The 230,686-nt window shown below is 43.3% G+C and carries 207 protein-coding genes, 2 pseudogenes, 3 riboswitches and 1 other annotated feature (2 of these 213 running past the window's edge); of the genes and pseudogenes, 66 read left to right on the forward strand and 143 right to left on the reverse strand.

Going from position 1 to position 230,686, the window contains the following annotated elements; genetic code table 11:
- The 4 genes from NST74_RS24045 to NST74_RS24060 form a co-directional block, all read right to left on the reverse strand.
- A protein-coding gene (locus NST74_RS24045) for a hypothetical protein (protein WP_341114798.1) crosses the window boundary here: on the reverse strand, positions 1–761 show its 5' portion. The gene continues 448 nt to the left of window position 1, outside the view; only the first 761 of its 1,209 coding nucleotides appear in the window; its start codon is at positions 759–761; its stop codon lies beyond the left edge, outside the window.
- Between the two features lie 34 nt (positions 762–795).
- Positions 796–2,202, reverse strand: coding sequence for a hypothetical protein (locus tag NST74_RS24050; protein ID WP_341114800.1), 1,407 nt, complete (start codon positions 2,200–2,202; stop codon positions 796–798).
- Between the two features lie 233 nt (positions 2,203–2,435).
- Positions 2,436–3,830, reverse strand: a complete 1,395-nt coding sequence (locus tag NST74_RS24055; RefSeq protein WP_341114802.1) for an SMI1/KNR4 family protein — start codon at positions 3,828–3,830, stop codon at positions 2,436–2,438.
- Between the two features lie 104 nt (positions 3,831–3,934).
- The gene (locus tag NST74_RS24060) at positions 3,935–4,678 is read right to left on the reverse strand and encodes a glycoside hydrolase family 16 protein (protein ID WP_341114804.1); all 744 of its coding nucleotides are present in this window, start codon (positions 4,676–4,678) and stop codon (positions 3,935–3,937) included.
- A 148-nt stretch (positions 4,679–4,826) separates the two neighbouring features.
- On the opposite strand from NST74_RS24060, the gene NST74_RS24065 reads away from it, so the two are divergent.
- From NST74_RS24065 to NST74_RS24090, 6 genes are all read left to right on the forward strand, one after another.
- Positions 4,827–5,747 (forward strand): ABC transporter permease, encoded by a 921-nt coding sequence (locus tag NST74_RS24065; RefSeq protein WP_042130771.1) that lies wholly within the window; start codon positions 4,827–4,829, stop codon positions 5,745–5,747.
- Between the two features lie 18 nt (positions 5,748–5,765).
- Positions 5,766–6,650 (forward strand): carbohydrate ABC transporter permease, encoded by an 885-nt coding sequence (locus NST74_RS24070; RefSeq protein WP_042130773.1) that lies wholly within the window; start codon positions 5,766–5,768, stop codon positions 6,648–6,650.
- Positions 6,651–8,375, forward strand: a complete 1,725-nt coding sequence (locus tag NST74_RS24075; protein WP_341114806.1) for an extracellular solute-binding protein — start codon at positions 6,651–6,653, stop codon at positions 8,373–8,375.
- A 148-nt stretch (positions 8,376–8,523) separates the two neighbouring features.
- Positions 8,524–10,368 (forward strand): sensor histidine kinase, encoded by a 1,845-nt coding sequence (locus NST74_RS24080; protein ID WP_341114809.1) that lies wholly within the window; start codon positions 8,524–8,526, stop codon positions 10,366–10,368.
- A 3-nt stretch (positions 10,369–10,371) separates the two neighbouring features.
- Positions 10,372–11,943 carry a response regulator transcription factor gene (locus tag NST74_RS24085; protein WP_339287923.1) on the forward strand — a complete coding sequence of 524 codons (1,572 nt, stop codon included), beginning with the start codon at positions 10,372–10,374 and terminating at the stop codon, positions 11,941–11,943.
- 135 nt (positions 11,944–12,078) lie between these two features.
- Complete coding sequence (locus tag NST74_RS24090) at positions 12,079–14,703, forward strand: family 16 glycosylhydrolase (RefSeq protein WP_341114811.1); 2,625 nt, start codon at positions 12,079–12,081, stop codon at positions 14,701–14,703.
- Between the two features lie 213 nt (positions 14,704–14,916).
- Here NST74_RS24090 and NST74_RS24095 read toward each other — a convergent pair whose 3' ends face one another.
- Positions 14,917–15,297: a hypothetical protein gene (locus tag NST74_RS24095; RefSeq protein WP_341114814.1), complete on the reverse strand. Its 381-nt coding sequence runs from the start codon at positions 15,295–15,297 to the stop codon at positions 14,917–14,919.
- A gap of 192 nt (positions 15,298–15,489) precedes the next feature.
- Entirely contained in the window at positions 15,490–15,684 is a 195-nt protein-coding gene (locus NST74_RS24100) for a hypothetical protein (RefSeq protein WP_341114816.1), read from the reverse strand.
- A 245-nt stretch (positions 15,685–15,929) separates the two neighbouring features.
- On the opposite strand from NST74_RS24100, the gene NST74_RS24105 reads away from it, so the two are divergent.
- Complete coding sequence (locus NST74_RS24105) at positions 15,930–16,622, forward strand: DUF421 domain-containing protein (RefSeq protein WP_341114817.1); 693 nt, start codon at positions 15,930–15,932, stop codon at positions 16,620–16,622.
- Between the two features lie 182 nt (positions 16,623–16,804).
- Here NST74_RS24105 and NST74_RS24110 read toward each other — a convergent pair whose 3' ends face one another.
- The 8 genes from NST74_RS24110 to NST74_RS24145 form a co-directional block, all read right to left on the reverse strand.
- A complete protein-coding gene (locus NST74_RS24110) occupies positions 16,805–17,197 on the reverse strand; it encodes a collagen-like protein (RefSeq protein WP_341114819.1) in 393 nt (130 codons plus the stop codon).
- 178 nt (positions 17,198–17,375) lie between these two features.
- Positions 17,376–18,278: an AraC family transcriptional regulator gene (locus NST74_RS24115; RefSeq protein ID WP_341114820.1), complete on the reverse strand. Its 903-nt coding sequence runs from the start codon at positions 18,276–18,278 to the stop codon at positions 17,376–17,378.
- Between the two features lie 151 nt (positions 18,279–18,429).
- The gene (locus NST74_RS24120) at positions 18,430–19,380 is read right to left on the reverse strand and encodes a hypothetical protein (RefSeq protein WP_341114821.1); all 951 of its coding nucleotides are present in this window, start codon (positions 19,378–19,380) and stop codon (positions 18,430–18,432) included.
- Entirely contained in the window at positions 19,377–19,934 is a 558-nt protein-coding gene (locus NST74_RS24125; RefSeq protein WP_341114822.1) for an RNA polymerase sigma factor, read from the reverse strand. The genes NST74_RS24120 and NST74_RS24125 overlap by 4 nt, the downstream gene beginning before the upstream one ends.
- 231 nt (positions 19,935–20,165) lie before the next feature.
- The gene (locus NST74_RS24130; protein ID WP_341114824.1) at positions 20,166–21,014 is read right to left on the reverse strand and encodes an AraC family transcriptional regulator; all 849 of its coding nucleotides are present in this window, start codon (positions 21,012–21,014) and stop codon (positions 20,166–20,168) included.
- 102 nt (positions 21,015–21,116) lie between these two features.
- A complete protein-coding gene (locus NST74_RS24135) occupies positions 21,117–21,761 on the reverse strand; it encodes a hypothetical protein (protein WP_341114825.1) in 645 nt (214 codons plus the stop codon).
- Between the two features lie 156 nt (positions 21,762–21,917).
- Positions 21,918–22,916 (reverse strand): NADP-dependent oxidoreductase, encoded by a 999-nt coding sequence (locus NST74_RS24140; protein ID WP_341114827.1) that lies wholly within the window; start codon positions 22,914–22,916, stop codon positions 21,918–21,920.
- Positions 22,917–22,982: 66 nt separating this feature from the next.
- On the reverse strand, positions 22,983–23,336 hold the full coding sequence (locus tag NST74_RS24145) for an ArsR/SmtB family transcription factor (protein WP_042130800.1): 354 nt from the start codon (positions 23,334–23,336) through the stop codon (positions 22,983–22,985).
- 659 nt (positions 23,337–23,995) lie between these two features.
- Here NST74_RS24145 and NST74_RS24150 point away from each other — a divergent pair.
- Positions 23,996–24,529, forward strand: coding sequence for an RNA polymerase sigma factor (locus NST74_RS24150; protein ID WP_076119439.1), 534 nt, complete (start codon positions 23,996–23,998; stop codon positions 24,527–24,529).
- On the forward strand, positions 24,516–25,685 hold the full coding sequence (locus NST74_RS24155; RefSeq protein ID WP_341114828.1) for a DUF4179 domain-containing protein: 1,170 nt from the start codon (positions 24,516–24,518) through the stop codon (positions 25,683–25,685). The genes NST74_RS24150 and NST74_RS24155 overlap by 14 nt, the downstream gene beginning before the upstream one ends.
- A 235-nt stretch (positions 25,686–25,920) precedes the next feature.
- Here NST74_RS24155 and NST74_RS24160 read toward each other — a convergent pair.
- The 15 genes and pseudogenes from NST74_RS24160 to NST74_RS24230 all read right to left on the reverse strand — a co-directional run bounded on the left by NST74_RS24160 (position 25,921) and on the right by NST74_RS24230 (position 45,190).
- Positions 25,921–27,378 (reverse strand): annotated as a pseudogene (locus NST74_RS24160) (ABC transporter ATP-binding protein).
- 729 nt (positions 27,379–28,107) lie between these two features.
- A complete protein-coding gene (locus tag NST74_RS24165; RefSeq protein ID WP_341114829.1) occupies positions 28,108–29,007 on the reverse strand; it encodes a sensor domain-containing diguanylate cyclase in 900 nt (299 codons plus the stop codon).
- Entirely contained in the window at positions 28,995–30,662 is a 1,668-nt protein-coding gene (locus tag NST74_RS24170; protein WP_341114830.1) for a sensor domain-containing protein, read from the reverse strand. The genes NST74_RS24165 and NST74_RS24170 overlap by 13 nt, the downstream gene beginning before the upstream one ends.
- Positions 30,659–32,638, reverse strand: a complete 1,980-nt coding sequence (locus NST74_RS24175) for a chemotaxis protein CheA (RefSeq protein ID WP_341114831.1) — start codon at positions 32,636–32,638, stop codon at positions 30,659–30,661. Before NST74_RS24175 ends, NST74_RS24170 begins: the two co-directional genes overlap by 4 nt.
- On the reverse strand, positions 32,625–33,071 hold the full coding sequence (locus NST74_RS24180; protein WP_076119447.1) for a chemotaxis protein CheW: 447 nt from the start codon (positions 33,069–33,071) through the stop codon (positions 32,625–32,627). Before NST74_RS24180 ends, NST74_RS24175 begins: the two co-directional genes overlap by 14 nt.
- Positions 33,072–33,099: 28 nt before the next feature.
- Positions 33,100–34,992, reverse strand: a complete 1,893-nt coding sequence (locus NST74_RS24185) for a methyl-accepting chemotaxis protein (protein WP_341114832.1) — start codon at positions 34,990–34,992, stop codon at positions 33,100–33,102.
- 249 nt (positions 34,993–35,241) lie between these two features.
- A complete protein-coding gene (locus NST74_RS24190) occupies positions 35,242–36,816 on the reverse strand; it encodes a cache domain-containing protein (RefSeq protein ID WP_341115966.1) in 1,575 nt (524 codons plus the stop codon).
- Positions 36,806–37,486 (reverse strand): response regulator transcription factor, encoded by a 681-nt coding sequence (locus tag NST74_RS24195; protein ID WP_341114833.1) that lies wholly within the window; start codon positions 37,484–37,486, stop codon positions 36,806–36,808. Before NST74_RS24195 ends, NST74_RS24190 begins: the two co-directional genes overlap by 11 nt.
- 427 nt (positions 37,487–37,913) lie before the next feature.
- Positions 37,914–38,024 (reverse strand): LuxR C-terminal-related transcriptional regulator, encoded by a 111-nt coding sequence (locus NST74_RS24200; protein WP_445668210.1) that lies wholly within the window; start codon positions 38,022–38,024, stop codon positions 37,914–37,916.
- Positions 38,025–38,120: 96 nt separating this feature from the next.
- Positions 38,121–39,770: a recombinase family protein gene (locus NST74_RS24205; RefSeq protein ID WP_341114834.1), complete on the reverse strand. Its 1,650-nt coding sequence runs from the start codon at positions 39,768–39,770 to the stop codon at positions 38,121–38,123.
- 417 nt (positions 39,771–40,187) lie between these two features.
- Complete coding sequence (locus NST74_RS24210; protein WP_341114836.1) at positions 40,188–40,970, reverse strand: DNA-methyltransferase; 783 nt, start codon at positions 40,968–40,970, stop codon at positions 40,188–40,190.
- A gap of 214 nt (positions 40,971–41,184) precedes the next feature.
- Positions 41,185–41,874 (reverse strand): hypothetical protein, encoded by a 690-nt coding sequence (locus NST74_RS24215; protein WP_341114837.1) that lies wholly within the window; start codon positions 41,872–41,874, stop codon positions 41,185–41,187.
- A gap of 105 nt (positions 41,875–41,979) precedes the next feature.
- Positions 41,980–42,477 carry a hypothetical protein gene (locus NST74_RS24220; protein WP_341114838.1) on the reverse strand — a complete coding sequence of 166 codons (498 nt, stop codon included), beginning with the start codon at positions 42,475–42,477 and terminating at the stop codon, positions 41,980–41,982.
- Between the two features lie 663 nt (positions 42,478–43,140).
- A complete protein-coding gene (locus NST74_RS24225) occupies positions 43,141–44,352 on the reverse strand; it encodes a hypothetical protein (protein WP_341114839.1) in 1,212 nt (403 codons plus the stop codon).
- Positions 44,353–44,650: 298 nt separating this feature from the next.
- A complete protein-coding gene (locus tag NST74_RS24230) occupies positions 44,651–45,190 on the reverse strand; it encodes a crossover junction endodeoxyribonuclease RuvC (protein WP_341114841.1) in 540 nt (179 codons plus the stop codon).
- Positions 45,191–45,337: 147 nt separating this feature from the next.
- Between NST74_RS24230 and NST74_RS24235 the strand changes: the two genes are divergently transcribed.
- The 3 genes from NST74_RS24235 to NST74_RS24245 all read left to right on the forward strand — a co-directional run bounded on the left by NST74_RS24235 (position 45,338) and on the right by NST74_RS24245 (position 47,988).
- Positions 45,338–45,589: a hypothetical protein gene (locus NST74_RS24235; protein WP_341114842.1), complete on the forward strand. Its 252-nt coding sequence runs from the start codon at positions 45,338–45,340 to the stop codon at positions 45,587–45,589.
- Positions 45,590–45,885: 296 nt separating this feature from the next.
- Positions 45,886–46,194, forward strand: coding sequence for a hypothetical protein (locus tag NST74_RS24240; protein WP_341114843.1), 309 nt, complete (start codon positions 45,886–45,888; stop codon positions 46,192–46,194).
- Positions 46,195–46,449: 255 nt separating this feature from the next.
- Positions 46,450–47,988 carry an alpha/beta fold hydrolase gene (locus tag NST74_RS24245; RefSeq protein WP_341114844.1) on the forward strand — a complete coding sequence of 513 codons (1,539 nt, stop codon included), beginning with the start codon at positions 46,450–46,452 and terminating at the stop codon, positions 47,986–47,988.
- A 16-nt stretch (positions 47,989–48,004) separates the two neighbouring features.
- Here NST74_RS24245 and NST74_RS24250 read toward each other — a convergent pair whose 3' ends face one another.
- A complete protein-coding gene (locus tag NST74_RS24250; RefSeq protein WP_341114845.1) occupies positions 48,005–48,613 on the reverse strand; it encodes a hypothetical protein in 609 nt (202 codons plus the stop codon).
- A 460-nt stretch (positions 48,614–49,073) separates the two neighbouring features.
- Here NST74_RS24250 and NST74_RS24255 point away from each other — a divergent pair, with 460 nt between their 5' ends.
- Positions 49,074–49,958, forward strand: a complete 885-nt coding sequence (locus tag NST74_RS24255) for a tyrosine-type recombinase/integrase (protein WP_341114847.1) — start codon at positions 49,074–49,076, stop codon at positions 49,956–49,958.
- 26 nt (positions 49,959–49,984) lie between these two features.
- Entirely contained in the window at positions 49,985–50,401 is a 417-nt protein-coding gene (locus tag NST74_RS24260) for a type II toxin-antitoxin system PemK/MazF family toxin (protein ID WP_341114848.1), read from the forward strand.
- 108 nt (positions 50,402–50,509) lie between these two features.
- Here NST74_RS24260 and NST74_RS24265 read toward each other — a convergent pair whose 3' ends face one another.
- The 7 genes from NST74_RS24265 to NST74_RS24295 form a co-directional block, all read right to left on the reverse strand.
- On the reverse strand, positions 50,510–51,277 hold the full coding sequence (locus NST74_RS24265) for a hypothetical protein (RefSeq protein WP_341114849.1): 768 nt from the start codon (positions 51,275–51,277) through the stop codon (positions 50,510–50,512).
- A gap of 34 nt (positions 51,278–51,311) precedes the next feature.
- Positions 51,312–52,190 (reverse strand): copper amine oxidase N-terminal domain-containing protein, encoded by an 879-nt coding sequence (locus tag NST74_RS24270; protein ID WP_341114850.1) that lies wholly within the window; start codon positions 52,188–52,190, stop codon positions 51,312–51,314.
- A gap of 36 nt (positions 52,191–52,226) precedes the next feature.
- Positions 52,227–52,874, reverse strand: coding sequence for a hypothetical protein (locus NST74_RS24275; protein ID WP_341114851.1), 648 nt, complete (start codon positions 52,872–52,874; stop codon positions 52,227–52,229).
- 48 nt (positions 52,875–52,922) lie between these two features.
- The gene (locus NST74_RS24280; protein ID WP_341114852.1) at positions 52,923–54,137 is read right to left on the reverse strand and encodes a copper amine oxidase N-terminal domain-containing protein; all 1,215 of its coding nucleotides are present in this window, start codon (positions 54,135–54,137) and stop codon (positions 52,923–52,925) included.
- A 36-nt stretch (positions 54,138–54,173) separates the two neighbouring features.
- A complete protein-coding gene (locus NST74_RS24285; protein ID WP_341114853.1) occupies positions 54,174–54,824 on the reverse strand; it encodes a hypothetical protein in 651 nt (216 codons plus the stop codon).
- A 14-nt stretch (positions 54,825–54,838) separates the two neighbouring features.
- Positions 54,839–55,747: a hypothetical protein gene (locus tag NST74_RS24290; RefSeq protein ID WP_341114854.1), complete on the reverse strand. Its 909-nt coding sequence runs from the start codon at positions 55,745–55,747 to the stop codon at positions 54,839–54,841.
- Between the two features lie 67 nt (positions 55,748–55,814).
- Positions 55,815–56,225 (reverse strand): hypothetical protein, encoded by a 411-nt coding sequence (locus NST74_RS24295; protein WP_341114855.1) that lies wholly within the window; start codon positions 56,223–56,225, stop codon positions 55,815–55,817.
- A 218-nt stretch (positions 56,226–56,443) separates the two neighbouring features.
- Here NST74_RS24295 and NST74_RS24300 point away from each other — a divergent pair, with 218 nt between their 5' ends.
- The gene (locus NST74_RS24300; protein ID WP_341114857.1) at positions 56,444–56,689 is read left to right on the forward strand and encodes a helix-turn-helix domain-containing protein; all 246 of its coding nucleotides are present in this window, start codon (positions 56,444–56,446) and stop codon (positions 56,687–56,689) included.
- Positions 56,690–57,264: 575 nt separating this feature from the next.
- Here the strand turns inward: NST74_RS24300 and NST74_RS24305 are convergent.
- From NST74_RS24305 to NST74_RS24330, 6 genes are read right to left on the reverse strand one after another with little or no spacing between them, the layout of a single operon-like run.
- Positions 57,265–58,059, reverse strand: coding sequence for an endonuclease NucS domain-containing protein (locus tag NST74_RS24305; RefSeq protein ID WP_341114858.1), 795 nt, complete (start codon positions 58,057–58,059; stop codon positions 57,265–57,267).
- A gap of 16 nt (positions 58,060–58,075) precedes the next feature.
- The gene (locus tag NST74_RS24310) at positions 58,076–59,563 is read right to left on the reverse strand and encodes an LlaJI family restriction endonuclease (protein WP_341114859.1); all 1,488 of its coding nucleotides are present in this window, start codon (positions 59,561–59,563) and stop codon (positions 58,076–58,078) included.
- A gap of 3 nt (positions 59,564–59,566) precedes the next feature.
- Positions 59,567–61,423 (reverse strand): AAA family ATPase, encoded by a 1,857-nt coding sequence (locus NST74_RS24315; RefSeq protein WP_341114860.1) that lies wholly within the window; start codon positions 61,421–61,423, stop codon positions 59,567–59,569.
- A complete protein-coding gene (locus NST74_RS24320) occupies positions 61,392–62,498 on the reverse strand; it encodes a DNA cytosine methyltransferase (RefSeq protein ID WP_341114861.1) in 1,107 nt (368 codons plus the stop codon). The genes NST74_RS24315 and NST74_RS24320 overlap by 32 nt, the downstream gene beginning before the upstream one ends.
- Complete coding sequence (locus NST74_RS24325; RefSeq protein WP_341114863.1) at positions 62,488–63,246, reverse strand: DNA-methyltransferase; 759 nt, start codon at positions 63,244–63,246, stop codon at positions 62,488–62,490. The genes NST74_RS24320 and NST74_RS24325 overlap by 11 nt, the downstream gene beginning before the upstream one ends.
- A 44-nt stretch (positions 63,247–63,290) precedes the next feature.
- Complete coding sequence (locus NST74_RS24330; RefSeq protein ID WP_341114865.1) at positions 63,291–63,479, reverse strand: helix-turn-helix domain-containing protein; 189 nt, start codon at positions 63,477–63,479, stop codon at positions 63,291–63,293.
- 251 nt (positions 63,480–63,730) lie between these two features.
- Here NST74_RS24330 and NST74_RS24335 point away from each other — a divergent pair, with 251 nt between their 5' ends.
- Positions 63,731–64,474 carry a hypothetical protein gene (locus tag NST74_RS24335; protein ID WP_341114867.1) on the forward strand — a complete coding sequence of 248 codons (744 nt, stop codon included), beginning with the start codon at positions 63,731–63,733 and terminating at the stop codon, positions 64,472–64,474.
- A 201-nt stretch (positions 64,475–64,675) separates the two neighbouring features.
- On the opposite strand, the gene NST74_RS24340 is transcribed toward NST74_RS24335, so the two are convergent.
- The 5 genes from NST74_RS24340 to NST74_RS24360 form a co-directional block, all read right to left on the reverse strand.
- A complete protein-coding gene (locus tag NST74_RS24340; protein ID WP_341114868.1) occupies positions 64,676–65,434 on the reverse strand; it encodes a hypothetical protein in 759 nt (252 codons plus the stop codon).
- Between the two features lie 90 nt (positions 65,435–65,524).
- Positions 65,525–66,094 (reverse strand): pPIWI-associating nuclease domain-containing protein, encoded by a 570-nt coding sequence (locus NST74_RS24345; RefSeq protein WP_341114869.1) that lies wholly within the window; start codon positions 66,092–66,094, stop codon positions 65,525–65,527.
- A 26-nt stretch (positions 66,095–66,120) separates the two neighbouring features.
- Positions 66,121–66,567: a RusA family crossover junction endodeoxyribonuclease gene (locus NST74_RS24350; RefSeq protein WP_341114871.1), complete on the reverse strand. Its 447-nt coding sequence runs from the start codon at positions 66,565–66,567 to the stop codon at positions 66,121–66,123.
- A 314-nt stretch (positions 66,568–66,881) separates the two neighbouring features.
- Positions 66,882–67,610 carry a restriction endonuclease gene (locus NST74_RS24355; RefSeq protein WP_341114873.1) on the reverse strand — a complete coding sequence of 243 codons (729 nt, stop codon included), beginning with the start codon at positions 67,608–67,610 and terminating at the stop codon, positions 66,882–66,884.
- A gap of 68 nt (positions 67,611–67,678) precedes the next feature.
- Positions 67,679–69,166, reverse strand: coding sequence for a hypothetical protein (locus NST74_RS24360; RefSeq protein ID WP_341114874.1), 1,488 nt, complete (start codon positions 69,164–69,166; stop codon positions 67,679–67,681).
- Between the two features lie 134 nt (positions 69,167–69,300).
- On the opposite strand from NST74_RS24360, the gene NST74_RS24365 reads away from it, so the two are divergent.
- Positions 69,301–70,047: a helix-turn-helix domain-containing protein gene (locus NST74_RS24365; RefSeq protein ID WP_341114875.1), complete on the forward strand. Its 747-nt coding sequence runs from the start codon at positions 69,301–69,303 to the stop codon at positions 70,045–70,047.
- Positions 70,048–70,208: 161 nt separating this feature from the next.
- Here NST74_RS24365 and NST74_RS24370 read toward each other — a convergent pair whose 3' ends face one another.
- The 3 genes from NST74_RS24370 to NST74_RS24380 form a co-directional block, all read right to left on the reverse strand.
- Positions 70,209–70,358, reverse strand: coding sequence for a hypothetical protein (locus NST74_RS24370; protein ID WP_341114876.1), 150 nt, complete (start codon positions 70,356–70,358; stop codon positions 70,209–70,211).
- A gap of 153 nt (positions 70,359–70,511) precedes the next feature.
- On the reverse strand, positions 70,512–72,542 hold the full coding sequence (locus NST74_RS24375; protein WP_341114877.1) for a hypothetical protein: 2,031 nt from the start codon (positions 72,540–72,542) through the stop codon (positions 70,512–70,514).
- Between the two features lie 527 nt (positions 72,543–73,069).
- Positions 73,070–73,264, reverse strand: a complete 195-nt coding sequence (locus NST74_RS24380; protein WP_341114879.1) for a helix-turn-helix transcriptional regulator — start codon at positions 73,262–73,264, stop codon at positions 73,070–73,072.
- A 247-nt stretch (positions 73,265–73,511) separates the two neighbouring features.
- On the opposite strand from NST74_RS24380, the gene NST74_RS24385 reads away from it, so the two are divergent.
- From NST74_RS24385 to nagA, 8 genes are all read left to right on the forward strand, one after another.
- Complete coding sequence (locus NST74_RS24385; protein WP_167348515.1) at positions 73,512–73,679, forward strand: hypothetical protein; 168 nt, start codon at positions 73,512–73,514, stop codon at positions 73,677–73,679.
- 624 nt (positions 73,680–74,303) lie between these two features.
- On the forward strand, positions 74,304–75,203 hold the full coding sequence (gene efeO / locus NST74_RS24390; protein WP_341114882.1) for an iron uptake system protein EfeO: 900 nt from the start codon (positions 74,304–74,306) through the stop codon (positions 75,201–75,203).
- 5 nt (positions 75,204–75,208) lie between these two features.
- Positions 75,209–76,540, forward strand: a complete 1,332-nt coding sequence (gene efeB, locus NST74_RS24395) for an iron uptake transporter deferrochelatase/peroxidase subunit (RefSeq protein ID WP_341114884.1) — start codon at positions 75,209–75,211, stop codon at positions 76,538–76,540.
- 420 nt (positions 76,541–76,960) lie between these two features.
- Positions 76,961–78,403: an FTR1 family iron permease gene (locus NST74_RS24400; RefSeq protein ID WP_341114885.1), complete on the forward strand. Its 1,443-nt coding sequence runs from the start codon at positions 76,961–76,963 to the stop codon at positions 78,401–78,403.
- Positions 78,404–78,697: 294 nt separating this feature from the next.
- On the forward strand, positions 78,698–79,675 hold the full coding sequence (locus tag NST74_RS24405) for a LacI family DNA-binding transcriptional regulator (RefSeq protein ID WP_341114886.1): 978 nt from the start codon (positions 78,698–78,700) through the stop codon (positions 79,673–79,675).
- A gap of 233 nt (positions 79,676–79,908) precedes the next feature.
- On the forward strand, positions 79,909–80,787 hold the full coding sequence (locus tag NST74_RS24410; protein WP_042130832.1) for a MurR/RpiR family transcriptional regulator: 879 nt from the start codon (positions 79,909–79,911) through the stop codon (positions 80,785–80,787).
- The gene (nagB, locus tag NST74_RS24415) at positions 80,787–81,515 is read left to right on the forward strand and encodes a glucosamine-6-phosphate deaminase (protein ID WP_042130833.1); all 729 of its coding nucleotides are present in this window, start codon (positions 80,787–80,789) and stop codon (positions 81,513–81,515) included. Before NST74_RS24410 ends, nagB begins: the two co-directional genes overlap by 1 nt.
- On the forward strand, positions 81,503–82,693 hold the full coding sequence (nagA, locus tag NST74_RS24420) for an N-acetylglucosamine-6-phosphate deacetylase (RefSeq protein ID WP_339287959.1): 1,191 nt from the start codon (positions 81,503–81,505) through the stop codon (positions 82,691–82,693). Before nagB ends, nagA begins: the two co-directional genes overlap by 13 nt.
- Before the next feature lie 82 nt (positions 82,694–82,775).
- On the opposite strand, the gene NST74_RS24425 is transcribed toward nagA, so the two are convergent.
- Positions 82,776–83,873, reverse strand: coding sequence for a YhcN/YlaJ family sporulation lipoprotein (locus tag NST74_RS24425; protein WP_341114887.1), 1,098 nt, complete (start codon positions 83,871–83,873; stop codon positions 82,776–82,778).
- Positions 83,874–84,075: 202 nt separating this feature from the next.
- Between NST74_RS24425 and NST74_RS24430 the strand changes: the two genes are divergently transcribed.
- On the forward strand, positions 84,076–85,146 hold the full coding sequence (locus tag NST74_RS24430; protein ID WP_341114889.1) for a glycosyltransferase family 4 protein: 1,071 nt from the start codon (positions 84,076–84,078) through the stop codon (positions 85,144–85,146).
- Positions 85,147–85,226: 80 nt separating this feature from the next.
- On the opposite strand, the gene NST74_RS24435 is transcribed toward NST74_RS24430, so the two are convergent.
- The 11 genes from NST74_RS24435 to NST74_RS24485 all read right to left on the reverse strand — a co-directional run bounded on the left by NST74_RS24435 (position 85,227) and on the right by NST74_RS24485 (position 96,655).
- Positions 85,227–86,267, reverse strand: coding sequence for a glycosyltransferase family 4 protein (locus NST74_RS24435; protein WP_341114891.1), 1,041 nt, complete (start codon positions 86,265–86,267; stop codon positions 85,227–85,229).
- Positions 86,264–86,986: a glycosyltransferase gene (locus NST74_RS24440; protein WP_341114892.1), complete on the reverse strand. Its 723-nt coding sequence runs from the start codon at positions 86,984–86,986 to the stop codon at positions 86,264–86,266. Before NST74_RS24440 ends, NST74_RS24435 begins: the two co-directional genes overlap by 4 nt.
- A gap of 31 nt (positions 86,987–87,017) precedes the next feature.
- Positions 87,018–87,593, reverse strand: coding sequence for a class I SAM-dependent methyltransferase (locus NST74_RS24445; protein WP_341114895.1), 576 nt, complete (start codon positions 87,591–87,593; stop codon positions 87,018–87,020).
- Positions 87,594–87,600: 7 nt separating this feature from the next.
- Positions 87,601–88,317, reverse strand: coding sequence for a glycosyltransferase (locus NST74_RS24450; RefSeq protein ID WP_341114896.1), 717 nt, complete (start codon positions 88,315–88,317; stop codon positions 87,601–87,603).
- Complete coding sequence (locus NST74_RS24455; RefSeq protein ID WP_341114898.1) at positions 88,314–89,297, reverse strand: NAD-dependent epimerase/dehydratase family protein; 984 nt, start codon at positions 89,295–89,297, stop codon at positions 88,314–88,316. Before NST74_RS24455 ends, NST74_RS24450 begins: the two co-directional genes overlap by 4 nt.
- Positions 89,294–90,133 (reverse strand): dTDP-4-dehydrorhamnose reductase family protein, encoded by an 840-nt coding sequence (locus NST74_RS24460; protein ID WP_042130841.1) that lies wholly within the window; start codon positions 90,131–90,133, stop codon positions 89,294–89,296. Before NST74_RS24460 ends, NST74_RS24455 begins: the two co-directional genes overlap by 4 nt.
- Positions 90,130–91,116 carry a polysaccharide biosynthesis protein gene (locus NST74_RS24465; protein WP_341114899.1) on the reverse strand — a complete coding sequence of 329 codons (987 nt, stop codon included), beginning with the start codon at positions 91,114–91,116 and terminating at the stop codon, positions 90,130–90,132. The genes NST74_RS24460 and NST74_RS24465 overlap by 4 nt, the downstream gene beginning before the upstream one ends.
- The gene (gene wecB / locus NST74_RS24470; protein WP_341114901.1) at positions 91,106–92,200 is read right to left on the reverse strand and encodes a non-hydrolyzing UDP-N-acetylglucosamine 2-epimerase; all 1,095 of its coding nucleotides are present in this window, start codon (positions 92,198–92,200) and stop codon (positions 91,106–91,108) included. Before wecB ends, NST74_RS24465 begins: the two co-directional genes overlap by 11 nt.
- Before the next feature lie 452 nt (positions 92,201–92,652).
- On the reverse strand, positions 92,653–94,119 hold the full coding sequence (locus NST74_RS24475; protein ID WP_341114903.1) for a glycosyltransferase family 4 protein: 1,467 nt from the start codon (positions 94,117–94,119) through the stop codon (positions 92,653–92,655).
- A gap of 352 nt (positions 94,120–94,471) precedes the next feature.
- Complete coding sequence (locus tag NST74_RS24480) at positions 94,472–95,587, reverse strand: CgeB family protein (protein WP_042132451.1); 1,116 nt, start codon at positions 95,585–95,587, stop codon at positions 94,472–94,474.
- Positions 95,588–95,638: 51 nt separating this feature from the next.
- Positions 95,639–96,655, reverse strand: coding sequence for a CgeB family protein (locus NST74_RS24485; protein ID WP_375105297.1), 1,017 nt, complete (start codon positions 96,653–96,655; stop codon positions 95,639–95,641).
- Positions 96,656–97,170: 515 nt separating this feature from the next.
- Between NST74_RS24485 and NST74_RS24490 the strand changes: the two genes are divergently transcribed.
- Positions 97,171–97,926 (forward strand): AAA family ATPase, encoded by a 756-nt coding sequence (locus NST74_RS24490; protein WP_042130846.1) that lies wholly within the window; start codon positions 97,171–97,173, stop codon positions 97,924–97,926.
- A gap of 67 nt (positions 97,927–97,993) precedes the next feature.
- On the opposite strand, the gene wsfD is transcribed toward NST74_RS24490, so the two are convergent.
- The 3 genes from wsfD to NST74_RS24505 form a co-directional block, all read right to left on the reverse strand.
- Positions 97,994–99,409 (reverse strand): glycan biosynthesis hexose transferase WsfD, encoded by a 1,416-nt coding sequence (wsfD, locus tag NST74_RS24495; protein WP_341114906.1) that lies wholly within the window; start codon positions 99,407–99,409, stop codon positions 97,994–97,996.
- Between the two features lie 8 nt (positions 99,410–99,417).
- Positions 99,418–101,310: an LTA synthase family protein gene (locus tag NST74_RS24500; RefSeq protein WP_341114908.1), complete on the reverse strand. Its 1,893-nt coding sequence runs from the start codon at positions 101,308–101,310 to the stop codon at positions 99,418–99,420.
- Between the two features lie 198 nt (positions 101,311–101,508).
- Positions 101,509–102,846, reverse strand: coding sequence for a 5'-deoxyadenosine deaminase (locus NST74_RS24505; protein WP_341114909.1), 1,338 nt, complete (start codon positions 102,844–102,846; stop codon positions 101,509–101,511).
- A 67-nt stretch (positions 102,847–102,913) separates the two neighbouring features.
- Positions 102,914–103,012, reverse strand: a riboswitch (purine riboswitch).
- A 257-nt stretch (positions 103,013–103,269) separates the two neighbouring features.
- On the opposite strand from NST74_RS24505, the gene NST74_RS24510 reads away from it, so the two are divergent.
- Positions 103,270–103,749 (forward strand): DL-endopeptidase inhibitor IseA family protein, encoded by a 480-nt coding sequence (locus NST74_RS24510; RefSeq protein ID WP_341114910.1) that lies wholly within the window; start codon positions 103,270–103,272, stop codon positions 103,747–103,749.
- Positions 103,750–103,901: 152 nt separating this feature from the next.
- Here NST74_RS24510 and NST74_RS24515 read toward each other — a convergent pair whose 3' ends face one another.
- From NST74_RS24515 to NST74_RS24535, 5 genes are all read right to left on the reverse strand, one after another.
- The gene (locus NST74_RS24515) at positions 103,902–104,444 is read right to left on the reverse strand and encodes a GNAT family N-acetyltransferase (protein ID WP_076119483.1); all 543 of its coding nucleotides are present in this window, start codon (positions 104,442–104,444) and stop codon (positions 103,902–103,904) included.
- A gap of 204 nt (positions 104,445–104,648) precedes the next feature.
- Entirely contained in the window at positions 104,649–105,065 is a 417-nt protein-coding gene (locus NST74_RS24520; RefSeq protein WP_076119484.1) for a hypothetical protein, read from the reverse strand.
- A gap of 4 nt (positions 105,066–105,069) precedes the next feature.
- A complete protein-coding gene (locus tag NST74_RS24525; protein WP_042130853.1) occupies positions 105,070–105,372 on the reverse strand; it encodes a hypothetical protein in 303 nt (100 codons plus the stop codon).
- Positions 105,369–105,716: a restriction endonuclease subunit S gene (locus NST74_RS24530; protein WP_313641147.1), complete on the reverse strand. Its 348-nt coding sequence runs from the start codon at positions 105,714–105,716 to the stop codon at positions 105,369–105,371. The genes NST74_RS24525 and NST74_RS24530 overlap by 4 nt, the downstream gene beginning before the upstream one ends.
- A gap of 21 nt (positions 105,717–105,737) precedes the next feature.
- Positions 105,738–106,031, reverse strand: coding sequence for a nucleoside-diphosphate sugar epimerase (locus NST74_RS24535; protein WP_081389864.1), 294 nt, complete (start codon positions 106,029–106,031; stop codon positions 105,738–105,740).
- Between the two features lie 230 nt (positions 106,032–106,261).
- Between NST74_RS24535 and NST74_RS24540 the strand changes: the two genes are divergently transcribed.
- Positions 106,262–106,774 carry a GNAT family N-acetyltransferase gene (locus tag NST74_RS24540; protein WP_341114915.1) on the forward strand — a complete coding sequence of 171 codons (513 nt, stop codon included), beginning with the start codon at positions 106,262–106,264 and terminating at the stop codon, positions 106,772–106,774.
- A gap of 50 nt (positions 106,775–106,824) precedes the next feature.
- Here the strand turns inward: NST74_RS24540 and NST74_RS24545 are convergent, their stop codons facing one another.
- The 5 genes from NST74_RS24545 to NST74_RS24565 all read right to left on the reverse strand — a co-directional run bounded on the left by NST74_RS24545 (position 106,825) and on the right by NST74_RS24565 (position 115,804).
- Entirely contained in the window at positions 106,825–107,556 is a 732-nt protein-coding gene (locus NST74_RS24545) for a sugar phosphate nucleotidyltransferase (RefSeq protein ID WP_341114916.1), read from the reverse strand.
- Positions 107,557–107,603: 47 nt separating this feature from the next.
- Positions 107,604–108,341 (reverse strand): glycosyltransferase family 2 protein, encoded by a 738-nt coding sequence (locus tag NST74_RS24550; protein WP_341114918.1) that lies wholly within the window; start codon positions 108,339–108,341, stop codon positions 107,604–107,606.
- Positions 108,338–109,321: a glycosyltransferase family 2 protein gene (locus NST74_RS24555; RefSeq protein WP_341114920.1), complete on the reverse strand. Its 984-nt coding sequence runs from the start codon at positions 109,319–109,321 to the stop codon at positions 108,338–108,340. The genes NST74_RS24550 and NST74_RS24555 overlap by 4 nt, the downstream gene beginning before the upstream one ends.
- Positions 109,318–110,160, reverse strand: coding sequence for a glycosyltransferase family 2 protein (locus NST74_RS24560; protein ID WP_341114922.1), 843 nt, complete (start codon positions 110,158–110,160; stop codon positions 109,318–109,320). The genes NST74_RS24555 and NST74_RS24560 overlap by 4 nt, the downstream gene beginning before the upstream one ends.
- Before the next feature lie 418 nt (positions 110,161–110,578).
- Positions 110,579–115,804 carry a WIAG-tail domain gene (locus tag NST74_RS24565; RefSeq protein ID WP_341114924.1) on the reverse strand — a complete coding sequence of 1,742 codons (5,226 nt, stop codon included), beginning with the start codon at positions 115,802–115,804 and terminating at the stop codon, positions 110,579–110,581.
- Positions 115,805–116,018: 214 nt separating this feature from the next.
- Between NST74_RS24565 and NST74_RS24570 the strand changes: the two genes are divergently transcribed.
- Together NST74_RS24570 and asd are read left to right on the forward strand one after the other, a co-directional pair.
- The gene (locus tag NST74_RS24570) at positions 116,019–117,140 is read left to right on the forward strand and encodes a YheC/YheD family endospore coat-associated protein (RefSeq protein WP_341114926.1); all 1,122 of its coding nucleotides are present in this window, start codon (positions 116,019–116,021) and stop codon (positions 117,138–117,140) included.
- A gap of 85 nt (positions 117,141–117,225) precedes the next feature.
- Positions 117,226–118,014, forward strand: coding sequence for an archaetidylserine decarboxylase (asd, locus tag NST74_RS24575; RefSeq protein ID WP_341114927.1), 789 nt, complete (start codon positions 117,226–117,228; stop codon positions 118,012–118,014).
- Positions 118,015–118,086: 72 nt separating this feature from the next.
- Here asd and NST74_RS24580 read toward each other — a convergent pair whose 3' ends face one another.
- From NST74_RS24580 to pdxR, 4 genes are all read right to left on the reverse strand, one after another.
- On the reverse strand, positions 118,087–124,956 hold the full coding sequence (locus tag NST74_RS24580; protein ID WP_341114929.1) for a glycoside hydrolase family 3 C-terminal domain-containing protein: 6,870 nt from the start codon (positions 124,954–124,956) through the stop codon (positions 118,087–118,089).
- A 561-nt stretch (positions 124,957–125,517) separates the two neighbouring features.
- Positions 125,518–126,261, reverse strand: coding sequence for a 2,3-diphosphoglycerate-dependent phosphoglycerate mutase (gene gpmA, locus NST74_RS24585; RefSeq protein WP_042130863.1), 744 nt, complete (start codon positions 126,259–126,261; stop codon positions 125,518–125,520).
- Positions 126,262–126,936: 675 nt separating this feature from the next.
- Positions 126,937–127,722: a helix-turn-helix domain-containing protein gene (locus NST74_RS24590; RefSeq protein ID WP_042130864.1), complete on the reverse strand. Its 786-nt coding sequence runs from the start codon at positions 127,720–127,722 to the stop codon at positions 126,937–126,939.
- Positions 127,723–128,019: 297 nt separating this feature from the next.
- On the reverse strand, positions 128,020–129,516 hold the full coding sequence (pdxR, locus tag NST74_RS24595) for a MocR-like pyridoxine biosynthesis transcription factor PdxR (RefSeq protein WP_341114930.1): 1,497 nt from the start codon (positions 129,514–129,516) through the stop codon (positions 128,020–128,022).
- A 141-nt stretch (positions 129,517–129,657) separates the two neighbouring features.
- On the opposite strand from pdxR, the gene NST74_RS24600 reads away from it, so the two are divergent.
- From NST74_RS24600 to NST74_RS24610, 3 genes are all read left to right on the forward strand, one after another.
- Complete coding sequence (locus NST74_RS24600) at positions 129,658–130,275, forward strand: pyridoxamine 5'-phosphate oxidase family protein (protein ID WP_341114931.1); 618 nt, start codon at positions 129,658–129,660, stop codon at positions 130,273–130,275.
- A gap of 179 nt (positions 130,276–130,454) precedes the next feature.
- Positions 130,455–131,756, forward strand: coding sequence for an aminotransferase class I/II-fold pyridoxal phosphate-dependent enzyme (locus tag NST74_RS24605; RefSeq protein WP_076119492.1), 1,302 nt, complete (start codon positions 130,455–130,457; stop codon positions 131,754–131,756).
- Positions 131,757–131,904: 148 nt separating this feature from the next.
- Positions 131,905–132,018, forward strand: a complete 114-nt coding sequence (locus NST74_RS24610; protein WP_234541014.1) for a YjcZ family sporulation protein — start codon at positions 131,905–131,907, stop codon at positions 132,016–132,018.
- A gap of 143 nt (positions 132,019–132,161) precedes the next feature.
- Here the strand turns inward: NST74_RS24610 and NST74_RS24615 are convergent, their stop codons facing one another.
- The 5 genes from NST74_RS24615 to NST74_RS24635 all read right to left on the reverse strand — a co-directional run bounded on the left by NST74_RS24615 (position 132,162) and on the right by NST74_RS24635 (position 136,987).
- On the reverse strand, positions 132,162–133,382 hold the full coding sequence (locus NST74_RS24615) for an ABC transporter permease (protein WP_341114934.1): 1,221 nt from the start codon (positions 133,380–133,382) through the stop codon (positions 132,162–132,164).
- A 1-nt stretch (position 133,383) separates the two neighbouring features.
- Positions 133,384–134,130 (reverse strand): ABC transporter ATP-binding protein, encoded by a 747-nt coding sequence (locus tag NST74_RS24620; RefSeq protein ID WP_042130869.1) that lies wholly within the window; start codon positions 134,128–134,130, stop codon positions 133,384–133,386.
- A complete protein-coding gene (locus NST74_RS24625; protein WP_341114935.1) occupies positions 134,127–135,629 on the reverse strand; it encodes a DEAD/DEAH box helicase in 1,503 nt (500 codons plus the stop codon). The genes NST74_RS24620 and NST74_RS24625 overlap by 4 nt, the downstream gene beginning before the upstream one ends.
- 97 nt (positions 135,630–135,726) lie before the next feature.
- Positions 135,727–136,503 (reverse strand): SDR family NAD(P)-dependent oxidoreductase, encoded by a 777-nt coding sequence (locus NST74_RS24630; protein ID WP_341114937.1) that lies wholly within the window; start codon positions 136,501–136,503, stop codon positions 135,727–135,729.
- Between the two features lie 28 nt (positions 136,504–136,531).
- On the reverse strand, positions 136,532–136,987 hold the full coding sequence (locus NST74_RS24635; protein ID WP_042130872.1) for a chemotaxis protein CheX: 456 nt from the start codon (positions 136,985–136,987) through the stop codon (positions 136,532–136,534).
- 253 nt (positions 136,988–137,240) lie between these two features.
- Here NST74_RS24635 and NST74_RS24640 point away from each other — a divergent pair, with 253 nt between their 5' ends.
- Both NST74_RS24640 and NST74_RS24645 read left to right on the forward strand, forming a co-directional pair.
- A complete protein-coding gene (locus NST74_RS24640; protein WP_042130873.1) occupies positions 137,241–138,143 on the forward strand; it encodes a LysR family transcriptional regulator in 903 nt (300 codons plus the stop codon).
- 70 nt (positions 138,144–138,213) lie between these two features.
- Positions 138,214–139,023: a histidinol-phosphatase gene (locus tag NST74_RS24645; RefSeq protein WP_339287994.1), complete on the forward strand. Its 810-nt coding sequence runs from the start codon at positions 138,214–138,216 to the stop codon at positions 139,021–139,023.
- A 98-nt stretch (positions 139,024–139,121) separates the two neighbouring features.
- Here the strand turns inward: NST74_RS24645 and NST74_RS24650 are convergent, their stop codons facing one another.
- From NST74_RS24650 to NST74_RS24680, 7 genes are all read right to left on the reverse strand, one after another.
- Positions 139,122–139,862 carry an NADPH-dependent oxidoreductase gene (locus NST74_RS24650; protein WP_341114940.1) on the reverse strand — a complete coding sequence of 247 codons (741 nt, stop codon included), beginning with the start codon at positions 139,860–139,862 and terminating at the stop codon, positions 139,122–139,124.
- 175 nt (positions 139,863–140,037) lie between these two features.
- Positions 140,038–140,580: a GNAT family N-acetyltransferase gene (locus NST74_RS24655; protein ID WP_341114942.1), complete on the reverse strand. Its 543-nt coding sequence runs from the start codon at positions 140,578–140,580 to the stop codon at positions 140,038–140,040.
- Between the two features lie 34 nt (positions 140,581–140,614).
- Positions 140,615–141,559 carry a metallophosphoesterase gene (locus NST74_RS24660; RefSeq protein WP_341114945.1) on the reverse strand — a complete coding sequence of 315 codons (945 nt, stop codon included), beginning with the start codon at positions 141,557–141,559 and terminating at the stop codon, positions 140,615–140,617.
- A 19-nt stretch (positions 141,560–141,578) separates the two neighbouring features.
- Positions 141,579–142,370: a DUF3891 family protein gene (locus NST74_RS24665; RefSeq protein WP_341114947.1), complete on the reverse strand. Its 792-nt coding sequence runs from the start codon at positions 142,368–142,370 to the stop codon at positions 141,579–141,581.
- Between the two features lie 187 nt (positions 142,371–142,557).
- Positions 142,558–143,322 carry a succinate dehydrogenase iron-sulfur subunit gene (sdhB, locus tag NST74_RS24670; protein ID WP_341114948.1) on the reverse strand — a complete coding sequence of 255 codons (765 nt, stop codon included), beginning with the start codon at positions 143,320–143,322 and terminating at the stop codon, positions 142,558–142,560.
- 75 nt (positions 143,323–143,397) lie between these two features.
- Entirely contained in the window at positions 143,398–145,140 is a 1,743-nt protein-coding gene (sdhA, locus tag NST74_RS24675) for a succinate dehydrogenase flavoprotein subunit (protein WP_341114950.1), read from the reverse strand.
- Positions 145,141–145,207: 67 nt separating this feature from the next.
- Entirely contained in the window at positions 145,208–145,873 is a 666-nt protein-coding gene (locus NST74_RS24680; RefSeq protein ID WP_341114952.1) for a succinate dehydrogenase cytochrome b558 subunit, read from the reverse strand.
- 402 nt (positions 145,874–146,275) lie between these two features.
- On the opposite strand from NST74_RS24680, the gene NST74_RS24685 reads away from it, so the two are divergent.
- Positions 146,276–147,178 carry a LysR family transcriptional regulator gene (locus NST74_RS24685; protein WP_042130880.1) on the forward strand — a complete coding sequence of 301 codons (903 nt, stop codon included), beginning with the start codon at positions 146,276–146,278 and terminating at the stop codon, positions 147,176–147,178.
- Positions 147,179–147,249: 71 nt separating this feature from the next.
- Here NST74_RS24685 and NST74_RS24690 read toward each other — a convergent pair whose 3' ends face one another.
- Positions 147,250–147,918: a potassium channel family protein gene (locus NST74_RS24690; protein WP_341114954.1), complete on the reverse strand. Its 669-nt coding sequence runs from the start codon at positions 147,916–147,918 to the stop codon at positions 147,250–147,252.
- Between the two features lie 13 nt (positions 147,919–147,931).
- A complete protein-coding gene (locus NST74_RS24695; protein ID WP_341115967.1) occupies positions 147,932–149,227 on the reverse strand; it encodes a TrkH family potassium uptake protein in 1,296 nt (431 codons plus the stop codon).
- Positions 149,228–149,361: 134 nt separating this feature from the next.
- Positions 149,362–149,543: riboswitch (cyclic di-AMP (ydaO/yuaA leader) on the reverse strand.
- A 314-nt stretch (positions 149,544–149,857) separates the two neighbouring features.
- On the opposite strand from NST74_RS24695, the gene NST74_RS24700 reads away from it, so the two are divergent.
- Complete coding sequence (locus tag NST74_RS24700; protein ID WP_341114955.1) at positions 149,858–151,543, forward strand: CPBP family intramembrane glutamic endopeptidase; 1,686 nt, start codon at positions 149,858–149,860, stop codon at positions 151,541–151,543.
- Positions 151,544–151,633: 90 nt separating this feature from the next.
- Here the strand turns inward: NST74_RS24700 and uvrC are convergent, their stop codons facing one another.
- Together uvrC and trxA are read right to left on the reverse strand one after the other, a co-directional pair.
- Positions 151,634–153,592, reverse strand: coding sequence for an excinuclease ABC subunit UvrC (gene uvrC / locus NST74_RS24705; RefSeq protein WP_375105298.1), 1,959 nt, complete (start codon positions 153,590–153,592; stop codon positions 151,634–151,636).
- A 115-nt stretch (positions 153,593–153,707) separates the two neighbouring features.
- Positions 153,708–154,025: a thioredoxin gene (gene trxA / locus NST74_RS24710; RefSeq protein ID WP_042130884.1), complete on the reverse strand. Its 318-nt coding sequence runs from the start codon at positions 154,023–154,025 to the stop codon at positions 153,708–153,710.
- Positions 154,026–154,383: 358 nt separating this feature from the next.
- Between trxA and NST74_RS24715 the strand changes: the two genes are divergently transcribed.
- Positions 154,384–154,539, forward strand: coding sequence for a YqzM family protein (locus NST74_RS24715; RefSeq protein WP_094871648.1), 156 nt, complete (start codon positions 154,384–154,386; stop codon positions 154,537–154,539).
- 170 nt (positions 154,540–154,709) lie between these two features.
- On the opposite strand, the gene dnaI is transcribed toward NST74_RS24715, so the two are convergent.
- The 3 genes from dnaI to NST74_RS24730 all read right to left on the reverse strand — a co-directional run bounded on the left by dnaI (position 154,710) and on the right by NST74_RS24730 (position 157,813).
- A complete protein-coding gene (dnaI, locus tag NST74_RS24720; RefSeq protein ID WP_042130885.1) occupies positions 154,710–155,666 on the reverse strand; it encodes a primosomal protein DnaI in 957 nt (318 codons plus the stop codon).
- An 18-nt stretch (positions 155,667–155,684) separates the two neighbouring features.
- Entirely contained in the window at positions 155,685–157,223 is a 1,539-nt protein-coding gene (locus NST74_RS24725; RefSeq protein WP_341114958.1) for a DnaD domain protein, read from the reverse strand.
- A gap of 293 nt (positions 157,224–157,516) precedes the next feature.
- The gene (locus NST74_RS24730) at positions 157,517–157,813 is read right to left on the reverse strand and encodes a YuiB family protein (protein ID WP_042130887.1); all 297 of its coding nucleotides are present in this window, start codon (positions 157,811–157,813) and stop codon (positions 157,517–157,519) included.
- 410 nt (positions 157,814–158,223) lie between these two features.
- Here NST74_RS24730 and hemQ point away from each other — a divergent pair, with 410 nt between their 5' ends.
- Positions 158,224–158,976 (forward strand): hydrogen peroxide-dependent heme synthase, encoded by a 753-nt coding sequence (gene hemQ, locus NST74_RS24735; protein WP_339288012.1) that lies wholly within the window; start codon positions 158,224–158,226, stop codon positions 158,974–158,976.
- Positions 158,977–159,124: 148 nt separating this feature from the next.
- Here hemQ and NST74_RS24740 read toward each other — a convergent pair whose 3' ends face one another.
- Together NST74_RS24740 and NST74_RS24745 are read right to left on the reverse strand one after the other, a co-directional pair.
- Positions 159,125–159,403 (reverse strand): hypothetical protein, encoded by a 279-nt coding sequence (locus tag NST74_RS24740; RefSeq protein ID WP_341114963.1) that lies wholly within the window; start codon positions 159,401–159,403, stop codon positions 159,125–159,127.
- Position 159,404: 1 nt separating this feature from the next.
- The gene (locus NST74_RS24745; RefSeq protein WP_042130890.1) at positions 159,405–160,598 is read right to left on the reverse strand and encodes an NAD(P)/FAD-dependent oxidoreductase; all 1,194 of its coding nucleotides are present in this window, start codon (positions 160,596–160,598) and stop codon (positions 159,405–159,407) included.
- Between the two features lie 331 nt (positions 160,599–160,929).
- Between NST74_RS24745 and NST74_RS24750 the strand changes: the two genes are divergently transcribed.
- A complete protein-coding gene (locus NST74_RS24750; protein ID WP_445668211.1) occupies positions 160,930–161,904 on the forward strand; it encodes an NAD(P)/FAD-dependent oxidoreductase in 975 nt (324 codons plus the stop codon).
- A 131-nt stretch (positions 161,905–162,035) separates the two neighbouring features.
- Here NST74_RS24750 and NST74_RS24755 read toward each other — a convergent pair whose 3' ends face one another.
- Together NST74_RS24755 and NST74_RS24760 are read right to left on the reverse strand one after the other, a co-directional pair.
- A complete protein-coding gene (locus tag NST74_RS24755; RefSeq protein ID WP_036685584.1) occupies positions 162,036–162,179 on the reverse strand; it encodes a sporulation histidine kinase inhibitor Sda in 144 nt (47 codons plus the stop codon).
- A gap of 314 nt (positions 162,180–162,493) precedes the next feature.
- Positions 162,494–163,156 carry a YheC/YheD family protein gene (locus tag NST74_RS24760; RefSeq protein WP_076119499.1) on the reverse strand — a complete coding sequence of 221 codons (663 nt, stop codon included), beginning with the start codon at positions 163,154–163,156 and terminating at the stop codon, positions 162,494–162,496.
- A 332-nt stretch (positions 163,157–163,488) separates the two neighbouring features.
- On the opposite strand from NST74_RS24760, the gene NST74_RS24765 reads away from it, so the two are divergent.
- Positions 163,489–163,698: a hypothetical protein gene (locus tag NST74_RS24765; RefSeq protein WP_042130893.1), complete on the forward strand. Its 210-nt coding sequence runs from the start codon at positions 163,489–163,491 to the stop codon at positions 163,696–163,698.
- A 67-nt stretch (positions 163,699–163,765) separates the two neighbouring features.
- On the opposite strand, the gene NST74_RS24770 is transcribed toward NST74_RS24765, so the two are convergent.
- Together NST74_RS24770 and NST74_RS24775 are read right to left on the reverse strand one after the other, a co-directional pair.
- Positions 163,766–164,218: a GNAT family N-acetyltransferase gene (locus tag NST74_RS24770; protein WP_341114968.1), complete on the reverse strand. Its 453-nt coding sequence runs from the start codon at positions 164,216–164,218 to the stop codon at positions 163,766–163,768.
- Positions 164,219–164,321: 103 nt separating this feature from the next.
- Positions 164,322–164,681, reverse strand: a complete 360-nt coding sequence (locus NST74_RS24775; RefSeq protein ID WP_042191575.1) for a HesB/IscA family protein — start codon at positions 164,679–164,681, stop codon at positions 164,322–164,324.
- Positions 164,682–165,053: 372 nt separating this feature from the next.
- On the opposite strand from NST74_RS24775, the gene mqnE reads away from it, so the two are divergent.
- Together mqnE and NST74_RS24785 are read left to right on the forward strand one after the other, a co-directional pair.
- Entirely contained in the window at positions 165,054–166,160 is a 1,107-nt protein-coding gene (mqnE, locus tag NST74_RS24780; protein WP_341114970.1) for an aminofutalosine synthase MqnE, read from the forward strand.
- Between the two features lie 49 nt (positions 166,161–166,209).
- Positions 166,210–167,271 carry an NAD(P)/FAD-dependent oxidoreductase gene (locus tag NST74_RS24785; protein ID WP_341114973.1) on the forward strand — a complete coding sequence of 354 codons (1,062 nt, stop codon included), beginning with the start codon at positions 166,210–166,212 and terminating at the stop codon, positions 167,269–167,271.
- A gap of 86 nt (positions 167,272–167,357) precedes the next feature.
- On the opposite strand, the gene NST74_RS24790 is transcribed toward NST74_RS24785, so the two are convergent.
- Positions 167,358–167,612, reverse strand: a complete 255-nt coding sequence (locus tag NST74_RS24790; RefSeq protein WP_042130898.1) for a YuzB family protein — start codon at positions 167,610–167,612, stop codon at positions 167,358–167,360.
- An 81-nt stretch (positions 167,613–167,693) separates the two neighbouring features.
- Between NST74_RS24790 and NST74_RS24795 the strand changes: the two genes are divergently transcribed.
- A complete protein-coding gene (locus tag NST74_RS24795) occupies positions 167,694–167,942 on the forward strand; it encodes a NifU family protein (RefSeq protein WP_042130899.1) in 249 nt (82 codons plus the stop codon).
- A gap of 156 nt (positions 167,943–168,098) precedes the next feature.
- Here the strand turns inward: NST74_RS24795 and NST74_RS24800 are convergent, their stop codons facing one another.
- The 13 genes from NST74_RS24800 to NST74_RS24860 all read right to left on the reverse strand — a co-directional run bounded on the left by NST74_RS24800 (position 168,099) and on the right by NST74_RS24860 (position 182,646).
- Positions 168,099–168,956 carry a MetQ/NlpA family ABC transporter substrate-binding protein gene (locus NST74_RS24800; protein ID WP_339288018.1) on the reverse strand — a complete coding sequence of 286 codons (858 nt, stop codon included), beginning with the start codon at positions 168,954–168,956 and terminating at the stop codon, positions 168,099–168,101.
- Positions 168,957–169,014: 58 nt separating this feature from the next.
- Positions 169,015–169,674, reverse strand: a complete 660-nt coding sequence (locus tag NST74_RS24805) for a methionine ABC transporter permease (RefSeq protein ID WP_341114975.1) — start codon at positions 169,672–169,674, stop codon at positions 169,015–169,017.
- On the reverse strand, positions 169,674–170,690 hold the full coding sequence (locus tag NST74_RS24810) for a methionine ABC transporter ATP-binding protein (protein ID WP_341114976.1): 1,017 nt from the start codon (positions 170,688–170,690) through the stop codon (positions 169,674–169,676). The genes NST74_RS24805 and NST74_RS24810 overlap by 1 nt, the downstream gene beginning before the upstream one ends.
- Positions 170,691–170,791: 101 nt before the next feature.
- Positions 170,792–170,931: riboswitch (SAM riboswitch) on the reverse strand.
- Between the two features lie 99 nt (positions 170,932–171,030).
- Entirely contained in the window at positions 171,031–171,765 is a 735-nt protein-coding gene (locus tag NST74_RS24815; RefSeq protein WP_042130903.1) for a Cthe_2314 family HEPN domain-containing protein, read from the reverse strand.
- Positions 171,766–171,872: 107 nt separating this feature from the next.
- A complete protein-coding gene (locus tag NST74_RS24820) occupies positions 171,873–172,856 on the reverse strand; it encodes a COX15/CtaA family protein (protein WP_341114980.1) in 984 nt (327 codons plus the stop codon).
- 91 nt (positions 172,857–172,947) lie between these two features.
- A complete protein-coding gene (locus NST74_RS24825; RefSeq protein WP_042130904.1) occupies positions 172,948–173,292 on the reverse strand; it encodes a thioredoxin family protein in 345 nt (114 codons plus the stop codon).
- A 78-nt stretch (positions 173,293–173,370) separates the two neighbouring features.
- Entirely contained in the window at positions 173,371–174,999 is a 1,629-nt protein-coding gene (locus NST74_RS24830; protein WP_341114982.1) for a putative polysaccharide biosynthesis protein, read from the reverse strand.
- A gap of 27 nt (positions 175,000–175,026) precedes the next feature.
- On the reverse strand, positions 175,027–175,512 hold the full coding sequence (locus NST74_RS24835; RefSeq protein WP_042130906.1) for a DUF456 domain-containing protein: 486 nt from the start codon (positions 175,510–175,512) through the stop codon (positions 175,027–175,029).
- Between the two features lie 61 nt (positions 175,513–175,573).
- Positions 175,574–176,341 (reverse strand): Cof-type HAD-IIB family hydrolase, encoded by a 768-nt coding sequence (locus tag NST74_RS24840; RefSeq protein ID WP_341114984.1) that lies wholly within the window; start codon positions 176,339–176,341, stop codon positions 175,574–175,576.
- Positions 176,342–176,418: 77 nt separating this feature from the next.
- Positions 176,419–178,524: a peptidoglycan D,D-transpeptidase FtsI family protein gene (locus tag NST74_RS24845; protein ID WP_341114985.1), complete on the reverse strand. Its 2,106-nt coding sequence runs from the start codon at positions 178,522–178,524 to the stop codon at positions 176,419–176,421.
- 134 nt (positions 178,525–178,658) lie between these two features.
- Complete coding sequence (locus NST74_RS24850) at positions 178,659–180,734, reverse strand: peptidoglycan D,D-transpeptidase FtsI family protein (protein WP_341114987.1); 2,076 nt, start codon at positions 180,732–180,734, stop codon at positions 178,659–178,661.
- Positions 180,735–181,000: 266 nt separating this feature from the next.
- Positions 181,001–182,146: a transglutaminase domain-containing protein gene (locus NST74_RS24855; RefSeq protein ID WP_341114989.1), complete on the reverse strand. Its 1,146-nt coding sequence runs from the start codon at positions 182,144–182,146 to the stop codon at positions 181,001–181,003.
- A 62-nt stretch (positions 182,147–182,208) separates the two neighbouring features.
- Positions 182,209–182,646, reverse strand: coding sequence for a hypothetical protein (locus NST74_RS24860; protein WP_341115968.1), 438 nt, complete (start codon positions 182,644–182,646; stop codon positions 182,209–182,211).
- 270 nt (positions 182,647–182,916) lie between these two features.
- Here NST74_RS24860 and NST74_RS24865 point away from each other — a divergent pair, with 270 nt between their 5' ends.
- Together NST74_RS24865 and NST74_RS24870 are read left to right on the forward strand one after the other, a co-directional pair.
- Positions 182,917–184,101 carry an MFS transporter gene (locus NST74_RS24865; protein ID WP_341114991.1) on the forward strand — a complete coding sequence of 395 codons (1,185 nt, stop codon included), beginning with the start codon at positions 182,917–182,919 and terminating at the stop codon, positions 184,099–184,101.
- Positions 184,102–184,233: 132 nt separating this feature from the next.
- On the forward strand, positions 184,234–184,581 hold the full coding sequence (locus tag NST74_RS24870) for a DNA primase (protein WP_339291464.1): 348 nt from the start codon (positions 184,234–184,236) through the stop codon (positions 184,579–184,581).
- 179 nt (positions 184,582–184,760) lie between these two features.
- Here NST74_RS24870 and NST74_RS24875 read toward each other — a convergent pair whose 3' ends face one another.
- Together NST74_RS24875 and cyoE are read right to left on the reverse strand one after the other, a co-directional pair.
- A complete protein-coding gene (locus tag NST74_RS24875; protein ID WP_341114993.1) occupies positions 184,761–185,384 on the reverse strand; it encodes an SCO family protein in 624 nt (207 codons plus the stop codon).
- Between the two features lie 17 nt (positions 185,385–185,401).
- Positions 185,402–186,334, reverse strand: a complete 933-nt coding sequence (gene cyoE, locus NST74_RS24880) for a heme o synthase (protein ID WP_341114994.1) — start codon at positions 186,332–186,334, stop codon at positions 185,402–185,404.
- Positions 186,335–186,575: 241 nt separating this feature from the next.
- Here cyoE and NST74_RS24885 point away from each other — a divergent pair, with 241 nt between their 5' ends.
- Together NST74_RS24885 and NST74_RS24890 are read left to right on the forward strand one after the other, a co-directional pair.
- The gene (locus NST74_RS24885; protein ID WP_042130913.1) at positions 186,576–187,577 is read left to right on the forward strand and encodes a metal-dependent hydrolase; all 1,002 of its coding nucleotides are present in this window, start codon (positions 186,576–186,578) and stop codon (positions 187,575–187,577) included.
- Between the two features lie 108 nt (positions 187,578–187,685).
- Positions 187,686–187,880, forward strand: a complete 195-nt coding sequence (locus NST74_RS24890; protein WP_341114995.1) for a hypothetical protein — start codon at positions 187,686–187,688, stop codon at positions 187,878–187,880.
- Between the two features lie 92 nt (positions 187,881–187,972).
- Here NST74_RS24890 and trpS read toward each other — a convergent pair whose 3' ends face one another.
- A complete protein-coding gene (gene trpS, locus NST74_RS24895; protein WP_042130915.1) occupies positions 187,973–188,959 on the reverse strand; it encodes a tryptophan--tRNA ligase in 987 nt (328 codons plus the stop codon).
- A gap of 61 nt (positions 188,960–189,020) precedes the next feature.
- Positions 189,021–189,260: a binding site (T-box leader), on the reverse strand.
- A gap of 134 nt (positions 189,261–189,394) precedes the next feature.
- Here trpS and NST74_RS24900 point away from each other — a divergent pair.
- Positions 189,395–190,369 (forward strand): aldose 1-epimerase, encoded by a 975-nt coding sequence (locus NST74_RS24900; RefSeq protein WP_076119513.1) that lies wholly within the window; start codon positions 189,395–189,397, stop codon positions 190,367–190,369.
- A gap of 208 nt (positions 190,370–190,577) precedes the next feature.
- Positions 190,578–190,808, forward strand: coding sequence for an alpha/beta-type small acid-soluble spore protein (locus NST74_RS24905; RefSeq protein ID WP_042130917.1), 231 nt, complete (start codon positions 190,578–190,580; stop codon positions 190,806–190,808).
- Positions 190,809–191,054: 246 nt separating this feature from the next.
- Here the strand turns inward: NST74_RS24905 and NST74_RS24910 are convergent, their stop codons facing one another.
- Entirely contained in the window at positions 191,055–191,465 is a 411-nt protein-coding gene (locus NST74_RS24910) for an O-methyltransferase (RefSeq protein ID WP_341114997.1), read from the reverse strand.
- Between the two features lie 364 nt (positions 191,466–191,829).
- Positions 191,830–193,629, reverse strand: a complete 1,800-nt coding sequence (locus NST74_RS24915; protein WP_341114999.1) for a M3 family oligoendopeptidase — start codon at positions 193,627–193,629, stop codon at positions 191,830–191,832.
- 118 nt (positions 193,630–193,747) lie between these two features.
- Between NST74_RS24915 and NST74_RS24920 the strand changes: the two genes are divergently transcribed.
- Together NST74_RS24920 and NST74_RS24925 are read left to right on the forward strand one after the other, a co-directional pair.
- Positions 193,748–193,939, forward strand: a complete 192-nt coding sequence (locus NST74_RS24920; protein ID WP_042130920.1) for a YycC family protein — start codon at positions 193,748–193,750, stop codon at positions 193,937–193,939.
- Positions 193,936–194,166, forward strand: a complete 231-nt coding sequence (locus NST74_RS24925; RefSeq protein ID WP_042130921.1) for a hypothetical protein — start codon at positions 193,936–193,938, stop codon at positions 194,164–194,166. The genes NST74_RS24920 and NST74_RS24925 overlap by 4 nt, the downstream gene beginning before the upstream one ends.
- 91 nt (positions 194,167–194,257) lie before the next feature.
- Here the strand turns inward: NST74_RS24925 and NST74_RS24930 are convergent, their stop codons facing one another.
- Together NST74_RS24930 and NST74_RS24935 are read right to left on the reverse strand one after the other, a co-directional pair.
- Positions 194,258–194,968, reverse strand: coding sequence for a DUF2225 domain-containing protein (locus NST74_RS24930; protein ID WP_341115002.1), 711 nt, complete (start codon positions 194,966–194,968; stop codon positions 194,258–194,260).
- Positions 194,969–195,004: 36 nt separating this feature from the next.
- On the reverse strand, positions 195,005–195,388 hold the full coding sequence (locus tag NST74_RS24935; protein ID WP_042130923.1) for a globin domain-containing protein: 384 nt from the start codon (positions 195,386–195,388) through the stop codon (positions 195,005–195,007).
- 412 nt (positions 195,389–195,800) lie between these two features.
- On the opposite strand from NST74_RS24935, the gene ylbJ reads away from it, so the two are divergent.
- From ylbJ to NST74_RS24955, 4 genes are all read left to right on the forward strand, one after another.
- Positions 195,801–197,063, forward strand: coding sequence for a sporulation integral membrane protein YlbJ (gene ylbJ / locus NST74_RS24940; RefSeq protein ID WP_341115005.1), 1,263 nt, complete (start codon positions 195,801–195,803; stop codon positions 197,061–197,063).
- A gap of 76 nt (positions 197,064–197,139) precedes the next feature.
- A complete protein-coding gene (locus tag NST74_RS24945) occupies positions 197,140–197,943 on the forward strand; it encodes an NAD kinase (RefSeq protein WP_042130925.1) in 804 nt (267 codons plus the stop codon).
- Positions 197,944–198,090: 147 nt separating this feature from the next.
- On the forward strand, positions 198,091–199,275 hold the full coding sequence (locus NST74_RS24950) for a copper amine oxidase N-terminal domain-containing protein (protein ID WP_341115011.1): 1,185 nt from the start codon (positions 198,091–198,093) through the stop codon (positions 199,273–199,275).
- Between the two features lie 20 nt (positions 199,276–199,295).
- Complete coding sequence (locus NST74_RS24955; RefSeq protein ID WP_341115013.1) at positions 199,296–200,735, forward strand: S41 family peptidase; 1,440 nt, start codon at positions 199,296–199,298, stop codon at positions 200,733–200,735.
- A gap of 233 nt (positions 200,736–200,968) precedes the next feature.
- Here the strand turns inward: NST74_RS24955 and NST74_RS24960 are convergent, their stop codons facing one another.
- Both NST74_RS24960 and lipA read right to left on the reverse strand, forming a co-directional pair.
- The gene (locus NST74_RS24960; protein ID WP_341115014.1) at positions 200,969–201,619 is read right to left on the reverse strand and encodes a YutD family protein; all 651 of its coding nucleotides are present in this window, start codon (positions 201,617–201,619) and stop codon (positions 200,969–200,971) included.
- 300 nt (positions 201,620–201,919) lie between these two features.
- The gene (gene lipA / locus NST74_RS24965) at positions 201,920–202,825 is read right to left on the reverse strand and encodes a lipoyl synthase (protein ID WP_076121202.1); all 906 of its coding nucleotides are present in this window, start codon (positions 202,823–202,825) and stop codon (positions 201,920–201,922) included.
- Positions 202,826–202,891: 66 nt separating this feature from the next.
- Here lipA and NST74_RS24970 point away from each other — a divergent pair, with 66 nt between their 5' ends.
- Positions 202,892–204,184, forward strand: a complete 1,293-nt coding sequence (locus NST74_RS24970; RefSeq protein ID WP_341115017.1) for a M23 family metallopeptidase — start codon at positions 202,892–202,894, stop codon at positions 204,182–204,184.
- A gap of 180 nt (positions 204,185–204,364) precedes the next feature.
- Here the strand turns inward: NST74_RS24970 and NST74_RS24975 are convergent, their stop codons facing one another.
- Positions 204,365–206,065 (reverse strand): alpha-glycosidase, encoded by a 1,701-nt coding sequence (locus NST74_RS24975; RefSeq protein ID WP_341115019.1) that lies wholly within the window; start codon positions 206,063–206,065, stop codon positions 204,365–204,367.
- Between the two features lie 121 nt (positions 206,066–206,186).
- On the opposite strand from NST74_RS24975, the gene NST74_RS24980 reads away from it, so the two are divergent.
- Positions 206,187–207,218: a LacI family DNA-binding transcriptional regulator gene (locus NST74_RS24980; RefSeq protein ID WP_341115021.1), complete on the forward strand. Its 1,032-nt coding sequence runs from the start codon at positions 206,187–206,189 to the stop codon at positions 207,216–207,218.
- Between the two features lie 380 nt (positions 207,219–207,598).
- Here NST74_RS24980 and NST74_RS30040 read toward each other — a convergent pair whose 3' ends face one another.
- The 5 genes and pseudogenes from NST74_RS30040 to NST74_RS25000 all read right to left on the reverse strand — a co-directional run bounded on the left by NST74_RS30040 (position 207,599) and on the right by NST74_RS25000 (position 212,820).
- A complete protein-coding gene (locus tag NST74_RS30040; protein WP_445668212.1) occupies positions 207,599–208,252 on the reverse strand; it encodes a carbohydrate binding domain-containing protein in 654 nt (217 codons plus the stop codon).
- 159 nt (positions 208,253–208,411) lie between these two features.
- Positions 208,412–210,613, reverse strand: a pseudogene (locus tag NST74_RS24985) (alpha-amylase family glycosyl hydrolase); the annotation flags it as partial.
- 254 nt (positions 210,614–210,867) lie between these two features.
- Positions 210,868–211,533: an alpha/beta hydrolase gene (locus NST74_RS24990; protein WP_341115024.1), complete on the reverse strand. Its 666-nt coding sequence runs from the start codon at positions 211,531–211,533 to the stop codon at positions 210,868–210,870.
- A 150-nt stretch (positions 211,534–211,683) separates the two neighbouring features.
- A complete protein-coding gene (locus NST74_RS24995; protein WP_341115025.1) occupies positions 211,684–212,265 on the reverse strand; it encodes a hypothetical protein in 582 nt (193 codons plus the stop codon).
- An 18-nt stretch (positions 212,266–212,283) separates the two neighbouring features.
- Positions 212,284–212,820 (reverse strand): hypothetical protein, encoded by a 537-nt coding sequence (locus tag NST74_RS25000; RefSeq protein ID WP_042130933.1) that lies wholly within the window; start codon positions 212,818–212,820, stop codon positions 212,284–212,286.
- Between the two features lie 289 nt (positions 212,821–213,109).
- Between NST74_RS25000 and NST74_RS25005 the strand changes: the two genes are divergently transcribed.
- The 6 genes from NST74_RS25005 to NST74_RS25030 all read left to right on the forward strand — a co-directional run bounded on the left by NST74_RS25005 (position 213,110) and on the right by NST74_RS25030 (position 220,557).
- A complete protein-coding gene (locus NST74_RS25005; protein ID WP_341115026.1) occupies positions 213,110–213,301 on the forward strand; it encodes a DUF6385 domain-containing protein in 192 nt (63 codons plus the stop codon).
- 118 nt (positions 213,302–213,419) lie between these two features.
- Positions 213,420–213,791 carry a hypothetical protein gene (locus tag NST74_RS25010; protein ID WP_341115028.1) on the forward strand — a complete coding sequence of 124 codons (372 nt, stop codon included), beginning with the start codon at positions 213,420–213,422 and terminating at the stop codon, positions 213,789–213,791.
- 16 nt (positions 213,792–213,807) lie between these two features.
- A complete protein-coding gene (locus NST74_RS25015; protein WP_341115030.1) occupies positions 213,808–214,983 on the forward strand; it encodes a DUF6385 domain-containing protein in 1,176 nt (391 codons plus the stop codon).
- Positions 214,984–215,132: 149 nt separating this feature from the next.
- Positions 215,133–217,175, forward strand: a complete 2,043-nt coding sequence (locus tag NST74_RS25020) for a glycosyltransferase family 2 protein (RefSeq protein ID WP_341115032.1) — start codon at positions 215,133–215,135, stop codon at positions 217,173–217,175.
- A complete protein-coding gene (locus NST74_RS25025) occupies positions 217,172–218,593 on the forward strand; it encodes a tetratricopeptide repeat-containing glycosyltransferase family 2 protein (RefSeq protein ID WP_341115033.1) in 1,422 nt (473 codons plus the stop codon). The genes NST74_RS25020 and NST74_RS25025 overlap by 4 nt, the downstream gene beginning before the upstream one ends.
- 14 nt (positions 218,594–218,607) lie before the next feature.
- On the forward strand, positions 218,608–220,557 hold the full coding sequence (locus tag NST74_RS25030; protein ID WP_341115034.1) for a glycosyltransferase: 1,950 nt from the start codon (positions 218,608–218,610) through the stop codon (positions 220,555–220,557).
- 20 nt (positions 220,558–220,577) lie between these two features.
- Here the strand turns inward: NST74_RS25030 and NST74_RS25035 are convergent, their stop codons facing one another.
- From NST74_RS25035 to NST74_RS25070, 8 genes are all read right to left on the reverse strand, one after another.
- Positions 220,578–221,312 (reverse strand): glycosyltransferase, encoded by a 735-nt coding sequence (locus NST74_RS25035; protein WP_341115035.1) that lies wholly within the window; start codon positions 221,310–221,312, stop codon positions 220,578–220,580.
- Complete coding sequence (locus NST74_RS25040; RefSeq protein WP_341115036.1) at positions 221,309–222,511, reverse strand: hypothetical protein; 1,203 nt, start codon at positions 222,509–222,511, stop codon at positions 221,309–221,311. The genes NST74_RS25035 and NST74_RS25040 overlap by 4 nt, the downstream gene beginning before the upstream one ends.
- Positions 222,508–223,965: a hypothetical protein gene (locus NST74_RS25045; RefSeq protein ID WP_341115037.1), complete on the reverse strand. Its 1,458-nt coding sequence runs from the start codon at positions 223,963–223,965 to the stop codon at positions 222,508–222,510. Before NST74_RS25045 ends, NST74_RS25040 begins: the two co-directional genes overlap by 4 nt.
- A 66-nt stretch (positions 223,966–224,031) precedes the next feature.
- Positions 224,032–225,114, reverse strand: coding sequence for a sporulation protein YunB (gene yunB / locus NST74_RS25050; protein WP_445668155.1), 1,083 nt, complete (start codon positions 225,112–225,114; stop codon positions 224,032–224,034).
- Positions 225,115–225,267: 153 nt separating this feature from the next.
- A complete protein-coding gene (locus NST74_RS25055; protein ID WP_076121214.1) occupies positions 225,268–225,879 on the reverse strand; it encodes a TVP38/TMEM64 family protein in 612 nt (203 codons plus the stop codon).
- Between the two features lie 255 nt (positions 225,880–226,134).
- Complete coding sequence (locus NST74_RS25060) at positions 226,135–227,004, reverse strand: glycine betaine ABC transporter substrate-binding protein (RefSeq protein WP_341115038.1); 870 nt, start codon at positions 227,002–227,004, stop codon at positions 226,135–226,137.
- A 15-nt stretch (positions 227,005–227,019) separates the two neighbouring features.
- Positions 227,020–227,853: an ABC transporter permease gene (locus NST74_RS25065; protein ID WP_042130943.1), complete on the reverse strand. Its 834-nt coding sequence runs from the start codon at positions 227,851–227,853 to the stop codon at positions 227,020–227,022.
- Positions 227,853–229,049, reverse strand: coding sequence for a quaternary amine ABC transporter ATP-binding protein (locus NST74_RS25070; protein WP_042130944.1), 1,197 nt, complete (start codon positions 229,047–229,049; stop codon positions 227,853–227,855). The genes NST74_RS25065 and NST74_RS25070 overlap by 1 nt, the downstream gene beginning before the upstream one ends.
- A gap of 259 nt (positions 229,050–229,308) precedes the next feature.
- On the opposite strand from NST74_RS25070, the gene NST74_RS25075 reads away from it, so the two are divergent.
- A complete protein-coding gene (locus NST74_RS25075) occupies positions 229,309–229,869 on the forward strand; it encodes a GbsR/MarR family transcriptional regulator (protein WP_042130945.1) in 561 nt (186 codons plus the stop codon).
- 60 nt (positions 229,870–229,929) lie between these two features.
- Here NST74_RS25075 and NST74_RS25080 read toward each other — a convergent pair whose 3' ends face one another.
- Positions 229,930–230,686, reverse strand: the 3' end of a protein-coding gene (locus NST74_RS25080) for a carbohydrate binding domain-containing protein (RefSeq protein WP_341115040.1). 4,133 nt of this gene lie beyond the right edge of the window; the window shows 757 of its 4,890 coding nt (coding positions 4,134–4,890); its start codon lies off the right edge, out of view — the gene reads right to left on this strand; it ends in the stop codon at positions 229,930–229,932.

Below are 230,686 nucleotides of genomic sequence, written 5' to 3' on the forward strand. Positions count from 1 at the left end.
TTCGGCAAGCCACCCAGATCAGGCATGAAGCGCAGCTCCAAATTCGTTAACTGGGTATGATAAGCCATTAAGTCCAGGTCGCAAAAGTTTCCCCACAAACTCAGTGAGGTTAGGTTTGGGAACCGGTTTAGACACTCCAGCGAAATCGGCTGACCTAACGGCGTATTCTGTAGCGTCAGGCTCGTTACCTTGTGCAGCTCACCCATGTCAGGCAGCAAGAAAGGAGTATCATACTTGCGTCGGCCGGTGCGCGGCGCTAGTGTCAGAGAAGATGGCATATCTCCTGTGGCCGAGAAGCGTGATAGGTCGCCGGATACACTCAGGCGGAAATGCCGCTTCGGAAGTCTCAAGCTCAGAGAGCTCCCGGACTGATCCAACTCGATATGTAAGCCATACAAATTGGACTGAGTGGCATCCGCCACCGTGTCTGCAGAGAGGATCGGAGTCCACGTCATCTCTTCAATGGGACGTTTCTGTGCCCAGTCAAAGAAGCCTTGGTCACTGCCTGTATAATGCAGAAATCGCGGCCAAGGAGAGCCCGCCGGGGTGGCAAAGACATCAAATACGGTCCAATCAATATGCGTATCAGGTGAGACATGAAGGTCTGCCTTCTTCCCCAATTGCGATGGTCCAATGGATAGACTGCCCACACCGGGCTTAATGACAAGAGTGTGACTAAGTGGACCTGTCAGGTCGATAGGATAACCACCAACTTCTCTAACTGAACCAGCTGAAGGACTAGCTTGGCTATCATTTGGCATTTCTATCATCCTTTCTTCAGAAGCATATCCAGACCTAACTATTCACGCCTGACTCTATCTTCTGAGCAATAAATTGTTTGAATCTTGTAAAATACCGCTCTGATGCTTCCCAGCGCCTAAGATCCAAATAGGGCATGTCCTGCTTGCCATATTGATCGGGCGGCTGATAATACCGGGAAACATAAGTTCCATTATCCAGTGTATAAAAATAATATGCTCCATCCGGTGTCTTGATTTCAATCCGACCATGCAGGAGGTCTCCGTCCTCGTCCGTATGCGCTTGACGGAAGCTGTAGCATTTGGAGCCGTCCCAGAACCCGTCATCCACCTCTTCTTCCTCTTCCGAATATAATTCCTGAATTACGGGGTGTTGCAAAATATCTTCCACATACTGTACCTCAATGTTTCGTAAATAAAGCTCAGCCATATTCGCGCAGGTCAGCAACATCGTCCAGCAATCGCTAATCTCTGCTAGTTGTTCCTGAGACTCTTCTGAAATGTCCTCCCACTCAGATCCTTCATCTATGGTTCTCCTCAACAAACCGACAGAATGATCTTGCTCCAGCCAAATATAATAGTGATGCCGGTTATCATTCATATACACGCTAAGATCCCGCTCTTCTCCGTCAGCATCTATATGCTCCAGTTGAACTTTGAAAAAAACGTCTTGCTCCCAAAATCTAAAAGACGGCTTGTCACTCGGCATTAAAATACACTGCGTCAACTTCAATATATTTTCCTCATTGATCGTGTTGTGGGTGAAATATAAATGAACAGCTTTCTTGTTAGTCGGGGATTCATTTATTTTTTTCAGTACGGAACGCCCTTCTTTGATTATGTTCACTAGTGTGCCAAAGGAAAAGTCGGCTTCCTCTTCCTCCTCTTCCACATCCAGAAAAACTTCATCGATTAACACCTCATGAATATCCACCGGAAGCTCCTGAAATACGCCGTCCCCTTCCCACACATTTACTAAGCAGGGAATCGATTTCTGTCCGTCAACTTTGATGCTGTACTCATCATCCTGAACTAAAACCGCAGCGCTGAGATCACCTTTCACAATCGTTTCCCCATGATTGTAGGAGCCGCACAATATTTCCTCAATCATCAGATTGCCCGATACATAAATTTCCTGACCGCCTACAGCTATATTTTTCGCACTCATATTACCGGTCACCATAAGTCCTATAGCACCGTCTGTTTCTTTGTTATAGAGATCGTTTACAGTAAAATTCCCATCTATAAAAATGATAATTACCTCTTTTTGTTGTGGGAAAGCCTGCTCCCAATCCAGATTAAGAGAAGGCAGTGTTAAATCCCCTTCAAAATAAGCTGCAAGCTGCTCGTCACTGAAATCCTGGTAAAACTTCGCCCACCAAGATCCTTCCGGAAATTTATCTGCTAGTTGACTAATAGGAATGAATCGGAAAAGATTGCTCATAACATTATTTTCCCTTCATTTTTAAAATTTCCATTATTTTCTCATATGTAAAAATTAGGGTCAATCTTAACTTTAGGCTTGATTCATCAAATAATCTACGGAGCGAAATCAAAGGCACTACCAAATACATCAAAAAGAGCAACCCTTACATGAAGTATGGGTTGCTCTTACTTTTATGAAAAGAGATATCTTACCAGTATGTGCTACGGTCCAGCTTATGATTATTTTTGTGATCAATCAAGCTCCGCGTCTGCGCATTCCGCCTCGAGCCTTGCAATGACCTCGAAGTGGGCTTGATCCGTGAAGCGAAGCACCTCATTTTCCTGTACGATTATCCCTTCCCGAATCCGCCCATCCAGCCAGTCGCTGATCCATCCGGGAGCATACCCGCCTTGACCGAACTCGCCGCCAAAAGCGATTATTGTCTCATATACATCCAGATATTGTTGACGGCTCGTATTCGGATAAGCCCTTGTGTACAGCCAGAACTGCACATCGTACATCAGAATAGAAAGCTCATCCGCATGAAAGGAAAAGTGTCCTTTCTCTTCAACGATTCGGGTACAGACTTTACGGATCTTCTGCTCAAGCTGGTCCACCTCAGGCATACGACTACACAGCTCCGCGAGCAAAGGTGAGAACTTGCCTACGGCTACTTTTCGCAGATCCTCTTCTTTATCTTCTTGAGAGGTATCATATTCCTCCTCACTCACCAGACCGCGGATAAATGTCTCGAAGTCTTGCGCCAGGAACGTAATCTCATAATCGTCTTCCTGATCCACATGAATCACCTCGGGTTCACCGTCCCTCCCGCAGTTCCGGTAATCCAGCATCACAACATCATGGCCTGCTGAAGGGCAGTCACAAATCACCACCCCGATGTCAGGATACCCCCACTCCTCAATCATGAACGGGCTTCCGAGATCGCCGCAGATTGAATAGCTTTTCTCGCGCCCAATGCCCATAATGCCTGTAATCGCAATATGATCCTCAGCCCATGAGGTCGCGTCCTCCGTCGGGTAACAAGTATTGTAAGGAACTCCCCCATTGTGCTGCTTCATCAGACGGATATAGGAGGCAGGAAGCTTGTAACCAAGCTCTTCTTCTACGGAAGCAATCAGTTCATCCGTAGGCGGATCAGAGACATATTCTCTTATTGCATAATCGCTATCGTCCCAAAACTCGGAGAAATCCATCCCTTCAAAAGGAGTTGCAGCCGTCCTCGAATCATTATGCGTATCTTTAATCACCCGTCTGGCTGCGGCGTGTTGTTCTTTGCGTAGCTTGCGCTGGCTAAAGTTCAGTAACATGGCCGTATTCTCGTTGTCAGGATCGAGGTCATTGGCGATACCCAGCACTCTAACTGCTTCCTCATATCGGTTCAGATAATAGTAGGAATACCCTACACGAAAATGCCACAACGGGTCATCCTGCCCCTGTTCTGCAATCATCGCAAACTGTTCAAGCGCTTCTTCATAATGACCCAGATTGTTATACGCTCTTGCCAGACTGCTAATCTCCTCGTAATCTCTGTCCTCTGGTGAAATCTCCATCAGGGTATCAACTATCTTCTGATGTTCATCATCTTCATGCCACTGTGCCAGCTGTGCAATTTGCTCTTTGTCCATGTCTACCTCCCCAAGCATATAATCAAGTTGCTAGAATATAGAAATATAGTTTTCCCTATTCTACCAGATGGGAAGTAGGTTTTGAAAATTGAAATAAGGCCTAATTATTGGTACAGCCGTATCCCTGAGACCGTCATGACCGCTGGCAGTGCAGACTCGTCCACCGCCACATTGTCGTACCAGCCACCCACCGCAAGGTTAAGCACTAGATAAAAGGGTTCATCAAAGGGCATCACGCCCGGCTCCTGGCGACGCTCAGCAAAGCAATGGCCATCTACCAGCCATCGAATTGAACTTGCATCCCATTCCAGTGCATAATCACGGAATTCATTAATCGTCCCTTTTTCAAACTGGTACGAAAACTCCTCGACGATTTGATGTTCCCAATCCTTTCCGTAGTGCAGCGTTCCGGATATTTGCTGGGGCAAGCGGCCTTTGGCTTCCATGATATCAATCTCGCCGGAAGCTGGCCAATGCCCGTAAACTTGCTCCTGCGGAAGCAGCCAAATGGCAGGCCATATCCCTTGCCCTAACGGCAGCCTTGCACGCACGACTAACTTGCCATAGCAAAAGGAAAAACGGTCCTTTGTATCCAAACGGGCCGAGGTATACCCAAAATGCCGTCCATCCTTTTCAATGGATTCGCTGCGCGCACACAAGTTTAAGCCAAATTCATCGATATATAGGTTGCTGGAATGATCCGTGTAATACTGCTGCTCACCGTTGCCCCAACCTGGGTCTATTGGATTACCATTGTTATCTAGCAAGTCGTTGCCATGGCGAATATTCCATAACTTCAGATCAGTATTACTAGCTAAGAAATTTTGTTCCCATACAAGCTTGTTCATCTTTTGCACACTCCCCTCATTTAATCACAGCATACTTAAATTTTGCGGCTGGTCAAACAAATCTAAAAAATTGGGATAGGGTCAATAATCCTGGGCTTTTTTTCCTATACGCTTTTTCATACGATGAAATAGAAAGGGGGCACGGAACATGTTCCAATACAGAACGGAACAAATGAAAGCGCTTGTTAAACAGTGGCAATTGCAAAGCATGGTTATCCCGGGAATCCTCTGGATGTTTATCTTTTGTTATATCCCCATGTTTTGGCTCATTATTGCATTTATGGACTACAGCATCGCCAAACCTTTACTAGAATCACCGTTTATAGGGCTGAAGCATTTTCACGATTTTATGACAGATGAGCGTTTTTGGCGTTCGATCCGCAATACCCTGGGGATGAGCAGCATTAAGCTGATCTTGGGTTTCCCCATTCCTATCTTGTTTGCCTTAATGCTTAATGAAATACGGAGTCTTCGATTTAAGCGTACGGTACAAACCATTTCGTACCTGCCGCACTTTATTGCCTGGACGATTTTTGGTGGCATTGCACTCAATTGGCTCGGTGAAGGCGGTGTGATCAATCAGCTGATGATGGCAATCGGGTTTCAGGAACGTGAAATCCTGTTTAACAGCGACCCTAAGTACTTTTGGTGGATTACCTATTTCACCGATATTTTGAAGGAAACGGGTTGGAGCGCCATTATCTACATAGCTGCAATATCCGGTATTGATCCGGGACTGTACGAAGCAGCCGAGCTGGATGGCGCAAATCGGCGGCAGCGAATGTGGCATATCACCATTCAGAGCATACGCCCCACCATCGCTATTTTGTTCATCCTCGCTGTCAGCGGGATACTCGGCAGTAACTTTGAGCAGATCTTTATGTTGAAGAACAACATGAACATGAAGATGGCAGAAAGCCTGGACTTGTATATCTATAATATGGGGTTGGTCTCCGGGCGCCATTCTTTCTCAACAGCCGTCCTGTTTGCCCGCTCTATTGTGGCGCTAGGTTTGTTGTTTTTGGCCAATCACACATCCAAAAAACTAACCGGTGACAGCATTTTTTAAAAGGGAGAGGACAGAGGTATGGAAAGACGCAAGAGGTTTCGGCAAATCGGAGTATTTGAGGTCTGCAATACCCTGCTGATGCTGGCGGTTTGTTTTTTAACACTGTACCCGATGTGGTTTGTATTTATTAACTCACTTAATGCGCCGCAGCAAGCATCACTGGGCACCGTCAACTGGTTTCCCAAAGAATTATCGTTGGCCAGCTATAGTGTTGTGTTCAATGATAAGACGATGATGAACGGTTTTTACATCACCACCCTGCGCACGGTACTTGGGACAGCGATCCATGTATTCTTTACCGCCGTTATAGCTTATGGAATGAGCAAGTCTAATCTAATCGGCCGCAAAGTGTATCTCAAAATCGCATTGATTACAATGCTGTTCTCAGGCGGTCTAATCCCTACGTTTATTCTGATGACAAAGCTGGGCTTATATGATAATTTTTGGGTATTTATTATTCCTTCCATGTACACTTTTTTTAATATGGTCATTTTTATGAGCTTCTTCCGCACCATTCCTGACAGCCTGGAGGAATCTGCGAAGGTTGACGGCGCTTCAGACTATGGCGTCTTGTTCAGAATTGTATTGCCCAACAGTATGGCTGTCATTGCAACCATATCGCTTTTTTCAGCCGTTTATCATTGGAATGATTATTACCAGGGCGTTATCTACATCCGCTCGCAGGAATTACTGCCACTGCAGACCATGTTGTACAAAATTATTGCAGAGAACTCCATGTCTTTCATGCAGCAGCAAGCTATGGCACAATTCGGCGCTAGGTTGCCTGGCAACTCTATCAAATTTGCATCCATGATGGTAGCCACACTACCTATTCTAGTAGTCTACCCCTTTATCCAGCGCTATCTGGTCAAAGGTGTGATGATTGGCGCCATTAAGGGATAAGTGTATGCGTATAGAAACGGGTATCCAAAAATTCAGAAGCAGCAGAGAAAGGATGATTATGTCATGAAACGCAATCTCATTAAGCCAGGTTTGACCCTCGTTCTGGCTATAATTCTGACGCTAGGCATGGCCGCATGTAGCAACAATTCAGCCAATAACAAACCAACACCACAACCAACGGACAGTACATCACCGCCGCCGAATGAAGCAACACTCAATCCCGATGAACCGGCATGGAAACTCGACACCAGCCCTGTGGATCTGACCTGGTTCGTTGGTGCTAACTGGTATGCCCACACCTGGGGAGAAAGCTTGACCTCCAAGTATGTAACGGAAAAAACAGGTGTTAACATCAAGCTAGAAGTACCCTCCGGCGAAGCGAACGAGCATATTACTTTGATGATGACCTCCGGCAAGCTGCCCGACTTGATCTCGATGGGTTCGTGGGAAACGGCTGTTAAAAAGCTATGGGAAGGCGATCATGTCTATGCCTTGAATGAATTGGCAGATAAGTATGATCCCTACTTCTTCAAGGTGGCTGGAGACGGCACACTGAAATGGTATCGCCAAGAAAATGGTAATACCTATGGTGTTCCGAATGATTCATATAGCCCCAACCTGATGCATGAAACCGGCATGACGGCCGCCAACCAGACTTTTCTGGTTCGGAAGGATCTGTATGAAGAAATGGGCAGTCCGGACCTGAGCACACCAGAGGGCTTTCTGAATGCATTGCAATTGTTGAAGGATAAATATTCGCAGTATAAAGGTCAGCCGATCAGCCCCTTCTTTGCACAAGGGAATGTTCCTTACGGGATGACTGAATATTTGCAGAACCTGCTGGCCGTTCCGCATGAGAAAGACGGTAAAGTATACGACCGCATTACCGATCCCGATTATATCGCCTGGCTAAAAACCTTCCGTACGGCTTACGAGCGCGGGCTGATTAATGTAGATTTCCTGGTGGATTCCGATACTCAGGTAGAGGAAAAAACGAACAACGCACGTTATTTCATGATGGTCCGGGAGTGGACTGGTATGTCGGCTGTCAATCCTATGCTGGCTGCAAGTGGAAACCCCGATTCTTATTACATTGCAGTCGATGGGCCAAAGAACAGCAAGGGCGACAGTCCTAAGCTATTCCCCGGCAACATGGACGGCTGGATGGTGACGATGATTAGCAAATCTACCGAAAATCCTGAACGAGCTATCCGCTTTTTGAGCTATCTGGCCAGCGAAGAAGGCCAACGCGATATATTCCTTGGCAAAGAAGGCGAAACATGGGAAATGGTAGACGGCAAGCCGCAGCTGAAGCCTGAAATGGTAAATTTGCTCGAAACTGATATTGAGAAAATGGAGAAAGAATATGGCATCATGGATACCTATTGGATGATGCGAAACCCTGTAATCATCAACCAGTGGAGACCAGAGAAAGCTCCTGTCATTAAGCAAATGGAAGACTTCGCTAATAAACGGGCTGATATTGATAGCGGTATCTACAAGGGCTTAGATCCACAGGGTGATTCTGATGTATCGGTAGCCTGGTCGCGTATTTCTCAAAATTGGGAGGAAGTTCTCCCTGAGCTGATTACGGCCAAGAATGAGGCTGACTTTGATAAAATCTTTGAAAACTTCCTTGACCGCCGCGAGAATTACAGCTTCGGCAAGGTGATGGAATACCGCCAGGCTGAACTGGATGTGCGAAAATCCAAAATGGCAGAGTAATAATCCCCGTATAAAGATTGCTGCCGGTCACCGAAATGGTGGCCGGTATTCCCTTTTTCACTAGTTATAACCATTTGGAAAAACAGCCTAGTTACCTACCAGGCGGTTTGTAATATATGGTATATTACAAGGGTAGGAGGCTGCTTAAATGAAGTATCTGCTGACTAAAATGAAGAGGCTTTACCGAAATTCACGCATTTCGAAAAAATTGTTTCTGGCCTTTAGCATGATGATTGCCGTTCCTGCGATTGTAGTATCTTTTTTATTTATTCGCATGCAGGAAAGCCAGCTATACAAGGACGCTATGGCCACCGGCAGCAGCCATGTCTCACGGCTTAACGAACAGCTGCGCAGCAGAATGGGCGTTATTGAGAACGCTTCCTCTACTGCGCTGAATCAAAAGGCATTTGTAGATTTTATTCACTCCAATATGCGCGGGGATGGCCTGCGTCTCGTAAAATTTAGACAAAATCAATTTGAGCAAATGCATAATATCATTCAGAGCCACGAGATGATCAGTGAGCTCAGTTTCTATGTCGATAATCCAAATCTATTTGAGATTTGGCCTGAAATCTACCATTATGACAAGTTTTGGCCGCAGGACTACTGGGTGACCCTTCGGGAGGAAGGTGGTGCGGCATTCCGCCTATTTGCTTTTAAGGATGGCGAGCATACGCTATCTTATTACCGACTGGTACGCCTACAAGGGCAGCAGCAAAAACTCCCTACCATTATGGAAATTCGCGCCCAGCATAGCGTCTTTTTCAATGACCTGCTTGAGGATAGCGGGGGAGATTTCTTTTCTGTAGTGATGGACGGAAGCAACCCTTCCCGCTCTGTTTACAATCCTGATCATCTCTTTTCTCAAAATGCCGGGGAGGATTTGGATAAAATTCTGGGCAGCATTCATCAACAGCTGGATGTGCTTCAGCAAAGTAGCCCCAGCCCCATTAAGGTTGAGGTCGGCAACCATACTTACTACGCATTGTATCGGTACATCGCCCCCTTGAACGCCTATGTCGTAGATATTGCCTCTCATCAGGCACTGATGAAGGGGCCGCGGAGCTGGTATCTACTCGTTGTAGCGATCACACTATGTGTTCTGCTCCTGATGCTGCTGCTTGTTTCACATACTACCCGGCGTATATTCAGGCGGCTGGACAGGGTTCTGGCTTCTATGCGTAAGGTGCGGCAAGGACAACTGGATGCAAAAATCGAAACCGGTCTCGGTGCGAACGAAACCGGTGATGAAATTGATGAAGTGGCCGTCAGCTACAATAACATGTTAGACGAGATCAAGCATCTGATGACTCAGGTGGTAGATAAGCAACTGGTTGCCAAAAATGCTCAACTGCATTCGCTGCATTCGCAGATCAATTCGCATTTTTTATATAACGCACTGGAATCTATTCGTATGCTCGCGGAGGTTCAGCGACAGCCTGCGATCGCCGACGCGTTGGTGTCTCTAGGTTCCCAACTGCGTTACAGCATGCAGTGGCGCAGCGATACGGTTGCCCTTAGCGAAGAACTTGCCAACATACACAGCTATATCCGCTTCATAAATTTTATGGAAGGCGGCAACATTGTATTGATGGCTGATCTCCCTCAGGAGGTGCTGCGTTATACAATTCCTAAAATGTGCATGCAGCCCATCGTCGAAAATGCCGTTCATCACGCGGCGCCTTCAGGCGGCAGTGTAAATATCCAAATTACCGTATCTGTAGAGAATGAAAGCCTTCTGCTAATAAAAATACGAGATGATGGTGCAGGTGTTAACCCAGAGATGCTGTACAATTTACAAGCTGTGCTACTAGGCGATATGGATTCGCCGATTGTCACCAGCAAGAACGGACTGGGCCTAGAGAACGTGCATAAACGCATACAACTTCATTATGGCAAGGGCTGCGGTCTTTGGATTGACAGTGTGCAGGGTGCCTATACCTGTGTGACCATACGCTTGCCTTGGGAAAATGTGAATCTTGGAGGATGGTAGAGTATGATCAATATTCTGATTGTCGATGATCAAAAGCATATTCGCGATGGACTTCAGGCCATGCTGCCCCAATTTCCCCTGCAGCTGGACAACATTTACTGTGCCGTAAACGGCATCGAGGCCTTGGGAATATTACGTCAGCACAACATTCAACTGGTAATTACCGATATCCGAATGCCTGATATGGATGGGCTAACACTGATGGCCCGGAGCAAAGCGGAACGCATCGAGGTGGAATACCTGATTATTAGCGGCTTCAGTGATTTTGCTTATGCTCAAAAAGCCATCGAACTCGGGGCAAAGGGCTACCTGCTTAAGCCTGTGAAACGTGAAGATTTACAAACCGCGGTAGAACATGTAGCGCATGAAATAAAAACCCGGCAGGCGCTCTCGCGCAATATGGAGCATATCTCCCGTCGTGCTCAAGAGACCGACCGCAAAGAACTGAGTATGTATATGCAGGGCGCGGTGAGCGATGAGTCGTGGGTCCTCCAGACCCAGCAGCAGAATCTAAAGTTATGGAGTAATTACCGCCTATGCCTGCTGCGGGAGGAACTATGGATTAACCAACCGGGGGCTAATAGTAGCCACAGCATGGAATCTATTGCCTATCGTGTATATGGCAGACAAGGTTGCATATGCCTGCAGCACCGCCCGTATCTGATCCTCGCGGTGGATGCGTCCGTAGATACGGGCGCCTTTCCGTCCGCTCTTAAGACAGGACAGATCGATGCCATCACTGCCATGACCAGCCCGCAGCAAGGATTGAAGGCACTGCCCCTCAGCTATACACAAGCGCTTGAGCTCTACCGCCACAGTTACCTTTTTCCTGAAAAGAGCTGCATTCTACCTACGCATATTGTAAGGCTGGAACAGCAGTGGGAGCTTCCCTATGAGGAGCTGTATGCCCTGTTCCAATTAGTCGGTAGCAAGAATAGCGGTGCAATTACCCAAGGTATTTCTATGATATTTCACAAAGATACGCTGCAACGCTATCACATCCAATACACCCAGCAGCTATGCCGTGCCATCGTGCAAATGCTGGAGGAATACGTACGTGTCATCCGCCCATACATGGGAGAAGAAGCGCTGGACATCGAATGTTTGCGTAATCTATTCGACTATCCGGGTATTCGCGATTATATTCAGGCGTTGCAACAACAGCTGCTTCGGCTGAACCAATTCTATTACGAATATAAGTGCAGCTACCGAAACTCGCAGGATTTGAATGAAGCCATTCGTTTTATACACGAAAGTTATCATAAACCACTGGACCTCGCGATGGTATCCAACCACGTGTCGCTTAATTATGCCTATTTTTCTAATCTGTTCAAGAAGAATATCGGCAAAGGCTTTGCAGAATACCTGCGCGACGTGCGCCTGGATAAAGCTCGGCGGCTGCTGGCTGAGACCGATCATAAAATCGTAGAGGTAGCCACCATGGTAGGGTATGAAAGCTATAAAAGCTTTACACGTGCCTTCCGGGATGTCATGGACATGCAACCCACAGAGTACCGCCAAATGATTCGCCGGAAGCATGACAGAGAAGACAATTACCAGGACACAGCGCTATAAATAGTCAAAAGCCAAAAAATTGGGTTATAACAAAAATAATTGTACCTTTTAGCTGATTATTATATTCGATAGAATAGAGTTGTTCCTAAATGAAAGCGGTTTCGTTTTCTATTATTTTATTAAAGGAGGGCAAGTATGAAGCGAATTCACAATACGGAGAGTGGTTTTAAGCAGAAGGTATTCAGTTTGTTCTTAGCGGTAGTGCTGTTGGCTGGTGTTGGTCTATTGCCGACTTCGAAGGTGCAAGCAGCAGTAACCACAGTTACCTCTATGTCTTACTTTTCAGCGGCAGACGGACCTGTCATCTCAAAATCAGGGGTTGGACACGCTAGCTATGGATTCGTCATGCCTACATTCAATGGAGGCTCTGCTACCTGGAATGATGTTTCCGATGATGTCGGTGTAAAAGTGAAAGTTGCTGGCAGTTGGGTTGATATAGACAGTGCCGGCGGCTATACCTACAACCAAAACTGGGGACACTGGAGTGACGGCGGCTTGAATGGCTATTGGTTCACGCTCTCCGCAACCACTGAAATTCAGCTGTACTCCAAAGCTAACGGGGTAACACTGGATTACACCCTAGTATTTCAGAACATAAACAAGACAACTATCACCGCTATGGCGCCTACACAAGGGCCGCAGATTACGGCAGGTTTCACCGGTAGTGCCGGCTTTACTTATCCTACCTTCAACAACGATTCGGCGGTAACGTATGAAGCAGTGGCTGACGATTTGAAGGTATATGTAAAACCTGTAAACAGCAGTACCTGGATTGATATTGACAATAACGCAGCCAGCGGCTGGATCTACGATAACAACTTCGGACAATTCACTGAAGGGGGCGGCGGCTACTGGTTTACCGTAACGGAGTCTATCCATGTAAAATTAGAATCGAAGACCTCTTCAGCTAACGTTATTTACACTCTCACCTTTAATAAACCTGTAAGAAATTCATACGTCCTCACTCCCTATGAGGGAACGACCTTTACCGCAGATGCGAAAGGCGTCATAGGTGTACCGCTGCCCAAGATTGATGGGGGAGCACCTATTGGCACCGAGCTCGGAAATTACGTTTACCAGATTAACATCAACGGACAATGGGTGGCTATGAGTGATTCCAGTCAGAGCGGATTTGTATACGCCGGTAACGGCTATAACAACATGTCCGATGCCAACCAATGGGGATATTGGGCTGACTATATCTATGGGCTTTGGTTCCAGCCCGTACAAGAGGATGTGCAGATTCGTATCGGCTATCCATTGAATGGACAGACGGGCGGAAATGTGGGCAACAATTACGTCAACTACACCTTTATTGGCAATCCCGATGCCCCGCGTCCGGATGTATCCGATCATGATGACATTGCTATCGGAACACCAAACGACCCAGCCATTGAAGGCATGAATCTCATCTGGCAGGATGAATTTAACGGAACCACGCTCGATACGAATAAATGGAGCTATGAGCAGGGTTATTATATCACTGACGATCCCAATAGTTGGGGTTGGGGCAACGCGGAACTTCAGCACTATACAGACAGTGCACAAAATATATTTGTACAGGACGGAAAGCTAAACATCCGAGCATTGCACGATTCCAAATCCTTTCCGCAGGACCCAAACCGGTATGCACAATATTCCTCCGGTAAAATTAACACCAAAGATCAGTTGTCCTTCCAGTACGGAAGAGTAGACATTCGTGCCAAGCTGCCTACAGGTAATGGCGTCTGGCCAGCACTCTGGATGCTTCCGAAAGATTCCGCCTATGGTGCATGGGCCGCATCCGGCGAAATTGATATTATGGAAGCCAAAGGACGCTTGCCTGGCACGACCAGCGGCGCCATACACTTTGGTGGTCAATGGCCGGTGAACAGATATATTGCGGGTGAGTATCACTTCTCTGAAGGCCAGACCTTCGCCAATGATTATCATGTGTACTCCATGGTCTGGGAAGAAGATAATATGAAATGGTATGTAGATGGAAAGTTCTTCTTTAAAGTGAGCAGAGATCAATGGTATTCCGTAGCTGCACCGAACAATCCGAATGCCCCATTCGATCAGCCCTTCTACATCATTATGAATTTGGCGATCGGCGGATATTTTGACAACGGTCATACCCCGGACCCATCCGATATCCCTGCAACAATGCAGGTCGATTATGTACGTGTCTATAAAGAGGACAACAGCCAGAATCCGGGTAGCGACGTACCGGTTACCGGTGTAACCCTGAATCAGACCACTGCACAGGTGGAAGTCGGACAGACTGTACAGTTGAACGCCAATGTAGCCCCGTCTAATGCAACGAATAAGCAGGTCACTTGGGCCGTGTCGAACGCCAGCGTCGCTTCCGTGAATCCGAACGGTCTCGTGACGGGAATCGTTCCGGGCACGACAACCGTAACGGCTACAACAGCCAACGGCAATAAAACAGCCACTTCCACCATCACTGTTGTACCGGCATCATCATCCGGTGTTATCATTGTTGGCGATGAGGTGCGTGGCTTGAAGAAAATAGGCGACGACCTGCTGTTCTATGTGAACGGCGCAACCTTTGCCGACTTACACTATAAGCTAAATAACGGTGGGCAGCTGAACGTAGCCATGACCCCGGCAGGGAACGGTAACTATACCTACCCTGTAAATAACCTGCAACAAGGGGATACCATCGAGTACTCCTTCACCTATAATCCGGGGCAAGGGGCCGTCGATTCTCCGACACTCACCTATATCCATGGGGTAACCCAAGGAACACCGGAGTAATCTAGATGAACCCTAGGCAAAATGCATAAACACGAATAGGCGAAGAGGAAGTGTTGGAACTTCCCTCTCGCCTATTTTGTTGTTTCTGTCATGCTGTTCTCCTCGGTGGAAGATCGGCTAGCTAGCCTCATGATTATGAGCCGCCTATTCAAAAAAGAAAGTGCGAAAAAGCCGGTTCATCACCGGAAGCTTTTCTCACCTTCGCTCTCTTGTCTAAATTAACGCGTCGAAATGTCCCTCCGAGTTCACCGTCGCCGTCCGGGGATCGGTCAAACCGATGCCCTTGAGGCCTCCCTTCCACTCATTCCGCCAGAGGGAGGGGTGATCTTGTAGCGGAGAAGCCGGTACAAAATTTACGGGGCTGCTACTCCCGCTTTTCTGTACGAGTTGGGACTCCAGCAGCCGGATTTGCCGCTGCAGTTGCTCCCGGCGATAAGGAGTCTGCATCTCGCTTCCTTGTGCTGCATTCACTTTATCCAGTTCCATCATCAGCCGGTTCCGCTGTTTTTCCAGGGAACTGACATCACTCTGTGTACCGCCGTAGGCCGCAATGGCCTGTAACGGACGGATGCCTGCTACTGTCAGTGCTGCCATGATCCTTCACTCCGTTTCCTTGGCTTCCACTCCAAATTCAACCAAATTTGAAAGTTCTAATCATCTTTATTACCCGCCAATCCTCTTCATGACAACATCACAGCCTCAATTGGAAAATAATCGTCGTATAGTCACATTTGGCCGCTTGTTTCGACCATACCAAAGACCCACCGAAGGCTGGCTAAAGTCCCTCTATTGCTCCCTTACTCGTCCTTCAACCGCCATTGATACAAAATGACAGACACTACTGTTAGGACAAACGTCCATGCCAAGATAATGAGGCCCAGCTCGAAAAATATAATAATGGGAATGGTCCACTAATTGACTCATTAATAGCTGTTTCCGCTTCAAGTCCGTTATAATGGCAATCGATTGGTTCAACGTCATATTTAATTCAATCTTCGGTAGAAATAATTCCCCCTCATAATACAATGATTAAAAATTGCATTCCGTCCTCCCGGTCAGTACCTCTTTAGGATATAAAACAATAATAAATTTTAGATACTTTCTTGTTAGTTTCTATTGATGTAATATAACGTGCTCATGATCAGTAGATTCCTTTCAATTAACAAGTATAAGAGATGGAAATAAGGGCTAATTTAAGACCATCTGTTATGCAAGGGGCTCAGCATATGACATATGGAGAAATTCTATTTCGTACGGCAACGTCTTTCGTTGCTCTACTCTTATTGACACGTCTGCTCGGTAAAAAACAAGTCGGGCATCTAACGTTCTTCAATTATGTAACAGGAATTACCTTCGGCTCCACCACTGCGGAGATTATCGTCAACAGACAAATCACGCTGCTGCAAGGAATATCTAGCTTGATCTTATGGTCGCTCTTGGCGTTCATCGTTGCTTGGATCGGATTGCGCTCCGTCAGAGCACGTGAGATTCTCGATGGCCAACCTACGATTCTCGTCAAACAAGGCAAAATTCTGGAAAAGGCATTGGCTAAGCAGCACCTCAACATCGACGATTTAAGCATGCTGCTTCGGAACAAGGATATCTTCTCCCCCACAGATGTCGAAGTTGCCATTTTGGAACCTGACGGTCAACTCAGCGTGTTGAAAAAAGAAGAAATGCTGCCTGCAACAAAAAAGGATGTAAAGGCAACCGTTATGCCTATTCACAATATCCCGACTGAGCTTATCGTTGATGGTAAAATCGTAGAAAAAAACCTTACTAAAATAGATGTCTCCACAGTCTGGCTCAACCAGCAACTAAAGAAAGCCAACATTCATTCTTTTGATCAAGTATTTTACGCAGAGCTCCAATTGGACGGATCGTTATATATCGACAAATACCAGGATTCGATTCCATAAAAAGACCCGATAGCGACAACTTGAGTTCGTCCGACCTTCAACAACTTTAGAAATGCCCCTCTACAACCAAAAAAAAGAAGGGCTTTTACTTCTGCAAGTAAAAGTTCCTTCTTTAGGTACCCTATCATGCCTCGCCGCAAAACGTCCCCTTATTTAGGGTCCCCTTCTCGATGCTGTCTGCCTTAGAAGCAGGTGAACGAGCGAATCCGATTCAAATCTATACCAAAGTATCCCCAGAAGAAACCGAACCATCTGAACCCTGCAATAGAATTACGCCCGACGAATACCGGGAAGAACCAGAATTGCTCGCCGTTGTTCAGCCAAACGTATGTGTTACGGAACAGACAGCGTCTGATCGCACCGGGGTCAATGGCAAATGTGGTAGCCGACATTTGCGGTACGAATTGCGGTGGTGGTGCCGACGGCGCTTGAACGCCTCCCGGTGCACCTCCCGAAGGTCCCGGAGTCCCAGGAAATCCACCTGGAAAACCCGGTCCCCCAGGTCCGCCTGGTCCTCCTGGTCCACCCGGGAACCCTGGGAATTGGCCGGTTCCCGGCGTTGGAAAAAATCCCATATGTGATCGCTCCTTTCAATGAGTAGGCATAATCATCATATGCATTCGCGGAAAGTGTGCGTGGGCGAAAGCCAATAAATAATCCCGGACCAGCCGAAGCTAAACGGTATAATATTCTTCATAAATGCACTTGTTTAGGCCCCTCGTCTGGGTTTGTCTGTGCAAACAGATATATCAGCTATATCTTTTTTACTGGTCGCAGCACTGCATAACCATAACCCTCTGGGAAATGCCGTTGATAGTCCTGTTTGGTTCCTTCATCCCATTCGTATCCCATACCTTGGGGGTCAAAGCTCCATGCCACCTCTTCAACTGTACGCATAACAGCGCTATTATCCTTCAGATAGTCGAAAGTCGGGTGGAAAAAAACCAAATACTCCGATGCTGGAACCTCCCTACATTCCATTCCTTCCGGAAACGGTCCGTTATACTCCATTGAGACTGGGATTCCATACAAGTACCCCTTTTGACCATTTTGGTAAAACCATCCCGCCGTCTGACCGAGTTGTCCCGGAAGGGTATGGTTGGACATACTCTCCAACGTACCGCTGATCTCATCACAAGAGTGTCCGTTTCCCCAGAAGTCCCCATAGTTTGTTATGGAAATGTCCCATATCCCAATAAATTTGTGCGCCGGAATGAACTCTACTTTGATCTCTGCCGGTTGCAAATGGACCTTACTCATCTTATCCCGCTCCTTGATCAAATAATGATAAGGCGAGAATACCTCCTGACGAATAGCCAACGAAATAGGCCGGGGAGCTTTTTGATAAGCTGCGGGGGTGAGCTGAAAAGCCTTGTTGAAGGCTCGTGTAAACGCTTCTTGTGATGAGAATCCATACTTTACTGCAACATCTAGAACCCGCTGATCCGTATCGCGGAGCTCCAGGGCGGCACGGCTGATCCTTCGAGTCCAGATGTAATCCCTCAAGGTTATCCCGGTTAATTGATTGAACTGCCTAGAACAATAGTAGGGTGAATAGCCTAGCTGTTCTGACATCTGAAGTAGGGATGTGTTCTCCGAAATATTGTTTTCCACCCAGTCTACCATTAGCTGGACCATTTCATTCCATTCGTACATGGAAGTCCTCCCTCCTTTCCTTTTGATCATATCACCGGAAATTTTTGCATACTTGATTCGAGTTGTACAATAAACTCTTGCTGTTATTTGTGGTACGTTCTCCGTATCAAAAGTAAGCGAAAACTATAACAGGAGCCGCCGAAACATACTCTCATCTAGAATTAAGCTCTTTTACTTCTATGATCTTTTTACTAAACTGATACTTTACAGTAACATTCTCAATAATCTCAGTATTCTGGTAGGCAAGAGACCCCTCAAATGCTAAAGTATCATTGTCTTTCCACACTATCTTAACTGCATAGCTATAATTTTCATGATCTGTGCGAATCCATGTATCTAATTTTTTTTGCACACCATATTTAACTCTTGCAGATTCTATTAATTCTGGACTTACCCTTCCCTCTTCAATATCATTAATTTGGACGAAATTACTTTTATTAGAGCATGTTAGTATTGCAACTAACTTATGATTTGGTGAAGGAATAATTTTTTTAACATACATTGATGGTGTTGAAAAACTTAGATACTCTTCAAGCACATTGTCTTTTATTCTCCAAATGACATTTTGACTTCCATAATCCGAATAATTATTAAACAACGTAAATATCATACTTCCGTCTGCTAATTTAACAATATAAGGGCTCTTATAACTTTTTGACAAAATATCGACGGCAAAAGCAGCCGCATCGGCGATTTTTTGATTCTCATTTTTTATAAATGGTTGAAGTTCTTTTAAAGCTTTTACTCTCAACTTTTGATCATTAAAGCTTTCTACCAGCCTATTAATAGCAATATATACATATTCATTATTATCACTTTTCAAAGCATGTAGAAATTTTTCTGCATCGTATTTAGTAGCAGGCTCTAACTCCATATCTTCAGCTTTTAGGTAACGTATGTAAGGCTCAGAATTTTGATTTTTATAATATTCTGTTGCTAATAAAGCTGAAGCAGTTGAACTATACAGGATAAGACAGGCGACCAAAACAACCCACTTTTTAGAGATACCTTTTCTTCTTTTCTCTATTCCATTGTGCTTAGCCGCTTCAATTAAGTTCTCATCAATGAATCCGATCTCCTTAAATAAATCTTCTTTTTTCATAGGTTAACCCCCTCTTGATTTAGATGAATTCTAAGTTTTTTTCTTGTCCTAAATAATATAGATTTCACTTTGCTACTACTCATATTAAATCTCATGGAAAGCTCCTCTATCGAATACGAATACCAGTACCTTCCAATAAATATGTTTCTGGCTTGCTCATCTATGCTATATAAAAATTCATTTATTAAGCTCGCTATCTCACCTTCTTCATACTCTGTTTCTACCGTATCAGGGGAAGCTAAACATTCTTCTAGTTCAGTTAGAATGACTTCAAACTCACGATTACGCTTTTGCGCTGTATTATAACCATATTTATCAAGCGCAATATTACGGGTGATCCTCCCCAGAAATACCGGAAAATTTCTAGGCAGATTAGGCGGTATTGCATTCCATGCTGCTAAATATGTATCGTTCTCACACTCTTCAACATCAGACAAATTTGAAATAATGTTTCTTGCAATCACTCTGCAGTAAGCCCCATATTTTTTCTTAGTCTCTAAAATAGCTTGCTGTGAACGCTGTAGATATAAGTGAACTATTCCTTGGTCTTCCATCCGCTGTTCTCCTTTTCCCTTTTCAACACTCTTATCTATATAGTAGAAAGTTCGTAGAAATGGTTGCACTTATACTAAATTTTTTTCCAGCTCATAAACTGCAGGTAGTTTTATCATACAAAATATATAAGACAAAACCACTCCCGACAAAGGAGTGGTTTCTTTAAATAGATTTACTTTGTTCAGCTATCATCTTCGCTTACGCATCCCTGCATTTCACTTGAGTAAATGTTATTTTTTCTTTACGGGTATCCATATTTCCCCTGTAACATTCACTGCCATACCATAATACATTTCGAAACTAGGACCATCAACCTGTTCGTATTCAGAGGTCGAAAACCATTCGGAGTATATTCGTTCCCACAGTTTTTGCAAATCACATTGCGGCTCCGGGAAAATAGCCCATGTTAAAGCCTGGACAGAGAGCTTTGTAAATCTTTCTGGAATTTCAAGCCCCTTTGGTAAATTGTAACAAATCATATACTTGAAAGATTCTCCCGTGTGATCATATAAGGCAGCGTGCAATACGGTATCACCAAAACGTCCTAGTAATTCATTCATAAGATCAACACTACCATCATCATCACATTTTCCACGGAATTGAGGAACTTCAGAGAACGCTGTTTTCATGTCCAAATTTATTAGACCATATACTCCGAACATCTCAAAAGGCCCTCTTTGTTCAATTCGATAATTCATCTCGACATCTCCTTTTATAGAAATATGAAAGGACATCCGAGGATAGGCTTTTAGAGAAACGCCTTTATCGCGTGCAGATATCGGTATTATCCCATGAAGATTCTTAAACGCTCGCGCAAACGCTTCCGGCGAATCATACCCATATTTCATAGCTATATCAATAACCTTTGCATTTGTTGTCTGCAGCTCAAAAGCCGCCAATGTCAATCGTCGACGTCGAATGTACTCAGATAACGTTATTCCAGTAATAAACGGAAACATTCGTTGAAAATGATAAGTAGAACAACAGGCGATCTGTGCTATGTCATCATATGAGATTTTATCCGTTAGATTTGTTTCTATATATTCCATCGCGCTGTTCATCCTCTGCAACCAATCCATCGTATTCCCTCCCTTCGAGATAAATTTTAGTGTAGTTATCAAATGAAAGCCGTGCATTTACTGCACAAAAAAGTCAGTACAAAACTTACCTTTAGGTCATCTCTACAATCCAAAATGTTCTTTAACTAACTTAAATTGTTCCTCCACGCTCATACTTGGTATTCTTTCAACGGTTTTGATCCCTATTGCAGTACAGGCGTGCTTAATCTCATTAGAGAACTTAACCATAGATTTGTTTCCGTGCTTAATCGTTTCCTCTGGGTTTATCGTATAGGCGTTGATGCAATCCAAAATCATCTTATGATCTTCTCTAAAGTAATATAATCGCTCTATCTCTTCGTCAGACGTGTACAAACAAATCATTCTCTCTTCTGGTATAAAAGGTAATATACGTTCAGGCATTATGCCTAAATCAATAATTATTGGTTTGTCATTAGGCATTGTTAACAAGTCAATGATAAAGAAGTCCATCATCTCTTCGACGATTTGAAATAGCCACTCGCAGTGCTCATCTACGGGTTTATTGAACCACTTATTCCAATCCAAATCAGGATTAGGAAATTGAAGAGCAGGGTAATCAACAGGACTAGTGAATGGTCTATATTTTAAGACATCATCACCTAATGTTTGAAAGCCTAGTTCCTCTACGAATTTTTTGGTCATAGTAGTCTTTCCGGCACAAGGTCCACCATTAAGCCAATAAACATGTTTTAATTGTTCCTTCAAATAATTATCATTTATCTTCATCCGATACACCCCATATGATTTGTGTAGTATCTTACTTTAACACGTCGGTTTCGGAGAGGTGGCGGATTCTTATCTTCCTATAACAGTGAAAACACATAGAAATTCTCCTTTCTTGGCACAAGTAGTTATATTCTATGAGTTGGGTTAAATTCCCTATCACTTTATCTTTAATATGATTTTTCCTTTTGCCCTTCCCGATTCGGAATACTCCATTGCCTTTTGAGCTTCTTCAAAAGAAAATATTTGATCAATTACAGGCTTTATTTTCCCTGCCTCTATAAACTCTGAAATGATCTCTAATTGTCTCCCGCTTGGTTTCATGAACAGGAAGTTGTATCTAACATGGTATTGCTTCTCTAATTTTGTGAGCTTACGGGTAACCAATCGAAAAAGACTCGTTTTTATAAAGCCAGACCCATATTCTTCTCCGAAGCGCGCATTGGGCAGCCCAGAAACCGATACAATTTGTCCACCTGGTTTGACTATTTTAAAAGCCTTTTCTAATGTTTCTCCGCCAATCGTATCGAATACTCCATCATAATTTTGTAAAACCTCATCAAATTGTTCTGTTTTATAATTAATTATTTGATCGGCTCCAAGAGATTTGACCAGATTAGCTCCGGCATCACTAGTAGTTGTAGCGACATAAAGCCCCATTGCTTTGGCAAGCTGGATAGCAAAGGTTCCAACGCCGCCCGAGCCAGCTTGAATCAATACTTTTTGCCCTGCCGACAGCTGTAATATATCATGTAATGTTTGATAGGATGTAAGCCCGACTAGTGGGATTGACGCCGCTTCCTCAAAGGAAAGGTTGTGAGGCTTTAAGGCTATATCGTCCTCATGTACGGATATATATTCAGCGAAGGTTCCAATTCTATTCTTTCTTGGCCGTCCGTATATTGCATCACCTATTTTGAATTTTGTTACTTTGTTTCCTACTTTGGTGACTATACCTGAAAAATCATTTCCTAAAACAAGCGGCATATCGTATTTCAACAGCATACGAGTTTTGCCATCCCGCACCTTGAAATCGATAGGATTAATACTCGCCGCATGGATTTCCGCCAATACATCATAATCACCCACTGAAGGCGTTAGAATGTCTGCCAATAGAAGAGGACTTTTTCCGTATTTTTCAATGATCATTGCTTTCACAAGAATCCTCCTTTTCATTATCGAGATGCGAAGCATGTAATTGTTAGTCTACTTCGTCTGTATTTTCTAGTAATATTGTTCCATGAATTCATCTAGATGGTTTATAAGATTTTTTAACACTCCTAATTTTGTTCTAACATCCATAAAATAATAATTTTTAGCACCTTCTTCCCGCACCATAATGATTCCAGCTTCTCTTAAGATCCTCAGATGATGTGAAACAGCAGGTCGTGAGAGATGAGTTTGTTCAGTAATCTCACCTAGGCGTAGTCCGTTCGTACAAGTAGTCTCCATAAGTACAGTAATAATAGATTGCCGTGTCTCATTACCAATGGCCAAAAAGACCTTCTGGCATAATTTGAAATCTTCTTTGATGACTTCAACTTGTTGCTGTTTATTTATGATTCTCACCGCTTTCATCTCGTTCAATCGTTTAACTTAGCGAACCATTTGCTGACGAGTATGTCATAACAAGATATCCTCTGCAACCTTGGGAAAGAAAATCGAGATTACAAGGGAATTTTTTACATAATTCTCATCTTCCAATGGGTTTAGACTACTTGGAGGTTGTCCAAATGGGAAAACACGACAGTAAAAGCAATCATAATGTTTTGCGGGATGCGGAGAATGGAATCATTTTTGATTGAAACTTTTCAAATCACCATAAACTCATTGAGTAGTATAAGAATTTCGTACCGAATCACTAGAAAAGGACTGGAAAGTCACAGAGGGTAAGACCGTTGATTTTTATAAGAGAGAAATAGAAAATTTAAAGATAATGTTGAATAAATAAACCTAACATTATTAAAATACCAAATAGCAAGTTCGACTGGCCCTTTCCGCCAAAACGGCGGAAGGGCTTTTGCTTTCAGTAAACAAAACTGCCCCACCAGATACTACATTATTTTGTGAACAAGAATGCTTACAGAAACCCGTGTGTGCTGATTTTACCCAAGCGGTGCAGTCTCCGGATATCTTAGGTTTACTTTCGTTGTAACCTTCTAGCTACCTACCCGATCTAATATTTAAGTAACGTTACGAACATCCTAAGACTTTTAGTCAAGAAAGCAGGTAAATCTTTGCATATTAATCCTATTGTCGTCAAAGCCAAAGCTGGGGACTCTGAAGCATTCGTGCAGTTGATGCAAGAGATAGAGTTACCTCTGTATAGAACTGCAAGGTCCATCGTCAACAAAGAAGAAGATTGTGCAGATGCCCTGCAAGAGACGATGCTTAAAGCCTTTAGGTCCATCCATACACTCAGAGAGCCCGCTTTTTTCAAAACGTGGATCTTCCGGATTCTGATTAATGAATGCAACAAAATGATCAAAAACAACTCAAGAGCCCTCCCTTATGGAGAGCTTCCCGAAGTCCCTTCCATTTCCAAGGATTATGAGAAAATCGAAATATGGGATGCCGTTCAACATCTTGAGGAGAATCTACGGATTGTCATTCACCTTCATTACCTACAGGACATGCCGATCAGTCAAATTTCCGACATTCTCGAAATTTCTACGGTAGCCGTGAAGACCCGGCTGCATCGCGCCCGCAAAAAGCTAAAGCATTTATCTCAATTCAATCAAGAAATGGAGTTGCGACATGGTAAACACTAAGTTAGAAGAACAATTAAAAAACTGCCAAAGCCTACTTCCCGATCAGTTATCGGATATTGCCCGCTCCAAACTGAATGAGACTTACCAAATCATCAGGGAAACCGATAATTCCATTTCCCCCGTTCAGAAAAAGAAAAATGTATCAAAAACTTTTAATAAATGGTGGATTTCCACTGCAGCCGCTGCAATTCTTGGAGTTACAGTCCTTGCTTCCGGCTTTGTATCGCCCGTAATGGCTGATGCACTCAAGCAAATTCCGGTTCTGGGAGAAATCTATTCATTATGGGGCGAAAACAATGGAGATCCCGGTGTTCAACAAGCCGAGGATTTCATCACAAACGTAAACCAAAGCGTGACCCATGGCGATGTGACCATGAATATCCCAACGTTGTTATTTGACGGAACCCGAATTCTTATGAACATAACCACTCCTGGAAACAGTCTGGCTTCGGAGCCCAATTCACCGCCTTCAGATGCCAATAAAGGAGCGGTGGATAAGTTTGAGGTTCTCTATAAAGGCCAACCTCTGAACGCAGGTTACGAATTCATGGACGGTGAGACTGCTTCCAGTATAATGGTTCAGGTTTTGAACACTTATTATGAGCCGAGTACAACAACACAGACTGTCCAGTTCCCTGATCAGTTTGACTTGACTGTAAATGTAACGTTAAAGGGTTACGATGTCCCGTTCGAATTCGTTCTGCCTGTTACAAAATCAACGCCCGTTACCGCACTAACTTCAGAGGAGACCAAGCATCACGATAACATTAACTTGCAGATCAGTAAGGTAGAAATCACCCCAATTACAACACAGATATCCGTTGAGTACAAAACTAAACCAGGCCAGAGCATAGAAGAAATGCTCGCTTCTATCCCTTCGAAATACAAGGGTGCTAACGGAGGCATCATCGCTCTTCAGTTTGACATTGTGGATGAACATGGCGTTCAACTGAAGCCCATCGGTGCTCACCCCTTAAGCGAATCTTATAATGTTCGTTTTGAACCCTTCAAGACTATACCGAGTACCGTAACCATCAAACCGTACTTAGTCGTTTCCGAAGGTCAAGCCCCAGCTGGGACTAAAGGACAGTGGGAAGACAATAATATGGTCAAGGAATATATTCCTGAGCTGGAGACTGTAATTTCGGTGCAATAGTTCATTTGTAAAAAGGACATTATTCTCTAGGATGAAAAGGGTATGCAAACCTACAAAAGACGAAGCCAAATCTGGCTTCGTCTTTTGTAGGTTATTTAGCTGAAGCCAGCTTCGATATTTTCTCCGCACAGCTCATTTCCTTATCACTCTCAGACTTAGGCTTATAATCGGCCAGTTAGATTCATCCTTTGTGATAGTCATACGTTTGCCCACCTAAAAATGTGAATGACGTTCCCTATGATGTGATACGGAATCCGACGGATTGCTGCTGCAGCTTCCATAGACGGCCGTACAATCCGCCTCGTAGTAGTAAAGCTTCATGCCGTCCCTCCACCAGTCGGCCATCTTCCAGCACACAATAATGTTGTCTGCACCTCGTATGGTTTTCAGCCGATGCGCGATAACAATAACGGTTCTGCCCGTAATCAGCGCATCAACTCCCTTCTGAATTTCGGCTTCTTTCTGCGGGTCAAGCGATGCAGTTGCCTCACAGACCCTAGCAAATGTTCTGGATCAATCTCTTTAATATTGCGTCCGCCTAGCAGAACACTTCCTTCGTCAGGATCATAGAAACGTGAGATCAAACGCAGCACTGTACTCTTTCCGCTGCCGGAGGGACCCACGATTGCAGTTAATGAGCCTTGCGGCATTTCTATGCTTAATTGTTTGAGAACTGGGTCACCTCCATAACTGAAGGTAACATTGTCAAAGCGGATGGAACTGCTCTTCGGAAGTGGAGCTGTAGTCCCCGTCATTACCGGCTGGCGAAGCAGGTCTACGATGCGTTCACCCGCTTGTTCGTTGTAACGAAATTCGGCATAGTTGGCGAGCGCCGTCGTCAGTGGATCATAGATGCGTGTGCCGACAATAAGGAATACCGCCAGCTGCAGAATACCGAGCTCCCCGCCTAATAATAGATGAACACCAACGTATACCATTAAGGTCAGACCCGCACGAAGAAGAGCCATAGCCGTTAGAATGACCGGTCCGAATATCCCTTCAAGCTTCACACTTTTCTTCATCAAAGTTCGAAAAGAGCTATCCAAACGGACAAATCGTTCTCCCGTCAGGTTGTAGGCTTTCATCACCCGAATACCATTCAAATACTCCTGTAGCCGATTCGCGGCGTTCAATTTCGCTTTCATATGATTCGTCCCTAATCTGTGCCGCAGTCTGCCTGACAGGTACATAATTAGGAGGGCAACCGGCAGCGCCACGAACATGGAAAGCGCCATCCGCAAGTCGAGGAATAGTAAACCCGCAAGTGCGAATATCGCAGTACAAAAGCCCCTGCAAGCTGTGGCAGCAGATGTGAAACTCCTGTCTCAACCAGCGTGAAATCGCCCATCATCATATTGGCCAGATCACCGGGATCCCGGCGAGTCAGGTAGCCTAGCGGAAGCTTACGCAGATGTTCTGCTAATTCCGCCCGTCCCTGTGCCGCAACATTGTAAGCCCCACGGTATGCAGTGCGGTAAGCGGGGATCTCGCTCAGGAACATCAGTACCATAACAGCGGCTAATCCCGCGCAAATCCACCAAATACGTTCTATCTGAAGCTCTGCACCCACCATAATATAAGGAGCAAAAATCAACCGCACCGCCTCAATTACAAGCGCAAACGGAAGCACACTAACTATGTTAGCCAGTAAGGAAAAAAGTACAGGCTTCAGCAGCTGCTGTGCCCTTTGCATCCGTTGTTCAATCACATAGGCATGGACAGTATAACCGAACATTTCCTTAAAGCCCTTCTTCAATTTGAACTCATTGAGGCAAATAATGCGAGAGAGTCCTGCTAGCATCGGTGGATGTAAATAATCACGTTGCAGAATTTCCTTGGCTAGCCGCAGGCTCTCCATATCATCTCTAGATAGCTTGACTGTGTGGGAAATCCGATCAGCTTCAAATAAAGATTCATTGAGATAGACAGCCATAAGCTCCAGCATTTTCCCCTCCAGATAGAGTTCCCGCATACCCTGACTATAGGAACAATCCGCAATTTGAGACAGAATGAGCCGGATAGATGGTGGGATAGCGTTTTTGCCAAAAAACAACCCAGCTCCTCCCTCCGGCTTGGAGCCGTGTATCCTCGGTCAGTCCGCTGGTCATCCGCTCAAATTGTGCCGGACTCATATCTATGCTGAGGAATCTGTAGCCCGCTCCGCTAAGGTATATACAATATTCACTTCTTATTCCGCCGTGGCGTCTTATGGGCATCAATCGTTTCCACTTCATTCAGACCATCGCTACGCTTCATGCTCATCCCTACTTCCCCTTAATTTGGATTCATTATATATGTATTGAGAATGATTATCAATTGAATGTTCTTTTAGCAAATATGCATAAACAACAAAAAACCTTCCCCCTAAAGGTGAAGAAGGCTTAAACGCGTCACTTTCGAAAGATACATCTAGTACACGGATTTATATGTTTTCTTTCCCTTTTCTTTTCATATCGTACAGTGCGAGATCCGCGAATTTCATTAGTTCTGAAACTGAGCGCCCATTTTCAGGAAAGATTGCACTCCCAATACTGACTGAAATATTATATTGACTATTATTTAGTACACAGGGCTCCTCTAGAGATGCTGTAATGCGGTCTCTCCATTCCCTAATTTCTGATTCACCGAGAATATCAAATATTAGAATAGCGAATTCATCACCGCTTAATCTGCCGATAAGATCCTTGTCTCTTTTACAGGCCAATAATCGCTTAGAAAACTCCTGAAGAAGCTTGTCCCCTGCGTCGTGGCCTAAATGATCATTCATCCTTTTAAAATGATCTAGATCCATAGTTAAAACTCCGAGCTTTAGATATCGTTCCTCTGCATTAATAAGCAAATTCTCAAAAATCTGAATGAACTTTCTCCGGTTGTACAGTCCTGTAAGGAAATCATGGTAGGCCATATACTCCAAGTTCTTCTCATATTCTTTTCTATCACCGATATCCCGGGTAACTACTATAACACTTTGAACTTCTCCGTCTGCATTTACTACCGGTGAGCAAGAAGCCTCCAACCAGATGTAATGACCTTCTTTATGAAATTTCCTCATTTCCGAAATTACGGATTCATTTTTATTTACTACAGCCTCAAAAGCACTTCTAAAGCCAGATAAATCATCAGGATGCACGGATTCAAAAACACTTTTACCGATATATTCAATTGCATCACACCCATAAACATACTGATGAGATCGAGAGGCGTAAATAATCCTACCACATATATCAACTATTTTTATCGTGTCCTTCGAATTCTCAACGATTTGCTTGAATTGTTCATAGTTTCCTCCAAGCAAATCCGTGCTGTAGATCAGAGAATCCATTTACGTTCCTCCATAAATTCAATACACTGTTCAGGCGGCATAGGTTTGCCAATATAGAATCCTTGTGCTTGCTCGCATCCGTGTTCACCGAGATATTCTAGCTGCTCTGACTGTTCCACACCTTCTGCAACAACGGTTAAACCAAGTCCGTGCGCAAGCTGTATAATCATTTTTGTTATAATATCGTCGGGCAAGTCCTGTATAAAGGATTTGTCTATTTTCAGTGTGTTCACTTTAAATTTCTTCAGATAATTTAGTGATGAATATCCGGTACCAAAATCATCTATCGATACTTGTACTCCAAGATCTTGTATTTTGCTTAAAACTTCAATGTTCCTTTCTAAGGAATGCATCAAGACGCTCTCCGTGATTTCAATTTCAAGCCATTGCGGATCGAGCTTATGTTTAATCAGATTTTTGTTAATTTGCTGAAAGAAATCATCTTGCACGAACTGATGTGCCGACACGTTCACCGCTACCCGAATTGGAATAAGACCTTGTTCCCTCCATACGGCACATTGACGGCACGCTTCATTTAGTACCCATTCACCCAATGCCAAAATAAATCCTGTTTCTTCTGCCAACGGGATAAATTCGTTCGGATAAATGATTCCCCTCTTCGGATGATTCCAACGGATTAATGCCTCGAAGCAATCAATAGTATTTGTTAGAATATTTAGCCGGGGCTGATAATGAAGAATAAATTCATTCATCATTAGTGCCCGATGGAACTCACTAGCTAATACGAATCTGCTGTAGGTATCTTTATCCATCCAAGGCTCATACAGTTGAACCCGGTTTTTCCCCATCTTTTTAGCGGAATGCAGCGCAATATTTGTATTTTTCATCAGCGAAATTTTATCCTCACCACAGGAGGGAAACATGCCCGCTCCGATGCTGATCGTCACATTAATTTCAAATCCGTTAACCATGACAGGATTTCTAAAAGCTTGCATCAACTGCTTGGCAATCGATAAAACTTCATCTTCATCACTGACCCGGGGGACAAGCACAGTGAATTCATCCCCGCTAAATCGTGCGAGAAATCCATTGCTGCCAAGACATTCAGACATCCGCTTCCCAACCATTCTCAGAAAAATATCACCAATAGTATGCCCCAACGTTTCATTAATCGACTGAAAACGATCAATATCAATGAAAAGAATGCCGAACCTCTCATCTCTTTCTGCTGCCTTTTCGATCACATTTTTAACCTGAGCTTGAAAGCTATCACGGTTGGGAAGTCCAGTAAGCGTATCTTCGCACTCTATTTTTCTCATAGATGCAACATCCTTTACAATCCCTTGGAAGCCAATCATTTCATTGTTTATATACAGAGGAGATACAGTAAAATCAACCTCATGATTGCTGATGGTTTTTCCCCTGCAAATCATTAATTTGCATGAGATGCGTTCTCCCCTTATCAGCTTGTCCAGAATATTCTGCTCTTGACCTAAACCCTGCGGTAATATGAACTTACTAAGCGTTAGCTGCTTCAACTCCTCCACGGAATAACCTGTTAATCTCGACATAGCCGGATTGGCATCGGTAAACTGACCTTCGCAATCCATTAGAATTACGGCATCGTGATTGTGCAGAAATAACGAGCCGTAAAGTTGTGACCTGAGTTTCTCGTTAAATATATCCATTTTCATTCTGCCCTTGCAGGCTTGCTCCCGCTGAGCATCTGCACATTACGAATGAAGCTTGAAATATCCAGAATTAATGCCACCTTGCCATCTCCCAGAATTGTAGCTCCAGCGACATTGTTTATGGTTCCAACATAAGCCCCGAGTGATTTGATAACAACCTCCTGAATCCCGATTAATTCATCAACAACCAGTGCCAATCGTCTCTCTGCCGACCCCACGATCACTATAGAAATCGGACTCCCGTCCCATTCAAATCTTGAGATATTAATATGGTCGTGAATCCATTCAAGCGGAATTACCTGATGACGTAAGAAAACCACTAATTGCCCTCGTACTGTATGAATATCTTTCCGTGTAATTTTTACAATCTCAGAAATATTGCTCATGGGAATGATATAGGTTTGATTATGTAGCTTCACCAGTAGCCCGGAAATTATAGCCAACGTCAGCGGCAGCTTAATGATGAAACGAGTACCTTCTCCCAATTTCGTTTCTATGTCAATTAATCCATTCAGCTTCTCAATGTGACTCTTAACGATATCCATGCCTACACCACGGCCAGATACTTCGCTTACTGCCCTCGCCGTGGAAAAACCAGCGTTAAAAATTAGATAGATCGTTTCCTGGTCCGTTAGCCTAACTGATTCTTCAAGTGTAATAATTCCTTTATGTATAGCCGTCTGTCTGATTTTATTGATATCAATGCCCGCTCCATCATCTTCAACTTTGATGATCACTTGATTATCCTCATGTGCCGCCGTGATCCGAAGATGGCCCTTAGAGCTTTTCCCGTTACGCACCCTTAACGAGGGCTCTTCGATCCCATGATCCATAGCATTCCTTATTAAATGAATTAGCGGATCTCCGATCTCTTCAATTAATGAACGGTCCATCTCCGTTTCAGTTCCGGACAATTCAAGCTCCACCTCTTTATGGAGACTTTGGCCCAAGTCACGAACTAACCGCGGAAACCGATTAAACAAATGCTCAATCGCGATCATTCTAACTTTCATAATATTGTTACGAAGGTCGGATACGACTTTATTAACATGATCAGAAACGGATTCTAACTCCTCAATATCTTTGTCTGACTGATACTTTCTCAGTAATTCGCTCTTCACATTATTAATCCTAGTCTGATCAATAACCAGTTCACCAACTAGATTCATTAACTGCTCCAAATGCTCAATATTGACCCTGATCGTTGATTGTGTGTTCCTTTTTTTCTGAAGAGTTGGAGATTCATTCGCCTTAGTTCCCACTCGTGAATCAGCTATTTCATAAACCTCAACCTTCTCAACATCCATGTAAGAAAGCACATGGTCTTTTATTTCAGATTCACTCCAATTCGTGACACACACGATCTTAATATTTTCAAATAGAGAATCATCCTGCTGTTCTTCTAGTGGAGGCTGGCATTGAATTACTTCTGCACATTCTTGAAGTTGATTGAGGATGACCATACACCGGACCAACTTCATTTCACAGGCTGGGGAAATGAAGATGTTTAGTTCAAGACGTTTCTCTACTTGCTGCCTTTCTGTAAGAACTATAGGGGCAGCGCTAAATACCTTATTCTCCACTGCTGCTGAATGGTTCAACATTTCATGAAATTGATTCATAATCACATCAATATTTACTGAGATTTCTTTATCATGAATCAGGTCAGCTTTCATCATTTGCAAATGATCCAGCCCGTTAAATAACAAACCGATCATTTCTGAGGTTATATTCAAATGCCTGCTTCGAACCTTTTCAAGAATATTCTCCATTTCATGTGTTAAATTCATGATTCCATGGAATCCCATAACGGATGAAGAACCCTTAAGGGTATGTGCAGCTCGAAAAAGACTTTGTATCCCTCTTTCGGACTCTCCCTCTTTCTCCAAACGTAACAACTCGCCTTCTATCAGCTGAAGCTGCTCTTCCATCTCCTCAAAAAACAATCCCTTATATTGGCTTACTTCAGAGCTGTCCAATGTTCTCGTCCTCCTTGACAAGAACCTGATCTAGCTTCAATATGCCCACCATTGCATCATCGATTATTCCAATCGCTGAAAATCCGGTACTATTTACTTCTCCTAGCCGATCCGGGGAGAGCTGAATATCAGAAAATGTTGTCACCTTATCTACACGGTCTACGACTACTCCTACCGTTTCCTCAATATAATTGACCACAACGATTCTAGTATGTTTCGAGTACTGTTCTTCTTTCAAGCCAAATAATCTTCTGAGACAGATGACAGGAATAATTCTCCCCCTTAAATTAATCACACCTTTAACATAGGGCATCACATTAGGGAGTTCACTGATCTCCTGCATTTTAATAATTTCCTGGATCTCTGAAATATGAATTGCATATTTCTCTTGCAGCAATTCAAACTGAATATATTGCTCCCGCCCCGACTTCATTTCATCACCTTCCTTAAGCAATTCCAAATTACTCGACCGACTTATTCAGTTTAAAAATAGAAATGGCCTCATTAAGGTCCTCAGCTAATCTGGCCAGCGATTGTGTGGTTGCTGCTGTTTCTTGCGAAGCAGCAGCAGCCTCTTCACTAGCCGCGGAGATTGTCACGATACTATTTAGTACCTCTTTGGATTGTGCTGCTTGCTCTTCACTTGCGGCGGCGATTTCATGCACCTTTTCTGTTGAATGATTGACCATTCTGACAATGCTGTCGAAGGCTTCACTGATTTTAGCAGTTTTCTTTACAGCCTGAGAAACTGATTTCACACTGAGCCCAGTATTATTTTGCATCCCTTTTATGATCTCCGTAATTTGCTTAGTCGCGTCCCCACTGCGTTCAGCCAGCTTTCTGACCTCATCAGCTACAACGGCGAAACCACGTCCCTGATCCCCCGCTCTAGCTGCTTCAATAGCCGCGTTTAATGCCAATAGGTTCGTTTGCTCGGCAATATCGTCAATCACCTCGATAATGTCACCTATTTTGTTTGAATCTAATTCCAATCGTGACATTTGTTCATTCACGCTGGTCATACCTTCAATAGATTCTGTTACCACTTTCCCACCCTCTTGAGCAATTCGTTCCGTTTGATTGCTCAGTTCTGAAGCTTCTTCCGCACTTTCCGCGACAGATTCTATAGCATTTGTCAGTTCCTTAACCAGTTGACTCATTATTTGTGCTGAATTGGCCTGATTCATACTACCGCCGGAAATTTCCTCAGTGGTGGCTGATATTTGCTGAGATGCCGCTGCCACTTGTTCCGAAACGGATGCCACATTCGACATCAAGGATCTTAAATTGGTAATCATATCTTGAAGATTTAACCAAAGCTCACCAACCTCGTCCTTGTTCTTAATTTTTTTATTAGCATCTGATAGATCCCCCTGCGCAACCCGCTTCAGTTGTTCAGATACAATCCGAATGGGTTTAGCTATCGAACCACTAATGAATATTGACAGGAATACTATTAAAATCGCTGTGATCACCATAACTATAATCATGCTATTTTGCACAGATTTGGCACCTGCCAAAACCGAGCTCATAGGAATACTAAAATATAGGCCATATCCCGTTTCATTTATTGGCGAATAGGCGAGTAAGTACTCTTCACCGTTCTGTGTATATATGTTTGTAGTAGAATCCTTACTTTTCAAATTTAAAAGAGTTGTTAGGCTTTCATCAACTCCAGCCTGCTCAACCTTTGTGCCAATTAGTTTATCATCGCGTGCAACCTGGAAACGGCTCTGCTCATCGACAAGCATAACTTCCATATTCGTCACTTGGTCTTGTTCCGCAGTCTGACTAAGTGAAAAATTGTTAATTAGAGATTCAAAATTTACGGTTGCATACATCAGGCCAATTACAATCCCTCTAGCATCTTTTACAGGAGAGGCCACAACAATAATTCGATTCCCGGTCGTTTTAGAGGTCAGAATTTCAGAATACGAAGATTTTCCCAGCATTCCAGACTGAAAGTACGATCGGTCAGTAATGTTTAATCCAATGGTATCCTTCGCAGAAGAGGCAGTAACGGTGCCCCCCTTCTGTGCAAATCCGACACCCTCATAAACACTTGTCTGCTCTTCGATCTGTTTCAAATACGGATTTATTCTTTTAGGTTCTGCCGATTGTAAAATTTCTGTTTTAGCTGCGAGCTCAATTTGTGCCTTCCGACGATCAAGCCATTCATCCATCCCTTGTGCTTTACTATCCACAAGACTCTGCATAGATTCTTTTTCTTTTTCATTTAACCTTTCTGCAGTCTGGTTGTAAGTAAACACCGATGAAAAAATTAATGGAATGAGAGAAACAACAACAAACCAAATTGTGATTTTTGTTTGTATGCTTTTGAACAATTTACCCATTGACTGTATACCTCCAGATAATCTTTTTTTCCACAAAATCACATTCTCATTGTCAGACGTAATCATATTTGGTTAATTATCTCGTTCCAGCTATTGATTATCAATCGGGGAATTCACCTAAGAAACGAGCCCAGACCAGACCAAAAAGTCATGAAAACCCGGTGTCATTAGCATCAAAAAAACACTCCCTAGAGTTTCATCGGTACACCTGACGGCTGATCCCGAATTATTCCAAGGAGTGTATTAATATCATTCTGCTGGAAGAGGAATTGAAATGGATACCTGTGTTCCCATTCCAAGGTCCGATTCGATGTCAAAGGATCCTTCTAGCAGAAGGATCCTTTCTTTCATCCCATTTAAACCAAATCCATCTTTTCCTGGGCGTTTATCCGAAACCTTAAAACCAACTCCGAAGTCTTGGATAACTAAATCCAGTTGATCATTATTGTCAAATATATCGATTGTTATCTTGTCACTTTTAGAGTATTTCCTTGCATTTAACAGCGCCTCTTGAAACACCCGATACACGGCTAGTTCAATTTCTTGCGGATACCGCCGGTTCGTTGTATGATTTCGGAAATCAACCTGTATTCCCCACTTCAATTCATATGTCTTTATATAAGCAGTCATGGCTGGAGTCAGCCCTGACTTTTCTATTGACGCAGGCCTAAGCCCATTAATAATCGATTTTAATTCGGACATCGCCCGTGATATTTCTGCTTCCACATCGTCAAGATATCTCTGGGTCGATTCATTCAAATGCTTCTCCCGATTTAGCAAATTCATTGCTACTACAACACTGTATAGGGATTGTCCGATCCTATCATGTAATTCCCTAGCTAGACGTTTTCTCTCTTCTTCCTGCGCTCTAATCATATTTAGATTCATCATGTTGCGCAAACGGGATTCACTCTCTGACAACATACGAAGATATTGTTCAGATTCATCGTTAATCGAACACACAGCTACTTTCTTCCCCAAAAATTTCTGCAGATTTTTTGACATATTATTAAAGTTATCTGCCAACACACCAAATTCATCATTTACTTTAAAGTGTATGTTTTGCTTTATATTTCCTCTTCCCACTTCATTTAAGGCATTACTGATTTTATTTACCTTAAAGATTACTCTTCGAGTAAATAAGAAGATGAGAATATAAGCAACACAAAAAATTAATGCCGTTACTTTCAAAAAAGTATATTTCATGGTTTCCAATCTTCTGGTGTAAATCATTTCTTCTCTTCCGCCAGCCCCTACAACCCAATCCCATGGGGCGTAATATTCCTGATAGGAGATAAAAGTGTACACAGGTTCACCAGGATTCTGCCATACCTCGCGAAAGATTCTTCCTGTTTTTTTCAAATTAGTCCATGATTCTCTTATCGTATATTTACCATCCACCTTCAAATCCCACATATTCCGGCCCTCGAAGTTGAAAGGATGCATGGCCATAGTTCCATTAGGCTGAATAGCCCAAATATACATATAATCATTGGTCGACATTTTTGATTTTGATATATCACGCAGGCCATTATGATCTTTAGGTCCCAGTAAATAAGTTCTGACAATGTCTTGGGCATCTTCAAGCTTCATATCTCCGTCTTCAACCCTTTGATTCATTGCATCCATAAAACCAACGGCATCCTTCAGAGTATTAGTAAACATCTCACCACCTACATCCAATACTTGACGTTTTGCAACTTCATAGGAGACAAAGAAAGTGATGATCATTGTAGAGGATATAATTATTAGTGTAATAGTAAAAAACTGTACCGTGATATTTAAAGGTCTCCTCTTCTTTAATGGCATCAGCTTAATCACCATCACTTTTTCTGTTCAATAACCCATTCGATTCCGCATAGCTCACAAGCTCATGTCTTGTGAACAACTGTAATTTAGCCATTATTTTACTTTTATGTGACTCTACAGTCTTCACTGAAATGAAAAGCTTATCTGCAATTTCTTTGTTATAAAAGCCTTTAGAAAGCAGAACTAAAACCTCTTGTTCTCTTGCTGATAAATTTGATTGATTAAGACTAACTTTCTTCTTTGAAGTTTTAGTGGATTTGGAGACTTCCGGTTGATTAATCATTAAGTGCTTCATTGCATGAGGATAAAGATAAGGTAGGTGTGAGTATACAGAATGGATCGCGGAAAAGAATTCGGTTTCTCCATATGTTTTTAATAAATATCCTGAAGCACCAGATTCAAGAATTTCTTCTAGATGATCTGATTCATCCAACATAGTGAGTATCAGTACCTCAACCTCTGGCATAAGCTTCCTGATCTTCCTTGTAGCCGTAAGACCATCCATAACTGGCATGCAGATATCCATTAGAACAATATCAGGTCTAAGCTTAAGCGTTTTTTCTATGGCTTCCTCACCGTTATCTGCCGTACCAACAACTTCCAAATCCTGTTGGCCATCGATCAGCAACATAAGACCTCTCAGAAGTATTTCATGATCATCTACAATTAATAAACGAATCGTCATTTGTTTTTGTCATCCCTCGAATGAAAGAATAGATTAAGTCAAAGCTTCTAAAACCAGATTTCGGGCTTTTTTCATCTGTAGCCACGCAATCTTGATCTATACAAACTACAAAAGTCCTCCCTAAAATTGGAGAACTTTCATTTCAAATAGAATTAATAGTATCCCATTCATTAATAAAAATTCATTTCTAAATTATGTATATCAGTAGCTTTGAAGAGAACTAGCTGCAAGAAACAATAAAAACCGCAAATTTAGACATTTTAATTTAAAATCTAACAATTTTCATTATTTATAATAATACCTTTGACCCAATTTTACAAGATTTCTCCACATATGACTATACGATTTCTCTCCGAAGCAACAAAAAACCTCCCCACACCCTAAGGTGGAGAAGGCTTAAACGCGTCACTTCCGAAGACATGGCCAGCTATATTTTCAGCTCCCCAAGCTTGATCAGCTCGACAACCGCTTGTGAACGGCCTTTAACGTTTAGTTTTTGCATTACATTCGTAATGTGTTTTGAAAGGCACTCACTGATAACCCAAACTCACTTTCTCAATTTATCCCAGTAAAGTAAAAAAAGCAACCTCACGTTAATATCTTAACGTTGATTGCTCTAAGCGAACTTATTATATTATTGCTTGCCAGCTGCGATTTCGTTCTCCACGATACTTGTTTCAGCCAATTGCAGTCCGAATGTCGTCTTGACTGATATGTTACCTTCACGATCAACTGTAATCTTGTGTATGAGCTTTTTTATGATTGACTTTAGTTCTTCAAATTCTTCTTCGTCGTCAAAGTTCAATGTCAGTAAGTCATCTAATGAGTCCTTAATTTCGTCATAGAGCTCCTGCAAGTCATTTTTCTTTTCAACATCTTTACAGTATTCCTCTAACTGATATTCAAGTTCAAGTAGTTCGGACTCAAATTGTTTTTTCTCATATGAATACTGTTTTTCATCTATTTCACCAAGGGTTTTATCCTTTCTTAATTGAAACAACATTGTTCGATTACTTGCAATTTGCTTCTCAAGCTTGGTAATCTTTTTCTCGTTTTCCTTCTGATCAACATTGATTAAGTCTTTATATTTATTGAATAATAACTCCACCGAGCTTATATCACCAATCTGATCTGATATGCTTGTAAGCAGGTCTTCTTTAAAAGGATGGTAGGGCAACCAGAATGCGTTATTACACCCAACATTACCTTGCCTCCGTCTTTTTGAACATATTAGATATCTATATTCTTTACCTGCTTTACTATTTGAACGACTTTTTGATTTCATTGTCACCATGGCAGAACCGCAATGGGCGCATTGAATAATTCCTGAGAATAAGTTCTTATTATTACGTATGCCCCCTCTCTTTCCTCCACCACGCTTTAATCGAAGTTCCTGTGCTAAAATAAATATTTCTTTGCTGATAATTGCTTCATGTGTTTGAGAATCATGAGCTTTTTCCCACTTACTTTTATCACGTTGAACTAATTTTTTTGACCTATCCGATAAATATTCAGTACTGCTATAAACAACTATTGATTCATATTTACCAAAAACATTAACACCAGTATAAGCTTCATTCTGTAAAATTCTTTGGATGGATGTGACCCCCCAAAAGCCTCCTTTGGGCGACTTCACTTTCTTCACTTCATTTAAGAAATTGACTATTTCTTTCTCGCCTAACTTATGTGCAGTGTAGAGTTGAAAAATAAGTTGAACAATTTCTTTAGTATCCTCTTCTGGTACTAATGTTTTTTTATCATCTATTACTATTTTTTTATAACCGTATGGAGCAATGCTACCTATAAAATTTCCTTTCAACGCAGACTGTCTCAAGCCACGTCGTGAGCTAAAACTGGTCTGCTCACTCATTTTCTGATTCACAGCCGATATAATTTGAAACTTCAACTCATCGTTATTATATAGAGAGTCATAACCCTCATCTATCGATATAAGACGAATCCCCAGCGTATCCACAATTATTCGTTTTAATGAAAGAGAGTCCAAAGAATCTCTAGAGAATCTTGAAAGCGCCGCAAAAATGATAACATCAAACCTTCTCTTTTTAGCATCATTAACTAATTGTTGAATAGCAGGGCGATTTATGATGTTCGTTCCTGTGTCCCTATCCTCATAAACATTACCTTCAATTATTTCAAGATCCATTTGACGCGCCTTTTCACGGCAGACTGCTTCCTGATGTTCTGGACTATCCTTTTGACTTGCTTTTGTAGTACTTACCCGTACATAAATTGCTGTGCGTTTTCCTTTCTCTATATCCGTCAATTTTAAAACCTCCAATTGTCTATATCAAAAAAGGTCCCCTTGCAAGTAGCATAGAGACCTGGAAAACAATCTATTTTTAGAAACTGTTCTACATAGCTCGTCTATTGTGTTGGATTTTTTTTATCCTCATGTTACTTATTCCGAAATCACCAGCATTTTTGTGTATGGTCTGTTTCGCTAAATCGTCGATAATATGATTTAAATTTGATTCTCCGTATAAAATATTTATTGTATAAGGTCTTGAATCATGGCGATTTCTCATTTCTATGACTCCCTCCATTAGCTTCCTCTTACTCTAAGTGTATTCTTTAATTAACTTGTACTATGCAGTCCAGGGAGCGAGATGTAATCCCGCCCGATATAATCACTGGATGATAGCACGATTTTTTAATCTGCCAAAATTATGTAAAGAGAGTCTTAACTTATAAGATTTTTTTCCACTAAAGATTTATTCATATCAATGTCATCTAATCGATTATTTGCAAGTTCTATGTACTCTCTGTTCGTTTCAAAAGAGATAAATGAACGATTAGTCAATACTGACGCTACAGCTTCTGTACCGCTCCCACAGAAAGGAATTAATACAGTATCATTAATATTGGAATGAAGTTGAATCAGTTTCACTGCTAGCTGCAACGGCTTCTGGCAAGGGAACTTACCATGTGTTTTTTCTCTTTTTGGTGTAAGAGCTGTCTCAAAAACATTTTGAATATTTTTACCATTATTAATTGCCTTCGCATAATCAAGATTATATGTCATAGAGCCACCTGGTTTCGTTGCCAAAATAATAAACTCGGTAGCATATGTAGCGTTAGTTCCCAAAAAACTTGGCGGTGGGTTCTTTTTTTTCCATACATATTGTGTTTTTATTTTAAAGCCCAATTGTCTCATTACGTAGCCAGTTATAAAAATACTATGGTGGCTGCCATAGCATAATATTGAGCCTCCTGGTTTCAATACTCTGTAACATTCACGAAGCCAATTGGTTGTGAATGTTTCATAATCCTCGATATTATCCCACTGCTCATTAATTGCCTTAAAACCTTTCTTTGATTTCACTTTTGCACCCTCTTTGCCAACGTTGTAAGGAGGGTCAGCCTCTACATGGTCAATACAATTAGCAGGTATGTATCTCATTCCTTCAATGCAGTCCATTTGGCATACACGATTTAGTTCAAAACTCCCTAATATTTTTTTCATTTTAATTATCCTCTCTGAATTTGTATTACCCCCTACGCCTTACAGCATAGGGGATTAATTAGATATACTTAATTAGCAAAAACTAAAAATGCAGCCGGATACTTATGGCAAAAATCTGCATATAATTGCTGAATCAGAATTTGTCTATCGATAAAATTGCCACTAAATATTACGCATAGCCCTTCCTCTCTAAAGAAGAGCGCAAGTTTCCTTATTAAGTAAATGAAGTTTTACAAGTCCTGCACTTCTTCAAATGGTCTAAAATACAAACTTCACAAATAACAATCATTTTGCTTGGACAGTTCTCTATTAAAATGTCCTCTGAGCGTTGCTTCGACAACAATTGCCCACATGAATCACAAATCTCAAACATTTCCAGAAAGAAGTCGTCGCTTAGCAATTCTTCCCTATATTGCTGAGATAAATATTGGTAAACCTTTGTGTTACTATTTACTTTTGTGAAATATAATTTTTGTTCTCTGCTATAAAACTTATGTAAATAGAAAGCCAAACGATGAAGCCCCCACTCTTCAAAATCTTTATAATCAGTAAATTCATTAAGCTGCATGAATAATTCAGAAAGTGAAAGTGATAATGTAAATGAAATATTATGACGGCTTTGGAAAGCATGATTTCTATCAATCCCTTCTCGGGCAATCTCAAAGTTAGGTGTGCTATAAATTGGTGCCTTTGTGATGCAATAAGCAAGGTCATTATCGTCGCAAAGATAGTCAACCGATTGAACACATGATGCAGACAACAGCATTAAAGAAATATACTTTAAGTTTTCTGGTACAGTTCCGCTGACTCTGATAAAACCATTTTCAGTCTGCTCGGTAATAAGGGTCTCATTTTGTAGAGCCATGTTGAGATAAAGTCGATTTTTTATATTATTTCTATTCATGATATTTGCTCCTCCAATTACATGGTTATGTCTTGTTTTGATTATTGATTTTTGAATAGATATCTCTTTTACGTTAATTTTGATTTTATTACATGCTATCTACTATTATTTTTCTCTTATCTCTGGAAGCCGCTCAGCACTGATTAACATACCTCCATAATTAATTCTTGCTTTTTTAGGGAGTTCAGATATGTTTGTTTTTGTTCTATTCATTGCCTTCATAGTGTAGTAGATTGCTGTCATGCTATATTCTTGATTTTCCAAAAATTTAATTACCCTTCTAAATGGATACACATTAATAATTTCATTTTCAATGTCTATTTCTACAAAGATATCTTCTATACAAGTTCCCTTACCGATCACCCAAACTGCATTCTTGAAATTACGTATAAGAGTTTGTCCATAATAGTAACCTACAGCTGCAACAATCACATAATGTACCGAATTATCCGTTTCAGAGTTAAACCGAACAAGTAATTTCTCCAACTGGATTACCGATTTAATATTATAGTTAACCGAAACTCCCAATTCTTTAAAAATTTCTTTGTCATTACTTCGTATTGCCTCGAACAACTGAACTCCCGCATTATCCATCTTCCACATTTTAATTTCCTCCAATTTCTTTTATTAATCTTTGTCATCCTTCCATGAATGACTATCTCATTTCATACGGCATTCTGGTCTTTCTCTAGAGCAGTGCAACTCGGATACTCCGTGCCATCCGCTACCCTATTCCCTTACGTAGGTTCATGGCAGATTTACACGGTGTCACCATACCCAAGGTATGGCTTTAAGCAAATTTTTTATTGTCAAAGGACGGGGCGCCATTTCTGCTCAAAACAAAAAGAGCAGGAACTCTGTCCGAAAGACACAGAATTCCTGCTCTATAAAAATAGAGCCATGAATTCTTATGCTTCGATACAGAAGCGGCAATATAGTTGGTATGCCATTAGCTTTTAGTAATCCATTTGATGGATTGGGCAGACTGCACCCTTAAAAGCTCAAAATTGAGAAAGACATTAAAGCTCAATTTAGATATTACTTAATGGCTTTACCACACATAGCCTACCCTCATTCTGAGGGCTTCCATATCGCTGGCTCACCTTTGTGAGCAAGCATAAGAATTAATAGCTCTTGCATGATGTTCAGTAGTATTATAGATAACTCTCTATGGACATTCCTCCATTCATTATTTGGAATTCACCGCCTTATTGGGGTGAATTCCAGTATACACGACGTATAAAATGTTGTAAAGAGTTATTTATTTTATATATCATCATCCAAAAGATAGTCATATTCAAAGTCATAATTAGAACATATCAATTCGTCTAATTCACGACTTATCAAGGTCTGCTCATTCATTGCTTCATTAGCCACAATGCGTTCTCGTGACTCTTGCTCCGCATTATTCAACTGTTTTGTCAAATATTCGCGCCATTGTCCATCACGATCAAGGCTTAGTACGCCATTAATATCTTTTTCATAGTTTTCAAGTTCCTTTTGGAGAACAATGACTCGCTCTTCCTTGCTTTTTGCAATTGTTATCTTTAGCAGCTTTAATTGCCTTGAGAAATGTAGTTTTATGTATTGCTCCCATTGCTCTTCTCTCTCAGATATCTCTCTCATTCTGTCCTCTGTAAGCTTACCTCGCTCTTTTGCTCTTAACTGAGAAGCTTCCGTTAATATTTGATCATAAATAAATGTTGAAATATCCTCTATGTTCGGCACTTCTTTAAATTCATACTCAGATACTTTCAAAAATATTTTTTGAACAATCTCATATCGAAAATCCGCTTTGCTTAACATGTTTTTAAAGTTGGCTACTAGACCTTTTCGATTCTCACTATCACCAAATGGTATATTGAAGTGTGAAAGGATCCAACTGAATTGACGAAGCAATAAAGCTACAATTTTCTTCTCTGATGCCCTATTAAAATCAAAGACTTTAAAGTTAGCTATCGGATTTACTTTGTAATCTATCTCGTGCCAGTTTAATTGGCGCTTATCCAATGATATTTGCTTTATCTTAAAATCTATTAATTTCAAATCTTCAAGATATCTACAAGCTCTCACACGGAAGAAACTAGGCAATATGATCTTCTCCCAATCGGAGAAATCAAACACTAATGGAACAGCCACCATTGTCTTCTTAGCATTCTTGCTCGTCACATGATAACCATCCGTAAATCCAAACCCAACTAGAAGGAGTTCCTCCCAAACAGTGCATCCTTTGCGTTTTGCCGTTCTTTTCCGAAAAGCCGACTCATCTCTATAACCAAGGTCCTGAGCCAGGTCTCTTTTATTTATCTGCAGCATGAAATGGTCTTCCACTAGCTCTGTATTTTCTCCCGTTAAATTTGCTATGTACCAATACAACATTTCTCCAACCTGATAAGCTTCTTTGCTTAGAATTCTAAAGTAAGCTAATCGAAAAAACTCATGCGCCAAACGCACCCGTTCATTAGTTTTATAAGACATTACTAATCACTCCTAAAATATTATTACTCGTTAGTTTCGAGTGATCATATCGTATATTAGGAATTGGAATTGTCAAATTCAACCGTAACTTTTCATATGCGTGCTATACCCATTGTCTAATAACCAAAAATATAGATAATACATCTATATTGAACCCAAAACCTTTTCTGATAAATAAAAGATTATTTCTATTCTCATAAAAGATGTATGTTCTGATGATATTGTTCTAGCGATTAAAATACAAAGTATCTATCAAGCAATAAAACCTTCTCTATAAAAAAACAGGCTGATGTCATTTCTAGATGGACCGCATATCATAATTAACTAATTTGGAATTAACAAATCCCACCTTTTCAAGCCCTTGTAACTGTATTCCATAGAAGCAAGCCATCAGTATTGCATCCGACATGTCGTGGGTAAAATCAGAACCCTCATTTAACCACTGCTTCATCCATTCATAAACTGCTTGTTTATCTGACTCTGGCAAATGATAGTAAGATTTCGCCCACTTATTTCGGTAAGTGGATACATATAAGGGTGACTCAAAACTAACACAATTATTGTAGCAATAGTGTCTTATAAAAAACTGCAAAGAGGCTAGTTTCATAAATGTGCTGGAGCTAACTCCGTGAAAAATTTGTTCCGTAACAATTGCCTGTATTCCCCACTCATCATGAAGTTTATTCAACATCTTTTGTAAAGATAGAATTCGAATAAAGTAATCAAGTCGAGTATCTAATTTAATTGCTCCATATTGATGTATTTGGAATTCATTGTTGGTATTTTCAGCTATGCAATAACCGAATCGATCTATTGATTGATCGCAAAATAAATACATGACATACCCTCCCATAAGTAAAAGTGAATAATTGAGTATATAGGTACACCTCAAATTATCCAAATGTCTAAGGGGGGTTGACTTAAGTATTCTGGTATCCTAGGATGGTCCACAACAGGTTTCATCTTATTAAGGAGGTCTTTCGGTATGACTATAATAAGTTATTTGCTTTCCCCAAATTTCCTAATGATTTATGGAGCGCTTATTGTTACGGTAGTGTCTCTTTATCAATACTATGAGCGTTTCAAGGTGCATTTTATTTTCAGACAACCAAATCACGTACTTGCAATTCAGTATGCTATGGCTGATCCCAAGCTTGTCAATAAAATGATTACGAGATATGGAAAGAAGCTTTCAGAAAGACATAATACAATTATTTCTCAAATTAATTTCCATTAATTATATGTTTTTTTAGATTATTCTTTTACTTTGCACCTACTTGAGAGCCTATTTAACCTATTGCTCATCGTTATTGATACTATTATTTTCTTCGTTAAATAATAGTATCTTGAATTAGGCAAAGATATTGAGCCGTAATTAAAAACCTAATACATCTAATGTATCTGATATATCCAATGTAATAGTTATGATAGTTATATTAGATTTATCAGATCTAATAAATTTATCAGATCTGATAGATAAATTAAATCTGATAGATAGGATGTATCCGCCATTAAAACCTTTAGGAGAAATCAATGCAAAATATGAACAGCACAAAAATTGGATTTTACACTATGGGAAATGATAACGAGAGAGAGTTTCAACTTGCTCAACTGTTATGTTACGCACTTCTCAATAATATTAAGTCTGACCAAATCGTTTATTACGAAGACGATACTTCAGAGATAAGCTCACTTTGCTTTTTAGCTAAGTATCCAATTATAACAACCTTGGTGATTTATGATCCAGCTGAATCTATAGGTTCCACCGAAAGAGTTATCCAGCTATTTTCTATTATAAGAGCCTTGCATAGGATCAAAATCATTAATCTTTCTGAAATGTAAAAATGCAATTAGAAAAATGATTCTCTTTGTGACAAATCCATCAAAGGAAATGGAATTTTTAATCTCCATTTCCTTTTTTATACCGTTGATATTTTCCCTTTTATATTTTCAAGTCCAAGTACTTCTGTGAAAAACACCCCTACAGACTGTCGATTTTTGTAGTATAATGGAAAAAACTTTGATCATTTTGTATTTATTTACTAAAAAGATGTATTCTTTTATCCTTATATTTCATGCGAACTGCGAGGCAAAAAAATGCCCTTTTTCATTAAAAATGGTGTTCGGCTCCATTACAATTTCCACAATGCTCATGAAGAAGGCATGGAGACAATTCTTCTGATTCACGGTACTGGTTTTGACTTAACATCATGGAGGTTGATTATTCCTTATTTTTCGCAACATTATCGCTTAGTTGCATATGATTTAAGGGGGCATGGTCTTAGTGATAAAGGTCCGGAAAAAATCAATAAAGAACTATTAACAGATGATGTTGCCTATTTACTTAATCAGCTAAAAATCAACCAAGTACATATTGTTGCACATGGCGCAGGAAGTATTATTGCGATTTTATTTGGAGCAATCTTTCCTGAGAGAGTGAAAACATATTCTTTACTCTCAATCCCTGTCTTTTCTTCAAATAAGACTTTAACTAAATTCGCTTCGTATCGTAGTCCTATGATAGAAGGCGTTACATCAACTCGGGCATTAGCTGAGCACGTTATTAGTAACGTCACTTTATATCCACAAGACAGTCCTGAGGTTCAAAGGCTTTATGAATCTTTTAATAAAATTTCACCACATACTTATTTTGAGTTTTGGGAACCATATTTGGATTTTCATCAAGAAATCTTTGATTTATTCAAAAAAAATAAAATCCCTACTCTCGTCCTAACTGGCGAGCTTGACCCTTTATACCCACCCTATTTGTCTAGCTTAATAACTATGCAAATCCGGAACTCCAGGTATATGCTAGTGTATGGTTCGTCTAACATGGTTTTTTATGACCAGCCTCTTGAAACTTTCAACAATATAAAACGCTTCTATGAATCACAGCAAGTTGTTGTCAGAAATGTAGATCCATTTTTAAAAGAGTTACATTCTGATTTTATTATAGATGTAGGAACAACCGAGGATTCTATAAATACAATAGAAGTACGTCTTTTAGATCAATTCAAAGTGTGCGTCAATGGAGAAGTTTTATTGTCTGGCTGGAACCAAAGAAACGCCAAAGCGTTAATTATTTACCTAGTCTTTAATAGATCAGTTACTAGAAGTCAAATTTGTGATGAACTTTGGAGTAATATCGATATTGTAAAAGCCAAAAACCAATTAAGAGTATATCTTACCCATTTAAGAAAAACCCTTAGAGACCACGAACATAATTTACTTATCATGGATAATGAACATATCCATTTAAATGCTGAAGTTAAATGTGATCTTATTGATTTCATACAAGAGTTAAATAGGGTTGAAAATGAAGGAGATTATAATCATAAAACTGCACTATGCGAGGCACTAATTAATAAAATCAGCCCGAATTATTTCCGCAATCTTTCAGATGATTGGATTCAATATTTAAGATCAAGTCTTGAAGATAGGGTAGATAAGCTCTGCAAAGAAGTGTCGAATTATTATCTTGAAAAAGATGATTGTATTAAAGCTACACTCTTTCTTGAAGCCACTTTAAAAATCCACCCAGATGAAGGGATTATAAGACAACTCATTCGATTGTACCAACAGAGAAACTTGACTAAAGATGTACTTCGTTTGGAGCAATTCCTTGAAATTCAATAACATAGCAATCGTTCTTTTACTCTTCTTCCGCGAAATCATAAGAAACAAGCTTATAATTATCATCTGTTCCTTTTCTAAAATCAGCGGATACTTCATATTTGTACTTATAAATTTCTTTAGTTTTCACGTCACTGATATCTACATCTAGAATTGCAGTATAGCTAAAATCAACAGTTCCATTATTAAGTACTTTTTCATCAGCAAATACAAGTTCGATGTTATCATAGGCGTATGGCTCTAAATGCTTTACGATTACATCGTAACCTCTATCTGCATAATAAAAAACTTCATTAGAGATGTTTTTCACTTCTTCTTTTGAATCAGCGCTATATATACTGAAATAAGTATTAACTTGATCTTGAGCAATTTCAATCATTTGTTGTTCTGTTAATGGATTTTCTGTAGCTGCTTCTTCTTTTAATTGTTGAAGTTCCTTACCATCTGAATCGAGGACTTCTTTTTCCTTTGCCCCATCTGTTATAACTGTCTTTTGATTGTCCGTAGTGTCTGAAACATTTACAACAGCTTTTTTCTCTTTAGCGCCATTATCGAATAGCCCTATACTAAATATGACTATAGTAATCACCACTATTACCGTTATTAACGCTAGAACTTTACGATTCATTTAAATCTCCCCCTTTTAATCTCAGTCATAGCAATATATCTCTTTCCTCAGAATGTTGAACTATATATTCTGCTATAATATTAACAAATCATACGTTACACTTACGCTACAGAGAAATGAACGAATTAAAAAAAAGTGAATTTCATATTCTGCTCAATCTCATATCATTCTTGTAATGCTAATTGTCCATTTATTATGTCAATTATTTTAATATGAACGGAAATATCAGATAGCAATGGAGGGTCACACCTCATTGCTTTTTTCATTTTATAGCCCCAATTACATCATTACTTGTTGTCCTCGATTTATTTTTCCGACTTTTAAACACTCGTCAGATAATTATTATTATGTGTCCTCTCTTTTTGAAAATTCTCTGTTTAATGCTAAAATTCAGCGTTACTGGACATATAAAAATAGGCTTTAACTCGCCAGATAAAACTGAAAAAGGAGTGGTTACTATATGAGTGAAGAACTTTTTAATTTGTTTGAGGAACATTTGGAGCTTCAAGACCGTAGTGATAAAACAATTAAAAGTTATATGAACACAATGAGAGATTTTAAAAAGTGGTTGCTAGAACAGAAGGAAATCTCAGATCTAAAAATTATTGCGTTTAGAGAGATAAAGAGTTATCGAGAATTCCTAATTCACAAATATTCTCCCGCATCGGTGAATCAAAAGCTCTGTGCAATCAAGCAATTTTATAGATTTTTGTTTGGACGTAAGATTATCAGCACTGACCCTAGTGAAACTATTAAGATACAAAAAATAAGCGACAATATCAAATCGCAATACTTGACCCGTGCTGAAGAACTAGCTGTTATGAATCGGGCAAAAATGATGGGAAAACGGGAGTTTTGCATCATCATGATTCTATTGAAACTTGGTCTTCGTCCAAGTGAGGTTGCGAAGCTTACTTTGAATTGCATCCATCTACAAGGAGACCCTACGTTAATAATTAAAAATAGCAAACGAAATAAATCCAGGTTTTTACCTATCCCACCAGACACAGTTCAGGCGATTAAAGACTGGTTATTCATTCGGAATCAATCTACGAAGATTTACCATCAAAGAAGCCAATATGTATTCACTTCACAAAGGGCAGAAAAAATGGGAGAACGCGCAATTCAGAGGGTTGTTGAGAAGATAGCTAAGAAAGAAAATATTAAACTCTACTGCACTAGGCTGCGATCTTCATTTGCTAATGATTTGTTACAAGAGACAAAAATACCAATTAGTATTCTCTCCACCTTAATGGGACATGAGAATGTAAGCACAACAGGTAGGTATCTGACAGCAAGTGAGCATGATGTAAGAAAGTATGTAAATAAATTAAGCGAACTATGAATCAAAAATGGAGAGGACTGAGTAACATGTTACATGTTATGGATAAGATACATCAACATATTGAAGAACACCAGGTACTACGTGGAGATTTATTTATGTGCAATTTGCCCTGCGAAAGTGGCTCAATACAAGCCAATTATCGTCCCGTAATAATTCTCCAGAATAATATCGGAAACCATTTTGCAACTACAACTATTGTTGCTCCTTTGTCAAAGAAGGGTAAGCAGCTTCCTACCCAAGTTAAACTTGAAAAGGGGGTCGGAGGGTTATTATGTACTTCCTACATTCTTTGTGAGCAAATACGTACAATAAACCAAAGCTGGCTTGATAAGTACATCGGTACGATTGATGTTAATTCTCAGTTTTTCAATTCTATATTCGAAGCCGTTATGGTTAGTTTAGGGTTTAACCTCAAGGGTAAAACAGATTCTATTAGAATATAAAGCCACCATCCTCTGGTGGCTTTTTTACGTTTCCATATTCATACTTATGTTTCCTGTACCTATATTTCCCTGAGCAGCTTTAATTTCTTTTCTCCATCTTTAGAACCTCTAAAAATTTATCGTTAGTTCCTTATCATTTTTTATTAATCCGACCTCTCCGGCAAGGTCAGAGATATACACGTTATCAATTACCAGCCCTTGCACTTCTCCCTTAACATCCTTAAAATTGTAAATAAAATCAACCTTTTCTCCTGAATCAATGGTAAAGGGATATGGATAAGGGCACTTATATTTTCCTTTGGTTGTTATAAGAAATATGGAAGAATTTAATGTCACAATAAGTTTTCTATCGGATAAATTATTTTCTATATAACCTTTAATACCCATTCCATTTACCGTAATCAGACTAGAAAAATTGCTTGCAGTTGCGTAATTACCATAGGTTGAATCTTTAAAAGTTACTGGTTCAGTATCTAATGGATCCTTGCAAATCACTAAACTATTATCAATCTTCCACGTAGAACCTTCTTTCACTAACATCATTGTATCAGTATTGTCAAAATCACCTGTCATGCTTGTTCCCCATAAATTAATACTTGCGTATTTATGAGTCTCATCGTATTCAAGCATTTCCGAAACCTTAAATCCTTTTATATCAACCGAGTTCACAGAATAACTCTTTTGGTATCCAACCACAATATCGTCGGATGATTGCCCATAATTCGTTATATCAACAAGATACCCCTTTGCATCATCAAAGTTGCCACTTTGAAGTGCTTTGTAAAATCCCTCTATAACCTGCTCTGGGCTCTTATTACTTCCACAGGCAACAAGTATCAGCGAAGTAACAAGAAAAACAATAACTGACTTTCTCATTGTAGTACCTCCATTACGTATCAAAGAATATAGATCACAAATTATTAAGATTTGTTATGCCTTTATTGGATACTTTATAAACTTTCCACACTCCATTTTCTTTAACAAGAGTAGTATCTAGTAGAATTCTCATATGGACTTCCAGGTATCTCTCTTCTCCAACTACGGTATAAGCAACCGCATATCTTTTCACAATTCTAGAAACAAGAGCAGATGCCTTAGTTCCATTAATTGATATATCCGTAACATTTTCCAAAGAGTATTCGTTACTATACATCTCCAAATTGACTTGTAATTCTTCCTTAGTTTCAGTGGGTTTGTAAGTGATACTTAATGCTCCAGCAGCATCCTTATTGTTTAAATAATCAATCTGCTTTTGAAGTACCTCTTTTATTGCATCCTCATCTGTTTTAACATCAGTTGCTGCGGGATTTAAATTATACTGAATATTATTCTTTGCCTGTACAGTAATCGAGTGATTTTTTTGGTCCCATAGAACAGTTGTGTTTAAATTCTCACTGATAAAACGTAATGGGACAAATGTAGTGCCATTAACAGTTAAAGCAGGCGATTCTAAAGATTCAGTGTAATTATTCACTATAACGCTTTTAGAATTGATTGTTAGAACGATTGTTTTGTTATCTTTAACAATGGTAACTCGCTGAGTTTTTTGATCCCATTTAACCTCTGCCTTTAAACGCTCGGATATAAAACGTATAGGCACATACGTAGTAGCTTCTTTAATAAAAGGTGGCTGCAAAAGCTGTTCATTCTGAACATCATTAATCACAACTGTTTTATTACCAATTTGCAATTTCACTTTTACTGAATCACTAGCTGCTGATACAGGATACGTAACAGTGGATAATAATAATGGAGATAACAACACCGCTGAAATTAGCTTTTTCTTCAAATGAGCACCTCTTCTTAAATTACAAAATCGGATGGACTACTTTATGGTAGTAGGATCAAAGTTTATAACTTTATAAGTTCCATCAGTAGCCTTCATAAAATCTATCGTTATTTTTTGTGTAAAAGAATCAACTGACTTGGTCTTAATATTATCTGCAGAAACAGTGACCATACCTACATATGTAAATGTATCCCTACCATTTTTAGTGGTATTTTCTTGTTTGAATTCTAATTTTAAATTTTTGTTAACACCAGGTTCATATCTTGTTTTAGCATGTTCTAAAGAGTCATCATTATAATAATAGTAAAATTTCTTTGCTAAAACCTTAAGCTCTTCCTCACTATCAACTATACTGAATGAGAAATAATTTTGAATTTGTTCTTGAGAAATCTTAAACATTTCTTCTTCAGTCAATGGGTTCTCTTTACCAGCTTCCTCTTTAAGCTGTTGAATTTCCTTAACACCCTCTGAAACGAAAGTCTTGTCATCTTTAACTTCAACTGATTCAACAATCTCTTCTTTGTTATCATTCACTGGCACAACGACCTCTTGCTGTTCCGTGGCTTCTGGAACATTGATAACTACTTTCTTGTCTTTATCTCCATCATTAAATCCTCTGACGCTAAATAGGACTACCAAAATCACCGCTATCACACCAATTACTCCCAGAACTTTACGATTCATTTGAAAATCCCCCAATTGTATTTATGGTATTTGAGAGTAGAACTTGGATTAAGGATTTAAGATCCTCTCCGATTTTTCTGATATGACTCCCGAAATCTTCCAACCATCATTGAATTTTTTATATTCTATAACAGAAGTTTTTTTATCAATAAATTCAAAGGAACTCGGGTTAGTATCATTAATTTTTTTATATAAAACTACAATTTCTGCCTTTGCATAATCAGTTGTATTCTCCAATAAATCAAAGCCTATCATTTCGAATTTGAAATTATCGGTTGCAAATTGTGTTGCCCAATCATTGTTATTCAATATGTATTCAGGGTCGATTGTTGATAGTATACTTGGAATATGCCCACTTTCACGAAATTGCAAATGCTTTGATTGCAGATTGTAAATACGAAGTATTCGGTCGTTTTCCTCTTCCATTGGTATCTGCACCGTATTTATTGGAGTAAATATCCCAATTTTCCACTCATTATTAATTTTTGAAAAACTGATAGTAAATATATTCTTAAGTTTCATTGCCACGTACAGTGGGTCGCCATTTAGCCTTAACTTCTGATCTGTAATTCTAACTACTTTTGCAGTTGCCTGGTTGCCTGATATATTAATATCTTCTATACTTTCAATGGTTTGTTTGAACTTATTTTCGGCAAAATGCGCCGTTAATTGTGCCTCTGTTTCTTTGATTATTACGTATGTACTCATAAACCCACGAACGTCTTTATTTGTATAATAGTCATTGTTTGCATTTATAAGATTTTTAATTTGTTCCACATCACTTATCTTTACAGTGGGATTTGAACTAATAACTTCCTCATTAACAGTCTTGGTTGATGATGTAATATCGACAGCATTCTTTTCAGGTACCCATTTAACAACTGAATCCAATGCTTCTCCAACAAACCTCAAAGGAACCATAGTGTTGCCCTTTATTAATTGAGGAGCTACATTTAACGTAACTGTTTTATTATTTATACTTGCAGTCGTAGAGTTGATGGCTAGAACGATTTGTGTTGAGCCTAGATTTGCAGTTACTTGTTGTTTAGGAGCATCCCACTTTATCGTAGCCTGAAACTTCTCAAAGATATCCCTCATGGGGACAAGAACTGAACCATTAACATTTGCCGGGGCAGTTTTAAACTGTTGGATCTCACCGTTAATAATAATATTAATATTCTTAGTTTCTGCATTCACTGTCGTGTTAGGAGCGTTTATGAAAATCAAACCAATTAAGATGCATATAGTTACTATCTTTTTCAAGAGATTCACCCCTCTACTTTTATATATTTATAATTATTAATTTTTCACACTATAAAAATCTTGAGAAACTATTTTGTAATCTCCGTTCTCCCCTTTCATTAGGTCAATTGTCATATGTTGTTTAAATGCATCAATAGCATTTGTTATAATATTTTCAGTAGATGATTCGACTATCCCTACATAAGTAAAAGTATCTTTGCCATTTTTAGTCACTGTTTCTTCTTCAAAAGCTAGTTTTAAATTTCTATTAGTATTAGGCTCATAATATGTTTTAGCATTTTTTAAAGAATCTTCATTATAGTAATAGTAAAATTTCTTTGCTAAGACCTTAAGTTCTTCCTCACTATCAACAACACTGAATGAGTAAAAATTTACAACCTGTTCTTGTGCAATCTTTATCATTTCTTCTTCAGTCAATGGGTTTTCTTTACCAGCTTCTTCTTTAAGTTGTTGAATCTCCTCAACACCCGTTGAAACGAAAGCCTCGTCCTCTTTAACTTCTTCTGATTCAGCAATCTCTTCGTTACCATCCGCTGATGGAACAGCCTCTCGCTGTTCCGTAGCTTCTGGAACACTGAGAACTACATCCTTCTCCCTATCTCCATCATTAAACAACCCTATGACATTAAATACGACTACTAAAATCACCGCTAATACTGCAATTAATCCCACAACTTTACGATTCAAAGAATAACCTCCCTTTATTCTGGTTTGTTAAAGAGTGATTTTTGCTTTTCAGTCAGAATGTCACTTAAATCATTAATTCCATTATCAACAAGGAAAATCGGATCGTGATGTGCTAAATTCCATGTTGGATTTGAAAATTGCGCAAATAGCTCATAAACAAACAATTCAGGAGTATTATTATACATATAAATTATTGGAAATCTGTACATTGTAGTAGTGCTAAATCCATAAATGTTATAAACATAATCTGCTTTTTTAATAAACATATGTTCATTTACAATACCTTTTTTACCTGCAAAATAAATATCTAGAAACTCATCAGAAACATTTTGATCAAGCACTTGATATGTTTTAAGAATTTGTTCAAATTTAAAGTCTTCTTTAATTGTTTGATGTGCCATACCCAAAGAAGTTAGGCTATATACTTGTTTTGTTTTTGTGTTTAACAAATCAACTTGATACTCAAAAGAAGTAAAGTTGTTATTTTTATAATTGAGTGCTTCTGTATAATAAACAGTAAAATCACTATTAAGGACAAATTTACGTCCAAAAAAATATTTTATGATTTGACCATTCTCTCTAATTGTCATACTGTGAGTTTGAGGAGCTTTTTCATATGTTTTAACCTTACCATCATAGTCTTTTTTTCCGTCTGTTACTTTATAGTAGGTTATGTCTGCTTTAGTAGAGAGATTATAAGATTTCTTATTAGTATTCACCTTAATCTCATTCTGAACATACTCCTGACCTTCCAACTTTAAAGCATCTACATTTGATAGGTAAGTATCGCTTAATATCTTCAAGTATTCTCCTGCTGTGACTTCTTTATTACCTTCACTTGCAAATGCAGAAAGAGCCATACTATTAATAAATAGAAGAAAAATTAGTGAGAGCTTTACTATTCGATTTACTTGATTGCGCATATTATTTCCTCCTTGAGTTGCCTTATAATTTTGTTAGCTTCTCACCATATTTATATTTCCGCTTCTTTTAAAAATTATTGCCATTATTATTGGAGTCGCCCCCAAAACCCCCTCCAAATAAGTTGTTATTCGAATTATTCGAGAAAAAATCCATTTGGTCATCCACACTCGATCCATTCTTTATTCCATGATAGTCACGATCAATTACTAAATCATTACCTGGGTTTATATAGGGATTTGTCAGATCCGCCAACTCATTTTGTGAGATTATTTTTTGTTCTACCAAGTGACTTTGTAGTGTCAAATAATCCATATGCTGCATATAAGAGAACTCCTCCATATCCAATGATTTATTAGTTTGTAGCCAATGAAGCAGCTGTTGTTTATTATCTAGGTTTGTAGATGGATCATCTGCTCCGTATACTTTCAAGACAACTCCAATTAATACTGCTGATACTATTAAAATAACAATCACCATGATATACACCCTTTCATTCGAATTCGACAAAATAGAGGTATAATTACCTACCTTGCTGTAATCTTAACAAAATAAGCGCTACACTTACGCTACAGTGCTCATTTCATATATTTCCCTGTAACACTAACACAATTCGACTTTTGTAGGCAATAGCCTACGGAAATTATTATATTTAACCTCTACCATTTAATTAATCGTATATGGTAGGGGTTGTTTATTTGGATAAACGCACAGAGTTGCTCGCCTTTGGTAAAGCTCTTAAACGCATTCGGAAAGAGAATAAATATACACAAGATGAACTATCTCTTTATAGTCGAGTGGATAGGTCATTTATTTCCGAATTAGAAAATGGAGAGAAATCCGCTACATTTTTGACTATTGTTGCACTGACAAAAGCTTTACACATTCCTGTTTCTAAGTTCATGGTAGAGTATGAACGAGAGATTCGTGAGTTTGAGAATTAAGATACGGATGTTCTTAACGATTTTACTGTGATTATTTTGAAGTGCAAACCCTTATTTCAACGTGAGACAAATCAAAAAACCTTCAAGAGTGTTGTAAGATAAAGAGATAACATTGAATTTTACGCTGGCAACCAGAGTGAGCTCCCGACAAAAAAAGATGAACTCTTTCAAATGAGATTGTCAGTAGTTCCGATAAAGCGAGGTATTGGAACAGGTTGGAAATAGGGAGGATGACAGCTTTTGATAGTCGCTACCGTTAACTGGTTACTGTCTACTTTATCGGAGGTACCTTGAACCAAGGTACCTTACAGGTATATTAAAGAAAACTTTATTTGAATCAAGAAATTTTTATTGAAATCCTGATTTTTTTCTTTTACTGCACTATATCAATAGATGTTTTTAATATAAGTTAAAAAAGCCCTATAAGGGCTTTGAAGGCTGTCGAGAACCCCCTTGTTTTTTACAGGGGGGTTAAAATTTCCTTTGCTTATAAAGTAGAGTTCTCAGATCGTTTTAAATCAATTTTTGTTTTAAAAGATGAGTACTCCCCATATAAAAATTTATATTACTTTTAACTAAACTTGTTGTATAGAAAATTTCACCTGGTATTCAAATAAAGAAATTCCAGGAACAACCGAAGCTGCATATTTGAGCTTATCATCGACATTCTTGGCAACAATAACTCCGCTAACTCCTTTATCGACTGCTATATTTTTTTTAACCCATCCCATATAGCGAGCTATCTGTCCCATAGCTCTGTCGGGTCCCCTGCCCAGCTTCAGTTCAAAGACAACAAAATCACCATTTTGGTCTCTACATAAAATATCAATGAGTCCAACTTCAGTAGGATACTCAACTCCATCGCGGGAGTTCTCATCAACGAATAACTTTAATTTCATTCCATTAACATTAATAGAAGAGATGTTCTGTACTATAAAATCACGTAGTTGGGCTTCCAATGGAAACAGCATTCCTCCATCCTGTTCCTCATTGGGGTCACTTTGAATACCTATTGGTGAATCAATGACGTCTTCATCCAACTGCTGCTTCACGACAAGCTTACCAAAACCAGATTTGGCTATTTCCCACACACCATGCTCTTCCCGATTATATAAAACTACTTGTCCACGACCGACTGTAAATAAGAAATCATACTTAGTACTAGCAATTCTTGGTCTCTTATTTTCCGGATAATGAATTCTTGATGGTTGGTTAACTGTACATACAATAATTTGAGCATTTATTGTATTTTCATTTATATCGCTATATGTCTTTCTAATATACTCTTTTATTTCCTGATAAGTAATTTTTACATTTGGGTTCTTTTCAGCCGCTTCTTTAATCATTTGCCAGATAAATGGTTTGCTCATGATGATGACCCCCTATCTATAAAAATGGAAAGACTGCATTTATATCAATTTTCCTACCCGCTAGATACCATTTGAACATTTTTTGTGCAGGAAGCTTTACAACCGAAATATCACGTAAAGCAGGCGCAGACATGCTACTTAACACGCCCAATTCAGCAGTACCCAAGTACTCGCCTGTATCTTCTTCAGTTGGAAGTAAAAAAGCATTTTGAATTCTTGTAAAGTTATGCGCGTTAATAAAATCATTGTATGCCAGTTGATACAAGTACTGTTTTGTAATATCCCCAATGCCTGGCTGACCAGCTACTCTTCTCTCATTTAAGTGAATGTTATAATATTTAGCATCAAAAATACCAAAACATTCTTCACCATCTTTCGAGAAAAAGCTAATTATATCTGGGATTAAAGTTTCTTCTACACGGTGTGATTTTATTAATCTACCGTCCTCAATGCGATTCCATCTCGGTTTCTCAATTAAACCTAAAAGGGTATTATCCTTTTCATCAAAGTATTGTTCCGCAAGAGGTTGTGGCAACGAAAGATGTTTAAGCTTAGTGTTTATTAGATTATTAAAAACTTCGGAACAAACCTTCTCCCATACAAGATTAAAACTATTTGTTCCAAACAAGCTAAGTCCATTTTCTTGTTCATATAACTTTCCTTGTGAAATATAATTGTACATGGTTTTAAGAACTATCTGTTTTCGGCTTTGAAATTGAACTGTAAGTTCTCTTGATAGGCGATACAAAATGTAATCTTCATCACCGAAATCTGATAGTTCTCCATCGTAAAGTATAACTTCCTCTATATCAAATAACTCTGTTAAACCAAGTTCTTTAAGCTTTATAAAGCATTGTGTGATTATACATGTATGTAGTTGTTTAAAATAATCCAATTCATCTTCTAAAGAGCCATGCGTATAAAGTTCAGCATAGATAGTTTTATTATTACTCAATAATGGATAAGTCTCTCCGATAGTTTTGTCCCAATTGATTTCACCTTCTCCGTTAAGCTCATTAATCTCAATGGGGTTTGAATACGTGCCGTATTCAGCATAGTCATCAATAAAGAAAAGTGTAATTGCCAATAAATTAAATTCAGCACTCTCATCATCACCGCTTGCCGAAATCAAAAGCTGTTCTCTAGAATTATACCGTCTCAACACTTGTAAAATTTGTTGCATTTTATCCAGAGGGATATTTACATCAGAAAAGTATTTTGGGTAACATTTGATTACATAGTTCCCTATGTTAATAACCCCAATAAAATCAAATATAAAGAAACTATTTTTATCCTTATAATTCACATCTAGTATCTCTGTGTCAGTATCCTCTACAATTTCATCAGCTCTAGACGTCTTCTTTGACTTTTCTTTAACAATACTAAGTGATTTTAATTTTCTAATTAAGGTAATAGCTTCTTCTTCTTTTATCTGCAAGAGAGAAGCTATTTCGTCACCTGAGTACCTTCTGAGCTCTTTAAAAAAAGCTGACCTCATCACCATCACCTATGCTTCCTCATCCTCCTCAGATTCTCGTTGCCCTTCATCTTGTAGATTAAAACCGAAAATTTCCTCACCCATTTCATCATAAGCCATACATACATTTGAATAGGTACTAGCATCGCAACCACTAAAGACCACTTTTCGATGTTGCTTTGCTGCATCTTCAAATAAATACATCAATAGCTTGCTTTTAAACATCTCATTGAATTTTTCATCACTTACTAGTGCAGATAATCCTAAAAAGAATGGACCGATTAGCTTGTCTTCGTTCACTTTACATGACTTTAAAAGTAGAGAATTTATCTCTCTTCTTAAGGTGTCCCACGAAACGTGTTTTCCGTTTGGAAGTGTAACATTGTAAGCTTGTATAGCATCACTTCCATCATTTATCCCTATGTATTCGAACTCCCATCTTCTCTTGAATGCAGTGTCCATTGGAAATACACCTTGGTCAGCACTATTCATAGTAGCCCATATATACATGTTACTAGGTATGACAATTTTTTGATATTTATCAATCATGTTCTTTTTTTCCGTCTCTTCTTCACAAGAAAGAAAATTCGGTTCAAGTTCTGAAGCTAAGAAGGCTCGCATGTCTTCACTTGTTTCAATAGGATATTGACTATCTCCATCAAGTCTATCTAATAACTGAAAAACATCACCGAATACCGCGGCTACATTAGCTCTATTAATTTCTTCAATTATCAGAAGCTGCGGTGTGCCATTTTTGATAGCTTTAACGAGCGTTCTGGTAAATGGACCTGGAACAAACTTGTATGTAATTTCTCTGTCCATCGGAACTGGTTTATACGTGCCGACAAACTGACCGTATGAGTAATTCGGATGGAATGTAACTCGCTCGTAATTCTCTGTAAAGTGAGCTTTTTCTCTCTCCAACGTGTAGCTTTTACCAGTACCAGGAGCACCGAATAAAATTCTATTATACGGAAGATTCAAAGGACTGTGTTCATCTGCTGGAGTAGTGTCAGCCACTACTTCGTTTTCTCTTACAATCACTTTAAAGTTACATAAACTAAGGTACGCTGAAACACGTTTTTGATATTCTGACAAATCACCTAATTCTCTGTTACCTTTAAGCCTTACATTTCCTTGGCTGTAACTCAGAAATTCATTTAACCCTTCAGACAATGCAGACTTAAGTATCCTTAATGAACCTTTTGATTCGAGTTCTCCGTTTATATCGATTGTACCGTTTCCTTCTACAATCTTTTTATATACTCCGTTAAGGTTAAACAGAACATCCGTTCCATCTGCTGTGAGTTTGTAGATTGCCTCCTCAGAGAGCAACATCAAAATTTTTATTAACTTCTCCTCGAATTCATCTTCAATCTCAATATCGAAGCCAGTAGCCCAATTAAAAAGAATAGGAATATATTTATCCTGATTTCCTGTAACTAAAATGTCGATTAAGTCAATATTCTTTGTAAATGTAATCTGCTTTTCATATCGAATACCACCAGTTCTTTCCGCACTAAAAGCTCTTTGTTCAATAAAAGTTACTTTCGCCAATCTCCATATCAGTTCAAAAGCAACAATTAAAGCTTCAATTTGCGACCTAAAGAGCTGATTTTCATTAATTTTACTTATAAATGCATCGTCAGAAATACCAAGTGAATTATAAGTAGGGCGAAGAAATTCTTTTAACGCGGCAGCGGTATCATTACTTATTTGTATAACGTTTCCATTGGCTTGAGAGTAATGGAGTTCTGTTACTTCACCCGAGCTTTTCCAAAGAAGGTAGGTAAGGGCAATTGTTTCCCTTACCTTTGACAAAGACGACTTGATACCTAATTTCAAATCTATTTCCCTATGATCTTGTAAATTCTCTGGAGTTGCCATTTAATAAACCCTCCTGATTTTTTCTAATGTCCTCTAGTATTACTTCTGCAATGGACTTTGCTAATAGCGGTGGAACTGCATTCCCAACTTGCTTCATTTGCGATCCTTTAGTCCCAGTGAATTTAAAAGTATCTGGAAATGATTGTATCCTTGCAGCTTCTCTAACTGTAATAGCTCTATTTAGAAACGGATGCGTAAATTTACCAGAAGATGGAGTGTCAAATCTGGTTGTAATTGTAACTGAAACATCTTCCTTTCTCATCCTTGTCCATGTACCGCTATAAATAGATTTAGTCAAATGTTCTTGCGGCAATACTTCCTTACCACTGTTGGGTGGAATTAAATTTAATCTCTCCAAAGCAAGAGATGAATGATTTGTAGCCACATGATTAGTTAGAATCTTACTTCCTGCCCTTAGCATTGACTGGTACTCACTCTGGGCAGCATACCTATATTCTTGTTCTTTAGAACCTTCTCCTGATTTCAAATAAGCCAAGTCACTTATCGCGTCCCATATTGACACAGTATAACCTACTGGCTCTGGAAGCTGAGGAGCTGCTCCATTCAACTTCCCAATTATTACAGCTCGTCTCCTGCTCTGTGGAACCCCATAATCTGCTGCATTCAGAACACCCGATGTCAATGAATACTCAATATTTCCAAACAGTTCAATAATTTCATTTTTAAAAAAACTATTTTCGGAAGTGAGTAAGTTAGGAACGTTCTCCATTACGAAGTACTCAGGACGAACTAAGCTCACAACATCAAAAAAGTATTTAAACAAAAAATTACGTTCATCATTAATTGTTTTCCTCTGCCCTTTTTGAGAAAAACCCTGACATGGGGGACCACCTATAACTATATCAATGGTTCCTTTATATTTTCCAAATGTATCTGTAAGTGGTAAATCTGTAATATCTGCAACCAGCATATTAGTTTCTTTCCTGTTTTTAACATAGGCGGACGCAATGGACTTATCATATTCGTTTGCCAAGACCACCTCACATCCAGCCAATTCAAAACCCAGAGACATCCCACCTACACCAGCAAATAAATCAATTACCTTAGGTTTCATAAACTTTTGTCTCCTTAATTCGTTCAGTTGCATTTTGAAAATACTCTTTATTCAATTCAATACCAATGAACTTTCTGCGATTTCTTTTTGCAACTACACCAGTACTTCCACTACCCATAAATGGGTCTAATACAGTCTCCCCTTCATTAGATAGGAGATGAATAAATTGCTGCAATAACTGCTCTGGTTTTTGAGTCGGATGTTTACCAAATCTTCTCTCTGTCCCAGGAGTAACTGACGTTTCAAAAAAGTCATGTACCGCTTTTCCAGCATTGTTAAAAGTTCCTGTTTTTTTCTTGTATGTGAAATAAACCCAAGCTTCAGTTGAGTTCACAAAATGTAAATTCATATTTCTTGGCATCGGATTATGTTTGTGCCATATCCCTGTAGTCTTGTAATACAAACCATTTTGTTCGGCTAATCGTATTAACGTTTCTACTTTAATCACTGACATAAAGACGATCATAGCCCCGCCTTTTTTTAACAATCTGGTCGATTCAGCGAAAAAATTATTCATCGAGGCTTCCCAGTCAGCGAAACCTAAGTCATCCCAACCAGCCGCACCAAAGAAGTTATCTCGCATCTTTTTAAGATTGGTATCCCTATCTTTCATAAATAAGCCTAAATTGTAAGGCGGGTCAGTCAATATCAATTCAACGGACTCAGAACGAAGTTTACTCATACTATCAATGCAATCCTCATTAAACAATAAAACATTGCTTTCTAAATTTGATAAAGTCTCAGACATTCAGCAATTTCCTCCTAAGTAGATACAGCCAACGTGTTGTGACTTTAATCTAATGCGCTCTTTCCACTTTTGACCCAATTATCAACTTCTGAAATTTTAAACTTCCACTGCCGCCCAATTTTATGCGCTGGCACGTGTGCTTTTTTTATCCAATTTCTTATTGTATCCTTTGTCACACCTAGATACTCGGCAATCTCCTCAAGACTACACCAGTTTTCAGCATCGAGTCCCATTATAGACCTCCTACACTATAACCACATTCCTAATCATTATAGCTCCTCCTTTGTCTAAGTTACAATGATTAAGAAGGAATTGGTATGATTAAGCGTAAAATGAATTGAATTAGAATGAGCAGATATACAATATAGAATTTCATATTTCAACTCGTTCTGGTAAAATAATCAAAGAGGCTTGCTGTAAATATAACTACTTTGAGCGCTTTGTTCATAGTCGATATATTCTATATAACAAGGGGGATAAAAATATGGTTCAATTTGAAAAGCACTCACTACCTATCGACCTAGGCACACCTTATTTAACAAATGAAAGTGCTTATTTTTTAGGGGGAATCATTGCCGCTAATGAAACTGTTAGCATTAACAATGTAAGGTATTGGATCTCTCCAGTTCGATACAACTATGAATATGTCACAAATTTGGAACTCAAAAATCACTATACTTCAGTAAACACAATAGCAAATTCACTTAAAAATCAATCATACTATGTAGATGGAAGTTACATACAGGGGACTAATGTACAAATCCCCAAATTCTCCGGAAGGCACAGTGGATTTGTAACACTTTTTCCCGAACTCAAAAGAATCACTGTTGAAGAGTTGGCTACCTTAACTGAGAAAGTTTTAAGAACTAGTTCGGCAGAGGTTGTTCGGTGCTTCATAACTGGAGTTTTCGATGGTAGAGGAGCAATCGATTTTAATAGAAGTACAAAATCCATAAGATTTATTGCTTTAGATTGTGATAATGCAACTGTTGTAAGAACTTTACTGTCAGTACTTAAAAATTTCATTACAAATTACAACACAGCACGAGAAAGACTTGAAGGAGGAATACCACGTGACAATCAACTCAGAATTAAGAACATTATATCTTTTTATAAGACTATAGGATTTATATCAGATGTGAAGTTCAAAAAATATATAGAAGGGAATAGTACTGTTTCTATTAATCGCGAGGATTACGTTTTAGAGGGATTGAAGACCATATCCTGATCGCTTTATATATTTACTTATAGATTCTCCACTGCAGGCTCATACTCCCTTGATTATAATATGAGCCTGTTTTTAAATAGTAATTAGAAATATTTTATGTGTTTTAATCGTAATCTATTACACCAATAGATGTAGCGAGAAATCGTTAATGCTTCGTTATTCGGTTCATCTTAAGAAACAGTAATCCAGAACTAATTGAAATCACGGAAGTTTTATTATTACATCATTAAGTACCAAGATAAGTTTCTTTATTATACTTTGGTCTATCTTTTCTCCTAAGCTTTCATACAGATTTAAATCGTTTGTCTCTTCAGAATGCCCTATCTCATTTCGTAATAAAGTAAAGCTATCTTCCTTGAAGTTATGTCCTTTTCTCCTAGTAAGTTCAAACCCAATAAACGGGTACTTTTTTTTATTTCTTCTTAAATACTGGGTTACATTTTTTTGTTCAACCTTCTCCTTGCCACTTGAAAGTAGTTCCATCAAGAACTGATACAAGCTCATAAATTGTACAATTTGGTTAGGATTATGGAGTGTTTTAAAAATCCGTTCATATTTTAAATAATGTTTTTCTAAAGCAGTTGGGGAATTAACAATTTTATTATATACATTTTCTGCAGAGATATTTCTAAAAAATGTAAATGAATCTCTAATTCTTATTGCATCATTCATCATTCTGTTGCTACTATCGAATTCTAGCCATCTAACAGGTTGGGAAATACTTGCCTCTGAATGAACAATTAGATTAAAACAAATATGATTCAAGTACGTTTCTATTTTGTTAGAATGCTTGTCATATAGGATATTATCTTTTAGATAAACATGCAATAATGTTAAGTCGTCTGATATTTTCAGGCTCTCAATCAATTCATTATTAATAGGATACTCTTTGTTTTCTTGTAAATTCAAATTGTTAAATCCCCGCAGCTTATATTGTAAATAGTTATTCCCTTCAGACACTATTTTTGCTCCTTTATCATTACTTACTACCCCTAATGCTACTGTTAATTAAGACAAATTAAAAATGTTACCATAATTTATCACGTTAAATCATTCATAAAAGGCACTAGTATCGATTTTTAATTTCCTTACTTCCCTCATCCTGAATTTCCTATCTAAAGTTAATTGAAATTCACAAGGAAATACATCATTGTAACCTTCATCATCCTCAGAGTCAGTCATCATAGTTACTTCAATATTACCAGTTCCGTCAATCCCTATTTCGAGTTCAGTAATATTAATTTTAGTTAATTCAATATCACTAACATATTCTATCGATGTATTATACGATAGCGACCTTAGTGATTCTGGCATATTTTCGTTTAGATAATCCCCTAATATATTATGGAAATCCTCAATATAAATCTCTTTCTTTTGTGGAGGATTAGCTACAATAAGCTCAAATTTTGAATTCCCTATACTCTTTACATACTCAAACATTTTTTTAATAGCTACTTGCGCTTTTTCTGAGTATCTAGTTGTTTTTACTTCAATATAAAGATCTTTTTCATTCTGTTTTGTTGCAAATATATCAAATTCTAGACCACCCACACGATGGTCAGTACATACAGTAAACCCCTCTTTTTCAAGCTTATCTACGGTTTCCAGTAATTTTGCCATATGATAATAATGATCTATACCCCTCATTACTCTTTCCCCCCAAATACAACTGCTAGTTTACTTATCACACCTACTTCAATAAAAAGAAAATCACTATCCTTATCAATTGATTCTATTAATTTAAAATACCAGTCCGATGGCAACTCATCAGATAATGAATATCCATTTTCCGCCATAAGATCTACTTTAACTGCCTGTCTATCTAATACCAGACAATCATCTTCATATAAAATTTCATCTAATGAATCAAGTACAGGTTTACTTATATTATCGGCATCATGCTCTCGAGATCCCTTATGAAAATAATAGACCCTTGCATATAAGTTGATTCCATCGCTTTTCTTCCAATATTTGTTCTGTCGCTTTGCTTCTGGTCGCGCTAAGTTTTTCAAACGTTCCTTATACCGTGGTTTAGCTTTTTTATTATTATATGAAACGGGTATTACTTTTGCTAACAAGAAGAATCTGTCCATAGTTCCTCCATTCAGAATTATTCTTCGCTATTCCCTAATGATTACATATATCTATTCGTGTTTCCCTTAAAATTTCCTTCTAAAATCTTTTTTTAAACGACAGATTCTCTATAAAGACTTGATATGGAGATAAATTAGCTTAATTTAAAGTACCTACTCCTCTTGGAATAAAATATTTTCAACCGTCCCTTTTTCAACACAAATTTCACTCTTCTGCTTTACCACTACTTGTGATACGGTTCACAGCGATGGCTGAAGGGATAAGCTAGGTACAAATGACATCCCATAACGCTAAAGATATTTTTTGCTCAGGTTTATATCGCCCTTGTCTTCCGGCAACTCGGATAATTACTGCAGCCCCAGAACATAGCACCTTCCTTATTCTTACGTTGAACCATAGGCGCCCCGCATGAGCAGGTTATGGTTTTCACTGTAGAACTGGAAGCTTTTCTTAGTTTTGCTTTGGTTTTAGCGGGCTGCCATTTACCCCAGGCGCGAAGTTTGTTCTCTACGAGACCACCATGCCAGTAATCGACCTTGAATTGCTCCGCCTCCTGCTTCGCATCTGCTGTAAGATCCGAGGTAGTGACCAGCAAAGACAGAATGCAGTCATGATTTCTTTTAGCTCCTACCAGCTCTCGGACGGTCATAACCTGCACTTTATTGTGTTCAGCATAACATTTGGCTTGAACCGCAGTTTTTTCGCCACGTTTATCGATGATGACTAAGTCTACGCCTCCGTCCTTACCGCCTACGCCTACTTCTTTAACGGTGTAGCCTTGATCCCGGAAATAAAGCGACAACAATCGCTCAAACTCAGCGCCATTGATTTGGTCTAGAGGTGTTTTTAAAAGCATATCATCCGCTCTGCATGTCGTAGAGGAACGATTAAAGGTCGTGGAAGTACTTTGAGTAGTGCTTTTCTTAACAGCGGTCTGCCGCTTACCTGTACTGCGTTTTCTCTTCTTCTTATTTCCTTGTACCATCCCGGATAAAACAGATAAGACGATAATTGCTAATATAAATCCAATAAATGATGTCATATTTTCTCCTTTAACAAAAGATAAACATACTGATTTTTTCAGATACACTGGTGGCGGCTCTAAAATAATTAGTCTCTTTCTTGCTTAAAAATCTCTTCATAGTTATTATAATGAACATAATATCTTTTCCTTTTTTCAACCATATTGACGAGATTCGGATTTAATATTTCAATAATGTATCTAGCAATAAGTTCAAGAAATATATTCACATCATTTATATGTTTATAATTTTTTGAATAGTCATATCTTGCATTTCTATTCTGCCCTCCATGTGCAGCCGCGTTTCTACCAGTATTGTAAATAGCATACCCAATGCTTTTGTTGCTGAGGTGGACATGATTACTCCACTCTTTTGTTATCTTTTTTGCTTCTTCTTTCAATTTTGTCATGAAGTTGATGTACTTTGCTTTCCTTTTTCTAATGATTCTTGTTCCTTCTTCATTTTCATATGTTCCAAAATCCACATAATATAGCGGATTGAATTTATGAGTCATAATTTTATTAACATAATAATTAAGAGCATCTTCAGCGGAGCCATTTGAAGGTCTCATAAGTGGATTGTAATGATTAGTTACACCATATTCAAATACTCTAAAAAGAAAAACACATCTTGGAAGGGATTCGAATTGCTTCAAGGATGCATGATATAGTTCAAAAACCATTTCGTGTTGTACATCTTGAAAGCCAACCATATTAAATCCATTCTTGTTTTTTAAAATTGGTAATTCAAGATAGAAAGGCTCCTTTTGATTACTATCAAAAAAGCCCTTTTTTCTTAACCTCAGCATATCTAATAAATCAAATTGTTCATAGAGTTCATTAAGTTTTCTATTAAAATTATAGTTCTCCGTAAAGTAGAAAAAGGGGCTGCCATTAAAGTATGCGAGAATGCTCAATAATGTATTCTTAGTATCCTCAGTAGTATTTTCGTTATAGAAAACTGAATAACTATGCGATTCAGTTTCTGCAATTGTAACATCTTTATAGATGATTATATCCTTCCGAAATTTCGAAACTGAATTCGGTCCAATAAATTTACTGAAAGTATTAATGTAGTCCGCTGGATGATGCAACAACTTAAACAATTCCTGATTTACTTCGCGAATATTCTGCTTTAATTTTGCCTTCATATAAATGGTTAAGTTTTCATCTAAAGACTTATCTCTATTAAAACCTTTAAAATTAATCAAAGCTCCATATAGATATTCCTCTTGACCTTTTAAAGTATCAGGATATATTAATTTTCCTGTTCCAATATTTAAATTTCTTAGAAGTCGTTTATACATTTTTCTTTCGGATAAATAAATTTTTTTATACTTTTCAACAACTTGTTCCTTTTCTTGATATGTTTTATAAGCATTTCTTTCCTTATTTACGCCCAAAATAAGTCTTGAATATTCCTCCAATTTATAAAAAGCTAACCTAACTGGCGTACGTAAATAGTCAGAATCCGATACATCAATTATTACTTCATCAATAGAATTTTCAAGTTCATATAACCTGTTATCTACATCTATTATTTCATTGTTATTTATTCCTCCACCATCATAAGCCATAACTCCCCCCCCATAACGATCATAATTTTTTCTTCATTTCATTTTATCCTTTAAAGTAAACTAATAGTAGTGTTTCTATATTTGGAGGAAGAACCAGTATAAGGTCGAATCAAGTATAAAAGGAGAGTGAACTATTGAACAAAGAAAGCTCGATTCCATTTGAATATCTGTTCAAAACCATATTTCATAATGAAATATCACAAATGGTGAAGGATCTCCATGAACCTCCTCAGCTAACACATAAAAATTATTTGACCATAACTGAGGTTTCCGCGATGTCGGGGATTGGGACTTACACCTTACGGCAACTAACCTTTGCCAGAGCAATGCCTCATCGTAAAGTTAAATCTCGCATTATTTTTGATCAAATTGAAATAATGGATACAATCGATAATTTTAAAAATCGGGGATGGCACGACCCTGATAAAGATTGGGATATTTCAAGGGTCCAATCACAAATTGATAGTTTCCACAAAAAAAAGGAGGAACCTCCGTTGATTGAAGATATCTTTAGAAGCTTAGTCAAAGAAGAATTAGCTGTTTTTTCAAAGGAAATTTTAAATTATACAAAAAAAGATAGAGAAAGTTACTATGGAAGAACAGTGCTTACCATAAAAGAAGCATCTAAACATTTTAGAACCAGTCCAGCAACAATTTATAGTTTGATAAAAGATGAAGGAATGCCCCATTTTAAAATTCAAAGCAGATTTTATATTGTACTAGAGGAGGCAGAAGCATACCTATGGAGAGAAACTGCCAAATCATATGCGATACAAGGCAATATTTATTGGCAAAGAATACTTCAGCAGCTTGATTGGGAGGAGTCAGAAAGAAAATCAGCATACGAACGAGCACTAAAGAGGTTAGAAGATAAGTATTAATTCAGAGAGATCATATAAGCGTCTTTTAAATGATAAAAAGTTGCACGGGCGCTTCTTCGTGCAGACCAGCCCTCATGCGGACTGGATTTTCATGGTAGAGACGGGGGAGCCGAACTCTCTATACCATTAAAATTTGTCTTAATCTTTGATTAAAGATCTTATTAAATTGATCTAAATCTACTGTAAGCTCCATCTTTTGCTTTACCACTATTTGTGATACGATTCACCGTTAAACTTATCGCCTTATGACTAAAAGCAATTACTTTTGGATTTCTTGTTCTTTCCTCATCAGTAAGTAATCTCTCCGCCATACTATTCCTGCTCCAACACTTTTTTTCATTATAAACAAAATACCTTATAAGATGGACTTTGTTCAAAGTGTCTATCCTATAAGGTACTTTTTAATAAACAGACTGTCTGGTCTTTTTTTAAGAGCATAGACAATGCTTTTATTCAAAAAAACATTACATAAAGTTGTACACGGACTTTACCTTTTTTATAAATACTTCTTTATCTTCTTGGATATTATCATATTCAAGAAGATAATCATTAACTATTTTTTCACTATTATCCTCTTTAGATTTTATACTTTTAGCTAGAATTCGTATATTATGATCTCTACAATCGGAAATGAAATTAGTTAAAAATCTTTTTAATACAACTTCGTATACATCTTCCTCTATGCTATCAAAGTACCCACTGAAATTGTAGACATCTGTTAACCATGCATGAATAGGAGTACTAGTACAAATAAACTTCCTATATGGAGTATACTTAGGATTATTCTCAACGAGAATTGTTTTGATGTCTTCACTTTGATGAGCGCTGGTACGCTCAATACGATTATTAAAGCTCAAAAAATATCTTGAGAATTGGTTTAATATCTCTTGAATAGCTGTTGATTCATTTGTGCTCTGAGGCATCTTGAATAATTGCTCAAAATCAGTAATTGATATTTTTGAAAAGACCTGATTATATCCTGTATTAAATCTACTTTCCCAAGAATCCAAATAAGTTCCGTCATATCCTAGTATGTCATCTTCTAATCGTTTTCTATTCGCACCAATGGTTCTACGTTGCGATGTAAACCGTGACCAGTCCTTCGATGATCTAGTAAACATTTCTTTGAGTAATTTCGTAAGCGCAACTTTAAAATCAGGACTATCGCTTAATGATTTTAACATATTTATATTTACTAATGATTTCCCTAGGTGCTCCTTGTGCAAAATAGATGAAAATAGTTGAGCAACGTATTCCTTATTATTATCAACATAATAATCTATCCCAATAGAACAATAAGGCATTAGATTATTTAGAAGCACTTCATATCGACTTTCAATTAAAATTTCGGGTATGTTAGAATCACTGAGTACTTTTTTAATATAACGTTCATTTTTGTCATTTAAAAAATAATTAACTGCCTTAATCGGTTTTTTCTTATTTAACTCTACCAGATTAATCTTAGATTTGTTAGACTGAGCTTCTATAATTTCATTTTGATCAATTTTTGTGAAAACTACATATGGAACAACTGATGGCTTACTAGCATAGATTAAGGGTATGGCAGATGCTAAATCAGTAGGCGAATCACTTCCTAGTGCTCTAACAAAAAGAACTGTCTCGATGTTTGAAAATTCTTTGAATAAAATGTCATAGCGGTCCTGCAATACCTCGTCTGTTGCAGTCTTATCATGATCCAATCCATATGTATCTATAAAGGTCAGTTTTTCAATTCCAATACTAATAAGCAAATCTCTATAAACATGCTTTATGTTATCATTAATAACAATTTTAGAAATCAGACCAGTAACAGAATGATTATTATCATCGACTTTCAAACAATAAGTCAATTTTCGCTTGCTATCTTCGCTTATATTCAACAAGTCAAATCTATTAGGGAAATCTTTAATCGAATCCCTTAATATTTTGTATATTGCCTGCATTAAAAGCTCCACAATATGAGCCAGTTTATAGCTAGTTGTATTAGAATTAGAAGATGTATTTTCAACTAAAGAACTTGAAATATCATCTTGTTCTTCTAATTCTACTCCAACACTTCTTTTTATTTTCTCTTTAATTACCTCGTACTCATCATGAGTATATTCAGACTTTTGTAAGCTACTTGGTAAAACTTCATCCCACAGATTATCAATTTGCGTAGAGATTGTTCTACCATCAAAATCAAATTCAGTATAGTTAAAAAAACCTTCAATTTCGAGTACCTGTTCTTTAATACTTGGATCATACTTTTTTGTTGGTACTACTAGGTTCTCAATTTGTGACATTCTCTTTTCTATGAACAGTTCCTCTGATAAAAAGTTAACTTGCACGTAAGGTATTACATTATGCATGTGAAAATTGTATTCAACGCTTGTTCGAGTAGTTTGACCACCACCACTTGAATTTATCAATTTGCTACTTTCTGAAAAAGAACCAATAAATTCCGATTTTCCTGCACCAGACTTTCCCACAACCAATGCTGATATCTCTTTCATTTTATTCCTCCTAAGATATTTATCAACCAGACAATCAGGATTAATATAATGTTTCTCTAGATGTATTTGGTCTCTTGAAATTACATATTTACTGTCTGTGAGTCCTTAAAACTAAACGCGGCAAACATCACCTGACTTACTTCGACATATTGTATGTTTTTTCCTGCATTTCCACCTCCTAATCTGAGAAGAATTGCTTTTATAATGAAAAAAACATCTTTGTCGCAATCAGTGTCATTGCCGAACGGATTCTTCTAATGGAGGTAAGAGATGTAAACCTCTCCTTACCATTAATTCTTTTATACTTCATTTAAGCACTTTAATGAGGATCTCCATATCCACAGTAAGCTCCATTTTCTGCTTTACCACTATTTGTGATAAGGTTCACCGCAACACAAGTAACTGGAACTAAGATTGGAACTGTATCTATTTGCAGATTACTACGACTATGCTCAATATTGAATCGCCTTATCGTCCTGAAAGCGCCTCCCCTTCTCATCCCTCACTGACCCAAAAACCCAATAATATCAAGTGTTTAACCATTTTCTGAATGAGTGCCTTTCAAACCACATTACATTGGAGATGTGGTTCCGAACTGTTTTTTCGCTGATAAATAATAAACCAGCGATATCACGAGTCGTTTTGTCCTGCACGAGAAGCTCGAAAACTTCGCGCTCACGATGAGTCAACAGAAATTTGCTGTGGTGTTCGTTCCCCTTCAATGGTGTCACCCCTCCTTGCCCTGGGTTTGTTTGGTATAACAAGGTAAAGGGATACAGTCAAAACATATTATGTATTGATGAAGTTAATGGTGCTGTCATAACTACAAAATGGGCTTAACCATCCGGGGCTTATTACATGGCTTTAGTGAGGGCTTTCACCTGCAAAACGTTGAAATTTTCTTGGATAAAATCATCTCCTTACAGGGCAAACTACAACTTGTTGTTTCTTATTAAAGGAGGTGTAAATATGAGTAACTCGAAAAATAATCAACCTACTAAAGCAGAGGTACAAACTACGAAATTAAACAAATTGCCACTAGTGGGTAAATTTGAACCGGAATTCTCTGCTGAGGAAGCCGCAGAAGTATTCAAAAATCACCCCTCTGCGGAACATGAATCCCATAATGAACAATAAATTAAAGACGACACAGAATGGGGCTGTCGAATAAGTAGTTTTTTTCTATAAGTGAGACGGTCCGGTTAATTATAAAAATCGTAAAGAACACAGAGCAGCGATTCAGCCATTATTGGAAGAATCGCTCTTTTGTGTTGTTGGTCGTTAACTGCCCGATTCAACAGTGTATTCATCTTCTCCTTCGGAGGGTTACAGAAAGGCCCCCGTTGACGTTATTAGTAAATTCATTGCCTTTTTAGCAGAGTTTCGGACCCCAGTGCAGCTATTCCTACTAAGGAAGCGGTCAATGTTGGGTGACTTTTAAGCCAATGGCGAGTATGAGGTCCGTTAGCGATCCAAACTCAAAATATGCTGCATTTAAGAGCAGATGTGTCCGATAGCAGTTGCTTACGCGCAAATAAATGATCAAATCAAAGGAAGTGTTAACTTGCTAATACCCGGATGTAATTAGATATATTTCTACAAACTCAACTCCCAGTCCCGGGAGTTTTTTTATCTTGCAAAATATAACTATGAAATACATCACAATTTTATATTGACAGTAAATGTATACGGACTTATGATAAGTCCAGCACAAATGATAACGATTATCATTCACATATAAAAAAAGGGGTGCTTCATTCAATGAAATTCACATATGCCGTGCCTGCAGGTCTACTTGCAGCCTCCATACTATTTACCGGGTGTACCAGCAACAACGATAACAGTAATAGCAACACAAGCAACAATAACTCTACAAATGCCGCTGCAAACAGCACCGCAGCAACGAATACATCTGATACTTCTGCAGCAACCACTGCCGACTTTACATCAGCGGTTGAGCAATATCGTACATATGTCATCGAGCAATGTGATGAATTTGTAAAGCAAACAGAAAATTTCACAAACGCAGTTAAAGAAGCAAAGATTGAGGATGCGAAGGCACTTTATGCGCCGGCCCGCATGTATTACGAGCGAATTGAGCCGATAGCAGAAGCACTTGGTGATTTGGATCCGAATATTGATGCCCGAGAGAATGACGTAGATGCTGCTGAATGGCGCGGCTTCCACAAGCTTGAGAAAGCGCTCTGGCAGGACAATACAACTAAAGATATGACCGAGGTTGCTGACCAATTATTGAAAGATGCCCAGCTTCTGCGTGCAAAAGTTGAGACGGTAGAGATCGATGCCAATCTGCTCGTTACTGGTGCTGTAGAACTGCTTAATGAGGTTTCTTCTTCCAAAGTAACAGGTGAGGAAGAACGTTACTCCCACACAGATCTTTATGATTTCGTAGCTAATGTTGAAGGCGCCCAAAAGATATACGAGCTGTTAAAGCCAGAACTGGCGAAAAAAGACGCTGAGCTGGAAAAAACGATTGGTGAACGGTTTGCAGCTTTGCAAGCTGAGCTTGCTCCCTTCAAATCTGGAGATGGCTATGTTTCCTATGAAGAGCTGAAAGAAGAAGATGTGCGTAAATTGAGTCAAAATTTGGATGCCTTGGCTGAGCCATTGTCCAACATGGGAACTATTCTAGGAGTGTGACCATCATGAATAAACAAAACAGATTCACCGATTTACCAGCTAATGCAGAGGGTGCCTCTCTCAATGAAGAATCCAAGAGCAATCCTATATTAGATAAAAAACTAAGCCGCCGCGATATGCTGCGGCTTACTGGCGCCACTAGTCTCGGTCTACTATTAGGTGGTGGAGGTGTTGGCGGAATTATGGCTGCGCGCAATGCCGTAGCAGAGCCAACAGTTGCCTCTGATGGTGATTCCATTCCTTTTTACGGGAGTCATCAGGCCGGCATTCTAACCCCTTCACAGAATTTTATTTACTTCGCAGCCTTTGATCTCACCACAACAAAGCTATCCGATGTTAAAAAGCTAATGGAAGCATGGACAACTGCCGCAGCTTCTCTTACTACTGGCAGCCTCATAGGCGATGTCAATGATAATCCTAATCTCCCACCCTCTGATACAGGTGAAGTGGATGGTTTAAACCCTTCACGCTGTACGCTTACCTTTGGTGTTGGACCTTCTTTTTTTGACAGCAGATTCGGCTTATCTTCCAAGCGTCCAACCCTATTAGCCGATCTTCCGGCATTTACGGGAGACAACCTGGATCCAAAGTGGTGTGGTGGAGATATTTGTGTCCAAGCATGTGCTGATGATCTACAGGTAGCCTTCCATGCCATCCGAAATCTGGCACGTATCGCTCGCGGCACAGCTGTACTCCGCTGGACTCAGGAAGGCTTCCAGCGCACAGGCACAGCCGACCCTAAAGGTACGACGCCGCGTAATCTTCTGGGTTTCAAAGACGGTACGGGAAATCCAGACACTAAGAATGAAGCAGAAATGAACGAAGTGGTCTGGAACAGCAGCAGTGACGGTCCTTCATGGATGAGCGGCGGCACTTATATGGCAGTTCGCCGTGTACGTTTCCGAATTGAGGTCTGGGATCGTTCTTCTTTAAGCGATCAAGAAGCCACCTTCGGCCGTTATCGTCATAACGGAGCACCTATCGGTGCTAAGGATGAATTCGATGATTTGGATCTTAAAGCGGCTGATGCATCCGGGAAACCTGTCATCCCGCCGGATTCACATTCTGCTTTAGCGCATGGTGACGGTACAGTCAAGATGCTGCGCCGCTCCTACTCCATTTCCAGCGGATTAGATGCCGCAACAGGTCAGCTCGATGCAGGATTATTATTCATTAGTTTTCAACGGGATTTAATGAAGCAATTTGTTGCGATTCAGCAGCGTCTCTCCAAGAGTGATCGGCTAAATGAATATATGACGCACACCGGCAGCGCAGTGTTTGCCTGCTTCCCAGGTATCCGCAAAGGCGGCTACATCGGGGAAGCACTTTTAGGCTAAGCCAGCCCCTAAGTTTCTCAATCGAATGTTCCTGTCCATTATTGAAAGGGGATTATCCCGATGTACTCTCTTAATAAACGGCTGCTATCGAAGGCAGCCGTACTGATTCTGTTTAGCATCGTATGTATACTGATGCTATCTAACCCGGCGGCGGGGGCGGAGGGTGATGGCTCGGTCGACGAGTTGCTGCCGCCTGTCGGCAGCGCGCTCGTCGAAGCCGGCCAGAGCCGCTGGGACGCGGCCGCCGCCGATGTAGAAGCGTTCGCTGCGCTGTGGCGCACCGCGAACGCGAACACGCCGGACCCGGCACTCGCCGGTCCGGCTGCCGCCGTTGACGCCGCGCTTGCAGACGCGGCGGCGGCCCTTGCGGCGGGCGATGGTGCGCCCGCCAAAACCGCACTGTCCACGCTTGCAAGATGCGTGGACGCGTATGTCACCGCCGCCTCCGGCACGGACGGCGGTGACACTGGAGCCGCCGGTCGGGAGACGGCGGCGAAGCTGTTGCCCGCGGCAGAGCGCACGCGGGATGCGGTGCGCAGCGCCGACTGGAGCGCGGCGGCGGCAGCGTACCGCGACATCGTCAGCGGATGGAAGCCGGCAGAGCGCAACATCCGGGCCGACAATTCCGCCGTCTACAGCTTGCTGGAGACGAAGATAAGCCTGCTGCGCATCGCGCTGCAGGCAGAGCCGCTCCGCGAGGAGTCGGCGAAATCAGAAGCCGAGGCCTTGTATCAGCTGCTTGCCGATTACAGTGAAGGCAAAGCAATAGATGCTGGAGATACTTCCAGTAAACCAGCATCTATTGAAGGACTGATCGGCCACCTCAATAAAGCTTCTTCCACCGCAAAAGCAGGCAATAGTGCAGAAGCGGCTAATATCATGGAGCAATTCATCGTAGATTGGCCCTCTGCTGAAGGACAAGTGCAGATCGCTTCTCCAGCGGTCTATACCAATATCGAGAACGAAAGCGCAGCGGTCACCGGCTATCTGCTTTCTAATCCGCCTAAGCTAGATCAGGCTTTGAAGATCATGGATAATATGGTCTCTGAGTTGACTCCCTTGGCAGGTGAAACAACCTATAATGCTTGGGATGCTGCACTTATTCTTCTTCGTGAAGGACTAGAGGCAATCCTCGTATTATCTGCCCTTCTTGCTTACCTGAAGCGCGATGGCAACGCCAAAGCACAAAAATGGATTTGGTCTGGCGCAGCTGTAGGACTTGTATCGAGTATCGGATTAGCGGTTCTACTCACCTATACCATTTCCCGCGCTGCATCCGGTGGAGCACGTGAGATGATTGAGGGCATCACGGGTCTTGTTGCCGTCATTATGATGCTTACCATTGGACGCTGGTTGCATAGTAAATCAAATACTGCGAATTGGAACAACTATGTTGGTCGACAAGTGGATGGAGCGTTAGCCAAGGGTAATCTATGGTCATTATCCTCCGTAGCAGCGCTCGCGATTTTACGTGAAGGTGCAGAAACCACTATTTTTTATGTAGGGATGGCGCCTTCCATTAAACTATCTCAGTTGCTGCTAGGAATCGGAAGTGCTCTAGTGATTCTAGGGATTGTAGGATACGCGATTATTGCCTTAAGTGCAAAATTGCCAATTGCCGCCTTCTTCCGTACAGCTACACTTCTTATTTACTATTTAGTGTTCCGCTTTCTTGGAGAAAGCATTCACTCCCTTCAAGTCGCTGGAAAACTTCCCGCACATGTACAGGATGGGTTGCCTTCTATAAGCTGGCTCGGGATGTATCCGACATGGGAAACTTTAGTGCCTCAACTGCTTGTCCTTGCGTTTATTGTGTGGGAAATGTTGCGCAATAGAGCACCAAGAGCTTCTCGAACGGCATAGCATAGCCATAAGAAAAACGGTTGTCATCGTTAAACGATGACAACCGTTTTTCTTAGCATTTAAAAGAAGCTGATCCGATGACCATTACATATAGAAATGAGGTTAGATTTACCGGTCCGTCACGCCCGTTAGGTTACGCCGGTTTAGTCCGGTAATCCCTTGCAAATACAGTCTAATTTATGAAATGGATTCCATAGCAAGCTTTTTTATTTGGGAGGTAATTTACGGACGATATGATAGAATAAAAAGACTATACACTATACACAAGCACCAAAAGGAGGCTGTTGTTCTCGAATGGCTAATATTAAAGAAATCGCCCGTATGGCTGGTGTTTCCGTGACAACGGTCTCGCGAGTACTTAATAATCATCCTTATGTAAGTGAGGCCAAAAGAACCGCAGTCCTAAATACGATTGAAAAGTTAAATTACTCACGTAATATGAACGCCGTTCATCTAATTACCGGTCGTACGCAAGCCATTGCAGTTATTATTCCTTACATAAACTTATTTTATTTCTCTGTGATCATCGAAGGACTAGCCCAAGAGGCACTTTTAGCACAATACCGACTAATTTTATGCCAGACCGATTACCAACCTGATGAAGAAATAAAAGTACTGGAGATGCTACGCAATAAAGAAATTGACGGCGTGGTTATTGTCTCTACAAGCATGAGCTCAGATGTTATTGAAGAATATACAGCATATGGTCCCATCGTGGTCTGCCAAGATAGAGGGAATTGCCAGTTCTCTTCCGTTTATATTGAGCACTATTCCGCTTTTCGAAGCGGTCTTCAATACTTGAATGATAAAGGATACCGCAGGATCGGTTATTGTGAAGGCAGACAACATGGCAGCAGCAGCTCCATCCGGCAAATCGCCTTCCGGGACTTTCTAGACACAACTGGTCAGCCTTATCCTGAAGAGTGGATGATATACGACTGTGTGACGGAAGAGGATGGGGTTCGTGTACTTCACCATCTGCTCCAAATGAAGGAACGGCCTGACGCGCTAATTATATCTGGCGATCATGTTGCGGCTGGTCTAATCATCGAAGCCTGGAAGAATGGTATTCGAATTCCTGAGGATTTGGCCGTCATTGGATTTGACAACCAGCCTATCGGCCGAACGCTGGGTCTGACCACCATAGATAACCAATTGTCTGAAATGGGTACGACAGCTTTTCGGATCATTTATGATCAGATTCAGAATAATGATAGGCTTCCGGTCCACTATAAGCTTGAATATCGCATTATTGAACGTTCAACGGTATAGCTAATTCAGGCGCTGTTCAAAAACGGTCCACTTCGCAGTCATCTGCAAGTGGGCCGTTTTGATTTAAATCTATGAGGCTTTGTGTGATTGCATAATATCCTTTTTGTATTCATTTTTACCCCTTGCATCCGGATAGATTTTGTTTTATTCTGAATATGAAAATAATTTTCTTATTTTAATAAATAATTTTAAAAATAATTTCAATGAGCTACATTAGAAGTCGAGGTGAATGGATGTCCCCAATTTTATATGCACTTGAGCATGAAAAGTCCAAGCTCTCTCAAATGGAGCGGAAGCTGGCAGAACGAATCCTGTCATCACCAGGTGAAATTGTTCATATGGGCATCACAGAACTCGCAGAACAATGCGGTATTAGTCCTGCGACGATCACACGTTTTTGTAAGGTTCTGCATTTCAAGGGTTTTCCAGATTTCAAAGTAAAGCTGGCTGCTGAGATTGCCCATAGCGATGCAGCTCCTCAGGATGGCGGTTCTTCTTATCAAGATATTGTTGCAGGTAATCCACTCTCCGTTATTGTGGAAGCAATGCAAATGAACCATCTGACATCCATTCGGGATACAACTTCACTTCTGGATCTGGAACGACTACAGGAAGCCGTTAATTTATTATGCCAAGCACGGCGAGTGGATCTATATGGAATGGCTACCTCCTCCATAGTCGCTCAGGATTTCTATCAAAAGTTGATCCGTATTGGCGTGAATTGTACTGCTTTCGCCGATTCCCATATGCAGATCACCTCTGCCTCATCGCTATCTGAAGGTGATGTCGTGTTCGCAGTATCGTATTCCGGAGAAACCCCAGAGACCATTGATGCTTTAACATGTGCCAAAGCCAGCGGAGCAAGCACTATTGCTCTAACCTCTTACGGCAGCAGTACCTTGGCCACTCTAGCTGATATCCCACTGTTCTCCTCCTCCTTGGAAAAAGGAATGCGACGAGGCGATATGGCTTCACGTATTGCCCAGTTACACATCATTGATATTTTGTTTACTGGAATGGTCAGCACCCGTTTTGGGGATTTTATTCCTAGACTGGAGCAATCTTATTTGAATGTCCAACATTACCGAAACAAACGAGGAGGTCAATCTTAATGAATATTCTTAAGTTCAATAGTGATGAGGATTTCGTACAAACTGGTGCGAATCTTATCGCCAGTCTGCTTCAAAGCAATCCTAAAGCGGTGCTCGGTCTTGCGACTGGAAGTTCCCCAGTGGGTGTTTATGCTAAATTGGTTGAAATGAACCAAAAGGGGCTTGTAAGCTTCTCGAAAGCCACTTCTTTCAATCTTGATGAGTATATCGGATTGCCTGTCGATCACCCGCAGAGCTATCGCAGCTTCATGAATGAGCAATTATTCAATCATATTGATATTGACCCCGCACAGACACATATCCCTAACGGCAACGCAGCAGATATGGAAGCGGAATGCCTCGCCTACGACAAAATGCTGGAAGAATACGGACCGGTTGACTTGCAGATTCTCGGGATTGGAAGCAACGGCCATATCGGATTCAATGAACCAGATGCTAATCTGAGCAGCAAAACCCATGTCGTTGATTTGCTTGAAGACACACGGGAAGCTAATGCCAGATTCTTCGACTCTTTGGACGATGTACCACGGCAAGCGATAACTATGGGCATCGGCGGCATTCTGAAAGCACGCCAAATTCTTTTGTTAGTACGCGGTGCTGGCAAAGCTGAAGCTATCCGTAATGCCGTTGAAGGTCCGATTACTACCCAATGCCCTGCATCTCTACTGCAGAGCCATCCGAATGTTATCGTCCTTGTAGATGAAGGAGCAGGAAAATGGCTGAAATAAATAAAGAACAAGGTAAATTACTGTTTGGTAAGGTGCTGACTCCCCAAGGATTAATTGAGCGTGGCGTAATTGCCGTATCGAGTGAGCAAATTCATTACGCCGGTGAAGCAACATGGCTTCCAGAAGTTTACGCGCACTGGCCAGCTGATGGTCAAACATCAGAAGACCTGCTCATCCCTGGATTCGTAGATGTTCATGTACATGGTGGGGCTGGCCACGACTTTATGTATAGTGATGCTGAATCTTTAAATGCCATCACTAAATTTCACAGCTCCCAAGGAACTACTACCATGCTGGCTACGACTATGACGGCTTCCAAGCCAGCTATTGACCAGGTATTTACTGAAATAAATGCATATCGCGCCACTGAGATGCCATACACACAAATCGCGGGCATGCATTTGGAAGGGCCGTTCATCAGCCCGAAATGGTCCGGTGCTCAGAATCCTGAGCATATTGTTCTGGCTAATATTGAGTGGCTGGAACAATGGGAGAACGACTATCCGGGCATGATCCGGCAAGTCACATTGGCTCCGGAACGCGAAGGTGCATTAGAGGCTATCCTCTGGCTGCGTAAGCATGGGATTACCGCCGCGCTCGGTCATACGGATGCATCCTTTGAAGAGGTCATCGCTGCAGCAGATGCCGGATTAAATCAAGCGGTGCATATGTTTAACGCGATGACACCGCTACATCACCGCAAGCCTGGTGCTGCTGGTGCTGTAATGTTCGATAAACGCATACGTGCAGAGATCATCGCTGATGGCATACATGTTCATCCTGCAGCCATTTCTCTAGTGGCTAATCTAAAAAAAGATAACAATTTGTTATTAATTACAGATGCCATGTCTGCTACTGGACTTAGCGATGGTGAATATACGATCGGTGATTTACCTGTACTGGTTCAAGATGGCATTGCCACACTTAAAGATAACCCTGCTGCTTTGGCGGGCAGTACACTTACCATGATCCGCGGCTTCCGTTATCTCATACAAGAAGTAGGGCTCAGCCTAGAAGAAGCCTCCCGCGCTGCAAGCCTTACTCCGGCAATATCCATTGGAATGGAACGCTCCATCGGTACCTTGGAACCCGGAAAACGCGGTGATATTCTGCGACTTGATGCTGAATTCAATCTGCAAAGTGTATGGATTGGCGGGCGCCAAATTACCGTCCAATAAGAATGATGTATAATAAAAAAGCAACAATTCTCGCCATAAAGGTGAGGACTGTTGCTTTTTTATTTAAAAATCTAACTATTTATTAATAATTACGAGTCGGGAAAATTCGCTCAACCATCGTTCTGAATTCATCCACAAAACCTTTGATCGGATGACCCGCACGAGCCTCTTCTGCGTAGACATTGACACGATCTACAAAGTCTGGATTTGCTGATACGTATACATCCTTAATGGTTGCATCATGTTTCTTAATTTCAGCAGCGATTTTCGCTTTAATTTCTTTTGTAACTGTATCTGCTGCTTTTGTATGAATAGTGTTATTTGTGTTGTTCATGTGAGTCGAATGAGTACTGTTCATGTGGGTAGAATTACTTCTGTAATTCGTACCATGGGTACTGTTGGTGTAGTTTGGAGTGGTGCTGCGAATGCCCATTCCAGTTCCCAAGCCATCTGTCATCCCGGTGCCGTTTCTAGTACCCATACCCATTACGTTACCAATGCCCATCCCCATATTGACATCATGTTTCGAACCGTTGCTGTTCAGCAGAGGCCCATTATTATAAGTATGGGTTCTAGTTCCGGTTGTTCCATTTCTGTGAGTGCCCACGCCTGTCGTCCCCGTACCCAGAGTCCCCATGCCAAGTGTTCCGTTTCTGGTTGCAGGTCCAGTACTTGTTGTACCAGGAACTGTATTCACAGTACCTCTTAGGGTTCCGTTCGTCCCATTCGTTACCGCCCCTGTATCATTCATTCCATCGCGTCCTATTTTCACTCTTCCAGTACCCGACATGACCCCTGTCGGTCCATAATTGTGAGGTACTGTAGACGATTTTGCTCGATAGGATGTAGTACCTTTAGCCCGCAGACCAGTAGTTGTATCATGTAACGTTACGGCGACATACGCATTTTTACCTGCAAGCATCACGTTCGCTGTGCGAACTTCAGGCATAGCAGCAATACGATCAGCGAGCTCCTGACTGACCTCCATTTTAGTAATATTATGCGTACCCATCGTTCCTCCGCGTACGGAGTTTACACCGATACGTCCGTCATTTACCCCCCGGACACTATTAGTTTGCACATTAGTCTTCTCTGCCGTATTCGTCCCACACCCTGTAATACTCACCAAGCCTAGAAGTAATGCGGCTGAGACTGACATGCTGATCTTGGATCGCATCATGAATTCATCCTCCATCTCTATTGTTGTATGTGTGCAGCGTAACAGTCGTTAGGATGACCTTCCGGCGAACAAGCTATCCTGAAAGGATTTGGAACTGTGCCCGTTTGACCGTCACCTGCCAATGCATATCGGCGTATCTTATAAACAGTAAGCCGTATTTCAACGAGTCGGTAGTGCTCCGCAAAAGTTAGGAGGCGCGTGCATGAAAGTTTTATTCACGTTTTATGTACCGAGTGGCGGGGTGGAGACTTTAAATAAGCTGCGGTGTGAAAGTCTCCAGCGTGATGGGATCGAATGTCATGTTTTATATCTAATGCCTGGTTCAGGAAGCCAGAATAAGGCTAACTTTCCGGTGTTTATTTCCTCTATAGATGAGGAGATTAAAGAAGTACTTGAGACCCATAACTATGATGCCATTATTGTTACATCGGATTATTTATTGCTGAAGCGTCTGCGTGAGCTTGGTTACAGCGGTATTTTGATATACGAATCCCAAGGACTTGGAAAACGTAGTCATGCAAAAGAATTAATCAAAGACGCTGTCCCATATTTCCGCTCCTATTGTAATGCTGTCCTAATTCCACCAACGGATCATTTACTGGAGCTGTTTATTGAAATCTGTCCATGGCTACATCGATATGTCATTCCCAATATTGTTGATGTCCAGTCCTTTCAGCACATCCCTGCCGAGCCTCCGGCTGATCCGGTCATCGCTTGGGTCGGGCGTCTGGAAAGCAATAAAAATTGGCGCGAATATTTGAGAATTGCCCATCAACTTCGCCTTCACAAACCAAACCTTCATTTATGGATGTTTCATGACCCTGAATTAGCCACAGAGGATCAAAAGCAGCCCTTTCAAGAAGAATTGCAAAACTTAGGTCTGAACGACCGTCTAAGTACCTTTACCAATATTCCTAACCATGTAATGCCGATTTATTATTCCTCCATAGCTAATTCTGGAGGGTTTCTGTTATCCACTTCTATTACAGAGGGTTTTGGATATGCTGTTGCAGAAGCCATTTGCTGCACTTGTCCTGTACTTAGTACGGATTCTGACGGTGTTAGATCTTTTATTGTGCATAATATCTCAGGCAAATTTTATCCTCTTGGCAACATCGAAACGGCCGTCAATGAAGGGTTAGAGCTAATGAACAATATGCCACTGCGAAATGCACTCCGCCAGCAAGGAAGGAATTATATGGTTACACGTTACGGTACGGAAAAATATGCGCAGTCATTTCGTGAAATGATGAACTCCTTTGCCATCTTCTAACTTCTAACTTCTAACTGAAAAAGAACCTTCAAACCACTTTATTTGTGGATTTGAAGGTTCTTTTATAATTCTGGGACATACTAAGATGGATTTCTTGATACAATCTCAAACAACACATTTTGAAATATTTGTGTGCTTTTTTCCCAAGTGAAATTCTGTGAAACCTGTTCACCCTTACGAGCTAATCGTTGGCGTAAAGCCGGATCTCTGAGTAAGGTTATAATATCATCTGCGAGCCGATTCTGAAATCGGTAGGACATTAAGCAGTTATGGCCATGCGTGCAATATTCCATATTCCCACCTGAGTAAACCGTAACGAGCGCTGCACCACAACGCATAGCTTCAATCCCTGGCAACGAACCTGTATCATACGTACTCGAACTCACAAAAATGTCGCTCTCACTATAATGGAAACAGAGTTCTGTATCATTCGCTGGAGTCCTTATTTGGTAACGTTCGTCGTTTACCAGGGTTTGCAGCGTCGCAGATTCCGCTTGTTCTCCGGGAGGAGAAATCAAATACAGTTCAACCTCCGGGTGGTAGGCTTTAACCTTGTTTAATTGCTGAAGTAAATAATCCTGCTCACGGTGAGCTGAGAATCCACCCTCTGGCTTGCGCATAATCGCAGAAACTACCAGCCTTTTTTTAGGATCACGGACTTGCATATTTTTAAAGACGGGACCTACCCCGATCGGTACAATTTTCCCTTTAATGCCATGATTCATTTGGACAATTCCTTGTTGCCAGCGTGATAGAACGAGTAGGTTAGTCGCAATATTATATGATGAAAAAGAACGACTATTGTCAGGTAAAAAGGCCGGCTCATAACAAAGCGCCAATCGAACATGAATACCTTTACCCTCTTCACTTGCCCGCTGCGATACTTCAACTGTGGTATAGAAGTTGGAAATAATCACATCTCCTACTGGAAAATCGCTTGCTGCCAGTTCACCTTCTTTTGCATAGAGCAGTTCACATTCCATCTCGTATTCTACAACACCATCGCTGGGTAAAAGAATCATTACTTCATGACCAATCTCTGTCAAACGATTAGCCAATTCCGCTAGCATACGCTGGGCCCCGCCTCTGGTAAGAGTTAGAACAGGAAATATTAACTTCATCTCCCTCTCTCCTTTTGCAACAACCGCGATAGAACCCTGTGATGTTTTGCTTGTACTTGTTCAATCTCCTTTTTCTGCTCCTCTTTGTGAATGACTGAGCCCATCTCATTATGAACTCGGTAATCAAGCAGCGGTTCCTCTATATAAGACCATGTATAATACGGTAAAATACGAAGCCAAAGATCATAATCTTGTGTATATAATAATCTCTCATTAAATTTCCCAACTGCGCGGAAGATACCCATATGAAGAAGGACCGTACTTCCATTCACCGGGCAGCCTAACATCATGGTCTCAATAAACTTTGCCCTGCTGTCAAAAATCATACTTATCGTCTCGGAAATCCGCTCACCCTGCTCGTTTATATAATAATAGGCTGTATAATTAAACGAAGTACCTGTCCTCTTGAGCATTTGCATCTGGTGTTTGATTTTATTCGGATGAAATAAATCATCAGCGCTTAGCCAGGCAAAATAAGTTCCGGTAGCCGCATCTATTCCTTTGTTTAACGCGGAGGCGGTTCCTCCATTGCTTTTTCGTATATAAACAATCTTATCCCTGAAAGGTTCAAGCTTCTCCATCCAAAGCGTAGACCCATCATCAATTACAATGATCTCTATGTTCGAATAGCTTTGTTCCAAAACGCTTTGGATGGCGAGATCCACATATGGACAGTTATAAAAAGGAATGACCACCGACACTTTAGGTTCTTCACTCATGCGCTCACCTCCTTCACCTGAAGCTCAGCCTTTATACTGTTTTGCAAGCCAATAAGGCATCTACCGGAGCATGACCTTCACCAAACGCCTCACGAAACGATGGGTTTTGAGCATGATGAAAACCTTTAAGTACTGTTACAGCATACCCCAGCTCTATAAAGTCCTCTGGCTCCCATCCGCTCCGGTGCTTTTGATAATGTTCTCCTTGCAAGTGATAATGGTCCGTTCCCTCCTGCGGAAAAAAACCCCGAGGTGTAAATACGACTACACGATTATAGGCGATTCTCTCTGCCATCCCGAGTAATCTTTGTCCTTCCTTCCTTTCAAAGTGTTCAATTGAATCGATAAAAGTGACTGCTGAGAACGTCTTTGGAAGGAATAATTTATCCATATGACAAGCATCCCCGTGCACAGGAATAATATGAGGTGCTTTATATTCACGATGCAGCAGGTAAGGTCTGTGAATTTCTAGTCCAAGGACTACTGTGGCTTCATACCGTTCAAGCAGGGTACCGGTGCCACTGCCGATATCCAGTATACTTTCACAGAATTTTAACTGCTCCAATAAGATTGGTAGAAAGTCATTCACTTCAATTTCCCGGTACATAACTTTCTTACCCCCCCATAGAAGAGATCAAGTGCTGGAGCGGAGCCTTGTAACGAGCGTTAGTTGCAGCAGCCTCTGCCATAATGACATCGTAATATTTAAGCGTTCCCATCCCTTCATGATTACGGTAAGCAGTGAGTGACTGATTCAGCATCGCGGGTGCATACCCGTTCAGAATCGCGCGGTACCATAAATCATAGTCATGTGTATAGGGAAGTGATTCATTAAAAAGTCCAATCGCTCCAAACACCTCTCTTTTGAACATCACCGTACAGCCATTAATAGGGTTACCGTGCAGAAAGCAACGTAAATACTCCAACTGATTCGGAAACAGAAGTGCGGCGTTCATCTGAAGTAACTGAGATTGACCGTTAATATAATTGAAGTTGGTATAAGAGATGAACAGGTGGTTCTGCTCCATGAACAGCACCTGATTATTGATTTTGTCACGGTAGAATAAGTCATCTGAGCTGAGCCATGCCACATAATCTCCAGATGCATGCAAGATGCCGTGATTCAGTGCGGAGGCGGTTCCTCCGTTGCTTTTTCCCAAATAATGAATTCGCGGAAAATACGGTCTTATCAGTTCTGAATGAACGGTCGAGCCGTCATCAACGACAATGATCTCGTAAGGCTCCCAAGACTGTGATAGCACACTTTGCAAAGCATGCTCTATATAAGGGCAGTTATAAAAAGGAATCACTACCGATACTTTCGGTCTCATAACATCCGTCCTTCCCAGTTCGCACGGCAATAGTCCAAAATATCTGTTAAGGACTGACTAAACTCAATTTCTGGCTTCCAGCCCAGGGAAGATACGTCTTTCTCCGGTGTTGCAGAAGCATCTGAAGGGATTAGTCTATCCCCCGCCACTCCGTTTTCTAGAATAGAGGGTGCAGCTAGTTCTGGTCCCCAGTCCATTGGAACCGAAGTTGTGGAAAGGCTAATCAGCTGCTCCGAGATATCTCCAAGTTGCCGCTGTATTCCTGAATCAATTCGATAGATGGTTCCATTAGTACCTTCGCGCAATATAAGGTCATAAGCTCTTACAGCATCGCGTACATCCAAAAAATCACGTAAGGCATAGCGAGAGGAAAGTTTAAAGGGAGGGATTTCTTCGCCTGCATACACTTCACTACGAACAATATGCTGTGCCAATAATGAGCAGAAGCCGGTAGAAGGACCGGGACCGATCAGGTTGCAGGGCTCAGCCAGTAGAACGGGCTGTTTAAACAAGGTGCCCCAAGCTAGGGACACCAGCTCTTCTATTGTTTTGCTAAGGCTATATGGATGTGGTGGTCCTGCCACCACACCCGGTTTGAATTTAAGCCGTGAGCCTGCTACAAGAATCCGACTGGCAGGTAAACTTCGCATCGCTTCTAGCAAATATAACGTAGCCATCACATTCGTCTCCATAAAGAGCAAAGGGTTGCGCCAAGACTCGGGCACCGAATTGTTTCCTGCCAAATGAAGGACAGCCTCCGGTGAAGTATCCTTGATCATCTCAGCTACGGCCTTCCGATTGCTTAAATCACAGTGATAAACCTTTACTCCTTCTGGAAACACAGCGGAAGCCAGGACACCCGCTGTTGATGACGGACGTACCACAGCGGTAACCTCAGCGCCTCCTGCCGAGAACAAATGAACAGCATGTCGACCGGTGAATCCGGCCGCCCCGGTGATTAGTAGTTTTTGCCCTTTCATGGGGACATCTCTGACTGTTTCATCCAGTCAGCCAGTTCTTGCAGCATCAGGGGGTACGAAGGCAACGGAAAGTTAACATCCGTTCTTGTATTCACTAATGTACGATCTTGGACATGTTCATCCTCAGGAATGATTTCCACATCCTCTTTATGAAAAGCAGCCTGAATATACTGAAGCAGCTCATATTTGCTCACCGGCTTCGGATGCGCTAAATGGATCAGCCCCGATACCGTGGAATCCAGCAGTGTATCCACTGCTTTGGCTAATTGGAGTGTAGTGACCCCATTCCACATCACCCGGCGGTATCCTGACACTTGACCACTCTGTGACAGGAACCAATCCATCAGACCAATACCGCCTGAACGGATTTCCGGACCAATAATCGACGTACGGATTGTAAGATGTCCAGGTTGCCGCACCTCGCCAAGACTTTTCGAAATCGCATAAGATGACGTGCCATCAGGTACATCCTCTTCTGTGTACCCCCCGCGTGTTCCTTCAAACACGCAGTCGGTACTGATATGAATAAGTCTTGCGTGAACAGCTTCCGCCATTCGCCACAAGTGGTGAGGAAGAAATCCATTCACGTGGTAAGCTCCAATTCTGTCACGTTCTGCGAATTGATTGAGTACCCCCATCGCATTAATGATGCAATGAGGGGAGACGATATCGACCAGCTTCTCTACTCCGGCTATATCGTTCGCATCTACATACAGCCCGCCAAGATCGCTCTTATCCCGGGTTGTATGGAAGACGTGATGCTTGCCCTGGCGGCGAAAATAATCCGCCAGCATATGCCCCGCCATACCGTTTCCACCAAGGATAAGCAGCTTCATTGCAGAAACCCTCCCCGAATCAGGATGCTTTTGATCTCTTCCTGATCCATTAGATTTGTCTCTGAACTGAAGCTATTAAAGGAGACATGAGGATAAGCGCTATAATGCGCCTTTAATTCCGGCATGTTCAGCGTAGGGAGAATTACTAGATACTGTTCATCGTAGACGACAGTGGTTAAGCTTTCGAAATCACTCATCAGAATCTCGTGTATTTTCTCCCCAGGACGAATTCCGGTCTCAACAACACTTACATTGGACTCTCCAGAGGCTTCTATTAACACCTCTGCCAAATCAATAATCCGGCAGGTCGGCATCGTCATAACAAAGATTTCTCCACCTAAGCTAACCTCAGAAGCTTTAAATAACAAGGTTATCGCATCGCGTAATGTGAAAAAGAAGCGGGTCATTTTCATATCAGTAATGCGTACCTGTCCCTTGTCCTTGATCTGCTTCATGAACAAGTGCACTACGCTGCCGTTCGTTCCGAGCACATTACCTCCACGCACGGTTACAAAACGGGTGTTTGAGCCAATTAGGTTGGCGTAGACGAACAATTTTTCCCCAATCGCTTTGGTCATCCCATAGAAGTTCGACGGGTTCGCAGCCTTATCAGTAGAGATGTAAATGGCTTTCTCAACACCATTCACAATGGCAGCTTCAATCACATTCTGGGTACCGACTACATTGGTTTTCAGTGCTTCATAGGGCTGATCTTCACAGACCGGAACATGCTTAAGTGCCGCCAAATGGAAGATGTAATCCACGCCGCGGCAGGCGGCGATCAGCGCATCCTTGTCACGGATATCGCCAATGATAAAACTGAGACGGTGATCCTCGAACTCCCGGCTCATTGCCACTTGTGCAGATTCACTGCGGGAGAATACGATGATTTCCTTAGGATTTTGAGGCAGAAGTTGCCTAATCAGTTCATGCCCCCAGGAACCGGTGCCGCCTGTGACCACAATCCGTTTATTATTGAACATGCAGGTTCCCTCCAAGCAAAAATTTAACTACCTTTACCGAAACATCCGGAGTCAAGTAACCTTCCGGAGCCACCCAATCCCGGCGAAGCGCCGTCATCAGCTTGACGCTGCGCAGAATACTGTTCTGATCTACACCTGACACCACATTACTTCCGCAATCCACCGTTTCTGGACGCTCCGTTGTTCTGCGAATCGTCACGGTTGGTACTTTCATCAAGCAGCATTCCTCCTGTACGGTCCCGCTGTCAGTGATGGCACACAAGGCATGCTGTTCCAAATAAACAAAATCAAAAAATCCGAAGGGCTCATGAAATTCAACGAGAGGGTTCATTGGAAGAGAGAATTGCTCGGATAGTTTGGAGCGAGTGCGAGGATGAATGCTGCATATTAAACGAATTCCAAAATGCTCAGCCACAGCGTTAAGACCTGACATAATTTGTACAAGGGACTCTGGATCATCTACATTCTCTGCACGGTGTGCTGTTACAAGGAAATACTGCCCTGAGGTAAGCTTCAGCTGCTCCAGAATGCTGCTAGACTGGATCCTTGCTTCAAAATGAGTCATGACCTCATGAATCGGATTTCCTGTTAACACAATACGTCTGCTAGGGAAGCCTTCGCTAATTAGATGTCTTTTGCTCTGCTGTGTATATGGCATATTAATGGTTGAAACGGCATCTATGACACGGCGGTTTTTCTCTTCGGGCACTTTTAGGTCATAGCAGCGGTTCCCCGCTTCCATATGCACCACCGGAATACCCATTCGTTCCGCCAAAATCGCGCATAATGCGCTATTCGTATCCCCCAGAAGCAAGACACGGTCTGGCTGTTCTTTCTGTAAAATGCTTTCTAGCCCTCCGAACATAGCGGCAAGCTGGCCGCCGAGTCCTGCTTGCTTATCCTGCAGCACATAATCCGGCGCTCGCAGTCCCAGCTCCGCAAAGAAAATGCCACTGAGACTGGCGGTGAAGTTCTGGCCGGTATGCACCAGAATGTGCCGCTCAGCATGTTCGTCGAGAAGCGGAATGATAACACTGAGGCGGATGATTTCAGGCCTCGTGCCCAAAATCGTCATGATCTTCATGAGTTCACTCCCCTGCCTGTTTGATGATGGTCTATCTTGGCTCAGTCGGGTGGACTGAGTGTGAAAAGGCTCTAATCTGGACTCGGATAATCTACGAGATTTTTACTGTTTATTGCGCGTTTCCGGTCGGATTCGCGGCAATCTGGGGGATTTTTACACCTCTTTTCGCTCATTCGGCTGAATTCGCGGCAATTTGATGGATTTTTACCCCTCTTTTTGCTCATTCGGCTGAATTCGCGGCAATTTGATGGATTTTTACCCCTCTTTTTGCTCATTCAGCCGGATTCGCGGCAATCTGGGGGATTTTTACACCTCTTTTCGCTCATTTGGCCGAATTCGCGGCAATCTGGGGGATTTTTACACCTCTTTTCGCTCATTTGGCCGAATTCGCGGCAATCTGGGGGATTTTTACACCTCTTGCTCCGCTAGCCACCTTCGCGGCAAGCGGAGCATTACGCCGTGCGCCGCCGCCCACTCCGGCGGGCCCGGCGGCGCTTGCCCCCGGCGGTGCTCCGCCGCCGGGCAGAACCCTTACGCCGCTTGCGAGCAGCGCGGCGCAAAACCAACGGGCGACCGCTTCGCCGGCGCGCCCGGACTTTGCCGCGCCGCTTGCGGGCGGCGCGGCTCGGCAGGCCCTTGCTTCGCGGCGGCAAAGCCGGCGATGCTGCGAGCAATTCAGGCAGGACAGCGGGTGATTCCACCACGCTGTCTGCCTCGCGCACCGGCGGTGCGCTGCAATAGCGGAGGCTCCACATCTCCGCAAGACCCTGCAGGCGGCTCCGATAAGCCGCCGGGCCATAAACGGCGTCGACGCGCTCCCGCGCTTGGGCGCCTATGGTTATCGCCAGTCCCGGCTGCGCCAGCATGACGTTGACTCTTTCGGCCAGCGCGGAAATGTCCGACGCTGGAACGAGATTTTCGCTGCAGCCTGCTGCGTGCAGAATCTCCCGCAAACCCCCGGAGTCGTAAGCGACTACGGGCTTTCCAAAAGCCATTCCTTCCAAAGCGGTCATTCCAAAGCCTTCACGGATCAGACTGGGAACAACCAGTACATCCATAGCGCAATAAGCAGATGGAAGACATTCAGCATAACCAACAAATTTAAAGCGGGTATACAGTCCCTCAAGCTTTACCTTGCGGACACAGCGATCATAGTAGCTTTTGTCACCGGCTGAGCCTATGACAACAAATTTCGCACTGGGATGGACTGCGTACACAAGCACAGCCATTTTCACAAAATGTTCCAATCCTTTTTCCTTATTAATAAAGGAAGAAATATAACCAACCAGCTGCTCCTGCGGTTTTATCCTTAGCTCTCGCCGGTGTTCGCCCCGAAGCTTGCTCCAAGCCTCAATCATCATCTCTTTGTCATTCCAAGAAGGGGGTAGCTGGATTACTTTCTCCGCTCTCACTTCCTCTGGAAAGCAAGCGGCTGCCGTCTGTGAAATAGACAGAATCTCATCACTATTCCGATGAATCAGCCCTACACTAATGGGTGTATATTCATTGTCAGTTATCGTCTCTGATATTTTCCATACCACCGGAATGCCCAGTGACTTGGCAGCCATTGCCGGCAAAGCATGCACACAGGTACTTGTAATAATAAACGACGGGCGCAGAGAGGCTAGCCAATCTGTTAATTCGTGATACTCCCTGCCTTCCTGAAATTTACGAGCATCTGCCTCGAGCCCTGCATAAGGAGTGTACATTCCATATAAAAGAGGAATCGAGAGCAACTGTACACTTATTCCGCAGCTTCGAGCCTGAGCAGTCAGCTTGCCGTCCTGAGGTGCAACGAGAATACAATTAAAGTACGGAGAAAGCTCCTGAGCGAAAAACAACAACAGCTTCTCCGCTCCGGTAATACTGCGTGTATTGGATACATGTGAAAAGAGGACGATTGTAGCTTTATCAGCCATGGCGTTTCGGCGCTCCCTAACGAGGGCCTGGAGCAGCCATTCACCTCCCTAAAAGTTTTACGAAGCGTTACTCAATCTCTTACTTCGCAGTAAAACTCGCTTCGAAAGCATCCGCTTAGTTTTACGAAGCGTTGCTCAAGTTTCTTACTTCGCAGTAAAATTCGCTTCGAAAGCAGTCGCTTTTCCTGAGCCCCGCCACTCAGCTATTCAAGCCGCTCCAGCTGAAATTTCTTTTCATAGGTTACAGGCATACGCTGAGGCCGGTTCTACAGTATATCGAGGAAAAACAGATGCCGGCACGACACCTGTCCCCTGCTAAACGCACATTTCCATATCCAGTTCAGAAACAAGCCTAGCCGTAAATTACCGCTAACATCTGGTAAATACGTTTTGCGTAGGTGTGATCCTTAAGCGTCCGTTCAAAAGCGCGCAGTGCGATCGCCCGGCGTTCCTCCTCATGGGTTAGGTAATAACGGATCTTATCCATCATTTCCTGAGGGCTCGCAAAGGTCTCAATTTCTTCACCCGGTTTGTAGAAAGATCCCATATCATCTCTGGCATCCACTAATTGCAACGTGCCTGTTGCTGCAATTTCAAAGGTACGCGGATTAGGAGAAACAGCTGGAATCGAGAGCGTATTGTTGTTAACTACTTCATCAATGTGCGAGCGGTGGAGGTTAATGACGATTTTAGAGCCGCTGTAAGCTACCGCTGTTTCTTGTGGCGACATCCATTTACCAATTTCAATACGGTCACCGTACAGCGGGGCCTCAGGCAGACGATCCCACCAGATTCCGTTAATCACCGTGTTATAGTTCATCAGGTCAGGAAGAATCTCACGGAAGAAGTTGACCCGGTTCCAATAGGCGGAGCCAATAAAGCTAACTTCCCGATTCAATGACGAACGTGTTGTAGTAGGACGGTAATGCTCTAGATGAGCAGCAAAGGGGAGATAATGCACCTCAGGGCAACCGAGTCCCCGGTAGAAATCAATACAATTACGTTCAAGTGTGAATACAAAATCGTAGTGTGCCACAATCTTGATCGTAAAGTCAGTGTAATAAGGATCATCTGTAAGCCAAATCGCTGTCCGGACGCCACTAGTGCGAATCGCATCGATCTGCTCAAGCGGTAAATCCATACCGTCCAATACCAGTACAAGATCCGGTCTTTGCGCTGCAGCCAGCTCTACTAGATTTTGACGCACGTCCGTTATCGTAACTTGAGCTGTTAATTTTTGCAGAGCGCAAAGAACCGCATCATCTAAAGGGGAGTAAGGGTATCCTTTGCCAGAAGCGACATACATGACATGAATATTCCGTACAGGAAATACTTCTTCAGGACGACCATTCAGAATCGCAAGACGCCCCCGTAAATAGCCCTCATCATAACCGCCTTTGAAACCACTCAGGCGACCACGCAGCTTTTCTTCCTCTGGAGGTGTCAGAGGTAATGGTGGTGTAGGCATAATAAATTCATTATTATTCATAATCCTCGCTCCTTTATCCCGTTATAGATTTCATACACGTGAAGCAATCACATTCAACAGATGAGGCAAACGCGCAGTGAATGTATGGTTGCGCATTGTAGTCCGTAATCCCCGTAAGGCGTAGATTCGACGCTCTTTTTCATGCTTCAGATAGTACTCAATCTTCTGCTGCAATTCCTTAGCGGAGCCAAAAGTATCCAGATCATAACCAGGCCGATAATAATTGCCCAGGTCCTCACGAACATCCGTAAGCTGCATAGTACCGCAGGCGCTGATCTCATAGGTCCGCGGATTAATGGAACGTGAAGGAAGGCGGTAGCTATTCCGGTTATCCTGTCCTTCTTCCCACGGGCGGTGAATATTAATGACTATTTTCGCACCACTGTAGTAGTTCGCTGTTTCCTCAGGCGGAATAAAGCCGTTGCTAATAAAAGGTGTAAGCTGATCATAGGTGGCGAGGCGTTCCCAAAATCCCCCGGCGATAAGCACCTTCTTCCCCTTTAGATAAGGTGCCAGTTCATCGAACAGCTCTGTCCGGTTACGAAATGCATTACCAATAAATACAATGTCATACTGATATTGCGGGCCGGTACGGCGTGGGTAGAACATCTTTGGATTGACACATAGTGGCAAATAATGAACCGATGACACTCCAAGGGATTGATAGAACTCCACACAACCCAGCTCATGTGTAAATACGTGATCATAGTGCCTACAAATGACTGAAGTGTCCTCTGTAAAATAAGGATCATCCACAAACCAGATGGCGGTGGGGATGCCTAGCTTTCTTATCTCTGAAATCTGCTCTAAATGATTTTCCGGGAATACGTGAAGTCCATTCATTACTAATACTGCTCCAGGCATTTCCCGTGCCGCGGTTTCCAGCATCGTTTCAGGAGTGCTTATTACAAGCTCACTTACAAGCTGCTGCAGTGCCTCCGTTACGCCAGTGTCGATCGCCTGAAATCCTTGAGGAACATACATTAACTTAAATGGTCGGCAGGCTTCGACCCCTGGAGTATTCAGACGCTGCACAGCTTCACACATGCCAAGACGATATCCTTCGTGATAACCGTCGCGATATTCTCGCGGACGCTTGTGTTTTTTTCTCTTTCTCGCTTTCACGGCCTTCACCCTGCCCCGTCGTATTCTCAAGACAGTATAACTATATGCGGAGTCAGCACTCGCCTCATGGACATCTGTCTTTACTAGAACTAAATTGGCAGATGTCCCCTGTCTTTTGCCCCGCTTGCCCGAACCTTAGAAGATTTCATCCACTCACAGGATGCTGGTATACTATAAGAGGTAGTTCAAAAAGTCCGCTTTTGATCACGAAGTACCCCAAGAAGATTACTCGACATCGAATATTGAATTCAGGCGAAACTTCCGGTGCTCACGTAGCTTCCACTACGCTCTGCTCCTCAGTTTCTACCTTCTTTCAATCTTCTCGGTGCTGAAAACCGTACTTTTTGAACACGCACTATAAAGGTCTAGCTCGAAGCTCTAATCTCGTCATATCTGTCCGGAATAGATTATTTTCTGGCATTCACAGGGGGGGCACTATGAATAACACCACGCTTTACTTGCGTCATGCAGAACTGCTTCGTGATCAGGTTCCATCATTCCAAACCTATCCATTTCATCTGCCAGCCGTAAGAACACTGGATCGGCTTATTTTTCAAAAGCCAGTAACCTTTCTTGTCGGGGAGAATGGCACAGGGAAATCTACCTTGTTAGAGGGAATTGCTGCTGCGTGGGGCTTTAACCCTGAAGGTGGAACACTTAACTTCTCTTTTAACACTCGTTCCTCACATTCGAGTCTCTATGAGTATTTTAGAATTGCTAGAGGGGTTAGACGTCCGAAGGATGGCTTTTTTCTACGCGCGGAGAGCTATTATAATGTGGCTTCCTACATTGATGAATTAGATGAACAGCCTAGTTTTGGTCCACCAATCAAGAACTCCTATGGAGGCAAGTCTCTGCACGAGCAGTCTCACGGAGAGTCTTTTTTCGCAGCGTTCGTTCATCGTTTCGGAGGCCGCGGACTTTATATCCTTGATGAACCTGAAGCAGCTCTATCTCCGCTGCGGCAAATGTCTCTGCTGGTGCGTATGCATGAGCTAGTGCAACAGGATTCACAGTTTATTATCGCAACCCATTCACCTATTCTGATGTCCTATCCGGAAGCCGAAATTTTTCTTCTAGAGGGTGAGGGCATCCGTTCTGTCGCCTTGGAGGAGACGGAGCACTATACCGTGACCAAAGCATTTATGAATGACCGTCAGGGCATGCTGCGTGAGCTTTTAGAGGATGAATGAATAGATAACCCAATAAAAACAGCAAGTCTCCATAATCGGAAACTTGCTGTTTGATTTGTTCCATAAATTAACGTCTTACAATTCCCACTACCTTGTGTACAATCCATCCGAACATGACTACAACCATCATATCGAAGCACACATTAAACAAGAATAAATGCTTACCGATATCAGCCCTTCCATCCCCAAGAATCGGAACCAAGAAGGAGAAAATCCCTATCAGCCCTAATAACATCAGCAGTTCACCGGCAACTCTACCACGAACATCCCTACTGCGGAAGTATTGGAACAATGCCCCGGCAAAATACAGCAGATAAAATAGGGAGAGGAATCCAAGCGTATGCGGAATATGCTTGTTCTTGAATTCGCTCCATCCGCTATAAGTATACGATAATGCGCCTGCTGGCTTATTTTCACTCTTCTCATAGTTCCCTAAATAATAAGGGCGAATCGCCATACTGTTACTCGCAGCATATTCCATATTATCTATTAACCGTCCTGGATGTTTTAAGTAGAAGAACAATACATTCTTATGGGATACCCGGTCGTAGAAATCCGGTACCAGCGAAGGATCATCCTGTTTGATCACTGTATCGGTCTGAAAATAATTCGTGCCCGCAAGTACCTCCAACCGCTCCGGCAATCCGAGATCCTGCAAATCTCCCTTCACATCCGGTGATTCGTTTAATATCCCAAAAAACACAGTCTGATACAGGTTAATATGCTTCAGCTCTTTTGGCGCCGTCACGTACATAACGATGGATACCAGAAATATCGCAATCGAAAAGCGTAAGGCCAGCTTTCTCCATTTTCGTTCACCATCAAGCGTCATAAACCGCAGGAAGATCAATGCAAAGGCAACCCCAACCGGCGCATTCTGAATTTTGGAGGTGACCAGAAACAGAATCGCGATAAAGAACAAGGTTAACCCTTTAGTCGTAGGCTTTTCTTGGCTAGTAAGTCTTAATCCCAGCGCAAAGGTTAGCAGCATGAATACCATCGATACCGGCTCTCCAAACAAGGAGTTAAAGTATGCCAAATACCCAATATCGTAAAATACAAACAATATAGCTGCACCTAGCAGCAGCCCCGTAACATAAGAGCCGCGGGCATTGTACTTCACCAGCAGCCAGGTCGCCACCAGTAAAAGAAGACCGTAAACTGCACCTAGCAATCTAACATCAAAAAAGCTGCCATGGATAAGACCGCCGATCACCCTCGGTACAAGCACAACCAAAATCTGTGAAGAAGGATAGAAGCCCCTAAACAAATTCTCATACGCAAACCGAGAATGGCTAAAATTAAAAAACTGGTCGGTATACGATGCTGCAGTATCATAGTAGTTCAGACCGATGGTATTCATCATACGCAGGAAATCTCCATTATCAGCAACCCCAATAAAAGGACCTACGAATAACAGATAAATAATGAGACCGCAGCCGGCAAGGCTTACGAGATACTCCGGTTTCCAGAACTTTTTCATGATTCCCCCTATCTCTGTGGTAACAGCTTCACATATTCGTCGGACAAGTTCATAAGCTTCAATACATACTCATAATCACTCTGATATTTCGAGAAGTCCGTTACCGGCTTGAGCGTATCCAGCGACACAGCTTCACCATCTGCAAATCCTTTTCCAGGGACATAGAGAATGTCATCATTAAAGAAGGAGCCAGAAGGCAAATAATACCTCATGCCTAACACATTACGATCAATGTTGAGCAGGTCATGACCAAAGGCTGTAAATCCTTCTTGTTGTAGTGAAACGCCCATTAAATTAGCTATCGTAGGAAGGATATCTAGTTGTCCTCCCGTACGTTCTACTACCTTCCCTTGCTCCATTCCCGGCACACGCACAATGAGTGGAATATTAAAGCGGCTGATCCGGGAATCATATGGAACACCAAGTGCGCTTTCCACTTGCTCCGGCGGAACATCCTGAGGCTGAAGGCCAAAGTGATCACCATACATAACCAGAACAGTGTTATCCCACAATCCATTTTCTTTCAAACCTTCTATTAAAGTACCAATGGCATAATCAGTATAGTTTATAGCAGTCAAATAATCACCAAGCATCGTATCTTTCAAATTATCAGGCACAGTGATTTTCTTAAAGGAATCCGGGATTCTGAAAGGATGATGACTGGATGCTGTCACCATCTGTGCGTAAAAAGGAGTGCCTTTCTTCTTTAGCTCTGCCAATTTCTCGACACCCGTAATATACAGCTGTTCATCGGAAGCACCGAACGCATTAAAATGATCATTTGTAAAATAATCTTTATCATAATAGCCGTTAAAACCAAGTGCCGGGTATAGCTCATTCCGATTCCAAAAGCCTACTTTATTCACATGAAAGGTGTACGCCTCATATCCTTTATCCCTTAGCAGGCGTGGTAAGCTTGGCAGTTCTCTGTCCCCGAATCCGGTAGACATGGCCAACGTACCAATCGGATAAATTGACGTATTGCTCATGAATTCCGCATCAGATGTATTCCCTGGACCAATCTGCTGATAGACATGAGGGAAATAAAAGCCCTCATCTGCTAACTTATTCATGACTGGCGTCAATTCTTGCCCATCCAGGGATTGATGCAATGGAAAATTCTGAAAAGCTTCTAATTGTAGCACAATTACATTTTTACCCTTTTGTGAGCCAAAATAATCAGGAGTCGTACCTGCTGGCTTGTCACTATATGGATAGGAAGATTGCAGCGCATCAACCTTTGCGATCGTATCCTTAATATCTCCCGTTCCAATAAGATTGTTATCTTCTTTAATCTTAATGGCTGCAATGACCTCATAATTTATAAATCCGGCAGTTTCCGCCTGTACAAGCTCATTCGTAATTCCCCGAGCAGAGTGAACAGAATATGCCGATAAAGAAAAACCTCCAATAATGGATACCAGAATCACCAGCACCTGTAATAATCCTGTCTTCCGGTAACTATAGCGTTCACGCGGGTAGGCCTTTCCTTGTCTCCATCTGCGAATCAAACCGTAGATGGCGAAGATAACAAAATCCGCGAAGAATAAGTAATCAATACTCTTAATAGTAGATTCTACGCTTGCCTTCACTTGAAATACCTGATTAATTTCGGATAAGGCTAGATAGGTTGGCACAGAACCAAAGTGATTAAAATACACACTAGCTGCGAACAGCAACAGCGATAAAAAACCGTTAAATATCCAATAGACGGTTGTTCTCATCCGAGATGGCGTAATCACGGTTAAAATCCCCATGATAAAAAGGACTGGCGCTACATCTGCTGCAATCCATTCCCAAGCAATTCTATCAAAGAACAACACTCTCAAAAACAATAGCTTTAACCATAACAATATAACAACGATAAAGAAATGGGCACGATCCTGCCCTTGCTTTTTCACGAATAATCCCCTCTTACATGTTCATTTGTTCAAAATATAAAATCTATTCTAATATTTTGTAAAATATCAGGTTGTTCTAGTATAACAATACTTACTTTTTTTATCAAAATGGTAGAATTATCTTCCACTCAAAAAAAGAGATGCCCCGCTGCCCTTTCGGCATTGGAACATCCCCGTTAACTCTGAGTTGATCAATCTTTAGACGATCGAAGTATGCTTAAGCAATCTTTTAATAGAACGGTTCGCTTCATTCAGAACAATTTCTTTATCTACAGTCTTCAACAGACCTCTTTCCATCACGATCTCCCCATCGATAATCGTAGTTTCCACATCCGCCCGGGTAGCGGAATATACAATTCTAGAGATGGGGTCTACGTCGTAGGAGGGGAAGGTGTGGAAATTGAAGAGATTCAGAAGCACTAGGTCTGCCTTTTTACCTACCTCAATACTGCCGATCTTCTCTTCCATTCCTACCGCTTTTGCCCCGCCTATAGTTGCCATACGAAATACACTTCGGGCATCCATCGTCGTAGGTCCATGTTGAGGCTTCTGAATAATTGCCGCAAGGCGCATTTCATTAAACATATCCAGATTATTATTGCACGGTGCACCGTCAGCACCTAGACTTAGTGACACATGATCATGGAGCATCCCCGGTGTATCTGCAATTCCAGAGGCTAGTTTCAGATTTGAACCGGGGCAATGACTTACATGGACTCCGCGATCCCGCAATATGCGCCGCTCCTCAGCATCCAGCCATACACAGTGCGCCAGTATTAAGCGCTCATTAGCTAATCCTAGATGGTCCAGGTAGACGATGTTGCGCATTCCGGTCATCGCCTGCACAATCTCAATTTCCCCTAAGTTCTCAGAAGCATGGGTATGGACCTTCACATCATACCTTGCGGAGAGATCTCGTACCTCGGTTAATAAGGGCTCGGTGCAGGATATTACAAAACGCGGAGAGAACGCATATTGAATTCGTCCATTGCCATAGCCGTTCCATTTTTCAAGCAAATCCACACTTTCCTGCAAAGAAGAAGCAGTGTCTTCTTGCAGTGCTTCAGGCACATTTCCTCCTTTTTGATCCATCATCACCTTGCCGGACAATGCCCGAATTCCACTTTTAGCAATAGCCTGAAAAGCATAGTCCGTATGATGGACAGTCTCCATATCAACAATCGTAGTGGTTCCGCTGGAGATCAGTTCCCCAATACCGAGCATCGCCGAATAATAAAGGGATTCTTCATCATGCGCAGCTTCTAACGGCCAAATCCGTTTACGCAGCCAATCCATAAGCTCCAAATCATCTCCCTTCCCACGGAATAACGTCTGGCATAAATGAATATGCGTCTGAACAAAACCGGGGATTAAGGTCCGGTTTGTGGCATCGATTACCTTTTCGTCTCCCTTCGGGTTCAGGTCAGAGCCGATTTCTACGATGATATCGTCCTTAATTCGAACATCCCCGACAAGCATATCCTCCTGCTTATTCATGGTAATGATTTCAGCATTTTTAATTAGGATGTTCCCCATTGTGCTTCTCCCCCTCATTATTCATTCGTTTGCCGCTCCACGATGTAACAGAAAAAGGCCACAAAAATATGCCTTAGCATATTTTCGTAGCCAGAAATTTACGGTTCCCGGTAGAGACCCTTAAACCAATTATTAAGGATATACGAAAAGAAACTATTCTATTCCAAATTTGAATAAAGTAATCATAAAGCAAAGACATGTTTAGTGTCAACACAAGTTATTTAAAATAACACAAAACTTAAATTTAGATTTTTTTACGCAAATATAAATAATCAATTCCTCATTAATGTTATAAAACCTTACTCAAAATTTAATTTCCCGCACTATTATTCTAATAACTCATAAATTCCGCTTTTTATACTCGTCCTATTACCCGAACCGATAGCCGCACTTTTAATAAAGTAATAGCGAGGAGGAGATCAAATGCCAACAATTTCTCAAACCCCAAGTGAGTTGCAAGCATTCATTGCCGCTGCTGAAAAAGCATGGTTCGAGGTCTACGATTCTGCCGATTCCCGTAGAGTGATCCGCGTTGACGGTGCTGATTATTATCGTCTGCCGGTTAGATTCAGCACCAGAGCGAAGGTCATTTCATTTTTTAGGAAATACTGGGGTATTACAATGAGCAACACCATGTTCTGTAATTTACAAACTGTTTCTAGAAACAACAGACTCTACGTAATATCGGGAGATACAGGCACCATTGCTTTTATCCCAAGAAGACTCACCGTTACGGGTCGCACATCAACAAGAATACGCCTTACAGCCGTTCTGTCGATAGATGATATGAGCGATGAGGATATCGTTAACGTTCGTTATCTGATCGGCGTGTCCGGGAAGAGACTTCTTATCCTTAACCGGGATCAAAAAAATACCGACCCACGATACCAGACCTGCCGTTAATGAAAATCTCCATAATCTTATAAACACAAAAACGCTCCTATGTAGAAATGGAGGGATCACCCAACCATCTCCATAGGAGCATTTTCTTTGTGCATCTATTTACCGCCAGCTATCCTAGACGCAGTCATCGTTCTAGTACATAACCAGCTTGTTTATGTTGAAGAATCCGGACGATGTTCTGGTTTCAGCACCTTTTCGAATACTGGAAAGTTCGCCGTGCGGTTTGGAAAATCCACTTCACCTCTATGGTCATAACCAAGGCGAGGATAAATTTCAAGTGCTCTAGTATTCTTGGCATAAGTATCTAACCGAATACTTGTGTAACCATTACGTGCTGCGTAATCCTCTGCAAAAGCAATTAACCTAGTCGCAATCCCTTTACCCTGAATCTGTGGATGGACTGCTAAACGATGCATAATCAGATGTGGCCCTTGATTTTGCTTCCACTCGATCTTCTTATATTCCTCAGAAGCATTCTCATCCAATACAAGAATACCTGCGATAGCCTGATCCTCTTCACATACATATAAGGTACCCTGCGCGATATCCAGTTCGATAATCTCTCTATTCGGATAGCGCTCATCCCACTGGTCGCTTCCAGCGGCCTGCATAACTTGTACACATTTTGAGATCAATTCCATAATCTCTTCGATCTCTTCCTGTCTAGCTTTTCTGATCCCATTTCCTACTTGCATCCTGCTATCCCCTCTTTCTTATCGACATCTGAAAACCGTTTAAATAGATTCTCGTTTTAGAAGTCTATCATATTCGGAGACAAATTCCGATAGTAGGATGATTCCAGAGAGGAAGCAGTCCCTCTAAGTTGAGGGACACGAAAGATCAGTATAACGCGTCATAGATTAGATCTCCGGGTCCCTTCCTCTTAATTCACCTGCTGCTTAATTAAACTCCAGTTTATGCCCGTCCTCGAAGCCCTTGGCGAAACCGGCGTCGAACCCCACGTTGTATGCTTCGGTGTAGCCCTGTTGATAGGCGTCTGCCGGTGGCGTTTCCGGCGAAACGCCCAGGTCCGGGGGGAGCGGAATAACCTGTGGAGCAGGTGGAGCCTCGACAGCCGGCACTACATGTACCGGTGCGTGAATAACTCTTACCTTTCGAACAAGCTTTCGGCGGAGCCTTCTTTTCTTACGTACCAAAAGGCCTTTCTTCGTCTTACCGTAACGAACGATTTTCCTAGCATGCCCTCTGCGAGGTTTGCGGGCTAGACCTCTACGAACTTTCGTTTTACGCGAGAGCAGCAATGTACGTCTGCGGGTTCTGCCCGAACGTAATGTTCTAAGGCTTTTTTTCTTCATGCTTCTATTCCTCCTGTGCTCCATGATCTCTGGAGGTTCCTACGGCGTATGCCTTGCTCAGCCAGGGCGCAGCAGGAATCCCCCGTTTCGGTTGATGCAGTGAAATCCCGGACATCATCCGGCACATCGCGCTCTGATACCCACTTAGAATTCTAATATTGTCGCTCAATTTACGGGCCGTCAGCTCAGATTGCCCCGTCAATTCGGCGATGCTCTCCAAGATGGCCGCCAATGCAGCCTGACTGCGCGAAATGGAGCGGATCATCTCCAGCTTGACGGCATGTTCAGAGAGACGGTCCCCGCTCATTTGCTGTCTTCCCCAAAACTAAACCCATCACCTGACATGTCACCAAAACCTTCTCCGCCGCCATCATCTTCACCACTGCCCAACACTGCTTTTAAATTGCTGTAGAGTCCATTCTCCAGTTTGGTCAGCCCTTCAACCATCTCCACGATGACTTCGTGAATAGAGAGGGATTCCTTTAGCTGCTCACCGTGGGATTCGAAAGCTCTAGCGTGGATATGATGCTGTGCCCACTGCTTTACCTTTTCAGCTTCAACCGCCTTAGCTTCCAGAATCATTGCAATGTTCCACTGGATAGTGGCGGTCGACTCCAGCATTTGCAGATATGCTTGTTCTCTGCTCATCATCCGCCTCCTGCTCCTATAGCGTTACTCTTCGTCTTGACCGTTCAATTCCTTAATTACTCTGCCTACCCCTTCAGCCATCGCTTCTTCCAGATCTGCAAGTGCGTTCAAGTAAGCAATAATATTCTTGTTTACCTGAGTTGAGCTTTCGATCATCCCGCTGATACCGTCAAAATCGGGATCTGCATCTGGCAGATCGTGGACAATTTGCGACATACGGACAGCCACGTGGCGCTCTGCGTCTAGAATCCGCGCCATCTGTTCGTGCGTATGGGCCATGTGCTGCAGGACTTTAGTTATTTTATTCTGCACCTTCATGTCTCCTTTGCTCAAACGCCCTGCTACAGCATATGCGGCAGAAGCCGGGACGGTGCCGGGGATATAAGAGGCCGCCAAGCATTTCAGCGGGAAATATAAGACATAAAGTATGGTGTGAAACTTAAACCTTCTTATATTTGAATAGACAATGTTAATAATTGCTGCCTGCCTATAAATGGATTAAAATGTGAAATGCGCATTCTATCATTCACAAAGATTGGAGGGGGACTATGAAGCTTGGAAGCCAACGGATCGATTTGGCGCCTTTAAATGCTGCAGAGCTTTCACTAGCCACAGAAAACTACGCGGAACTTCAGCAACATTTGGGTTTAAACGCCATTAGTGCCGAGCTTGATGATGACATGCAATATGCGATGAAGATACGGCTCAAAAAAGTGCGGCAGGAACCAGAGCATTACCTATGGTTGACCAATTGGGCGATCATTCATCAGAAAGATCAATGCATTATCGGGTTCATTATCCTTAAAGGGTATCCGAATGAAAAAGGCGAGGTTACTATAGGTTACGTGATTGATGAGAAATATAGAAGAAAAGGATACGCTACTGAGGCATTGCGGACGATCAATACGTGGATTCTCAGCCATCCCCAAGCAAACTATGTAATCGCTGATACTGAAAAAGATAATATTGCCTCCCATAAATTATTGGAGCGCTTAGGTTCAGAAAGGTACCTAGAGACTGAGGATTTGATCTGGTGGAGAATCGCAAAAGAACTTTCATGAGTTCCCGATTCCCTTCCTACTTTCCAATATTACAAAAAAAGCACTGCCACTTATGGCAGTGCATCCTTTAGCTTCTCTCCCGCCTCCCGCAGAGACTGGAACGTGCCCGCATCACTCCACCACTCCTTGAGGACATCATAGCTAAGCCTGCGGTTGGCAGCATATATATTATTTACATCGGTAATCTCCAGTTCCCCTCTCTTGGAAGGGGATACTTGGCGGATGATATCAAACACAGCTTCATCGTACATATAAATACCTGTTACGCAAAATTTAGTCTTGGGATGCTCCGGTTTCTCTTCGATATATGCAATCCAAGCAGAATCTTGACCGTCGAACACGGGAACACCGTATCGACGAGCATCGTCCACCGGCTTCAACAATACCTTCGCTGTACCTTCAGGCTGTCGAAGATAGCTCTCCACATAAGGCGTCAGATCATCCATAAACAGATTATCCCCAAGCAATACGACAAACCGTTCTCCAGGAAAAATGAATCCTTCTGCTAAATCAAGAGCCTCTGCAATGCCTCCAGCAGCCTCCTGAATTTTGTAGGTCAGAGATACACCAAAGGCTGCACCGCTGCCTAAAAAATCCGTATACAGACCAGCAGACTGCTTGCTGATGACCAGAAGAATGTCGGTAATTCCTCCTCGGCGAAGCCGATCTATGCCGTAACACACCATAGGATATTTGCCGACCGGAAGCAAATGTTTGTTCATAAGCCGGGTCAGCGGTTGAAGTCTGGATCCTGTTCCGCCCGCCAGTATGACTCCTTTCACTTACTTTCCTCCTCTTTATCTAAGTCCTTTGCCTTCGGATCTGCACTTTATATGAAAAGTATTGGATCCACATTCCATTTGTTCATAAAAAGCTTACGATTTCGTTCCACCAGCTCCTGCAGCCCGGTGTGGTATACCTGCTTAAAGCTCGCGCTTCCTTCATGGTGTATAAGGCAATCCCCTGCGATGAGCAATCGGTATCCCTTTAGTCTGGCGCGATAGCAATAGTCATCGTCCTCGTAATGTCCTGGTGAGTATCTCTCATCCAGCAGACCTACGGAAGTAAGTAGCTCTCTTTTGAATAAAAAACATAATCCTACCAACCGTTTAGTCTCCTGCCATTTTTGAGGATTGGAACGGTTAGCTCTCTCTGCAGCCTTATGAAAATCCAACAGACTTTCATAATCAGTCTTCACCTGCTGACGTCCACTCGCATAGTTAGTCACAGGCCCAACAATACCTACTTCAGGAGCACTATATAATGATCTCTTCAGATTGGTTAACCATCCGTGGGAAACCACCACATCATTGTTCAGCAGTAATAATTCATCACCCGATGCTAACAATAAGCCCATATTGCATGCGGATGGAAAACCTCGATTCTCAGGCAAAGAAATAAACGTTATACGATTCGCGCGGCAATAGGCATCCGTTCCATCCGTTGAAGCATTGTCTACAACGATGATCTCGTAAGGCAGCGGAGTATAGGCACGAATCGATTCCACACAGGACCGCAGCAGAGGTAATGCGTTGTAGGTCGGAATAATAATACTGGTCATCGTCATATCCGGTTCCTCCAAGCGGCTACTTGTCTGCGGTATTCGCGCTGCGTTTCATTATTTCGTAGGCCCCCATCATCACGACGGGAAAGCACCTCAAGGAGAGCCTCTGCGTGATCCCCTATGATCAGTTTCTCCACAGCATTTCCAGCGCCTATGTTCGCCTGACGCAGCCGATTATGCTTAATCACATTCACTGTTCCCACTTTCTCTACCCTTAACTTTTTCAATACAGAAAGAGCTTGGGCTTTAGGAGGAACTATTAATTCACGGTAGCCTATGGTCTCAAGCGCTCGCCGAGAAAGCGCGTGCGGGACAGCCGTCATAGAGCTAACTCCGAGATCGTACCGTCCAAGAGCATAATTCAGAAACAGCTTGCTGCGAGTGACATCGTCGCATAATCCAAAAGAAGGCATCAGTGGATCCAAATCATTAAGAGCCACATCAATTCCTCCATCTACCGCAGCTGTGAATAATCCAAGCTGAGATGCAGGAATGACCATATCTCCGTCCAGAAAAAGCAGAATATCTCCTCGACTCAGCTTCGCACCAATAGCCCGCCCTACGTCATGTCCGACAGACTCCGGACAATGTACAATTACAGCTTGACGATGTTGTCTGGAAATAGGAAAGCTGCTATCGCTGCAACCGTTCAGCACGACGATTATTTCAGCAGGCTCCAACCGGGATGCCTGTTGTAGCAGACGTCCCAAGGTCTGCTCCTCGTTACGCGCGGAGATAATAACCGACAAGGTCCCACGTAAGCTCGGTAGTTTCATTGCCTCACGGCCTACCTTTGATTGCCGAGACAAAATAGGCGATCGAACGGCAGCGGCTTCTCTTTTTACAGAACGATTCGCTGCCCTTTGACGCGGTGCCCATGTCGTTTTGGACGGACTAGCTGCTGAACGTTTCTTTACCGTACGAGTTGCTGTTCCTCGTCGAACGGTGGAGCTGCCAGATACTTGTAATAGAGCAACCATCATCTCACCATCTCTCTGCGCCGGGTTCCGTCGCTAAACCCTGCCCTGTTTCCCCGGTGTTCAAGCAAGAGGGATACAGCCTCCATATGATCTGTTGTAATCAACTGCTGCAAAGGATCTGTGCCATCTTCCTTTCGTCTGACTGCATTCAGTTTCCCTACATGTACTTTGTGAGCAGCCACCACACGTAAACCACTCAGAACTGCCTGAGCATGTGCCAAAGGGGGACAAGATAATGATTCACTCCCTAAGATTTCAAGCGCTCTCCGGCTGATTGCGTGCGGAACCGCCGTCATCGAACAACCTTTTAGATCCGGACGGCCAAGCAAAATATTGAGTGCATGTTTGGACAGTACTACCGGATGTGGTGAAAGTTTTCGTACCGGTCCGGAATAATCATTAAGCGCTATGTCTGCCCCACCGCTAATAGCGGTGACGAAAGGACGTAGCTCCGTAGCAGGAATCACTAAATCTCCATCTGTAAACAAGAGAACCTCTCCCTTAGCTGCCTCTGCTCCCACACTGCGACCAGCGTCATGACCAAGCGGCAACTCATAGGAAATAACATGCGCACCAAGCGAAAGAGCAATTTCTGCCGTTTGATCAGCTGATCCGTTGACGACTACAATAACCTCGCACCGCGGATGGACCCCTCTAGCTCCGGATATCACTCCCGCAATGGTTTTAGCTTCGTTCATAGCCGGAATAATTACGGAAACATAGGGATTTGGATGGTTAACGATAGGGACTGCAGCGACTTGCCGCACTGGGCGTGAAGTCCGCCGCTTGATCCGAGAGACCCGCCGTCCTGTGCGGCGGGCAGAAGTACGTTTGGGCTTCATGCTCATCCACCTTCCTTACAGAGCCTATTCGTCAGGCTGAGGGTTACATCACAGTTTATGTACTGCGCCGAACAGGGTAACGGCCTTTGTCTCCTGTCGAGTGGAAAACAGGACAAATGTACTCACCGCCAAACTTTGGCTAAGACATTTGCTTGTAACTAGTATGCTATCGGACACAGCTAACCCTAAACGCTGCATTATCCCATATTTGAATTGCTAATGGACTCCATAGACGCTATTGTCCGGAAAAACACCAAAGAATGCCCTATTCCTAAATTACGTTATCTGGGTCCGGAAGCCGCAGCGGGTGACTAGGACTCGGCGGTGCATGTAGCTAACGACCCAAAAAACAACAGAGCAGCGATCTCCATAAGGAGAATCGCTGCTCTGTTGTTTTTTAAGAGAGACGATTTGAAATTTAATCAAACACTCGATCATCCACTGCCGGTTTGGCTAAAGGAGCGCCGATAGCAATCCAAGAGATGACCCCATAGAAATGAGGAGTTTCGCGCAAGCGCACCACTTGTATCACTGCATCTCCATTAGCTCTGCTCTTTAAGGAAGCATAGAAGTAAGGTTGATTCGTCATGGCGACGAGCACATAACCCGTATGACCGAAGTTCTCATCGAATGATACGGTCACCTCCACACTCTCAGCATCTCCATTGAACATAAATGCTGTCATACCGAACTGCTGAAGCGCCTCTCTCTTTCCTGCAGTCTGAATCGGACTGAAGGATAGATGTTCAGCATTGACAGAATTCACTGCCAAATGGGCTCCGTTTACTGCACCGGGCGCAATATGATAATCCTGAACGCTTTCTTCCTCCAGATGACGGGCTTGAATGGCAAATGAAGAGATTTTGGAAGCTACAACCGCTTCATCCTGAAGCTCCGTCGTCCCTACTGCACCATCAGCCAGATGAGTGGACTCGATGCTGCCTGCCTTAAGCTTCACTCCGTCGATGCTAGCATCCTGAAGCAGCGCTGCGCTGCGTGTTTCATCCGCAAGATGCTCCAATTTGATGATACCGGGCTGCAAATGTCGATCTGCCACGATCTGGTCAGCAAGATGCTCTCCATACACACTCCATGGCTGCAAATGTAAAGAATTCACTGAACCTTCGGCCAGCTTTTCTTCGGTAATACTTCCTTCCGGCAACAGATCAGCGCTACGCACCTCTTCTGACAGATGCCCTAAGGTGATGCTGTCGGATCGAATGTGACGACTATCCACCGCATCCGCTGCCAAATGACCACCATAGACGCTACCAGGAGCCAGATGGAAAGAATGGATGGATCCACCCTCCAATTTTTCTCCTGTGATACTGCCATCCGGCAACAAATCGGCGCTAAATACTTCTTCTGCTAAATGATTCAGGGCGATGCTTCCAGACCGGAGATGACGGCTATCTATCGTATCACTCGCTAAATGTCCCCCATACACGCTGCCCGGAGACAAATGGAAGGCATTAATAGATCCGCCCTCCAATTTCTTTCCGGTAATACTGCCGTCTGGCAACAGATCAGAGCTACGAACCTCTTCTGACAGATGAGCCAGACTAATCTCTCCGTGTCGGATATGACGGCCTTTTATTGTACTTGGACTCAGATGACTTCCATTTACACTTTCAGGTGCTAGATGAATAGAATCTACGGATGCTTCCGCCAACTTCTCGCCGGTAAGGCTACCATCTGGCAGCAGGTCAGCACTACGAGCCTCTTCCGACAGATGAGCTAAAGTGATCTCACCCTGCAGGATGTGACGACCTTCTATTGTCCCCGAACTCAGATGACTACCATCCACACTTCCAGGCACCAGGTGAATAGAATCTACGGATTGATTTGCCAGCTTCTCACCAGTAAGGCTGCCGTCTGGCAGCAGATCAGCACTACAAGCTTCTTCCGATAGATGAGCCAGCGTGATTTCACCGTACCCAATATGTCGGCCTTCTACTGCACCCGGACTCAGATGACTGCTCCCTACACTTCCAAGTGCAAGATGAATAGAACTTATCGATTCTTCTGCCATCTTCTCGCCAGTAATGCTGCCATCCAGTAACAAGTCCGCACTACGCGTTTCTGCTGCTAGATGAGCCAGTGTGATTTCGCTGTTTCCGATATGGCGACCTTCTACTGCACCCGAACTCAGATGACTACTCCCTACACTTTCAGGTGCAAGATGAGTAGAATCTACGGATTCTTTTGCCAGCTTATCCCCGGTAATACATCCTTCCGGTAACAACTCCGAACTACGTACTTCTTTAGCTAGATGAGATAGGGTAATCTCACCGTATCCGATATGCCGGCCTTCTATTGTATCCGGACCCAGATGATCGCCATTTATACTTCCAGGTATTAGATGACTTGAATTCACAGATTCTTCTGCCAGCTTTTCTCGGGTAATACTGCCGTCTGGAAGCAAGTCTGCACTACGTGCATCGTTAGCTAGATGGGCCAATGTGATCTCACCGTACCCGATATGACGTCCTTCTATTGTATCTGGGCTCAGATGACTGCCATTTACGCTTCCAGGTATTAAATGAATTGAATTCACAGATTCTTCTGCTAGCTTTTCTCTGGTAATACTGCCGTCTGGAAGCAAGTCTGCACTACGTGCGTCGTTAGCCAGATGGGCCAATGTGATCTCACCGTACCCGATATGACGTCCTTCTATTGTATCTGGGCTCAGATGACTGCCATTTACGCTTCCAGGTATTAAATGAATTGAATTCACAGATTCTTCTGCTAGCTTTTCTCTGGTAATACTGCCGTCTGGAAGCAAGTCTGCACTACGTGCGTCGTTAGCCAGATGGGCCAATGTGATCTCACCGTACCCGATATGACGTCCTTCTATTGTATCTGGGCTCAGATGACTGCCATTTACACTTCCAGGTATTAAATGAATTGAATTCACAGATTCTTCCGCCAGCTTTTCTCGTGTAATACTGCCGTCTGGAAGTAAATCTGCGCTGCGTGCATCTTTGGCCAGATGAGCTAAGGTAATTTCACCATGCCCAATATGACGACCTTTCACTGTATCTGAGCTCAGATGACTGCCATTTACACTTCCATCCACTAAATGAACAGAACCTACAGATTCCTTTGCGAGCTTCTCGCCGGTAATACTACCGTTAGGCAGCAGCTCAGAACTAAAAGTCTCTTCTGCCAAATGAGCGAGTGTGATCTCTCCATGCCGGATGTGACGGCCTTCTACTGCACCAAGACTCAGATGATTTCCGTCCACACTTTCAGGTACAAGATGAATAGAATCAACGGATTCTTCTGCTAGCTTCTCCCCGGTAATACTGCCCTCTGGCAGCAAGTCGGAGCTGCGTGCATCTTCTGCTAGATGAGCCAGCTTGATCTCACCATATCCGATATGCCGTCCTTCAATCGTATCCGCACATAGATGGCTGCCGTCTACACTGCTCGGTGAAAGATGCTGGGAATCCACAGCCCCTTTGGCCAGCTTAGAGCCGCTTATACTACCCTCTTGTATTTGAACCGTAGAGATGGAATTAGGAATAATATGGCCATTTCCGATGGACAACGGCCGGATATGCGCTCCGCCGATGCTTCCCGGATTCAAATGTCTGCTCTGAACCGCACTGTCACTAATGGATTTAGATTGAACTACATTCACAGATAAATGCTCTGCCTGAACTGCCGACGCAGCTAATTTACTGGAATCTACACTTCCGTCGGCAAGCTTAGCCGAAGTGACCGATAAATCACTAATCTTATCTGTCGATACACTCTCCGGGGACAGCTTTAACGACGTCACTACATGATCTGCCAGATGATGCGGCTGCACTGCTCCAGCAGCCAAATGAATCTCCCTCACCGCAGCAGAAGCCAGCTTATCGCCTGAAACCGAACCGGACTGAATCGCAGCTGCAGTCACACTATTTTCTCCGAGATGTCTCCGTTCCACAGCTCCAGTGGCAAGATGATCTTTATCTACCACAGCATCCTGCAACGCACGGCCGCTCACGCTGGCATCGGCTAGATGTTTCTCCTCCACTGCACAAAAAGCAATATGCTCCCCACTCACCACTTCACGGGCAATCGTGCTTCCAATGACCGATCCTGCTGCTAGTTTCGCCGAGCTCACCACTCCGTCCGCTAACTTGGCGGAAGTAACGCTCTGTGGACGCAGGTGCTCCGCACCCACTGACTCTGAGGCCAGCTTTTCTCCAGTAACAGCACCAGAGGATAGATGATCCGTATGAACAGCTTCATCCATAAGCTGCTCCGAGCCTACTGCTTCCGAAGCTAAATGGGAGTGATTCACAGCCTCACGTTCCAGATGATTAGAGGAAACAGCCTGCATAGCGATTTGCGGTCCGCGTATGGCGGATTTGGCAATATGTCTGGTGGTTACAGCTTCATCTGCTAGCTTATGTGCGAGTATGCTTTGATCAGCGATTTTCGATGAGGTGACCGCTTGCTCAACCAGCTGTGCAGTGCCTACCGCACCTTCCGTTAGCTTTAAAAAGGAAATACTTCGGTCAGCCAGATGTCGACTCGTTATTTCCCCGTCGCTGATATGGGAACCGTGCACGCTTTCTGCACTTAAGTGGATGCTTCTCACCACTTCTGCACCTAGCTGCTTGGAACCGATAGCTCCATCTGCTACATGTGCGCCTTCGATTACACCCGACTGGAGCTGCTCCTTGCCGATCAGCTTGCTGGCAAGCTGCCCTGGGCCGATCGCTCCCGGAGCCAGATGTCTGGCGGTTATCAGAGCATCGCTTAGATGGCGACCTTCAATCACAGCATCAGCCAGCTTAGAGCCGCTGATTTCACCATCGGCTATTTTATCGCCTGATACCGCTGCATCAGCTAGCTTGGAACGGTCAATACTCCCATTTGCGATGTGGCGGCCCGAGATGCTGCTGCTTCCTATTTTGTCACCAGTTACCGCCCCATCCTCCAGTAGCTCTGCCGTAATAATCAGATCACTCAAATGACGGCTCTCAATGGATTTATCTGCAATTTGACCGCCGCCAATAATCCGATCCGCCAGCTTCTCCGGACTAATACTGCCGTTCTTCAGCTTCTCTCCACTGATGGAATGATCCAGCAGTTTACCGCCACTTACGCTTCCTTCGGCTAAATGCTCACCTACAATGGATTCAGGTGCAATTTTCGAAGAAGTAACTGCCTTGTCCGCGATATTGATACTCTGTACAGCGTAATCTTGCAGCCAAGGTGTACCAATAATGCCGAACTTCAGCTTTGAGCCGTCAATGGTGCGTGGAGCGATTTTAGCCCCGGTCACTGCTGCATCCGATAGATCATCTGTATAAACAGGCTGGAACCGCTCTTTTTCAGGAGCGAACCATATCGTCTCAGGAAGATTATCCGCCTGTTTCTGAAGCTGCGTTTCCACTATAGGCTCTGGCTCTGGTTGCAGAACGGGTACGAAAATCGCTTCCTCTTGAACGACTTCAGCTATTGCTCCTCCACTTACCTGAACATCCGCGAGCTCTGCTTTACTGACTCCGTCACTGCCGCTCCCCGAATCCTTTGAACTGCTTTTGCTTTCCAGCATAGTCAGTTCCTTTATATTGGGATTATCTACATAGTAGAGTCGTTTTTGTGGACTGCGCGGCTGCTTTTTTTTGGAACCCCTCACAAGCAGTCTCCTCCTTCCATCTAATGTTTCTCCTAGGCATCATATGCAGAGGTATGGGCTGATGACACCCTTTTGCAATAAGCCCTTTATCAGATTCTGATGAAATTTACACTTTCTTATATTTATAAAAAAAGGCTTCTGCCGCCGCGCATTCGTCCACCCTGACACGCGGGTACAAACATACAATGACAAGAGTAGTAAAGGCGGGAATCACGTGACCGAAGAAACAGGAGGTACAGACATGGGGCATAAGCTCGTTGGAATACTACTAAATGCCGATATGCACCGAGGCGTTCCCCGGCTAAAAACAGGACAGGAGTCTCTATCCAACTATGAAGAGGCGGCCGCTGCATACGGCTTAGTCCCTTGCTTCCTGAAGCTCGCGGACATCGATACAGACTCAGGCTTCAGTGCCGCCTATATAAAAGGTTCTCTTGGATATAAAAGCGTTGTAGTACCTACGCCCACAGTCATTCATAACCGGGCGATATACAGCCAAAATAGTCCAGGGATGCAAAGTCTGCTGCGGCACCATCCTTTGGTGTACAATACATGCAATCGATACGGCAAAGATGAGATCCATGAACTGCTTGAGCAGCATGAAGAGCTTCGTGAGGTATTGCCTGCAACAACAGGAGTATCTGGACTCAAACAAATGATGAATCATTACCCGGATCTTATTCTTAAACCATGCCGTGGAAGCATTGGGCATGGTGTCATGCGGCTGGTTCGCAAAGGAACACAGCGCTGGAGCCTAAATTATCTTTCTCCCTCAATGCGGCGCTGGATAAGCACTCCCGTATATCAGGGGGCACTGCCAAAAGCGCTCCGAACACGTCTTGCCTCCGTCCCTTATCTCGTGCAGGAGCGTATTCCCCTTGCGGAGATTGGAGGACGTCCATTTGATCTACGGGTCACTGTTCAACGCGGCTGGGGAGGAGATTGGCAAGTCACGGGGCTCTTTGCCAAACTGGCACCCCCTGGGGGGTTTGTCTCCAATATAGCCCGTGGAGGCGAAGCGTTAAGCTCTTCCTTTGCACTTGAAAAAGCTTTCACTAGATCAACAGCAGCCCATATCCGTATGTCTGTCGAAGCACTTAGTCTTGTGATCGCACGTTGTCTCGAACAAGACCTTCCAGGTCTGGCTGATATCGGACTGGATATTGGCATTACTAAGGAAGGCCAACTCTTCTTCATAGAATGCAATGGCCGCGACCAACGCTATGGATTCCACAAAGCCGGCCTAACAGAGATTTGGAAGGAGAGTTACCGAAGACCTATGGGGTACGCACGTTTTTTACTAGAAAAGCACAGTCTCATATATAACGGTTATTGATTTGTCTCCTATTCTATGTCAATATAATGCAGAGCAGAGACGGCCGCATACAGCCGTACTGCTGTATTATGGAAGGGAGATGGGCATGGTAAAACAATTGCTGCGGCTGATGACCGAGCTATCCTCGCACCGGTGGATTTCACGGATAATGGGGTCTTTTTCTCATAGTAGACTCAGCCGTTTTCTAATCCCGGTATTTATTAAGACTTATCAAATCCCCTCCGCGCAGGCGGAGAAGAATCCTGGAGAATATCTCACTCTTAATGAGTTTTTCAGCCGCCGGCTGAAGCCTGGCATGCGGCCTATTGCAACCGATGCTGACGCTTTAGTTAGTCCCGTAGATGCAATGATTACTGCTATGGGCGATATTAATTCTGGTACGATTATGAATGTAAAAGGGCAGGATTATAAGATCGAGGATCTTCTAAATCATTCTCCACATCTGGAGCTGTACAAAAAGGGCTTTTTCTTCGTCCTTTATCTGAGTCCTACAGATTATCACCGGATTCACTCTCCCCTTACTGGACATAAGGTGGAGAGCGATTATATTCGTGGACGAGCCTACCCTGTCAATGATTTCGGTATGCGACATATGAAGGGTGTACTGAATCGTAACGAACGTCTTATTACGTATATCGCTGGAAGCTATGGTGAAACCGCAGTAGTGAAGGTAGGCGCGATGAACGTCAGCAGCATCCGGTATACGGATGCCAATGCTACCGAGTGGCAAATCGGCGATGATCTAGCCTATTTCGAGTTCGGCTCCACTGTAGTGCTGCTTATGGAAAGCGGTACTTTTACCCCAAGACCTAACCTTGAGGTCAACTCGAAGGTAAAAATGGGGGAGTTGCTGGGGACGCTGCGTCAGCCTTAGTAAAGTTACGATATAACGGAATAAGGGTATCCCTGACCGATTAAAATCGGCGCCGGGATACCCTTATTTTGTTTATTTCACTTTAGAGCTTGTTACACTAGCATAGTAATCGAGCACATTTTTGATGATCACAGCTGCTTCAGCTCTTGTGGCCGAAGCTGTCGGATGCATTTCTCCACCACTGCCTCCATTAACAATACCAAGATCTTTGAAGGCATAGACCGCTTCTTTAGCATAACCTGCGATAGAAGCATCATCTGGGAAGTCATGGTTCATCGCTTGCGGTAATTCAACATTCAGTTTCTTCAATGCATTGAATAGAATTACACACAAGTCCTGACGGCTAATGCTGCTATTTGGAGCAAACATTCCATTACCGATACCGTTGATCAGCTGATTAGAAGTACCAATCTCAACATAGTTTTTATACCAAGCATCTTTCAGAACGTCAGTAAACTGCTTTTGATTCTCACCCATGCTGAAGTTGAAACTTTTTACTACCATGGCAACAAACTCGGCACGGTTTACCTTCCCGCTTGGATCAAAGCTTCCGTCTGTGCGTCCGCCGATAATATTTCTCTCCATCAGTGCTGCAATTGCGGATTCTGCCCAAGTTGGAATTAGAGCAGCATCTTTAAACTTTTTCTTGAGCTCTTGTCTGATTAGCTCCGGTGTCTTAGTTTTTTCATCTGTTTTTGGAGGCTGCTGTTCTCCAGGTTTTATGACTTCTCCAGGAATCGACGGTACTGAAGGTACCGCTGGGGTAGTCGGTGTTGGTGTGCTTGGTTGACCGCTATCTCCACCTGATCCGCCGCTGTAAGGTTTAACGATCACAGAAATCTGCACCTTCAGACCAAGCGGATTACCTACACCCTCCGGCAAGATCAGATCCCCCTTGATAGTGTACGTTCCTTCCGCATTACCGTTATAGCCTTCCTTGTTCCACTGAACAGAAATGACCCTATTCACCTTAGTATTTAGAGTTACAGATACTGACGCTGGCAGCTCCAGCGCGTCAAATCCGGTACCGTAAGCAACGCTCTTACTTACTAGTGCTTGCACTGCCGTAATCTCCGGAGTCGTAACGATCTCTGGCAGTACATCGATCTTAATGCTTGCCTTCAGGTTCTTTGGATTGCTGATCTCTTCCAAAGGTACTAGCGCACCATTCAGGATATAAGTCCCCTGTTTCTCGCCATTGTAACCTTCATCGTTCCATTCAATGGATATCTCCTTGGTCTCCCCGTTATTCAATGTAGCTTTAATTGAAGATGGCAGCTTCAATCCATTAAATGGAGTCCCGAAAGGAACGCTCTTACTTTCCAAATCCTGCACGGCGGTAATCTCAGCAATGCGAATCACCTCCGGCATTACCTGAATGGTGATGGAAGCTTTCAAATCATTCGGATTAATCATTCCTTCTTCCAGAACCATAGTACCGTTCAGTACGTATGATCCTTCTGCATTACCGTTATAACCAGTAGGGCTCCATTGAACAACAAGTTCCTTCATCTCATACGTATCCAGTGTTACTGTAACTGAAGATGGCAATTCCAGCTTATCAAAGGCGGTGCCAAACTCAACATTCTTACCCTCCAGCTTCTCAACTTTAGTAATCTGGATAGGTTTAGTGCCCTCTGGCAGTACAACCACTGTTATAGAAACAGTTTGATGGGTACTGTTCAACACACCCTCTGGTAGCTCAAAGCTGCCTGCAAGCGTATAACTCCCTGCTTTGCCGCCGTTATAATCTTTACTGTCCCATTGTACAGGCAAGTGAATTACCTTTTTGTTGCCCAATGTTGCTTCCACTGTAGCAGGTAGAATTAATTCTCCTGCAGCAGTCCCGAACGGTACACTCAGCAGTTGCGGCTGAACAATCGATACAATGTCTCTAGCATGGGTATCCTCTGTCCATTTGGCATAATACACCGTGCTTCTGTTCAATACTGTCTCTGCGGTTAATGCATCACCGGTCCCTTCTTTATTATCAAACCAGCCATCAAAAATGTAACCTTCACGTTCCGGTGCCATAGGTAAGCTACTTAATGCTTCACCTTTAAGTGCGGTTACCTTAGTAGGCGATGGTGCGTCCAGATAATTCTGATCGAATGTTACTTCAATCGGCTCAGCATAAATGAGTTCAACATATTGCAAATTAGCATTTAATCCGTTAAAAATCATATACACATTTTGTTTTCCAGTCACTATGCTTCTGTCTAGGAAGGTTTCCGCTGTCAAATAATGATCAATATAAGAATTTCCGGGCGTTTGCTTGGTGCTTGCCATGCCATAATTTCCCCAAGCAGCGCCTGCTTTCTGAGCAAAACTAATGCTTGCAAATTCATTACCAAGTTCAAAAGAACCTCCGCCGCTGTAAGCATCAGCGTATGCTCTTCCTGTTGTGGTAGCTCGTTTAACTGGTTTACCCGTATTGTCCGCCTCTGTATAGAACTTAAAGGATGGAGAGGTTCCGCCTTCACGGGCATACTGCACTCTGACTTCCACAAGATTGGTCAAGTCAACCTGACCGAAATAAACAAGGTCATTAGAATTGACATAGCTCATAGCCTCCGTGCCACTTTCAAATCTGAACTGGGTATTGGTTGCATAAATCCATGGTGCATTATAAGGATAAATTCTAATACCGTTCTCTACCTTCAACGTTTCTCTCGGAGCAATATTGATCGGCATGGACGATAGGCTCAAATCTGTTATAGCCGTTTTCAAAGAAGCTATGGCCTCTGCAACAACCTCATCGTTGATCGGCTCGGCAAGAACAGCCTTGACCTCTTCCAGCACAGCGTTGAATTTGAGCTTTTTGTAAGCTGAGTATGCACTCATATCGATGTTTTGAGCAGCCTTGATATCCGCATCTAAAGCCGATGTATCTACATTGTCCTGCTTCAACTGGAAGGTCAGCCAGTTCAGGTCAATACCAGCACTCTCAAATACAATTCTAAGGGTATGCTCGCCCGCCGACAGTTGAATATCAGGGATTCTGAAGGTTTTCCATACCCCTTTAGTCGTAGTAAGGTCGAAGGTTCCCAGTAACTTATCGCCATCATAGATGCCAAAGGACATTTGGGCGACATCCGATTGGCTAGACCGAATTCGTGATGTGACTTTGTAGATGCCTTCTTTCTCCACATTTACCTTATAGGAAATGGCTTCACCTTTGCTGGTGTTGGTGTAGCATAATCCGCCGTCTACATCATTACTGCTTACCGGCGTGATTATTGGAGTAATGGAGGCAAATTCCGTTTCAGCTACCTTCAATTTAGTATTTTTTCCAATCTTCTTTACTGCCAAAGCTACATCACTATTGATTCTGACATAATCAAAATCAACAATAAATGGATCTGTAAGAGTCTGGCTTCCGTTGGATGCAAGTAACCCAAACTTCGGATTGGCATAATTCGCAGTTGTACTGCCTAGTGAAATATATTCCTTGCCGTCAGCGCTGACATAACCGGAATAGCTGTTACCTATTTTTTTCAGCCGTAAATACAGCTCTTTCTTTTCTCCAAAAATACTGGTGAGCTGACTGGCAGACAGTTGTCCGATGGTAACAGGCTCCGTGCCTCCGGTTTCTTTGGTCATGCCAATGATCTTGCCGCTACTGTATTCATACTTCACCCAGATATAGTTATTGTTATCCTGTGAAGCCGTGATGCCGACGCCGTTATAATTTTGATTTGGCGCTTTGCTCATATTAATTTTCACGGTTGCTTCCCAGTTGCCGAAGGCTTCCTGCTGGAAATAGTTCTTCAAATCTGCATGATCACTCCAGAAGTCCCCTCTTTCAGCGATGATTCTCAAATTGCCGGGAGCAGTGCTCAAAGACCAATTTTTGTTGTTTTCTGTATTGGTAGCAGTCTCTTTATTAATCGTCCAGAAGCTGCTTAAACTCGTAGTGTCGAACTCATCGCTCTGTGGTGTCGTACCAAACTGTATCACATAGGAATTCGCCTGATCGGAGCTGATACATTTGATCGTCACTCTTTTATTGATGAGATCTACGTTGGCTGTCGCTTTTACACCATCATTCGATTCAAACATAACTTTAGGTAAAGCAGCCCCGTTACTGAGACCTACATCATAACTGAACCTGGTCTGCGCAAAGCCCTCAAGCGGCTTACCATCCATCGAGATATTCTTTAAATAAGCATAGGTCGGATTCTCAAAAATCGGTTCCAAGCCTTCCTCCGAAGTGAAGATAACCTTGTAGATCCGTTTCTCTCCTCCGGCCGAAGCAGTAATTACAGCAGCAGGTCTATCTTTATCGGCTTGTCGTACACTTACGTCTACACCGGCTGTCGCCGTAGCTTTGACTTCAGGGTAGCTGCTTATTTCAGTCGTTTCACCAAACGCCTTATAGTCGAGTTTCAATGGATTAAATATCTTGATCTTTTTGCCGCCTACCGTAATCTCGGAGAGCTGCGGATCACCCGATTTGTCCGTATTCACCCGGAACCAATCTTTTCCCGGCGTGTAATTGACCACGTAGTCAATCTTTGCCGTTCTTGCAAAGGCTGGAGATTGCATCAAGAAGCTCGTGATATTCTTAGCAGAACGCTGCAATTCTCCTAAAGTCAGACTGCCGTTAGCAAGCGATGTCATCGTATTAAAGGTACTGTTATTCCGGTTCTTATGCGTTTCTGCATAATCGTTCGGAATTACCATGTAAAGATCGTTTTGGGCACGAACCATAGCTCTGCCATTGGTTTCATCATAACGATTGGTAGTGGCATAGAAGCCCTGGTCCTCACTCATCTTCGCCCACCAGTCTGTCATGACAATACCGTCAAAGCCCCATTCTCCGCGAAGGATGGTGGTATTCAGATCGTAGTTACTGGAGGCCCAAGTACCGTTTACCGGACCATAGGACGTCATCACTGAACGCGCCTTTCCACTCTTCACAGCCATTTCATAACCTTTCAAATAAATCTCGCGCAGCGCCCTTTCAGAGACAAGTGCATTCACAAGATGTCTATCCGTTTCCTGATTGTTCGCAGCGAAATGCTTAATCGTTGGTGCCGTACCGTTCTTCTGAAGACCCCTTGTCTGTGCAGCAGCCATGATGCCTGTCAGTAACGGATCCTCCGAAAAATACTCGAAGTTTCTCCCGTTCAGGGGACTTCTGTGGATATTGATTCCCGGTCCTAGCAGCGTATCAATATTGTTAATCAACATTTCTTTGCCAAGAAGATCGAATAATCTTTCATTGAGCTCGGTGTTCCACGTACAAGCAAGCATCGTCCCGTTCGGGATACTGGTTGCCTTCTCTGCATTGGTCTCCATCCGGATGCCTGAAGGGCCATCCGCCGCACTGTCGATAGGGAGTCCGAATTTCAGCAGATTTTTAGTGACACCACCAAAGGCGGCAGCGGTGCCAGCAGTAACTTTAGGGCTGGACATCCCTTCCCCTAAAATAATGGCCCCTAGATCGTTGTTAGACAATTGTGCGATAAACTGGTCCATAGTCACTTTTTGATTGTATACATCCAATAGGGTATAACCCTTGTCCCCAGTTTGTGGAATGGACGCAGGAAGATTCTGCTTGATTCTCTCATCCAAGTTGGTAGTCCTTATCGGTACCTTTTCAGTAACAGTGGTAAAAGTACCATTTCCATTCGGCTGACCTGGTTTGATGCGATCAAATTCCTTAGTAGGCGCGAGCGCTTCCTCCAAGGTTTCTACAACCTTCAAAGTATTTAGACTGTATACTCCTTGCTTTACGCTGTCACTTACACTGTTGCCTACATAAATATTATAGTCACCAGCTTCTAGGACATAAGATGAATCATGACCTGTAATCCCGCTGTCATCATATGAAGCCATATCTTTGGTGTCATATGTGATAGTGATTGACTGTGCTTCCCCAGGCTGTAGCAGCCGGGTCTTAGCAAAAGCAGCAAGCTCCTTGGCCGGTTTACCAAGTTTACCTTGTGGCGCACCGTAATAAATCTGTACAACTTCTTTGCCTTCCACCTTACCTGTATTCTGAACAGTTACAGTCACCGCAACTTCATTCTCACCAGCAGTGACATTGTCAGTAGTGATCTTGAAATTGGTATAGGACAACCCGTAACCAAATGGATAGAGCACCTTATCTGGAGCAAAGGTCTCAAAATACCGATAACCTACATAAATATCCTCACTATAAGAATTCTCTGTTTTGCTGCCAAAATGTGCAGTAGAAGGATAGTCAGCAAGTGTAGCTGCAATCGTATCGCTCAATTTACCGCTTGGCGTAACGTCTCCGGTCAGCACATCAGCTACTGCGCTCCCCCCTTCCATCCCCCCTTGCCATGTATACAAAATAGCAGCTTTGGGATAGTTTTTAGCCCATGACATATCGATAACGTTGGCTACATTCAATACGATGGCCACTCGGTCGAATTTGGCATAGACCCGGTTAAGCATATCAACTTCAAGGTCTGTCAGCTTATAGGCACCCTTGACGTCCGTATTATCTTTATCTTCACCGGCTGTTCTGCCGATGATGACCACAGCAGCATCCGTTTTTGCTTTTGCTGCATCCACAATTTCATCGGTTAAAGGCATTTCCGCCTGGGACCATGGCTCTGCTGCCCAGCCACCACCGCCGTTGTTGAAAGGATTCTTTTTGATCCAGTCTGCGTAGACCTTCGCCAGATCTTCATTTAACTTGAGACTGGGATTGTTCCGAAGCCCCTCCAGAATCCCGTTCACATAATCTACCCTTACAGCACCCCCAGATCCAGTGCCTGACTTGTAATAATGCGCTTGTATGCGGCCAAATACAGATACATTTTCACTCTTCTTGATAGGGAGCACTTGTTCATTCTCATTTACTTCTGACCCTGCTAGTTTATACTCCGGATTTTGCAGCAGCACGATACCTTCAGCGGCCACTTCCCGGGATACATCTGCTAAACCCGGGAGAACCTTGGCCATAACGGTAGAACTGGTACCAGGCGTTATGATTGAGGTTATCAGAATGCAGCAGAATAATATTTTAAGTAAGCGATTACAATTATTCCTCATACTTATCACCATTCCTTTCAATTAAGGTACAGCTTAGGATAATGGGTCATCGTAAAACATTCACTTCATAAATCAATAGGATGAATTTTCTTTCAGGAAGGAGTTATTCTCTAAAAATAATTTGCGCCAGCCGCTGTGGAGTAAGGCTTATTCAAGCATCAAGTATGTTACAGATCAAATCTAAACCGGTTTAGATTTTGTGCATAATTCCCCTCTATTCCCCTGTTTTTTTGAGGAAGAACAGTACCAACTAACCCATCTTACAAATTAAAACGTGCGAAAATGTTCATTGATTCCCCCTTTACTTTTGAACTCACATTGAATACTATCATCAGAATTATCATCCTAACATAGAAAATCCTCATAGATTTATTGAATATACTCATATATCACAAAGACAACAAGATCAAAACAAACCATCGCAAAAGGAAAAACAAAAGGACAGCCCCGCGGCTGTCCCTTAATCCCTATTTACACATGCCCCTGCTTAGCAACATCCCGTGCCTTGGCTGCCACCTGTTCCGGATCACCTAAATAAAAGCGGCTGATTGGATTAATGTCCTCATCCAGTTTGTACACGAGGGGCACACCGGTAGGAATATTGAGCTCCAGCAGTGCTGCCTCATCAATGTCCTCCATAAATTTGATCAACGCTCGCAGCGTATTCCCGTGAGCTGAAATAAGCACCCTTTCCTTTTTACGCACAAGAGGAACAATGCGGTTTCTCCAGAAATCGCCCACACGATGAACAGTATCCTCCAGACTCTCACCACGCGGGATATCTTCCGGGCGAGCACTGCTGTAGCGAATATCGTTTCTGGCATACCGGGGATCATCCAGCTCCAGCAGAGGGGGCCGAACCGATAAACTCCGTCTCCAGAGATGCAATTGTTCTTCACCGTATTTTATCGCCGTTTCACTTTTACTGAGTCCCTGAAGTGCGCCATAATGCCGTTCGTTTAGCTTCCAGGACTTCTGCACAGGAATCCACAGCAGATCCATTTCATCAAGAACATAGTTAAGTGTTTTGATCGATCGTTTGAGTACCGAGGCAAAAGCAAGATCAAACGTATACCCTTCATCCTTCAATAGCTTGCCAGCAGCCTTGGCCTCTTGAATACCCTTCTCGGTTAAATCGGGGTCACTCCAGCCCGTAAACAAATTCTGCACATTGTACTGGCTTTCACCATGACGTATAAGCACGATTTCGTACATTTCCTCTCTCCTCCCACCTATAGCTCTAGAACTCTGTCACGTGTGATTTTTACGATGCATTACAAGAATAATACTCTCCTTAGTAATAACCCATTCACTCAAATAAATATCGACTACTAGCCAACATTGGACTTTTGAAACATCATCTGATGCGAGGTGTTGATTTAATTGCAGAATACGCAACAGATCATCCTTATTTTAACTCGTAAAAAGATTTCGTTGTACTTCGTGCAATAGATCACCGTGATAATCTTTAGAATCGGCGTTTCCCCTGCATTTAATTGTAAGATGTGCAACAGAATGCAAAATTACCCTCAAAGGAGTTCATTCTATTGTATAAAATACAACGTTAAGGATGATAAACCCTTCAGTTTGCCAAAAAAACCGGAAGCCTGTTGGCCCCGGTTTTTTAAAGTCTTTGGTCATATCCAGCGTTGATATACCTGCTTGCTTAGTTTAGAACCAGCTATCTATGGCAAAAGCACTCGACTGTTTTAATCGTTTTAAACGGTTTCTAAAAATCCTTGCGCCTCCACTTTTACAATCAGTGTTGCAGATTCGGCGTCTGATCACCATCCTATATGTCTCCCCTTCCAAGATGTTATGTAAATTCTCTGTAAACTAAACTGCAAAGTATTTACCCTTGGATGACATAACTGAAACAAAGCATGGAAATCAGCGGATCTCGGATGGACTTTTTCCGGTATATTGCTTGAACTGGCGGCTAAAAAAGAAAATATCACGATATCCAAGTGCATCCGCTACCTCAGTCACATTCATTCCTGCGTAAAGCAGCAAATGCTGAGCACGCTCAATCCGGGCACGGATGACATAAGATTGAACGGATGAGCCGGTAAGCTCCTTGAACTTAATTGAAAAATACCGCGGTGACAGCCCTGCACGTGCAGCAAGATCCTCTACGCGATGCGGAATTCCGGGATGCTGGCTCACATAGTTCGCTATTTCGTGAATAATCTCTGTTAAATGGTTGCTAGCATAACGTTCTACAGGCTTCACTCGGTCCTCCCTAAGCAGATGAATCATCAGTTGTTTTAGAACAAGCTGCCCTTCTTCCTCAGCCGCGTACGTATCCACTAAGAATAGTCGAACGTAGCGAGCAAGCAGATGCTCAAATTCAACCGTTTCTGCAAGTACGCGATAGGGCAGCGGAATCTCCGTCACCTCTCCCGTGACATCAAAATGAATATATGTAAGGACAAGCGGTCGTTGCGGATTATGAGTAGCGCTTGTATGGTCACCCGGACGGAACAAGAAACAGCTACCCTTGCCCACTTGGAAGGGTTCCCCGTTACGTATAACCGTCCCTTCCCCGCTCCATACATAGAATAAATCATAGTTTTGCAGCGACTTCTCTCTTTTTTGCCATTTCCAGCTTGGTTCGCACACAATCTTCGCCAAGGCAGGTAATATAACAAAAGAGGACGGCGATGCGTGCAGCATAACGTTCCCTCCCAAAAGTTTTGTTAGCATAATCTACTTTGAGTTACTCCGCAAAACTTGCTTCGTAAGCGTTCACTTCGTTTTGTTAGCATAATCTACTTTGAGTTACTCCGCAAAACTTGCTTCGTAAGCGTTCACTTCGTTTTGTTAGCATAATCTACTTTGAGTTACTCCGCAAAACTTGCTTCGTAGGCGTTCACTTCGTTTTGTTAGCATAATCTACTTTGAGTTACTCCGCAAAACTGGCTTCGTAAGCGTTCACTTCGTTTTGCTTCCCATCCCCACCATCATACCTTGTCATGTTGCACTTTGTACATCTTCCCATGCCAAAAGCAGGCGCTTTACTCCTTCTTCCAGCTCCACTGCACTCAGATGGGCAAAAGCAAAACATGCGGCTGGTTCCCCCGGCGAAACTTGATATAACGCCGCATCTCTGAAATCTGTACCGCGCCTGCGCGCCGCCGAACGGAATGCTACGAATTCTTCGCGACTGCGTAGCCACCGTGCATATACTTGCAGCCCCGCATCACCGGGTAGCAGCTCAAACAGCTCTTTAAGCTGTTCTGTCAGCAGAGCCCTAAGAATACGGCCGCGCTCGCCGTAAATACGGGTCATCCGACGTAGATGACGACCATAACCGCCAGTATTCATAAACCGCGCTAATGCACGCTGTTCCAGGAGTCCTACTGGTGAGGGCTCATACAGCCCCTTTGCGGCGATCGTCGGTTTTACCAGAGAGGGAGGAAGCACAGCAAAGCCAAGCCGAAGACCAGAGAACATCGTATTTGAGAAGGAGCCAATATACACTACCCGTTCTCCGCGATCTAGCGCTTTTAAAGGCTCAATTGGACGTCCTGACCACCGAAACTCGCTGTCATAATCATCTTCAATAATAAGCGCATCATGCTGCTGAGCCCATTCCAATAAGGTCCGCCGTCTTTCCAAGGGTAGCACGACGCCTGTAGGAAATTGACGACTCGGTGTAACAAACAACAAGCGTGCATCCCAATCCTCCGGGATAAGCCCGCTTCCATCCAGTTTGCCACTCAGCAATTGACCTCCAGTGATCTCTACCGCTCGGCGAATCCCATGAAAACCCGGGTCCTCTACGACAGCCGAACCTCCCGAATCCAGCAGCAGCTGGGTCAATAAAACGATGCCTTGCATCGAACCGCTAAACAATACGATATGCTCAGCATCCGCACGAATTCCGCGGGTAATCCGCAAATGCGCAGCAATAGCTTTCCGAAGTCCTGCATCTCCTTGAGGCGGACAATTACTCTGCAACAATCCGCCTTCTTTGCCTCCGGCATAAGACAACGCACTGCGCCATTCGGAATACGGAAAATGCTCCATCCGCATACCACTGCTCAGAAAGCTCACAACATGCTTGCTACTCTGCTCATATAAGGGTGTCGGACGCGCGAGCAGTCTCCTGCCCCATGCTGATAGGGGGATTGTTTTCTCAGTTAATCCGCTTACTCCAGCCGCTGATTCCGAAGCCTTATTTTCACCCTTATTATTACCAGAAGCTGAAGAGAAGCTATCTTCCGATACGAATGTCCCCCGCCCAGTCACCGTCCTTACATAACCATCAGCGATCAACATGTCATACACCTGAGAGACCGACCCGCGCGACATGTCATAGTGCATTGCCAGACTTCTTGTAGACGGAAGCTGAGTGCTTCCTGGGAGAGTTCCCTCCAATATTGCAGCGCGGAGCGCGTGATATAGCGCTAGATATTTGTAACGGTATATCGCTAGATATTGATCGTATGCCAGCGTGATATTCATTGTTCCCTCCTTGGCCCACAAGTGGCCCATTAAAAACAATCTTAATTGGTACTTTTTAATTGTCAACCACTCTACTATTCTTGAAAGAACATCTACATCGGAGCAAACGCTCTACACTATTAAGAAAAGGACGTGATCCCTATGCGCAGAAAAGAATTTCAAGTAGATCAGGAGGAAGAATTGGTCTCTTTTCTAAACGGAATGAGCTTCGGTTTTCTCGGGACAAGCGATGAACAGGGGCTGCCGAGGGTGACTCCGCTGAATTTTGTATATACAGATGGGTGTTTCTATTTTCACGGCAGTCATGCTGGTGGTAAAATGAAGGCGATCCGCAATCAAAAGAAGGTCTGCTTTACTGTAGCGGATGAGTATGCACTGATTCCGTCTTATTTTAGCGATCCAGAGATGGCCTGCCCAGCAACCTCGTATTTTAAAAGTGTTACAGCCTACGGCACAGCCGAGCCTGTCGAAGACATTAGCGAAAAAGCCACCGTGCTCTCCTTATTTATGAATAAGCTTCAGCCCGAGGGTGGGTATGATCCCATTGATGCGGAAGACCCTAGGTACCGTTCCCGTCTAAAGGGAGTTGCCGTTGTACGCATTACCCCCGATGAGATCACTGCGAAGTTTAAGTTTGGGCAAAATTTAAAAGAAGAAGGACGTTCTGGAGTCATCTCCGGTCTGTCTGAAAGAAATCATCCACGGGATGCAGAAACCATTGAAATGATGAAAAAATACTGCCCCTACCACTCCGAATAATATATAGGATAGACCTGATTCTCATAGAAAAATGGGCATTATGTATAGTGTAAAACTTATACTTCTTTAAATTTTAAAAAAACGTATCTTTCCAAGTGACGGTTGCAAGCCGCGGTGATATAATGTTAGGCAATGTTAACAGTATGTTATCCCCAAAGAACCCTGGAAGGATGAAACTGATGAATCCACTAGCTGGACAATTGAACGAAAGCATCAAAGCAGGAAATGAACATGTGTATGATATGCTCTCTACGCTTGGCAAAGAAATTTACTTCCCTAAGGAGGGCATTCTGAGCCAATCCGCTGAAGCAGGTGCTCACGCCAAGAAATACAATGCAACCATCGGGATTGCCACCGAAGGCGGCGTGCCTATGCACCTCGGCATTATTCAGGATAAGCTCTCTGCTTACAATCCTAAGGATCTGTATAGCTATGCTCCACCGGCAGGTAAACCTGAGCTGCGTACTGTATGGCGTGAAAAAATGCAACGCGAAAACCCATCACTTGAAGGGAAATCCTTCAGTAATCCTGTTGTGACCAATGCCCTGACTCATGGGCTTAGCATTGTGGCTGACCTCTTCGCAGAGCCAGGCGACGCGATTATCTATCCAGATAAGAACTGGGAAAACTATGAACTAACCTTCGGAATCCGCCGTCATGGGGAGACTGTTAACTATCCACTTTTCACAGAAGAAATGACCTTTAACAGTGCGGGTCTTGAAGAAGCGCTGCTAGCTCAAAAAGAACGCGGAAAAGCGATCGTTCTGTTGAACTTCCCTAACAATCCTACTGGATATACTCCAGGGATGAAGGAAGGCGATGAAATCGTCGCTGCTATCCTTCGTGCGGCTGAAGAAGGTATTAACGTGGTTGTCGTAAGCGATGACGCCTACTTCGGACTGTTCTTTGAAGATTCACTAAAGGAATCATTGTTCGGTAAATTAGCTAATCTTCACCCACGTGTGCTTCCAATTAAGATTGACGGAGCGACTAAAGAGGAGTACGTATGGGGCTTCCGTGTTGGCTTCATCACTTATGCCTCGGAAGATAAGGATCTGCTGGCTGCCTTGGAGCAAAAAACATTAGGTATCATTCGCGCCACCATTTCCAGCGGTGCACACCCTTCGCAGACCTTTGTACTGGATGCACTGAAATCACCACAATTCGAAGAACAGAAGGATGAAAAGTTCCAAATCATGAAAGGCCGTGCGAATAAAGTAAAAGCGCTGCTAGATAGTGGAAAATACGGCGATGATGTATGGACATATTATCCTTTTAACTCCGGATACTTTATGTGTCTGAAGCTTCATACCGTTTCGGCTGAAGCCCTTCGGCTTCACCTAATTCATAATTACGGACTGGGCACTATCGCTCTCGGAGAAACTGATCTGCGTATTGCCTTCTCTTGTATCGAAGAAGATCAGCTCGAAGATCTATTCGATCTTGTATACGCAGGCGTTCGTGATCTGGAAAAAGCTTAACCCATCTTTCATATTCCCTACAATCAGCTCCGCTTTTGCGGGGCTGATTTTTTTCTGGACTCCTCCGGCATTGGCCTATACATGCTTCTCTCTCCGCACATACAATACGATGTACACAAGTACAACACACACCGAAAGGGGAATGAACATGAGCGAAGAAGTAAGAGGCGGACATGGATGCTGCAGCCCATTCACAAGCACTGGCGCCATTCTGGTTCTCTTTATCCTGTTAGTTATCATCAGCCGTTCACTCTTTGTCTAACTAGAGATGACAGTCTCGGGAAAGAGCCTTAGGCTCTTTCCTATTTCCACGTAGTACATCCCATTCCCCAACGAAATAAAAAGGCTCCCTCATCCGTAGAATGCTCTACTTTTGAGAAAGCCTTTTTATTTTGAAAGAATACCTTACAAATCTTCGTCAGCTATCCGTGCCGCTTTGCGGGACAAGTATGCCTTAAACAAAAAGGATACCAGAATACCTGCTGCGAATGTACCGATCACTGGCAGTAGTCGGTCACCAATAGAAGCTAAGAAAGGCAGTCCAAGAATCAGTGCCACTACCAAGTGCGCGCGGAATACGAATTGTGTTGTGTTATCCGCCTTACTGCCTTCAGGAAAGGGATACACTGTCAGCCAAAAAGATTCACTGTGCAATTTGCGAAGTGCCGACAACTGCACCCCAATAATGAACAGGAAGAACAAATAGATCGCGGTGCCAAAATAACTGTCACGGTTCAACCAATTCAGCAGCAAGGCCAGCACCGAAATCCGCATGATGATTCCGAAGATATCCCCCCGGGCGAAGCTTTTGGTCAGCAAATAGCGGTAAGCCGTATCTTTGCGCCAAGGCAGCCGAGCCCCCCATTTGGAAAGATATCGTCGAGGGTACACCCGCTGCTCACGGCCCGGTACATCCACGAACCACCCCAGAACCATCAGCGCGCGTCCACCTTGATTCTTTTCCATGGTGATTAGTCTTTCCCAAGGCACGGCGTGACGTGCAGGCACAGACAATGCAACCAGATAGGCTGCTGCTAAGAGTGCCATAAATATCAGGCTTCTACCAGCAGGCTGCCACAACCAAGCAGCTATAATTAATCCTCCTACTGCCCAGCGTAAGAACGTGAATATGCCAGCCATCGGACGCGACAGCATAGCTATCTCTTTCCATAAGCCGTTACTCGCGATTAGCTTCACAGCGATCAGAATCAATATTGTAAATAACAGTCGCTTAGGAGAGTCATCTGTACGTATGTACAACGGCCAAAGCGTAATGAGTACAAATAACAATCGAATAATCTTCCATACGTTTCCACTCACCCACGAAGGTGCGAAATATTCCTTCATTCGGTGTCCTTGAGGCAATAGAAAGATTGTATCCGGGGTCTGCAAATAGGTTCGGAAGCTGCTATGTACTGCCGCAGGCAGTAGTATTGCAAGCATAATCCAACGGATGGGAATACCTTCTGGTACATTCTGTAACAACGATGTATACCAAGCTGAGAAGACAATCAACACAAAGAGGAAGACCATCGCTACGCCGCTTTGAATGATATATCCCACATAAGGAAGCATACTTCCCATGAATCGACCTCGCCGCGTGCGCCGCAGCTCTTTCAAATCCATATTATTTCCCTCCCTGAACCAGCTCGTAGAACAGCTGCTCCAAAGTCAGCCCCTGTAGTCCAGTGGTTGCCGCTATTTCTGCCAGCGTTCCCTGAGCAATCACCTTACCTTTATGCAGCACTATAAAGCGGTCGCAATAATTCTCAATGGTAGAAAGAATATGAGAGCTTAGCAGAATAGAGGAGCCCGATTTTTTCAGATCCATCATGAAATCAAGCAGAGAGCGTATCCCGAGTGGGTCCAGCCCTAAAAAAGGCTCGTCGATCACATATAACGCAGGACGTGCCACGAAAGCACACATGATCATGACCTTCTGCTTCATCCCTTTAGATAGATGAGTCGACAACGTGTCCATCTTATCTTCCATATGGAACAGCTTGGCTAAATGTAAGGTGCGGGTTTCGTAATCACTTTGTTCTACCCCATACGCTCTTGCTGTAAATTCAACATGCTCGCGCACCGTCATTTCATCATATAGAAGAGGCGATTCAGGTACAAAAGTTAACGCATTGTGATATCCGATTGGATCTTCAGCACGGGTCTTACCCTTTACTGTAATATCGCCCTTATGGGGCGACATCAATCCTAAAATATGCTTCATGGTCGTACTTTTCCCTGCTCCATTTAAACCAATCAAGCCAACCATTTCGCCAGGCTGCACCTGAAGAGCAATATCATGCAGCACCGGCTTATTCAGGCTGTATCCACCACTGAGGCCCGTAATTTGCAATACGGGAGAATTATTCATTGACCGTCACCTCTCGGAGTTTTGTCTTTCAACCACTTTGGCGCTCCCTTATTCTTACGGTTCTTCTCACGTTCCGCATTGCTGCTGCGTTTACTCCGTGCAGGAGTTGCACCTCCACGCGCGCCTGCGGAAGGATTCACACTACGCTGAGAATCGCGCTGAGGTTCTCCGCTTGCCTCGTTTGTATGAATCGTAGCTAGTCTTTTGGCAGGTTGCTGGCTTGTTCCGGCTGCAGACGACTGCACGACTGCATTCCCAGATGTTCGTGCCTGTGGTCTGCTGCTCTGCGGAGAAGCTCCATCGCGGCGTTGTCCACTGTTCTCATTACGTCCCCGCCCACTACTCAAAGCGTTACGCGCTTCATCTGCTGCTAGCACCTTGCCACCGACCATTTCCCGCTCTTCAAGGGCAATATCCAGCTCACGGGCAAATTTACGCATGATAAAGGTCTGCTGCTCTGTCACAATCGTTACGGATAGTCCGCGTTTTCCCATCCGACCCGTACGACCCGCACGGTGTACATAATGCTCGGAATCAAACGCAGGATCGAAACTGACTACCAGTGACAAATTCTCAATATCCAGTCCTCTGGCAGCTACATCACTGGCAACAAGTACACGGAATTTTCCTTCGCGGAAGCGTGACAATACATTACTACGTGTTACCTTATCAGCATCACCGTAAAGGGCCGCTGCGGTTAGTCCAAGATGGTTCAGCTTAGCCTCAACCTCTGCAATATCATCTGTAGCATTCACGAACACAATCGCTTTATCCGGATTGTAATGACGGATGACTCGACGCAGCATGTCTATTTTGTTACGTTCTTCAGCGACAACATAATGATGCTCCAAGCTCTCAGCCGTCATTACACCAGGAGCGATGCCAACTTCTGCCGGGTTCTTCATTTCACGATTAGCCAAGGCCTTCGTCTCCGGTCCAATCGTTGCTGACAGCATCACGAGCTGGCGTGAACGCAGCGCACTGCTAACAATTTTCGTTACCTCACCGGCCCCGCTTAACTGGAACATTTGATCCGCTTCATCTAGAACAATCGTGCTGACTTCATGCATCTTCAGCTTGCGAAGTCCGATCAGCTCCCGGATTCGGCCGGGCGTTCCCACAACAAGCTGTGGATGCTCACGCAGTTTGTCGATCTGGCGTTTGATAGCTGCTCCGCCAATGAGGCCCATCACCCGAATCCCGCGGTGTTCACCATAACGTTCTGCCTCGCGTAAGATTTGCATCGCCAGTTCCTGTGTAGGGGCAAGCACCAGCTTTTGGACCACCTTCTGCTCCGGGTTAATCGTTTGAAGCAGGGGCAACAGATAGGCCAAGGTCTTACCCGTTCCAGTCTGGGAAGCAGCAATAACATCTCTTCCCTCCAGCAGAAGTGGAATTGTCTGCTCTTGTACCGGGGATGGGGCGTTAATGCCGAATTCCGACAATCGGGTAACTAGGTCTTCTTGAATGCCGATAGCCGCAAAAGAAGCTTTATTCATAAGTGTAATTCATCCTTTTCGCTTGAGATAATATCTTCATTATATGCCAAAAAGGCCTCTCCACCAAATGGAAGGCCAATAATGCTGACAATAGGCTCTATTTTCTGTTCATCGCGTTATAAGTAAGCTTGTCCGCCAGACGAGGAAACAGTCCGTAAAGCCGAATACCAAACCCCGCTAGACCCGGAAGATCAATCTCTTCTTTGCCAGTTTCCATGACCTTTACGATCTTGGAAGAGACATGTTCTGGTGTCATCATCATCCGAGCTACGCTCTTTTGATAATTGCCGGATGGGTCAGCTATTTTGAAAAAATCAGTCGCAATGGGGCCAGGGTTCACAGCCGAAACGATAATTCCGCTCTTCCGCAGTTCCTGACGGAGTGCATTCGTGAATCCGAGAACAGCATGTTTGGTAGCTGTGTAAGCCACAGATTTGGCTGTGCCGATCTTTCCTGCCATAGAAGCCACATTTACGATTTGGCCGCTTCCCCGCTCTAGCATATGTGGAACAACAGCCTTCGTACAGCGAACAATCCCCATGTAGTTAACATCCATCATCTCATCAAACTCATGAGGCTCCATCTCTGTAAAAGAGGCGAATTTACCGTACCCAGCATTATTTAGCAAAATATCAATTCTGCCGTAAGTCGCCAAAATTTGAGCAAAGGTCTCTTGTACAGCCTCGGTATCTGTTACATCGCAAGTATACAGTCCAAAAACGCCCGGAATACCGGTCGCCGTTTCTTTCAGCTTCGCTTCGGAACGTGCCACTAGGATCGGAATTGCCCCCCGCTTACTAAGCATTTGTGCTGTTAATGCACCAATACCGCTTGACGCTCCAGTAATCACAACAACCTTATCTTTGAGTACCATAAAAAGTATTTCAGCTCCTAACTCTTGCCTAAGAGATCATCACCTGAATGTCCATCTCTCCAACCCCATCCATCAACAATGGAATACTAAGTGCTCTGCGAGGCAAAAAAGACATGCTCTCAAGCTTCATAATTTGAGGCGGGCTTATATCCACTGACACTCCCTGATTATAAAGAATCGTACTAGCATTCCCACTGATCATATTGCCAAGCTCTGAAATTGCACTCTGACCCATCTCATCCATTTCCGTAATCACGTAGCCACCCATCATAATCGATACCATTCGCAAGGCTACCTGCTCCGCGATACCAAATATAATATTTCCGCTCAGCTGACCAGTCATTCCCACTTGAATCCATATATGATTATCGATCAGTTCAATTTCTTTAATGCCTAAATTCCCAGTGGAAGGCGAGACCTGAATCACTTGTTCTATAACAGTCCGTGCAGATTCTAAAAACGGATTAATTACTTCTGCTTTCATTAAAGTCCAGTCTCCCTCTATATCGTGCTTTAGTCATATACCAAAAGTCCCAAGTAATATGGATTTATTATACTTTATATATCGGCACAATTCAGCAAAAATTAATGTATATGTCGAATTCCAACCCAAGTTTGTTTATGCAGTAACATTGCTCTGTCGGGTATTATCTCCTATAATTTAAATCAAATGCCAACATGGAACGTAAAATATCACCCCATCACTTTCATATTCGCTTGTCCAAAGGAGGTATTCCATGAACATCAGCCAGCTGGAGACACTAATAACGATCTCCAAAACGATGAGCTTTCGCAAGGCCGGAGAACTGCTTAACTTGACCCAACCAGCGGTTTCAGCACAAATCAAGAGCCTTGAAGAAGAGTTCAAAACACAGCTGGTTGACCGGAACCAGCCTGTTACACTAACCGATCGAGGGACTGTATTTCTGGAGCATGCGGAACAAATTGTGACGATTGTCGAGGAGCTTAAACAAAGGCTTGCGGACCTTGAAGATAATCCCCAAGGACATATTATTCTCGGCACGACTACCTCAATCGCCATTCAAATTTTACCGCGTATTTTATCCTATTTTAAAGACCAGTTCCCTCATATCAAAACATCCATTTCCTCTATGTCCTCGTCTCAAATTTATCAGCATGTCGAGAGTGGCATAGTCGATGTCGGCATCGGCTATTTGATCGGACGTAGTCCGAGCATGACTACTTCCATTCTTTATTATGATACGTTCGAGTTGGTGGTCTCACCGAGACACCCCCTGGCTCAAGTTAAGACCGCAGGTATAGAAGCCCTAAACAAAATCCCGCTAATTCTGCTCTCTCCAGATACAGTGGGCCGTAAATTTGCCGATGAGGTATTCGCCAAGCATGGCATAGAGCCACAGGTAATTATGGAACTGACCAGCAGTGAGGAAGTGAAACGGATGGTCGAGCTCGATTTAGGTGCAGCCATTATTTCCAAGCAGTCAGTAACCGCTGAGGTTCGAGCCGGTTCCCTCAAAATTGTGCCTATTATTGAATTGGAAGTCACACATCCTGTAGGCGTCATAACGAAGTCTGGGAAATACGTGAACTCTGCCATGAGACAGTTTCTTAGTGATCTCAAAGGTATGCCGGAGACACAATTTATTGGCTCTGAGTAACACACACCCAGAATGTGGAATCGATACTTCTGAGCGTATTGCATAACCTTGTTTAAAGGAGTTGATCTTGATGAAATTTGACCTGCATACACATCATTTTCGCTGTGGTCATGCCGATGGAACGATTAGAGACTATATCGAAGCTGGAATTTCAGCGGGTCTAGGGGTAATAGGCATTTCTGACCATACCCCCTATTTCGGAAGTCCTTCCGAACAGGCTTTTCCTCAAATTGCTATGGGTAAGTCTGAATTCTCAAATTATGTTGAGGAAGTCCTCTCCCTCAAAAAAGAATACGAAGGTGTAATCGACGTTCTGCTAGGCATCGAATCAGACTATTTCCCTGAGCATGCCGAGCTTTACCGCAAAACATTATCTGCCTACCCTTTTGATTATGTGATTGGATCGGTACATAGTGTTGGCGGCGTTAGTATCTTTAACAAAGGTCGCTGGAAAGGGCTTAGCAAGAATGAACAGATTCGTGTGAAGTCTGATTATTACCGATTGATTGCTGATTCAGCCCGCAGTGGCATGTTCCAAATTCTTGGACACATTGATGCGATGAAAGGGAACTACCCGGCCTTCTCCGATATTCCTGCACCCAAGCCCATTGATGATTGTCTGAAGGTGATTAGTGAATGTGGCGTGGCGATCGAAATTAATACCTCAGGCGGAACCAAGCTGGTTGGCGGCTGGTATCCATCAGAAGAGATACTGGAGCGCGCGCACCATTTTGGCGTAGAGGTTACTTTTGGTTCGGATGCGCATAAGCCATCCCGAGTCGCTGAAGACTTAGATGCGGTAGCGACACAGCTTAAAGCGATAGGCTTTACACATTGGGTTTACTACAAGCAACGCGAGAAAATCAAAGTTTCTCTGTAATACTTTCTTATATTTAAATAAATGCACCAAGTGTTATTGGTTTAGTGGTGGGGTTACCCTCCGTTAAACCAATCTCCGCTTGGTGCATTGTCGTTTATTTATAGGTTATCGCAGGTAAACCCTTGCTGCTTCAAGGTACGCTTCGCATCTCCGTATTCCGGATTAATATCATAAAAATGAGCAATTGTGCTCGTCCAATCCCTCTCCGTCAATCCCTGCTGCTGCATATATTCACGGTGGGTTTGATTATACGCCTCCAGGAGACCTTCCACATCCGGATTGTATTGCTCCTCATGAAACACTCCTTCCATCGGCAGCCGCGGCTTCTGTGCAATCTCTTCCGCTGGATATCCGACACAGAGGCCGACGATAGGGAATACGTACTCCGGCAGCTTCAACAGTTCAATAACACCTGCTGTATTGCGGCGAACACCCCCAATAGGAATAATCCCGAGTCCCATGGATTCTGCCGCTGCAATCGCGTTAGCCAATGAGATACCGACATCTGTAGCGCCAACGAGCAGAGCATCTACATCTTTTACCGCTTCAAAAGACTTACCTTCCAGCTCACTAGCTAATTTTGCCCTATAGAAGTCCATGCAGAACACCAGAAAGACGGGGGCTGCTGCTACATGCTTCTGATTGCCGCACAAGACCGAAAGCTGTTCCTTACGCGCAGGATCTTTAATAGCTATAATTGAGACCTGCTGTCCATTTACCCATGAGGGCGCTGCTTGGGCGGATTCGATCATTATCTTTAACTTCTCCGGCTCCACTTGTAGATCAGAATACTGCCGGAAAGAACGGTGATTCATTAACGTCTGGATTACATCATTCAAAATGTTACGCCTCCTTCTCAATTCATTCGACTGTTTGTTAATCATAAACGATCGGATAAGGTCCTGACAAAAAAAATGGACCCGAATCATCGGGTCCCAAAGCATTTATATTTTTAAAAGGGGGTCATGTACTTAGTTTAACCGGACACTGTTAGAGTTTCATAACGGCATTATTTCATTTGTGTAACAATGTGAATACTTTCATTACATCGTCCAAGGACCCTACTCTGGGCAACACTCGCTCCAGCATCATACCGTTCTTAAGCATCACACGTTGGGATCTAATATTATCTCCTCGGCAGCGTCCTTCAATCCGTGTTATCCCAAGCGTATGAACACTGTAATTCAAGAATAAGCCAACCGCCTCTGTCGCCAGTCCGCCTCCCCAGTACGCCGGGTCTAGCATGTATCCTAAAGTGGCCTTTCCCTCACGACGGTTCCAATGCTGTAAAGCAACTATACCAATCAACTTCTGCTGCTCTTTCAAATAGATACCCGCATGTAGTGCACAAGGATCAAATGCAAATAACATCCGGTTCACCAGCTTCTCCACCTGAGCAGGATCTGATCCAGCGCCATTGCGTATTTGAATATGTGCCTGCACTTCTGGATGGGAGAGCAGCTGCTGCAAAGCAAAAGCATCCTCAGGCAGGATGAGCCTCAGGTCGACCGCCATACCTGGTTGCGTCTGGAACGATACTGCCTCATAGGTGCTCATACTCTCTCCCCCTCCATACAGTTAAAAGTCCAGCCTATTCATCCGATGAATGGTGCAGCGTTAACACCGTTAATTCAGGTCGACATAAAAAACGAAAAGGCATGACTGTTTCGCCAAAGCCTCTATTCACATACACTGGCATGCGCTTGGCATCTGTATAATACAATCCATTTATGTATTTTTGGGATCCGTAAGGGGTGAATGGCGCACCTACAAACGGCAGGCGAATTTGTCCCCCATGACTGTGTCCGGATAGCTGCAGGTGAAAAGAATGAGTCTCTGCTGTATCAGCATAGTCCGGTTCATGCATCATCAGAAGGGCATAGGTTCCTGTTGGCACACCACTGAGTGCCTTCACAGGATCAGGCTCGCCATGCAGCAGATCATCCAGTCCCGTCACAGCCATAACGGCTCCGCCTCTTTTTAGAAGATAGGATTCATTCCTTAACACCCGAAAGCCTGCCGACGTAAGCAGATCGATGATCCGCTTCGTATTTTTGTAATCATGATTGCCTAGAACCGCATATTTCCCTAGCGGAGCACTCAGCGATGCCAATACAGGTATGGCGTCTACAAGATCCTCAGGATTGCTGTCTACGATGTCACCGGTAAAGCATATAAGATCTGGTTCTGCCTTAGCTATACGTTCTGCAAGCCGTTCCAAATCACGGGCATCTTTATTAAACCCAAGATGAGTATCACTAAAATGGACAACCTTCATCCCTGAAAAAGCAGAAGGAAGATCTTTGAAAGACAGCTTCAGTTTAGTAACCTCAATCCAGTTTGGCTCCCCTTGCCAAGCGTAACCACTTGTAAGCAAACCAGCGCCGATTACAGTAGCCGCACTTCGAGCCAGGAATTGCCGGCGGGTCATTGTTGTCTTGCCCTTAGATCGCCGTCCAGAGGTGCTAGAATGGGTGTCTTTACCCGAATTAGTATGTTCCTTATTGGGAGAAGCCCCAGACGATTGAATCTTCATACGGAGTTTCTCCTTCCGTTCAGCTTTCGTTTCGAGCCGTCAGTACAATTCTACATTCTTCTTCCGGTGTATCACTATATGCGGGTGCAATGCCTCTCTTAGCAATTTCTGTTTTTGGGACTCGTTTCATCTTAAAAGCTACTTCTATCGTCTTCTTAAATGGAAAAGGATCCAGCACTAACGTTGACTTATCTTTCCACTCCACGGTTATCGTACGACCTGATGTAAAACTGAAATCTTCACTGCCGGAGAACCCTTCACGCCACCATGGATGCTCCTCTGATTTCGGGCTCCCCGGCTCATTCAAGGCCAAATATAGGGATAAATCATCGCAGAACTCTAAAAGGCGGGCATCATAATAGAGTTCATCTTCACCAATTGGCTTGGATACTTCCAGCTCTCGGTGAATACGGGATCTACGTTCTTCCTCATGCTCTTGATATAAAGTCAGTTCTGGATAATCCAATCCTGAAATCTTAATGAGTCGTTCAAAATGCAAGCTGCACAAAAGCGCTCCATACGGTGTCCGCGCCTCAATCTCGTCAAGTCCTCGCTTATAAAAGGTTAGCTTCGGCACTACAGGAAAATCAATAAAGCTGTAAGGCGCATGCTCCGCATCGTTCCAGAAGGGTGTCTCATCCAAGTCAATCCAACCCCGGTCATGTTCGGCTACCGCCCAGAGCACCTCATCCCGGCGCCCTTCTTCCGGCACATGCTCTTCCTTGAACCAAATGGCAAGCTCTCCAGCTAACTTCCCGTGATCATGCTGTTTAACCATTACAATTGCTCCATCATGCTCCCGACAAATCAAGATTATTCCTCCCTGTTGTTCCACACTAACATACGTTAACAATGGACATTATAGCATATACTATTCCTTCTTCTGAGATAGACCAATTTCCTATTCCCTACCAATTATAAACAAAAAAGCTATCCCCAGCGAATTAAAATCCACCTTTGAGGATAGCTCAATATTAAAGATCTGGCGGTACTACTTATTACACACCTAACCAGCGTTTGAACATATGTTTTGTCGTCTGCTTGTTAATTTCAGCAATGGAGGTAGTAAGAGGAATACCCTTCGGACAAGCGCGTACACAGTTCTGTGAGTTACCACAACCATCAATACCGCCATCTTCCATCAGAGCGTCCAATCTTTCATCAGCATTCATTTCACCCGTAGGATGAGCATTGAATAGGCGTACTTGTGAGATGGCTGCGGGTCCGATAAAATCCGTCTTCTCGTTGACATTCGGACAAGCCTCCAAGCATACGCCGCAAGTCATACATTTAGATAATTCATAAGCCCATTGCCGTTTCTTTTCCGGCATCCGTGGTCCCGGCCCAAGGTCGTACGTACCATCGATGGGAATCCAAGCCTTCACACGTTTAAGTGCATTGAACATTCGGGTACGGTCAATAACTAAGTCACGCACCACCGGAAATGTCTTCATAGGTTCAATGCGTACAGGTTGCTCCAGATTGTCTATAAGTGCTGCGCAGGCTTGGCGAGGCTTACCGTTAATCACCATCGAGCAAGCGCCGCATACTTCTTCTAGACAGTTGGAATCCCAGCATACCGGAACGGTGCTGTTACCTTTGGCATTCACAGGGTTACGCTGAATTTCCATCAAAGCACTGATTACATTCATACCCGGACGATAAGGAAGCTCAAATTCCTCAATATAAGATGAGCTTTGCGGATCGTCCTGGCGGGTGATGATAAACTTTACGTTTTTGGGAGCTGTAGCAGTTTCCGCCATAATGGTTCCCTCCTCAAATTGCCTAATTTTATTTCAATAAGCTTGCCTCGCAAGCTGTTTCGCTGCTTAAAAAAATTAATCCTTCGAGTAATCACGTACCCGTGAAGGGATCAGTGAGACATCGACTTCATCGTAGGAGATTTGTGGACCGTCTGCAGTCCAGGTTGCTTTCGTGGTCTTCAAGAACTCCTCATCATTACGATCCGGAAATTCCGGCTTGTAATGAGCACCGCGGCTTTCATTGCGCATTAGCGCGCCCAGTGTCATCGCTTCGGACAGCTCCAGCATGTTCCACAGCTGACGGGTGAAGGCTACACCTTGGTTATTCCAGCGTGACGTATCATTCATATTGATATTGCCGTAGCGCTCTTTAAGCTCTTTAATTTTGCCAATGGTCGCTTCCAGCTTCGGATTGTGCCGCACAACCGTCATATTGGCGGTCATCCATTCGCCCAGTTCCTTGTGAATCACATAAGCATTCTCTGTACCTGACATCCCTAGCAGAGACTCATACTTGTCTGTCTGCTTTTTGTGGAAGTTATCGTATACCGTTGAAGAGATATCCTGTGATGATTTCTTCAAACCTTTAATGTATTCAACAGCCTTTGGACCTGCGACCATACCACCGTAAATCGCAGATACCAGAGAGTTAGCGCCTAGACGATTCGCTCCATGATATTGATATTCACATTCGCCTGCAGCAAACAGACCAGGAATATTCGTCATTTGGTTGTAATCAACCCACATACCGCCCATAGAATAATGCACAGCCGGGAAGATTTTCATCGGTATTTTACGAGGGTCATCCCCCATGAATTTTTCATAAATTTCTATAATCCCGCCAAGCTTCACATCCAGCTCTTTTGGGTCCTTGTGAGAGAGGTCCAAATACACCATGTTCTCACCGTTAATGCCCAGCCCTTGATCCACACACACATTAAAAATCTCCCGTGTAGCAATATCACGCGGCACCAGGTTACCGTAGGACGGATATTTTTCTTCGAGGAAATACCACGGTTTTCCGTCTTTATAAGTCCAGATACGACCACCCTCGCCACGTGCCGATTCCGACATTAGGCGGAGCTTGTCATCTCCTGGAATAGCCGTTGGGTGAATCTGTATAAATTCTCCGTTGGCATAGTGTACGCCCTGTTGATATACCGCACTTGCAGCTGTCCCCGTATTAATAACGGAGTTTGTCGTTTTACCAAAAATAATACCAGGCCCGCCGCTAGCCAAAATAACAGCGTCCGCAGGAAAAGTCTCAATCTCCATCGTCTTTAGATTCTGAGCACTGATGCCTCGGCATACGCCTTCGTCGTCGATGATAGCTGAAAGGAACTCCCAGTTCTCACGTTTAGTTACGAGACCTTCAGATTCCCAGCGGCGCACCTGCTCATCCAGCGCGTACAGCAGCTGTTGGCCTGTCGTTGCACCAGCAAATGCAGTGCGGTGACGCTTCGTTCCGCCGAAACGACGGAAGTCGAGTAGTCCCTCAGGTGTACGGTTGAACATTACGCCCATCCGGTCCATGAGGTGGATGATACCCGGTGCCGCTTCACACATCGCCTTGACCGGTGGCTGATTCGCCAGGAAGTCACCACCATAAACGGTATCATCGAAATGCTCCCAAGGAGAGTCGCCCTCCCCTTTCGTATTTACAGCGCCGTTGATGCCGCCCTGTGCACAAACGGAGTGTGATCTTTTTACAGGCACTAATGAGAATAATTGAACATGCGCACCGGACTCCGCTGCCTTGATGGTAGCCATCAGGCCGGCCAGACCGCCGCCCACGATAATGATATTTGCTGTTGCCATGATAGTTCACTCCCTTTATCGAAAATATCAGAAAGGATTCTGGAATCTAGTCCTGAGAGGTAATTACTTAGATGAAAGTCTTTATGGACTGAGCTATAGAAGATGCGGTTTGAAATTCGGCATCACGGAAAGTGACTAACGAAATGAGGAACATGAACGTTACAAGAACAAAAATACCGAGACAAAGGTAAGAGGATACCCGCTGTGAACGAGGTCCTACCGTGATTCCCCAGCTGATCAGGAAAGACCATAGGCCGTTCGAGAAGTGAAAGCATGCTGCAACGATACCGATAATATACAGTGTCAACATCAGTGGTTGAGTCACGATATCATGCATCAGACCGCCCAATTCTTCGTGCTCAACACTACCCACTGCCACCTGTACCCGGGTTTGGAACAAATGCCAGACTATGAAGATAAAGGTGATAATTCCCGTAATACGTTGCAGCGTATAACGCCAGTTTCTTTCAATGTTGAAACGGTTTAAGTTCGGCTTGGATTGATAGGCAATATACAGTCCATATACGCCATGGTATAGCAGAGGAAGCCATATACCGAACAATTCCAGGAAGAAGACAAGCGGCAGGCTGTTCAGCCAGATCACACTGTCAGTGAAACCGGAAGCGCCACCCTCTACAGCCGCAAAATTCGTCATCATGTGCTCAATGAAGAAGGCTCCAAGCGGGATAACGCCTAGCAAGGAATGAATCTTTCTGGAATAAAATCCTTTCATACAAAGTAACCCCTTTCCGATTAAAACAGCGTTTTCATTAATGTGTATTCACCGCCGGAACTACATTTGACACAGGATAACGTTGACTATGTAATGACAAAATGCCTATATTTACCGCTATCCCCTAGTTTCCCGGACTTTGTTTTCTTTTTCACAAAATGTGAATATCTTGTGTCACTTTTCATGTTACTCCTTTTTCCCTTATAAGGGAATTGCAATCTAATTATTAATCGTTATACAATAAACGCATAAGAATAGATTTTATATGATAATAATTCTCATTTGGAGAAGCAACATTTTCCGACAAATCTTTTATTTCCTTATGGAGCAAGAAGTATTGTCTTCAAGGCTATGAATTTCGTCACTACTGTTTATAGATTGCACTACGAGAGGAACATAAGTATGTTTGACGATTTAGATGTTTTTGCAGCGGTTGTGGAGCATTCCAGCTTGAATCGTGCCTCGCGCCAGCTCAATCTGTCCCAACCTGCCCTATCTCGTAAAATCTCCAAGCTGGAAGAACGCCTAGGTGTCGCGCTATTTAATCGTTATGGTAAACGGCTGGAGTTAACCGAGGTTGGGCGTCTCACTTATTCCTACGCACTTGAACAGCGTCAGCAGCGTTCTAAATTTCTGGAGGCTTTGTCTAAATACAAAGAAGGCGAGCCAAAGCTGGTCACCTTAGGGGCATCTCTCACTTCACTACAGACCACTCTGCCTCCACTGGTTAACGCATATATGGAGAAGTACCCGACTGCGGAGCTGAAGCTAATCACAGGCCGAACGCATGAGATTGTCTCCTCTGTCAGTGAAGGGAAATCAGATATAGGTCTGATTGCTTCCTCTATTCAAGAGCCTGGACTGCGCTGTATTTCTCTGTTTGAGGATCAGCTTAGGCTGGTTGTTTCTGAGCATCATCCTCTGAATCAGTCTTCCAAGCTGACCATGGATGATCTGTCCCGACTGCCAATGATCCTTTTCTCCAAAGGCACCTGGTATCGCCGTCTAACGGACGATCTGTTCCAGCGCTGCGGAATTGATCCAGACGTACGTATGGAAATTGACTCCTTCGAAGCCATCGTGCGGCTGCTACCGACGGTCAATGTAGCCGCATTACTACCTAAGTCTTATCTGCGTCCGCAGCTGTTAAACGGTGGTGGACTGGTCTCTCTGCATATTAAAGAGCTGGAGCAGACCCAGCGAACTACCTGTCTGATCTACCGTGACGATGGAACCCTGAGCACAGCGGCCCGCAGCCTGGTGCAGGTTACAGAAGAAATGTTTCTGACAGAACGAGAGAAGTAATCCCTGCCTCTCTCGTGCAACTTAAATTTAAAAAGCCCTCCGTCCAATGAAAGGACGAAGGGCTTAACTATTTATTCTTGGTTTACAACCTCATTCTCAAATCGATCAATACTTTCATTAGAACCAATGAGTACCATTACATCGCCTTCGCTCAAATGATCATGTGCCGTTGGAGCAACGATAATTCCACTTTCCCTGTTCAGGGCAACAATACTGCAGCCATACTTTGCTCTTGTATTTAAATCGGACAAGCTTTTCCCGTTCATGCAGGACGGTACGGTTAGCTCCACGATTTTATAATCTTTTGACAGTTCAATATAATCAAGCAAATTAGGTGTCACAAGCTGATGTGCTACACGAATGCCCATATCCCGCTCCGGAAAAATAACCCGGTCCACGCCCAGCCTGGACAACGCACGACCATGAAGAATCGAGATCGCCTTGGCTACAACTTGCTTCACTCCAATCTCTTTTAACAAAATAGCCGCCAGAATACTTCGCTCCATATTGTCGCCAATCGCTACAATCCCGCAGTCAAAGTTCCGTACACCTAGCGAGCGCATAATCCCCTCATCTGTAGCATCTGCCACTACGGCATGTGTCAAGTGATCGCTCATTTCCTCTACGCGTTCTTCATGGTGATCAATCCCGAGCACCTCGTAGCCCATTTCCATCAGCTCAAGCGCGAGACTTGACCCAAAGCGCCCTAAGCCGATTACTACAAATTGCTGTGCTTTCATTTCTGATTAGCTCCTATCCAATAATTATTTTACCTTCTGGATGCTTATACAATGGTTTACCCTGTTTAGGACCAAGCGCATACACTAAAGTTAATGGACCTAGTCGACCTGCGAACATAGTCAGACAGATCAGAATCTTACCGATGATAGATAGTTCAGGTGTCAGCCCCATCGTTAGCCCTACCGTGGCAAAGGCCGAGGTTGTCTCAAATAAGATCGCTAAGAAATTACTATCCTCTGTTGTGGAAAGTACCATCGACACAGAGAGGATCAATAGTAAAGCTAGTAATGTTAACGTCAACGCTTTATAGATACGCTCCTGCGCCAATCGATAACGGAACAGTACAACATCTTCACGCCCGCGCAGCATCGCGATTACCGCACCAATCATAATGGTAAAGGTAGTAGTCTTAATCCCGCCACCCGTTGAACCAGGTGATGCACCAATAAACATAAGAATAACCATAAAGAACTGAGAGGCTTGCCGGAGTCCAGCAATATCCACCGTATTGGCACCAGCGGTTCGGGGCGATACAGACTGGAAGAATGCTGATAATATTTTGCCGCCGAAATTAAGATTACCCAGTGTGCGCTGATTCGTAAATTCAAATATAAAAATAACCAAAGCACCAATAACAATAAGCCCAGCCGTGGTAGAGAGTACAACTTTGCTATGCAAAGACAATTTACGTTTTACACGAAACTCCACCAGATCAGACATGACAATAAAACCAATACCGCCGGAGACAATCAGAAACATCACCACGATATTCACTAGCGGGTCATATACATAGTCGGTTAAACTCCGAAAATCCCCAAAAATATCAAATCCAGCATTATTAAACATCGACACTGCATGAAATATCCCAAAATAAATGGCCTTTCCCAGCGGCATATCAAACGCCCAACGTATGGACAGCAGGACCGCTGCACAGCCCTCAATGACTAATGAATAAATAATTACTCTCCGGATCAGCCGAACAATCCCCTCCATAGAACCCTGGTTCATGGCTTCCTGCAGGATCAACCTGTCCCGCAAAGAGATTTTGCGTTTCATCATCATGGCAAATAAGGTGGCCATTGTCATAAAACCTAAGCCGCCGACCTGGATAAGCAACATAATCACGGTTTTTCCAAAAAAGGTGAATGTCGTCCCGGTGTCCAGCACCACAAGTCCGGTCACACAGGTTGCCGATGTCGAAGTAAACAATGCATCAATAAAACTCACAGCATTCCCGCTCGTACTCGAAATGGGAAGCATAAGCAGCAAGGCTCCTATCAGAATAATCGATGCAAAACCGAGCACCATAATCTGAGGCGGAGAGAGCTTCAGAAACTTTGATTCAGAAACTCTGCGAAACTGTGAAGCCACTATGCTCACCCTCTTATCTTAATTTAAAGAATTCCAACAAAAAAAGCACTGGAAAACCAATGCTACCCTTGGTTCCTGCAGTAAATTAGCCTACGAGGTTAGCTGACGGATTCGGACTGTGCAGGCTGCCCTATTCGTTCCTAGAACGAAATTCACCCCTGATGAATAAAGTCACCTTTTACGGCGTATACTCATCTTTTCATTACTTCTTATGGTTCCCCCGTTTTCACCTGAAATTCGGCTATATACAATTGCATACAAATTATATCTGTTATTTCGATAAATCACAAAGACACAATTAATGGTGATTCATATGAAAAATGCGGTTTGGAGAGGATGTACCAGAAGGAGTGCCTTTTCTCATCACTTTTCCGTGTTTTCCCTGCAATTGCATCGATTTTCATGAAAAATGAAGAATTGATCACTTTAAATTCATGGTATATATTCAGTTTCCTATTCTATAATATCTCTATTACCCATAAAAAGAATATACGATGATTTTTGTAACTATCATGGCACTAATACTATAATGGAACATAACATTGTCAGTTTACAAGGAGGCGTTACATGAATCCCGTTGGCCAGCCCTTACAGCAACGTGCCCTCTCCAAGAGGCTCATCATCTCGGGCATTATCGGTCTTATTCTATTTATTATGTTTCAGATTGCCCCCTCGGTGCTAAATAGCCCTGCCGGGGAAGATACTACCGTCATCAGTAAGGCGGAAGCCCGCGACAAAGCGATATCATTTGCGGAACAAAAGTTAAACTATACCAAAGCACCAAACGATCAGTGGAATGTACTTTATGAAACGGACTCTTCCTTTTATGGTTATATGTCCCGCGAGAAGCTTTTGGAGGACTACACAAAAAAGAAATTGGATCAACGGTATCCTTTTGACATTTTCCGTGCAACACTTAGTCCTTCAGCGGCACAAGAGCCTACAATCTCCGTTGACCTCAATATGTATACTGGCGCAGTTGTCGCCTTCACACAAGGAGCAGAAGGGTCATCTGCAGAATTGCCAAACAATGTAGCTGCTGGTGCAAAAGAAGAGGACAAGGGTGCTGACTTGTCTTTGGCACAAAAAGAAAATCTTGCCCGCCCCTGGCTTCAGGAATGGGATGTAAATCCCGCCAAGCTGCAAATTGAATCGAATGCAGGAAACTATGGGCTCGTATATACTGACCGTTCCGTTCAGATCGGCGAATCCTTGCTTCACTATTATTTCGATTTCGCTGACGAACAGGTATCCAGCTTTAAAGCCGGATTCACTGCTCCAGCCTGGCATACCTCCTACGTGAAGGACCAGACCTCTCTCGCAGAAAAGCTTACTCTATTCGGTTACGGTCTGCCTACCTTAGCTTTAGGAATTTTGGCACTCATCTACAGCATACTTAGAAGAGAACATACCTCCTTTAAGCGCGGAATTTTCCTAAGCTCGGCTTATTTTGTAATTATGATGATCAGCACCTATAATATGCTTCCTGAATCTTCGGGCGAAGGACTCGAGGCTCAAATCACTTCCGTCATTATGTTCATCATTTATGCCTTATATAGCCTTCTAATGTCCTCCCTGCTCTATTTCTCTTTAGTTGGAGGGGACGGCCTTTGGAAAAAAGAAGAGGGGATGAACCCATGGCCTCGTGCTAAAGAGCCTGGCTATGGTAAATACGTGCTGGATAGTATCCGGGCTGGATACGTCTGGGCATTCGTGCTGCTAGGGGTACAGACCCTTATGTTCATCGTATTGTCATTGACTTTGCAGAACTGGTCCACTACTGACGCTACTCAATCTCCTTACAACATGAGATATGCTTGGCTGCTGCCTATCGTTGCATGGCTCGCCGGGTTATCCGAGGAAGCTATTTATCGTTTTTTCGGAATCCCTATGTTGAAAAAAGTGTTCCGGAGCACGTTCATCGCTTGCCTGATCACCACGCTGGTATGGGCGTTTGGTCATACACTTTATCCGATCTACCCTATCAGCTCCCGTCCTATTGAGCTTACCGTGATCGGGCTGCTCTTCAGCTATATTTTCCTTCGTTACGGCTTTATTGCCGTCATGTTCAGTCATGTCGTGTTTGACAGCATTCTGATGGGCGCTACGCTGATCTTTATGAAGGAAAGCGTGAATGTCGGAGCAGGTATCTTCGCGATTATCATGCCGTTCATAGTCGCCTACATTGTCTACCGGTTTAATCCACCGCAAAAACCTGATCCGAAGCCGGTTGAACCGAAATCTATCATTTAAAGAAGTAACGGGTGGATACCCGATAATAAAAAAGGTGTCACAGCAGAAACCTGCTATGACACCTTTTTTTTGTATTTACGCAAACACGCCCTATGTCGCCGGCTCTTCATCCTTGAGCGCCTCAAGAATTTGACTAGCCAGCTTTTCGCCAATAGAAAGTGATTTAAAATCCTCTATGGAGGCTTCTTTAATTTTCTTTAGCGATCCGAAATGCTTAAGCAACGCCTTGCGCCGCTTCTCGCCTATACCTGGTATGGAGTCCAGCTTAGAGGTAACCATGGACTTCCCGCGCTGCTCACGGTGGAAGGTGATAGCGAACCTATGCACCTCATCCTGAATCCGTTGCAGCAGGTAAAACTCCTGACTATCCCGAGCTAAAGAGACGGGTTCTGGCGGATCTCCAACCAGAAGCTGAGCCGTCTTATGCTTGTCATCCTTAACGAGACCGCAGACCGGAATGAATAACCCCAGCTCGTTCTCCAGAATATCAATAGCTGAAGAAATCTGCCCTTTACCACCATCGACTACGATAAGATCTGGCATCGGAAGGTTCTCTTTCAGCACCCGTTCATACCGCCGCCGGATGACCTCGCGCATCGTTCCATAATCATCCGCACCCACTACTGTACGAACTTTATATTTACGATACTCTTTTCGCGCGGGCTTGCCATCAATGAAGACAACCATCGCAGAGACCGGATTGGTCCCCTGAATATTCGAGTTATCGAACGCCTCGATCCGGCTTAAGCGTTCGAGCCCCAAGCTCTCGCCTAAGCTCATTGCGGCACCAGAGGTACGTACTTCATCTCGTTCAATAAGCCGGAACTTCTCGTCGATTGCGACTGTAGCATTTTGGCAGGCCATACCGACCATCTGCTTCTTGAGTCCACGTTGTGGCACCAGCACTTTGATGCCGAGCCACTCCTGTAGAATAGAGGCGCCACCTGCGGCATCAACAACACCTGCTGCTGATGCTTCCGCAGCGGCGATTTCACGTGCCTCAGCTTCTTCAGGTGATTCGGGGGTATCTTCCCCCTTTTGTAGCTCTTCTTCAGCTGGAGCAGCAATGACAATTGCCGGTTTAGCTTCTTTATCAACCACTGCTTCCTCGTCAAGCACATCCGGTAGAAGAATCTCCTGCGGCAGGGCAGGATTATCACTGTAATACTGCGTCACATAAGACATAAAGTCACTGTAGGCTTCCCCATAGAAAGGAAAGACGGAGGAATGACGCTGGATCATCTTCCCTTGTCTCATGTACAGAATTTGTACACACATCCATCCCTTATCTACGGCATACCCAAATACATCGCGATCCTTAGTATCCGTAGTGTTGATCTTCTGTTTCTCCATTAATGCATCAATATGGATAATTTGATCCCGCAGTTCCTTCGCCCGCTCAAAATATAATTCCTCAGCAGCTTCCTGCATTTTCTGCTGTAAGTCCTTCTTAACCGCATCATGCCCTCCGCTTAGAAAAGCAGCGATATCTTGCGTAATCTGCTCATACTCAGATTTCTGCACTTCCTTCTCACAAGGCGCCAAGCATTGGCCCATGTGGTAGTAGAGACAGACCTCCTTCGGCATTACGCCGCATTTACGGAGCGGATACATACGGTCGAGAAGCTTTTTCGTTTGCTGTGCTGCATAACCATTAGGATAAGGACCAAAATATTTTGCTTTATCTTTAATCACCCGGCGTGTAACTTCAAGCCGAGGGTGAGCTTCATTCGTTATTTTGATATAAGGAAATGTCTTATCGTCCTTCAGAAGAACGTTATAACGTGGCATATGCTTCTTAATCAGATTGCACTCGAGAATGAGCGCTTCCATGTTGCTGGACGTAACAATATATTCGAAGTCAGCAATATTAGCGACAAGTCGCTGAGTCTTACCATTATGACTGCCTGTAAAATAAGAGCGAACCCGATTCTTTAGTACCTTCGCCTTGCCCACATAAATAATGGTGCCTTCTTCATTCTTCATCAGATAGCACCCGGGCAGATCGGGTAATAGAGCCAGTTTGTTGCGGATATTGTCCAAATTGATCCCCTCCAGCTAAATTGGACCCATGATTAGTTGGCTTTTAGCGCACAAAACGCCTCCGGAATGAACCGAAGGCGCTGAGCGGCAGGGCCGAGGCCCGAACAGTAGCATTTAACAATTATTGATGTTTAGCTACGATATTTTTCAGGGATTCTTTGGAGTTCAATCCCACAACTTTATCTACCGGTTGACCGTCTTTGAAGAAGATCAGGGTTGGGATACTCATAACGCCAAAACGAGAAGCCGTTTCCGGATTCTCATCCACATTCAATTTTGCAATCTTCACGCTGTCTCCCAGTTCTGCGGACAATTCGTCCAAGATTGGAGCAATCATCTTACAAGGACCACACCAAGGAGCCCAGAAGTCTACTACTACAGTACCTTGACCTTCCACTTCGTTACTGAAGGTTTGGTCAGACACGTTCACGATAGCCATGATATTGTTCCTCCTCTAAAGTTTTACGAAACATTAATCCATTCTAAACCAAAGCTTAGTTTATGGAAGCTGCTCCGAAAATATAAGTTAATAAATTGTTTCATGTAATATGATAACCAAATTACCACTTACCGACACAATTCCAGTATAACATATCTTTAAGGGATATGTTATATATCACATACAATTATATTGCCCTCAAACTAATTTTATTTACGTTACTCTTTTCTTTACAATCTCCCCAGCCTTTCGGTATACTCTAAGAAAGCGCATTAAATGTCAATGACTTATTTCATAATGGTCAACTTAAATTGCATCTTAACAATACAGGCATTGTCCCTGTAAGGAGGCAGAAGCTATGGATGTCAACGCGCAAGTACGGGACCCACGAGAACACATCAACGAAGAACCCCGCAATGATCTAGGCGATTTAATGAATGGATTTTTCGGAATGACTGCATTTATGACCGTTGTCTTTTTCGGCATGGTCATCATTAAGTTCATTTCGGAGTAAGGGAATCATCGTAATATAAAAAGAGGCTGTCTCAAAAGTAGCGAATGCTGCTTAGGGAGGCTTCTTTTTTTTAAAAAAAGTAATTAGAGAAAGAAAACAGAGAACAGCGACCCTCCAATAAACGGAGAATCGCTGCTCTCTCTGAATTTTAAGGTTTTGAATACTCCAGCTTATCTAATTGTCCCCCGTTGATTCTCCCCGTGCAGTGGAATAACATCCACAAAAGGAGCAATACGATCCATCAAACGTTGGCCTTTATAGATTTCCTCGCCATCCTTGCTTGTAAAGCTAAGATGTTTCTCCAAACCATCGAGCGGATAATTCGAGGTATAGAAGGTTGGTTTACGGTTCATCCGATAATTTAGAATCGCGCCAAGCACGTGATCACGCGCCCATGGATTTAAGTTCTCTGCACCAATGTCATCAAAGATAAGCAAATCGCAGTTTTTCATCGTATCCACGGTTTCCTTTAACTTCTGGCCGTCCATCATGATCGATTTTAAATCCTCGATAAAATCCGGCATATATACGATAACTCCAGTATAGCCGGCAACAGCAAGCTCATGAAGTAAGTAACACATCAGAAATGTTTTACCTGTTCCAAAGGTTCCGTGTAAATAAATCCCGCGTGAGGTCAGACCTTCATCTTTAACGCTCGTAATATAATCAAATATTTTATTAACCGCCGAGACCCGGCGTGGATCCTTGCCCATAATATCTATTTCATCATAACCGCCATTAAGCACACGCTCGTCCACATAAAAGCTGCGAATACGTTTGCGGATACTATCCTGACTATCCTGTGCCACTTTAAGACGGCATGGCGTTTTGCGTTCATATAAATCCGTTGAACCATTCACAGTCTCTACCGTAAGTTTACTATAATGCCCCGGAAAATCATTTGGACATTTCTCAAGTCCCGGACAGTTCGCGCAGTTGCGACTTTCCTCAACATATTGATACAGACGGCTCATATGAAGCCGCAGTCGCGATTCATCCAGCTCAGGATGTTCGGACTGCAATGCCTTCACAAGTGGATGATTGAATAACCCCTGTTCAAGATCGCGTTGACGCTGCCGTAGAGTTGGATTGTTGATCGAACGAAGTACATCGCCCATAGACTCCATAGTTCCACCTCTCTTTCATTACGGCGCTTGGGAAACGCCTTTTTTCTTGCTGGCTTTAATTTCTGCCGCTTTCTTCATCATCGCCGCGAATTCCTCTTCCGATACCGTTCCGGCACTTCCATCGTCCAGCCCAATCGGTATTTCCGGCTTGGCCGATCTGCCTGTATTTTTAGCATATGAACGTGATCGTGGTCCTGCTGCCGTGTTAGTTGTGGCACCCTTGCCCTTCACTTTGGACTGATCCCTGATATATTTTACAGCCTTCTCGTAGGTGTTCACTTGTTTAACCAGCATATTGGAAGCAATAGCCTCCACAAAATTGCGGTTCATTCGTTGTTCTCCACCTGAGGCTACCATAGTCATTAAATAATGAATAAGTACGTTGATCACTTCACCGCTTAGCTTATAGTTCAAATCTATTTTCTCGAACATATCCATCAAATGACTGGGTACTGCACCTGGGAAAAAGGTTTGAAGCAGCCGCGTATAAGGTTCGTTCCGCAGCATCATATTATATTGGTGAATGTCGCATTTGGACAAAAATTGTGGTGGTACTTCTACATAAAACTCCATCTCTACAGATTGCTCTGGTGGCGCAATAGAATCATCATTCTCTTCGGAGGCACTAGCCCGGATGGAAACAACCTTAGCAGCTGCAATTTCACGCTTTTCCTGCCGTTTCATATCTTGCCTGAAATGCTGGCTGGCTTTATATTGAAGTGCATCCAATATTACCTCGCCTTCCGGCGAGAACACGCCATCTTCATCCAGCAGACGACATAAATCCTGCGGACTGAGTTCATACTTATGAGCTACATAGTTAATAACACCCATTTGAGTATGGTCAAAGCGAAGTTTTTCTACATGAGCCCGGTTCACAGACTCCCGTGGAAAACGCAAAATAATATCGCTATATCCAATCGCCTGTTCTCCGGATTCACGCATGCCGGGCTGACGCACAGAGGCCACTTCTGCAAGTGCCTGTTCCAGTTCATAATCAATGACATGTGTATTCAGTTGAAAAATATCATAAAAAGGCACGGAAATATTCTCTTTGCCTATGGATCTGCGACTCCACTCTTCTGGCTCTCGGTTCCAGAATTGTTCCCGTAAGGACAGCACAGCGAATTTGCCGATCTTATCGCGTAATAGCAACGTCAAATGCTGAGTAGCAAAAAAGTCAGCTGGCGATAGCGGCGGCATAAGCTCATATTCATATAAGTAATCATCGGTTTCCGGCACATAGATTCGACAGGTCTGCAGCAGACCTACCGCTTCTAACCGGGAAGCCTGATCTATTAAATATTTGCGGCCTTTCTCATTCGGTTCAACGCCTAGCGTCATAAATAATCTGCGCTGTTGCTCCACTCCAGAATAGCCAATGCTATCTGCTGGCACATGTTCAACCAGCAAGCGATAGAAACTGATTGCAAAAGCTCCTACCATAGGTTGATACACAGAGCTAAGCATACGTCCATCTATAACACTAAGACCAAATTCGCGGGAAACGCAGTACCGATGATGTTCGGTGAAATGATGTAAGTTACTCATGCGCATCTACGGATACCCCCTTGTTTTCACGAATTCATACAGGATTCTATTCTATCATAAAAAACGTTGCCGGAAATGTAAATAAACTACCAATTCCGACTCTTTTCGCTATATAATCAGCTTTTTCTTACGATTATCTACCTCTATTAAACAAGAAGAAACGGCTTCGCTGTCCTCTGGAAGAGGAAGGTTCCGTTTCTCGCTGAATTTCAAAATTGATTCTTAGCGTAGAACTAAAAAGCTTATATGTTCAAAAAAACGACTCTCACATCAGAGCCGCAGGTCTTCCAATTAAATCTTTAAAACATCTTGTAACCGCCAAAGCGCAGTTTTTGAATGGTCCATCCACTCAATATAGCACCTGCAAGACCAGCAACACCCGTTAAGTAATCAACAAAGTGGAAACTGGAGAGATGCTCCCAAAGCGACATCGCGCTTCTATCCCAAATGGAATAGACTACGACGGGTAGAATAATAAGAACGAATAGATAAGCGGGAAACCAGGTTGTCTTCATTAACATGTTAAGAATAAATCCAATACCAAACATCATCACAAAGAATAAAACGGTTAGGATAAACACTGGAATAAACCCCATGTTACCGCCACTACCCCTTTCTATAAAGAAGCGCACATCTTATACGAGCTAGTAGTAAGTTTACTAGAAAAAATGTCACGAAGCAATGAACTTTATTCAAATTTAGGCCTAATTCACTTACAACAGATTGTCATCATTTGCTCTAAGTAACTCGATTGCGATACAATGCATATAGATTAATGAATCGTACATAGTCTATGATGCAGGAGCTTCGTAGCAAGTTTTACACGATGTTATTCAGCGAAGCTTAGGCTTCGTAAAACTAAGTGTATGCTTTCGATGCAAGTTTTACGCGAAGTTATTCAGCGAAGCTTAGGCTTCGTAAAACTAAGTGTATGCTTTCGATGCAAGTTTTACGCGAAGTTATTCAGCGAAGCTTAGGCTTCGTAAAACTTTTAAGGAGTGAGATCATGAACGAAGCCGCTATGACACTGGAAGGCTGGTATGCATTGCATGACTTCCGCTCACTGAACTGGACCGCATGGACGGCAGCAGATGATGAAGAACGTGCCGTTGCTCTGGAAGAATTACATGCTTTTATGCAGGAGTGGAGCACTGTCGAAGAAGCGAAGGAAGGCAGCTCTGCAGTATATTCCATCGTTGGCCAGAAGGCCGATTTCGTAATGATGTTCTTGCGTGAAAGTTTGGAAGCTCTGAACCAGCTTGAGACAGCCTTTAACAAAATAGCTTTTGCTCAATATACAACTAAAGCCTATTCCTACGTAAGTATTGTTGAATTAAGCAACTACCTTGCGGGGGGCAGCGATGGTAGCGACCCTATGCAGAATCCACATGTCATCGCACGTCTAAAGCCTGTTTTGCCGCAGGCGAAGCATATTTGCTTCTATCCAATGAACAAGAAACGCGAGCTTGCCGATAACTGGTATATGCTTGATATGGATAAACGCCGCGAGCTGATGGCTTCTCACGGATTAATCGGACGAGGTTATGCTGGTAAGGTGAAACAGATTATCACCGGTTCCGTAGGTTTTGATGATTGGGAATGGGGTGTAACCTTGTTCGCTGAAGATCCGCTGCAATTCAAGAAGCTGGTCTACGAAATGCGATTTGACGAAGTCAGTGCTCGCTACGGTGAATTCGGACCTTTCTATGTCGGCAACCTGCTGACTGAGGATTCTTTTGAGGAAATGCTTAAATTGTAACAAGCAAAAACGCCAGCGTCCCAATAGGACGGTAAGCATTTATGCGAGAAATATAAGGATAATGTATAATGTGAAACTTATACTTTCTTATATTTTAACAAAAAGGGTGAGTCTCCAGATCGTTATGGAGACTCACCCTTTTTAAATGCTATAACGAGGTTCCTGCTTCCTCATCCTCTTCGCTGTCATCTTCATCATCATGCAGACTTTCCAAAAATTCGGCCGTAGCCCGGTCACGCGCTCGCCCTTTTTCCTTTAAGCGTTCAATGCCAGGGAGAATGAGCAGATCAATTTCCTTTTGAACAACATACGCTAGATCGTACTGATTCTGATCCTCCAGATAAGATCCAACCTCAATCAGTCCGTTGTATCGGTCCAATTCTTCTCGGGTCAGCAATCCACGCACCTGCACGCTGCAGTGACGCATCTTATAAGAATCTTCCTTTTTTCAGAACCAGCGGAATCCCACCGATAATGAACAAATAGCGCATATCCACAACTTTTTTCAATTGAGCTGCAGTCCAGCCCTTGTAAGTTTTGCTGCCAACTACAGCAATCCCTTGACCTTTACCTAGAGAAGCTACTGTTCCTTTATTGCTGAATGCGAATTTCTTTGGTTGTTGATTACGGATCGCAGCCACCAAATTATGTGCACAGCATTCTCCTTGTTGCATAGCAATTTGTGCTGTTGGCGGGTAAGGACGTCCTTCTGGGTTAATCATCAAGGAGCCGTCTCCAATAATGAAGATATTGTCTTGGCCTGGTGCACGTAAATATTCATCTACTTTCACACGACCACGCATAGCTTCAAATCCTGCAGCTTCAATCAGACGATTTCCGCGAATTCCGCCTGTCCAGACAATAGTAGAAGCTTTAATCTCTTCGCCTGATGCCAGAATTACACCGTTTGGTAGGCATTCCTTGATCGCAACGCCCATCTTGAATGTAACACCCTTCTTAGTGAGCAGGTTCATCGCATACTCAACAAGTTCAGGAGCAAATCCAGGCAGAGCTGTTGGAGCAGCTTCTATGTTATATATATTTACCATGCTTGGATCAACGTCAAATTCTTTACACAACCCAGGGATGCGGTCCGCTAATTCGGCCACAAACTCAATTCCGCTAAAGCCGGCACCACCGACTACGAAATTGATATGCTCCTGAGCATTGTTCTCGTTCTTGTATTTGGCAAATTGATACTCAATATGTTCACGAATCAAACGAACGGAGTTAATGCTCCGGATCGTCAGTGCGTATTTATCAAGTCCTGGGATACCGAAGGTTTCAGGCTCTCCGCCCAAAGCAATGACGAGATAGTCATACGAAAGAGTACCATCCTCCAAAATAATCTTTTTCTGCTGGGTACGAATTTCCTGAACAGATGACTTAACGAGATCGATCTTGAATTCATCGATTAGTTTAGAAATAGACACCCGAGTGTGTTCAATACTATCTGTACCCGCAGCAGGCATATGTAGATGGGTAGTAAAATAGTGGTACTCGTGACGGTTTACGAGCGTGACATCCGCTTCATTATAGTTCAAAGCCTTCTGTAAGCGCTGTGCGGTCAAAATACCCCCATAGCCCGCGCCTAAGATTACGATTTTGGGAATACTACTCATGTTCCGGCTCCTTCCAAGAGGTAAATCTGTCTTTGTATTTTTTATTGAAACAATGTACGGTCCTTTTTGTGAATTTATACACTTATATTTAGAAGAAATTCCAATCAAACTTAAAGGATTTCTAAATTGACCATATCCATTGTAAACCTTAGTGTAGTATTAATCAAACATTAAAATACTAAAAAACGTCACATTCTTATTGTGTTCTAAAGTCTTTCTTTGCAGGTATGTGTCACAATGTTTATAATAAGAAAGAATACAAGTATGGCAAAATGAATATATCAACTCGGAGGTGTAATATCCCGTGACACAAGAGCAATCCGGCGTTCCTATGAGCGACCTTTTAATCATAGGTGGCGGTCCAGCTGGCATGTTTGCCGCATTTTACGGTGGGATGCGTCAGGCATCAGTAACACTTATTGAAAGTATGCCCCAATTGGGAGGACAACTTGCTGCACTTTATCCTGAAAAATACATTTATGATGTAGCAGGTTTCCCAAAAGTAACTGCACAAGAATTGGTTGACAACCTGACACGGCAAATGGATATGTTCCAATCGAATATCCGGCTGGAGGAGAAAGTAATTTCTGTTCAGAAACGGGACGAACGCCATTTTGTAGTTACAACTGATGTAGCAGAATACCACAGTAAGGCTATTATCATCACAGCTGGTGTAGGCGCTTTTGAACCCCGCCGTTTAGAACTGCCAGACGCAGGACGGTTTGAAAAAGCCAACCTCCATTATTTTGTGAATGATTTAAATGCCTTTAAAGATAAAAAAGTTCTGATCAGCGGTGGCGGAGATTCCGCAGTAGACTGGGCGCTAATGCTGGAGCCGATCGCGAAGCAGGTAACCCTGATTCACCGCCGGGATAAATTCCGTGCGCATGAACACAGCGTAGAGAATCTGATGGCTTCCAAAGTTAACGTAATTACACCTACTGAAATTACAGAACTGCATGGTGACGAGTTCATAACTAAGGTTACCTTATCCCATATCAAAACCAAGGAAACACAAGAGATCGAAGTCGACAGTGTAATCGTCAATTTCGGATTTGTTTCCTCGCTAGGACCTATTGCAGAATGGGGTATCGATATTGAAGGAAACTCCATTGTCGTTGACTCACGTATGGAAACAAGTATTCCAGGTATCTTTGCGGCCGGTGATATCACCACATATCCGGGTAAGCTAAAGCTAATTGCTGTAGGATTCGGTGAAGCTCCAACGGCTGTGAATAACGCAAAAGTCTATATCGATCCGGAAGCTAAGCTTTCACCAGGTCACAGCAGTAATATGAAACTCTAATTCTATCTACTACAATAAAAAAGGGTATTCTGATAGGCCTATCAATAGCAGCCTATCAGGATACCCTTTTATGTTTGTGACTCGCGGTTTATTTATATGTAGCCAGCTACAAAGGTATACTTTGCGCTCTTTTAATGAAGAACCGCATGAACTGGAGAGTGTAAGTTTCGTTTGCGAATCTCAACGAGTAGAAGAGCGATGAAATCATGCTCTAGTTGCAATTCTATCGCTCTATGGTAAGAGTCTAGAAGCATCTCATCGGACAATTCAACCATAACGTTCATCTACCTTTCCTGTATTTGGATCTGAATCTATCATATCAAACTATCATTTTTCGAACAAGCGTTCGTGTTATCCACAAGTACATGTGGAAATCCTGTGTATAATATGTGCGTAAGCGTTACAAAGGTGATAACTGCACAGTGGAATATGGGGATAATAGTTATACACAGGATTGAACCACTTGTATACAGCTAAAAATATATTTTTATTGTAAATAAATTACAATATAATTTACCCCAAAAGAACGCAACTAAACGCAATTTTATCTCACTACTCTATTATCGTCAATTTAAAAATATTTGTTAATTTACTGAGGTCTTGTATTAACCTCCAAAATCCATATTTTACCTGAATAATCCACAGCATAATCAAAGCCCAGTTCACCTATTCCCGGGAAGTGCCGCTCCATTAGTTCAATACATACAAGTGTTAGTCTACGCATCTCCGCTTTCTTCGCCGATGCTTTCATCCGGGGCAACGATCTGCGAAGTCCTTCACGACAAGAAAGCATCGTACCACCTTTACATAAATTGGTTACGAACAGGCCCGGTCGAGCTAATCTTCCTACCATGGAGCGAAACTCCCATACAGCACCGTTTTTCACTACCTTGACCCGATAATCAATAGGACGCCCGCCAATCCTGGCGAGAGAAATCCCCTGTTGAATCAAATATCTGCGTCTGACCTTGACGAAATGGAGCGCCCGTCTCATGGATCTGAAATCCTTGTAAATTCGAGTTCTGTCCATATAAGTAAATCCATAACCTCGGCTATCCCGAAATACTTTGATTACACCGTAACCTCCGCCACCAACTATAGGTTTAATAACAACATTTCCATATCTCCGGAGCATGGCTAACAGTGAGTCAGCCGAATACACCCTCGTCATTGGTATATAATGAGAAACCCTCGCGTCACTGAGCAATGCTTCTGTCTTTAACCATTTGCTAGCCAACTGTCTTCCCGACATCGTCCTTTCCCTCCTTTCACATTCCAGCCTACCCTATACATTACTCAGAAGAGGTCCCGCCCTCTTGTATGATTGTCCGTATAGGAAGAGGCTATTAGCAAAAAGGGCTTAGAGCTTGTATCGACAACAATCTCAGCCATGCATAGTTAGATTGCAGATTTTGAAGAATCTTATCGCTGAGCGTTCGACATTTTAATCGTAATGGATGAGTTCACTATAACTAGAATAATCTTCAAAATCGTTGTATTATTAATAGCGGTTACATTTTCAATTCTAACTATATAATTATGTCTCAGAGGTTCTTAAAAAAAACAGCGCGGGGAGGGCTCGGAATGGCTCAGTTTTTCGAGGTATTATATTGGGTGGCCATGCTTGGGATGTCCATCGTATTGGCTGGAACGACTATACTGATCTGCGCTATTGGCTTTAAATTCATTAAAGACAGACGCAGAGCATTGGGTGCTGGCTGTATTGCCTTTTCCCTTGGAGCCGCAGCGCTCATCGTGTTTATGATTAATTACAAGTTCATTATTCCAGCCTAAGTGTACCCTGAAACAAACAGAAGCCCTCTCACGGAATTCCGTCGGAGGGCTTTTGTTTGTATTGTACTCATATATCTAATGAAAGACGGATCATATCTACTACTTTAATCCCATTCTCAACAATCTCTTCACTATAATGTCTGATAAAAAAGTCTTTATCGATTCCGGTAATTCTAAATCCACTTTTCTGATAGAGAGCCAGCTGCCCTACACTTGAATTCCCGGTACCCACTTCAATCGTCTTCGCACCAAGTAATCTCGCATTCTCAATCGCATGATAGACCAACCGTTTTCCTATTCCTTTACTTTGCTGCTTCTCATCAACGGCTATATTCACTAGCTCTACGGTCTCAGGCCTCGTTTGTAGCAAAACATAGACACCAATAATGCAATTTTCTATTTCAGCTACAAAACATTGACCTCTTTTTAAATACGCTTCAACAAGACTTTGTGAAGGATCGGCTAATAACAACAGATGCAAAGGGGGTTGTTCTTCTGCGTTTAATTTCCTTATCAGCATGCATAGAGCTCCTTGTGATGACTTTTGTCATTGAGAATAAAAAAAAGCCTCCAAGCCCGATGTTCTAGAACTCAACATAGGACCTGGAGGCGTGTCGTTGCAATTAGCAAGGCTCTTCGTTCGGTTTCCCTGCATCCGTAGCTGTCCGGAAGCTTGAGCCGCAGCCGCAGGTTGCAGTAGCGTTCGGGTTATTGATGGTGAAGCCGCCCGTCATGCCGGATTCTTCAAAATCAATTTCGAGACCATCAAGGTAACGAAGATTCTCTTTCTCCACGACAACCTTCATTTCTTGGATGTCCATATATACGTCCTGATCGGTTTCATTATCATCAAAGCCCATAGCGTATGAGAATCCACTGCAACCGCCAGGCGTTACCCCAATACGGAGGAACATGTTCGGCACTTCTTGTTCAGCAAGCATCGCCTTCAGTTGTTCTGCTGCCTTTTCGCTAATATTAATCATGATCATATCCTCCTATAAATTAGATTCACTTCATAAGAAAAACTTATGTTTAAGAGACCTTCCGGTCAAAAGTTGCTTTCTTAAAAATATATACTTAATAAACTCAGTATAACCCACTATTCCATTACCCTCAAGTCACAACTGCCTTATGCTTGACCTATCACCCCAAAATAAACCATCCATATCCAGCTGTTGATCCCCATATAAGAGAGGTTTATAATAAGGAAGGCAAACATAAGTAAAAATTCGGAAATTTGTCACGGAGGCTAACCCTCCGCTTTATTTTCATGAATGAACAGCTACCGTCTGGGTAAGTCTGGGAATTATCTGCGGGCAATGGACCCCGTAAAACTTTCAGGAGGAATTCATAACATGTCTACTCTTTTCACCCCCCAAACAGACGCCCGAATGATGAACATTATTGAAAAAGTTCGCGGCGGCGAAAGATTGAATTTAGAAGATGGCGTTTATTTATATCAAAGTAACGACCTACTTACCATTGGTCAATTAGCAAATGAAGTTAATCTTGCAAAAAACAACAACAGGGTATATTTTATCGAAAATATGAGTCTATATTTCACCAATGTTTGCGAATCACATTGTGCATTCTGCAATTTCCGCAAAGATGATGGAGAAGAGGGTGCTTATACCCTATCCGGTCAGGAAATGGTGCAATATGTCGAACAGCATATTCATCCAGGTGTACGCGAATTCCATATCGTGGGTGGGCATAATGACAAGGTTCCTTTCCAGTATTATGTGGATTCTTTAAAAGCCTTGAACGAACGTTTCCCTGAGGTAACCTTAAAAGCATACACAGCAGCTGAGATCGATTTTTTCACCCGAATTAGCGGATTGAGTATTCGTGAGGTTCTGGAACAACTGCGTGCGGCAGGTCTTAAAACACTTACCGGTGGTGGCGCAGAAATATTATCCGATCAATACCGTAAAAAAATGCGCGTTGATAAAGCTAATGTGGAAGAGTATCTGGAAGTTCACCGTACAGCACATCAGCTTGGCATGAAGACCCATACAACGATGCTCTACGGCTCCATTGAGTCTCATGAAGACCGTATTCGGCACATGATGCAGATCCGCGATCTGCAAGACGAGACCTCTGGTTTTATGGTATTCATTCCATTATCTATGCAGCCTAAGAATAAGAATGCAGGGATTATGCGCCGCAACTCCGCTTATGAGGATCTGAAGACAATTGCGATCAGCAGATTGATGCTCGATAATTTCGATCACATCAAAGCATACTTCATTAATATCGGCCCTCAGCTAACTCAGGTTGCGCTGAACTTCGGTGCTTCTGACGTACATGGCACCATTCTTAAAGAACGTATTAGCCATGCGGCTGGCGCCTTAACACCTGAAGGCCTCACACGCGATGAATTGATTTGGTTAGTAAAAGGGGCTGGACGAATTCCAGTAGAACGCGATACGTTCTACAATCCGATAAAGGTATACGAATAAAAGACTACCTTAGATCCGTTATCCTATATTGAAAGGAAGTTCGGTCAGCATGAGAACACTACTCGTTCTGGGCGGCGGCTATGGCGGCTTGGCCCTCATTCAAGAATTGCTCAATAATCATCTTCCTCAGGATATTGAAATTATCTTAATTGACCGAATGCCTTATCAAGGAATCAAAACGGAATATTATGCACTTGCCGCAGGTACAGTAACGGACTATCACTTGCGGATTCAATTTCCGGTTCATCCCCGTCTTACCATCCGTTACGGTGAGGTGAGTTCCATTGATTTGGATAGCAAAATCGTTACAATGGAGCCTGACGAAACGGTGTCTTATGACATTCTAGCCATTGCGCTAGGCTGTACTGACAATTACCATAACATCCCTGGGGCTGATCAATACACTTGCAGTATCCAGACCTTTGCAGGGACCCGGGAGACTTATCAACGCTTAAACGATGTGAAGCCTTATGGAACGATAAACATTGTTGGCGGTGGACTAAGTGGAGTGGAATTGGCGGCAGAGCTTCGGGAGAGCCGACCAGATCTTAATATTGCTATTCTGGATCGCGGTGAACGTGTCTTGTCTGCTTTTCCGGCGAAGCTGTCACAGTACGTGGAAGAATGGTTTCATCACCATCAAGTACAGACGCTGGGACGTGTCTCTGTATCCCACGTTGAGAAAGATGCGCTTTTTAACGGTGCAGAAGAAATTCTTTCAGATGTTACGGTATGGACAGCAGGGATTCAACCCGTGAAGGTTGTTCAGGAATTAACAGTACCGAAGGATCGCGGAGGACGGATCATTCTGGACGAGTATTATCGTATACCTGATTATCCGGAAGTGTATGTGATTGGCGACTGTGCCAGCCTGCCATTCGCTCCAAGCGCACAAGCTGCAGGAGCGCAGGGTGAGCAGGTTGCTCAGGTTATTCAAGCCTTATGGCGCGGCGAGACCCCTAAGCTTCATACTATTCGTCTGAAAGGTACCTTAGGCTCGCTAGGCAAGAAAGCTGGATTTGGTCTGATGGGCCAACGCTCCGTTAAAGGACGGGTTCCACGTATTCTCAAGAGCGGTGTGCTCTGGATGTCGAAACGCACTTTAGGATAAACCTAAGGGCTGCTCTATTCCGTATTTATAACGGAAAAGAGCAGCCCTTTATTTTTTTCTAGAAAAAATATATGTTGCGCGACTACTTAGTCAAGGTCTATATTGAACCAAGCCTCTAGCTCTTTGATTTTGGCAGAAATCTTTTCTTCTAGCTCGTCAACAGTATCTGCTGCTACGATGTCTCCTTCGACCATGGCGAAAGGTGTTAAATAACATTCCCCACAATTGTTCAGGCATCCGTATTCGATTACATCGTAATCGGGATTTTCCTCCAGCTTATGCATTAGTTTGTCTGTTCCGTGACCCATGTTACTGGCACAAAATTCAATAATTGGTCTCATGATGATCTCCCTGTTCCGCCTAACCATTTTATTTTTTAACTTTTTGTACTATAATGAACTTACGAAAGGAGTGATTGAGAAATGAGTGAGAATGCACAAAGCACCGAAATGTATGATGAAGTATTGGAAGTGCTGGATAAGCTTCGTCCGTTCCTACAACGCGATGGCGGCGACGTTGAACTGGTTGATGTAGAAGACGGCATCGTTAAGTTGAAACTTATGGGTGCCTGCGGCAGCTGCCCAAGCTCCACGATCACCTTGAAAGCCGGGATTGAACGCGCTCTTCTTGAAGAAGTAGAAGGCGTACAAGAAGTTATGCAAGTATTCTAATCCCATTCAATATCATTCCCGATCCTCCTCTTCAGGAGATCGGGATTTTCTTATTATAGTGGATTTACCCTTCTCCTACAACATACAGCATAAAACCCGCATGCCATTAGGCAGCGGGTTTTATGCTGTAATTAGAGAGCAAGCTAGCTCTCTGTCTTAAAATGCTGGAATGATCGAGCCTTTGTACTGCTCTTCAATGAACGCTTTCGCTTCTGGAGAATTCAGTGCAGCGGCAAGCTTTTTGATTGCATCGGAATCTTTATTGTCAGGACGAGCTACCAGGATGTTAGCATAAGGGGAATCCGTACCCTCGATGAACAAAGCATCTTTAGTAGGAACCAGGTCAGCTTCTAAAGCATAGTTAGTGTTAATCAATGCAAGATCCACTTCATCTAATTGACGACCTAACATTGCAGCATCTAGCTCGATGATTTTAAGGTTTTTCTTATTTTCAGTAATATCCGCTTGGGTAGATGTGATGTTGGTATCATCTTTTAATGTAATCAGACCATTTTTAGCAAGCAAGATTAGTGCACGACCACCGTTTGTAGCATCATTCGGGATGGCAATTTTCGCACCGTCTGCCAATTCATCGATGGATTTGATTTTTTTAGAATAAGCACCAAAAGGTTCAACATGAACAGCTGTTACCGATACTAGATCCGAACCGTTCTTTTGATTCTGGTCATCTAGGTAAGGCTGATGTTGGAAGAAGTTAGCATCCAGGTTCTTCTCTGAAAGCTGAACGTTTGGTTGAACATAGTCAGTAAATTCTTTGATTTCCAAAGTAATTCCTTGAGCTTCAAGCAATGGAGCAATAGCTTTTAGGATCTCTGCGTGTGGAACAGGTGAAGCACCGACCACCAATTTCACTGGTTCTGTAGTTGATCCATTTGCAGCACCGTTGTCTGGCGCACTAGTGGCAGCCGAGTTAGAAGCATTATTGTTATTGCCGCAAGCAGCCAGCACCACAACCAGTGTCAGACTAAAAAAAGTAAGTAGTAATTTTTTCATTTTAAATCCCCCTCTTATCCTTGGTATTTGTATGAATAAGGCTATATATGGACGTACCTTATTTCCGTGTGAAATGTCGTACTAGCCGATCACCAGCCATTTGTAGCAATTGCACCAGTATGACCATCAAGACTACTGAGATAATCATAACTTCCTTCTCATAACGGTAATATCCGTAACGGATTGCTAGATCCCCTAGACCACCGCCGCCTACCATCCCGGACATTGCCGTATAGGAAACCAGTGTGACCAGTGTGATCGTAACTCCAGCGAGCAGACCTGGACGAGCCTCTGGCAAAAGAACGCGCATAACGATCTGATTCGTAGATGCTCCCATCCCTTGCGCCGCTTCGATTACTCCGCGATCTACTTCTCTTAACGCCGTTTCCACCAAGCGAGCAAAGAATGGAGCTGCACCAATCACCAGCGGTGGGATCGTACCGAGTACTCCGATAGAAGTTCCAACAACGGCTTTGCTAAATGGAATTAAGGCTACCATCAAAATGATAAACGGTACGGATCGTAAGATGTTTACAACGAATGATAAGACCGAGTAAATTACTCTGATTACTATACTATGCGATCTTCCCCATAAATACAATAGAATTCCGAGTGGTAAACCAAGAATAATTGTGAACAATCCGGAAAATATTAACATTTGCAAGGTAGCAACAGTAGCATCCATCATTTCTTGCCAGTTTAAATCTGCGAAATTCATTACGAAATCACCTCCACTTCAAGACCTTGAGCGGTTAGTTCGGCTATTGTCACAGCAATCGCTTCAGCTGGACCCTCGAACCTTACAATCATTTGTCCATAAGGTACGTCTTTAATCGTTGAGATGGTGCCGTGCAAAATGGCAAAGCTAACACCTGTTTCTCGTACTACATTGGAAAGTGCGGAGCCGTAGGTCTTTTCTCCGAAAAAAGTAATTTTGACGGCTTTAGAGTTGTCCCCAGCAGCAGCGTCAAGCGCCGTACGAAGGGGTCCCTCATTCTGTGACTCACTACGGATGAAATCGCGAGTAACTTCATGCTGCGGTTTTAAGAATACCTCCGTAACTTTACCTTGCTCAACGATACCACCACCATGAATAACCGCAACACGATCGCAGATACTCTGAATCACGTGCATTTCGTGAGTGATCAGCACAATAGTCAGATGGAACCGTTTATTAATATCGAGCAATAGCTTAAGGATAGAGTCTGTCGTTTGTGGATCAAGCGCAGAGGTTGCCTCGTCACATAGCAGCACATCAGGATCGCTGGCAAGTGCCCGTGCGATGCCGACCCGTTGCTTTTGCCCTCCTGATAACTGAGATGGATATTTATCCCGGTGTTCTTCAAGCCCTACTAGGGCAAGCAAGTCTTTTACTTTTGTATCAATAGCTGCTCTCGAAGTGCCTGTGAGTCGCAGAGGAAAAGCAATATTATCGTACACTGTCGCAGATGATAGCAGATTGAAATGTTGAAAAATCATCCCAATTTTGCGCCGCTGTTCCTGCAGCTGACCTTGGGTAAGCTTAGTTAGTTCAATACCATCGACCCAAACTTCCCCTTCTGTCGGGCGTTCCAACAAATTAATGCAACGGATCAATGTGCTTTTTCCCGCCCCTGAATGCCCAATGACTCCGAATATTTCACCTTTCTCGATAGACAGATTCAATCCGGAAAGTGCTGTGGCCGCATGGCTGCCTTTTCCATATACCTTTGTTATTCCTTTTAGATTAATCAACGATCATCGCCCCCTTTATATTTCACTTATTCCATACAAAAAAAACCTCTGACGATCGATGCAGATCGCAAGAGGCTCTGTGTGTTTATTTAGACAATGCCTTCTCATCTGCCAACGACCACAAACCTTGCGTCATTGTAGGAATTAGCACCATGACATTTGTACATAACGCTTATCGCGCTGTATACAAATCGGTTGCCGGGCTTCATCGGGCCTATCCCTCCGCCACTCTCGATAAGATATAGAGTATGAAATTTATGTTTGAATTCGTACAGACTTTAATGCAAGCATAAGTATAGTAAGTTTCTTGTTTTTTGTCAAAAGGAAATATATTGAACGCTTATGATTTTACCCGATTTGGCTTGCTTATTTCCTTACGCAACTGCTCATTGCTGTAGCTATATGCTGCGATTAACGTCTTACAGTTCATTTCGAGGGATTGCTTTAAATCCTCTAGATGGCTATCTAAATCCTCAAGCTGAATTTTGTCATGCAAGCCTTGATGTCGCTGCCATAAATCATCCTGCATTTCGGAATTCATATAATGAATTTCAGCATTTCTGCGCTTGCGTAGATTCTCCAGTGGATCACGATAAGAGTTCTTGATCTGTTCCAATTGATCCGCTAATGCTGGATGCACATTCAATAGTTGAAGTTGACGCAGCACTGTAAAATAAGAAAAGTGCGTTTTTAATTTGGAAGTTTTGAGGTCATAGAAATGATTCAGCACCGTTCCAAGCTTGTCCAGAAGAGAGAACACACGAATAAATCCATCTTTATAAAAATAAACATACCGCGCATAATCGCCCTGTTCCACTGGTGACATATCATCCATATAACCGGCGATTACCGATTTTCGGTAAAAAGCTGCAGCGAACCAGCTTTGCTCCAATTCATCCAATGAGGAGATCAACCCACGTGTCCAAATCTCCAGCTTGCGGTATTCATGGTCATTATCCTCATGGGCGTTCATTTCCTTGCGCAGTAAAGCTGCAAAAGTGGCCATATTCTCCATCGCATCAGCCAATACACCGCTGTTCTTTCGAGGCGGCTCTCCAAGTATAACCCGCAGCATATCCCAGTCCTCCTAAAGTTTTGTCCAGCACCACGATATACCGATTTCCACTTTATTATTCCGCAGGAAAAGCGACTCTATCCGCGAAGGGAACTTTCTACCAAGGGCTACAACGGTGTCATTGGATTCGTTGGATTTTTTTCAACAACGACATTTCTCGCGCTACTCAACTGCCAGACTCTTACGCTCATATAACATAAAACACCAAACAAACAAGCAATCAACAAAATATGAGCCAAAGCGGCAAATATGTACAATCTTTCATTATCTAATGTGTAAACAACTGCAGCTCCACTAAATACCTGCATCAAGCACAGCAGAACAGCCGCTACGCCAAGAGCTCTTAGCTCGGGGTAATCCTTATGTTTCCAAAAAGCTAAATGTCCAAGCACCGCGGTAAGAATAAATAAGATCAAAGCCGCAATCCGGTGTGTAAAAACAATACCGACTCCCCCGGAAAGCTCAGGCACCCATTCACCGTTGCAGAGCGGCCAGCCAGAACATCCACCGCGTGAATCTGTATGACTAACAAAGGCTCCGATATAAACGACAACATAGGAATATAAGGCCGTAAAACAGGTTAAATTGCGGAAAGCTTTGCTAACGGGCTTCTTCTGAATCTCCATCTTTTGATCGTAATCATAATCGCCTGCTTCATGCCATCTCTTTGTTCCAAGTGCAAGCATCAGAGAACTAGAAAAAGCGATCAAGGAAAAACCCATATGCAGTGCCATCACAGCAGCAGATTGGGATTTAATTACTGCAAGCGCTCCCATACCACCTTGTACAATTACAAACAACAAAGTCATAAATGCATAGACTAACAAGTCCCGACGATTTCGTGCATAACGCCAAAAAGCAAACATCGAAGCAAGTGACAATAACCCAGCCAATCCGCTAAACAAACGATGAGTGTATTCAATCATCGAACCTACAGTATAAGCAGGAATTAATTTGCCATGACAGAGCGGCCATTCATTTCCGCATTCCAATCCCGATCCAGTCTTCGTTACTACTGCTCCCCCTAGTACGGCTAGGAACATGATAAGGCAAGTAAGATAACTAAGCCATTTCAACTGATTTGTCGTCAAAAAATATCACCCGCAGTTTTTAGTAATGAAGAAGCATTTTAAAAAAACCACCGCTTTTGCTCAAACAGGCGAAAGCGGTGGTTTTCCGGAATTACTGTTGAAGACTTTGATGCACTTGAACCGCTTTATCCAGGAAATTCTCAATCTCCTCGCGGGATTTACGTAATTTATTAACGAACCTAACCAATTCACGTCCATCGGAATAAGCGACGAAGCTTGGAATCCCCATAATATTTTGTTCCTGACTAACATCACCTACAGCATCAACGTCAACCTCAACCAGCGTTAAACGATCGGCATAAGCTTGCTCTACCTCAGGGATAAAAGGATCGATAAACTTACAATCCGAGCACCAGTCCGCCTTGAAGATGGCTACTGTTAAGCGTGGAGATTGAATGGCTACCTGAAATTCACCAGGAGAACTTATTTTGTCCATAGTTTGTACCGTCCTTTCTTCCATATCTGTCAAATTTCTATTCTTTAAGTGAAGCAAAATGTCATGCAGAAGTCAAACCTATTCTCTCATACGAACACGCGCAGGCTGTAATTTCATCAGCGGATTCAACAATTTTTGCAGTGCACGCGGATAACTGGAGATTTCCTGTTTAGTAAGCACGCCCAGTACAATTAGCAATACCAGGTAAATAACAACAACTGCAGCCCCTACAACAAGACAAGTGATCAGAAACGCCAGGCGTGCAGGCATTAGATCCGTTAACAGCATTCCAGCTTGGTTCAAACCAAAACCAATACCTCCGGACACAAGAACCGAAATTCCAAAGCCGCCCCACCGTTTACCCATAATTTCGAAAGGTACAATGGATTTTAGCATTCGTAAATTAAGAATAGTAATGACTACGAAACAAAGTGCTGTTGCGCCGATAATCCCGTATATCCCAAATACCTTACTTAGTAAGAAGCTTGCTGCTAATTTAACAATAATACCCACTAGCACATAATACATTGAAATGCGTGATTTGCCCATACCGAGCAAGATGGAGTTCGTTGTCATCATGGTGATCTGAAAGATCGTTCCAATCGTAAGCATCGCCACAATTCCGCTTCCGTCCAAGCTGCTGAACAATAACCCGTTTACAGAATAGGCTGCTGCCACAAGTGCCAACACAATTGGCATCCCTGTCAGGATAGAAATCCGCAAAGCAAGTGTAATTTGCTTCTTCAAGTGTCCCTCATCACGACGGGCATAAGCAGCTGAAATGATCGGAATCAGCGAGGTACCTAGCGCAATGGCTAGAACCGGTGGAATTCCGGCCACACTTTGAGCACGCGTGGTTAGTATACCCAAAGCTGCTGTTGCACTCTCTCTACCCATCTGATCAATAAGCAGCGGTACAGCCAAAGAAGTATCAATTACATTCACTACTGGAATCGTAAGTGAGGAGAGCACGATCGGAATCGATAGTGTGAAAATATCTTTGTAAATTCCCCAGATCGGCAATTTTTGAGTGGTATTATAATTTAATCCCTGCTGTTTATCCTCTCGGCGCAGCTTGATCGCAAAATAAATCATGACACCAAATGCTGCAATACTACCAATTACGCTACCGAAGGATGCTCCCGCAGCTATAGTTGTATTGTTATATCCCTGCTGCAATAGAATATAAGCTAGTAAAATAGCGACTAGTACGCGAGCGAACTGCTCTACAATCTGTGAAATACCACCAGCCATCATATTGTTACGCCCTTGAAAATATCCACGCATCATGGCAATTGCCGGAAAAAGTAAAAGCGCAGGTGCAATAGCCCTAACTGCCATCGCTGATTCAGGTACATCAGCAATATGTGTCGCATAGAACGGAGCGCCTATGTACAGCAAGGCAGTCATGATTACCCCTGCTGCTACTGAAAACAGCAATGCTGCATGATACACTTGTCTCGCCTCTTCAGGACGATTCAGAGCGTACCGCTCGGAGACCATTTTACTGAGCGTACTTGGAATACCTGCTGTAGCCACGGTGAGCAGCATTAAATAGATATTGTTCGATACCCCAAATGATGCTCTCCCCACATCATCAAAAATATGATCCAGCGGCACCCGCTGAACAAGCCCGAGTACCCTTGCCACCAAAGCTGCAGCAGCAAGGATAAGCGTGCCTTTTACGAAAGACTCTTTCTTGGACAAACCATTTCCCCTTCTTCACTGTTAAAATTAAAACCGGACGACCCAAATAAAAAAGAGGACGACCATAATAATTTGTAGCACAATTTTGACAACAGTACTACTAAACAACCCAAGTATTGATCCTACACTTACTTTGGCAGCTTTAGCTGGTGAAGAACCCACGATCAATTCTCCTATAAAGGCACCCAAAAATGGACCAATAATAAGTCCAAAGGCTGGAATTACAAATGGACCAAGGATTAGCCCAATCGTACTCCCGATAATGGATGAACGTGAGCCGCCAAATTTCTTAACGCCCCACGCCCCTACAACATAATCAGCAATAAATAGTACTACAACGATCAGCGTTTGAATGATCCAGAACCAAACACCAAAAGGCTCGAAAGAGAAGAACCAGCCATATACGAAAAAGCCAAGATAAATCGCTAGTGCACCCGGCAATATCGGATACACAGCCCCGGCCAGTCCTACGGCGAATAAAGCAATAATAAGAATCCAACCCAGGATCGTCAATACTTAACCCCCTAATAGCAAATATGCTCTATGGATTCACTTCGAATATAGCAATTCTTCATTATTGGCTGCCTAAAGAGGTTACCACTTCATTAAAAATATACTTTTGGACAACTTCAGCGATACCATCATTATTATTAGAAGCCACCACAGCGTCAGCCTCTTCTTTAACCGTCTCCTGAGCGTTGCCCATAGCGACCCCAAGCCCTGCCTGCTGAATCGCCGCAAGGTCGTTGAGGCTATCACCAACTGCTATAACTTGGGACATTTCTAGCCCGAGCAGCGCACAGACTTCCTTGATTCCGGTCGCCTTATTCACACCTAGAGGATTAATCTCTAGATTATGCGGGGAGGAGTTCGTAATCTCCAGTCCACCCATATCTTGAAGGCGAAGCAGCAGCTTATGACGAAGCTCATCATCTTCGGTGTGATAACCGAATTTAAGCCATTCTCTGCCCGTTACATCCCCATCCCAGTTATCCCGTTTATGAACCTTTTCCGTAGAATAGGCCCAGAACCAAATGTCATCTTCCTTCGCAAGTTCATACATTTGTTTTACTAGCATAGGGTCCATCAGCGACCGGCGATAAATTTCGTGCGGCGCTCGCCACACCTCACTGCCATTCACAGTAATCATTGGTGTCCCTAGTCCAAGCTGCTCCGCATATGGAAATGCACTTGTAAAAGCCCGGCCTGTCGACAGACAGACATGAACGCCTGCGTCGACCGCCTTTTGAAGCCATTCCACCGTTGTAGGTGTAATAATTTGTTCATCATTCAGTAAGGTTCCATCCATATCCAAAGCAAGCAGGCGGTATTTGGCAGTCATTGCCACCCCTCCATTCTTGTATGCTCTCTAAAGAGCAGCTGTTTATTTTTTATTCCATATTCACCTTAGGGTCAGAGTTATTCGGTACCTGTAGCCGTTCCCTCCTTCGCAGGGTCATTAACATTATTACCTGACTGAAGGCTTTTCTTCGGAACACCATCAAGCCCGTATTCCCAATCATAAGCATCGAAAATTTTGCGTGCTACAGGCGCAGCACTTTGGGAACCAAAGCCACCCTCAGGAATGACTACGGCTACTGCCAGCTTAGGGTTATTACGTGGAGCATAAGCAATAAATACACCATTATCGCGAATTTGACCCTTAGCCACTTGCTGTGATGTTCCTGTCTTACGAGCAAAATCATAAGGGAAATCAGAAAAAGCACTAACTTCGCTTCGCATACCCTGTTGTATTTCTTTCCAATAGGATTTATCGAAGGCTGTTACTTCATCCAGCACCTCACGACCGAACTCCTTAACTACTTTTCCATCAGCATCTGTAATCTTGCTAACGAGTTGAGGTTTGATCCGCTGTCCTTCGTTAGCAAGTGTAGCTACGTATTGCGCAAGCTGCAACACTGTATAACTACCTTGTTGACCGAAAGAAGCATATACAAGTGCCGCTTGTGCACTACCCGCAGCCTCTATATTGGTATAGTTAATCTGTCCTAAGAATTCATTTGGCAGACCACTTCCCGTGGATACACCAAGACCAAACTCTTTCATATACCTATCCCAGACATCTATCCCCTTACTCTTATACTTCTCATATAATCTTTTACCGACCATATCAACCATGAACGCATTCGAGGACTTCTCAATCGCTCTTGCAGGGTCCATAGAACCGTAGACATGTCCTCCAGAGTTTCTTACCTTGGTTTCATGACCTGTTTTACCAAAAGTCGCAAAGCCTTTATCTGAGTAGTAGGTTGAAGGTGTAAAGAGACCTTCATTCAGACCCACGAGTACACTTAACGGTTTAATAGTTGAACCTAGAAGCAGCACTGATCTTAGTCCATTCCCTGAAGTTCCTGAAGAAATCGGGTTAATGGTACCGTTCTGGTAGTTGTCCATAATACTGTTCCAGACATCTGTAGATAAGGAGCCTGATGTCCAAATATTCGTATCGTAGTCCGGCATACTCGCCATACTGACGATATTTCCCGTATCGACTTCCATCGCCACAGCGTAACCCGTTAATGCATTAGGATGCGTTTTACCCTGTACAGGATTGGAATGCAGCCACTTAATCTGATCCATAATGGCCTGCTCTGTCTTCATCTGGATATTCTTATTAATCGTTGTCCAAACGTCGTTACCTTTCACAGGAGGGACAACTCGTTCGACTTTCTCAGCCATATTCTGTGGATTTACAGAAATTTCTTGATACCCATTTTGTCCCCGAAGCTCTCTCTGATACTGTAGCTCCAGACCGTCAAATCCGACAAATTCATCATCTTTGTACGTTAGTCCTGGCTCTGGATTGTTCTTCATAGCATTTAAGATATTCTTATAAATATTAAGGCTGTTTGCTGATTTAAAAGGCTTGATATACCCTATCGTCTGTACGGCAACCGTATCTTTATCGTAATGACGAATGCTTTCCTCGACAATTTCAAGACCTGGATAATCACCCTTATGTTCCATGAAATAGGCTACTTCCTGAGTTGTCAGATCAGCCTTAATCCGCCGTGCCATAAAGCCGAGTGATTTGCGGAAATATAAATCCAGCGCTTCAATAACATCTTCTTCTGTCATCTTTTCAGCATTTGGATCGCCATATTTATTGAAATCAGCTACCAGCTTCGCCGCCAATGCATCTGACTTGGCTTTAGCTTCCGGGGTCAGCGTAGTTTTACCGGTAATTTTATCTGTTTGTTTCGCGGTATACTCCTTATTGAGCGTAATATACAGCGATTGTACCGGCGTAGAGTACGCTAACTTCTCACCTTCAGCAGCATAAATTACACCTCTCATGGATGCAAGAGGGACATTTTTGGTATCTCTGCTTGTCTCCACTTCGGTCAAAGTCGGGCCTTCCACGAACTGCAACACAGCCAGGCGTATAATAATTACGCAAAATATAACGAACGTGCTAAAGAAAAACACGTTGAGTCGCAGGCCTATGGAACTTTTACTGTTGGTCTCATCTGGAGGTGAGGCCTGCTTACGAAAAAAACTCACAGTATATTTCTCTCCTTTTTCTCTAAAATATAAGAAACTATAAGTTTCACGCTATACATTATCCTTATATTTTTCGCATAAACGCTTACCGTCCTTTAGGGACGCCGAAGGCGTTTTTATTTGAAAAAAGCCTGTTATTCTTGAATGGGTTCTGTCACAGGAGTTACATTCTTTTTTGGCACACCATCGAGCCCGTACTCCCAATCGTAGGCGTCAAAAATCTTTCGAGCCACCGGAGCAGCGCTGTTGGAGCCAAAGCCGCCTTCAGGTATAACAACCGCTACGGCCAGCTTCGGATTTTCTCGCGGGGCAAAGGCAATAAACACCCCATTATCGCGGTTTATATTTTTTCTGTCTGTTTTTTCAGAGGTACCTGTCTTACGTGCAAAATCATAAGGAAAATCGTCAAAGGCACTAACTTTACTACTCATCCCCTGTTTGATCTCTTTCCAGTAGGATTTGTTAAACGTTACCTTATTAAGCACTTCTCTTTGAAATTCCTTAACCACCTTACCTTGCGCATCCGTAATCTTACTAACGAGCTGAGGCTTAATACGTACCCCTTCATTAGCAAGGGTAGCTGCATACTGGGCAAGCTGTAGTGTAGTATAGCTGCCTTGTTGGCCAAAAGAAGCATAGATCAGAGCAGCCTGCGAACTGCCTGCGGCCTTAAGATCAGTATAGTTAATCTGGCCCGGTGATTCACCTGGGAGTCCACTTTTCGTAGATACACCCAATCCGAACTCTTTCATATATTCGTCCCAAACCTCAATGCCTTTATCCCCCGGATATTTCTTGTAAAGCTGTTTGCCCACCATATCGACCATAAATACGTTAGAGGAATCTGTAATCGCCTTTGCTGGACGTAGTGAACCATATACGTGACCCGATGAATTTCTTACGGAAGATTTATTATCCTTACCGAAATAGGTAATGCCCACATCTGTGTAAGTTGTTGATGTATTAAAAAAACCTTCGTTCAAACCAATTAACACACTTAATGGCTTAATCGTAGATCCCATAAACACAAGTGAACTAAAATCATGACCTGATCTACCAGACGAATTTGAAGTAATTGTACCGTTCAGATGGTTATTCATGATTTTATTCCAAACAGTAGTTGGTAAGGAATCTTTGGTCCACACATTCGAATCGTAATCCGGCATGCTTGCCATAGCGACGATATTTCCAGTCTCCACTTCCATTGCTACGGCGTATCCTGTTAAAGCATCCGGATGTGTCTCACCTTGAACAGCATTGGCATGTAGCCATTTGATCTGATCCAATATAGCTTGTTCTGTCTTCATCTGAATCTTCTTATTAATGGTCATCCAAATATTATTACCTTTTACAGGAGCAACGTTCTGTTCAACCTTCTCAGCCATATTCTGAGGGGTTACCGAAATGACCTGATAACCATTTTCTCCTCGCAGCTCTCGTTGATACTGCATTTCCAGACCGTCAAATCCCACGTATTCTTCTGCTTTATACATAAGGCCAGGCGAAGCATCTTTTTTCATAGCGCTACGAATATTCTTGTATAGCGCTATGTCTTCAGTCGATTTGAAAGGCTTCCCAAAGCCGACCGTTTGAACCGCCACCGTGTCTTTATCATAATGACGAAGACTTTCCTCCACGATGCTAAGTCCCGGATAATCGTCCTTATGCTCCATGAAATAGGCTATTTCTTTTGGAACTAATCCAGTCTTAATCCGCCGCGGTACATACCCTAAATATTTCTTGAAATCTAAATCTAATAAATCCAAGATATCTTGCTGAGTCAGCTTAGGTGCATTTGGATCTCCATATTTAGCAAAATCAGCCGCAAGTCTTGCCGCAAGCGCATTAGACTTGTTCTTCGCCTTCTCCGTAAAAGAGGATTCCCCTGTTACTTTATCTGTTGTTCTAGCTGTGTAATCTTTAGTTAATGTAAGGTAAAGTGATTCCGTAGGTGTTGAAAAGGCAATCTGCTCTCCTTCGGCAGCAAAAATAATCCCACGCAACGCTGCGAGCGGAACAATTTTCGTTTCCCGATTCGTTTCTTCTTCAGACAACAGTGCTCCCTCAGTAAATTGCAAACCTGCAAGACGAACAATAATAATGCAAAAAACAAAAAAAGTGCCAAAGAAAAAAATATTCAGTCTCAGACCTACAGAATTTCTTGAAGATATCCCGTCCTTAGGCGGGGGCAGCTTACCAAACAAGCTCACCAGCTTTCTCCCCTTCTACAAGCATAAACGCCTTCTTCATCTTTATAAGGATGGTAAGTGTTTAAGCGAGAAATATAAGACATAAAGTATAGCGTAAACCTTATACTTTCTTATATTTAATGTCTGACACACCGTTACCTGCGACATTGCTCTCATGATGAAGGTGATTTCTAAGCTGCTTATTGTAAGCATAGCACTCGCATTTAAGGTAGAGCTGTTGTAACTTGAGTTTATTGTACCACACCCAAGGAGTTCAGCGCCCTCACTCAGAGGGCGTTCTCCCTTATATGAGTTTCATCAAAGTCCTTCGGATTGAACCAATCTCCACTGCTCGCCCAAGTCGGATCCAATGGGATCCACGCTTGCCGATCACTAATGTATACTTCATTCCAAGCATGTGCACCATAACCGCCACGTCCGTCATACCCTTGGCCTGTTACAACCCGTACTTGTAAGCCCTGTGAACGGGCCATCACTGCGTACAATCGGGCATAGTCTATACACACCCCTTGCCGAGTGTCGAATGTATCCTGTGGTGTCTGTTCATGCCAGACCTTGTTTTGCAAATAATTATCAGCTTTGGCATAGTCGTAAGTTACACGCGAACCTACCCAATCATAGAGAAGTCTGGCTTTTTTTTCTTCGTCCTGTGCTTGTCCAGCAATGTCTTCTGCTGCTCCTATAATATCCTGAGGAATTTCGTGATCGATGACCTCATATTTTCTGCGAAGAATATCATTCATCTCAGCTGCAACGGTCTTCGTCAGGATAGGGAGCTTCTTCTGCACGGTCTCCCCAACAATAGGTTCAAATACAGCGGCAGCACTTTGACTATAGATTGGAGATGACTCCACATAACGGCTAAACCCACTCTCTGGATTTAATCCGACACAGATAAAAAGAGCAAGAACAATTACCAGGCTACGAGTTAAGCCGATAATTAATCCAACAATTGCTCCTCCCATTCGGCTTACTTGCGTAATCTTTCTATCTTTAAATTTCTTATTACGCCGTAATTGCGGAAAAGGAAGCAACATGGATAACAATCCCAGGAGCATACGAATCAACATATAAGAAATCAGGAGTAACAGCAGAAACCGAACTAGCGGGGATTCCGATAGCACAGACACCGCCGTATAATAAATTTGCTGCCACTGGGTAAGCTTCGTATCAGGCAAACTAATCCCAGACGCCCAATTCTCTACATAAGGATTCAGGTAAGCCGCAGCTGGGATAGCTAGTACTAAAGATACTATAGTAAATAATCCTGTTCCCAGCAGTCCAAATAATCTTCCGGTGGCACTTGAGAAGCCTCTGCTCCAGCCTTGGAATAGTGAGAAGACTACAACCAGCAGGAGGGCGATGGAGATGATATTAGCATCACTCACACTAGCCATCCATCCGTTTATCATATCCGCTCACTCCTTTCAGTCGCCTGCTTGCTCGGCTGTTATATTTTTTGAGTTCAAGCCTATCACTTATGTTTTTGGGCTTCCTCGATAAATGTTTTTGTCGTATCTGTAACACTCCACTTCCCAAGACTAACGCCACGGAAAGTAACCTCTACTTTATCTTCACCCGCTGCGCCCTTCACTTCAATATTTGGGGTTGTGATCGTAAATGTCCCATCTCCATTTGAAGTATACTTCGCATCCTGCGCTTCTTTAAGCATAACCTCTTGCGCTTCCTTCTTTAGCGTACTTACTGTTCCATCCGCCACCTTATTCACAGCGTTACCAATTTGGTCCATTGTAACACCACTATAGATGAATAAACCTACAACGATAACAATGACAATCGCCCATTTCAGAACGGTTTTGACCAAATTAACAACCGCAAACAGCAGGACAAGCGCAATAATAATAACTAGCCAATTTTCCCTTATAAACTGTGACCACACCTCTGGATCCATCAACCTCACAACACCCCTATCACCTAATTTCGTCCTAAGGATTCTCACTTCCCATAGACATAACGCCAATATTAATTATTATACATGAATGCCCATCATAATTCATGGTTCCACCCTCCGCGAAAGGTATACCCTACTAAACGATTTAAAAAAGCGGTATAAGCCCTCTCTGTCCCACGTAAAGTACAAGTAGTGCTTTAATTTTGTTCTTCATTATTAAGCCGTCCTGCGTTAACTTGTGCTGTAGGTGGCTCTTGGAGGTGTTTCCCTGTGAAAACTGCGCTGTGGCTATACTTGTTTCTCTTTCTGGCTTTCTTCGATTTACATGCTCAGTATCCTGTCCTTACACCCTTTGCCATCTCTCTTGGTGCGGGACCCACCTTTATTGGCTGGATGATGGGCATGTACTCATTGACCCACCTTCCCGGCAATCTGCTTGCAGGCGTACTCGTCGATCGCAACGGCTCCCGCCGCTACATCGTCTTCAGCCTTGTCGCTGCGGGAGCTATTTTACTGCTGCAGGCTCATGTGCAGCTTCCATGGCATCTGCTAATGCTAAGAGCAGCGAGTGGATTCGTCCTCGCCTTCCTCTCTCCAGCATGTATGACACTGCTGGCTTCATTGTCATCGGATGCCACAGAGCAAGGTAAATATATGTCCGGACATGGTATCGTTCATACTTTAGCTTCAGTTGTATCCCCTGCAGCGGGAGCTTTTATTGTAGCAAAAGCCGGCTATTCTGGCACCTTCACCACACTTGGATGGCTGCTTATCGCAACAGGAGTCATGGCTTTTTTCAGTGTACCTGCGCCTTCAAGACGTACATTAAGCCCGCTAAGCACAGCTCAGTCACCAAAAATCCCTGCTAAACCTTCTATTCCTTCGAAAGATGATGATCTCGTATCCAAACGTTATTACCTGTTACCTTTTTTCGTTTCCTGTTCACAAGGCGTGCTCTTTTTCGAGCTCCCACTGTCTCAAACAGGCAGTAACAGCATTCTTTCCACAGGCATCCTACTGTCACTCCTTAGTTTAGGTGCTTTGGTAACGCTCAGCATGCTCTTCCTGAACCGTCTTTCTCCGGGAGGAAGAATTGCAGCGGCATTATTGGGAATGGCCATCTGCTTCTTTGCACTCGCTTCATTCCACACCATCCCGACTGCCGCTATTCTCTTTATGCTTGGTGCGGCTAAAGGAGTGTTGTTCCCTGCAATGGCATCACTTTTTATTAGTCTAGGCGGCCCTGGTCGAATGGGTCGGACCTTCTCGTTGCAGTCGATTGCCATGTCACTTGGTGCATTCGCTGGACCCGTAGCCGCCGGACAGCTAAGGGGATTCGTTTCTCCTTACTTCATAGCCTTTCTATTGCTAATGGTCGCGCTGCTTCTGCTTCCGCCTAACAATACAGGAAAACTATCTGGCCTCACTTCCAAATGGAACGGGCGAGCCGCATGATTCTTTGTTTTTACGACATTTCCCGGGGAATGAAGACTTTCCTGCAGAAACGATTGTTAAAAATGACGATCCTTCGGTAAACTATAATGAGTCTGAAGCTTGGGGCCCATTTCCGGAGGTGATTTTCAGTTAATGTCCATTACGATTATTGTCGAAGGCAAAAACGATCGTAGCAGATTACGGCGTGTGCTGGTACCGGAAGTAGAAATCCTATGTACCTTTGGCACATTAAATACACTTAAATTAGAGTCCCTTCGGCAACAAGTAGGGGATGGAGAAGTGTACCTTTATCTGGATAACGACTCTTCTGGCAAAAAAATACGCAGTGTTCTCCGTGATGCTTTCCCCGATGCCGGTCACATCTATACTCGTCGCGGATATGCTGGGGTGGAGGGTACGCCCGATGAATACAATATCACTCAGCTTGAAAAAGCTGGATTGGAAGATTTCATCGTCTATCCTGAACCCCTTCCTTTTTAAGCAAAAACAAGCATAAATGCTTATTGTCCTTATAAAGAAAATAAGCATTTATGCGAGAAATATAAGTATACTATATAGCGTGAAACTTATATTTTCTTATATTTTATTTAAAAAAACGCCTTTTTCGTTATCCGCTCAATAACGAGGGATTCGAAGAAGGCGTTTTTAATGTTTATGTTCTATTCCCGAGCCAATTCCTTCAGCTGAACCGCAAGAAATTCAGGGGTTACGGTCTCCGTATCACCTGCGTCATACAATGCACGAAGACGATTGTCTCGGTCAACTAACGCTATACGGTTGGCATGTACGAAATTTTCTTTGGAATTCCCCGCGATTAGTACTTTAAAAGAATCAGTCGCCAGCTTACGAACTTCTTCCTGATCTCCCCGCAAAAAATACCATCCATCATAATTGGCCTGAAAACGGTCCGCAAACGTCTTAATAGCTTCCCGAGTATCATTCTTCGGATCAAAGGAGATAGAGACAAACTCCGTATCTTTACCAAAGCTGCCATCCTCAACCAAAATCTTCTGTGTCTGAGATAACAAAAACGTAGTTATAGGACATACATCCGGACACTGAGTAAAAAAGAAGTATACCAACCGTGCTTTACCTTGTGTATCAGCCAGAGTAATCTGGTCTCCATTCACATTTTCAAGAGAAAAGTCCTGTACTTCTCCGATTACTGGCAGTTTTTCTTTTCCTAAATTCAAAGAGTTAACTGCCAGATAACCAGCCATAATCAAAGCAAGTAATAGCAGAAGCCAAGTCCATTTATAACGCTTAAAGGTCTGCACGGACACGTATACCCTCCCTCTTCTTAACCGTGAATCGTATTTAATACAAGTACGATCAAACTAACTGTCAGGTAGTTAATGGAGAAGAGGAAGTTCTTCTTCGCCCAGACTTCATCATCTTTAGCCTTAAAGCCCATCAAGGTCAATACTAACCAAGCCAAGGACAACGCTGTTGAAATGATTAGATAAAATATACCTGCGTAATTGTAGGCGTACATTAACACTGGAATAGGCAGCAAAAGGGCTACATAAGGAATCATCTGAAATTTCGTACGCCGCGTTCCTTTAACTACAGGTAGCAATGGAAATCCTGCCGCTCTATATTCTTCTTTACGTCTTATACCCAAAGCCCAGAAGTGAGGAGGCTGCCATAAAAACAACATGGCAAAAATCAACCAAGCGCCTAGATCAACGCTTCCTGTAACCGCAACATAACCAATTACCGGAGGCATCGCCCCAGAAATTGCACCTACTGAGGTGCTCCATGTTGATGTCCGCTTCAACCAAAGCGTGTATACTACAACGTAAACGAACATGCCAACAATTCCAAACAGACCGGCAAGCATACCCGAAAAAGCAAACAGTACGATCAAACCTGCAATACCAAGCCCAATGGCGTATAATAATACAATGTTTGGTTTCAGTCGTCCTGTAGGAAGCCCCCTTTCACGGGTTCTTTCCATTTTCATGTCCAGGTCACGGTCGAAATAGTTATTAAAAACACAGGCCGAAGCCATAACCAGCATTGTTCCTAGCAGAGTTAGCACTAACCTGCCGTAATTAACATCCCAACCTGAGGCAAGCCAATATCCCGCAAAGGCCGCAATGAGGTTAGATCGGATAATACCGGGTTTTGTTACGGTAATGAAATCACGCCAGCCAGCACCTTCCGGTGGAGATTTTGCAGACATAGCTGCTGAGTCGGAAGAAGCTTGAAATGTTATATGATTGTCCACACCTAATGATCCTCCTTCTAAACGAACATCTAACGTTCTAGCCGAAGCATTTAAAACTTCGCTGTTAACTTTATCATAACAAACCCGTGAAGACTTTGACAGTCATGGGGCAGTAAGTTCATGAATTCGACAATTACGTGACAATATTTATTTTATATTTATTGCAATCCCCTTAATAACCTGAGCTGTATTTGGGTAATTATTAATAGAGAACTTCCGAACAACAAAGGAGAACTGACCAATGGATACTGCTACACATTTAGTTATGGGCCTAGGCTTAGCTGGGCTTTCCTTCGTTGATCCCATCGTTGCTTCTGATCCGAAACTGGCCGGAGCTGTTATGCTGGCAACGGTTCTCGCCTCTCAGGCTCCTGATGCTGATACTGCGCTGCGACTGAAGGACAATGCATTGTATATTCGAAACCACCGAGGAATCACACATTCCCTACCCTTTCTAATTCTATGGCCCGCCCTGATTTCCTTCGTGTTAGGGCCCTTATTCGGCTTTACTGATTTACAAGCCCTTAGCCATATTGCGCTCTGGAGCTTCATTGGTGTAGGTGTTCACGTATTTTCTGATCTATTTAATACCTATGGCACTCAGGCTGCACGTCCATTCACGGAGAAATGGATTGCCTGGAACATCATCCACATTTTTGATCCGTTTATATTTGGTAGCCATATCGCTGCCATCCTTCTCTGGATTACCGGTATCGTTCCACCGCAACCTTTATTTATTACGCTTTATGCCTGTACTATTCTTTATTATATTTGGAGAACCGTCGTTCACGCTCGCCTTACGCGTAATATCAAGCTTAAGGATTTACATCATAATGTCGGCGAACGTTATATTGTAATCCCTACAATTTCACTAAAGCGCTGGAACGTAGTAAAAGTAAAACAAGATGGCAGCTATAATGTTGGGCAGTTAGTGAATAACCGGCTGGAATGGTTCAAACATGCTGTTTGCTCCAATCATCCCGCTGTGGAGATATCCAAGTCGCACCCTGATATTCAGTCTTTTCTATACTTCACTTCTTATGCAGTAGCTGAAGTGGAGGAACTTCCTTCAGGATATATGGTGCGCTGGGGGGACGTGCGTTATTTACACCGCAAACAATACCCATTTGTGGCTGTATTAGTGATGGACAATCAATATCGACCTTTAAATACGTATGTAGGTTGGCTTAGCAGCGAGAAGCTTGACAAACGATTTTCCATTGATCCCGGTTCTTTACGATGAAACTGTAGACTTACGCAGAGATCTATTCTATAATCACAAAAAATCCCGGAGTATGGTTATCATACTCCGGGATTCATTTTAGTAGACATAGAAAGGAAGGCTCTCCTAATGGGTAAAGGACTTTCACTTTGGTTCGCTTGTTCTTCTATTCTTATTCTTACAGCCGCTTCAATCGCGATCAGTTATAGCTTTTGGTTGGCACTTCTGCTCGGGTTTCTCTGTGTTATGAATATTGGCTGGGGATTTATCCTCAAAGCCAAGATCAGACGCAAACAAGCTAAAACGACTTCGGCGTCCTTATAGGGACGGTAGCGTTTATGCGAGAATTATAAGGATACAGTATAGCGTGAAACCTATACTTATTATAATTCAGGAAAGCCTAAGCGCTGATTAGATTAACGAGCTGGCAGAAATCCCATCCGCTCTTTAACTCCATTCAGCGTCTCTGTTGCAACAATACGTGCGCGACCAGCTCCTTCAGCAAGAATATCTGTGATCGCACCCGAGCTACGAATTTCATTATATCTTTGTTGTAAAGGCTCAAGCGTGGATACAACCACTTCAGCAAGATCCTTCTTAAAGCCGCCATACATTTGTCCTTCATAACGATCGGCAATTTGCTGAAGTGTCATTCCAGAACACTCAGAATAAATACTCATCAAATTACTGATTTCTGGCTTATTAGCCGGATCAAAGATCACTTCACGTCCAGAATCAGTCGTTGCACGGCTGATTTTTTTACGAATTACGTCCGCTGAATCTAACAGAGCAATATAGCTTCCAGCGTTTGGATTGCTCTTGCTCATTTTTTTGGTGCCATCATCTAGAGACATAATACGTGCGCCAACCTCTGGGATGTATGGCTCAGGAATGGTAAAGAATTCACCAAAACGATTATTGAAGCGCCCAGCTAAATCACGAGTCAACTCCAAATGCTGCTTCTGATCTTCTCCTACCGGCACAAGATCCGCATTATAAACTAGAATATCTGCTGCCATCAGGGAAGGATAGACGAAAAGACCAGCGCCGACAGAATCCTTACCTGATGATTTATCTTTAAACTGGGTCATACGCTCCAGCTCGCCCATCGCTGTAAGTGTCGTCATAATCCAGCCTAGTTCAGCGTGCTGCGGCACATGCGACTGCATATAAACATTAGAACGTGCAGGATCAATTCCTGCTGCAATAAATAGAGCCGCTACAGACTCTGATTGCTCACGTAGCGCCGCTGGATCTTGAGCTACAGTGATCGCATGCATATCGACAACCATAAAGAAACATTGATGATCATCTTGCAGCTTCACAAAATTTTTCAGTGCTCCTATATAGTTCCCCAGTGTAAGTGAACCGCTCGGTTGAATGCCTGACATTACTTTTTTCATAATAGAGACCTCCGTTTGATGTAATTTCTAAGTTTCCGAGAACGCAAAAAAAGCCTCATCCGCAAGGGACGTGAGACCGTGGTGCCACCCTTATTCGCTGCTTAATCTTGTTAAGACAAGAAGAAAACAGCCTTCGTCTTCCGTTAACGGAGAAGATCCGGCCGGTCTACTAGGGCATCTAGCTCCCGTTCAAGCTCGGCGCTCAGGGGTCCATTCATCAGGAGTGTCCTACCGGTTCGCATCAACCACCGGCTTTCTGAAGGTACAATACCTGCCTACTTATCCCCGTCATCACATTATCATCATGAATTAATGCCTTCATCATAGAACCATAAAGAGAAGTTGTCAAATCACTTAACCACTACGGTATAAATCTGTTATGATAAGGTTATCCATGTTCTATTCGATTACAGTTACGATAAAGGAGCATATCTCATGAAACAGGTGACCAAAGGGCAGTGGGGCGGTTATGATACTTATATTTTGCACAGCCGTGAACTGGAAGTCACGCTTTTGCCGCGACTAGGAAATAACGTGATTTCATTGTTTGATGTAAAGAAACAACGGGAAATTCTACGGCGGCCTGATGAAAGCGATCAAGCTTTCTTTATGCAAAAACCTTACCATTTTGGCATGCCGCTATTAATTCCACCCGGAAGAATTCGTAAGGGCCAATTTCAGTTCGACGGTACAAGTTATCAATTTGACCAGAATACCGCTAATGACAATCATATTCATGGTCTACACCGAACTCAGGCCTGGTGTGTCAGCGATATTGAAGAAGATGAAGATGGTTGCGCGGTCACTACTGAATTCCGAACGGAAGATGATCCACATTGGATGGAACAATTCCCTATCCCACTTAAATTCGAAATGACATTTAGGCTTCAGGAAGCCCGATTTACCCAAACTTTAAAGGTTACAAATCTCGGAGATCATCGAATTCCTTTTGGGATCGGTTATCACACCTGGTTTATGATTGATGGAGAACCTGAGCGCTGGAATCTTAAGCTCCCAGTAAATAGTATTTATGAACTGAACGATGAATTGCTCCCTAGCGGCAATCTAATTCCACTTGGTGATCTGGAAGCCTTGAACACCGGAATGAACATGCAGGGAACTAATTTTGATACTGCTCTTCGCATTGGAGAAAAACAGCCTGTAGAAGCCCTATTATTACGCGATGATGGTTATGGCCTCCGTTATACTGCTGACGAGAATCTATTCCGTCACTGGGTGCTATATACCAAAGGACCAGCAGATCAATTTCTGTGCATTGAACCCTATACATGGCTCGCAAATGCACCGAATGTATCCGATGACGCTTCCTTCACAGGCCTCTTAACGATAGAACCCGGACAGAGTCAGAATCTGACCACCTTGTTGGAAATGATTTATCCTGAGATTTAAAGCAGATATACATTATATCGGTCTTCCCTTGCTATTACGTAAGGAAAGACCGATTTTTTTTGTATGATACCTAGCAACAAAGAATTTCTATCCTATCCTCACTTTTATTTCACTAATAATTACCATCCTTAAAACCTTTCGAAGGGATGCATGAATTAACCTCTTAGCGCTCATACTATCTTCACAACGGGCGAAGGAGGTGACACACATGGGTCAAGCAGGTCAAGGTCGTAGCAGCCGTTCCAATAACCTGGTCGTTCCTCAAGCAACTGCGGCATTGCAACAGTTGAAATATGAAGCAGCACAGGAGCTTGGAGTAACGATCCCAGCTGACGGTTATTACGGGAACTACACTTCTCGCGAAACTGGTTCTCTGGGCGGTTACATCACTAAACGTCTAGTGCAACTGGCAGAACAACAACTGTCCGGTCGTCAGTAACAACGTTATCTTAAGTGTTTTATCCGGCTAGGGCATATTAAAAAAGCCTAAAACCGAGTAGCTTTTGAGCCCTCTCACACTTCTTTCTGAAGCTGTGGGAGGGTTTTTGATTTTCACAAGAAAAAACGGTTTTACCGTCCTTTTAGTGTCGGTTTCCATTTTTTGCGAGAAGTAGAAGAAGAATTTATTACGCAAGCATATAAATTTTTTTCTTAATATGAACTATAAAGTTTATGTAAATAACGCTTAACCAAAAAATTGTTCGGAACTTTCAGCGTAGGCATTACGAGGAGACCGAATCATCAAGTTGGCCATATTGTAATTGGACTCCAGCGTAGCATCTACAATCACCATACCCTGTCTAATGGCAAATTCATAAGAAATCTCACCATGTGTCCAACGACGCTTGTACTTCAGGCTTTCCAGCGCCATTAGTCGAAAAGAAGCTTGCTGTCCATCTGTCATCCCTTCTTTCACATCAGTGAACCCCCCACTCCGCCCAGAAAGAGGATTATGCCGTATACCGAATTTGCCGATCATGTTATTTCGTATTTGCACAAATACCGTACCAGAAGTTAATCCTGATAATTCTTCCTGAAGCTCCTTAAATACCATGTCCATCTGTCTTGCTAATGAAAGCTGTTCTGTCTTAAGCATACTTTTCCTCCTAAAAGTTTTGTGAGACTTTGTTTTATCCGAATTCACTTCGTACAAAACTGTTTTTGTAAGCGTTTTCTCTGTTTTGCGAGCTAGCTGAGTGATTTTTCTAGTTTCGCCTTATATAAGGCTTAAGACTCATTATAGGTTACTAATAAAAGGTAAACAACATTATTCGGCAAAATTGGGTTATTATCCCTATAGATGCGCGAAATCCATAGAATTATTGTATATTAGTTTTTATAAAACGTGTTTTTTCGACATTTTGCCTTTAAAAAAAGCCCCTGCATCAGGGGCTTTTGCGTATTCATACTGAAATTCTGTTGTTTTTTCTACCGTAAAATATGTCTTAGTTTAGACTTTTTCAAACTAAGTGCTCCGTCATTTCCAAGAACTCATTAATGTCAGCTACAATCAGATCTGTAGCACCTTGCCAGAAGTCCGGCTTCGTCAGATCCACACTCAGATGCTTAAGTACCAGATTCTCTAAAGTCATCACACCAGTATCTTGCAGCAAGCTATCGTATTTATCCGCAAAGGAAGCTCCTTCTTGCAGGGCCAGTCGATACAAGCCTGTGCTGAACATGTAACCTACGGTGTAAGGAAAGTTATAGAACGGCACATCCGTGATATAAAAATGCAGTTTAGAAGCCCAGAAATGAGGATGGTATTCTGAAAGCACCCCACAGAAAGCTTCCTTCTGTGCTTCCACCATCAATTCAGACAGCTCTTCAGCATTTACAAGGCCTTCCTTACGTTTCTCATAGAAACGAGTCTCGAACAAGAACCGAGCGTGAATGTTCATAAAGAAAGCAACGCTGTTCTGAATCTTCGTTTCAAGCAGCGCCAGCTTCTCTTCAGCATTGCTAGCCGCTTTAACCTGAGCGTCAGACACAATGACCTCTGCGAAGGTTGAAGCAGTCTCTGCAACGTTCATAGCGTAGTTCTGATTAAATACAGGTTGATCATCCAGCAAATAAGAATGATAAGCATGTCCCAGCTCATGCGCTAAGGTTGAAACATTGGAGGTTGTGCCGCTATAGGTCATGAATATCCGTGATTCCTTGCTCTCTGGGAAGGATGTACAGAAACCTCCAGGACGTTTCCCCGGACGATCCTCAACCTCGATCCAGTTGTTATCAAAAGCACGCTCTGCAAACTCGGCCATCTTCGGACTAAATTTGCGGAACTGGGTAACGATATCTTTAGCAGCCTGATCATATGGGATTTTACCTGAAGATTTGCCCACAGGTGCTTCGACATCCACCCACGAGAGAGCATCCAGCCCAAGCAGCTTTGCTTTACGCTGAAGATAGCCCACAAGTGCAGGCTTGCTATTCGTAATCACGTCCCACATCGCATTCAAAGTATCTTGTGACATACGATTGATGCTCAGCGGATCTTTCAGAATATCTTCCCAACCTCTTCCTTTATAAAGCTTCAGACGGAAGCCTGCTAAGTGATTCAAGGTATCCGCACAGTTATCTGCTGCTTCGGTCCATGCTTCTTCCCATTTGCGGAACATGGATTGACGTACTTTCGGATCTGGATCATCCAGCTTATTAAAAGCTTGACCTGCGGAGAGTAGCTTGGTTCCTTCTTCATCCTCAAACGGGATTTTAATCGAGCTTACAATCGTATCATAGTGCCCGCTCCATCCATGATATCCGTCAACAGCTAGTTCCAGCGCTAAGCTTTCCAGCTCTGGGCTCATCTTTTCACGGGCCAAATCACGGCTCTCGCTCAGCACGAACGTTAAAGGAGCAATCTCCGGACGAGCCATCCATTCTGCCCATACCTTGTCCGTAGTCTGACGAAGCACATTACTGAATTGTGAACTGATGCCTTCGAATCCAGCACGCATGCTTGTCACTCGGGCCGCCAGTCTTACTGCACCCTTGTCCATTTGATTCTGAGCGCCCAGACAGTCTGCGAAGGAAGATACCTCCACTAGTCTTCCTGAACAGCTCTGAAGCAGTTCTATAACCTCGTCCAGCGCCTTGGTAGACTCAACATCCGTTGGAGCTACGGCATTCTTCACCAGACCCTGTAAGGCTGCAATATCTTGCTCAAGATTCTTTAAAAAGCTTTCTAACTCAGAAGACGACGATCCTCCACGAAATATGGAATCAAGTTCCCAAGTCAGTGATAATGGTTGTTTCATCTGTACTCACCATTCCTTTGCTCTCATTTGGTTTTCTTTGTAATTGACTTAACACCATGGTAAAGTGAATAACGATACCGGAACATTCATAGCCGATAAACTTTAGGAGGGCATCCATATGAAGCCACTACAAATTTCACCGGAAACAGCCATTACGTTATCCAAGCAACTAGGCGTTCCACTGGAACACTTGATGCATATGCCCCAACATATTTTGCTACAAAAAATAGCTGAGCTATCCAAAAAGCAGAATTCACCGCAAGCTGAGGATGGAAATGAAGAGTCTCCTTCCGGGAAGGATTCACAATGATTCCCTTTAGTCATACCTGGCCTTATGACATTATTTTAGGCGATATGTATGTGCAGTACTGCCCTTTTTGCAACTCGGAGAATGTCCTTCTTCCTATGAAGCCAAAAGAATTGCAAATCGTTCGTGACGGCAAGAAAAAACTGCTTGTCTTCCCATGTTGCAGCGCCAGTCCCACAGTTGTAGATAACGACGGAGATTACCTCCTATTCGATCGGGCAGTTCGATAAATAAAAGGACATCTGAATCCCAATATTAACATTTTTATAAAGCGCAGACGAGAGCATTACTCTCTTCTGCGCTTTTTGTTGTTCGTAAACTTTAAGAACCTGAAGGCAATCCATCGGCATCAACATCTACAGCTTCACCACGCATTTGTTCTCTTAGCACAACCCACTGCTCTCTGGCAGCCCGAATCATCGCAGCATCCATAATCTTCTGATCATTAATCAGACGGGAGAACCACATTACAGCCACAGGGAACTCTCCGATGCGCCGATTAAGCTCACCGATCAGATACATGAGCCGGGCATCATTACCGCCTATTCCATCTTTTTCGTACACCTTCACATATTCATCTAATGAATAACGCAAAAAGCGTTGTTCTTGCTCTGTATTCCCTTGATATCGATACAACCAAGCAATGTGATGCAGTAGACTTGCAATAATCCGATCCTTATCGTTAATGCTTTGAGCGCATAGAAGTGCAAGTTTATAGGTCTCAAGCGCAGCTTCCCAGCTTCGTTTATCCCCAAAGTCACGGCTCTTCCAGCGTTTTCCTACCTGTTCATTAAATGCCTTTCGCTGCAACTCCGTCAGCTTGTCCGCTGAATTTTCTGTAGAGGCAAACCCGCAACTCGGGCAGACGCGTACAACATAATAATCCGGATTCTCGTTTTTGTAATAGGCACAAAAATCAGCATCGCGGCGAATAGCCTTTTTCAGACTAGGACGTACGCGAGAGGTTGAGAATTCATGTTCACAATTGCAACATTTGACCTTAATAGAATATAGGGGTATTAAGTCTGGCAAGTACTCTCATTCCTTTCAGGATCAACCTGTCCCTTATTATTCCTGGGGCATGTTAACAAAATGATGTGCGGGACCCGCAAGGCGACTAAGCACGAAGGAACGCAGCGGCTCTTCTACACCAGTCTCCACAAGCGCCTCTTTCATGCACTGCAGCCATTCTTCAGCACGTTCTGGAGTAATGGGAATATGCATATGCCTTGCTCTCATCATGGGATGTCCATGTAATTCTGAATACAGTGGGCCACCGCCAAAAAACTGTGTTAGGAATTGATACTGCTTCTCCAGAACAGGAGAAATGTCTTCGGGAAATAACGGACCCAGCTGCGGATGAAGCTGTACTTTGGCGTAGAACACTTCCACCAAACGATGTAATGCCTCAGCTCCCCCTAAGTTCTCATATATACTCTCATTTGGATTCATCGAGGTTACCAGCTTTCTTCCATATTAATGAAACGTTTCTTAATTTATTATACCAAAAAAAAGCACTGCCCGGATATCCGTCGAAAGTGCCCCTAAACGGCAGAAAAAAGACGCTAAACTTTAGTTTAGCGTCTGGAGATTATTGTCAGTAGGTCCGAAATTCCTCATCACCTGCAGGGACGAGAGAGACCCGGATCACATATACAAAAGCACAAACGAGAACTCCGGCTACAACGCTCATCGCCATCACTCCATCCCATTTATTCTTGTAACAGAGGGTGCATTCCTTATTTACATAATATCATAACTCAAGCGAAAAAGCACAGATTTATGTAACCGCTTCCTTTATTTTTTTTGTGCTGTTTGTCCTTCTTTTCGCATACATCTAACCATAGATCAGGAGGCGTTAATTATGACTTTAAAAAAGATTGGCGGCCCACTGCTGGGATTAACATTGGCGGGCTGTATGCTGCTAATGCTGTTTCATCCGGAGGCGTCCCTTGGCGCAGCCTTACGTGGCTTGGCCATCTGGTGGGATGTGTTATTCCCCTCCCTATTTCCATTCTTCGTCATTTCCGAAATCATGCTGGGCTTAGGGATTGTTCATCTCTTTGGCGCTTTGCTTGATCCGTTGATGCGTCCTCTTTTTGGTATACCAGGTAGCGGTGGGTTTGTCGCTGCAATGGGATATGTATCAGGATATCCTGTTGGCGCTAAATTAACCGCTAAGCTGCGGGAACAGAATCTGATTAGCAGAGTGGAAGGGGAAAGATTAGTCGCTTTCACAACCTCATCCGATCCAATCTTTCTGTTGGGTGCAGTGTCCGTCGGATTTTTTCGAGATGCATCATTGGGGCTCATCCTAGCTCTCGCCCACTACGGGAGCGGTTTGATTGTTGGCTTGCTAATGTCGTTCCATGGACGCAAAGAACAGAGATCCCCATCTCAAGACCCATCCACAACTAGTTCTGCCGCCCCCTCTGTTCTATCCAAAAAAGGTTTTGGAAGAATCCATGCTGCACTACTTGCCATGGAGGAAGCTCGGCGCAAAGATGGGCGAAGCTTCGGGGAGCTATTAAGAGGTGCCATCCAGTCCTCACTTAAGCTTATTATTGTCGTAGGTGGTTTGGTTGTATTCTTCAATGTACTAATGGAACTGCTTGCCCGCGCAGGAATTCTATCCTCACTCTTTAGCTTGACCGGACATCTTATTTCCCTTGTGGGTGGTCCCCCCGAACTGGCCCAGGCTCTGATTAGCGGATTCTTCGAAGTTACTATCGGTGCCCGTTCTGCGGGTGAAGCTGCTTCTTCCATCCCGCTTCAGTTCAAGGTTGCCGCAGCTGCTTTCATCCTCTCTTGGGGCGGTTTATCTGTACATGCCCAGGTAGCCAGTATTCTGAATGGCACCGGAATTCGGTATCTGCCATTTATGACTGCACGTCTAATTCACGCCTTCCTCGCATCAGGACTCGTATTGCTGCTCTGGAACCCTGTGATGGACACAGGGCTGTCTACTGCATGGATATCATTGCCTGCCTCTATTGCCTTTACACCTTCTGCCACGGGGATCACTGCAAGCCTCGCTCTGCTGAGCCTTTTATTAAGTGCTGCGATTTTAGTCTCCCTGCTTCTCCCTGCTTTCACTGCAATGATTCGTTGGATACGGCGAAGTTGATTAACATATTGTGTTCCGGGTCAAGATTGATTATGATCGATGTATGACTGAAATATACAAAAGGAGCCTGTACATCTTGAGATATTATGTTCTGGACCGCGGTGATGAACTATCAATCAAACTTGCCGAGCAGTTTCACAAGCTGGCGGCGGAGCGGGACCTGCAACTGGATGCCGAGTCTCCCGAAATCGTCATCTCTATTGGCGGAGACGGCACAATGCTGCACGCTTTTCATACTTTTATCGATCAAGTTCCCAATTTAGCCTTCGTAGGTGTCCACACAGGGCACTTAGGCTTCTATGCGGACTGGCAAGCGGAAGAGCTGCCCACCTTAATCGACTATATGTGCGGAACCGAGGATTCTGAGCCACAGAAACCCCGAATCGTAAAATATCCGTTACTTGAGCTGGAAATTCACAAGAAATCCGGTTCTTCGTCCCACATAGCCCTAAATGAATTTACCCTTAAAGGGGTGGATGGAACTATAATGATTCAAGTTGACATCAATGATGTCACCTTCGAAATGTTCCGAGGTGATGGACTATGTATTTCAACTCCTTCTGGTAGTACGGCCTATAACAAAAGCCTTGGGGGAGCTATGGTTCACCCATCTATAGAGGCGCTGCAGATTGCCGAAATCGCCTCCATTAACAACCGTGTATTCCGAACAATGGGTTCGCCATTACTTCTGCCGAAGCATCATCATTGCGATATTCTTTCCTGTAAAGATCAGCGTTTACTACTGACGATAGATCATAACAATATCCCGGTAGACGACCTGATTTCAGTACGCTGCCAAGTATCGGACAAGAAAGTCAGTTTCGCCAGGTACCGTCCTTTCCCATTCTGGAACCGTGTCCGTGAAGCCTTTTTGGTTTAAGAATTTATCATTTTTTTGTGGCTGGAGATATCCATATCTCCGGCTCTTTTGTGTGACAAAACTAACACCATTTGATAGACAGAGAGAGAAGTCAAATGGTATAATGAGGCTATTTTACAAAGAGTTACATAAAAGGAGAGAGTACTGTTGAAAAGATTATTATCCCTCTTAAGCATAAGTCTACTGGCCCTTATACTAGCGGTCCCGGCTTTTGCAGCTTCAAAACCGATTGACGTGTATATTAACGGGAGTAAGGTTTCCTTCACCGCTGGATCTCCATACTTAGCAAACAATTCTGTACTCGTACCTTTCCGGGTCGTCTTTGAGAAGCTTGGACTTCAAGTTCTCTGGGATGCCAAGACTGGAACCGTAACAGGTAAAAGTTCAAATCTTGCAATTACCCTCAAGATTGGCAGCAACCGCGCAACTGTTAACGGAACCGTTAAAAAATTAACGACCGCACCAGTCTCATCAGCTGGCACTACATACATCCCTTTGCGTTTTATCGCTGAGGCAACAGGAGGCACAGCCGTCTGGAATTCCACCAGTAGAAGTGTACAGATTACTACTCCTGTCTCCAAAGATAAGGACGAAGCAGCCATTACAGCATTAATCCGTTTATCTAATCAGTATTTCAATGAAGAAAAAGCGACTAGCTACTACTCCCTCATGGATTCGGATTCCTCTTACGCGGAATCAGTGGCAGAGCTCAATGAATCTTTTAAAGTTTTCGACATAAAGAATACTATTGATAGTTTGGAAATCCTCGACCTTAAAGCTAACGAAGCCACTGTGTATACGCTTGAAAGTTCTCGCAGAACAGGCGGGGCTTATACTCCAGATACAGAGGATGAATACGTATATACCCTGGTCCGCAAGAATGGAAGCTGGAAGATATCATCCGTGGAATCCCAAAGCTCGACCATTCTCCTTTCTCGCGAACAAGCCCTAAAAACAGCAGCCAACATCCCTCAAAATGATGCCGATGCTATTAAAGGAACTATTACCAAGTATTATCAAGCAATGAACGAAGAGAATCTTACAGCAGTTCTTTCCACGATGACTTCATATGGTGAAGAATATGATTCTTCTCTCAAGGCAGATTTGGATGATTTCTTCACTTCGTACGATATTACCTATACTCCAGGCATTTCAAATGTCTATTTTTACAGTGCCAAAGAAGCAGCGATATATGTTGAAAGCAAAGACAAGGAAGCTAGTGAAGAGGAGACTTATGAGCAGGGCCTTATCTACATTCTATCCAAGTCGGATACCGGTGTATGGACAATCGATAACACATATAACGTCTACAATAAACTTGTGAAATCCTAATAAAAAGGGTGTTTGATTCCATGAAATCGAAAAAAGTAATAAGCGCACTGTTAACCAGCTGTCTGGCTTTATCTATTACATTTGCTCCTGTAGCCTCTGCTGCAGATGCCGTTCAAGCTTCTACAGACAACAGTGATCTTATTAATGAAGTAATGAAGCTATTAGAGAACTATAACCTTTCAGATGTAGATAAGAATACTTTGATTCGCGGAGCCATTGACGGCATGGTGAACACACTGGACGATCCATACAGCCAATACTTCAATTCCGAGGAAGCGGCGCAATTTGAACATGCGGTTGATCTCGAATACGTTGGCATCGGTGTTAAATTACAATATACGCCGACAGAACTCTACATTGAAGAAATTTCTCCAGGTTCTCCTGCAGAAAAGGCAGGCTTGAAACGCGGAGATACGATTCTCAAAATTAACGGAATCCCCGTTGACGAAACGGATGATACCGAACTCAGTGGAGCCGCAGGCACCAAGGTAACCCTATTAATTCTCAGAAATGGCGTCTCTAAAAATTATGTTGTCACCCGAAATGAATTAAATTCGACTTCCGTTTTTGGAACCCTCATTGGACCGAAGATTGCTTATATTTCGCTCAGTGGTTTCACCCAGAATTCTGATGAAGAATTTGCTGCTATGCTAAAGAAGATGCGTGCAGCAGGAATGAAATCCATGGTGTTAGATTTACGTGATAACTTGGGTGGCTATATGGATTCGGCATACAACATCGCCTCTAGCTTTATGGATAAAGGCATTATGATGTATACCTCTGATCAAAGTGGCGCACTAACTCCTGTAACGATTACTAGTGGCAGCAAAATCGGTGTACCCGTCGTAATTCTAACCAACGAATATACTGCAAGTGCATCTGAAGCTCTTACTGGGGCCCTGCGTGATAACAAGCTGGCAACTGTCGTAGGCACTCGTTCTTACGGCAAAGCGCGTATTCAAAGCCTAATTAAGGTGTCTAATGGCGACATGCTGAAATTAACCACGCAGAAATATCTGACCCCTAAGAAAGAAGACTTTAATCATATCGGTCTTACACCGGATATTGAGGTTAAAGGCAAAACCGCACAGCTGATTACCGCCCTGCAGATTGCTGGAATGAAGACTTTAGAAGTCACCGGAGATCATCACATCTTAAATATCAATGGCGTTCCTTTTGCTGGTAATGTCGGTCTTGTGAAGCAGGGCGATAAAACTTATGCTTCTTCGCTTGTGCTGGCTGCACTTATCGAGGGTGAGGTCACATGGGATGCCAAGAATAAAAAGGTCATCGTAAAGAGCGGAGCAGGCAATTCCACTGGCTTTACGATTTCCTCCAAAGAGGCGCTATCCCAGAATGGTGAGACCTACATTGAATTAAATGCCTTTAAGAAAAAGTTCCCCGCACTCGTGTGGAGTTACAATGCTACACAGAAGCAATTGAAATTATCTGTAAAATAATCCATAACGATATGAAAAGGCAGCAATTCTCCAGAGATGGAGGGTTGCTGCCTTTATTGTTGTACAATATCCATTTCAAAAAAGCAAAAAACGCCTTTGGCGTCCCAATGGACGGTAGTCGTTTATGCGATAAAAAAAGGATAATGTATAGTGGAAACTTATACATTATCCTTATATTTAGAAAAAAGCTGTCTCACTCGTAGAAGTTCTCTACTTATGGTCAGCTTTCATCTTTAAGATTCTGAATTCTCTACGTTTTGTGCATTTTGGTTATTTTGAGGCTTCTGTGTGTTTTGTGTGTTTTGGGGCTTTTGAGATTGACCTTGTGGTGGTCTGCTTTGAAATTCCTTTTTGGACTTCTTCCCCTGCGAATCCTTACCCCGGTGATTTCGGCTTTGATGTTCTCTTAAAGGTCTTTCCTTAGCAGAAGTCATCTCTTTAAATGCAGCAGATGAATTCGAAGCTGGCTTAGATGACGTTTCTTTAGAAGAGAACTCTTTATCTATAGCCACTCCATCATGATCCTCAGCTTCTAGCTCCGAATCTTCTTCCTCACTCGGTTCTGGTATTTCTTTGATTAGAATATCCTTGAACATGCCTTCTTGTGGTACCTCTTTTAATTTATGCAACACAAAATATGCGCAGCCAAAATTGCAATATTCATTAATATAATCGACCATGCCAGAAATCGCTGTATCCCGATTCACCTTAGGGTGGTTATCTCGGTAAAAGCCTTTCAAACGCAGCTGACTGTAACCCCAGTCACCAATAATATAGTCGTATCTTTCCAGCACTTCGCTATATCTTCCGCGAAACGCCTCCGGATTCCAACCATCCTTATGATCTAACATAAGTTCGTAGCCTTTTCCGCCTATAACGATCAAACCTTTTGCCGCCTGCCTTTCGAAGGAAAGTATTTTCGTTGATTATGCCGTCATTTCCGAGAAATATTGGGCTTTCGGTCGCTGTTGTTGATTAATTTCTTTTATTTGAACCGCATCAGCGGTTGAAATAAATCAACAAAGGCGAACGCTAACGCTCCTGCAGCTCCAACATTTCTCTCCAATGACTCAAATCAACGTTTTTTTATGTGTAACCTATGGGCTGAGTGTTTCAGAACGCTATCGCTCCTTCAACCCTCTTCTTAATAAACCTTTTTGTGACTTTGTCACTATTTCAAAAAATTAACTAGAAGAAACTGCGCGTTCCTCACGAGCTTGAGCGGCAGATTTCACCTGCTCATGCGCACGATAAGAGCTGCGAACAAGCGGGGCTGATTCCACATGGCTGAAGCCACGCTTTAGCCCCTCTTCCTTGAGCAGTGCGAATTCCTCCGGTGGATAATATTTCTCCACATTTAAATGCTTTGGAGAAGGCTGTAAGTATTGTCCTAAAGTCAATATATCACAATTTACGGCTCGCAAATCATCCATTGCTTGTAAAATTTCATCCCACTCTTCACCGACTCCAAGCATAATGCTTGATTTGGTAGGAATGTCCGGCTTCATCTCCTTGGCTCTACGCAGTAGCTCCAACGAACGGCGATACTTCGCTTTAGCCCGCACACGGTCTGACATCCGTTCCACTGTCTCAATATTATGGTTAAGAATGTCTGGATTACTGTTCATGACAATCTCTAGACTATTTCGTTCTCCCAGGAAATCTGGAATCAATACTTCAACACTACATAACGGAAGGCGTTTACGAATTGCCGCTACCGTTTCAGCAAAAATCTGGGCGCCACCATCCGCAAGATCATCACGGGCTACACTGGTCACCACGCAATGGCGAAGGTTCATTCCCTCTGCAGCTTCTGCTACACGTTCAGGCTCCTGAAGGTCCAGCTCTGTCGGCAGCCCTGTATTCACAGCGCAGAAACGGCATGCGCGAGTACATATATCACCAAGAATCATAAAGGTAGCCGTTCGATTGGCCCAGCATTCATAAATGTTCGGACATCTAGCTTCTTCACATACGGTATGTAAAGTTTTAGAACGCATCATGCTCTTGATTTCCTGATAGTTATCACCGGTAGTTAGCTTGATTCTAATCCAATCCGGCTTAGGCTGCTTTGCTGTTTTATTCGTCAAAATAATAAACCCCGCTTCCTCCTGAATGTGGTGCTGCAGATGAAAGATGCTGCCTCATATTATACCATGTGCGCTTTACAATTGCCTGTTTTTGTGAAATATGCAGGGCATGCCAACTTCGATTCCGGCAGAGAATTTACTGGTACCTTTAGACAAGAACGGATAAAAAATAGCTTTTTGCTTCAATCTATAATAAAAGCTTTATCCGAAGTGCCTACATTCAATTCTACGCCCGGACAAAAGGAGGCTGTTATCTTGCTGGCCCTATTTAAGAATACTAATAACCGGAGAACGATGTTGTGTCTGTCCGCGGCCGCTATCCTTTGGGGTGGTTTAGGCCTTCCCGTTCCGGCAGCTGCAGTACAGGCTACAGTCCAACCGGTGGAAAGCAGCGGCGATCCCGTTAATGCTAGCAAGGAATCCATATGGACTGCACGTAGAGGGATTTATGATCAAATGAGTGCAGCCACTGGAATCCCTTGGTTTAGATTCGCCGCCATTGATCAATATGAACGCACCATCGCCAAAAAAGGGTCCTCGGACAAGCCCGTCACTAACCGTCTTACAGGAATCATGATTCCAGCACCCGTATGGTCCGGCCCACTCAATCCGGATCAAGAGGATACTTCCCCGGAATCCATCACCTTCTTTAACGGCTTTGGCCGTGATGGCTCAGGAGACGGAATCGCTGATTCAAAGAATGATGCTGATGTTCTATATAGTATGGCTAAACACTTACAGAAATATGGTGATTCAGCTAATGATTTCAGTATCGGTATTTGGGAGTATTATCACAATGGCCGTGCCTCTCAGCGCATAGCTCAGTTCGCCAAGCTCTATGAACATTTTGGGCGGCTTGACCTGTCAGGTAATGCTTTTCCGCTTCCCCTAAGTAATTCCTATTCTTACCGTAGCACTTGGGGAACTGGCAGAAGCTGGGGGGGAGCACGTATCCACGAAGGGACTGACCTCTTTGCACCACAAGGCATGCCGGTACGCAGCACCTGCTTTGGCTTAGTGGAAACTAAAGGCTGGAACCGCTATGGTGGCTGGCGAATTGGAATTCGCGATATCGAAAATCGTTACCATTATTACGCTCACTTATCCGGATACAACAAATCCATTTCACGTGGAGATATTGTCTCACCGGGGGAAATCATCGGCTGGGTAGGCAGCTCAGGCTACGGTAATCCAGGAACACAAGGGAAATTCCCGCCACATCTACATTTTGGTATCTACCGTGACCGTGGGATTACTGAATGGGCTTTTGACCCTTTTCCGTTGTTAAAACAATGGGAAAATCAGGAGTATAGAGACCTAAAGAGCAAAAATAAAAAAAGTGCCACACACAAGGAATAACGCCTTCAGCATCCCTAAAGGACGGTTGGCGTTTATGCGAGAGATATAAGGATAATGTATAGCGTGAAGCTTATACTTTCTTATATTTTTATATAGAAACGGCTTCGATGTCCTTTTGAGGTGACATCCGTTTCTTAATGAACAATAAGGCCCCTTCTTTGGAAGAGGCCTTATACTATTTTAATACAACATTAAACAGCCAAACGGTTCAATGCTCACTGTAAGCTTGTTAATATTTTTAAAAGTAGCTCCTGACAATAGATCAGTTAACACATTTTTATCTGAACGATATGCACTAAGCTCAAGCTCAAACGCATTCGGAGAATTATTGATAATTAACCCTATTTTCTCTTGACCCACACCCCGGATATAACCGAGGACATTACGGACTTCATCTGAGAACCAAGGACGGAACGTGCCTCTTCTTAGAATATCGCAGCTTTTTCTTAAAAAAATCAGTTCTTGATACCACTTCAGCAGCGCTGTATCCTGAGTTTGCTCTTGCCATACCATAGCTTTTCTACAGTGAGGGTCCGTAGCACCTTCCATTCCAACCTCATCCCCATAATAGATCATCGGAATACCGATATAGGTCATCTGAAAAAAAACTGCCAACCTCATTCGTTGAATTGCGGTACTCACCCGATCCCAGCCACGTCCCCCTTCCTTACATGCTGTAAGAAAGCGAAGCGTATCATGACTGCCAAGCAACTGAAACATAGCTGAATTCGCCTGGTCATTATACAACGCCTCCTGATGGAGTAATTGCTCCATAAAGCGATCTGGTCCCGTTGTCTGCTCTGCAAAAAATTCCAGCACGGCATCCCGAAGAACATAATTCATGCCACCATCAAATTGATCTCCTCTAAGCCATGGCCCAGAAGCATGCATGATCTCTCCGATGAGTAGGATTTCAGGATATTCAGACTTGAGCTCTTGCCGGAAGCGAGACCAAAAAGCCGGGTTGACCTCGTTCGCTACATCTAAACGCCAGCCGTCGATCTCTGTTTCACGAATCCAATACTTAGCAACATTAATCATATAATCAGCCGTCTCGGGATGATCCATATTCAGCTTTGGCATATGCGCTTCAGCTTTGGCGAATGTCTCATAATTCGGTGCGGGCGTCTGTACAACTGGATAGGAACGAATAAAGAACCAGTCTTTATACAGGGACTGCTCGCCTTTTTCCATTACATCCTTAAAAGCAAAAAATTGATCTCCCGAGTGATTAAACACGGCATCCAGAATGACCTTAATTCCATGACGATGCGCCTCACTGACGAGCGCCTTCAATCCGTCTGTATCGCCAAATGCAGGGTCGATTTTATAGTAGTCAGAGGTATTATATTTATGCTCTGAAGGAGACTCAAATACAGGCGTCATGTAAATAGTATTTACACCAAGCTGCTGCAGATAGGGTATTTTGTCCGAAATGCCCTTTAGAGTTCCACCATTATAGCTATTAGGATAAATTTGATAGGTCACCGCATCCTGACTCCATGAAGGTAATTTCAAAGCCTCAGAACGGTGAAGGTATGCATATTGAAAAGAGCCTGCACGCTCCCGATTCTCCGACGCACCCCTCTCTCCATACCAAACATACTGCCCTGCTGCATTCGCTATATGAAATAGATATCTGCATCTTCTAGTGCTAGTGTGGATAATTGCTTCATGAATATCATAAATACCGGCCGACCCAATCCGCTCCATCTGCAAAGGAACTTCTTGTCCCGGAGAATCATAACGATCCGAGTGGATTACGGTACAGGATAAATGCTGTCCAGCTTGCGTAAATAGTCTGAGCTTAAGGGTCCCTGTACCTACAGGGTAGGCAAATGGATCTTCACTTGTATGATATATAAACCATGATTGAGGCATAACTTATAAACTCCTTCTATACTTTTATCGTTCTATCTATCGGTTCATTCATCATTAGAGAGACTGCTAAATTTGTGTTATTATGGTTACAAATACCGTTTTCAAGTTATGAGGGACGACGATGAAAGTAACCATCTCTGATATTGCCAAAGCAGCCAATGTGGCCAAATCGACTGTATCTAAAGTACTAAATGATTCCCCGAAAATATCACAGGAAACAAAACACAAGGTACGAGAGATTATGAAGCAAATGAACTACACACCTAGCAGTATCGCTACTGGATTAGCCAGACAAAGCAGCTATAATATTGGCCTACTGGTCGATATGTCTAAAGAAAGTGAGTTTCTAAACCAATTCTTCTACAACATTATTGGTGGAATTGAGAGCGTAATTGCACCTTTAAAATACGAGCTGACCATTTCCAACGTGCAACATAGCAGTCCAGAAGGCCATTTTCTAAATAGGCTTGTGTTTAGTAAACGTGTCGACGGAATTATTGCCAACAATTCTGTACTGACAGAAGCACTATCTGAAGAACTGAATCGACTGGAGTTTCCTTACATCTCCATTGGAGAGATTATAGCCCCCGGAAGCTGGGTTGATTTTGATAATGAAGCAGGCGGCAGCATGCTGACGGAGCATCTCGTAGAACAGGGTTATTCAAAAATAGCCTTCATAGGCGGACAGCAGCAGGAAAAAATTTATACCCATCGCCTAGGTGGATACTTAAGAGCGTTACAGAAGACAGATCTTACCGTTCACCAGAAATGGATCATCAACTGCAAGGCTGATGAACATGACAGCTATCATGCTGCGCTTGAGCTTCTGCAACGTGAGGAACGGCCAGACTCTGTAGTGTGTATGAACAGCTATGTAGCCTTTGGGGTGCTTCAAGCCGCAAAAGCACTCGGAATTGATGTTCCATCAGAACTCGGCATCGCCGCTTTCGATGAATATCCGCTATCCCGTTATACAACACCTCCTTTAACTTCCCTTAATATTGATACGTTCAAGCTGGGTGTATCTTCAGGCCAGCTGCTGATGGAGCGCATTCGGAGCATTGATATGCCCCACAAGCATTTGCTGCTGGAGCCGGAACTTATCCCCCGTGAATCTACGATGAGAATCAAATTCTCTGGAGGAACTTCGTAATTATTCTGCTTAGAGAGAATGAATAGATGGAGGATTGAACTCGTTCGAGACCGAATCACCGGAACTTAATGCAATTCAATTGGATTTAATGGGACTTGAATAGGGTTGATTGCAATTGATGCAATAGAATTCGTTGTAAAACGGATCAGATTCAATTCTATTGCACTATGTGCAGTCAACTCTCAGTAAATCGTCTAAAAACAGCGATCCACCTGAATTCTATTGCACATAGTACAGTAGATTCATTCTTCCAGTTCTAATAGAGAGATTCTATTGCACTATTTGCAATGAAAGAGCTTCATCTGCTTACTAAGGAGCGGCTCCCGTGAGGGGCCGCTCCTTAGCTTGTGAAAGGTATTATGATTCAGTTGACTAGCAAATTATAGATCTTTCCAACGCTGCACGGTTAGATTCACTGTTTGTGCGCCGCCTGCAGGAGTAAGCGCTCGGTTGGAAATGTCCGAGCCGTTCGAGTTTACCTCCACATTAGTCCAAGCGCCCCGCGTAAACTTATATTGCACCGCTGTTCCTGCTGGCAAGCTCAGTGTGATGGAGTATACCCCATCACTACCTTTGGTCAGTTGATAAGCTGGATCCGCCGCATTCCAGCTGTTGAAGGTACCGGTGAGATACACAGGTCCGCTCGCCGGAGTAGACGCTGGAACATTTACACGGAATGTCACACTGTCTGCTTGAGGCTCCCCTGCGCTGATACTTCCGTTCACCAGACTCCAGGTTCCAGCAGCAAAATGATAATTACTGCTGCCGTTGTTATCCCATGTACCACTGCCATTATTAAAGGCTGCGGTCAGTCCGGCTGCAGTGCCTAGCTGAATTGTGATCGACTTGTATCCTGGGAAAGAAGAAGCTTGAAGCTGTTCACCAGGTGCCGTCGTCCAGACTGTCGCTCCATCTAGCTTGTAATGAATGTACGAGCTGCTATATGCCGTATTCTTATAATAGATCGTTGCGGTGTTACCAGTCGGTGTTGCCGTTGGCGTTGGAGTGACTGTCGGTGTCGGCGTTGGTGTCACTGTTGGTGTTGGTGTTACCGTTGGTGTTGGTGTCGGCGTTACCGTTGGTGTTGGTGTTACCGTTGGTGTCGGTGTTGGTGTTGGTGTTGGTGTTGGTGTTGGTGTTGGCGTCACTGTTGGTGTTGGCGTTACTGGTCCACCCGACGTGATACTTCCAGTCGGCGTATAAGTCCAGGTTCCTGTACCGAATAGATAGTTGCTGCCCCCGTTACTGTCCCATGTGCCACTGCCGTTGTTAAAGCATGCTTCAAGCTGGCTGGCGGAGCCGATATTAATCGTTATTTTGTTGTATCCGGCTACATCAGATACAGGTATAGCCACACCCGGAGATGTCGTCCATGTACCTCCTACTGGGCGATAATGAATATAAGGCGAGGTATAACCTTGCTTATAGTAAATCGTGACACTGTTCCCTGCCGGTGTTGTAATAGACGCAATCGCACTAAGAAGAGATAGATTGCCTGCGGCATCAAATGCTTTTACCGTGTAGTTATAGGCAGTGCTAACGGATAAACCATTATCCGTATAGGATGTAGTTGCCGTTGTACCTACCTTGACACCGTTACGATAAACTTCATATCCAGTTACGCCCACATTATCGGTAGAAGCTGTCCAGCTGATCAAAGCGCTAGATGCATTCTGAACCGTTGCGGTTACGTTGGTTGGAGTAGTTGGAGGAACTGTTTCTGATGGTTGTTGTTGTTTCGCATAGATTTTGGCTGAATTCGCACCTACAGTTACAGTAATTTGCTTTCCAGTTACTCCGCCTGATTGTACAGTCACTGTATCTGCAGTATTCAATTGATTATACAAAACTGTTCCTACGGTTAATGAGCTCTCAGCGCGCAATGGAATAGTTACTGTTTGTGAGCCGTTTGATTGATTACTGAATACGGAGATTGCTTCTTGGCCTTGATTCGTTCCACTGTCGATGCGGCGTGAGAAGGCATATAAGTTCTGTGCAGCCCACATTTCACGTTGTGTACCTGTACGTAGTGCTGGGTTATTTTTACGAATCTCATTAAGTTTGGCTACGTGCTTATAGGTGCTGGCATTTTCATTAAAATAGTTCTCAATCACGTTTCCGCTTGCATCCCGTTTCACCATAGACCAGCGGTTCCAAGTATCAGCAATACCACCCGTCATAATCTGACTGTTGCCATTGCCTTTGTTCTGCTCTGTTCCTTGGAAGACAACCGGTGTTCCACGAACTGTAAAAATAAAGGTTAAAGCATTCTGCAGCTTATCAACGCTTCCACCGGCTTCCGTTAGAAAGCGATTGCGGTCATGATTGTCGATAAAGGTTACCATGTGATTGGCATTCCCGTTGTAGTAGGAATCCTGTGCCAAGGTGCTTTTGATATTGGACTCAAAAGACTGTCCATAAGCAAAGCTGTTAAGCACGGAGAAGAACATTGGGAAATCGAGCATGCCCCATTCCTTGTTGTTTCCGACCCAACGTGAGACAAATTCGGCATTTCCGTCGAAATTCTCGCCAAAGGTATTAACGCCCAGATAATTTTGTAGTTCACCAATATCTGTTGGCTTCATCAGCTTGGCAGCATCCACACGTGCACCGTCAGCGCCCGTATAATCAAACCAGCCTTTGATTGAATCGAATATCGCCTGCTTAGCCGCAGGAACATCGAAATCAATGTCATCTAACCCGCCCAAATCATGATTCTCTAAGTAATCCTGTGCCCACTGATCATATCTCCCATCCGCTAGAGACCAGTTAATATCTCCATTATGGTGGTACCATGCTGGATTATTGAACGGAGCCACTGGCTGCAATGATGGAATATCATAATAGGCTTGGGTACCAAGCATATAATCGCCTACGTGGTTTGGCACAACGTCAATTACCACTTTGATGCCAAGCGCATGTGCAGAATCCACAAGCTCCTTCAGCTTCTCCTTAGTACCGAAGTACGGATTGGCAGCGTTAGGGTTCTTAACGTTGTATCCGTGATAGGCTGTATTTTTACCGGTACCGTTGTTTTCCCGATTAGTCATCTGTGGCTCAGCCACTGGGGAAATCCAGATCGCGGTATAACCCATATTTTTAATATATGATAGCTTGTCGATAATCCCCTGCCAGTCTCCGCCTTTCATATAACGGAAATCTTCCTCAGAGTTTTCTCCATAGCGAATTGCCGCACCAGTAGCATTGTTGGAAGTGTCTCCATCATTAAATCGGTCAACCATAATCTGATAAATCGTGTCATTCTCATTAATTGTGCCGATGCTGGCCGCTTCAGCCTTTTGCGGTGTTAAGACAAACAAGTTAATCACGGTAGAAAGAAGAATAGATGTAATTAGAACGGGTACATACCATAACCTACGTTTCATTGCGTGCATCTCCCTCTCTTATTAAAGCGTATTCATAACACTCTAAAACCTACAACCTTGATTAAAACCAAGCCCGCCCAGTGATGTCTCTAATGTTTTTAACGTCTTTAACACAAAAAACAAATAATTTTAGGGAAACCGGTTTCCCAACTAAAAATTACCATGATTGTGAATACGTTGTCAAGCTATAAAAAATTAAACTTCACAAGAAAAAGAGCCTCCTTAATCGGGGCTCTTTAGGATTAATTATTTACCTTTTATGCTCAGCTTCCCACACTTTGTATAAAATGTAGTACTTCGTTCATGATCCGGTCCTTATCATCACAATGACAAACCATATGACCACTGTTATCCACCATCAGTACCTGTTTTTGAGTGGTAGGGATTGTATGCTGCAAATAGTCTGCGCTTCTAGTCTTCACCAGATGATCTCGTTTTCCCTGCACAATTAGAGTTGGAGTCTCAATATGCGGATAGATTGAAAAACTCTCTCGGACCAGTCGTTGAAACTCTCTCGTCGCCTTTGGGGGCGTTGAAGTGAATTTATTAATATACGTTTTTAGCATGGAAAAGCTCGCAAGCGTCTTAAGGATCTCCACGGGATTCAGCGGAAATACGGGAGTGGATAATAAAGTAAGAGATTTGATCCAGGGTTTATACCGTACAGAAAGATGAGAAGCAATAAGCGCACCGGTTGAAAATCCGATTAGATGAACGCCATCATCCGTCTTTAGCAGCTCTGTCAATTCATCTTCAGCACTCTGCTGCCAATCATGTCGATCTGAATGCAGTAGATCATTTCTGCTCCCTCCATGCCCTTTCAGAGTAAATGTTCTGGAACGGTAATTATGCTGCTCCATAAACTGGGACAAGGGCGAGATTTCATGCTCACCTCCGGTAAAGCCATGAATAAATAAACAACTTTCCATAATTGTCCCTCTTTTCACATTCCAATCTGACTTACAGTTTTATTGTATAATGCCAATCCCCTTAATTTTCTATACATTCCATACATTTATGTAAAACCTTAACCTAGTGATGTCAAGGTTCAGCTCTGTTAAAGGCTCAAAGCAAGAACTCTATTGTTCCCACCAAAGAAGACCCAGCACTGAGGTAATCGTTAAACCTACAGCGGAGCTGGATGAGGTTACGTTAGCACAAATAGCAGTCCCCGGTGGAACAATGATGCTGCCCGTAAAGTTCTGTGTAAACGCCCCCGGTGCCAATTGATAATTGAAAAGCGTCGTCCCCCCGCTAATAGCTGCCGTGGAAGACTGAACGGTCATCGCACTCGTGGCTACGCTGCCCAAATTATTATTCGTTGGCGTCAAGGTGGTAGGGGAAGTTACCGTCCCACCTTTTACAATTGTAAAGCTTCCCGACATTGCCGATAGCAGAGAAGAACCGCCGATACTGCCGCTTATACGTGAGATATAAACAGTTTTCCCACTGCCGACAGCATTACTAATCCGAATAGAGGTGATTGCGGAAATAAGACTAAGCACGACCAAGCTTGAAGCGGAGGCGTTGGTAGAATACAAGACGGCAGCCTGCGAAGCGCTTATTTCAGGCGGTGCGCTAATGTCTGGAGATTGGAAGGTATTCACCATATCTACAAAAAGAGGTTGATTGTTGTCATTAAATACAAATTGATTAGGCATAATTATCCCCTCCTGTTTCTAATATTCCCACCAGCTGATAGATGTCGTCGCTGCTGAAGACCCCGATGCAATCGTTATGGATGTAGTGATGGAATTTCCGGGAGGAACAACAATTTGTCCTGTAAAATCAACAATGACCGGACCGACCGCGAGCAATAGAGATACTAGCGTGGCCGGACTTCCAGTAGGCGCAGCAGCTGAGGTTCTAGCAGTCATAACACTAGTTAACGCACTGCCAAAATTATAATTAATCGGCGTGACGGTAGTTCCGGTGACCGTAGCGTTCCGAAGTAGTGATAAAGTAACCGCCGCCGTCGCTGAGCTGGCAGTAACACGGGATACATACAATGTACGTCCGCTTCCTCCCGGATTACTAATCTGAATAACTAACGGCGCCGCCGTCGTTACTGTAGAAGTAAATGGGATTCCAAACAATAACCCCGCTTTAGCCGCTCCCCCCTCAGGAGCTGAATCTATACCAGGTGCGACATACGTGTTGACTTGTTCTGTAAAAAGCGGCTGGCTGCTCTGATTGAATACTGAGTCGTTCGGCATGAGATATCCTCCCCGTACTTAAGCTTACTCTCATTTTATGCCGCTCTCTGTAACAGGTTGTGGGAATGTGCGTTTTTTTGCTTTTTCAGCCCAATCACCCCCTATTTCCCACCATATATTAATATCACACCATTCGAATGGCTAAGGATTGTCCCTATCGGTTTGCGGCTTATTGGGCTGCGTTTTTTAGGCTCAAGGCTCAAACGACGGTTTGGGCCTTTTTATGGATAGAGTTCCAGGATACCCGTTGGAGGTGAAATGAAGTCCATAACAGCCCGGAGCTTAAAAAGTGCAGCAAAATAAAATAGAAAAAGACGGAACTAAAACGATGATCTCTTATGCAGTTAAGAATCAGGGAGATCACCCTGCTAGTGTCCGTCTGAAGAACCGCCCGAATCGTTTTGATTGTTTTATAGATTTAGAAGAGACTGTGGCTTTAAAAGAAGCGAGAGCGCTAGTGCTGAATCGATTCTTAAAGTAATAACTCGAATCTCCGCTCCACGCTACACTCAAAGGGTATTGACAAGCAATATTGTGTATACGTCCAAGCCCAGTCTTTAGGTATAACTTAATCATTTACAAGGAAGGGACGAGGAACTTTGCCTAACTATAGCTCTTTTCAAGCGAATCCTGATAATCTGCGAACGCTTATATTCGGACGGGATGCTTCGCTGATTGATCATCCGCTCACTACAGATCCAAGCGGAAATCTAACAACGATTATCCTAGATGGTACGATTTCCAGCGTGCTTGGCGCTACGATCACCGCGGGTACTTTGTCCTCCGCAGGTACAGTTACTAACATTCTCGAAGGCACCATCACCAGTGTACTTGGCGCTACAATTACTGCGGGTACTTTGTCCTCCGCAGGTACAGTTACTAACATTCTCGAAGGCACCATCACCAGTGTACTTGGCGCTACAATTACTGCGGGTACGTTATCCTCCGCAGGTACAGTTCTAACATCTTAAACGCACTATCACCAGCGTGCTCGGCGTACGTTATCCTCCGCAGGTACAGTTCGAAGGCACCATCTTAAACGGCACTATCACCAGCGTGCTCGGCGCTACAATTACTGCGGGTACGTTATCCTCCGCAGGTACAGTTACTAACATCTTAAACGGCACTATCACCAGCGTGCTCGGCGCTACAATTACTGCGGGTACGTTATCCTCCGCAGGTACAGTTACAAACATTCTCGAAGGCACCATCACCAGTGTACTTGGCGCTACAATTACTGCGGGTACAATCACTAGTGTGCTTGGGGCGACCATAACAGCGGGTACGTTATCCTCCGCAGGTACAGTTACTAACATCTTAAACGGCACTATCACCAGCGTGCTCGGCGCTACAATTACTGCGGGTACGTTATCCTCCGCAGGTACAGTTACTAACATCTTAAACGGCACTATCACCAGCGTGCTCGGCGCTACAATTACTGCGGGTACGTTATCCTCCGCAGGTACAATTACTAACATTCTCGAAGGCACCATCACCAGTGTACTCGGCGCTACAATTACTGCGGGTACAATCACTAGTGTGCTTGGGGCGACCATAACAGCAGGTACTTTGTCCTCCGCAGGTACAGTTACCAACATCCTTAACGGGACTATTACTAGCGTGCTTGGTGCTACAATCACTGCGGGTACTTTGTCCTCCGCAGGTACAGTTACCAACATCCTTAACGGCACCATTACCAGCGTGCTTGGTGCTACGATCACTGCGGGTACTTTGTCCTCCGCAGGTACAGTCACAAATATCCTCAACGGTACCATCACCAGCGTGCTTGGCGCTACGATTACTGCCGGTACACTAAGTAGTGTCACCTCTATTTCACAACGCAGCTTTATTGAACAGACGACTACAGGCATTACGACGGCTAATACCTATACGCCTTTGCCAGCTGTTACTACGAGTGTGCTGGGAACGTATTCCTTCTTCATCAATAATACTGGGGCAAATCCAGTCAACACACGCGTAGAAATCAGTGCGGATGGAACAAATTATTTCGTCGATACAACGGGAGATAATCCTTTAGCAGCAGGTTCTGTCGATGTCATAGTACCAGCCAGATTCCTGAAATATACCCGCCTATCCTACCAATCAGCGAATTCAGGCTCTGCATCCACGATCAATGTAAGTTTCAATGCTCAGGGCACGTAATCCAGATGATCATCATATGTTGTAACAAGAAAAAGTACATGGATATCCATGTGCTTTTTCTTTAACTATAAGGACGCCGAAAGCGTTTATGTTACAGCAGATCTACATATGTGCAACAAACACATAATGCCTTCCAAGGAGGAACAACCGTGAATAATATTACGCTTGGCGTCCACCTCATCGTAAAAGATGAAGCTGATCTCCTGCCCCACTGTCTCGCAAGCGTAGCTGGTGTTGACGAAATTGTCATGATCGATACGGGTTCTACCGACGAATCCATAGCTATAGCCGAAGCACACGGGGCTAGAGTCTTCCAACGGGATTGGACAGATGATTTTGCTGCAGCTCGTAATGAAGGGCTCATTCATGCCTCAACGAATTGGATTCTAGTCCTAGATGCCGATGAGTGCCTGCGAAACACACTTACAGAACTTCGCAGCCTCCTGCAGAACACACAAGCTCAGGCTTTTACAGTGAACATTGATAATTGGGTAGGCGTATTACCCGAAGATAGGGTAAAGCACAGTGCAGTTCGCTTATTCCGAAATGGACAGGGTTATCGTTATAGTGGAAGAATTCATGAGGGCATTGATACTTCAATCCTAAGCAAACATAACCTCTCAGCGATTGAACACAGTCAGCTTGAAATTATTCATTTTGGATATTTGCCTGAAATCATGGCACGAAAAGATAAAATCAACCGAAATAGGCACCTGCTGCAATTAGCTTTATCCGAATATCCAGCAGACCCATTCCACTCCTACAATTTGTCAGTAAACTACTGCCAGGACGGTCAACTTCAGGAAGCGGAGACCTTGCTTCGTCAAACGCTCCAGCATGTAGCACTTGAAGCCTCCTATCGACCTACGATGATTAGAGATCTCTGTAAAATTTATCATGCTCAAGGAAAAACAAATGCGATTGATCCCTTACTCATGGTGGAACTGGAGCGTTATGACGACTACCCAGATCTGCATTTTTTATTAGGTCAATCTTTGGAGCGCCAGGGACTTTTGGAGCGTGCGCTATTAGCCTATCAACGTGCAGAGTCCATTCCTGAACATGAGGGACTTAGCGGAAAATATGTATGTGAGCAAGGAATGAGCACCTTTCGTCCGCTATACTACATGGGTTTAATTTCACAGCGGCTTGGACTTCAGGAAGATGCTGCGAGGTTTTTTCACCGTGCACTTCAACACCATGCTTTATATACGCCCGCCTTGCAGGGGATAGCTGCTGCTTTTCAACACCTAGCTGTACCCGATGAGGAAATAGCCACATTACTGATCCAACTCGTCCCGCCAACAACTCCAGCCAGTAGATCCGCGATCATCGACAGTTTATATCAGATAAATGCTTATGAGACTATTAGAACCTTATCCCGAGATGTTTTTCCATTGGAATTGGATACTGCAAATGGGATCATCTCATCACTCATCATCACCGGTAAACTGGAAGAAGCATGTACGGCTATAAGGCAGATGATCTCACTTGCTTCCCAAGGTAACCATAGTTCAGAGGATCAAAAGCAGTGGTATACCCTTTGGGCCATTTGCCAATGGGAGCAATTTGGGGAATTCAAAAACGACCTGCTCATTCATGCAACAAATGAACTCCGTTCTGGACTGGAATACATTGCACGATGCCAACGACAACAAGAGGCATGTCCAATAGAAATAGAAGTAGATCACTTATATGCCTCACTCCTTTCAGACCTCATCGGGCAATCCGTAAAGCTGCATCAGCTCACACTTAGTCATACTTTAGTAGACCTGTTCCCTGCTTATCGATCTGAATTTGCCACAGCATTATATAAAGAAGGGAATTGGCAGGCCGCAGGAGAGGAATTTATTGTACTTGTTCGTGATAAGACCGCCGATGCAAGCGTGCTTTTTTATATTGGTGAGATGATCTTTGACAAAGGGCATTATTCCGAAGCCAGTGAATGGTTTCAGCAAGCGCTGGAACAAGAGCCTGAGCATGAATCCGCAAGGATCGGCTTATCCCTCTGTTACCTTCAGCAAGCGAAGCTGAGTATGGAGGATGCTCTACAAAGCTTAAACGATCCCCCTGTTCATGGCCCATTTCAGGAAGATATCAGAGCTATTCGTAAATCGATTTCCTTGCTGAATCGTACACCTTGGCACACAAAGTGGAGCTTCCGTCAGATCGAAGGGAGGTCATCCCTATGAACCGTTCAAGAAGAAAGCCACTAATTTCCTTATGTATGATCGTTAAGAACGAAGGAGATAGCTTAAGCCAATGTTTAAAAAGCGTACGCGGAGTCGTCGATGAGATCATTGTAGTCGATACTGGATCCACCGACGCTACGGTTCAAATTGCCCTAAGCTTCGGGGCCAAAATCATACAACACCCTTGGAGCGGCGACTTTGCTGCTGCCCGCAACGCAGGTCTTCAGCAGGCCCATGGACAATGGATTCTCGTTCTAGATGGAGATGAGGAATTAAGTGAGGAGAGCAAGGGAGAATTACTGCTATGTGCCGAGCATATGGAGTACGAGGCATTTTTCCTACGCATTCATAATCATAAAGGGCTAACCCCCGCTTCACAGACGATCACCGTCAATCCGATTATTCGGATGTTTCGTAATCGCCCTAATTACCGGTTTAGCGGTATTATTCACGAACAGATCGCTGAGGCTATCATAACAGCTACACCCCAGGCACCGATGCATTTGACCACTGTAGTCATCCATCATTATGGTTACGCAGAAGGGGTGGTGGTCAAGAAAGATAAAATCAAACGAAATGTCGAGCTGCTGAAAGAGCAGCTAAGGTTAAATCCTAAAGATCCTTTCCACCATTTTAATATGGCTGTTGAGTATATGCGTTTGGGGGAGTATCAACCTGCTCTAAAACATATCCAACAATCACTAGAAGAGGCACCGCCTGATACAAGTTACATCCACCTGCTGCACAAATACGAAATTCGCTCGCTTGCAGAATTAAAAGATTACCCTGGAGCGCTTGCAGCTTGTGACCGTGGGATTAGCTCACATCCGGATTACCCAGACTTAGCTCATATCAAAGGGGCTCTACTCTTACAATTAGGTGCCTTTGCAGAAGCCAAAGTAGCGTTGCTACAAGCGCTGGTCATCGGAGCTGCTCCTCCCGGCTACCATACTGAGGCTGGATTCGGTTCATTTTTAACCTATTATACGCTGGGTCAATTATGTGAAGAGATGGGTGATGAGACCGAAGCCATTGCTTGTTACACCAAAACCGCACAGCTTCATCCCGAACCGACTCCCGTCATTGCCCGGCTACTACGAGCCCTGAAATGTGCAGGTCGCGAGAGTGAGATTTACGGTTGGTTCCACGCTCATCTTCCAGACTACACAGTGACTAAGAGCAGGATTCTCCTAGAATTATTACAGAGTGAGGGATTTAATGAAGCAGCCGCACAGCTGATAAATGCCACAGAGCAGCCCATTTCTATGGAAGTGGCATTTAATCAAGCATCTGAGCAGGGGCGTTCACAGATTTTGTTAGCGGATCGTCTGCTTGCTTCATTATCCTCTTCTGCTACCTATTCACCAGCGGTCAAAAGAGTACGCCTAGCTCTTCCGCTTCCCAAAGTTTCAGAATAGGAGGGACGTTTCCTATGACCACACCCGATATCACACTTTGTATGATCATTAAGAATGAGGCGAACCATCTGGAGAAATGCCTGTCCTCTGTGCAAGGGATCGTGTCCGAAATTATCATCGTGGATACCGGGTCTGAGGATAACAGCAAAGACATCGCGCTTAAGTTTGGTGCAAAGCTTATCGATATGCCTTGGGAGAATGACTTTTCGAAAGCACGAAATCTAAGTCTGAAGCATGCAACTTCCTCCTGGATTCTGGTACTTGATGCAGATGAGGCTGTAGGTCATTGGAACAAAGAGCAGCTCCAGTACCTGCTGGACGCAGCGCATATTCACGGTTATTGGCTGCCCATTATCCACTATATCGGTGATGCCCCTGAAGCGGATTTTGTTACCGATCATGTCTGTCGCTTGTTCAGAAACGATAAAAGAATCATTTTTCGTGGAATCATTCACGAGGAAACGGCCAGCAGCATTTGGGAGCTTTCTGAGGGGGAGATTGCTTTTGCTGAATTGCATATTTATCACTATGGTTATTTAGAGGATGAATTACAGCGCAAAAAAAAATACCAGCGTAATTTAGCTCTCATCAACAGTGGTCTGCAGCTTCAACCGAACCATCTAATCCTTCGTTATGCACTAGGGGCAGAGTATTATCAACAGGAACAATATCATGCAGCGGCAGATGTACTTCTCCCATTGCTTGCTGATGTTCCGACCCAATCCGGGTATGCCTCCGATATTTATCTAAAGACTGCCTATGCGTTACAACGATGTAACAGGCAGCAGGAATCTGAAGAGATCTTTCATTCGGGGAGCTTATTGTTTCCCGACTTCACTGATTTATTAGAAGGCTATGCCGCTTTGTTACTCGAACAAAATCAGCTCGGCAAAGCTAGACACTTCCTGCAGCAAGCGCTGAAGAGCGGAGATACAGCACATCCATATCCTTCTTCTTCGGGAAGCGGAACATATCGAACAGAACTACTGGCAGGCAGAGTGTGCGAGAAGTTATTTCTATATTTAAATGCGCGGAAACACTACGAGGCCGCTATACAATTCAAACCAAATTATACGGATGCGTGGAAACAGCTTGTCCCGCTAAGTCTGCTCTCTGGAGAGCGGTTAAGTTTGATCGCATTGACCCGCTGTCATATTCATGCCCTATCACCGATTACCTTAGGTTACCTTGTGCCCGCAGCGCTCAATGCTCGTGACTTTGAGTGGTTGAACACGCTCTCTATTGCTTCACAGCTGCCGCTTGCCGTTCAAACCATTGTGCAAACTTACCTTGTATGTACACAACAGCAAGACGGCTATCACACACTCGCACCGCTGGAACAGCTGCTTCACGATCCATCTGACTTATCCGAACGTTCATCTATACTCGGTTATCTCTGGGCCTTGTCTTGCCGTGCTGGAGATACTGAATCAGCCATGCGGTGGCTTATCTCCATATTGCCATACAGGCCGGAGATGTTATCGATTCATCATATTTTAACAGGTCTTTCTGGCATTAAGCCTTCTCTTCCCGAACTGAGCTATGCTATACAATTGCTGCTTCAGGTCGGTGCTTGGGATAGTGTATTAACGCTTTATCGACAATCAGGCAGTTCTTCCTTTCAATGGTGCAAGCTGCCGCAGCCCCTATACTATGGATTGCTTGAAGCTCCTATCCCCGTAAAGAAACAGTGGTGCTCCATCTACGTTAGTCAAAACCCTAAATATAATACCTCGACGGACTGCGCCGAATGGCTATTATATATGGCAATAGCTTGCTCCTGTGGGGAAACGCCAAAGATCGCCCTAGCAGATGAAATGGCTTTGCACAGGATCGGGGGAACTACCGCTGCAGTAGGTCTCTCCTACTACAAGCTCATACTCGCGGCAAAAGCTTATCCCCATGGAATAACTACAGGTCAAATCCCATGGGGGCTGCTTGTCAGATCTGCCAGTCAGATTTAATCAACTGGCAGATTCGGATTTCAGAGCTCTTCCTTCCATTCGACCAAATGGGGCTGCTCGTCTAAAATGGACTGGTATTGCTCCAGACTCCCCCAACGACCTTCTGGATCAAGCCCCAGATAACGCGAATATTTACGATGAAGCTCTTCCGGCGAAACTGCCCACCCATAATGCTTCACACGCAATTCGGCAAGAAAGCCCGGCAATACAGAGTAGGAAAGCGGGAGCCTAGGCACATGATGATCCATTTTCGGGAAAAAATAATGAAAATTCGGCAAATATCGGACAAGTGTACGAGTATGCTTGGTGTGGATATTCCAATGTTCATCTTCACGATAATGGGTGGTGCCCCCCCAGAAATCAAATAGCCGGAAAGATACCCAGTCATACACATCCTGATCAATCAGCCTTCTCATCTCCCGTTTGGCTGCCTCTTCATAGAATTCATCAGCGTCCACAGACAGTAGCCAATCCGGATTCGTAGATACTGCCAAGTTCCATAACGTCTGCCTTAGCTGCCACTCACGATTAAACAAGGAGGTCTCCAGTGTCACAAGCTTCGTAACCTTGGCAAAAGAACGACAAAGCTGTGCTGTATTATCTGTACTTCCATCATCTACAATCACAATATCATCCACGAACTCGCTTAGTTCTTCAAGCACCTGCTCCAGATATCTGCCTGCTTCATTTCGAACCTGCATCATAGCCGTCAAGCGGTTACCTGCTGTTTTGCGGAGAGGCCATCTATGACTCATCCCTCCACTCTCCTTTTCAATCGTCTTATAGCCTCTTCTAGATCCGCCATCTCTGATAACAGCGGCCATGCCTGATTGTCTTGCCCTGCCGCATTCAAGAAGCTACGTATAGCCTCATGTCTTCTGCCATGTAGAAAGTGTATTGTGCCTTCTATAACCCCATCAACACTTCCCTCTAATTCTTGCTGAAGCTCTAGTGCTTTTTCCCATTGGAAGGTCCGAATATAATTCCGAATCAATAACAGCTTCGCCTCTGAGGTAGGAAGCGAGCTTAAAATCCGTATTGCCGCAGCCTCATCCTCATTTAAGCGGAACAGCTCTGCTCGAACAAGTTCGTACTGCCCAGAGTGAAGCCAACCCAACAGCCTTTCCGCCTCCAGCTTCTCCTCAGCAGTAAACGCAGTAATCGTGTACTGTTGAACAGCTGTTTCCAAATCCCCCGTCTTACCCTCTATAGCCGAAAAAAAACGGAAATGCGAATGAAGACAATCTAAATATTCATATAACACCATGAGCTCAAAGGACTGCACCAGATAACGGTTAGCTGCGGCATCCCCCAACAAGTAGAGATAGGATGCTGCCAAGTAATGTACAACAGGTTGACTGGGTAACTTAGCGCACATGGAAATGTAATAGTCCGCGCGCAACTCAAGCTGCATAGTAATCCAATCAGCAGATGACATAGATGAATCCTGCCACAAGTTCACTATGGCCTTCCTCCACAGCACCTCATAATCCGTGAGAAAATACAGCCGATCTCCCTGAAAGGTAACTCCGTAGGATTCCTGTTGATCCCCGCCGAGATAGATTACACCTTCCCTGCGTAGGCTCTGCTCTAGATATATTCGCTCGGATCGGGTGGCTGCAAGGTCGGCCTTTGCGCCTAGTAAACCGCTGTATTTATCCCATAACCACTTATTTTCTTCTTCCGGACAACGTTCTAGCAGGGCCACTACATAGGCTGCCTGCAAGGAGAGAACCTCTGAAAGCCAATAAGGAGAAGAGACAAGAATCGTGTATTGCTTCATGTTCAGAGAATAAATATTTATAGCTGCAACTGCTCGGATCTGACTGTTAGTCTGCTGTTCAAGATCCATCCGTCCAACAAAGCAGACCTCTTCCCGGTCGGGAAGAAGCTCTAGCAATCTTTTATATTCGTAGTCCTCCCAAGAACCTCCGCTTAGAATTAGATATTTCATGGGTGTGCCTCCTTGGAATCGGACAAATCTCCAATATAGCCTATTACCAGAGAGGCATTAGGGTGAAGCAGCAATTGACGGGAAGTAAACTTCCTATTGCTAATCATCCCAGGCACAATCCCTCCTTTGTAAGCAACACGTTCAAGTGGTAGAGTGAGCGCCGAATCTCCCCCTGCAAGCAAATGAACCCCAGCTTCCTCCATTTCAGCCGATAAACTTACGATCAGATCAGCGGAGCCTTGGGTTATGGCCTTCACCACCCGCTCAATATAACGTTTCTCATAATGGATAGAAGTGGACAAATACAGAATGATCTCACTCTCATATAATGCAGATGCGTTCTTTAATGCCCGTAGCCATGCGTCCTCACCGCGAACTGTAATCACTACATCAAGTTCACTAGCCGGAAACACAGGAGCAGCATCCAACAAAGTGTCTCTGATCCAAATCCAGCGAATATGCTTGTAGCTCTGCTGTTCCCTTGCAGCTATCCATTGCTCCTTCAGCTCATCACAATCCCAAGCTTCATCACCATACACTATGGCCGTTACCAAAGGAGAACCTAAGGGTAGCCTGCCCAATGGTATAACCGGCTGAGGAAATTTTAAGGATTCAGCAGGCGGTACTAAATGTCCTTCGTTCTCTCTCCCGCTTTCAAGTGCCCATTTCTTGTAGTATGTCTGCCAGCCATCCGTCTGTTTAGATTCGTCCTTATTTCTCAGGTATCTATCCAGTGACTGAATAGCATGAACATACACAGCTTCACTCAGTGCCAGTTTCGCTCCAATCTGCCGCGCTCTAAGACACCAGTCAGCTATCATGAGATGCCGCGCTTGAAGCAAAGTGTCAAAGCCGCCAATTCGCTGAATCAATTCCTTAGTGAATAGAAGACAAGATCCGGTTAGCACTTCCACCTCGCGCCATTCGCCTTGATACCGCCCAAGGCTGTAGCTTACATGCTCAGCTAATTCATGATGAGTACCAAAGTGAAGCCGTTTCTTCCCTTCCCCCCTCTCGGTAGAAGAACGCGGGGCAATGACTCTAACAGAAGCATCATCAAAGTGAGTCCACATTAACTCGCTTAACCAGCCCGGAGATACCATCATCGAATCTTCAACCAGAACAGCAAAATCGGTCTCGATATGGGCCAGAGCTAGGTTAGGCATATACTCTTCCTTCTCATAGGGTAGGAAGATCACTGGCTCCTCCGGTGAGAACTGTCCTGCTAATACCTCCATGGGGAAATCGGGGGTCATTGAAACAGCAATAATACGCACATCGGCTCCTGAGTGAAGCAGCAGCAAGGGTAAACAGACCGTGGCACATTCCATACGGCTAAGCTCAACTACAATAGAAATCCCGTCATGACTAGGCAAGGGGAGAAGTCCGGCACGTTCAAGGAAACCATATCTCCCCGCTAAGCGTTCTACATTCAGCGATTCATGTGGCATCACGACTCACACTCCATTTATTTAAAGCTGCTCTACCTATAGTCTATGAGCCGTGAAGCACGATATCCCTTAATTTCCTGCATTTACACCTTTGTCGCCTTCTTCTGTATGAGTTCCACCCGTATTCGAGGAATTGGATGAGGCTGGCGATGGATTGCTATTCTCTTTACTATTCCCAGTGGCATCCGTGCTCTGATCTGATACTCCATTTTTATCTCCGCTTACAGAGGGTGCGGGAATAGCAATTCCCGGGGCACTGCTGCCATTAGCTCCGACTGGCTGACCCTGATTATCGTAGTAATACATTGGCACGTCTCCGACGACCATCAGATAAGACACAGGAATTTCCGTATCCACCACTTGGGGTTCCATATCAAAAGGAATAACCACCGCGACCTCCGTAACAATATGGATATAGACCTCGACTAAAATCATATTGATTCCGGCATTTTGCTGGCGAGTGCTGAGTTCAACCTTCACAGCACCTTGCGGTTCAATCTTGATCGGGATATCAGGTCCATAAGAGGCGATGAGAGGACTACCTAGTGCCTGACCGAGCGGAATATATTCTGTCTGATTATGCAAATCCTGCAACGTGGTCTGGATTACCTCTGCCGCTTGCGAAGTAATCCGCATATGCTCCGCATAGTTCAGCATAAAGCCTGATATTTTCCCGTTCTTATCGGTCTTCCAATCAATCAGTTCCTCCGCATTCCCTCCGTTCGCAACTTGTGAAGTAATCGCTTTATTTATCGACTCTGTTGCGATTTGCTTCACACGAATTTGCGCTAAATGCAAGATAGGTGGCTTCATGTGCAGTTCCACGTATCGCAGTGCTTGTAGCACAAGCACAATCAATACCAAGGATGCAATCAACCAAAATTTGCGCCGGCTTCTTGGCTTACGCGTGTTTCCACCAGAAACGGTCATCTTTCTCTCTGACCTACTGGACGATCTCATATGACTTCTACTTCGTTTAGCTTCAAAGCGTGCACTCTGTGGTCTTGCCGCTGCCCTACTAGGTTTTGACTTGAACGCGGAGCTTCTTCCAGAGAACCTCGGTGCCCCGCCCCCATTTATTTTTGGCAGCCGAAGCTGACCTAGATCAGGTAATCTTAGCCCTCGGTTCCCCCATTTTCTTAATCTCCCCATTGCGATAGTCCCTCCCACCTTACGTAGAGGTCAAGCCACCTCCACTTAGTTTAAGGTATTCGGAAAGAAGACAAAAAAGAAGAACGTTCCCTCCGGCGGACAATGCCAAAGAAACGTTCTTCATTCATTTGAAGATAAATTGAACATATAAAATTAGTGCATTCTACTCCGCTTATCTTCCTGCAGATGATCCCAGTGCCGTCGTACAAAGATACCGATTAGAACAGCGATAAACACGGCATACCAAGTAAGATAACCGTTCCATTCTTCCCTAGGGACAATTAAGCTTGATCCAATCGTACCGAATAGCCAAATGTAAGACAGATTTCCAAGCACTGTTCCCCAAATAAAAGATGATGCTTTAATCGGTGAAACAGCCGACATAAAATTGATCACATTGTTCGGAATAATGGGAATCGTACGTAGAAGCACCAAAGTCCAGATTCCATAACGATCCAAGTACCGTTGCCATTTGTCATAACGTTTCAGCTTAGATCTCCATTTTCGATCAAACCAATTGTACAGGTAACGCCGAATAAGGAAGTACATCAGTATGCCACCCAGGTTACAAGCCAGCCAACTGATTAGCATGCCCCCAACAACGTTAAAGACAGACACATGGAGGACAATCAAAATTACGAATGGAAAGAATCCTAATATACTCTGCAAAAGCGCCAACGGAATCGTCACAAATAAAATAGAGGGTCCACTAAGGCCAAGTGTTTGCAACAGCCAATCTATCCAGGTATTTATGGTCTCTGTCATGAAGCAGTCTCCTCTCTTGACTCCTTGCAGCAGCTGCCTCCTGATTTACTTCGCTAAAGCATAAGTGTAAGCATTAAAATATAAGAAAAATATATATATTACTTTCCTTATATTCTCAAGAAAAACACCCCTTCCGGGGTGTTTTATTGAATGAGTGTGCTTATAAAGTGCATTTGTAAAGAACAGTGGTTAGCGTACAAGTTACACTTTTGTAATCCATTGATTCTTCACATCATACCACAGAATTCTATCTACTTACAATTCCACACCTTGAATCCATGCATTCACTTTATCTGGGTTGTTCTCCACCCAAGTCTTAGCAGCTTCCTCTGGTGACTTTCCGCCTTGAACCTCAACCATTACTTTTGCCATATCTTCAGCAGTCCACTCGAATTGATCCAAGAACTTATAGACATTCGGCATGTCATCTTTCAAACCTTGGCGAACCATCGTATGAATTTGCTCGTCCGCACCATATACGCCTTTTGGATCTTCCAGATATTTCAGATCCATATTGGCGAACATCCAGTGTGGTGTCCAACCCGTTACAACAATAGGCTCGTTATTGTCATAGGCTTTTTGTAGCTCCTGAGCCATCGCTGCAGATGAACTTTCTAGGAGCGTGTAATCACTAAGACCATATTCCGCTATGGCCTTTTCAGTTGTCGTCATAATACCCGCACCCGGCTCAATCCCAATAATTCGATTGTTCAGTTTACCTGCCAGCTCACTGTTCTTCAAGTCTTCAATAGAATTGATATCCATGTACGCCGGAACAGCCAAACCCACTTTAGTGCCGTTCAAATTAGCACCTAAATCTTCGATTTTCGAACCATACTTCTCTAAATATGCTGCATGTGTGCTTGGTAGCCAAGCAGCAACCATCGCATCCGCACTACCGTCAGCAACCCCTGCCCACATTGGACCAGCATCCACCTGCAACATTTCAACAGTAGCTCCAAGCTTAGTTTCAAGTACTTCTTTCACTACATAAGTACTTGCGATTTCTGAATCCCATGCCACATAAGCCAGTTTCACCTTCTCTTTACTAGTGGATGAACATCCAGCAATAACAGTGATCATCATGACCCCTAACAGGAATATACCTATATTTTTTTTCTTCATATTTATTCAAAACCCCTATCTCTGTTTTGGTTTTAGTGCGTTTTGCGTTAAGCGGTCGAGTAGAATAGCTATAATAACGATAGCAATCCCCGCCTCGAACCCATCTCCTGTCTTAGCCTGCGATACCGCACGGTATACATAAGCACCTACACCTTGCGCACCAATCATAGATGAGATGACAACCATCGAGAGTGACAACATAATCGTCTGATTGACACCCGCCATAATCGTTGGCAGCGCGATCGGCAGCTGCAATTTAACCAGTTTCTGAGTAGGTGTTGAACCGAAAGCATCAGCTGCTTCTACTAGCTCCTCTGAAACTTGACGAATACCAAGATTGGTCAATCGAATTGTCGGTGGGATCGCAAAGATGATCGATGCAATTACACCTGGAACTACGCCAAGCGAGAAAAAAGATACCGCTGGTAATAAATACACAAACGCCGGCATCGTCTGCATAAAGTCCAAAATTGGCGTAACTGTGTTTCTAACTGCATTCCGCTGCGCACATAAAATACCAATCGGTACGCCGATCAACACAGCCAATATCGAGGCGGTTAGAACAAGGGCTAAAGACTGCATCGAAGGTCCCCATAATCCGAGATTATCGATTAAGAGCAGTCCAATTACCGCAAATAAAGCCATGCGCCATTTCCCAATCCAATAAGACAACGCTGCAATAAGTACGATAAGCACTAATGCAGGCAGGAACGTGAGCGCACCTTCAATCGCAGAAACCATCCCGCCGATAATCGTAGCGATAAAATCGAACAATGGACCGCAATACGTCGTTAGCCAGTTTTCCAACCACTCGAGTGCCTTTCCTAAAGGCAGTTTTGGAATGTCCATTATGATCCTTCTCCTTCCGGTACCGCGTTACCCGCGAGTGCGGAAAGAACGGCTCCCTTAATCACAATGCCTTTTAATCTATCCGCTTCATCTACGACAGCTACAGGCAAATGTGTCTCAGATATTAGCTCAAAGAAATCATTAAGCAGCGTTTCTGGATGTACACGAGGAATCTCCCGCCGCGTAACCTCTAAGATGGACTTATTATCTTTTAGTGCCTGTGCCGCATCCTCAGCTGTAATAACTCCCAGGAGCTTATTTTCTTTGTCTACCACATACAGGCTGAATATGCCGCTGTCTCGCATCAATTGAAGTGCTACACGAGGTCCGCGCTCAGGTCTAACCGTTTCCGGTTGCCGCATCACATGCGCTGCAGTCAACACCTTGGACAAGTCCACATCTTCCACGAAACGCTCTACATATTTATTGGCAGGTTGGATGAGAATCTCTTCCGGTGTACCTATCTGAACGATAACTCCGTCCTTCATCAGTGCAATCCGATCACCAATCCGCAAAGCTTCGTCTAGATCATGAGTGATGAACACAATCGTCTTCTTCACTCTGGACTGCAATTCCAGCAGCTCCTGCTGCATGTCTTTTCGAATAAGCGGATCCAGTGCACTAAAGGCTTCATCCATGAGCAGGATATCAGGATCATTAGCCAGTCCTCTAGCTAGTCCCACACGCTGCTGCATTCCTCCGCTAAGTTGATCCGGGCGATGATTCTCCCAGCCCTTCAGACCAACTAAATGCAATGCCTCCATGGCCCGTTCAGTTCTCTTCTTTTTATCTACGCCCTGAACCTCAAGTCCGTATTCCGCATTCTCCAGTACCGTCCGATGTGGAAACAATGCGAACTTCTGAAACACCATGCCGATGTTCTTGCGCCGAAATTGACGCAGCTCCTCCGGGTTCATTTTAACGACGTCTTTTCCTTTAAAAAGAACTTGTCCCCCTGTAGGCTCAATCAAACGGTTCAACAAACGAACCAACGTTGACTTACCGCTGCCGGACAATCCCATAATGACGAATATTTCTCCCTCTTCAATGCTGAATTCGGCTTTGTTGACTCCGACCGTCAACTTCAATTCCTGAGCGATCTTTTCCTTCGACCACCCTTGCTCTAATAATGGAATCGCCCGTCCCGCATCATGACCGAATACTTTGGTTAGCTTTTTCACCTCTATAATAGCCATGCTGTCCTCCTTCTCCCGAAGATATATCCGGGTTTAGTTCACTTATAGTAGTGTACCGGACTATTGAAAATTCATGCAAACACCATATTCGGATAAAATTTAGTGTACAGTTTTAACTTTACGTACTTTACGTATAGCATACTCTGTTTTACACCATATTCCTTTCTTCATGATTTCTTTACTTATGGAGGGGGATTTGATTACAATACATTGTATAAGGTTGCAGCAGTCTATCGACCTATTCCTCAGGAGGGACATCATGAACGATTTAGAAGGGTTAACACCCGAACAAATAGAGAAGATTAGTAAGACACGTGAACGTGTGATAGACTCTATCGGTAAAAATATGGACCTATACGGCATAACTTTATCTATTGGGCATTTATACGGTTATATGTATTTTAATCAAGGTCCAGTGACACTAGATGAACTAAGCAAAACAATGGGAATGAGTAAGACGTCCATGAGTACGGGAGTCCGTACCCTCCTAGATCTGAAAATGATCGACAAAGTTTGGGGGAGAGGGACTCGCAAAGACCTGTTTACCACTGTGCCTGACTGGCATCAGAACTTCAGTGATTACTTCTCTATTAAATGGAGAAAAGCCGTTGAAGGAAATATGATCTCACTAGCGAAATCACTTGCAGAAATTAGCGATATGAAAAAAGAATATAGTGACGATAGTAAACTTATGCAGCTCTTAAATACAGATGAAGAGAAGATTACCGAATCCATTAATTACTACCGCTGGTTGCTAAAATTAATTGAATCCTTTGAGAATGGTAAGATCTTCGAATTTATCCCTAAAGAAGAATCTTAATTCCATGCAAAAAAACGACAGTGCTCCTGTAAAAAGGAAAACACTGCCGTTTTTTTTCGTTTAACCTTCGATTAAGCTTACATCATCCAAATAAATCGTGCTGCCCGCACTAATTTCACTATTCGTCTCCGTACTGTTCCCGTCAATAAGCCCAAGTAAAAATACCAGATGAGCCCCTGCGTCTGTCGCACCGTTCATGGTAAATGTATAGCTGAATTCTTTCATGTTCTGAGTCAGAGCTATAAGCTCCGCTTCCATATATTTAGTGTAATCCCCGCCTTTATGCTCCACAGCTACCTGAATATTGCGGTTTACACTAGAACGGGCCTTAAACTTCAAGGTGTACGTCTTTCCCTGAACAAGTTTCAGATTTTCGTAATCCACTTGTGCGCTATAGGCAGCTTGCCCTGTGCCTGTCAGGTCTATTGCAAATTCCCCTTCTTTTACAGCAGCAGATCCAGTTCCATCAAAATACTGGCTCCACCCTTTGGAATCCACATCAAAGTTTCCATTGTCCAGCTTGCCGCTTGGCGGCGTCACCGGCGGACCACCTTGTACCTCCCGTACCACTATATCGTCAAAAGAAATCGTGTGGGGCGTAGTGTTAGCCGCAGGATCAGCGCCCAGCGTTTTGCCGATCAGATAATTCAGCTGCAACGGATTGCTGTTCGATACCGTGAATTGTGCTGTATAAGTGGCCCAATCGGCAGTAATATCAAACTTAGCCTGAACGGAAGCTGCAGAAGTTTTGGAGTATTCTAGGATGATCTGCCGCGGAACCGTTGATTTCGCCTTAAAGCTCACCTCATACGTTTTT

Source organism: Paenibacillus sp. FSL F4-0125 (assembly GCF_038008565.1).
Taxonomy (GTDB): Bacteria; Bacillota; Bacilli; order Paenibacillales; family Paenibacillaceae; genus Paenibacillus_AQ.

Coding starts and splice junctions, on each gene's coding strand:
- NST74_RS24535 (WP_081389864.1), bottom strand. CDS start 106,031: ATGAAGGTGCAGAATAAAATAACTAAAGTCCTGCAGCACATGGCCCAT.
- NST74_RS24840 (WP_341114984.1), bottom strand. CDS start 176,341: ATGACTGCCAAATACCGCCTGCTTGCTTTGGATATGGATGGAACCTTA.
- NST74_RS24410 (WP_042130832.1), top strand. CDS start 79,909: ATGTCCCCAATTTTATATGCACTTGAGCATGAAAAGTCCAAGCTCTCT.
- NST74_RS24620 (WP_042130869.1), bottom strand. CDS start 134,130: ATGAATAATTCTCCCGTATTGCAAATTACGGGCCTCAGTGGTGGATAC.
- NST74_RS24815 (WP_042130903.1), bottom strand. CDS start 171,765: ATGCTGCGGGTTATACTTGGAGAGCCGCCTCGAAAGAACAGCGGTGTA.
- NST74_RS24730 (WP_042130887.1), bottom strand. CDS start 157,813: ATGGGGTTTATTCCAGTGTTTATCCTAACCGTTTTATTCTTTGTGATG.
- NST74_RS24610 (WP_234541014.1), top strand. CDS start 131,905: ATGAGCGAAGAAGTAAGAGGCGGACATGGATGCTGCAGCCCATTCACA.
- NST74_RS24100 (WP_341114816.1), bottom strand. CDS start 15,684: ATGACGTTGAACCAATCGATTGCCATTATAACGGACTTGAAGCGGAAA.
- NST74_RS25035 (WP_341115035.1), bottom strand. CDS start 221,312: ATGAGTCATAGATGGCCTCTCCGCAAAACAGCAGGTAACCGCTTGACG.
- NST74_RS24085 (WP_339287923.1), top strand. CDS start 10,372: ATGATCAATATTCTGATTGTCGATGATCAAAAGCATATTCGCGATGGA.
- NST74_RS24235 (WP_341114842.1), top strand. CDS start 45,338: ATGACTATAATAAGTTATTTGCTTTCCCCAAATTTCCTAATGATTTAT.
- NST74_RS24290 (WP_341114854.1), bottom strand. CDS start 55,747: ATGCGCAATCAAGTAAATCGAATAGTAAAGCTCTCACTAATTTTTCTT.
- NST74_RS24740 (WP_341114963.1), bottom strand. CDS start 159,403: ATGCGTCACTGCAGCGTGCAGGTGCGTGGATTGCTGACCCGAGAAGAA.
- NST74_RS24125 (WP_341114822.1), bottom strand. CDS start 19,934: ATGGAAGACCAAGGAATAGTTCACTTATATCTACAGCGTTCACAGCAA.
- asd (WP_341114927.1), top strand. CDS start 117,226: ATGGTAAAACAATTGCTGCGGCTGATGACCGAGCTATCCTCGCACCGG.
- NST74_RS25060 (WP_341115038.1), bottom strand. CDS start 227,004: ATGAAGAAAAAAAATATAGGTATATTCCTGTTAGGGGTCATGATGATC.
- NST74_RS24315 (WP_341114860.1), bottom strand. CDS start 61,423: ATGGCAACTCCAGAGAATTTACAAGATCATAGGGAAATAGATTTGAAA.
- NST74_RS24360 (WP_341114874.1), bottom strand. CDS start 69,166: ATGGCTTATGATGGTGGAGGAATAAATAACAATGAAATAATAGATGTA.
- NST74_RS24105 (WP_341114817.1), top strand. CDS start 15,930: ATGACATATGGAGAAATTCTATTTCGTACGGCAACGTCTTTCGTTGCT.
- NST74_RS25030 (WP_341115034.1), top strand. CDS start 218,608: ATGACCACACCCGATATCACACTTTGTATGATCATTAAGAATGAGGCG.
- trpS (WP_042130915.1), bottom strand. CDS start 188,959: ATGAAAAAAGTAATGTCAGGCATTCAACCGAGCGGTTCACTTACACTG.
- sdhB (WP_341114948.1), bottom strand. CDS start 143,322: ATGGCGGAAACTGCTACAGCTCCCAAAAACGTAAAGTTTATCATCACC.
- NST74_RS24590 (WP_042130864.1), bottom strand. CDS start 127,722: ATGCTGCACGCATCGCCGTCCTCTTTTGTTATATTACCTGCCTTGGCG.
- NST74_RS24155 (WP_341114828.1), top strand. CDS start 24,516: ATGGTAAACACTAAGTTAGAAGAACAATTAAAAAACTGCCAAAGCCTA.
- NST74_RS24370 (WP_341114876.1), bottom strand. CDS start 70,358: ATGGCGGAGAGATTACTTACTGATGAGGAAAGAACAAGAAATCCAAAA.
- NST74_RS24305 (WP_341114858.1), bottom strand. CDS start 58,059: ATGAGCAAACCATTTATCTGGCAAATGATTAAAGAAGCGGCTGAAAAG.
- NST74_RS24230 (WP_341114841.1), bottom strand. CDS start 45,190: ATGTATTTATTTTGCGATCAATCAATAGATCGATTCGGTTATTGCATA.
- NST74_RS24425 (WP_341114887.1), bottom strand. CDS start 83,873: ATGATGCGATCCAAGATCAGCATGTCAGTCTCAGCCGCATTACTTCTA.
- NST74_RS24220 (WP_341114838.1), bottom strand. CDS start 42,477: ATGTGGAAGATGGATAATGCGGGAGTTCAGTTGTTCGAGGCAATACGA.
- NST74_RS24800 (WP_339288018.1), bottom strand. CDS start 168,956: ATGAAAAAATTACTACTTACTTTTTTTAGTCTGACACTGGTTGTGGTG.
- NST74_RS24640 (WP_042130873.1), top strand. CDS start 137,241: ATGAACATCAGCCAGCTGGAGACACTAATAACGATCTCCAAAACGATG.
- NST74_RS24060 (WP_341114804.1), bottom strand. CDS start 4,678: ATGAACAAGCTTGTATGGGAACAAAATTTCTTAGCTAGTAATACTGAT.
- NST74_RS24935 (WP_042130923.1), bottom strand. CDS start 195,388: ATGAATCCAAATGAGAGTATATATGAGAACTTAGGGGGAGCTGAGGCA.
- NST74_RS24690 (WP_341114954.1), bottom strand. CDS start 147,918: ATGAAAGCACAGCAATTTGTAGTAATCGGCTTAGGGCGCTTTGGGTCA.
- NST74_RS24860 (WP_341115968.1), bottom strand. CDS start 182,646: ATGGATCCAGAGGTGTGGTCACAGTTTATAAGGGAAAATTGGCTAGTT.
- NST74_RS24725 (WP_341114958.1), bottom strand. CDS start 157,223: ATGCGCATGAGTAACTTACATCATTTCACCGAACATCATCGGTACTGC.
- NST74_RS24435 (WP_341114891.1), bottom strand. CDS start 86,267: ATGAAGTTAATATTTCCTGTTCTAACTCTTACCAGAGGCGGGGCCCAG.
- NST74_RS24110 (WP_341114819.1), bottom strand. CDS start 17,197: ATGGGATTTTTTCCAACGCCGGGAACCGGCCAATTCCCAGGGTTCCCG.
- NST74_RS24240 (WP_341114843.1), top strand. CDS start 45,886: ATGCAAAATATGAACAGCACAAAAATTGGATTTTACACTATGGGAAAT.
- NST74_RS24890 (WP_341114995.1), top strand. CDS start 187,686: ATGGGTAAAGGACTTTCACTTTGGTTCGCTTGTTCTTCTATTCTTATT.
- NST74_RS25070 (WP_042130944.1), bottom strand. CDS start 229,049: ATGGCTATTATAGAGGTGAAAAAGCTAACCAAAGTATTCGGTCATGAT.
- NST74_RS24990 (WP_341115024.1), bottom strand. CDS start 211,533: ATGGAAAGTTGTTTATTTATTCATGGCTTTACCGGAGGTGAGCATGAA.
- NST74_RS24995 (WP_341115025.1), bottom strand. CDS start 212,265: ATGCCTAATCAATTTGTATTTAATGACAACAATCAACCTCTTTTTGTA.
- NST74_RS24320 (WP_341114861.1), bottom strand. CDS start 62,498: ATGAAACCTAAGGTAATTGATTTATTTGCTGGTGTAGGTGGGATGTCT.
- NST74_RS24715 (WP_094871648.1), top strand. CDS start 154,384: ATGGATGTCAACGCGCAAGTACGGGACCCACGAGAACACATCAACGAA.
- NST74_RS24580 (WP_341114929.1), bottom strand. CDS start 124,956: ATGGCCAAGGTTCTCCCGGGTTTAGCAGATGTATCCCGGGAAGTGGCC.
- NST74_RS24605 (WP_076119492.1), top strand. CDS start 130,455: ATGAATCCACTAGCTGGACAATTGAACGAAAGCATCAAAGCAGGAAAT.
- NST74_RS24345 (WP_341114869.1), bottom strand. CDS start 66,094: ATGGCAAAATTACTGGAAACCGTAGATAAGCTTGAAAAAGAGGGGTTT.
- NST74_RS24915 (WP_341114999.1), bottom strand. CDS start 193,629: ATGAAACAACCATTATCACTGACTTGGGAACTTGATTCCATATTTCGT.
- NST74_RS24225 (WP_341114839.1), bottom strand. CDS start 44,352: ATGTCTTATAAAACTAATGAACGGGTGCGTTTGGCGCATGAGTTTTTT.
- ylbJ (WP_341115005.1), top strand. CDS start 195,801: ATGACTTTAAAAAAGATTGGCGGCCCACTGCTGGGATTAACATTGGCG.
- NST74_RS24180 (WP_076119447.1), bottom strand. CDS start 33,071: ATGAAGTCGGGGCGGGAGCAATATATTCAGTTTGAATTGCTGCAAGAG.
- nagA (WP_339287959.1), top strand. CDS start 81,503: ATGGCTGAAATAAATAAAGAACAAGGTAAATTACTGTTTGGTAAGGTG.
- NST74_RS24825 (WP_042130904.1), bottom strand. CDS start 173,292: ATGGACAAAATAAGTTCTCCTGGTGAATTTCAGGTAGCCATTCAATCT.
- NST74_RS24490 (WP_042130846.1), top strand. CDS start 97,171: ATGAATAACACCACGCTTTACTTGCGTCATGCAGAACTGCTTCGTGAT.
- NST74_RS24450 (WP_341114896.1), bottom strand. CDS start 88,317: ATGAGACCGAAAGTATCGGTAGTGATTCCTTTTTATAACTGCCCTTAT.
- NST74_RS24525 (WP_042130853.1), bottom strand. CDS start 105,372: ATGAGCGGGGACCGTCTCTCTGAACATGCCGTCAAGCTGGAGATGATC.
- NST74_RS24135 (WP_341114825.1), bottom strand. CDS start 21,761: ATGAAGATAAATGATAATTATTTGAAGGAACAATTAAAACATGTTTAT.
- NST74_RS24325 (WP_341114863.1), bottom strand. CDS start 63,246: ATGTCTGAGACTTTATCAAATTTAGAAAGCAATGTTTTATTGTTTAAT.
- NST74_RS24070 (WP_042130773.1), top strand. CDS start 5,766: ATGGAAAGACGCAAGAGGTTTCGGCAAATCGGAGTATTTGAGGTCTGC.
- NST74_RS24090 (WP_341114811.1), top strand. CDS start 12,079: ATGAAGCGAATTCACAATACGGAGAGTGGTTTTAAGCAGAAGGTATTC.
- NST74_RS24745 (WP_042130890.1), bottom strand. CDS start 160,598: ATGAGTAGTATTCCCAAAATCGTAATCTTAGGCGCGGGCTATGGGGGT.
- NST74_RS24855 (WP_341114989.1), bottom strand. CDS start 182,146: ATGATAAACGGATGGATGGCTAGTGTGAGTGATGCTAATATCATCTCC.
- NST74_RS24560 (WP_341114922.1), bottom strand. CDS start 110,160: ATGAAGCCCAAACGTACTTCTGCCCGCCGCACAGGACGGCGGGTCTCT.
- NST74_RS24700 (WP_341114955.1), top strand. CDS start 149,858: ATGAATCCCGTTGGCCAGCCCTTACAGCAACGTGCCCTCTCCAAGAGG.
- NST74_RS24330 (WP_341114865.1), bottom strand. CDS start 63,479: ATGGGACTCGATGCTGAAAACTGGTGTAGTCTTGAGGAGATTGCCGAG.
- NST74_RS24540 (WP_341114915.1), top strand. CDS start 106,262: ATGAAGCTTGGAAGCCAACGGATCGATTTGGCGCCTTTAAATGCTGCA.
- NST74_RS24195 (WP_341114833.1), bottom strand. CDS start 37,486: ATGACGATTCGTTTATTAATTGTAGATGATCATGAAATACTTCTGAGA.
- NST74_RS24920 (WP_042130920.1), top strand. CDS start 193,748: ATGAAGCCACTACAAATTTCACCGGAAACAGCCATTACGTTATCCAAG.
- nagB (WP_042130833.1), top strand. CDS start 80,787: ATGAATATTCTTAAGTTCAATAGTGATGAGGATTTCGTACAAACTGGT.
- NST74_RS24625 (WP_341114935.1), bottom strand. CDS start 135,629: ATGAATAAAGCTTCTTTTGCGGCTATCGGCATTCAAGAAGACCTAGTT.
- NST74_RS24185 (WP_341114832.1), bottom strand. CDS start 34,992: ATGGGTAAATTGTTCAAAAGCATACAAACAAAAATCACAATTTGGTTT.
- NST74_RS25075 (WP_042130945.1), top strand. CDS start 229,309: ATGAACGATTTAGAAGGGTTAACACCCGAACAAATAGAGAAGATTAGT.
- NST74_RS24905 (WP_042130917.1), top strand. CDS start 190,578: ATGGGTCAAGCAGGTCAAGGTCGTAGCAGCCGTTCCAATAACCTGGTC.
- NST74_RS24485 (WP_375105297.1), bottom strand. CDS start 96,655: ATGTGTGAAGCTGTGCAGCGTCTGAATACTCCAGGGGTCGAAGCCTGC.
- NST74_RS24660 (WP_341114945.1), bottom strand. CDS start 141,559: ATGAAGATTCAATCGTCTGGGGCTTCTCCCAATAAGGAACATACTAAT.
- NST74_RS24615 (WP_341114934.1), bottom strand. CDS start 133,382: ATGGATTTGAAAGAGCTGCGGCGCACGCGGCGAGGTCGATTCATGGGA.
- NST74_RS24530 (WP_313641147.1), bottom strand. CDS start 105,716: ATGATGAGCAGAGAACAAGCATATCTGCAAATGCTGGAGTCGACCGCC.
- NST74_RS24355 (WP_341114873.1), bottom strand. CDS start 67,610: ATGACATCATTTATTGGATTTATATTAGCAATTATCGTCTTATCTGTT.
- NST74_RS24785 (WP_341114973.1), top strand. CDS start 166,210: ATGAGAACACTACTCGTTCTGGGCGGCGGCTATGGCGGCTTGGCCCTC.
- NST74_RS24310 (WP_341114859.1), bottom strand. CDS start 59,563: ATGGTGATGAGGTCAGCTTTTTTTAAAGAGCTCAGAAGGTACTCAGGT.
- NST74_RS24790 (WP_042130898.1), bottom strand. CDS start 167,612: ATGAGACCAATTATTGAATTTTGTGCCAGTAACATGGGTCACGGAACA.
- NST74_RS24970 (WP_341115017.1), top strand. CDS start 202,892: ATGTGCGCTTTACAATTGCCTGTTTTTGTGAAATATGCAGGGCATGCC.
- NST74_RS24335 (WP_341114867.1), top strand. CDS start 63,731: ATGGTTCAATTTGAAAAGCACTCACTACCTATCGACCTAGGCACACCT.
- NST74_RS24440 (WP_341114892.1), bottom strand. CDS start 86,986: ATGAGTGAAGAACCTAAAGTGTCGGTGGTCATTCCTTTTTATAACTGT.
- gpmA (WP_042130863.1), bottom strand. CDS start 126,261: ATGTACGAAATCGTGCTTATACGTCATGGTGAAAGCCAGTACAATGTG.
- NST74_RS24190 (WP_341115966.1), bottom strand. CDS start 36,816: ATGGTGATTAAGCTGATGCCATTAAAGAAGAGGAGACCTTTAAATATC.
- efeB (WP_341114884.1), top strand. CDS start 75,209: ATGAATAAACAAAACAGATTCACCGATTTACCAGCTAATGCAGAGGGT.
- NST74_RS24275 (WP_341114851.1), bottom strand. CDS start 52,874: ATGAATCGTAAAGTTCTGGGAGTAATTGGTGTGATAGCGGTGATTTTG.
- NST74_RS24600 (WP_341114931.1), top strand. CDS start 129,658: ATGCGCAGAAAAGAATTTCAAGTAGATCAGGAGGAAGAATTGGTCTCT.
- NST74_RS24065 (WP_042130771.1), top strand. CDS start 4,827: ATGTTCCAATACAGAACGGAACAAATGAAAGCGCTTGTTAAACAGTGG.
- NST74_RS24405 (WP_341114886.1), top strand. CDS start 78,698: ATGGCTAATATTAAAGAAATCGCCCGTATGGCTGGTGTTTCCGTGACA.
- NST74_RS24770 (WP_341114968.1), bottom strand. CDS start 164,218: ATGCTGATAAGGAAATTAAACGCAGAAGAACAACCCCCTTTGCATCTG.
- NST74_RS24955 (WP_341115013.1), top strand. CDS start 199,296: ATGAAATCGAAAAAAGTAATAAGCGCACTGTTAACCAGCTGTCTGGCT.
- NST74_RS24515 (WP_076119483.1), bottom strand. CDS start 104,444: ATGCAAGTAGGAAATGGGATCAGAAAAGCTAGACAGGAAGAGATCGAA.
- NST74_RS24645 (WP_339287994.1), top strand. CDS start 138,214: ATGAAATTTGACCTGCATACACATCATTTTCGCTGTGGTCATGCCGAT.
- NST74_RS24055 (WP_341114802.1), bottom strand. CDS start 3,830: ATGGACAAAGAGCAAATTGCACAGCTGGCACAGTGGCATGAAGATGAT.
- yunB (WP_445668155.1), bottom strand. CDS start 225,114: ATGGGGAGATTAAGAAAATGGGGGAACCGAGGGCTAAGATTACCTGAT.
- NST74_RS25025 (WP_341115033.1), top strand. CDS start 217,172: ATGAACCGTTCAAGAAGAAAGCCACTAATTTCCTTATGTATGATCGTT.
- NST74_RS24120 (WP_341114821.1), bottom strand. CDS start 19,380: ATGAAAAAAGAAGATTTATTTAAGGAGATCGGATTCATTGATGAGAAC.
- NST74_RS24980 (WP_341115021.1), top strand. CDS start 206,187: ATGAAAGTAACCATCTCTGATATTGCCAAAGCAGCCAATGTGGCCAAA.
- NST74_RS24265 (WP_341114849.1), bottom strand. CDS start 51,277: ATGAGAAAGTCAGTTATTGTTTTTCTTGTTACTTCGCTGATACTTGTT.
- NST74_RS24550 (WP_341114918.1), bottom strand. CDS start 108,341: ATGACGATGACCAGTATTATTATTCCGACCTACAACGCATTACCTCTG.
- NST74_RS24445 (WP_341114895.1), bottom strand. CDS start 87,593: ATGTACCGGGAAATTGAAGTGAATGACTTTCTACCAATCTTATTGGAG.
- NST74_RS24455 (WP_341114898.1), bottom strand. CDS start 89,297: ATGAAAGGGCAAAAACTACTAATCACCGGGGCGGCCGGATTCACCGGT.
- trxA (WP_042130884.1), bottom strand. CDS start 154,025: ATGGCTATCGTGAACGTGTCTGACCAAACCTTCAGTAACGAAGTGGAA.
- NST74_RS24170 (WP_341114830.1), bottom strand. CDS start 30,662: ATGAAAATGGATATATTTAACGAGAAACTCAGGTCACAACTTTACGGC.
- NST74_RS24795 (WP_042130899.1), top strand. CDS start 167,694: ATGAGTGAGAATGCACAAAGCACCGAAATGTATGATGAAGTATTGGAA.
- NST74_RS24885 (WP_042130913.1), top strand. CDS start 186,576: ATGGATACTGCTACACATTTAGTTATGGGCCTAGGCTTAGCTGGGCTT.
- NST74_RS24555 (WP_341114920.1), bottom strand. CDS start 109,321: ATGATGGTTGCTCTATTACAAGTATCTGGCAGCTCCACCGTTCGACGA.
- NST74_RS24460 (WP_042130841.1), bottom strand. CDS start 90,133: ATGAAGCTGCTTATCCTTGGTGGAAACGGTATGGCGGGGCATATGCTG.
- wsfD (WP_341114906.1), bottom strand. CDS start 99,409: ATGAAAAAGTTCTGGAAACCGGAGTATCTCGTAAGCCTTGCCGGCTGC.
- NST74_RS24295 (WP_341114855.1), bottom strand. CDS start 56,225: ATGGTGATTGTTATTTTAATAGTATCAGCAGTATTAATTGGAGTTGTC.
- NST74_RS24630 (WP_341114937.1), bottom strand. CDS start 136,503: ATGGTACTCAAAGATAAGGTTGTTGTGATTACTGGAGCGTCAAGCGGT.
- wecB (WP_341114901.1), bottom strand. CDS start 92,200: ATGAAGATCATGACGATTTTGGGCACGAGGCCTGAAATCATCCGCCTC.
- NST74_RS24680 (WP_341114952.1), bottom strand. CDS start 145,873: ATGAAAGGATTTTATTCCAGAAAGATTCATTCCTTGCTAGGCGTTATC.
- NST74_RS24215 (WP_341114837.1), bottom strand. CDS start 41,874: ATGAATAGAAATAATATAAAAAATCGACTTTATCTCAACATGGCTCTA.
- NST74_RS24350 (WP_341114871.1), bottom strand. CDS start 66,567: ATGGACAGATTCTTCTTGTTAGCAAAAGTAATACCCGTTTCATATAAT.
- NST74_RS24080 (WP_341114809.1), top strand. CDS start 8,524: ATGAAGTATCTGCTGACTAAAATGAAGAGGCTTTACCGAAATTCACGC.
- NST74_RS24775 (WP_042191575.1), bottom strand. CDS start 164,681: ATGATTAATATTAGCGAAAAGGCAGCAGAACAACTGAAGGCGATGCTT.
- NST74_RS24385 (WP_167348515.1), top strand. CDS start 73,512: ATGAGTAACTCGAAAAATAATCAACCTACTAAAGCAGAGGTACAAACT.
- NST74_RS25055 (WP_076121214.1), bottom strand. CDS start 225,879: ATGACAGAGACCATAAATACCTGGATAGATTGGCTGTTGCAAACACTT.
- NST74_RS24255 (WP_341114847.1), top strand. CDS start 49,074: ATGAGTGAAGAACTTTTTAATTTGTTTGAGGAACATTTGGAGCTTCAA.
- NST74_RS24760 (WP_076119499.1), bottom strand. CDS start 163,156: ATGTCGGGAAGACAGTTGGCTAGCAAATGGTTAAAGACAGAAGCATTG.
- pdxR (WP_341114930.1), bottom strand. CDS start 129,516: ATGAATATCACGCTGGCATACGATCAATATCTAGCGATATACCGTTAC.
- NST74_RS24095 (WP_341114814.1), bottom strand. CDS start 15,297: ATGGCAGCACTGACAGTAGCAGGCATCCGTCCGTTACAGGCCATTGCG.
- efeO (WP_341114882.1), top strand. CDS start 74,304: ATGAAATTCACATATGCCGTGCCTGCAGGTCTACTTGCAGCCTCCATA.
- sdhA (WP_341114950.1), bottom strand. CDS start 145,140: ATGGCAACAGCAAATATCATTATCGTGGGCGGCGGTCTGGCCGGCCTG.
- dnaI (WP_042130885.1), bottom strand. CDS start 155,666: ATGGAGTCTATGGGCGATGTACTTCGTTCGATCAACAATCCAACTCTA.
- NST74_RS24685 (WP_042130880.1), top strand. CDS start 146,276: ATGTTTGACGATTTAGATGTTTTTGCAGCGGTTGTGGAGCATTCCAGC.
- NST74_RS24635 (WP_042130872.1), bottom strand. CDS start 136,987: ATGAAAGCAGAAGTAATTAATCCGTTTTTAGAATCTGCACGGACTGTT.
- mqnE (WP_341114970.1), top strand. CDS start 165,054: ATGTCTACTCTTTTCACCCCCCAAACAGACGCCCGAATGATGAACATT.
- NST74_RS24510 (WP_341114910.1), top strand. CDS start 103,270: ATGCCAACAATTTCTCAAACCCCAAGTGAGTTGCAAGCATTCATTGCC.
- NST74_RS24520 (WP_076119484.1), bottom strand. CDS start 105,065: ATGAAGAAAAAAAGCCTTAGAACATTACGTTCGGGCAGAACCCGCAGA.
- NST74_RS24480 (WP_042132451.1), bottom strand. CDS start 95,587: ATGCCTACACCACCATTACCTCTGACACCTCCAGAGGAAGAAAAGCTG.
- NST74_RS24695 (WP_341115967.1), bottom strand. CDS start 149,227: ATGGTGCTCGGTTTTGCATCGATTATTCTGATAGGAGCCTTGCTGCTT.
- NST74_RS24210 (WP_341114836.1), bottom strand. CDS start 40,970: ATGAAAAAAATATTAGGGAGTTTTGAACTAAATCGTGTATGCCAAATG.
- NST74_RS24805 (WP_341114975.1), bottom strand. CDS start 169,674: ATGAATTTCGCAGATTTAAACTGGCAAGAAATGATGGATGCTACTGTT.
- NST74_RS24900 (WP_076119513.1), top strand. CDS start 189,395: ATGAAACAGGTGACCAAAGGGCAGTGGGGCGGTTATGATACTTATATT.
- hemQ (WP_339288012.1), top strand. CDS start 158,224: ATGAACGAAGCCGCTATGACACTGGAAGGCTGGTATGCATTGCATGAC.
- NST74_RS24655 (WP_341114942.1), bottom strand. CDS start 140,580: ATGAGCACCTATGAGGCAGTATCGTTCCAGACGCAACCAGGTATGGCG.
- NST74_RS24925 (WP_042130921.1), top strand. CDS start 193,936: ATGATTCCCTTTAGTCATACCTGGCCTTATGACATTATTTTAGGCGAT.
- NST74_RS24115 (WP_341114820.1), bottom strand. CDS start 18,278: ATGTACGAATGGAATGAAATGGTCCAGCTAATGGTAGACTGGGTGGAA.
- NST74_RS24870 (WP_339291464.1), top strand. CDS start 184,234: ATGTCCATTACGATTATTGTCGAAGGCAAAAACGATCGTAGCAGATTA.
- NST74_RS24755 (WP_036685584.1), bottom strand. CDS start 162,179: ATGGTTGAATTGTCCGATGAGATGCTTCTAGACTCTTACCATAGAGCG.
- NST74_RS24975 (WP_341115019.1), bottom strand. CDS start 206,065: ATGCCTCAATCATGGTTTATATATCATACAAGTGAAGATCCATTTGCC.
- NST74_RS24145 (WP_042130800.1), bottom strand. CDS start 23,336: ATGAAAGCGGTGAGAATCATAAATAAACAGCAACAAGTTGAAGTCATC.
- NST74_RS24375 (WP_341114877.1), bottom strand. CDS start 72,542: ATGAAAGAGATATCAGCATTGGTTGTGGGAAAGTCTGGTGCAGGAAAA.
- NST74_RS24260 (WP_341114848.1), top strand. CDS start 49,985: ATGTTACATGTTATGGATAAGATACATCAACATATTGAAGAACACCAG.
- NST74_RS25000 (WP_042130933.1), bottom strand. CDS start 212,820: ATGCCGAACGACTCAGTATTCAATCAGAGCAGCCAGCCGCTTTTTACA.
- NST74_RS24465 (WP_341114899.1), bottom strand. CDS start 91,116: ATGTTCAATAATAAACGGATTGTGGTCACAGGCGGCACCGGTTCCTGG.
- NST74_RS24475 (WP_341114903.1), bottom strand. CDS start 94,119: ATGGCTGATAAAGCTACAATCGTCCTCTTTTCACATGTATCCAATACA.
- NST74_RS24765 (WP_042130893.1), top strand. CDS start 163,489: ATGGCTCAGTTTTTCGAGGTATTATATTGGGTGGCCATGCTTGGGATG.
- NST74_RS24505 (WP_341114909.1), bottom strand. CDS start 102,846: ATGGGGAACATCCTAATTAAAAATGCTGAAATCATTACCATGAATAAG.
- NST74_RS24165 (WP_341114829.1), bottom strand. CDS start 29,007: ATGGATTCTCTGATCTACAGCACGGATTTGCTTGGAGGAAACTATGAA.
- NST74_RS25065 (WP_042130943.1), bottom strand. CDS start 227,853: ATGGACATTCCAAAACTGCCTTTAGGAAAGGCACTCGAGTGGTTGGAA.
- NST74_RS24250 (WP_341114845.1), bottom strand. CDS start 48,613: ATGAATCGTAAAGTTCTAGCGTTAATAACGGTAATAGTGGTGATTACT.
- NST74_RS24050 (WP_341114800.1), bottom strand. CDS start 2,202: ATGAGCAATCTTTTCCGATTCATTCCTATTAGTCAACTAGCAGATAAA.
- NST74_RS25040 (WP_341115036.1), bottom strand. CDS start 222,511: ATGAAATATCTAATTCTAAGCGGAGGTTCTTGGGAGGACTACGAATAT.
- NST74_RS24750 (WP_445668211.1), top strand. CDS start 160,930: ATGAGCGACCTTTTAATCATAGGTGGCGGTCCAGCTGGCATGTTTGCC.
- NST74_RS24130 (WP_341114824.1), bottom strand. CDS start 21,014: ATGGATTGGTTGCAGAGGATGAACAGCGCGATGGAATATATAGAAACA.
- NST74_RS24910 (WP_341114997.1), bottom strand. CDS start 191,465: ATGCTTAAGACAGAACAGCTTTCATTAGCAAGACAGATGGACATGGTA.
- NST74_RS24245 (WP_341114844.1), top strand. CDS start 46,450: ATGCCCTTTTTCATTAAAAATGGTGTTCGGCTCCATTACAATTTCCAC.
- NST74_RS24430 (WP_341114889.1), top strand. CDS start 84,076: ATGAAAGTTTTATTCACGTTTTATGTACCGAGTGGCGGGGTGGAGACT.